Source organism: Roseofilum sp. KMC-1, from assembly GCF_057802075.1.
In genome coordinates this window covers 2,586,506-2,817,191 of record NZ_CM173605.1, presented here as the reverse complement: position 1 = coordinate 2,817,191, position 230,686 = coordinate 2,586,506, and the positions used below count along the sequence as shown (strand labels likewise).

Sequence of the window (230,686 nt, the reverse complement as noted above, 5' to 3'; positions counted from 1 at the left end):
TCTGAAGAAGAGTTTAAATCAAACAGCTCCTCAGAACTACTACTACTCTCTTCTTGGTCTAGAGACAAGTCATCTAACCCTTCACTTTCTCCTAGAGCATCTAAATCCATATCCAACTCATCTGAAGAAGAGTCTAAATCAAACAGCTCCTCAGAACTACTGCTACTCTCTTCTTGGTCTAGAGACAAGTCATCTAACCCTTCACTTTCTCCTAGAGCATCTAAATCCATATTCAACTCATCTGAAGAAGAGTCTAAATCAAACAATTCTGAGGAACTACTACTACTCTCTTCTTGGTCTAGAGACAAGTCATCTAACCCTTCACTGTCTCCTAGAGCATCTAAATCCATATTCAACTCATCTGAAGAAGAGTCTAAATCAAACAATTCTGAGGAACTACTGCTACTCTCTTCTTGGTCTAGAGACAAGTCATCTAACCCTTCACTGTCTCCTAGAGCATCTAAATCCATATTCAACTCATCTGAAGAAGAGTCTAAATCAAACAATTCTGAGGAACTACTGCTACTCTCTTCTTGGTCTAGAGACAAGTCATCTAACCCTTCACTGTCTCCTAGAGCATCTAAATCCATATTCAACTCATCTGAAGAAGAGTCTAAATCAAACAATTCTGAGGAACTACTGCTACTCTCTTCTTGGTCTAGAGACAAGTCATCTAACCCTTCACTGTCTCCTAGAGCATCTAAATCCATATTCAACTCATCTGAAGAAGAGTCTAAATCAAACAATTCTGAGGAACTACTGCTACTCTCTTCTTGGTCTAGAGACAAGTCATCTAACCCTTCACTGTCTCCTAGAGCATCTAAATCCATATCCAACTCATCTGAAGAAGAGTCTAAATCAAACAGCTCCTCAGAACTACTGCTACTCTCTTCTTGGTCTAGAGACAAGTCATCTAACCCTTCACTTTCTCCTAGAGCATCTAAATCCATATTCAACTCTGATTTTTCAGATAAACCATCAAATAACTGATTTAGATTTTCAAAGTTTTGATCTAATTCTTCTACTTTTTCAGGTTCTTCTAAATCAAACATATCATCCATTGTAGATAATGCGTCAGATTTTTCAGGAGATTCCAAGTCCAAATCCAATTCAAAATCTTCATCTTCAGTTAATTCTAAGTCTGATTCTTCAAGATTGAATTCTTCTATAGATTGAGTTTCTTCTGATGAGTCTAGATTGAGTTCTAGTAAATCATCGAGATCTTGAGTTTTTTCAGAATTAGAAAATAAATTAGAAAATTCAGAATCTTGAGTGGGTTTGGGATGAGTTGACATAATACTTGGCTCAATTTCTAGTAAGTCTTTTAGATCATCTTCAGAAGTTTCTACTTCTAGGTCATAATTTTCTTTTTTTGACAGATTATTATTTAAGGGATCGGTCGCATTTTTGGGGGACTCATCAATGAAGAAGTCTGAGAAGTCACTGATATCGTCAACTTCTGAGACTTCCGGGTTTCCGGGATGGTCTGGAGAAATAGAGGAGATCTCTGTTTCCCATGCTAATTCAAGATCGGATGTTTCTCCTTCAAACAGATCCGCTAAGGTGTTGAGTTCACTCAGTCCGACTTCTGGCCCTATGCGTTGTGTGGAAGATTTAGGGGGATCGAGCGGAGGTTGAGTATTTTGAGAGCGATCGCCTATAGATGAGGATTCCATAGAAAATTCTTCTGTGGGAGTAGTTCCCATTCTTAATAAGGTATCGAGTTCTGGATCATTTTGGGCAGTCGTAAGGGATTGCTCAGTTTGAAGATTTAACAGAGCTGAACTGGGTTTAATCTGCGTTTGTTTCCCGTCTAAAACCAAATCTGTAGCCCTTTTGAGTTCTCTAATGACAACGGGAGCCAGATCCGCATAGAGATTATCACGATTGGCGATCGCCCCTTGAGCCAGTTTGACTAATTCTATCCAGGGAGAAAGTTCAAAGTTCTCTCCGCTTGCTTTGAGCTTCACACAAAGTTGGTCTAACTGTCTTCGACTTTCTGCTGTATCCGGCTGCTTAAACCCTTGTAGCATTTGCCGTAATTGAGTAGGCACATCACTCTTAAACACCAAATGTTTAGCACTCTCTTCTGGATCGGGCAAGTTGGAGGATCGAGGTTCAATCCCTCCGCCACTTGCTGGAGAAGCCAGAAAAGGCGAAGGAGAGATAGCTGTAGGTTCTTCTATCTGCTCTTCCGCTCCATTATTCTCAACCTTCATCATCCGATCCAAGGACTTGAACAAGGGAGCCAACGAGTCGCAAATCTGCACATTCCTGGCATGAACTACATCCTCTGGATCGCTCGATTCCAGATTATCTACTAATTCAGCCAGTCCATCAAAGACCTGTAGGAGTAGGGATTCTAACTTTGCCCCAATTTTAGGGGGTCGTTCTTTCAGAACTTGGAAATAATCTTCTAACTTATGGGATGTTTTTCTCACACTACTGGCTCCCAACATCGCCGATCCACCCTTGATGGAATGGGCAGCCCGATAGATCTCATTGATCAGTTCCGCATCCTGGACTGTGGCTCCTAAATTCAACAATCCCTGCTCAATGATTCTGAGATTGTCTTTGGCTTCCTCTAGGAAATACCCCATAATCCGGTTTAAGTTTTCCTGTTCCTGAGCCATGGTTTTTCCTCTTCTCCCAACATTCCCTTGATTTGAGCGATCGCCTTAAAAAGCTTCACCGGTTCACTCCACCTTAACCTTAATCTTAGTGTTAACGGCTTTTGTGTGGATCGACTTTGAATCGTTCCACACCTGTGAGCAAATCTCGCGCCACATTCACCAGATTCCCTAACGCTTGTGAAACCCGTCCGCACTCTTGAGAAGTTTCTTGAGCCGTCAATTCCACCGATTGCATAACCTGAGCCACCGCTCGTGAGGTTTCCGTTTGTTCCACCGTATCAGCCGCAATGGAGCGCACCAACACATCAATCCGGTTATTAGTCTGAATAATATCTTCCAGAGACTTCGCCGCTTCTTTAGCCAAGTTTGTCCCTTGAATAACCTGTTGCGTTCCTTCTTCCATCGCTTGCATTACCCCAGCCGTCTCACTTTGGATTTGCAAAACAATTTGCTCAATTTCTTTAGAGGCTTTAGCCGCCCGGTCTGCCAACTGTCGGACTTCATCCGCAACAATGGCAAATCCGCGACCAGCTTCTCCAGCACGAGCGGCTTCAATACTGGCGTTCAACGCCAGCAAATTGGTTCGCGAGGCAATTTGGGCAATCAAAGCAACAATCTTAGAAATCTCTTGGGAAGATTCCGCTAATCGTTTGACTTTTCGCGTTGTTTCTGCTACTGTTTCTCGAATTTCCAAAATACCGGTTACCGTTCTCTCTACCGCTTCTCCACCCCGGCGAGCCGTATCGTTGGCGGAACGGGCAACCGCTTCCGCTTGACGGGCACTTTCCGCTACCCGTTGAATCGAGTCGGTCATCATTTGGACTGAATTCAGGGTGACAGCCAGTTCTTCCGCTTGTCTCAAGGCATCTGCGGCTAGTCCCCGTGCAAAGGCTTCACTTTCTGCCGAACCTTTGTTCACCTGCCGAGCTGCTACCGTTACCTGTTGCACAATTTCCCGCAGGTTTTGAATGGTGAGGTTAAAGGAGTCAGCAACCGCTCCGAGTACATCGGCAGTCACTTCCGCTTGAACCGTGAGGTCTCCACGAGCCGCTCCTTCTACATCGTCGAGTAAGCGAATAACTTGCCTTTGTAGATCTTCTTTGGCTGATTCGTTTTCGGCCGCTTTGCGTTGGGACTCACTCATGGTCGTCAGCACATTTCTGGCCATGATGTTAAAACTCTCTGACAAATAGCCTAGTTCATCTTCGCCATAGACGGTAGCTTGCGCTCCCAGTTGGCCAGAAGCTACTTTTTCAAATTGGGTTTGCAGCTCATCCGTGGTTTTCCTAACTTGATTAGTAACTTTTCTACTTAATACATATGTGGTTGCACCGGATAAGCCACCGGGTAACAAGATCATGGCGAGTTTACTAAAGGCCTTAGCATCACTTGCTGTAGCATAAATCACGGCAGCAATAGCAAAAGCAGAACTCAGACCAGTGGCGATCGCGCTATAAAGATTTTTGGTCATCAGAGGAGCATTATCAAAAAAGCTCAATAATCCCTGATCCACAGATACACTAGGTTCTACTTGTCGTTGGGACTTGCCCGCAAAGGTAGGAATGGTATTCGTATTACTAGAGATACTAAACATCTCCTCTTCGAGTAATGCAGAATTATCATCACTCGGATCGAAGTCATCATCAAGTTGGAGTCCATGATTGTTCATACCATTCATGGAATTGCCATTAAAGGACTTATCCTTAAAGTCACTGGAGAAGTCGGACGACGGTTCATCAAAACCAGAAAACTCATCCAGCACTTTATCATCAAAAGCATCAAATTCATCCAGAAAGTCTACCGCCCCATTCCCATTTTTAGGCGCTGAGAGATCCGCATCCGTATCAAATTGATCGATATCATCATCAAAGCCAAAACTTTCCGTATGCAATCCCGATTGAGTTTGAAACCCCGATTCAGTAAACTCATCGGTGACTTCTGAATGAGTTCCATTCGTGTCAAAACTATCATCATCTCCAATCCCCTTCCAGAGATGACTATCCGATAGGGTTTGATCGCCAGCGATCGCACTCTTACGACCATTTTTACTCAGAGATAATTCAGCCCCCCTTTCCTGATGTCCATTCATCGAGTGAGACGATCCACCTACAAATAAAGTGGGACTCTCACCCATGGTTAATCCTCGATCTTGTAAATCCTCTGGAGTTAAATCTTGGTCATCATTTTCTCCAGAGTTTTCCCGATGAAAAGCCTCATCTCCATCTGGAAATTCTGATGGATCGAAAGCAATCCCTTCATCTGCTTCAAAGAATCCCCCTGTATCTTCCGTTATCTCTATATCCGTTGCAAATGGAGAGAAAGATTCTTCTACTTCATAGGATTCTTCTTGCACTTCCGCTAAGGACTCTCCACCAAAGATATCATCCTCAAAGTCTTCCCCTTCCTCTTGCAATTGTTCTAGGTTTTGTTCCGCCACTGTAAACGGATCGTCCTCATCAGCCAAGTCTTCATCCCAGGAACTCTCTTCTGACTCCACCAAGGAAGCATCTAATGATTCCATCTCCCCATCTTCCATCATGCCATTGGCACTAATCAGGTTAGAGTCATCTAAATCATCTGACTCACCCACAGCAGGATTACCGATCATTTCTGTATAGATCTCGTCGGTTTCTTCCCCATCTCCATTGAGGTCTAGATCCTGCCATTCAGAGGCAATTTCTTCTTCATTGATATACTCGTCCTCCATGGGGGGAATTTCGCCCGTCTCCGTATTTACCTCTGCACTTACAGTATGATAGGTTGAGAATTGATCGACATCCGCTAATCCTTGGTGAGCATAATCCATGAATACCTCATCGGAGGTAATGGCTAAAACAGATTCATATTCTTGTCTTGCTACCGTATATTCTTGTAATCCATAACAATAAATATGACCTCTTAATAAATGAGAATTGGCATCCTCTGGAAAATGTTCAACTAAGTGATCGATAATTGAGGCGGCATCTTCATAGCGCCCTTGAACGTAAGCGGTTTCTGCTTGCTGATATTCTGTTGCATAATCCATCCCATAACCCCCAAAACAGATAGTGTGACCAGTGGTAAAATTAAGCGACTAACTTGACTCTATTACGATCGCCGATTGATTAGCCCGGTTATTGATCGCTCGGCTTCAAGGTTATCCCAATTTTAAGCTGCCCACCTGGCCGATCGCAAAATAGCCACTTGGTTGAGGAGCCATAAATATTGGTTATTTTCCTCATCAATGACCCATTCTCCCCGCACAAACGGCTCCATGGTATCCGCAACATTGGTTGCTCGTTGCAGTTGTTCCACATCTAGCCAATCCATACCTCCCATCCGATCTATGGCCAAACCTAACATAGTATCTTGGTCTTCGATCGCAATTACCGGCAGTTCTGAGCGATCAGTATTTAAGGGAGTCTGCTCCCCTAAAAACTGTCCCAAGTCAGCCACCCAAATCACCCGCCCGCGAATATTCATCGTTCCTAACAACAGGGGAGAAACATTAGGAATAGGCGTAATGCGATCTGGGGGAGATTCAAACACCTCCTTAATGCCAATAGCACTCAGGGCCAGTTCATGGCCAGAGGGCAGAAAAAATCTTAGATGTAATTCTCCCTCCGGGTTTTGCAGCTCCTGAAATTCAGTGACTTGCTCGGAGTTAAACTCATTTAAAAATTCCGAATTACCTACCATAATCTTGTCGGTTTAGGGGGTCTGGGCAAACAGGTCAAGGATAGTGATTAGCTGCGGAGCAGTTGTTTAACCGTTCCTACCAACTCCGTCGGCTGAAAGGGTTTGGCGATGTAAGCATCTGCCCCTTGTTTCATCCCCCAATAGCGGTCAAATTCTTCTCCTTTGGAGGAACACATGACCACAGGAACATTTTGGGTTTTGGGGTCAGCCTTGATGCGACGACAGACTTCATAACCATTCATCTGGGGCATAACAATATCCAAAACGACTAAATCGGGTCGATGATTTTGAATATTGGCGATCGCTTCTACTCCGTTGGTGGCAGTGGTGACATCCAGTCCACTATCTTTGAGTAGATCTTTAATCATCTCTCGTTGGGCGGGGCTATCTTCTACTACTAATACGCTACTCATAGGGTTATCCTACACCTTGGCTATCGTGTCCTAGATTTTGGGTTTGATGGTCTAACGAACGAGACTATGGGCCCATTTGTTCAAGTATCTCTAATTTATCGAATAAAGGGGCATCTCTGGAGACTGAATCAATTTTTTAGGACTGTGCGAGAGGGGGAAACGAGTTGCTGGGGTTGGTCGTGTCTCCAGAGGGAGGAGTTAGGGGGTCTAAGTCCAGTTCCAAGGCGATCTCATCATCCAGAATGCGATCGGGTGAAGGATCAGCACCTCCTCCTTTTCCAATATATTTTTCCAGCACCATTAACAATTCCCCTTGGCCAAAGGGCTTGGTGAGATAGTCCGTTGCTCCGACCATCCGCGCTTTCAGGCGATCGATAAACCCATCTTTGCCCGTGAGCATAACAATGGGAGTTTGCCGAAATAGGCTCGATCGCCGCAACATAGCACAGATCTCATAGCCATCCAATTCTGGCATAGCAATATCACACAAAATCAAGTCGGGCTTGAGTTGAAACACCAAACTCAAGGCCCTAAGAGGATTAGTAATCCCTGCAACTTCATAACCACTGGTTTTGAGAATCTGTTCAACGGCTTTACATAAGGCTACCCCATCATCTATAAAAACCACACGGGGAGGACGAACTGGCTTCAGTTCTTCCGGCATCCAATCCGGGTCGGGTTCGCTCAGATAAGCCAATTGCACCCAACCTTTTAGCACAAAAGGATACATGGCTTTGGCAACGGTGAGCATATCCCCATTTAAATAACGAGCAATTTGGCGGATGGAGGTTTGTTTGTTCGCCCAAGAAACGAGTATCTTAAATCGCTTTTCATTCAGGTTTTGGCTGAGTTCTTGGGCATCACAGAGGACTGGACATTGATCGGGAGATTGAATGTGAGGATGGAGTTGATTCCATTCTTGAACTTGTTTAAGAACTTTGGTAACTAAGGGGCCAATTTCTAGGGGAATCAGTTGGGGGGCTAAGGGAGGGCCGAGTTCAAACATAAACGATCCATTATGGAGGGAGAACAGATCGAAGAGGGTCTCTTGAACCATGCTTCTAATAATACTTCTTCCTTGGGCGGGGGTGAGACTGTGGTTTTCCAGCATCGCCCATAGGTAACCGTATTCAGGAGCATTGGTAGCCGCAATCGTGGGAACCTTAATCGGATCGAGGGTAGCGGTGACTCCATAGTGATGGAGATGGTGATGCAGGCGTACTAATGAGCTGTCTGCGTCTGAACCCGCATAGATGATTTTGCCATTGGCAAAAAAGACAAACCAACATTGAGGGGTCAGACGTTGGGGGGGTTCGCGGCGATGAAAATGGGGTTGAGGACTATAGCTCTCAACACACAATTCTCCGGTGCGCTGTCCCAATTCAATGAGTTGGAAAATGCTGCGAATATCAATCTCGCTTAACTGTCCCTGCATTAGGTGTTCATTACGTTGGTTACATGCCGCTATCGCTTGAATCCAGGCTGAATCCTCAAACTAGAACCCACTGCCCTAATGCTATTGTAAGTCCTACCGATGGCAGGTATTCCCCTGGCCCTCAGAATAAGAGAAGGCGGTTAATAACGGGTGGTGAGTTTTAAGCTAAACTAATGGCAATGGGAAATAAACTGGATAATTATCCCTTAGCTTATCCTGGTTAATGGCTAACGGGGAGTGGGTAATTGGGCCCTCAGAGAGTAATAAGTTTTGTTAAGCGGTTGGTGGGCCCCCATTCACAACTCGGAGGGATTACAGGCCCAGGTTACATTGACTGTAATAAAATGGCTAAAAAACCTCTGCCTGATGCCCAATTTCAGGGATGAGGTCAAGGTCAACCTAGGCAGGGAGTTTTCCTATTTTGGCTAGAGCAGTCAAAATTAAAGTAAAGATCAGGGATACTTTACCCCAGGATCGGTTGATTGATGGACGCATAAACGAGGACTATCAGCGTGCTTTATTTAGCGGAAGTGCAAATCCAAAAGGGGTTCATGGGTAATAAAACCATGATTAAATTGCTGGCGTGTCAGCGCAGCGAACAGAATTGGAGTTCGGTCTCGGAAGAATTGATTGAACTGGCAGAACCGGGAACCTTGAAAGATGGAGCGCTGGTTTTGGTAGAGGTGGCGAATAAGAAGATTCAACGCCCCCCTCAAGATGCGGCTCGTCCTTTGATTGGAATTTTGCAGAAGTTTTCTACCCTTCAAGGTAAGTTTGAAGGCCAAGAAGAGGAGATAGAGCAATGGAAACAGTCCCTGACGTTTCAGGCTCAGGAGTTGAATCGCCGGGAAATGGAGCTAGTGGCGCGAGAGGATGAGCTGGTTCAGTTGGAGGAGGAGGCGGAAAAACTGGAGGAGAAACGGGGGGAAATTGAGCGGTTATCGGAGGAAGCCCAGCGACAACGGGAGGAGTTTGAACGCAAAAGCCAGGAATTGGAAGGAGCTTGGGCCCATTTGCGAGGGGAGCAAGAACGGCTGGAGGAGCTGAAGGGGGAACTGTCGGCGGCAACGGTTCTGGATGACGAGAAAGCGAGCCAAATTCGCCAGTCTTTACAGTCATTGTCAGAGGCTGTAGCGCCGACGGAAACCCTGCGCGAGGCGGTGGGGCAAATGACGGCGGCTATCTCTGAACAGCAGCAGGTGCTTGACGATCTTTGGCAAAGACTGGAGGAGTCGAAGGGGCAAAGGAGTCAACTGGAGGGGGAGGTGAATGATTTAAGGATTAGGATTGATGGCCGTTGGCAAGAGTGGAATGAGGCGCAAGGGGTTCTGGAAAGGGCGCAATTTGATTTGAGGACTCAAGAGAGTCTGTTGCAATTCAAGCGGGATTTATTGCCCCAGATGCAAGGTCGATTAAGCGAGACGGAGCGGTTGTGTGAAGAGATTCGGCAGTTGTCGGATGCGGCGGGTATACCGACGGTGACGGTGGATCGGCAGGCGCTGGAGAATATGCCCATTGATGAGCTACAAGAACGGGTGGGGGAATTGGAGGAAGACCTGAGACGGGCTTCGGGGTTTGTGAGGGATCAGGAGGAGGAGTTACGTTTTCAGTTGGAGGCGATTGATGAACTGAAGCAGAAGATCCAACAAGCGAGTGAGTACGATCGCCTCAGTTTAGAGACAGAGTTGGCAAGCGAGCAAGAAAGTTATGATTTCCTGAATGAATCGTTGGTGGGTTCTCGTCGGAATTTGGCGGAGCGAGAAGTAGTATTTAAAGTCCATGAGAGTATTCTCCGCCAACGACAAGGCTTTCCAGCCGAACCGGGTCAAGAGGCCCTGCTTGATTTTGGCCCGGTTTTGGAGGGGGCCCAGAGTCAACGACTGTTCCTGTTAGAGCAGGTGCAAGGGATGGAGGGGGAAATTAGCCAGATCCAAGGGGCGATTCGGGCAGCCCAGGAACTGGTAAATAGCCAAATGGCCGAGCAAGAAAAGAAGCGCAATCAGATTAAGGAGTTGGAGAAAACCTTGGCGGGGCAAGAGCAAAGCTGGTTAGAAGCGAGGGGTAAAGTGGGAATTTATGAGCAAATGCTCCAACCTCTACAGGATCGATTGGCCCAATATGGAGAAAAAGTGGCGCGACTGCAAGAGGGGATTGGGGGGATTCAATCGGCTAACGATCGCCAGTTACAGGCGATCGCCCAACTTCAGCAAACGGTTACTGAGCTAACCCAGTAGGGCGAGGGGACTACAGAAGCCTCTCCAAGGCGCGTAGGATCGCCCCACTCTGGAAGTCGCTGGTTTCATGGGGTTTATCCGGGGACTGCCCGATTGGTTAGGGGTGGAAGGTTGTCACCCTAAGCCAAAATCGGTGGGTGCAACGGGTTCAATGTCCGGATCGAATCCCCCGACTTGATTGGTGCGGAGCATCCAACAGACGGCTCCGCGATCGAGGAAGGTTTTGGTGACTGCATCATGGGCTAGTTTGGGTAGTAGCGATCGCCAACTGGCTAAGGTACTATAGATCATTTTTGCGGGTTGCTCGATGGCAAATTGTCCCAAAGTGTCCCGATCCGATCGCCAATCTTCCCTGACAATCTTTAAGGGAGCCAACTGTTGCTTTAAGTGGGGGCCCAATTGCACAAGCTGCCCAAACCGTTGACTTTGCTCGTGGTTAGGATTGGCTTCTAACCACCGTTGAATTTCCGATTGTCCCTGGAACTGCTCTACTGTCCGGGAGATCGCCCGATATAAGGCTTGAGATGAATCTTGAGAGCAGGAATTGATGGGGGTGACAAAGGTGGTTCCTGTACCATCGCCAATGCGGTAACGAGCGGCCATAATGTCTAATTCGAGGATGATGTTATCGAGAACGGAAAAGCGCAGGCCGTCAAAGTTATAGTCATCGGTCAAGGGACTATACTTAATCAATGTATCGCCAATGGGACGGCATCCCATCCATCCCCATTGGCGATCGCCGCTATAGCGTTCCCAAGACAAGGAACCGGCAATAATGCCATCGGTGTTATGGGTATAGATTTGCCGATATTCAATCTCAAATTTCAGCATACCGGTAAAGGGATCTTCTACCACATGGGCGATCCCATAGGCAAAATGGCCAAAGAAGATGCCCATGGGGGCAAATTCAGCTTTTTGGCCGCCAATGCCACCATAGAGATGAATCAGTAAGAGGCGATCGCCCGCATAAATGCCCCGATTGCTTAAACTGGCTTGATTGGGGTCATTCACCAATAGCACTTTAGAAATTGTGCCTTTTTTGGTGGCTAAATTGGCCCAACAGTCCCGGTCAATATAGCGTTGGGTGTCCCGTTTCCCTTCAATCATGCGATCGGCAGTTACTGTAAACAGACTCGCTGGAGCCAAGGAAAGCACCACAAATTCCCCCCGATCGTTTTTGGCTCCCGTAATTCGCCATCCTTGGGAGTTGACTGGGGAGAGTTCGAGCTGATAGTTAGTGGAGGGAAAGACCCCATTGCGATCGGCTACCACAGAGGGAATATAAACGGGTTCCTCTGGGCCGTCAAAGCGTCCCGACTGGGGATTATAATGCTTCACTTGGAAGCGGTCATCCCCCAGGGGGCCTAAAATGGTGACGAATCCTTGGAAGCGACCGGAAATTTGCACGGGTTCCCGGCGAATGACGAGGGTGGGACGTAATCCTACCTCTTCCAGCACGACCACCGGCCCTGATAATTTCACCAGTACGTCATCTACTGGTCTTGCACCGGCTAATGACTCTAAGGGGGTGACCGCTAACCAATGATTGAGGCGATCGGGATGGACATTACCCTGCTGTTTGCTCACCCGCACCTGATCGACAAAATGTACATCTTTGGTCACTTCCTGGAACAAAGCGGCATCGGCTGGATCGTCACTCCAGCGTAAATTTACTACTTGACCGATCAAATATTGATATCTTTCTTCCGTATGGTGAACTTCAAACAAAACTCCGCGCAGGCGCTGCCGTTGATTCGCTTTTGGCAGTAATAGCCGTCCCATCCAAGTCCCCACTGGTTTATACAACTGGCGATTAACTGTTTGCTCCAGGGGATAATAGAACGGATAAGTCTCTGGTTGATTAAATAACACACTCCGATAGCGCTGATAATTACTCATCGCCACTTCATGGGGATTTGTGCCCATTGTCCAATCTTCTAAGAGGATACCGGTCATTAAATCCACGGTTTGATCTAAGTAGCTGCGCCCATCAGGTAAGAAAGTATAATCATCTAACGGCCCCGTCGGCCCATCATGGCCCACAGGCCCCAAATTAATCAAGCTAATTTTGCCGCGACGTTTCGCCCGATTCCAATTCGATTGCACCATTAGGGGCCAACGTCCCGGAAACAGAACTGGCCCCAAGCGCTCCACATTATCCTTTTCTCCCACTAGATGATAGAGATGCTCGACTTCCATCGCTCCAGTGTTTCCACTAATTACGCCTGCTAGAGAAATGACTTCAATTGGTGCTGCTGTGGCTCCATAGAGATAGGAAACTGCCGCCATAGACATTTGTCCACCACCGCTATAGCCAATTAGGGTAATCGGGGTTTTGCTCTCTACTTGATAGCCAAAGTTAATCAGACTCTCGAATAAAACTTGAGCCAGTCCTTGGTTTTGAATGGGGCCATAACGAGGGTCGGCGGCTACGGCTACGGCTACAATATTACGAACATTGACGATAAAACCAATGGGACTATCGGGAGTTTTGAGTCTAATGGTGTCAATAATGCGCCAGAAGAAGGCGAAGGGACGATTTTCGGTTAAGGAGCGATTGGTAACCGAATAGGGCATAATCCCTTTAACAATGAGGATATTGTCGGGAACTTTATCGGCTAAACGATTGAGGAGCTGTTCGACATCGGGTAAGTATTCGTAGGTTCCTTGGGATATGCCATCTAAATAAATGACATAGCGGGATATTTTTGTAGAAGTGGAGGCTTGACGAACGGGGGTTCCGGGATAGCTGAGTTCTTCATCGCCATACCAGCCAGCCCACCATCCGAGGCTTTCGGTGGGGGTGAGGATGATGGCAAAGCCTAGGGCGATAAAACTAATAATACTCAGATCAAATATTAAATCAAGGGTTTTACTTAAGGAATTATACCAATTGGCTAGGAGTTGATAGGATGAGGGGGAAAGTAGGAAGGATAGTATGATACCAATGAAGATGGCGATCAGGATTTTGGTGTAGCCGGGTAGTGATGTTTTTGAGGAGGTTGATTGGGATTTTTCTGTGACCCAATTGGCTTTTTTCCGACCTTGATATCCGGCTCTGATTCGGTTTTGGAGTTCGGCTTTACTAAGAACCAGTTGAGTGCCAGCGACTGTATTCATCAGCCAATGTCCGAGGGCGGTGATGGGACGGCCAATGGTACGCTGGCATAGTTGGTGGAATAGCCATCCTAAAACGGCGCAGCTAAAGGCGGGCCAGGTGTCGAGTTGGGTGAGGCTCTCAAAGCTAACGATAACGGCTAGGAAACTCCAGATGGAGAGAATTACGCCGATGGGTACGCCTAGGTAAGGGATGGCGACGAGGAAACCCAGCATTTGAGGGGCATAGCTGAGTCCAATGATGGGGGCTACTTCCCCAAATTCGAGGTTGAGGCTAAAGATGAGGTTACCGACAAACCAAATGCTTAGAGACCAAAATCCATAGGCGATCGCAAATAAAAAGGCGGCAAAGGTTAAGCTTAAGCCAAAGCGAATCGGTTTAACTTGGTTAATGTAGAGAACAATCGATTGACCGATAGCCTGAGCCATGCCCGCAGCCAGTACCACTAGCAGGGCGACTCGTCCCCCTAACGGTAAGGTATTGATGAGTTCAAAGGCTTCTGGGTTGAGGGTTAATGCACTGCTTACGAGATGCCAAAATTGATCGAGGGCGGTATCAGTCATGGGTTCTTAAGGGTGGGGCCCTATGGCCCGTTGCATCCTGGATGATTTCGGCTCCGATTGTACACTGAGTTGGTAACATGGGAGTACCAAGTTGAGAGCTTCAGATTTATTCTATTGTTTTGGGGGCGATCGCCATGAGTGCTAATTCACAAATTGTCGGTTATTTTCTCGAAGAAGCTAAGGAACATCTCGATACGATTGAACAAGGACTGTTAGACCTCCAGTCCACCATGAAAGATCAAGAAAGTCTGAATGAATTATTCAGGGCTGCCCACTCAGTTAAGGGGGGCGCGGCTATGTTGGGCTTTAGCAGTATTCAGAAAACCTCTCACCGACTTGAGGATAGTTTTAAGATCCTTAAAGAAAATCCGAAGATTGCAGTTGACCATAAGCTAGAAAATTTGTTTCTCAGTGGCTTTGATGTGCTGCGAGATTTGCTCGAACGAGTGCAGGGGCCTTTTGGACTTCGGGATGATGAAGCGAAACAGATCCTAGATGAAGCTGAACCGCGTTTGTTACAACTGCAAGCCCATCTAGAAAGTCTTGATAAGGGCGGGCCGGGAATTGCGGAAGATGTCACGCCTCCCCCTCCGAAGAAAGCGCCTGCGCCTGCACCGGTCACCAGTTCTGATTTTCCGCATCAAGTTACCCGCGTTTTGCGAGAAATGTTGCAAGTGTTTAAGCAAAAGACGACCCCCACGAATCGTCAGCAATTGGAGGAAATTTGTACTGGGCTTTTGAATTTGGATGAGCAATCAGGGGAATGGATCTCTTTGGTAGAAACGGCGCAAACGGCGATTGCTAATACCCAAGCCTCCTATGAAACTTTAGCCCCTTTGGTGATTAAGGAGTTAAAAATAGCTTCAGAGTTAATTAATGTGGGTCGGACTCAAGAGGTCAAGCCTTCTCCTGAATTGGCTCAATTAGCGGCATCCGCAAGGGCTAAACGAGTAGCCATTAGTCTAGAACCTCAAGCGGCGGCTCAAGTGTTGATGGCTTCTTTCAATCACAAGCAGTTACAACAGTTACTTGTGGCTCTGAAAAAAGGTGCGGCTTAAACTAACCCCTTGGTTGGCTCAGGTCTTTTGTTGTTCTGTTTCTGGGTCGAGATTGAGTTCGGGGGATTTTTGAGTAAAGAGTTGGAAATATAAGGAACGAATTCCTTCTTTAAGGGGAAAAGCTAAAAAGGTAATGGGGTTGATGGTGACTATAATATTGCGACTGTCGGCTTTGGCTTGATGCATAATTTGTGCAGCGACCCATTGGGGAGATAATACTCCAATGGGATTGAGGTTACTTTTGAAGGGGCCTAATATGAGTTTGCGGATAATACAAGGGGCATCCTGACGGCGCAGGGTGACTAGATCGCCGATGGTGCGCTTGCTGAGTTCATACAAGGGACTAAAGGCGGGAGAAACTTCGGCTTCGGAGGTGTTGACCCAAATTTCTTTACAGGCCATATCTCGGTTGGTGTGTATGGTGTTGAGGAAGAGTTCCATTAAGCGCCAAGTGGAGAAGGCGTTAACTTGATAGGATTGTTCGATGGCCTCTGGGGTGCGATCGCCATGAACATTAATGCCATGGTTGAGAATCAGGATATCAATTTTTTGTAAATGCTCTTGTAGTTCGGACTCTTTCCCGACTTGCCAAGGGAGGGTAGGGATAGCCACTTGTTGATCGTTAACTGTAATTTCAATCTCTGAGGTTCCAGAGGTGAGGGCGATGGGTTTTGCCCCTTGTTGATGTAATTGATAAAGTAGCGATCGCCCCAAGGCTCCAGAAGCACCGGTTACTGCTACGGTTTTCCCCTTCAAAGATAAAGCTGTTCCCATAATCCGATCCAAGAATGTAAATGTGCCGCAAAAATAAGCATTCTGATTATCAAAATGATGCCGCCAATGATAACTGCGATTGACGAGGGTGTGACTGGGAATGGCATCAAATGCCCCCGGACGGTGGGTTGAGTCTGTCCATTTCTCCATTCCGGGAATGCCTGTACCGCGCCCCATGGCAGTCAATAGAAAGGTCGCTGAATAGATGATGGCAGCTCCTACTCCCCAAAGCTGATCGTTGAAATATACAGCACCAATCAATCCTAAACTCGCCGAGACGAGCATGACCAAGCTTTCTGGTACATCATTGTACCAATGGGCCTTTTGATAAATGTCTGTACTGACTGGGTTTAAATCGGGGCGAAATACGCGATGATGCCATACATGCAAGCGGTAGAGGGGTTTCCAGACATGGGCTAGGGCATGATAAGTATCGCGGACGCACTCCACGGAGGCGATCGCCAGTAAGCCCCAGCCTAGACTCAGCCAGCTCAACCGATCGAGAGTATTCATCCACTCTGCCCACAGCAGACCATCGAAGGCAAACAAGAGCAGAACGAACCAACTAAACATAGACACTCCTACAGACCAGCAAATTTGTTCCTTAGCAAGCATAAATGCTCTAGGGGTTTCTTCCCAGTGTACAATTGCTTTCTCATTAATCACCATTGAGTTTAACAATAGATATCTGCCTAAGATTTATCGGGGAAGGGTTCAAAGAATTCTACAATGGGATGTTGACTCTTACTGAAAAACTCCAGGTTAGGTTGTGAAACTCTTTGTTTACCATACGCCCGAATTAACCCCTACCGATCGTTTGCCCGAATGCGCGATCGCCGTTGACGTTCTCAGAGCCACGACAACCATTGCCACAGCTCTCTACGCTGGGGCAGAAGCGGTACAAGTCTTTAGCGATATGCAAAAGCTAATGGATGTGAGTAGCCAATGGCCCCAAGACCAGCGCCTGCGGTTTGGAGAGCGCGGTGGGGCAAAGGTGGAAGGATGCGATCTGGGCAATTCTCCCTTAAGCTGTACGCCAGAGGTGGTCAAAGAAAAGCGTATTTTTATGAGTACAACCAATGGTACTCGCGCTCTACAACGAGTGGAAGCAGCCCCAACTGTTATTACCGGAGCCTTAATTAATCGTCAGTCAGTGGTGAACTATATTACTAGCCACCAACCGGAGAGTATCTGGATTATTGGATCGGGATGGGAAGGGAGTTTCTCCTTAGAAGATACGGTGTGTGCTGGGGCGATCGCCCATAGCTTGTTAACGGAATTTACCCTCGCTTCTCCTGTCTCGGAAGTCAATGATGAGGTAATCGCCTCTGTAGCCCTCTATCGCCAATGGCAAGAAACCTTAGTGGATCTGCTGCAACAAGCCAGTCATGGCAAGCGCTTACTCGGTTTAAATGGTATGGAAGATATTGAGTATTGCGCCCAACTCGACAGCATCAATGTTTTACCCATTCAAAAAGAACCCGGAGTTCTAGTTTCCCATCATTAATCATTCGGAGGAACTGATGAAAGCCATTGTCATGACCGCTTCTGGAGGCAGCGAGGTGCTACAACTCCAGGATGTGCCCGAACCTAAACTTGAGGGCGATCGGCAACTGCTGGTTCGCCTCAAAGCTGCGGGAGTCAATCCCATTGACACCAAACTGCGCCAGCGAGGAACGTTTTACCCTGATCGAATGCCCGCTATTCTCGGTTGTGATGGGGCGGGCATGGTCGAGGCGATCGGTTCAGGAGTACAAAACTTTAAAGTGGGTGATGCCGTCTATTTTTGCAACGCTGGACTCGGCGGGCATCCGGGAAACTACGCCCAATGGGCCACCATTGACGAACGCTTTGTTGCCCACAAACCCGCCTCCCTTAGCTTTGCCGAAGCGGCGGCCGCACCCCTAGTATTAATTACCGCTTGGGAATCCCTCTATGACCGCGCCCGGCTGCAACCGGGGCAAACGGTTCTCATCCATGCCGGTGCAGGAGGAGTCGGCCATGTGGCGGTGCAACTGGCCAAACTTCAAGGGGCCTCGGTTTGCACCACAGTCAGCTCCCCAGAAAAAGCCCAGTTTGTCCAATCCCTAGGGGCAGACCGAGCCATCTTTTACAAAGATACGGACTGGGTGCAAGAAACCCTCAACTGGACATCAGGAGAAGGGGTTGATGTTGCCTTCGATACTGTCGGCGGGTCAACCTTTGCCCAAACTTTTCCCGCCGTCCGGGTTTATGGCCATTTGGTTAGTATTCTTGCTCCGGCGGCTGATACCCACTGGAAAATTGCCAGAGATCGGAATCTAAGCATTAGTTTAGAATTAATGCTCACCCCTATGCTGCAAGGTTTAGTCTCTGCCCAACAAGATCAAGCCAAAATTCTTCAGCAGTGCGCCCGTTTGATCGATCGCGGAGATTTAAAAATCCATTTGGGCACAACCTTTGCCCTCAAACATGCCTCAGCCGCCCATGAACTCTTGGAAAAAGGTTCAATGATCGGCAAAATTGCCCTGTTGATTGAAGAATAGGTTAAATGTTGCAAATTTCCTCTAGATCTAGACCCTAGCGTGTAGCGCTATACTGGGCAAGGTGTTGGAGTGAATTGTAGAATCTATGCCTTATCCTGTCCCCCCTCAACTTCCGCCGGTTGTTCATGCTATTCCCCATCAAAGTGTCAGTATTGCCGAGTCAACTGAAGGACTAGATTGGGCAGCTCCTGCACCCATGGCTATTTCCGCAGCTCAAGAGAGTCCTGAAGCCGTTTCAGTTCCAGCCGGGGGGGCTGTTGAACCGGAACAGTTAACTTGGGTGGGTGGGGAGATGGATGCTAACATTTCTCCCCCAGAATTGTCTTCTCCCGATGATGAACGCTTAGTGGCGAGTAATGAGGCTTCAGCGTTAGGGGGTGAGTTGTCGGTGAGTTGGGAGGTCAAGGGGAGTAAAGATCCGAGTCTGGAACCGATGACTGAGCCGGAATTACCACCGATTCCCGATCTGATTTCCCCATGGCAAACTACCCCAGCTTCTGAGTCGATAGAAGAAGGGTTATCAGAGAACCGGGGAACTCTTGCCCAAACTCCTGCAATGGAGGCTCTTCCAGCTTCAGAAATTATGCCCCTTAACCCGGATCTCCCTGAGCCTATTTCTCCTAGAGAAAGGGAGATTCCTGTGGAAGAGGCGGAACCGGAAGCGGTCGAAATCCCTATTGCTCCTCCGGGTCAAGAGTCGGTGATTGAATTAACCGCAGATCGCCAGGAATTTGACGATCAACGGCAGATTTTTACGGCCGAAGGTAATGTAGAAATGGTTTTTGATGAGGCGGTTTTGCGATCGGATAAGTTACAGGTTAACCTGATGAACCGTTTGGCTCTAGCGGTGGGTAATGTTTCTTTAGTCAGTGGCGAACAAATTTTATTAGGGTCTCGCTTTCTCTATAACTTTGTCCAAGGAACGGGAACGATTGAAGAGGCGAGGGGTGTAGTCTATATTCCTACGGCTGGAACAGATTTTAATTTGACCGGTGATAACTCGGGTTCCCAAGCTTTACCTCCGGGAGAGCGCATTATCTTAGAACAACCGCCCACGGATGTTAGGGATGCGGGAGGTGTGATTATTAATGTTGGTGGGGGGGGGAGTAACAGGGCTAACACTAGCGTTCAACAAGGGGGACAGGTACGACGGGTGCGGTTTGAGGCCGAACGGTTGGATTTTACTCCTGAAGGTTGGCAAGCGGTTAATATTCGGTTTACGAACGATCCCTTTTCGCCGCCAGAATTGGAGGTACGAGCAGATCGGGCCCAGTTAACGCGCATTTCTCCCCTAGAAGATGAGGTTTTAGCGACTCGTCCCCGGTTGGTGTTTGACCAGCGCGTAGGGGTTCCCCTGTTGCGCGATCGCCTGATCATTAGCCGAGAAGAGCGCGATCCGGCGATCGCCAACTTAGGCTATGATAGCCGCGATCGGGGCGGTCTATTCATTGAACGCAGTTTTGAAATCATTGAAACTCGCCGTTTTGCCCTCCGTTTAGCCCCCCAATTCCTGGTTCAACAAGCTCTAGGCTTCTCCAGTGATAACCGAGATGACGAGAATGTATCAGCAGAAGATTTACGAACTGATTCGTTTTGGAGTTGGATCGGTTTACGAGCTTCTTTTGACGCTAAGTTAGCCTCTCAAACCAATTTGCAAGCGAATGTCAGTTTAGCAGGACTCAATAATACCGGAGATACAGCTAGGGCTAATGTACAATTGCAACACTTAATTGCCAATCATACCTTAAGCGCCGAATATACCTATCGCAATCGATTTTATAATGGCTCCCTCGGCTTTCAAACCGTCGATCGCAGTGTCGGAGTCGTCTTTGCTTCACCCATTCAGTCCATTGCTGATACGGGAATTTTTCTGAATTATCAAGCCAGTTTCCAAAACATCTACGCCCCGACAGATCGCCTAGAATTACTGGATTTGTCAGATTTGAGTAATGACCGAGTAACCTTAAATCGTACCCAGATCAGTGCTACCGTCCGCCGTCCCTTTTCTCTGTGGAAAGGAGAACCTTTACCTGCAACTCCTACAGAAGGACTCAAATATACCCCTAAACCCGTAGTTCCTTATGTACAATTTTTAACGGGATTGACCGGAACGGCCGGATTTTATAGTAATGGCGAAAGTCAATCCTATGTGCAAGGTTTAGTCGGATTTCAGGGACAATTTGGCCATTTTTCTCGCTCTTGGCTGGACTACACTGGGTTTAGTTTGCTCTATTCCCAATTCATTCCCACGGGAGAATCGCCGTTTCGCTTTGACCGAGTGGCGGATGTGCGGGTTCTACAGCTAGAACTTAATCAACAACTTTATGGCCCCATTCGCGTTGCCGCTCGTGCTGGGTTTAATCTAGATACAGGTAAAAGTATCAGCACGGATTATATGATTGAATATAGTCGCCGCACTTATGGCGTGACCTTTCGCTATAATCCAGAGTTGGGTTTAGCTGCTCTTGGATTTCGCTTAGGTGATTTTAATTGGAGCGGGGTGAGTCAGTCTTTTTCAAGTCCCAATATTCGCCAAGCGACTCCAACCGTAATTCAATCTTTCTAATTTTTAAGTACCCATTATCCATTCTCCCATGACGGCATCAGCAAACCCATGGATTACTTTTCTGGAGAGCATATCGGCTGGGCGAAGTGTCTCCGAGATGCGATCGCTCTCCTATGTTCCGGCTTTGCTGATTTACTATAGTTTTGATTTATGTGGCTATCAGGTGCAGGAATGTGTCTATCGGTGGCTCGATCGGTTTAAGGGGGATTGGCTGCGGTTGGCGATCGTGGAAGCTTTATATCAAGGCCGATATAAGATGATTTCTATTGAGCAAATCTTATCGCTTTGGCAAAGACGAGGACAACCTATCTGTCATTTTAATCATGAATTTGAACAAATTGTCTGTAGTAAGTTGCCGGAAGATTTATTACCTTTAGAATATCTAACGATGGCTATAGAAATTTCCACTCCTGTCTATGATTTACCTCCCCAAGATCGGCAACAGGAGGTTAATATAGTCTCTGATGAGGATGAGTCTGAACAGAGTTTACCGATCCTAGATGAGGCTATTACAGAAGCCGAAAATACTGGCGATCGAGCGATCGCCGTTGCCTTAGAATCGGAGCAGATCGATGAGGACTCCCATCAACACCCCATCGATCAATTATCGCCCCCTTTACCGACTTCTGAGTTTTACGTGAAACTGCAAGCTTTTGCCCATGAGTCTCCCCCCAGTTGATGGCATCCAGGGGAGTCATCCGGTTTCTATTCCCATCCCCATCTCCTACCCCCTCGATAGCCTTTTCTGCCCTGGTTGCGTCCTTGTCGTCCTCGTTCATGAGCAGAACTGACAATGGTATTGTATTCTTCTATGGGTAAATGTTGGGGTTGGTAGGTTTCACCAGTTTGACGATTTAAAGTGGAGACAAAAGAGCGTAAATGATTGCGAGAACCCTGCTCTAAATTCTGATAGAGTCGCTTAATATCGGGGTTTTCAGTTTGACTGCTCCTCTCTTGTAGATCGGCAATATCGAGTTCTTCAATTTCTGCACCCACTTTGAGGGCATCCGCCAGGGAACTCTGACCGGTTCTGAGCAGAGAATTGTATAATCCTTGTAAATCTGGATTGGTAAAAACACCTGGGTTTTTACCAGCGATGGGATCGTTGAGTCCATAACGGTTGAGGACGCTAAGAACAGCGCTCATATGCCGAGTTTCGCTTTGGGCGATATTGTCAAAAATGGGCATTTGCCAACGTCTATATAGAGCTACATAGATATCATGGGCCAATTTTTCCTCTTCTCGCATATAGAGTAGTCCTTCTGTTTCGGAAGAACTGAGATTGCCCAAAGCTAGACGAGGGGTTGAATGCATCATTGGCTTCACCTCTGATAGGGTTTGTGGGGGATCGATCGCAGATAACGAATTCGGGTTAGGTAAGTTGGTGGTTAAAGTCAAGATTAAAGGCCACATCGGATTCACTCTTTTATATAGTTTAATTACTATTTAGTAGTATAACTAAATAAAAGTATTTTGGGGACAGTGTGGGAAAGAAATTAGGATACAGGGGCTTGGTGCTGTTATCTGGCATAGGATTAATCTATGGGTTAGAGTTGTCAACGGATTGATTCAGTAGCACAATCGGTTAAGATGCCTGTATTGAATGGTTTTAGTGTGGCTCTAATGAAGCGCTTCTTAGTTTCCCTGTTATTATTGAGTCTGTCTATCGTTGGTTTGCTCAGTGGTTGTACTGTGCCTCAAGGGAGCGCCCAAGAGCGGCTATTTTTGCCTTTATCGGTGGAATGGGTGGGAGAGGTAACCCTAGGGAAACAAGAGTTTGAGGGAACGATCGTCGGCGGGTTATCGGCGATCGCCTACGATCGATTAGGCGATCGCCTCTATGCACTTTCCGATGACCGCAGTCTCCACAGTCCTACTCGTTTTTATACCTTTAATCTAAATCTCGACCCCTTTCAAATCGACCTAGAAACCGTTACCCCCTTAAAAACCCCTGAAGGTACACTTTATCCAGAAAATACCCTCGATCCAGAAGGGTTAGCCCTCACCCCCAACCAAACCCTACTCATTGCCAGTGAAGGCATACTCGACCAACAGATCCCCCCAGCCCTAGCTGAATATGACCGGGAAACCGGACAATGGCTCAATCAGCTTCCTATTCCTAGGCGCTATATTCCCGATGCTCTCGGAAAGGAGCAACAAAAGGGGGTACAAAATAACCTAGGGTTTGAGTCCTTAACGACTAACCCTATCGGCCCGGTTCCCACGAGAGGGGAACCCTTGCGGGTATTCGTTGCCACAGAAGCAGCCTTAACCCAAGATCGAGATCCAGAAGCCAAAGAATTATTCAATAGCAGAACGCGGTGGATGCATTATCTTCTCAGTGAAGGGCCACCCCTGCTCGTTTCCGAACACCTGTATGAACTCGATCCCCCTGAACCAGGTATCATCTCCCAAGGATTAACGGAAATTTTGGCCCTAGATGAACCCGGATATTTTCTCACCCTAGAGCGCTCTTTTGGTTTATCGGGTTTTCAGTGCAAACTCTTTCAAGGGGTTACCGGAGCAGCCACTGATATTTCTAATGTTCAATCTCTGAGAGGAACTCTGGGAGAATTGAAGGCGATTCAGAAACAATTGGTGTTAGATTTAAACACTTTAGGTATTTCCCTAGACAACCTAGAAGGGATGACCTTTGGCCCCCATTTTGCAGATGGTAGTCCCAGTTTAATTGTGGTCAGTGATGATAATTTTAATGCCGATCAAAAAACGCAGTTTCTGTTATTTCGTATCCTCAGTTAAGGGACAAAGCACTTGGCGCATGTGGCGCATATTTGCGGGCAATTCAATCTTCAAGGCTTGTTCAATTAAGGGTGCAGGCACGGGAAAGTTGGGGGTGGCTTGAACCGCATAGCTGACCAGGGTTCCTTGTTGATAGTCTTGAAGATGAAGATAGGCGAGAAATTCGGAGAAAGATCCTTTGAGAAGTTGGAATTCTATAGCTTGGTTGAGAGTTTCCCGGATTTGTAGATAAATTTCTACTTCTATACGCCATAGAATAAAGTCTTTGATGCCTTTTTGATAGAGTTGTTGGTTTTTGGCTAAGACTTGACTGTGGGTAATATCGGGAAAATAATTGACCCATTGGGGATAGTTAGTGACTTTTTGCCAGCATTGTTGACGACTCAGGGGGAGATAGAGTTGGGCAATCGCACTGCCTCCTCCTAATCCCCAGGGTTCTGTTTTGACAGCAATGTGACCGTCACTTAGAGAGGGAGAGGGTTGAGCGTTGCAGGTTTTGGTAATGTGGTTGATCCAGGGGGTGGCTCGATTCATAATTATCGATTCAATCTTAAGACGCTGAAAGGGGTAGCTGACTAATAATTTGGCGGTGATATTCTGATTCGCTCATTAACTCTTGGGTGCTGTCTACACGATCGATAAAGAGTTTTTCATCGAGATGAAGTTTTTGAGTGTAACTCAAGGGTAATGGGCTGATGCACAACTGAGGATAATATAAATGAATGTAACAGGCGATCGCCTAAAATTGCCGCAAAACCATTACAGTTCTGAAAAAATTCGGTTTATTGTAAAGAATTGTAAAGAAATTTTCATGAATCTTGTGCTAGATGCAAACAAAACTTAAGATTTGTCCAGAAGCTAATGATGTATAGATAGACCCAATCCCTATCTACCCCATCAACCCTTAGAACTCTTGGGAGTATTTTTAACTATGGCATTTCTCAAAAACTTACTCGGCGGCAAAAAAGACAACTTTCAGATTCAATTTGATGACAGCCCAAAAACCGAGACTAAACCGGTAGCCACTGCTGCACCTGCTGCACCTGCGCCTGCACCGGCTAAAACCTCTGCTCCAGCGAAGAAAACTAAAACCAAAACCTTCAGAAAAGCAACACAGCAAGCAGCGAAACCAGAAGCCCCTTCTGTGCCTGCACCTGCACCCGCACCAGCGCCGAAACCGGTGGCACAAACTAAACCGGCTCAACCCGTGGTAGAAGGAGGGTTTGCTACCAAGTATATGAATACGGGATTAGGGGAAACTCTGAGTCGCCGTCGTCCTGGAGCCAACATGAAAGGCTTTTTAGAGATGGCACGTAAAGCCAAAAATTAGAATTGGGTAGGGTATAGGGAATAGGGAAGAGGCAATTTCTCCCCATCCCCCCATCCCCATCAATGCCCGATTAAGTCTATGACAGCATCAATCAGGGTTTCATCATGGAAACTGCTTTTGGTGAGATAATAATCTGCGCCCGCTTCTAAACCTTGAATTCGGTCTTCCTCGCGATCGCGATAGGAGACAATAATGACAGGAATATCGTATAAACGGGGATGGCTCTTCATTTGCTTCACCAATTCAATGCCATTCATCCGGGGCATATCAATATCACTAATCACTAAATCATAGGAATTCGTGCGAATTGCATTCCATCCTTCCATACCATTGACTGCGGTATCCACCTTATAGCCGCGATTTTCCAAAAGCTTGCGCTCCATCTCCCGCACGGTAATCGAATCATCAACAACTAAAACCCGTTGGCGCTTGTCTCCCGGAAGATTCTGAGTTTCATTTCCTACTCGGATCAGTTGCCCCGTATTAAGAATGGTATCAATAGATCTGACCATATCCGAGATATCTACAATTAAAATCGGCGATCCATCTCCCATTAAAGACGTGGCACTAATATCAGGGACTTTACCTAAGCGGGGATCGAGGGGACGCACGACTAAATCCCGTTCCCCTAAAAACTGGTCTACCACTAAACCATAAGTATGGGGCCCATCACTGAGGATTGCCACGGATAACGCCCCTGAATTAGATAGGGGTGGAGCTAACTCTAGAACTTGATGGGCAGCAATTAAGCCAATATGCTGTTGGTTCATGGTGAAATATTGGCGATTTTCGACCTCGGAAATCTCTGATTTGTCCAGAGTTATAATTTGATCAATGCGAGCTAGGGGAATGGCGTAGGGTTTGCCGGAAATTTCTACGAGCAAGGTGCGAACGACGGAGAGCGTCAGGGGGAGTTGGAAGTGGAAACTGGTTCCTTTCCCCGGCTGGGATATGGCCCGCACTGTTCCCCCAACTTCCTGCACCATACTTTTAGCTACGTCTAAACCGACACCACGGCCAGAAATTTCGGTCACTTGTTGGGCGGTGGAAAATCCGGGTAAAAAGAGAAACTCCATCAGTTCCGTATCGGTGAGCTTGGCGGCGATTTCGGCATTGGCTAGATTTTTATTGATGACTTTTTGGCGTAACTGCTCTGGATCGATGCCTTTGCCGTCATCGGTAATGGTAATCGCCAGCATTCCCCCACGGTGCAAGGCTTCTAGGCGAATTGTGCCTTCGGGAGCTTTACCGGCTGCGATCCGTTGTGCGGGGGGTTCGATGCCGTGATCAGTGGCATTGCGGAGAATATGGGTTAAAGGAGCTTCTAGTTTTTTAAGGATGTCGCGATCGACGGGGGTGGCTTTACCGAGAATTTCTAAGCGTACTTGTTTATTGAGTTTACGGGCTAAGTCGCGAATCATACGGGGAAAGCCTTGGACTCCATCGACAAAGGGACGCATGTGGGAGGTGATCACTTCTCGATAAAGGCGATCGGAGAGGTTGGCGGTGCGTTGGGCATAGAGTTCTAGTTCTTCTAGGCGATCGCCTAAAAAATCCAGACATTCCTGTTCCTGGCTTCTAGCCTGTGCTAAAAGTTCCTTGCCTTCCTGCTCATAAATCCCATGTCCTAGGCTATCCTCCAACTGCTCTAGGGTACGAGATAGATGTACCATGCGCCGTTTCAAGGTCATCATCGAATCAGCATAGGGCTGTAGCCAATTGGCTTCAATCAGAGATTCGCCAGCTAATCCCATGATCCGATTCAAGTTTTCAGCGCTAACCCGAACGACGCGATCGCTCGTATGGCTCTGTTGTTGAGGGGCTGGACGAGCCGTCCCGTCAGATAACCGCAGGGCGATCGCTCCCTCACCCGAATCTTCTGGCAAAGGAGAAGACGGAGCCGATTCCACCAGAGATGAAGGTTCAGGAGTAGCAACCAGCACCGAACCTGACTTCTGGCTTTTGGGTCTATCCCCAGGGTTTAAAATCCCATTGACCTGTTGTCTCGTCATTTCTATAGATGAATATTGCCCAGCTAACCAACGGGCTAATTCATCATTACTAATATCACAAACACTACCCAACCCATCCACCCCTTGCAATAAAATATCCACATCATCGGCAGTTAGAACCAGGGAGCCATTCTGAGCCGCCACAAAACAATCTTCCATGACATGGGCAAGATTCACAAATGCATCGAGTCCAATAATCCGAGCTGCTCCTTTAATCGAGTGAGCGGCTCGCATCAGTTGCTCTAAAGCTTGTGTCGATTGAGAATGACTTTCCAAAGCCAGTAAGCCCTCATTTAAGATCGCCACCTGTGCTTCTACTTCCAAACGAAAGATGTCAATCATCGACTCATCGCCAGTTAGGGTTAGGGTAGGCGCTTGGGGTGTCTGGGTGGGTTCTTCACTGGGCGCAGTTGGAGCATCTGGGTGCTGGGCAGACTCGGCGCGACTCTCTAGAAGAGGTTCGGGTGTCTGGGTGGTTTCTTGACTTGGGCGAATCTCCCTATTGCTGTCTAGAGAAGCTTCTGGCTCAGGCGATCGCGAAGCTAACAATGCAGCAATTCCCCGTTGAGTAATGCCCACATCCCAAGAATGCTCAGTCATCCAATGTTCCAGATCGGCTCCCTCTACTCGACTCAAGGCTAAGAGTAAATCCCCAGCATGAAGCAAAAGATCGATTTGCTCATCACTCAAAACAACGGTTTGCTCTTGAGCAGCAATGAAGCATTCCTTAAGCAGTTGCGCTAGATCGGCTGTATCTTGCCGTTTGACGAGGCAAGCTGCGCCCCAAACGGCATGAACAGCTTGAATCGCTTGCCCCAGTTGTTGCTTCGGTAAGGGTTGAGTTTTAAGTAAAGGAATGACTGGTTTGAAGAAGTTGACTTGAGTTTCCACTTCTTCTCGAAAGAGTTCCAGTTTTGAGTAGCCGCTCATGATGTCAATTAAAAATTAAAAATTTTCATGTCGGCGACAGCCGAAAAAATTAAAAATGGGTCTGGGGGATGAGTAGGGGCGAAAAATTTTTCGCCCCTACAAAATTTTATGATTGAGGGTATAGAAGAGCAATTCAGAATCGAGATAATTCACCTGTTTCCCTTGCCAGTGAATAATACCCTGAGTATAGGCTTGGGTGGCTTTGGTAATGACCACGGGAGCATCCCGTAATTCCTTGAGGGGGAAGCGGTAGACTCCATGAACTTCATCGACAGGAAACACCCACTTATCGCTTCCTTGTCCAGCAACCATCATGCGCTGGGTTTTGGTGGGGGATTCTAGGAGGGTGGTTTCTAAGTGTAATAAATGGCTGAGGGAAGCACAGAGCAAGATTTCACCGCGAATGTTAACCAGTCCTAAAAATAGCTGATTACTGCGATGGGGTAGGGGTTGAATGGTGCAGCCAGAGGTGACTTCTTGGAGCATTTTAACGGGAAGGGCTAACCGTTCATTACCGAGTCGGAAGATAATCACGGAAATGGTGTCAACGGTATGGATAACGATGTCATCGCCTTCGATGTCTTCTTGGGCGATCGCCGTTTCGGCAAGGATATCCCGCCACTCATCTAGGTAATTGGGGGGCGGTTCTCTCTCCAGTAAGCTGTCCCCAGCTTCAGTGTAAACGGGGCATTCATAGCAATGGATAACGGTTTCCAATTGACCGCAGGAGCGATCGCCCCTGACTCCAATTTGATTCCAGCAGTCATACCAGATTAGATGTTCTTCGATTGGCTGAGTTTCTATCATCGGGGAGTGGGGGAGTGGGGGAGTGGGGGAGTGGGGGAGTGGGGGAATGGGGGAATGGGGGAGTGGGGGAGTGGGGGAATGGGGGAGTTGAGATTACGCATTAACTTATGCAGAAATTTCCCGGCGTAGTCCTTGGGTTGTATCATCGAGTTGTTCTAAAGCATTATTGGTTTCTCTGAGCGCATCCACCGTTTGATGGGAAGCTTGGCTCAGTTGCTCCATCGCTTCGCTGATTTGTTGCGCTCCTTCCGATTGCTCTTCCATGCGTTGACTCACCTGTTCAAATCGGGGGGGTAAACTTTGGACTTGATGAATCACTTTCGCGACTTCATCACTAATTTTACTCACTCGATCCACACTGGTGCTAACCGAGTGATTAAACTTATCCATCTCCATCACTCCCACGGTAACGGCTGATTGCATATCTTTGACAATTTGCTCAATTTCTAGGGTAGCAACGGCGGTTTGATTGGCTAGTCGGCGAATTTCCCGCGCAACAACAGCAAAACCGGCTCCATATTCTCCGGCTTTTTCCGCTTCGATAGCAGCATTTAGAGACAGGAGACTGGTTTGATCGGCAACCTTCGTGATCGTAATGACAACATTGTTAATGTTACCGGCTTTCTGATTCATGACCCCTAGTTTAGAGGAGATAGAGGCAGTCGCTTCTACCAGTTGTCGCATCACCGTTTCCATCTCCACCAATTCCTTCTGGCTATCATTAGCAGAAATGGCGGTATTTTGAGCCATACCTCCCACTTGTTCCATGGTTTTGACTAGATTTTTGGCGGTGTTGGCAATAGATTGGGCTGTAGCAGTAACTTCGTTGGTGGATGCGAGTTGTTCGGCTACGGTGGCTTCTAATTGTTTTCCAGAGGCAGCAATTTGGGTCGCAGAGCTAGTGATTTGGACGACAGAACGTTGTAAGCTTTCAATCAGGATATTACTGAGAAAAAGACCAAATAGCACAGCCAAGATGGGCCCCAGAATGATAGCAACGATGCTTAAAAATTGGGATTGGCGAATGGCTTGCTTGGCGTTATTTTCGGCTCTAATGGCTGTGTCTTGGTTAATAGTGATTGCTTCGAGCAGGGATGCGGTGGCAGTTTCAAAGGAGGTACGGTTTTGTTTGGCGCGATCGCGTAACTGTTCTAAAATTCTAGTGGCATTTTCTACTCTACGAAGTTCCACAGGATTATTCGGTTCTTGAGCGAGTAATTCGGCTGCTCTAGCATAGGGATCGAAAATGCCTAAACTCTCAAACTCCTGATTGAGTTGCAAAAAAGCTTCATGATCGCTTTGCCATCTTTCCCAGTTACTCACCAGTTTCTGATAATTTCTTTCTTCCTCATCGGTGCGAGGGGTGACTTGATATTGGTTAAACCCTTCCTCGATCTGATCCCAAGCTGTATCAATACGTTCTAACTCGCTCTGTCGTTCTTGAGCTGTCAGTCCTGTCACTAAGAGAGCGCGTTCAGAGGATTCAATTTGGGTTTGGCCTTCATTAATTTTCCACAGTCCAACCAAACTGGGCAAGCTATTATTACTTAAGGTATTGATATTAGTTGTTAAGCGAATTGTGGAAGTAAAACCGACTAAGGCGACGATTAAAATCAAGGCTCCCATAAAGTTAAATGCTGTTTTGATTCGACCTTGCAAGGATTGATTTTTTAATAAGCTGTTCAAAATAAATACTCCTTTTTTTTACAGAGAAGTTTGTGATATTTTTGCGACTCGCTGTTTTAAGCGTTCTGCACCGATTAGATCTCCTCGATTTTCTTTGAGTAAAGAGAGAGAAATCAGGGCTTCATAGCAGTTAGGATTCAGGTAAAGAGCTTTCTGAAAGTACCGTTCTGCTTCAGGATTTTCGCTTTTAGCTTGATGGACTGTCCCCATTAAGAGATAAACTTCAACATTAGTATTATGTCGGATTAAATAGTTTTGACAATGGTTTAGGGCTTCGTCAAGTTTTCCCCCATCTGCTAATTGTCGAGCTAATTCTAAGTCCCTATTCAGAAGATTAGGGTTTTGGGTTTGGCTCAATGAAGGTTTGGGGTTAGAATGCCGATGATCGGGGGTTTGAGATAAGTTATGGTTGACAATTAATGAGGGTAGATCGATCGCCTCCCTAGGAGGAGGAAGTCGAGGGGAGTTCATTTTTTGATAAGCAAAGGTTAGAGGTTGACGAATGGAAGTAAATCGAGCGCTGGGAATTTTTCCCGTTTCTGCGGCTCCGATAAAGAGTAATCCATTTGGCAATAATAGACGATCTAGAATGTTGAACACTTGAGTACAGGCAGTTGGCTCTAGATAGATCAAGAGGTTACGACAGAAAATAATATGATATTGAGGGTGATAAATGGGAAAATAATCTAAAAGATTGCCCTGGTGAAATTTGATGGTTTGGCGAACTGGGGAGATGACTTGATAACCTTCTGGGGTGGATTGAAAATAGCGATCGCCCCTAATGCTCTGTTCTCCGCGAAACGCTCGCTTGGTATAAATTCCACGTTTGGCTTTGGCGATCGCCTGTTGGCTAATATCCACAGCATCTATGGTAAACTGATGAGTGGATAAACCCGCCTCAAAAAGGGCGATCGCCATGGAATAGGGTTCTTCTCCTGTGGAGCAAGGCACGCTCAACAGACGCAAGGGTTGAGAACCCAAGGTTGGGAAGTCCTGCCAGTCCTGAATATTGGCGAGAAAATCAAATGGGCGGCGATCGCGAAAAAACCAAGTTTCCGGAACCACAATATGTTCAATGAATGCTTGCCATTCGCGATCGGACTGTTGTAAAAAATAGCAATAGCTCTCTAAACTGGGTAAACCACAAGCGAGTTGACGATCTCTAGCCACCTTAGCAATTTTTCCAGAGCCAACGATCTGGGGTGAAATCCCTATTTTCCGACTCAATAAACCCTCAATATTCCCTAGGCTCATCCCTGTTCACTTCTCCTGCTGCGGCTAAATAAAACTGTCTAGCATCCGTGAATAACCGATCCAGGTGAATGCGCTGAATCATACCATTTTGATCCAGAATAATCCCCCCCAAATAAGGGGCAACATTCATATATACATCCGAATTCACCAAATCAGTATCTGGTTTATCCAAAGTTTTAATAATTCGTTCAGCCATCAATCCCAAATAAGGCATTGTCCGATCCTCAGTCATGGAATTGACCATAATAATGCGGGTACTCAACTTCACCCCACTGGGTTTTCCCTGAATCAGATGACACAGATCGATCACCGGAGCAATTTTACCTCGATAATTAAATAAGCCCGCCACATAATCCGGCACATGATTAATTTTCCTCAAGGGCACTCTAGGAATGACCTCTACCACCCTCGAACTCTCAATGGCATAAGAATCTTTTCCCAGATAGAAGAGTAACATTAACATGGCAATTCGCCTGGAGTCCTTGAAACCACTTTCAACAGAGAGTCAGCCCTATGGGGTCTGACCCTACAGTGATACAACCAGGATAAGCCACTAACCCACTCAATGACCAGAGGGATATACACAACTCATTTGGACTAGCGATATCTGGTTTTCTAGTCGATTTACCCCTCCTCGTTGGGGAAATAATCTATATCTAAGACCTGTGCTTGAGAAAAAGGACAATCTACGGGAAACACCTGCTTCGGTAAATGGGTTTCATTCACTGCTGCACGAGTAGCCTTTTGATAACAGTCTGAGAAGATCTCTTCAAGATAGGGTTTTAAGCTGGGGCTATCATTTAAGATCAGCTCTAGTTGTTCTCGTTGCTCATCAATGGTATTTATCCAACTTGATGTCCGTTTTTCGGGTTGATACTTCCACTTGAGTAAGTGCATTAATAACACTTTTAAGCGACTAAAAATCTCCCGCTTCGTATTGCGCCCCATATCAGCAATTTCTTCGATTAAGTGTTCCACATCTAGGGCATTGAATTCACCTACCTCTAAAGTATTGACCGTTTTCTCAATCCACAAATTAAAATCTTTGTCGTAGAGCTGCGAAAGTTGATTGTTCATAGCAACTCCTCTGGTAATGGGTTATGGGGAAATGGGGAAATGGGTGATGAAGACTCTCTACCATCACCCATTCGCCGACAATAAATCGTCAATCAGGCTTGTTGCTGAACTAAGCGAGCAATTTCTGCCTTATCCAGTAAGCCAACTAAAACACCGTTGTCGCGGACGACAGGAAGTTCAGATAATTGTTTTTGTTCTAAGAGTTGTACAACTTCCAAAAGGGTTTGATTCGATTGGATAATTTCTGAAGTGGGAGTCGGCTTAACCAAGGATTGAACCGTGGTTTCCGGCCATTCGGAGGTGGGAACTGATCGCATATCGTCAATGGCAATTGTGCCTAACAGACAACCCTCTTCATCCACCACCAAGAACTTTTTCCATTGTTTTTGACCAATCACATAGTTATTAGCAAACTCGCGCAGGGAGAGAGTTGAGGTAACGATAGGACTTTCTGCATGAACGGCATCTTCGGCTTTCAGGTGAGCGAGAATATCTTGCAAGGTTGCAGACTGGGCAGAACGACCGGCATTTTGGAGCAGGAACCAACCAATTAAGAGCGTCCAAATACTACCGGTAATGGGCACACCAAACAGAACCAGTTGAATATTCAACACAGAGAGTCCGCCAACAGCTACGCCAAACCAACCAATGATTTGTCCCATGCGACTGGCAAACACCACCGCCCGGTTCGGGTTTCCGGTAATTTTCCACACTAGAGCCTTGAGAATATTGCCGCCATCCAGGGGTAAGCCGGGAATGAGGTTAAAAAGGGCTAAAACCAGGTTAATGTAGGCCAGAAGCTCAATAATGGCGGCTATGGGGGCACTCAGGGGGATGTATAGGGCCAAACCCGTAAATAGACCAAAGAGGATTAAACTAACCGCAGGGCCGGCGATCGCCACCCAAAAGGCTTCAGCAGGAGTTTTTGATTCTTTCTCTAAACTCGCGAGTCCCCCAAACAGAAATAGGGTAATCGAATTTACGCCAATGCCCTGACGGATAGCAACCAGACTATGGCCGAGTTCGTGTGCCAACACAGAAGAAAAGAGCAGCAAAGCAGCCCCTAATCCTAAAATCCAGGGTAGGGCTGAACCCAGTTGGGGAAAATTAGCACTTAGGGTGGTTCCATAGTTCAACGTCACTAAACCGAGAACGAGAAACCAGGAAGGATTAATATAGAAGGGAATGCCAAAAAGACTGCCCACACGAATATTGCCATTCATAAAACACCTCTGATTTTCAGATTGCATCACATCGGGGGAGGGGTGCGCCTCGCTCTCTCTATTGTAGCGATCGCCTCATGGACAGTTAAGGGTATTTTAGGGGGATTATCCGTCCTTGAAAAGTTCGGCTCATGGGTTTAAAATCTGCCTATTCTTCACGCTCAATCTCCCTTTTTCAGGTCTTCCAGAGCATTCGCCAGAGCTTCGGCTGATATTTCTTAATATCAAATCCGGTTCAAGACTTGTTTCTAAGCGATGTTCCATGGCGATCGCCCGGTCAAAGTTGCACTTGCAGTCAATGCTAAACTAGATCGAGTCTATAGGGTGAGAAAATGACACAAATTACCACAACTGAATTACCAGAGAGCTTACAAAATCTACTGATAGAAGTTGAACAGAGCAAAATTCCCCTCACGATTCTTCATGAAGGCAAACCCTTAGCCATTGTTTATCCTGCCACTAACGCAGTTGCACGTCCGGGCTTTGGTACTTACTCGGCGATCGACGATTACTCATACACCTACAAACCCTAATAGCAGATCCTAGAACTCAACTTTGGCTGAGTCCGATTAGTGTTTGGGAAACGCTTATTTGATCAGAAAAAGGACGGATGACTTTACAGCCTGATGATAATACATGGGTTGGTTTGGCTTTACACTCCATACCCACTCATGAGGCAAAACTCAATTATGCCATTGCTACTCTCAGTCGCAAAATTGCCCTCTCTCATCAAGATCCAGCCGATCGATTTATTGCGGCTACAGCTATTCACTATGGATTAACACTGTCTACAGTTGATGCCCATCTTATAGGACATTCATGGTTACCAACAATCTGATGTTAATGTGAGTTCGACAGCGAAACTTTCTAGACATTATTCTTCTTCTGATTTTCGAGTTTTAAGGCCTTCAAGAGCATTCCCAAGAGCTTCGGCTGCTGCTTCTTGACCTTTTTGGGCCTGACGTTCAATATCTTCGCGAGTGAGGTAGCCTTGAGCTTGTTTGTGGCTATTTTTAAGAGCTTGTAAGCGATGTGCCATGGCGATCGCCTGGTCAAAGTTTCGTATGATTAATGCGGGAGTATGGGGATTGAGATCTCTGACGCGAATGCGATGCTCTCTAACCAATTCAGAAATGGATGTCTCTCCAGGAAATTGCTGATTCTCAATTTTGGGAAATGGCGCGCTATTTAAACCTTGAGTATTGCCAGTGATCAGAAATGTCCCGCCTTTAAATTCAGATTCTAGCTCTACAATTTTACTCCCTTTGGGAGCTAAACCGATCACCTGAAAGACTTTAAATGATTGGGGGGAAGGAAAGTGATAAATTCCAGCTACTGTGCGGCGATCTCGACTGAGCATCACCCGAATCAAAACACGCGGTTGACTTCGGTTGGCTTCAGAGAGTGTCACATCTTCAATATCTGCCAGTTTCTCAAAACCTAAACGTTCTAATTGCCTTTGTGCCTGCTGGTAAAACTTCAAATCGAGATGGGAAAAATTTTGAGCATCAACCTGTACAAATTCATGGAGCTGAGAGTGGAGTTTCGTCTGAAAATCTACTAATTTGTGAAAAGCAGCCCCATTTTGCAGCATAAACCAACTGATGATGAACATCCAAATACCATCGTAAATGGGAATACCCAACACAACCATATCTAACAGGGAGGGTATAGAGATCGCCATACCAAAACAACCAATCAGTTGTCCCATACGACTGGCAAACACCAGGCCCCGCTTCTGTTTACCGGTAATTTTCCACACCACAGCCTTGAGAATATGGCCCCCATCCAGGGGTAAACCGGGAATCAGGTTAACAAGGCCTAAAATCAGGTTAATGTACGCTAGAGAGCCAAAAATTGAGGCTAAGAGGGCAATCATCAGGGAATGAGTCGTGATCGCTCTGCCCATCAACAGTACGATGGCAGTACAGAGACCAAAGAGAATTAAATTGACCGTAGGGCCGGCGATCGCCACCCAAAACGTTTGACTAGGAGTTTCCGCTTCTTTTTCAAAACGCGCCAGTCCCCCAAACAGAAACAAGGTAATGGACTTCACCCCAATACCTTGACGAATGGCAACCAGACTATGACCAAGTTCGTGGAGTATAACCGAAGAAAAGGCCAGCAGAGAAGTACCTAATCCGATAGTTCCATAGTTGAACATCACTAAACCGATAAACAGAAACCAAGATAGATGGATATAGAAGGGAATACCCAACAGACTGCCCACACGAATATTGCCGTCACGAATATTGCCGTTCATAAGACACCTCGGATTTTGAGATTGCGCCATCGCATCGGGGGAGGATGTGCCTTGTTCTCCCGATTATCAAGGCTGTGTGCTGTGTAATTGTAATTAGATTGACAGTAGCTTAATCATAGTATACTTTTCTTACACTTCAACCCGTGCATCAATCATAGCTTTAATCGACTAAATCTCTCTGGCTTGTCTAAATCGCTTCAACTTCGGCATAATAGAAAGGGAAAAACGATTACCCATCTGTACCCTCACAAACCTCACCCGATCGGTGATTGGATTGTTCTTACCCTATCAGTGAAGCCTAACTTAAGATGATGTCTGGTTCTTCGTCGCCTATCTCTCGCTCCTATCGCCAAGAGGATATTCAACAGATTTTGCAGTTGGCGATCGCCCGCCAAGATCATGTAGAAGAGTTTTCTTATGAACAGTTAGTGGAAATTGCCACCGAGCTAGAAATTCCCCCTGAACAGTTAAAGGCGGCCGAGCAAGAATGGCAGGATAAAAAAGGCAAGCTTAAATATCGTAAAGAGTTTGATATTCAGCGCTATCAAACTCTAAAGAAAGATGCCGGAAAATATATTATTGCCAATAGTTTTCTGGCAGTCATCAATTTAGTCAGTGTGGGTACATTTTCCTGGTCTATTTATGTGGTTCTAATCTGGGGATTGCTCCTCGGTCTGAAAACCTGGAATACTTACCAAATGACGGATGCGGAATATGAACAAGAGTTTCAGAAATGGTATAACCGCAATCAGATCAAGGAAGCTGCCCAGAAAACTTGGCAGAAAGTGAGTAAAGTTCTCTGGCAATCTAATGAATCGGAGCGACCATAGTTAGACAATGCCCACCCTACATTGCTACTTCAAATCCAATAGTCCCTTTTCTTTTAACTTAGAATTAAACTGAAATGAATCTTGAATATGGCGAGGTTCCAAGCGGGCTAAAATTTCTGCTTGGACTCGACGAGACACATTTTTTAAGAGCTTAATTCTTTCTAATTCATCACTGGTTTCATAGGTGGACTTCTCCTCATCGGTCATCAAAACCTTAGCATCAATGGGATCAGTCCATTGACTAAACGCTTCGCCATTACCCAAGGGAATTGAGCCATTTTCAGCAATCCAAGCTGCTTTGATTTGTTCTAATTGGCTGCGGTTTGGCTTATCAATGATATAGGCTTTAAGCCAATAACAGGCTTCAGGTTGGCGTACCATATGTTGCTTGAGGCTCAGATAAATATCCCGCGAATAATGAACCAACTGCAAAACCTGATTGCGATCGAAGATGGCATAGACTCCTATCTGTTTAGAGAACTGTTCGGGAAATTGGCCCTGATCGTCAAGATAGGGAATATAGTCTAAGTTCGCCAAAGGGCAGATTGCAAAGGAAGAAGACATAAAGCAGTAGGGGATAATTGAGTCAAGACTCTTATTTATATCATGATGAGTTCACGATTTACAAGGGGAGTAGATGGAGGAAAAGAGCCGAAAAGCGATATTATAAATTTAAGGAAAAAATGAGGAAAAATACGCCAATGGAAACACTCAATCCTCGTGACTCGACCTATAAGACGCTAGACCATCTGCTGAGGGAACAAAAATGGGAAGCGGCGGATAGAGAAACCGGTAGGATATTATTGCAGTTAAGCGATCGCACTTCAGAAGGCTACATCAGAAAATCCCATGCTCTGGCGATCGATGCCTCAGATCTACAACAGCTCAATCGCCTGTGGAGAGAACATAGCCACAGTCATTTTGGCTTTATCATCCAACAGCAGATCTGGAACCTCACCCATCACAATTATGCTGAGTTTGGGGAAAAAGTCGGGTGGCGATCGCAAGAAGTCTGGTTAAATTATGATCAATTGACCTTTAGCCTTGAGGCTCCCTTGGGGCACTTACCAGTAGCCAAACTCCTGATTCCTGTGGGAGATCAGCCCTGTTTCTCCTTTGTCCTCGGTACGTGGAGAATCGCCCTACTATCGCGCCGAGACCTGTAAATTAAACCCTATGACCAATCAACCCTTTCAACCCCAGATTCCTTCCTGTGCATGGCAACGCCCCCTCGGCTTAGGGTGGGATAACCCTTACACCGTGCGTTATGCTTCCAATTTAGATGATGGCCCTTGGCATGGAATGCCCCTCGGTGGCTTAGGTGCAGGATGTATCGGGCGATCGCCCAGGGGAGACTTCAACCTCTGGCATATTGACGGGGGAGAGCATATCTTCAAAACCCTACCTGCCTGTCAGTTTAGCGTCTTTGAACAAACAGAAGACGGACGCAGCAAAACCTATGCCCTCAGCACCCAACCCCCCACAGACGGAACCCTAAGCAGTTGGCAATGGTATCCCCCCACCAGTGCCATCCAACAAACGGGAACCTATAGCGCTCTTTATCCGCAAAGCTGGTATCACTACCAAGGGGTGTACCATTCCCAACTGGTGTGCGAGCAATTTTCCCCCGTCATTCCTCACAATTATCAAGAAACCAGCTATCCCCTAGCCATCTTTGAATGGACTGCCCATAACCCCACCGATCAACCCCTCACCTTGAGCATAATGCTGACCTGGGAAAATACGGTGGGTTGGTTTACCAATAGGATTAAAACCCCAGAAATTAAGGTTCGGGATGATGGATCGCCGGTTTATGAGTATCAACCTCGATGGGGAGAAAGTACGGATAATTATAATCGGTGGATCGAAAATAACTTTCGGGTGGGATGCCTCATGAGTCGCCTAAGTACCCATGAGATCCCGGAAGAAGGGGAAGGACAATGGGCGATCGCCACCATCTCTAACCCAGCCGTGGAAGTGTTTTATCATACCCGTTGGAACCCCAGCACTAGCGGGGATGCCATTTGGTCATCCTTTGCCACCGATGGCTCCTTGTCCGACTCAGAAGACGAAACCCCAGCCGCATCCGGAGAACGTCTAGCCTGTGCGATCGCCGTCCGCTTCACGCTCAGACCTGGACGCAGCCGCAAGATCCCCTTTATCCTCGCTTGGGACTTCCCCGTTACCGCATTTGGCTATACTCAAAACAGCAGTGACTTTTCAGGGCAACTGCCCTCAACTGGTATAGAAAACGCCGGTAAACCGATCGAATACTATCGCCGCTATACCGACTTTTTCGGGCGCAATGGCAAAAATACCTGGTCAATGATACGCACAGCCCTCAAACATTCTGATACCTGGAAAGAGGCGATTAACGAATGGCGCAAACCGATTCTAGGCGATCGCGGATTTCCCGAAACCCTCAAAATGGCCCTCTTTAATGAACTCTACCTGCTTGCCGACGGGGGAACCCTCTGGACAGCAGGCACAGAAAACGATCCCATCGGCCAATTTGGGGTACTCGAATGCCTAGACTATCGCTGGTATGAAAGTCTAGACGTGCGGCTCTATGGCGGCTTTGCCCTCACCCTCTTGTGGCCCAAACTGGAAAAATCAGTCCTGTTAGCCTTTGCTCGCGCCATTCCCCAGGGAGACAATACCCCAAGAATTATTGGCTACAATCAAGCTACAGCAGTCCGTAAAATTGCCAGTGCCACCCCCCACGATTTAGGCGCTCCTAACGAACATCCCTGGGAAAAAACCAATTACACCAGCTATCAAGACTGCAACCTCTGGAAAGACTTGGGCTGTGATTTTGTGCTACAAGTGTATCGGTATTTTCTCTGGACAGGGGCAGAGGATCTAGAATTTTTGCAAGAGTGCTGGTTAGCCATTGTCGAAACTTTAGACTATCTAAAAACCTTCGATCTCGATGGAGATGGCATTCCCGAAAACTCAGGAGCGCCCGATCAAACCTTTGATGATTGGCAACTCAAAGGCATTAGCGCCTATTGTGGGGGGTTATGGTTAGCCGCTTTAGAGGGGGCGATTGCCATCGGACAAAGACTGCAAGCCGCCCAAAATTCTCCCTCTGCCGATCTTGAAGCTCAGATTGTACAATGGTCAACCTGGTTAACCCAGTCCAAGCCCCTGTATCAAAAAACGCTCTGGAATGGCCAATACTATAACCTCGATAGCGAAAGCGGATCGCAAGTGGTGATGGCCGATCAGCTCTGCGGTCAATTTTATGCCCAGTTATTAAATTTACCGCCCATCGTGCCAGAAGACTGCACTCAGACCACCCTAAAAACCATCTATCACACCTGTTTTACCCTCTTTAACCAGACCCAAAACGGCGATCGCGCTGCCCTCGGTGTAGCCAATGGTGTTAACCCCGATGGCTCACCCGAAAACCCCAACGCCACCCACCCCCTGGAAATTTGGACAGGGATTAACTTCGGTTTAGCCGCATTTATGTTACAACAGGGAATGAAAGCCGAAGCTTTTGCGATCGCGGAAGCCGTAGTCAATCAAATTTATACCCATGGTCTACAGTTTCGCACCCCAGAAGCCATTACCGCAGCCGGAACCTTCCGCGCCAGCCATTATTTGCGGGCTATGGCCATCTGGGGATTATACCAAGTTTCCGCAAGCGGACATGAATGGGTAAGGGGTCATCAAGAGACGGTTTGATCCCCCCTTACCCCCCTTAAAAAGGGGGGAAGTGAAGAAAGTCCCCCTTTTTAAGGGGGATTTAGGGGGATCGAACCATGGGATCGACAAGAACATTCAAATATTGGACTGGGGTATGAAAAAACGATATCTAATTGCCTGTTTAATTCTGGGATTTTTAGTTGTAGCCATCTTGCCCAGTTGGGGGATAGTTGCGGATCGACCAGTTACCCCAGTGGTGCAAGTTTCCCCGAAGCTTTCCTATCAGCTCAAAGCCGAAGAATCCCCAGAAGCTAAAACTCCCAAATCCTTTGATGATTTAATTGCAGGAACCCAGAAACAGGACGGTTTATTTCCCCTCTATCCAACCGAAAATAATGAGCATCTCTATTTAGAAATTGCCCCCGAACAGCTCAATCAGAATTTCTTATGCGTGATGACCCTATCCAATGGCATTGGTGAAGGATTTTTATTAAACGGAATGCCCATGGGGGAGATCTTATTTCAGTTTCGCAAAGTGCAAGACCGGGTGCAATTTGTGGTTCCCCAAACCAATTTTCGCACCAATCCTGGCGATCCCTTAGCGCGATCGCTCAATGAAGGCTTTAGTGATTCAGTTCTCTATTCCTTGAAGATCGAAAGTATTCACCCAGAAAGAAAATCTCTACTCATTGATGCCAGCACTATGGTAATGGGAGAAGGGGATCTCAGTGGCTTATCCACATTCTTACCCTATCTCCTCAATGGAGCCTATACCCTATCCCCAGAGAATTCCTATATTACTCAAGTCGAAAATTTTCCTCAAAATGTGGAAATTGAAGCTCTCTACGGGTTTAGTGGCGTAGGGGGAGGTTTCATTAGCTTGCCCAGCTTGCCTGATAGCCGCGCCTTTAATTTAGCAGTGCATTATAGTTTTTCATCCTTACCCACCCATAACTATCGCCCTCGGTTAGCAGATGAGCGCGTGGGTTATTTTATAACAGCCTATAAGACATTTTCCAATAGCGATCGCCGCGATCCCTTCGTCCGCTACATTAATCGCTGGAACATCGAGCCGGGAAAACCCTTAGTCTTCTGGATTGAAAATACCGTTCCCCTGGAATATCGAGAAGCTGTCAAAGAAGGGATTCTCATGTGGAATGAAGCCTTTACCCAAGCTGGATTACCTCAAGCAATCGAAGCGCGACAAATGCCCGATAATGCCGATTGGACTCCGGCGGATATTCGCTACAATGTAGTGCGCTGGTCGAGTTCCTTTGAACCCAGTTTTTACGGTATTGGCCCTTCCCGAACCAACCCCCTAACTGGGGAAATTTTAGATGCGGATGTTTTGATCGATGCCAATGTGGTGCGCTTGATTAAAGGCCAATATCAAACCCTAGTTAATCCCGACGCAGGAGGGGCACAAGGACAGAATTTACTCTCTACCTTTTGCCGAGCCACCCTAGAAAACAGTTACTTACGGGGGGTTGACCTTTCGGAAGAGTCTGTAGAGAAAAAAGATCCGCTTGCTGGGTTTCCCTTAAGCAAATCCCTTTTAGACCGGGATTTGTGTTTTGCCAAAGAGTTTAACCGGCAATTGGCGATTGGGGCCACTTCCCTCTCTTTGACTCAAAATGTATTACCCAGTAGCGCAGAAATGGAGAGTTATGTACAACAATTCATCCGTTTTTTAGTCGCCCATGAAGTCGGTCATACCTTGGGATTACGGCATAATTTTCATGGCAGTACCCTCCTGAGTCCGGAAGAATTACAAAACCCAGAAATTACCCGCACCTTGGGTATGGTGGGGTCAGTTATGGATTATGTAGCGCCTAATTTAGCTCCTCCTGGAAAACCTCAAGGGGATTATTTCTCGACGAAATTAGGGCCTTATGATATTTGGGCGATCGAGTATGGCTATAAACCCCTAGATGCGGTTTCTCCAGAAGCAGAGTTGCGCGAATTACGCCAAATTGCCCAACGAGCAGCCGAGCCAGAATTAGCTTATGGTACAGATGAGGATTACATCAGTCATCTCGATCCGGCGGTGAATACTTTCGATCTCAGTAACGATCCGCTCACTTATGCCCAATGGCAGTTGGAAAACGCTCAAGCGATGTGGTCTCGGTTAAACCGGCGATCGCCAGCTCCGGGTGAAAGCTTTAGTGAAATGCGGGACTTATTCGATACCGTATTTTTCTACTATTTCCGCAATGCCATGGATTTGACCCTCTATGTGGGGGGACAATCCTTTAATCGCCATTATGCGGGCGATCCCAATGGGGGACTACCCTTTCAACCCCTATCGGCCGAGAAGCAACGAGGGGCATTAGGGGCAATAAATCAATATGTGTTTTCCGCAGAAGCTTTTCAGTTTTCACCCCAGTTGCTGAACCAATTAGCCCCCTCTCGTTGGTCTCATTGGGGAGCATTCCCAGATTTGTTTGAGTTGGATTATCCGATTAGCGATCGCCTCCTTTTCTTACAGCAAGTTGTTTTGCGCTCTCTGCTCTCCCCCACCCGTCTATCGCGTCTGCAAGATCTGGAGCTAAAAACCGATGCCACAGAAGAAGTTTTCAGATTACCCGAACTCTTCAGCACCCTGCAAGAGAGCATTTGGACAGAAGTGATTGATGGAGATATTGCCAACCTATCGAGTATCCGTCGCGCTTTGCAACGGGAATATGTGGAAGTTTTGAGCAAGATGAGCCTACGACAAGTTAGGGTTCCCGAAGATGCCGTTACCCTAGCTTGGTATAACCTACGACAATTAGAAGACCAAATCGATCGCACCTTGCGCCGAGAGGGAAGAGGCTTAGATACTTATACTAAGGCCCATTTAGAAAAAACCCGCGATCGCATTGCTAAGGTACTTGATGCTCCCCTAGAGTCAAAGTCCATTGAAGAGGAATCACCGCACAAAGTGGAGTAACGGGTAATGGGGGAGATGGGAAGATTACCCATTACCCATGACCAAAAACTCAGTTATAGCAGCAACCACACCATCCTCTTCTATCGAGGGGGCGATCCAATTGGCAATCCTTTGAACTGGGGCAGGAGCATTACCCATAGCAATACCCATTCCAGCATACTTGAGCATTTCTAAATCATTAAAATTATCGCCGATCGCCATCACATTTTCTGCGTCCAATCCCAACAGAGTTTCTGCTAAGTATTGCACCGCTAACCCCTTATTTGCTTGAGGATGGGTAATTTCAAGAAATGTCGGTGTAGATTTGGTAAAATGCAGTTGATCTTGAGTAAAAGTGACGCATAAATCCGCCGCAAGTTCATCAATTAAGTCAAGATTTTCACTCAGAGCTAAAATTTTCGTCGGCTCTACCGTTAGCGACTCTTTTAAGTCCTTTACCAATCGAACCGGTGCAGAAGTACGCTCTAGATATTTGCAGGTATCTTTTCCCATTGCCCGCACATACAAACAATCATCAATATAGAAATGAATCGTAATCTGATCACGATAGTGGGGTTGATCTAGAAAATCAAGGACTGTGCCTGCTAAGGGAATAGAGATGGGAAGATGTTGGTGAATTTTATCAGTTTTGGGGTCTTGAATTAAGGCTCCGTTGTAGCAAATCAAGGGCAGCTCACCACCGATCGCCTGATAGAAGCGCAAAGCCGAGCAGAACATGCGCCCTGTGGCAACAGCGACTAAAATTCCCCGATCTTGGACTTGAGCGATTGCCTCTATTACCGGTTGACGGATTTGATTGGATAAACCGGCGATCGTCCCATCGATATCTAAGACTAAAAGTTTAATGTTTTCTTGATTACCCATTACCTATTACCCAATCTAGCTTAATTGAACCACCACTTGATTATTGAGCAAAGTTTGATTGGTGAGCAAATCGTCCACCGTCATCCTCAAAAATCGCTCTCCATCGACTTGAAACAACACCCTGATCCGGTCATTGCCAGGAATTCCCGGAGGATTCAAATTAGCGATAGTACGGGCATTTTCCGTATCATTGAGAGGAGTTACCGAGCGCTTATCACCGCTCAAAATGCGAGTAATCAGGCGATCTCCATCAAAATAGATTTCCGTCCCCCCCCTTGCTGCCCCCAATTCTCCCAAAACCAACTCAATTTTCGGTTGATTTTCCCCAGAAGCCCCTAACATTAACTCAACCGGTTTAGACATGGGATAGGGTTGTCCTTCCTGTATAATCGGATGCCAGCTATGGGATTTTGTGCGTCGATTCCAATAGCGAATCCCATAGCTATGATAGAGAAAATCTTTCAACTCAATCCCTTGAAGCAATTGCAGCGCACCATGGGCGATCGCCTCAAAGGGTTTATCACAGCGTACCCGTTTTTCATCAAAAGAGCTACTCACCCAATCTTGCACCGCCGGAATTTGGCAAGTTCCACCCACCAATAACACCGAATCAATTTGGGATTTATTCACTCCTTGACGGGTGGCCTGTTGCAGAACTCGATCCATAATAGCATCAAGCTGACCAAAAAAATTACGGTCTTCTAAAATCGATTGAAACTGTTTACGAGTGAGTTTCAACTCATAGCTTTCTAAAGAGTTTCGGTCAAAATAAACCTCCGTAGCAGTAGGACGAGAGGATAACTGAATTTTCAATTTTTCCGCCAAGCGAGTTAAAGACAAAGATTGAATCAGACCATACTTAGCAATTAATTCATCAGTAATCCAATGGTCTAAATCCGAACCACCTAAACTCACACCCGCTTTAGCAATGACCCGTGCTATTTTGACCTGTTGACTCGATTGTTCTGCAAAGGATTTTTCCCCCCATTTCAGAACAAACCCTAAAGGATTAGCTGATTTATCTTCACTTTTCACTCCATTACTATTCAATTGCACCAAAGATAAATCTAAGGTTCCACCACCAAAATCGACAACTAAAACTAAATTTTTATCCCCCATACCATAGCCTAAAGCAGCAGCAGTGGGTTCATCAATGATTCTCACCTTATCCACCGACCAAGTTTGACACACTTGCCCTAACCAATGGCGATAGGTTTCAAAACTATCTACCGGCACAGTCAAAATCAGAGACTCTTCCAGATTAATTTCCTTAAGCAAATTATTGAGGAACCAAGTGCCAATTTGTTCAAAGTGAATGGTTACCCCATCAAGTTGGGGTAAAAACCCCTGAATCGGTGTGCCAATTCCTCGCTTAAAATGGCTAAAAAATCGCGTATCTTGAGCCACATCTAAACCGCGATCGCGCACAATTTGACCAATCATCACTTGTTCTAACTGAGCATTTTCTACATAAACCAGACTAGGAATCAGGGGAGGATTAGGAGCCTGTTGTAGAGAATAGCCAGGAACTTTGATCGTTTCCGGGGTTCTCGTCGCTGAATTCCAACGGCTAATAACCGTATTGGATGTGCCAAAATCGATTGCGATCGCCATAAGAGATTAAAAATGGTAGAGTTTAAAGGAAGTTGCTATCACATATAAGCAGTCAAATTCTACCAAATCAGGGGGCAGTCAAGCTTGAAAAAACGAGTCACCCTTACCTTTACCCAGCGTTGGGTAAGAATGCCGGTTACCTACCGTTTAGCCAAAGATTTTAATGTGGCTGCCAATATTATTCGCGCTCAAGTCGCGCCTAATCAAGTAGGAAAGCTAGTCCTAGAACTCTCTGGAGACATCGATCAGCTTGAAGATTGCATCGAATGGATGCGATCGCAAAATATCGAAGTCTCTCAAGCCACCAGCGAAATTATCGTTAATGAAGAAACCTGTGTCCATTGTGGACTCTGTACCGGAGTTTGCCCCACCCAAGCTCTCACCCTCGATCCAGAAACCTTTAAGCTAACCTTCATGCGATCGCGCTGTGTCGTCTGCGAGCAATGCATCCCCACCTGTCCCGTACAAGCCATTTCCACCACCCTTTGACCTTGGACTCCCCTAACCCAAACTCATCAGGCAAAGATCCGCCATTAACCCTCAAGTCAAAGGTTTCCTCGGCGATCGGTAATAGCACTCAGGGTTGCATCATCAAATATTATTGAGTAATCTAGTAATCATGAGTGGGTAAAGCTATAAAAAATGTGCAAAGTTTCCTTAACCCAAGACCATTCTAGGAAAATTGATAACCCAAGCTATAATACTTATGTCTCGGAAGGCATTGAATCCCATCAAGCCACCCAAGTTGCTCCTTCTGCATTACTCCAACCTTTTTCTAAAGCACTAGAAAATCAGCTTATCTCTCGATTTAAATCCGTCAAAGAGCAACTGATCGATCATTTGGGTGAACCCTTTTATGCCGATGCGGGTTTTATTCTCTACCAAGGAGATCTGATGAATTTCTTAGATCGACTATCTCATTGCGATCTCTGTATGGATTTAACTGTTACATCGCCTCCCTACAATATAGGAAAAGAATATGAACATCCCATGTCAGTTGATGAATATATTAAATGGTGTTCTAAATGGATGAATCAAATATACGAAGTGACTAAAAACAATGGTTCATTTTGGTTAAATTTTGGTTACCTAGAAGTACCTGATAAAGGTCTGTGCGTTCCTATTCCTTATCTCTTGTGGGATAAGTCACCTTTTTATTTATTACAGGAAGTGGTTTGGAAATATGGAGCAGGTGTTTCAACCAAGCATCGTTTAAGTCCACGGAATGAAAAATGGTTGTTTTATGTTAAAAATTATCAAGAATATACTTTCAATCTAGATGACATACGAGATCCAAATGTTAAATATCCTAATCAGAAAAAAAAAGGAAAATATCGTTGCAACCCTTTAGGAAAAAATCCTTCTGATGTTTGGGATTTCCCTAAAGTTACTACCGGTAAAAAACGGTCTTCTAAAGAAAGAACTGGACATCCAACGCAATTCCCTTTAACTGTTGTCGAAAGAGTTATTAAAGCATCATCTAATCCAACAGAACTAATTCTAGACCCATTCGCTGGCTCGGCTTCAACTGGTATAGCAGCTATCGGTTTAGGACGAATATTTTTGGGATTTGAAATCAGACAAGACTATTGTGAAATAGCTGTTGAAAGATTCAAGATTTTTCAACAACAAAAGAAAGATTCACTGGCTTATATTCAAGGTTCTTTGTTCTAGTCTTTTTTATAAAGTAGCAGAAGCTTATAGCTTTCTACATCTGCTGAGAGTCTTGATTGTTGGCCTGTTGATGCTTTTTGTCCCATCCAATCTTTAGCATCCAACCAGCCAAATCTAATCAGAGAAATAGAAGGTTTTGAAGAACTAGAGAATTTCTCAAAATTGATCGCAAGATAGTATCCAGACTTAGCTTTCTTGCCTTGCCGATTTTCTTGTGCATAACTTCTATTGCCATAAATATGCCTAGGATTAGAGGATGTTTTGACCTCAATTGAAAAAGACTCATCGGGCAAATAGACAAGATCTTTGTCAGTAACCATTTGATCTCCTCTCCAAATCCCTGGATACTTGGCTGCTAGTTCTAAGGGTATGAGTTCATGTAAAAAGAAACCCATTATTTGAGGTTTGGGAAAAATATCTTTGCCAATTTGAAAACCTTGTGTTCCCAGCTTAGAATCAAAAATTGATTGCCAAGACGACAAAACAACCTCGACTATTTCTTGCGAATCAAGAGGATGATTATCAACCAGCATTTGCGTAATATTCAGCCATTGGTTGACGGATAGACCAGTATAGGGAGAATTCATCAGGACAGCCCATCGAAAAGGTCAGCCGGTCTGACCTTGAGCGCACGAGCTAGAATAACAATGTTCAAAAGACTAATATTCCGTTCACCCCGCTCCACAGCACCAATATAGGTTCGATGTAATCCACAAGCCTCAGCAAGCTTTTCTTGAGATATGCCAAGCTTTTGACGAAGATTGCGAACATTATTACCTAATATATATCTTGGATCTTTATCATTCATAACCTGGGAAGATCTCATAAAAGATGACGATAAGTCTACAGACAATAAGTAGCAAAAATCCCCATCCTTAATAGATCCGATACCAAAATTTAGCTAAAGGAAATACAGTACGATCGCCCCAAACCCGTACAATGGCTTTTGCCCATGAAACTGTTGTCTCTGGTCTCCATCCCAGACCAGAGACAACAGATGACTGGCAACAAAAATACTGTCTCTTCGCACGGATAAAACTCAACAACTATGCCTCGTCGCAACGATATCAAAAAAATTCTTCTCCTCGGCTCCGGCCCCATCGTCATTGGCCAAGCCTGCGAATTCGACTATAGCGGTGTTCAAGCCTGCAAAGCCTTGCGCTCCGAGGGTTACGAAGTGGTGCTAATCAACTCCAACCCAGCCACCATCATGACCGACCCAGAAACAGCAGATCGCACCTATATCGAACCCCTCACTCCAGAGGTTGTGGAGAAAGTAATTATTAAAGAACGGCCCGATGCTCTGCTGCCCACCATGGGGGGACAAACAGCCCTCAATTTAGCGGTAGACCTAGCCAAAAGGGGGGTACTCGATCGCTATGGAGTGGAGCTGATTGGGGCGAAACTGGGGGCGATCGAGATGGCAGAGGATCGGCAGTTATTCAAGGAAGCCATGGGGCGCATTGGGGTGCAGGTGTGTCCGTCGGGGATTGCCAGCACCCTAGAAGAGAGCAAACAGGTGGCCAAAGAGATTGGGTCTTATCCCCTGATTATTCGCCCCGCCTTCACATTAGGAGGAACCGGGGGCGGCATAGCTTATAACCAAGAAGAGTTTGAGGGCATGGCTCAGTATGGGCTGGACTGCTCGCCGGTGAGCCAGATTCTGATTGAGCGATCGCTCATTGGCTGGAAAGAGTACGAGCTGGAAGTGATGCGAGATTTGGCGGACAATGTGGTGATTATTTGCTCCATTGAGAACATTGACCCCATGGGCGTGCATACGGGAGACTCGATCACGGTTGCCCCAGCCCAAACCCTGACGGACAAGGAATATCAGAGGTTGCGGGATGCCTCGATCAAGATTATTCGGGAGATTGGGGTAGAAACGGGGGGGTCGAATATCCAGTTTGCGGTCAACCCGGTAGATGGGGATGTGATTGTGATTGAGATGAACCCCAGGGTATCGCGCTCCTCGGCTCTGGCTTCTAAGGCCACGGGGTTTCCGATCGCCAAGTTTGCGGCGAAACTGGCAGTGGGCTATACCCTCGATGAGATTCCCAACGACATTACCAAGAAAACCCCGGCATCGTTTGAGCCAACCCTAGATTATGTAGTGACCAAGATTCCCCGGTTCGCCTTTGAGAAGTTTGCCGGGACTCCCGCCATCCTCACCACCCAGATGAAGTCGGTGGGGGAAGCAATGGCCATTGGGCGCACTTTTGCCGAATCGTTCCAGAAGGCTTGGCGCTCTTTGGAGACGGGGAGAGGGGGATGGGGGTGCGACAGAGCGGAAGTCCTGCCCGCCCTAGACTCGATTCGCCAACAGTTGCGGACTCCCCACCCCGATCGCCTGTTTGCGGTGCGCCATGGGTTAATGGCCCGGATGAGTGTGGCGGAAATTTACGAGCTGACGGGGATTGACCCTTGGTTCTTGCACCAGTTTGAAGACATCCTAGGAGCGGAGCGCTGGTGCAAGCGGACTCCCCTGCATGAGATGGGGGCAGAGGATTTAAGGGGGCTGAAGCAGTTGGGATTTAGCGATCGCCAAATTGCCTTTGCTACTCATACCCTGGAGGCACAGGTGCGAGAGAGGCGTAAGGAACTGGGGGTTGTGCCCGTCTATAAAACCGTCGATACCTGTGCCGCCGAGTTTGAATCGTTCACTCCCTACCACTATTCCACCTATGAGATGGGGGAAACGGAAATTACACCCTCAGACCGACCCAAGGTGATGATTCTGGGAGGCGGCCCCAATCGCATTGGTCAGGGGATTGAGTTTGACTATTGCTGCTGTCATGCCAGTTTTGCCCTCTCTGAAGCGGGGTTTGAGACGATTATGGTCAACTCCAATCCAGAGACGGTTTCGACGGACTACGATACCAGCGATCGTCTGTTTTTTGAACCCCTCACCCTAGAGGATGTGCTGAATATTGTCGAAAGCCTGGAGCCGGAGGGCATCATTGTTCAGTTTGGGGGACAAACACCCCTCAAGCTGGCTCTTCCCCTAGCACGGGCAATCGCCGGGAGCCAAACCCAGATTTGGGGCACATCCCCAGACTCTATCGACCAGGCGGAAGACCGGGAGCGGTTCGAGGCGATTTGCCAGGAGTTGGGCATCTTGCAGCCGCCCAATGGCATCGCTCGGTCGAGTCAGGAGGCGATCGCCGTTGCGGGGCGCATTGGCTATCCGGTGGTGGTGCGTCCTTCCTATGTGCTAGGGGGTAGAGCGATGGAAATTGTCTATTCTGATGGGGATTTGGAGCGCTATATGCAAACGGCGGTGCTGGTGGAGCCAGACCATCCGATTCTGATCGACAAGTTCCTGGAGAAGGCGATTGAGGTAGATGTGGATGCTCTGCGCGATCGCACGGGGGCAGTGGCGATCGGCGGCATCATGGAGCATATCGAACAGGCGGGGGTGCATTCGGGGGACTCTGCCTGCGCTCTTCCTCCTTTCACCCTCTCTGATGGGGTTTTGGCTACGATTCGCCAAGCTACGATTGACCTGGCTCAGGCCCTGGAGGTGGTGGGATTGATGAATATTCAGTTCGCGGTGCAACAGGAGGTGGTCTATATTCTGGAGGCTAATCCTAGGGCTTCTCGGACTGTGCCGTTTGTCTCTAAGGCGATCGGGTTTCCTTTGGCCAAGTTGGCGAGTTTGCTGATGGCGGGACAAACTCTGGCTCAGGTGGGGTTCACCCAGGAGATTGTCCCTCCCCAAGTGTCGGTGAAGGAGGCGGTGTTGCCCTTCGAGAAGTTCCCTGGCTCCGATACGCTCCTGGGGCCAGAAATGCGCTCGACGGGGGAGGTGATGGGAATCGATACGACGTTTGCCCGCGCTTTTGCTAAAGCCGAGATTGGGGCGGGGGTGCGGCTGCCTCTGTCCGGTTGCGTGTTCGTCAGTTTGAGCGATCGCGATAAGGAGGAGATTCTGCCGGTGGTGGCTCAGTTCATTGACCTGGGTTTTCAGGTGATGGCGACGGAGGGGACGCGGGCGGCTCTGCTCAAAGGAGGGTTAGAGGGGGTCGAGCGGGTCTATAAACTCCATGAGGGCCGACCGAATGTTCTGGATGAGATTAAAAATGGGCGCATTCAGTTGATTGTGAATACGCCCTCTGGAGAGGAGGCCCAAGCGGATGGCCAGTTGCTCAGGCGATCGGCTCTTACCTATAAGCTGCCGATTATTACGACGATTGCGGGGGCGCAGGCTACGGTGGAGGCGATTCGGTCTTTGCAGGGGTCTGAGTTGGAGGTGAAGGCGTTGCAGGATTATAGGGTTCGTTAGGGTTTGGGGAGGTTGTAGGAGGGGTTAATACTTAGTTCTTATGGATAGTATTGACTTCTCCTTTCCTATATCTGTACCTACCGCCCCATAGGTCTTGATAGATGCGATCGTAAGGTAGGGGCGAAAGATGTTTCGCCCCTACTGGTCTCAAGGTCTATGGGGATTTTTCCTCAAAAAATTTACAAAAATGTTGTAAACAATGCATTTCTTCATGAAGTTCCTGGGTAACCTATGGGGAATCGCAGGTGGACAGACCTCTGGAGGTGCTAATTCTGAAACAGTAGACGCTAACTTAAAAGAATGTTACAATACTTAACATAATAGAATTCCGGTAGATAAAGACAATGACAAGCGAACTGATTTTAGTCACAGCCACATCTGTTTTAGGTCTTATCGTTGCTGGGCAACTGCTCCAACAGGAATCTGAATCTGCCCCAGAAGTAGAAGCTCTTCCTATCCCAGTCAGAACTGATGAGACTTAATTGTTATGTCTCTTGAGTCGATGGCGATGATGCTCGCCAACGACCTGCGCGATCTCCATCGAGCGATTGTTTCCTAGTTTTTGAACTAGCTTTCCATTGTTGTCAACCCAAGACGCAGACCTATGAAAACCGCCCAAAATCCAACCGATCCCGTTCGTGCTTATCTTCGCGAAATTGGCCGTGTTCCTCTGCTAACCCATGAGGAGGAAATCACCTTGGGTAAGCGAGTGAAGTATTTGACTGACCTTCAGGAAAAGAAAGAAGTATTAGCTAAGGAAATTGGCCGCGAACCTAGTCTAGAGGAATGGGCCAAAATGGCTGGCATTTCTATGCAAGAGCTAAGGGGAGCGATCGCCCAGGGAGAACGTGCCAAGCGGAAGATGGTAGAAGCAAATCTGCGTCTGGTCGTCTCAGTGGCGAAAAAGTATATTAAACGCAATGTGGACTTGTTGGATTTGATTCAAGAAGGAACCATTGGGATGCAAAGGGGGGTAGAGAAGTTTGACCCCACCAAGGGTTATCGGTTCTCTACTTATGCCTATTGGTGGATTCGCCAGGCGATTACACGGGCGATCGCCGAAAAAGGACGCACCATTCGGCTACCCATTCATATTACGGAAAAACTGAATAAGATTAAGAAAGCTCAACGACAATTATCCCAAACCTTGGGGCGATCGGCAACCATTAATGAGTTAGCTGAAGAGTTGGATCTGACTCCCAAACAAGTGCGGGAATATTTAGAGCGCTCTCGCCTTCCTTTATCCCTAGATTTGCGGGTGGGAGATAACCAGGATACAGAATTAGGAGAGCTTTTGGAAGATACTGGGCCATCTCCAGAGGATTTCACGATGAATACTTCTCTGCGAGCTGAATTAGAGCAAATGATGGCTGATTTAACGCCCCAACAACAGCAGGTTTTATCTTTGCGGTTTGGGTTAGAAACGGGTCAATCGATGACCTTAGCTAAAATCGGCGATCGCCTTAATATCAGTCGTGAGCGTGTCCGTCAAATTGAACGGGAAGCTCTGGGTAAGTTACGCAAGCGGAAAGCAGATATGCGCGAATATATCGCCAGTTGATTTCTATTTCTCTGCTTGTGTTGCGTCCATTGATTCTCTCAAATCACAAGTCTGTTCTACTGAACAGACTTGTTTTATTTTGGATTGGGTTAGTGAAGAGAGCATCAGTATGTAGACTCATTTTCCTCTGTTTTCTAACCATTGGTGATACAAACTCAGGTTAGAACTAAGGGCCGGATGCCCTCAGCCTCTGGTGTTCGGTTGTGAATAGGATGTAGAAGGGTTAATCTTTCTATTGACTGCCTCCTGATACTCTCTTTAACCTGAATCTTCAAGCCTATGTCCTTTGGTCTGCTCAAACGACTGCGAAAAAACTACTATACCCAAGCCATTAGCCGACGCAGTGGCAAGTCTTCACGCTTGAATCAGTGGTTTAAGTGGTTATCCCCTGGATTGTTTGTTAAGCGTTGGATGGTGATTAGCGCTGGAGGCATGATTCTGGCGACGTTTGGATTGGCGATTTGGACGAAGATGACCCCGGTTTTTTATTTACTAAGATTAACGGAGGCTGTATTGAGCGGTTTGGCTCAGTTGGTTCCAAGTACGATTAGCGGGCCGTTGGTGGTGATTGGGGGAATTCTACTGATTTTGTGGGGTCAGAGTCAAACGGTCAATTCGATTAGTCAGGTGCTGATGCCTCCTGGGGATGAGGAGTTGGTGGATATGCTGATGAACCATCGTCGTCTGCATCGGGGGCCGAAAATCGTGGCTTTGGGAGGAGGAACGGGGTTATCAACGCTGTTGCGGGGGTTGAAGCTGTATAGCGCTAATATTACGGCAATTGTGACGGTGGCGGATGATGGGGGGTCTTCGGGACGGTTGCGGCGGGAGTTGGGAGTGCAGCCCCCTGGGGATATTCGCAATTGTTTGGCGGCGTTGGGGGATGAGGAGAAGTTGTTGACGGAGTTGTTTCAATATCGATTTAAGACGGGGGATGGTTTAGCGGGTCATAGCTTTGGTAATTTGTTTTTGACGGCGATGAGTGAGGTGACGGGGGATTTGGAGCAGGCGATCGCCGCCAGTTCCCATGTGTTGGCGGTGCGGGGTCAGGTGTTACCGGCGACGTTGGCGGATGTGTATTTATGGGCGCAAATGGAGGATGGCCGCCGGATTGATGGTGAATCCCGGATTCCGGAGGCGAAGGGGAAAATTGTCAAGATTGGTTGTGTTCCGGAGTCGCCACCGGCTCTGCCTGCGGCGATCGCCGCCATTGAGGATGCCGATTATATTATTATTGGGCCGGGAAGTTTGTATACGAGTGTGATCCCCAATTTATTAGTGCCGGAAATTGTGGAAGCGATCGCCAAAAAACGGGTTCCCCGGATTTATGTCTGCAATATTATGACGGAACCGGGAGAAACTGATGGCTATACGGTTGCCGATCATATTCGGGCGATCGAGCAGGTGGTGCAAAGGCGAATTTTTGACGCGGTTTTGGTGCATAAACGCCCCCCTTCTGAAGCGGCTCTGATTCGATATGCCAAACAAGGTTCCCATCCCGTATTCTTGGATCGGGAGAATGTGGCCCAGTTAGGCTATCGGATGGTGATGAGTAATGTGATGGATGAAGATGCGATCGCCCACAAAGTCCGCCATGATTCCCATCAATTGGCGAAAGTATTATTGCGTTGGTACAGCCGTGTTCGGGGTTTGTAAGCATGATGTCCCTGATCGAAAATCCGGGGAGCAAGACGCTCCCCCTCCAGTAATATCGTCGATTTGAATACGAATGAGACACCATGAGATATCTACAATGACGGTATATGTAGGGGCGAAAAATTTTTCGCCCCTACGCTTCTCTTTTGCCATTAACCAGACTCCATGTCATCACCGCAACGGCCACCAAGCCACCTTATCCCTAGTCGCGCTATAGACTTCTTTCAGGCGTTCCCCATCCAAAACATAGAGTATATCCTTAGAAACCTCTTCCCCTTTAGGTAATCGGATTAACTCCACCTGTTGCATTCCCTTCAAAACTTGTTCCACTGTGCGCTGGTTTAACTGGCAGGCACGGGCAATCACATCTACCGGTAAGTCAAAAGTATAGATGCCTTCGCTGTTGGGTTGATTGCCCAGTTCTCGTTCTTGGTAAATTAAAGCTCGCAGGAGAGCAGCAACCGCTTGAGGGGGATAGGTACTGCAATTGAGCAAATGGTACTGGAATTTTTCTCGTAATTCAAACAGAAGACGATAGCGATCGCGCACCTCCTCACTATCTGTATAAATTCTTTCTAGAGTCTCAACGGTTATTTTTACCACATGCGTTGTTTTGTAGGTTTCCACCGGACTCGGAAACGCACGACTGGCTTGGCCAAAGCTAAAGTCTAGACTTCTCATGCCAAAACAACTCCCTGGATAGTTAATACTGATGATCCGATCCAGGGGGGCACTCCGAATAATTACCAGTCCCTCATTAATAATTAAGTATAAATGTTCTAGATGATCCTCCGGCAGAAACGCTGTATAGATTGGGCGATTCGGGAAAAACTTCTCTACTTTCAGTTCCTCTGCACTCAGATAGTTCCCTAGCCAGTCAGGTTCAAGACCTCGAAATAGACAGTTCCTCTTAACCAGTTGTTCGAGGATATCGCTTTCAACAGGTTCAACGGGGTTAGACATTGGACAAGGGGAGGGGTACAACTGCCTTCAATCTTGCCACAGATCGACTAAAAACCAAAATCATCTTTAAATGTATTGCGATACAATCCGAAAAAAGTTATAATTGAATTAAGAAAAAAACTCCTTGGTTAGGATGTCGATATGGTTACCCCCAACCCATGGCAATGGAAATACTCAATTCTCGTCGGAAGCCTTTGCACTCTGGCCCTCTCTAGCTGCACGGCTCCCACCCAAACCGCCAGTAGCCCCCCAGAAGAAACCGTTACTCTCACCTTGGTTTCCTATGCCGTTACTCAAAGCGCTTACGCCAACATCATTCCCAAATTTATCGAGCAATGGAAAGAACAAACGGGACAAACTGTCATCTTTAATCAAAGTTATGGCGGTTCCGGCTCCCAAACTCGTGCCGTTATTGATGGACTAGAAGCTGATGTCGTCGCCTTAGCCCTCGCCAGCGATACCCAACAAATAGAACAAGCTGGACTCATTCAACCCGGTTGGGAAAGCGAATTTCCCCATGAATCCATCGTTCACAAATCCGTCGCCGCCTTAGTTACCCGCGATACTCCCGTACCCGTAAAAAACTGGTCAGATTTAACTCAACCGGGCATTCAAGTCATTACCGCTAACCCCAAAACCTCTGGGGGAGCAAAATGGAATTTTCTCGTTCTCTGGGGTTCAATTTTACAAACCGGAGGCAGTGAAAGCGATGCCCAAACCTTTGTACAAAACATCTATCAAAATGCACCCATATTGCCCAAAGATGCTAGAGAAGCCACTGATATTTTCTTCCAACAAGGTCAAGGCAACGTCTTAATTAACTATGAAAATGAAATGATTTTAGCCCAACAAAAAGGACAAAATTTACCCTATATTGTGCCTCAAGATGTGAATATTTCCATTGACAACCCCGTAGCCATTGTAGATACTAATGTAGACAAACATGGCACAAGAGAAGTAGCAGAAGCCTTTGTTGCTTACCTCTTTCAACCCGAAGCACAACGGGAGTTTGCCCAAGTCGGATTTCGGCCCATAGAGCCAAGCGTCGCTTCAGAATTTGCAGACCAATATCCCCAAATTAAAAATCTAATTACCGTTCAAAAACTAGGCGGTTGGGATAAAATTCAAAGTCAATTTTTTGATGATGGTGCAATTTTCGATCAAATTTTGAAGGACGAGAAATAACCATGATCGGCCAACTTTCAGATCGACTCAAGGGACTAACCCAATTACCCTGGCCTTGGATTATCCTATTCAGCTATTTAGGGTGGATGTTAATTTTACCGATAACCGCTCTCTTAATGCGATCTTTCACCGTAGGCTGGTCTGAATTTTGGCAAATTGCTCTTAGTAAAGTTGCCCTATCTGCCTATAGTGTCACCTTCTTAACCGCCCTAGGTGCAGCCTTAGTGAATGGCGTGATGGGAACCCTAGTCGCTTGGGTTTTAAGCCGCTATTCTTTCCCCGGTAAAACCTTCATCAATGGAGCCATTGATTTACCCTTTGCTCTACCTACTTCAGTTGCGGGTTTAGTTCTCGCCACTGTCTATAGTTCTCAAGGGTTAATCGGTCAATTTTTTACCCCATTGGGCATTAAAATTGCCTTCACTCGTTTAGGGGTATTTGTTGCCATGCTATTTATCTCTCTGCCCTTTGTCGTCAGAACTTTACAACCGGTTTTAGAACACCTAGATTCAGACTTAGAACAAGCTGCCTGGTCTTTAGGTGCTTCTCCCTTGCAAACCTTTAGGCGCGTCATTTTTCCCCCTTTATTGCCTGCTATTTTAACGGGAGTTGCCCTAGGATTTTCCAGAGCCGTAGGAGAATATGGATCGGTCGTGATGATCTCTTCCAATATTCCCCTCAAAGATTTAATCGCTCCTGTCTTAGTTTTTCAGCGCTTAGAACAATATGATTATGCTGGAGCAACGGTCATTGGAGTGGTTTTACTCGCTACCTCTTTAATCTTGCTGCTGCTGATCAACCTCCTACAGCAATGGAGCCGTTATTATGATGCCTAAACTATTGCCTAAATCTGCATCATTTTGGTTGATTCTCATCGCGGTGAGCTATCTAGCAATCATTCTCTTTATTCCGGCAATTATCGTTTTTTATGAAGCATTTCATCTAGGATTCAACGTCTTTTTAGAGGCGATCGCCAGTCATGAATTTCTGCAAGCCTTAAAACTTACCTTAATGATGACCTGCATTGCCGTACCCTTAAATACCCTATTTGGTCTCTGTGCTGCTTGGGCCATTGCCCGTAACCGATTTCCCGGACGTGCCCTATTAATGAGTATCATTGATCTACCCTTTTCTATCTCTCCAGTTGTTGCTGGATTAATGCTGGTTTTGCTCTATGGACGGTTAGGCTGGCTGGGGAGTACCTTAGAAACCTTGGGGATTAAAATTATCTTTTCTTGGCCGGGAATGGTCTTAGCGACAATTTTTGTATCTTTGCCTTTTGTCGCCAGAGAAATTATTCCCATCTTAGAAGAAATGGGTCAAGAAGAGGAAGCCGCCGCCCATACATTAGGGGCTAATGATTGGCAAACCTTTTGGCGCGTGATTTTACCCAATATTCGCAGTAGTCTCCTCTATGGTATTTTACTTACTAATGCTAGGGCGATGGGAGAATTTGGAGCCGTTTCTATTGTCTCTGGCAACATTTTAGGCCAGACTTCAACTTTACCTATTTTGGTTGAACAAGCTTACAAAAATTATCAATCAGAACTCGCTTTTGGCACAGCCGCCATTCTCACATTGCTGGCAGCCTTGACTCTACTGATTAAAGAAATTTTAGAGCAACAAACTCAGCGTCGGTCTGCCCACTAATTATTGATTCAGGAGAAAAATGATGTCGATTCAAATTCAGAATGTATCTAAGCGCTTCGGTCAGTTTCAAGCCCTGGATAATATTTCCTTAAATCTGAAATCCGGTAAATTATTTGCCCTTCTGGGCCCCTCTGGATCGGGAAAATCTACCCTATTACGGGCGATCGCCGGTCTAGAACCCCCAGATTCTGGCTCCATTATCATTAACGGTCAAGATACCACCCATCTAGATATCCGCAAACGCAATATTGGCTTTGTGTTCCAACACTATGCCCTATTCAAACATTTAACCGTGCGTCAAAATATCGCCTTTGGTTTAGAAATTCGTAAGGTTAATGCTCACAAAATTAAAGCGCGAGTGGAAGAATTACTAGAACTGATTCAACTGCAAGGTTTAGGCGATCGCTACCCCTCCCAACTCTCCGGAGGACAGCGCCAGCGTATTGCTCTAGCCCGGGCCTTAGCTATTCAACCCGAAGTGCTGCTACTCGACGAACCCTTTGGGGCCCTCGATGCCAAAGTCCGCAAAGAACTCCGTACTTGGCTCCGACGCTTACATGATGAAGTCGGTATTACCAGCGTTTTCGTTACCCATGACCAAGAAGAAGCCATGGAAGTCGCTGATGAAGTTGCCATAATGAATGAAGGCCGCATTGAACAAGTGGGAACCCCAGCCAATATTTACGATCATCCCGCTTCCGCTTTTGTCATCAGTTTTGTCGGCGAAGTCAATGTATTACCGGGCAGTTCTCCGGCTGCCCAATGGCTGCAAGATTATACACCCAGTAATCAGAGGTTCGGCTCAGTGTTTATTCGCCCCCATGACTGGGAAGTACAAACCTTTGCCCAAGCCAATAGCGCGGTTGCCCAAGTCAAACGCATTACTTACCTAGGGCCGGAAGTGCAACTTGAACTGCTTTTACCAGGGGATTTGAATATGAATGTTAATGCCTATCTCAGTCGCAAGCAATTTGACCATCTGCAACTAGAAACCCATCAGAAAGTTTATCTTAAACCTCGCCATACCACCGTGTTTGACTAACTTCATTTTCTCCGTTAACTTGCTACAATAGAAGGCCGATTCATTTTCTCATCCCCAATGACTCAAACCCTGACTCGATCTCTAACCTTAGCAGAATTTCTAGAGCATCCAGAAAGCAAACCCGCTCTAGAATATATTAATGGAACTATTGTGGAAAAGCCCATGCCCCAAGGTGAACATAGTCTACTCCAAGGTGAATTGTGTGAAGTTATTAACCGAGTTGCGCGATCGCCTAAAATTGCTAGAGCCTTCCCCGAACTGCGCTGTACCTTTGGGGGGCGTTCCCTGGTTCCCGATATTGCCGTTTTTCGTTGGGACAGAATTCCCCGAACGGATGCTGGAAAAATTGCCAATCGTTTTGAACTTCATCCCGATTGGGTAATTGAAATTTTATCACCGGATCAAAGTCACTCTCAAGTTTTAGATAAACTCTTGCATTGTTCCCAAGCGGGCACAGCTTTGGGATGGTTAATTAATCCCGCAGAAGAAAGTATTTGGGTGATTCGAGAACATCAACGGATTGATTTATTTACAACTGATGCACAACTGCCGATTTTAGAGGGTATTGAGCTACAGTTGAGTGTCTCGGAAATTCTGGGTTGGTTAATGCTCTAAAATTTTTTGCCTAGTCCATGGCACGATAGAATGCCAGATGCCTAACTCAAGAATTTCACCCAATCGTCATTACCATGAATGATTTATTTAAAGGATTTGAAGATTTATTAGAACTGGCTAAACGACTAGAAGAAAAAGCAGAAAAAGGAGAACTCAAAACTGATATTCAATTTCGATCCTTGAGCAATATTCCCCAGGGGGGTAATATTCCTAAACGTGCCCCTAGTAAACCCTCACCAGAGGTAATCATTACGCCCCCACCATCAGGAACGGAGGGGAGCAAGGAAACGCCCCCAACTTCTGGCAACTTATCCTTAAAGAAAATTGGCGGTTTAGAGGATGTGAAACAGGAATTGCGGGAACTGGTGGAACTGCCCCTCAAACGTCCCGAATTACTGGCTCAATTGGGTCTAGAACCGACGCGGGGGGTGTTATTAGTGGGGCCCCCTGGTACGGGAAAAACGATGATTGCTCGCTGTCTGGCTGCTGAATTAGGGGTGAATTATATCGCCATTACGGGGCCGGAAATTATGGGTAAATATTATGGGGAATCGGAGGGAAGATTAAGGGAGTTATTTGAGAAGGCGGCGCGTAGTTCACCTTGCCTGATTTTTATTGATGAAATTGATAGTTTAGCGCCCGATCGCTCTCAAGTGGAAGGAGAGGTAGAAAAGCGGGTAGTCGGTCAATTATTGGGGTTGATGGATGGCTTTTCGGTTAAGGATTCTGTGGTTATTTTAGCGGCAACCAATCTCCCCAACCGCCTCGATCCCGCCTTGCGACGGCCGGGAAGATTCGATCGCGAAATTGTGTTTCGAGTGCCCCGAAGTGAGGAAAGAGTCCAGATTCTGGAGATTCTCAGCCAAGGGATGCCCTTAGAGTCTACTGTGGATTTGGAGGCGATCGCCGCCCGCGCTGTCGGATTTGTCGGTGCAGACTTAAAGGCCCTGTGTCAAAAAGCGGCCCATCAGGCTCTGCGTCGCCAAGTGCCCACCCTAAATACCCAACCCACTGCCCCCTTAACCATCAATGGGGATGATTTTGACCAAGCCTTAAGTGCCATTAAACCAGCCGTTTTGCGATCGGTGGAAGTGGAATCTCCCCAAGTGGCTTGGGAGGAAATTGGCGGGTTAGAAGAAATTAAACGCCTGTTGCAAGAGTCCGTAGAAGGGCAATTACTCTATCCTGAACTGTATCAAAAAACGCAAGCCAGAGCGCCCAAAGGGATCTTACTGATGGGAGAACCGGGAACGGGTAAAACCCTGTTAGCCAAGGCGATCGCCTCCCAAGCGCAAGCCAACTTTATCGCTATTTCCGGGCCAGAGCTGCTCAGTCGTTGGGTGGGAGCCTCAGAACAAGCGGTGCGCGAACTCTTTGCCAAAGCCAGACAAGCCTCTCCTTGTGTCATTTTCATTGATGAAATCGATACCTTAGCACCCACTAGAGGTCAGTATAGCGGCGATTCGGGAGTCGGCGATCGCGTGGTGGGTCAACTGCTGACGGAAATTGACGGCTTATCAGCAACCAAAAACCTGATCTTGATTGCTGCTACCAACCGTCCAGAGGCGATTGATCCCGCTCTCCTCCGTTCCGGCCGTCTTGATCTGCAACTGAAAATCGACCTCCCCGACACCCCCAGTCGCCTCGCTATCCTCCAAGTCCACAACCAAGACCGGCCCCTGTCCGGTGTTGACCTCTCCCACTATTCCCAACTCACCCTGGGATGGAGCGGTGCAGATCTGGCGCTTCTCAGTAACCAAGCTGCCTTGCAAGCCGTTCGCCGTTTCCGTACCCTCAACCAACCCGTGAGCGAACTTTATATCACTAGCAACGACTTCCAGCAAGCCTACACCGAACTCAAAAGTCTCAGGGGATTATAGCGCTTTACGCTCCCTTGATATTACTGGAATGGGAGCATCTTGCTCCCTAGAGTCATTTCAAATAAGAATGAGACATGACCTCGATTTCCTCTAATTTGCGCTTGACTTCTTGAATATCTTGCCACATCAACCACTTCGGTTTTCCTTGCTCGCGGGAGGGATTTCGTAGCAAATAAGCAGGGTGAAAAATGGGCATACAAAACCGTCCTTCCCAGTCAAACCACTGACCGCGAATTTTACTAATTCCTCGTTTATCCCCTAATATACCTTGAACGGCAGTTGCACCGGTCAATAAAATAATTTTCGGATTCACTAAGCGAATTTGTTCTAACAAATAAGGCTTACAAGCATCCATTTCTGAGGGGGTGGGTTTGCGATTGCCTGGAGGGCGACATTTATTGACATTGCAAATATAAATATCCCGTTGACTATCTAAGTTTACAGAAGCCAATATTTTATCTAATAACTGACCGGATTTTCCCACAAACGGTAAGCCTTGTTCATCTTCATTTTGTCCGGGAGCTTCTCCGATAATCATCAGGGAAGCTTGATGATTTCCCCGGTGAATGACAGGATGGGTACGATTTTGTCCTAATTCGCAACGCTGACACTGTTGGCAATGTTGGGTGAGTGCGTCTAAGGTTTGATAGGTTCCTGGGGGAATGGGAATTTTACTATCTTTGGGAATTAATTCTAAGGAAGAAAACCCAGAATTACTGGCAATACTTGAGTTATCAAATAGGTTAAGTTGTTCTGGATTAGACATTTCAATTAATGATTAACAATACTAAAATGAGGCAATAGAGGAGTGCGAGCATCTTGCTCGCTGTTGTGTGCCCTAGCGAGCAAGATGCTCGCATTCCTAAAGCACCAAATTAGCACGGTCACGACACTACTGGACTGAAACAGTCCAGGTGTCGAAGGATGAGGGCAAGATTTAGCTATTCATCGTTACCGAGGATACTGGCTAGGAGGGCTTTTTGGGCGTGCATCCGATTTTCGGCCTGATCCCATAGACGAGATTGGGAACATTCCATGACTTCATCGGTAATTTCTTCACCGCGATGGGCGGGTAAACAATGAAGTACAATCGCTTCAGGATCGGCTAATTTTAATAGCTCCGAATTGACCTGATAGGGTTTGAATAAGGGAATACGTTCTCTAGCTTCTTTTTCTTGTCCCATACTTGCCCAAACATCAGTATATAAGACATGACATCCTTGGGCGGCTTCTTGGGCATTGTAGGTAATGATGACTTCGGTTTTATCACCAGCAAATTCTTTAGCTTTGGCGACAATTTCTAGGTTGGGTTCATACTCTTTGGAAGGAACAGCAATGCGTACATTCATGCCCATCATAGAGCAACCGAGTAAGAGAGAATTGGCGACATTATTACCATCACCAAAATAAGATAGGGTTTTGCCTTCGCAAGTTCCAAAACATTCTTGAATGGTGAGTAAATCGGCGAAGATTTGGCAGGGATGTTCTAAATCAGTGAGGGCGTTGATGATGGGAATTCCGGCATCTTTCGCATAGTCTTCTAATTCTTGTTGGGCAAAGGTGCGAATGGCAAGAATATCTAAATACCGCCCCAAAACCCTGGCGGTATCGGCTACGGGTTCGCCGCGACTGACTTGGGTGACGCTGGGATTCATGTCAATGACTTGACCGCCCAGTTGATACATGGCAACGGTGAAGCTGACGCGGGTACGGGTTGAGGCTTTGGTAAATAGGAGTCCGAGAATTTTACGACAAGTCCAACTGATTTCTCCGGATTTGAGTTGGGCTGCAAAGGTTAATAAATCTTGCAGTTCGCTAACTGTTAAGTCATCAACCTTTAATAAGTTTCTTCCTTTTAAGGCTTCCATGAAAATCTCCAAAAAACGATAGTATACAGGGAATGGGGAATAGGCAAAAGGCAAAAGTTGATCTTCCCCATCCCCCCATCACCCCTTCTGAGGGAACCAATCTTTTAAGGTGATGCCGCCAAAAACGGCGGCTAGGATGATTAATGCTCCAATTCCGATGGGACTGGGAACCCAAAAAATGACTTCTAGGTGATTAATTTCTCCGGCTTGGAGTGTCCAAATTAATTGGTGATTTTCGGGGTCTGAGATGGGGGTGAGGCTGGTTTCTGGGTCGGTAATGGGTTTAGCACTCCAAGGGGTGGTGAGGGCGAATTGGAGATTGAAGAGGGAACCGGGACTGACGAGAACGTTGCCTTCGGAGGATAGAACGGCGAGCGATCGCAAGTCTACATCCATTTCTAGATGGTTGCGAATGGCGACCCAAAAATTATTTTGGGCAAGGCTCAATTCCGAGGTGAGTTGGGGTAGGGTTTCATCCTCTGGTTGGGCTTGAGGATGAGTGGGGTTAAAGAACTCATTAAATTTTGAGGCTAGGTCTGCGCCATTATAAAAGGGAATGGTGACGAGCAGTTCCCGCTCGGAAATGCGTTGGGTTTTACCTCGCAATTTCCGAGTGCGCTCTTGCAAACTTTCTAACCATTGTTCGGCAACAACTTGACTGAAATCGTGCAGGCGATCGGAGATTTGCACCCGTTGCACCATTTGCCCGTAGGTCTGGCTTTGAAAGTTGACCCCCACATCGTACTTAACGCATCCAGTGAGGGCGATCGCCACTATCAAATATAACGGCCAGAAAATCCGCACAATCGATCGATGTTTTCCCATGATTTTGGTCTATCTTGTGTTGGCACTATTCCCATTATCCCCCTATCCTAAGCCAATCCATCCCCCAATCATGAAGGCGATCGCCGCAATTAAAGCCACCCAGAGAAACCGATTATCTTCTGTCTCCACTGAAGAAAGATCCACCGGTTCTAAGTCTTCTTTGGACTTAGGACGCTTAACCTGAGTCATTCCGGTTCCCCGACGATAGAAGCGTTCGCTTTCATCCATAGCGGATAAATCGGGAATGGTAGTATTCCATTCAGAACGACGCACAAGCTGGGGAGCCTTCAAAATCTCCAATAAGCGCCGCGCTTGTTTGCGGGTGTGCCAATCGGGATGATTTTCTAGAGTTTCGCATAAAGATAAGGCTTCGCTGCTATTTCCGGCTGCTTCATAGGCTGTCACTAACCAAATTTGCACTTCACCTCCTAGGGGCGAAGACTTGGCGACTTGGCTCTTAGCTGCTTCTAAAGAGGCGATCGCCTCCCGATAATCCCCCCGCTCAAAAGCCTGTTTTCCTCTTTCTAACGGTTCCATTTTTCCTCCCTAAGCCACAATCATTGAACCAATTCCCGTATCCGTTAGCACCTCCAACAGCAAGGAATGGGGAACTCGGCCATCTACAATATGGGTAGCTTTTACCCCTTGAGCCAAACTGCGGACACAACATTGGACTTTCGGAATCATCCCACCAGCCACAATTCCTACCTCAACTAGGCGGCGTGCTTCCTGAATATCCAGGCGCTCGATCAGAGTGGAGGGGTCTTTATAGTCTCTCAAAATACCGGCTGTATCGGTTAACAAAATCAGTTTTTCTGCCGATAAAGAGGCAGCCAACTCGCCAGCTACAGTATCGGCATTAATATTATAGGCTTGCCCTTGAGGATCGGCCGCCACACTAGAAATGACGGGAATATAACCATTTTCCAGCAGAGGTTTTAGCACTTTTGTATTGATACTGCTCACTTCTCCCACAAATCCAATCCCTTCTTGACCTTGGGGACGAGCGGTAATCAAGTTACCATCTTTACCACATAAGCCGATCGCCTGCCCCCCCGCTTGATTAATCAAGGATACAATCTCCTTATTCACCCGACCGACTAACACCATTTCTACTACATCCATGGTGGGTGCATCAGTCACCCGCAAGCCATTCTTAAATTGGGCTTCGATGCCTAATTTGCCCAACCAGGTGTTAATTTCTGGCCCTCCCCCATGAACCAGCACCGGACGCACCCCTACACAGGAGAGAAAGACGACATCCCGCATCACTTTATCTTTGAGGGTGCTATCTTTCATTGCCGCTCCCCCGTATTTAATCACGACCGTGCGGCCGGCAAATTTCTGGATATAGGGCAGAGCTTCGCTTAAGACGCGAACACGGGTGGGTTCATCTAGATGAGTAGTTGCTTCTGTGGACATAAATGGATTCCTTGATGTTACAAAGGTTTGATTGTGGATGAAGGCCGAGTGGCTCAACTGTTAATTTAGACTTAGCGCTCCCAGAATTAGGTGATTTTTGTTTAGATGGGATAGGATCACTATATGGCGCGTAGGGCTATATAGTTGCGCTTCCGTCTTATGATACCCTCATCTACTGTTCGATTAGTTTGAACAGTAACAGTTCAAACTAATCGAACCTAGAAGATATCGTCTGCTATAGAACAGGAGCAATGAGTACGACAATTGGGGATGTCCTCCTTAAGGACAGACTTTATAACCGTTTGGGTATTACTCCAGAACAACTAGCTGATTTTTGTCAGCGCTGGAGTATTGTGGAATTGGCTTTGTTTGGTTCGATTCTCCGAGAGGACTTTCACCAGGAGAGTGATATCGATCTTTTAGTGGTTTTTGACCCCCGTCATAGAGTGCAGATGAGTTTAATGGATTTGGTAAAGATAGAATATGAGCTTGAAGATTGGCTAGGGCGTAAGGTAGATCTGATTGAGAAATGCTCGGTGATCGAGAGCCATAATTGGATTCGTCGCCACAATATTTTAAGTACAGCACGGATTATCTATGAGTCGGGACGAATCCTATTTGCTGGATATCGCTAAATTCTGTCGGACTATCCTCCGATTAACCGAGAATATGACTGAAGTTGATTTTGAGCATGACGAAAGAACGCAACTTGCAGTTTTGTATGAAATTACGATTATTGGTGAAGTGGTCAAACGTCTCTCTTCCGAGTTCCGCGATCGCCATTCGGCAGTAGAGTGGAGACAAATTGCTGGGATGCGCGATCGCCTAATTCACGACTATGATGAGGTCAAGCTTGATTTAGTGTGGCAAGTGGTTCAAACGAACATTCCTGAGTTGTTAGAGTACATTGCTCCACTCTTACCAGGATAATCGACTAGAGGTTAACTGGCGATACCGGTTAACTAATCGGATTTCAAAATCCGAGGTAGTTGGGCAAGCACTGTATCGGCTACTTGTTTGGGGGACTCAGCTCCGGTTAGGACTAGATGTAAGTCGGCTTGTGCATAAAGATCTTGACGGCGATCGCACAACGTTTGTAAAGTCTCCAGAGGATTGGCTGTTTTTAAGAGGGGACGAGTCTCATCAGTCTTTAGGCGATCGTAGAGGACTTCTGGGGGAACATCAAGCCACACCACAATCCCATGGCGCAGATAGCCCCAATTTTCCGGTTTCAGCACGATACCCCCACCGGTAGAAATCACAGAGCGCAACTGAGCCGATAATTGGGCCAGAACTTGGGTTTCCAGTTGCCTAAAATTTTCTTCTCCCTGAGTGGCAAAGAATTGGGGAATATCTGTCCCAGCCACTCGTTCAATCAAGGTATCGGTATCAAAAAAGCGATAACTGAGCCGTCGGGCTAACTCCTGACCCACTGTGGTTTTACCAACCCCCATCATGCCAACGAGGAAAAGGCTACAGTGTCTAAGGGCGTTGTTCATGGATCGAGGTGAGAAGAAGTTACAGAGGAATTTTTCCCTGAATCTAGGATACCGGTAATTGAGTTAAAAATTAAAAATTTTACCGAATGGGTAAGAAAATCGTCATGACATTACCTTGCTTAGGTCTTTGACGGATCAACAATTTGCCCCCGATCGCCTCAAACAAATTCTTGGTTACACTCAAATTAAGGCTCAAATTCCCCGTTTCCGGCTGAAACATCAACACCTGACCCAAAGCCTTAAAGGGAGACAAACTAGAGCAAGCTTGAGCGGTTTCTGAGACTAATTGTAGTTTCAGTTGACTGCCTGCGGGGGTGACTTCCACTTGCACATGGGAACCCGTGGGTAAGGTAGAGGTGAAATTTTGAATCACATTGCTTAACACCTGATCCAAGAGATTGGGGTCGCTGACGACTGTAGGTGTATGTTGGGGTAAAATCACATCCAAGGTCACATTCCGACGGCTGGCCTGTTTTTGCCACCGAGGAATGCTCTCTTGAAAGACTTGGGACAGAGAGGTTGGGGTGAGATGGGTAGAGGAAGACTTGGTTGGGGTGGTTTCTAGTTCTACGGCTCGGAAGATGAGATTAAAGCGATCGATTTGTTCCGTACATTCTCGGTCAATGGTTTGCAGGCGCTTGAGGACTTCGGGGGGCAAATTAGAACGTTTGAGTAAGAGCCGAATATAGGTGCGAATGGTTGCTAGGGGGGTTTTCACTTCATGGGCGATCGCCTGAAGCAGTTCGAGATCCGGTTGAGGATTAGGGGTTACAGGAGATGAAACAGTATTCTTTTTATCCTTTTCAGGGGATGGATCGGCAGTGGATACCGCCGGTTCAGGGAGATAGTAAACCATCAACCGACTAAACGTCATCACGGTTTGATATCCCGGCGCAAGGGGGGGAAACTGATGATAAAGGTTATCGAAATGTTCTACTTGATCGGGGGTTCCATTTAAGCAAACTCGCGATCGCAACGCAACCCAAGCCATTTCTACCTCTTGAGGATCAAAGGAAAACTGAAACCCCAGTTCTCCATTCCCCTGGGGTGCGATGGCCATGACTAAACTAAATGAAGGGGTTAAGACGAGGGCAAATTGTTCATGGTGCAGGGGATCTTGGGGTAGCAAGAGGGTAGTCGGAGTGAGGGGACAAACTCGCTCATCAGACGAGAGGGGATCGCCCTCTTGGGGGGGGTAAACGGGAGAGAGGGGTAAGGATGCAGAGGGAGGGAGCTGGAATAAGGAAGCGTGCGCCTCTGGAAGGGGTGAAAACAGCCAAGAGGCAATTTGAGAATGGGGATGTGCCAATAGGGGAGAGCCTGAGAGGATCAGACCTTGAGGCGTTGGGTGTTGAGCCAGTAAATCATTCAAGGCAGCGATCGCCCCACACCAAGATCGTTCGGCCTTATTCTGACTATTGGCGATCGGGATTAATTCCGATCTGGCTAATATTTCACTTAAAGTTGGCATCATCCACTTAAACATAACCCTTTCCCCCAATCTCTGCAAATGCTGACAGATCTTATCTGTGAAGGTATCTGTATTTTGGGTCTACTGACTAGGAGTAGAACCGAATAAAGCAGTTGCAATTTCCGGATCTCTTGTTCCTGGGGAATAGACCGGGGTCAAAAAGCAACTATGGTTTAATTGTCCATCCTTGTTACAATGGGAAGTCGAAACCCTTTAATCTAAACGGTTATGCCCAGAACTCAGCGCAACGATAACTTTATTGATAAGAGCTTTACGGTAATGGCAGATATTATTCTGAAGATTCTGCCCACCAGCCATAAGTCGAAAACTGCCTTCGCCTATTATCGGGATGGGATGTCGGCTCAGGCTGATGGTGAGTATGCGGAAGCTTTAGATAATTATTATGAAGCTTTGGAATTAGAGGAAGATCCTAACGATCGCAGCTATATTTTGTATAATGTGGGCTTAATTCATGCCAGTAATGGAGAGCATGACAAGGCGATCGACTATTATGAGCAAGCCTTGGAGTTGAATGATAAGATGCCCCAAGCCTTAAATAATATTGCCGTTATCTATCACTATAAGGGCGAGCAGACCAAAGCATCAGGTGATAATGAAACGGCTGAAGAATTGTTTGATATCGCTGCTGATTATTGGAATCGGGCAATTAAAATGGCTCCCAATAACTATATTGAAGCCCAAAACTGGTTGAAAAATACCGGGCGATCGCAAGGCGAAGTCTTTTTCTAAGTTTATTTTACTGCTGTAGTCTGACACAACCCCTATGCTCGACCAAGAACAAGTTCATAAAGTTGCCCATCTCGCCCGTTTAGCCCTGACTCCGGAAGAGGAAGCCCAATTAAGTGGGGAATTAAGCCAGATTCTCGAATATGTGGAACAGCTCAACGAATTGGATACTGAAGGGGTTCCCCCCACCACAAGGGCGATCGAATTAAGCAACATCACTCGCGAAGATTTACTCACCCCCGATGAATTTCGCGAAGCCCTTTTAGAGAATGCCCCCGATCGCGATGGCGACTTTTTTAAAGTTCCCCAAATCCTCAGCGAGTAGCCCTCTCCCTATATCCCTCTCCCATGGGAGAGGGACTAATGCTCCCCTTCTCCCGTGGGAGAAGGGGTTGGGGGATGAGGGCAAGATCTTGGCAATTCACCAATTGATCCATTATTAAGTATTAAATTTTAAAATCATGGTTAAAAACTTATGGCATCCAAGCGAAGCCGCCCAATATAAAACGGATTTAGAACAAAGAGTTTATACTTCACGCCTCTTAGGAAAAGACCCCTCCCTCGTCCTCCATGGAGGGGGGAATACCTCCGTCAAAGTCAAAGAAAAGAACCTCTTCGGAGAAGAAGAAGATATTCTCTATGTCAAAGGGAGCGGATGGGATCTCGCCACCATTGAAGCCGAAGGATTCGCTCCGGTACGGATTCCCCACTTGCTTAAATTGGCACAACTCAAGCAATTATCCGACCCACAAATGGTCAATGAACTCAAAACCCAGATGACCCGTGCCAGCGCCCCTGCGCCGTCTGTTGAGACCATTTTGCACGCCATTTTGCCCTACAAATATGTGGATCATACCCATGCCGATGCCATCATTGCTGTAACCAATACAGCCAATGGCAGAGAGCGGATAAAAGAGATTTACGGCGATCGCCTGATCCTCATCCCCTACGTCATGCCCGGATTCGACCTAGCCAGAGTCTGCGCCAGCCAATTTGCCCTAGAAGCAGGGGAACAGACCCTAGGCATGGTACTGATGAATCATGGTATTTTTTCCTTCGCAGACACCGCCCAAGAATCCTACGAACGCATGATTGAGCTAGTCAGTCAAGCCGAAACCTATCTGCAAAAACAAGGGGCTATTTTTTCCATCCCCCAACATCCCATCTCCCAACCCCCTCCCCTGAGTCAAACCCTCGCCCAACTGCGCCATACCCTCTCCAAAACCGCCCAATTTCCCATCATCCTCAGCACCCACCGCAACCCCAAAACCCTCAGCTTTTCCCAAAGAAAAGATATTCAACAAATTTCCCAACAAGGCCCCGCCACCCCAGATCACGTCATCCGCACCAAACGCCTTCCCCTCATCGGGCGAGACATTCAAAGCTACGTCCAAGCCTATCAAACCTACTTCCACACCCACGCCACCCCAGATCTAACCATCCTCGACCCCATCCCCAGAGTCATTCTTGACCCAGAACTCGGCATGTGTACCGTCGGCAAAACCGCCAAACAAGCCGATATCGTTGCCGACATTTACGACCATACCATCGATATTATTAGCGCCAGCACCCAACTGGGCGGCTATCAAGCCCTCTGTGCCAAAGACATCTTCGCCGTCGAATATTGGGACTTAGAACAAGCCAAGCTCCGCCAAGGCGGCAAACCTCCCCTATTCGCTGGCGAAATAGCCCTCGTCACCGGCGCAGCCTCCGGCATTGGCAAAGCCTGCGTAGACTCCCTCTTAAAGCGAGGAGCAGCCGTTATTGGCTTAGATATTGATCCTAAAATTGAAGACCTCTATCACCGTGCCGACTTCTGTGGCATCACGGGCGATGTCACCAACGAAACCGCCCTTGATGCTGCCCTAGAACAAGCCGTACAACGGTTTGGTGGCTTAGATATGCTCATTCTCAATGCGGGAATTTTTCCCGGAGGCTGCCCCATTGCCGACCTCAGTAGTAGCGAATGGCGCAAAGTCATGTCCGTTAATTTAGATGCCAACCTTGCCCTCCTGCGCCAAGCCTATCCCCTGCTCAAACTCGCCCCCCAAGGGGGTCGAGTCGTGGTCATTGGCTCCAAAAATGTCCCCGCCCCCGGCCCTGGAGCGGCTGCCTATTCTGCTTCTAAAGCCGCTCTTAATCAACTGATGCGCGTCGCTGCCCTAGAATGGGGCAAAGATAACATTCGCCTTAACACCCTCCATCCCAATGCCGTATTCGACACCGGTTTATGGACAGAAGAAGTCCTCAATTCCCGTGCTGCCCATTATGGGTTAACGGTGGAAGAATACAAAACCAACAATGTGTTAAAAGTTGAAGTTGATAGCCATTCTGTCGCTGAACTCGCTGCTGAAATGTGCGGCCCTTTATTTGCAAAAACCACGGCGGCACAAGTCCCCGTTGATGGAGGGAATGACCGGGTAATTTGAGCCTAAAAATTTAGGGAGCGAGATAGTCCCACTCCAGTAATCTTACAGCGCTTCGCGCGGTAATGAGGTACAGTCGGAAAAGATCCCCCCAACCCCCCCTTAAAAAGGGGGGCAGTAAAAGTCCCCCTTTTTAAGGGGGATTTAGGGGGATCGAAATGTACCGCATAGCAGCGAAAACTGCTGTAAGTGATTCCAGGAGTGCGGGCATCTTGCCCGCCAGTCATACCCAACTTTTCGCCCATAGTCGCTGTATCCGCCTAAAAAATATCGGGTGGTTGACACCACCCGATCGCCAAATCTCCGATCGCAACCCGGACTTATGAATCGGCTTTTTGCCCCCCCATAACTTGAGAGGTTAACCCAGAAATCGTCTTGTAGAGTTCTTGGCGAGTAGAGGCTTTAAGCATATAGCGCCATACAAACCAAACCGTATAGGAAATTCCCACCAGTTCAAAGAGGGGTGCGAGAACAAAGCCCAGAAGAGGGATATGATTGACCGCATCCAATACCGCTAAGGTGAGATAAACCGCAACCAAAGCGGTGATCACCAAAGCTACGTTAACTAAGGGTTTTTGATAGGTAACAAAGAATTCACCGATATAGTCCGTTAACCGAGAGAGGATGGTCAGCATTTGGCTAACCGTATCTTGTCCAGAGGAAGAAGCCATAACGGGAGAAGTCGCAGGAGACTCGACTAACTCAGCTTTCGGAGTCGGTACAGGGGCCGATACTGGCTCTGGAGTTGGAGTTGGGGCTGGAGTAGGGGTTTTTTCTGGTTCTTTACTTTGCATAATTTTCTCAATCTCAATCAGATTAAAGGGGTCTGGGTGAGGAGGGTTAGTTGATCATCACTAATCAAGGGAGCCTCATTTGCTAATGCTCAGACCTACTTGAGACTAGAGCAGAGTTTGATCATTGGCAAGACTTCAGTCACAATTAGAAACTTAAGCTTAGGAAAAATAAAGGTGCGTTAGCTTAGGGTAGCGCACCTAGAAAACAATATCCCACTTCTTAAACAGAAGTATAGAAATTATGGGTTAGTTTCTTCAGGGGGTTGAGTAGACTCAGGACGGTTGTTGAGCCGTTCGAGTTGCTGCTGACGAAATTTAGCGGCAGCATCATTGAGATTTTCTTGTTGGTCGATGCTGAACTGTTGGGAGTCTTGCATCGGGTTACCCCGTTGCACGTTGTGGATCAAGTCAAAAAAGGGATTATTGCTGCCCTGGTTGGAAAAGAGGCCGGAACCGCCATCCTGAGTTTGGACATCTCCGAGGGGATCGATGGTGTTTTGGGCAAAACTGGCTTGAGTCCCCAGGCCCAGACTTAGGCCAGCGAGGAGGGTAAACAGGGTGTACTTGAAGGGTTTGATGGACATGGAACCTCCGGAAAATCGAGAACTAGGATAAACGACGACGCAGTAGGGGTTGGATTCCGAGGAGGGCGATCGCATCGACGATCGATAGCACCAGTAAACACCCTCCGAGGGAAAGATTACCCCAGGGAGCAGCCATTACTATATTACCGAATCCCCAATCAGAATGAATATAGAGATAGCGAATTGGCTCAATAGCATAACTGAGGGGATTAAGGCTAGAGATGATTTGTAACCACCGGGGCATAAAGGAGAGGGGGGCTAGGGCGCTACTCGCAAATAGTAGGGGCAGGTTAACGACAAAAATCACGGCAATCAGTTCAATATGGCCGGGAAGGGCAAAGCTTAAGCCTAAGCTGACTCCGGTTACACCTAAGACTAACAGGAGAACAATCAGGGTAATCAGAGCTAGTCCAGAGAGGGTGGGGAATCCTGCGCCTAAAAAGATCCCGGCGATCATGATGGCGGCTGTTTGGATTAGGGCTAGGGTAACGATATAGATGGCACTGGCGAGGACAATGGAGTAGCGAGAGCTTAAGGGAGCAACCAATAGCCGGTTGAGAAAGCCAAATTCTCGGTCAAACATGATGGGGAGTCCGGCATTGAGGGCCCCGGAAAAGGCAGTAAAGACGATTACCCCAGCTCCTAGGAATTGCCCATAGTTGAGGCGATCGCCTAAAAATCCTTCTGGGGCATTTTGAAACAGGGCCCCAAACAGGATTAACCACATCAGGGGCTGAATCACCCCAGCAATCAGGGTTGCAGGACGGCGTTGGAGTTGAATAAACAGGCGCTTCGTCAGAGCTAGGGTTTCTTGCACCAGTTCCCCAAAGGAGAATTGGGAACGTTGTTTTAGGGTGCTGATATCTAGGTCAAGATGGGATTGAGGGGAGGTAACAGTCATCGGTTTATCTGGGTTAAATGGTTTTATAACATTTTTTGCCCTCATCCCCCAACCCTTTCTCCCACGGGAGAAGGGGAGTAGAAGTCCCTCTCGGAGTGGGAGAGGGATATAGGGAGAGGGCATTTTGAGATTAACGCATATTTTGTTTTTTTTCTTTCTTCAAATCCCGCATACCTGCGGCGGCGAGTTCGGCATCCATCAGGGTGCGTCCAGTTGCTGCCAGGTAAACATCATCTAAACTTGGTCGAGATTGGGCAATACTAAACAGGGGTAATCCGGCTTGATTCAAGGACTGTTGTACTTCAATTAATAGGGTCGATTGGGGGGCTGTTGGATCGCTGTTGACGACTAGGTTTAAGGAATTGCCCTGAGCGCTATTGATAATGACTTCTTGAACCCTGGGTAAGCCTTGGAGTAGGCTTTTAGCTTGTTCGGCTTCATCGGGGGGGCAAAATTCCCGAATTCTTAGGGTAATGCGATCGCCTCCGACTTGGGTTTTTAGGTCTGAAGGGGTTCCGCAGGCAATCACTTGACCTTGGTCAATGATGGCGACGCGATCGGCTAAAACATCGACTTCTTCTAAATAGTGGCTGGTGATTAGAACTGTGGTTCCTGACTGGCGCAACTCTCGCAGGAAGTCCCACACCACCACCCGACTTTCAATATCTAAGCCGACGGTAGGTTCATCTAACACCAGAACCTTGGGTTGATGCAACAGTCCAGCGGCCAAATCTAGGCGTTTGCGAATTCCGCCAGAATAGGTTCCCGTTTTCTGATCGGCAAACTCTTGGATACCCAAGCGATTAATCATCTCTTGGATGCGATCGCCAATTTCAGGGCGAGGAATATGATACAGAGCGGCTTGGAGTTCCAGTAATTCCCGACCCGTTAACACTTTATCTAGGGCCACTTCCTGAGCCACATAGCCTAACAATTGACGAGTCGCTTTCGGATATTCAACCACAGAAATCCCGGCTACCTCCAGTTTGCCACTGTCCGGAGTGCTGAGGGTGCATAAACAACGCAGCGTCGTCGTTTTTCCGGCTCCATTGGGCCCTAGCAAACCAAAAATTTCTCCTGGTCGAACCTCTAGGGATACATCTTTAACTGCATCAATGTTGCCATATCGTTTTTTGAGATTTTGAATCAGAATCGCTGGAGTCATGGGTTTGGGGGCGTATCTGCAATCGACGAGAAAATAGGAACAAGAATAACCCCTCTAGAATACTATCTAGAGGGGAGAGAGGAGAGAGAATCACTACTACCAAACTTGACGCTTGCTGCACACTAGCTAACAGCAAAGGAAATAAATACGAGAAGACCCACGAATACTGCGGCGACACCCCCCATAATGGCATATTGGGTTTTTTGACCTTGGTTTGGAGGTTCTGCTTGATATACTTTCGGCTCTTTCGCGAAATTGTTGAGACGGCCGCCTTCTTCTGTGGTATATGGCATTTTGTTAACTCCTGGGTTTCTTTATGATAACTATCTTAACAAATATTTACAAAATTGGCTAGGGTTGGAGGAATTTTTTTTTCTTACCCATGACCTAATTTCCTCAAAATGCTGGTGGCCATGGCTTCTGGGGGTAAAATCTGGCGGACTGCACCCAGAGCGATCGCCTCTTTCGGCATTCCAAAGACCACACAACTCGCCTCATTTTGGGCTAAAGTGAAGCCTCCAGCCTGAAAAATAGACAACAAACCATCCGCTCCATCCCGGCCCATTCCCGTGAGCAACACGCCAATACTGCGGCTCTTATAATATTGAGCCACAGAATTAAAGGTCACCGTAATGGAGGGACAATGACCCCCAAATCCGAGGGTGCGACTGTAGGCAAAACAGCCTTGATGATCCAGGATAAGATGGGATAGCTCAGGGGGAAAATAGATATGACCGGGTTGGGGGCGATCGCCTGCTAGGGCAATACTAATGGGAAGAGAGCAATGGGTTGATAACCAATCGATAAACCCCTGTAAAAACCCTTCACTGATATGTTGCACGCAAATCACCGGAACCGGTAGATGGGCAGGAAATTGGCTTAAAATCGTCTGTAGCACTTGCGGGCCACCGGTGGAGGCTCCTAGGGCAATCAGACCCAAATGGGTGCTTCTAAAGGCTAAGGATTGAGCAGAAGACAGGAAAGGAGGTGTAGAGAGAACCCTAGAGGTCGGTTTACTCGCGGATGCAGCAGGAGTAATTGATGTTCGAGAGCGCTTGCGGTTGGTAAACACAGACACCCCAGCTAACACCTTAACCTTATTGATTAAAGCCTGTTGAATGCGATCGCTATCTACTCCTAGTCCCCCTTCCGGTTTAGGAAAGACATCCACCGCTCCTGCTTCCAACAGTTGGAAGACTTGATGGGTGTCCTGTTCCCGCACCGAAGAACTAATCACTAAAATCGGTTTCGGTCGAGTGGACATAATTTCCTGAGTTAAGGCTAACCCATCCATTTCTGGCATGTGTAAGTCCGTACAAATGACTTGGGGGTTAACTTGGGCAATCAAGCCGATCGCCTCTTTTCCAGTGCGTGCTGTCCCCACCACCTCAATATCTGGAGAAGAATTGAGCATCCGCTTCAGGATCGTCAGCGCAATGGGGGAATCTTCAACAATAATCACTCGAATTGGCATTCAAGGGTACTCCAATGGGGGAATAGGGGGATCGGGTGGTAAAGCCATTATTCATGATTTAATGATTGATGCTGCATAAGTTGCGATCATGAAATCACCTATATTGCCTGAGCGTGCGATCGGAGGAATTAAAACGGCATCAACCTTGCTGATGAGTGGGGCGATCGCCTTAGAATCCTATAATCTACTTTATCCGTTTATTTCTCCCTCTCTGCCGATCGGGGTTACTGGGTTAATTATACTAGAGCGCATTGCGGTGAGTATCCATATCCTAGAGGCGATCTCCGCCGCTTGTTTGGCTCCCTCTCGTCAGCAAAATCCCCTGAAAACCTGCATTTATATCTTTTTTGTTGGCACAGTCGGGTTATGGGAGTTGCTTGCAACCCCTCATGCTGGGGAATAGGGGATCGGATGTCCATTTTTAACTTTTAATTGACATGCGTGTGGTTTTATGCGGGTATTATGGCCAGGGCAATGCCGGAGATGAGGCCCTGTTGGTGACACTCTTGCAGATGTTGCCAAAAAATGTGACTCCTGTGGTCATCTCAGCTAATGAGGAACAAACCCAGCAAGAGTATGGAGTGGAAACCTGCGATCGCACCTCTATACCCGATCTGTGGCGTACTGTAGCTGCTGCGGATGGGTTTATCTGGGGAGGAGGTAGTTTAATTCAAGATGTCACCAGTTGGCGATCGCCCCTTTATTATTTCGCCCTCATGGCCCTAGCGCAACGGATGGGGAAAATTACCCTCGCTTGGGGACAAGGAATCGGCCCCTTAAAGGCTGCTATAACCCGCCAACTGGCCCAATCCTTATTCCGTGGATGTACGGCAGTGAGTGTGCGCGATCGCCAGTCTGCTCAACTGTTAACGGATTGGAACATTCCCTTTACCCTCGCCCCCGATCCCGTTTGGGCCTTAGAACCCGCTCCCGTTGCTGATTTAGATCCCTTACCCGGTTGTACTATTGCCGTGGTTTTACGGCCCCATCCCCAACTGACGGGCGATCGCCTGCAAACCTTGACACAAGCGCTAATGGAGCTACAGGAGCAAACCCAAAGTTATCTGTTATTCTTGCCTTTTCAGCCCAAAACAGATTTAGAAATGGCCCAAAAACTGTATCAAGCGATGCCGAAGGTGAGCCAAATTTGGATCGGCGATCGGCCGGAGCAGTATAAAAGTATTTTTCAGAACGTGCAAATGGCGATCGCCATGCGACTCCATGGTTTAATCATGGCTGCTGCTGTCGGCTGTCCCTGTTTTGCTCTCAGTTACGATCCCAAAGTCAGCCAACTAATGGCACAGCTTCATCTTCCCGGTTGGGAACTCGATCAGCTCCCCCAAAACCCCAAGGAAATCAGCCAAGCTTGGACAAATTTTTATCATCATCCTCAACCGCTCCTCCCTGCACAAATTGAAGCGATCATGACTCAAACCCGGCAACATCAACAGATCCTCCATCAGCTTTTCTGTAGGTGAGGGATGGGGAGATGGGGGGATAGGGGAATGGGGGAATCGGGGAATGGGGGAAATACCCTATTACCTATTCCTCATTCCCCAAAAATGGGCTAGTGAACTAGACTAAACTATGAGTCGGATTATACGAAGTAATCGCCCGCATATATTGGGCCCGTTCGTAGGCGGACTCATCCTCACAATGGAGTTGAGACATAGAACCTTGCATTTGCTTCACGGATTCATAGCCATGTTCTTCCATCCAATGGTTAATTTCTTCTTCCATCACTTGGATATGATGAATGCCATGACGCAGCAGAGCCGAGCAAACCTGGGTTACCGATGCCCCAGCCATGAGGAGTTTAATCACATCATGACCCCGTTGTACGCCACTGGTGGCCGCGAGATCGCAGTGATCAATGCGACCATAGAGAATGGCGATCCAACGCATGGGTAAGCGCAAGTCATGGGTACTGCTGAGGACAGAACCGACTTCTATTTCTAAATCTTCGGGGTTAATATCCGGTTGCAGGAAGCGGTTAAACAGCACTAACCCATCGGCTCCCGTTTCACTCAACCGTTTAGCCATGTTAGCCATGTTGCTGAAAAAGGGACTCAGTTTGAGGGCAACGGGGATGGTAACTTCTTTTTTGACTTCACTGAGAGTATCAATGTAGTTTTGCTCTACCTGTGCGCCGGTCATATTGAAGTCCGTAGGCACATAATAGATGTTTAACTCGATCGCATCTGCTCCTGCTTCTTGCATCAGTTGGGCATATTCCACCCAACCCCCGGAGGAAAAGCCATTGAGACTGGCAATAATGGGAATACCGACGGCGGCTTTGGCTTGGCGAATGTGCTTTAAGTACAATTCTGGCCCAACATGAAATTCATCGGGTTCTGGGAAATAGGACAGGGCTTCGGCGAAGCTTTCTGTACCATATTCCAGGTGATGATGGAGTTCAAATTTTTCCCGCAAGAGTTGTTCTTCAAAGAGGGAATGGAGAACAACAGCAGCAGCACCGGCATCTTCAAGGCGTTTAATGGTGTCGATATCTTCTGAGAGGGGTAGGGCTGCACTGGGAACAATGGGCGATCGCAAATTCAGACCTAAATAAGTAGTAGTTAAATCCATGGTATTACGTTGGTTGGGTAATGGGTAATGGGTGGGGAATGGGGGAATGGGGGAGTGGGGGAATGGGGAATGGGTAATCTCTCCCTATCTCCCCATTTCCTACTCCAAGGGGAGTTATTCTTCCGGCTTCGTACTCCGTTCGGCGAGATATTGATACATTTGCCACCGGGTATCGATATCCTGTTGAGCTTCTTGCAAGAGGCGTTTTGCGTCTTCCGGTTTGGTTTTGGTCAACATCTTGAAGCGGTTTTCAGCATACATGGAGTCTTTAACGCCTTTCTTGGGCGATTTTGAATCCAACTGTAACGGATTTTCACCGGCTTCTGTGCGTCTGGGATCGTACCGGTAGAGCAACCAGCGCCCGCTTTCTACAATTGCCTTTTGATGGCTCATGGCAGTAGTCATATTAATACCATGGGCGATACAGTGGGAGTAGGCAATAATCAGGGAGGGGCCGTCATAGGCTTCGGCTTCTAGGAAGACTTTCAGGGTATGTTCATCCCGCGCCCCTAGAGCTACAGAACCGACGTAGATATTGCCGTAGGTCATGGCAATCAGACCTAAGTCTTTCTTGGGAGCAGGCTTACCACCGGCTGCGAATTTAGCGACGGCTCCTCTGGGGGTGGCTTTGGAGGATTGACCGCCGGTATTGGAGTATACTTCGGTGTCCATGACCAGCACATTAACATTGCGTCCGGATGCCAGCACATGGTCTAAACCCCCGTAGCCGATATCATAGGCCCAGCCATCACCGCCAAAGATCCAGATGGATTTTTTCACTAAATAATCGGCTAAACTGAGCAGTTGCTGTGCGTCTGGGTCGCTATTCCCGGCGAGGATTTCTTTGACTTGAGCCACATATTGCCGTTGCTCATAGATATCGGCTTCTGTCCCTTGAGAATTATTGAGGATTTGGCTGACCAAGTTATCCCCTAGGGTTCCGGCTAGTTTTTGCACCAATTCGCAGGCAAATTTTTGATGTTTGGAAATGGCTAACTGGAAGCCTAAGCCAAATTCGGCGTTATCTTCAAACAGGCTATTTGACCAGGCTGGCCCCCGACCTTCACTGTTGACGGTGTAGGGTGTGGTGGGTAAGTTACCGCCATAGATGGAGGAGCAACCGGTGGCATTGGCGATGACCATGCGATCGCCGAATAACTGAGTCGCTAGTTTAATATAGGGCGTTTCTCCACAACCGGCGCAAGCTCCAGAGAACTCAAATAGGGGTTCTTGCCATTGCTGTTGACGAATACGCTCTAAATTCAGAGCCGCGCGATTAGGATTGGGTAAACCGAGGAAGAACTCCCAATTTTGGCGCTCTTGTTCCCGCAAGGGGATCTGCGGCTCCATGTTAATCGCCCGTTTGGACGGCATGGATTTATTTTTAGCGGGGCAGACATCCACACAAACGCCGCATCCGGTGCAGTCTTCTGGAGCGATTTGAATGGTAAATTTTTGTCCCGAAAAAGCCTTATCTTTGACATCGATGGACTTGAAGCTTTCTGGGGCATTGGCTAACGCACTGGGATCGTAGGCTTTACCGCGAATGGTGGCATGGGGACAAACGGCAATACATTTACCACATTGCACGCATACATCGGGGTCCCAAACGGGAATTTCTTGGGCCACATTCCGTTTTTCCCATTTCGAGGTTCCGGTGGGATAGGTTCCATCACAGGGGAGTTTGCTCACGGGTAGGCTATCCCCTTGTCGGGCAAGCATTATGCCTTCGACTTCCCGCACGAATTCGGGAGCCGCAGCGCCAACGGAGGGCAAAATATGCAGGGTGCTATTGGCTTGGCCGACGTTGACTTCATAGAGGTTATCTAGGGTTTGATCGACGGCTTTGATATTTAATTTGACAATTTCGGCTCCTTTCTTGCCATAGGTTTTTTCGATCGCCTTCTTAATTTGGGCGATCGCCTCATCCCTGGGTAAAATGCCCGCTAAGGCGAAGAAACAGGTCTGCATAATCGTGTTGATCCGATTCCCCATACCGGTATCCCGTGCTACCTGGTTGGCATCGATGACGTAGAATTTGAGACCTTGGCGCACAATCACTTCTTGGATTTCCAAGGGCAGTTGATCCCAGACTTCTTCAGGGCCGTAGGGACTATTGAGCAGGAAGACTGCGCCGGGTGCTGCTGATCCTAAAACTTGGAGTTTTTCTAGGAATGTCCATTGATGGCAACCCACAAAGTTAGCTTGGGTGATCAGATAGGTGCTGCGAATGGGATCGGGGCCAAACCGTAGGTGAGAGACGGTAACCGCGCCGGATTTCTTGGAGTCGTAAACAAAATAACCTTGGGCGTAGTTGTCGGTATCGTCGCCGATAATTTTAATGGAGTTCTTGTTGGCTCCCACTGTACCATCGGAACCTAAGCCATAGAACATGGCCCGCACGACGCTATCGGGTTCGATGGAGAGGTTCTCATCATAGGCGAGGGAGGTGTGGCTGATGTCGTCGTTAATACCAATAGTGAAGTGATTTTTGGGCGACTCTTGGTTGAGGTTATCTAGGACGCTTTTCACCATGGCGGGGTTAAATTCTTTGGAGGATAAGCCATAGCGTCCGCCCACAATTTTAGGAGCGGGGCGACCGGTTTCGTAGAAAGCGGTGACTACATCTAGATAGAGGGGTTCGCCGGATGCGCCGGGTTCTTTGGTGCGGTCTAAAACGGCGATCGCCTTGACGGTTTCCGGAAGAGCGTTAATTAACTTGCTGCCATCCCAGGGGCGATACATGCGAACTTTTAGCACGCCCACTTTTTCCCCTTGAGCCATCAGATAATCGATGGTTTCATGGGCTGCTTCACAGCCGGAACCCATGAGAATGACGACGCGATCGGCATCGGGTGCGCCATGGTATTCGTAGGGTTGATATCTGCGTCCCGTCAGTTCGGCGAACTGATCCATGGCTTTCTGGATTTCATCAGCGCAGATATCATAGAAGGGGTTGACGCTTTCTCTGGCTTGGAAGTAAACATCCGGGTTTTGGGCCGTTCCGCGCAGAACGGGGCGATCCGGGGTGAGGCCGCGCAATCGGTGGTCAAAAACCGTCTGATCGTCAATCATCGCCCGGAGAACACTCTCTTCGAGCAGTTCGATCTTTTGCACTTCGTGGGAAGTCCGGAACCCGTCGAAGAAGTGGATAAAGGGCACTCTGGACTTCAAAGATGCGGTTTGGGCAATGAGGGCTAAGTCATGGCTCTCTTGCACCGATGCGGAGCAGAGCAAGGCGCAACCTGTAGCGCGGACAGCCATTACATCAGAATGATCGCCGAAAATGGATAGGGCTTGAGCGGCAATTGAGCGAGCCGCCACATGCAAAACTGCCGCCGTCAGTTCCCCAGCGATTTTGTAGAGGTTGGGAATCATCAGTAGCAGCCCCTGAGATGCCGTAAAGGTGGTGGTTAAAGACCCCCCCTGTAGCGATCCATGGACTGCCCCTGCTGCTCCCCCTTCACTTTGCATTTCGACTACTGAGGGTACGGTTCCCCATAGGTTGGGCCGGCCCTCTGACATCCAGGCATCGGCCCATTCTCCCATGGGAGATGAAGGGGTAATGGGGTAAATGGCAATGACTTCGCTGAGTTTGTAAGCAACACGGGCCACTGCCTCGTTGCCGTCTAGTGTTGCATAGTTTTTGGTGTTCATAAGTTTCGAGTCCTTTCGGTCTACGATTGAAGATGAATGGATACAGCTCAGGGCTGCTGACCTTTTTCCCTAGGTTGGGGGTCTTAATTCGAGAGTTAAAACAACCATCCTATTGTTTTTCTCGACTTCATTTATGGGGGTGAAAACTGCCACTCCCCTGAGAGATTCAATTGGGCTAACTCTAGGATCGTGCAGGGATTATTTTTGGGTGATTCGTTGGGTTCCTAGTCCAGTCAATTCTTCTTCGATCATCTAATACCTTTATAGAGTTTGGACTAGGTTCTTAATCTTATTTAACTGAATGTATTAATTTGTTGTAAATCGGCTAAGGTTTTTTGGGCTTCACTTTGATCGACAATTGATAGGGCGAAACCGACGTGAACCAATACATAGTCATCGATCTGGGCTTCGGGCACATAGGCTAAACTGACTTCTTTAATCGCACCGCCAAAGCTCACCCGACCCATTTTTGTCAGGGGATCGTCACCAGCGATGCTAATAATTTTTCCGGGTACTGCTAAACACATTTTCAGCCTCTTTAGATTTAATCTTGTTTTAAGCATTCGTTAAGAAAAATGCTTTCTATCAGGAGTATCATATAATGGGGGAATAGGCTAAAAAATCAGGATTTTTTTAAGAAATAGACAAGGAAATAGGGTAGGGTGGGCAGGAATAGAAAGGAAAATTTGTATACCCAATTGAATTGGAATAGCAATGAGACATCATTGTAGGGGCGTTCATGTCGCGAAGCGTTTCATGTCGGCGACAGCCGAAAACGGCCGCTCGCCCCTACAAATAGCTATAGATTCAGTATATTCTCGTCAATATTAGCCACATACCGCACCGGTTTCTTGGTTTTTTTCACCTTCCCCTCCTCCTCCGCTCTCTTCAGCCAATCTTGGAGTTGTCCTGGTCTCACCTGCAAACATTCAACCAGAGACTTGAGATCGAGAGGTTGATTTAGGGCTTCGAGAATGAAGGGTAAAACCGCCTCATAAATATCTTGAGGCTTGCTCACGCCATCTTTAGTGACATCATTCGTCAATTCACCTGGATGTGGAGCGCTTTCTTTCTGTTTATTTTCATCCTCTTCTATGGGATGACTCACGAGCGTCAATTTCTCAGTAGTCGTTTCTAAATTAAGCCGTTCTAATTCTTCCTTTAAGGATTGACTCAAAGCAGAAGAAGAAAGGGCTGGAAAAGATTTAGCCCCTTGATGCATTAACTGTTGATTGCCTTCGGGGATAAAATTCTCAACTTTGACAAAAACTGGGACATCTTTGATTTTTTCTAGCGCTTCTTTTGCTCCCGCCCAAGTTCCTCCTTTCTCATAATCAGAAGTAACCACCAACGCATAATCCGCTAAACTATAAATATATTTATTTCGACCCATCGCATTACCCACATGAAAGCCAGCATCGGGATCGTAAGGAGAAATTAAGGTTAATCTTCCTTCAGCAATAGAACTACGATATTTTTTATTCAGAGCCGTCTTAATTAAACTATCGGCCAAAACGCCAAGGACAGTTCCTGATTCTTGTAAAGCTCCCAACATTGAGGCTTGATCGATCCCCCGCGCTCCACCAGAAATCACTTGAATATTTTGGTGAGCGCAGATCTTGGTTATTTGATGAGTATAATTAATTTCTTCTTGACTAACATTACGAGATCCGACAATTGCCAGACCTCCTTTTTCCAATAAATCCGGTTGTCCCACTCCATACAAAATGGGGGGAGACTTTTGTTTTAATCTCTCCTTAAAACGCTGAGGATAGTTAGGATCGCCCCGTCCCACTATCCATAAGCCCTGTTGAGTCCATTTTTCTACAGATAAACTCAGCATAAACCCTCGTTTTAGTAAAGCATCAATGCGAGAATTATCCAGGTTGTAAATAGCTGCGTTTTGGAGCTTTTCTTTACCCCTTGAATCGAGCAAATCGCCAGGACGCATTTTATTTTCCTTAAGCCACCCGACTAAAGTATTGTATTCACTCAACTTTAACGGCTGAGGAAAAGAAAGTCGATCTTCACCAAAACTGGCACAGAGCAGTAAAATTGCTTGAGTATCTAACGAAAGTAAATGATTTTCCATACAGCTTTTTTGTTTTTGTTGCGTACGTTTTGATCCCCCTAAATCCCCCTTAAAAAGGGGGACTTTTTATTCCATTTTTTAAAGAGGGGGTTAGTGACTATTTTATTCCCCCCTTTTTAAGGGGGGTAGGGGGGATCTTACCCTACTGTAGCTCATTGCAGTGAGAAGTATTGTAATTATTTTCAGCTCTCTAAAAAGAATTTAAGGCTAAAGCTAGGGGAAAAACCGCACCACTTCCAGCACGTTTTAAGAGCGCCGAAATTACAGTAAATGTCCAACGAGAATCTACAATATCATCAACAAGGAATACTGGCCCCCTAATTCCTGTCCAACTGTCGATTATAAATACACCATCTAAGTTATGCGCTTGTTGATAACTGTTATTCATCTCTTTTTGTTCTTTGTTCTGTCGCACTTTCCGCACCACGGGTACAAAGGGTAAATTGAGCTGGTGAGCCAATCTTTGGGCAAAGTTGGGAACCAGTTCTGGACGCTTTAAAGAAGGAACACAAGTTACCCAAGTGGGAAAAGGTTGGGGTCGCCAGCGTTGAATCATCTCTAATGCACCCTGCACTAAGCTATCATCAAAATGCCGATCTTGATACTTACCTTTTCTGACGAGTTCTCCCCATACTGTATCTTCCCAAAGAGATAAGGCTCTTCCCGGTTCTGGCATTAAGGTTTTTTGAATGTTACCCGAAAAATTATAGCTTGATAAAGCTTGAGCTTTCCATTGTTTTCGCGGTTCAATTACAAAATGGTTACGGCGCAAAAAGTGCAACGCTTGATTGAGTAATTCTCTGGGGTAAGTTGTGGGGATTAAGGCTTGACCTAAGCAGGCAGCACATTGACCGCAGGGCGTTGTATGAAAATCATCTAATGCTTGAGCGAGAAATACCATCAGGCATTGTTGACTATTCATGTAATCTTGCATTTGAGCTTGTTCAGCGCGGCGAATTTGGGTTAGTTGGGCAATTTTTTCTGTGTTAGGTTTATAGTTCACTGCTGTGGGGGTAGCATACCACTGGGAACCGCGTTTAGTGACTGGTGCAGGGGATTCTAAAGAGAGGAGTTTTAATACTTTGTCAATTTGTCCGTAAGAAAGGTTTAACTTTTTCTCTATGTCAGGTATAGATAAACCATTTTCTGCTTGATTAAGGACGTTCAAAACTTGTTGGTTATGGGCTTCTGGAGGAAAAGCGGTATTAATAAAATAGTCGGTGATTTCGTCATCTTTTTCACCACTTAAGAGAATGCCATAGGCTTGCTCTACGGCTCTTCCAGCTCGTCCGACTTGTTGATAGTAATGGACGACTGAACCGGGACGCTGGTAATGAATGACAAATCCTAAATCGGGTTTATCAAAACCCATGCCTAAAGCGGTGGTGGCGACTAAGGCTTTAATTTGGTTGTTGAGAAGTCGATCTTCTAAATTTTCCCGTTGTTGATTAGTTAACTCAGCATGATAGGGTTCAGCGTGAATGTTTTGGGTTGTTAACCATTCAGCGACGCGATCGGCATCTCTAACGGTTAATGCATAAATAATGCCGCTTCCGGGTAAGTGAGGAAGATATTGGGCTAACCATGCCATTCTCGCGGCTTGACTGGGAAGATAAATGTTTTGTAGTTTTAAACTTTTGCGGGTGAGGGTTCCTCTGGATAGTTGTAAATTTCTCCCTAATTGATGTTTAATATCGTTAACTACGCGGTTGTTGGCTGTGGCGGTAGTGGCGAGGGCGGGAATGTTGGGAGGTAGGGCTTGCAAAATACGGACAATGCGCCGATAATCTGGGCGAAAATCATGTCCCCAGTCGGAAATACAGTGGGCTTCATCGACAACAAATAAGCCAATTTTTTGAGAGATAGGTAAGAGGATGGTTTCTCGAAATGCTTGGTTGGCGAGTCGTTCGGGAGAGATGAGTAAGATATCAATTTTTCCTGTGAGTAATTCAGTTGTTACTGATTCCCATTCTTCTGGGTTGGTGGAGTTAATGGTAGCAGCTTTGATGTTAATTTTGGAGGCGGCGGCGATTTGATTTCGCATGAGGGCAAGTAGGGGAGAAATGAGGAGGGTGGGGCCATTTCCTCGATCGCGTAGAAGTCGAGTTGCGAGAAAATAGACTAGACTTTTGCCCCAACCGGTGCGTTGTACTACGAGCAGACGAGCTTGATTTTCGACTAGGGTTTCAATGGCTTCCCATTGTCCCTCTCTAAATTCTGCTACAGGGTTATTGAGGGCAATGCGTAGAAAGTTTAAGGCTTGTTGTCTGAGTTGATTAGGCATATGAATATACAACCTAAAGAAGTAGAATTACGTCATGAGTTCGTTGTTATTATAACTCTACTACCGATCGCCTAGTTCTTTGGGACTAGACCGCTTTAGTCTTTTTGTGAAGGGAGGGTTAGTGCTGGTGTGAGCTAGGTTTGGGTGTTTAGAGTCAGGCGATTCTCTGGTGGTATTTCCTAGGATGGAAGCAAGTTCAAGGAGGTACTGACGATGTTAGAGAAGGTTCCTGAGAAACAGATGATAAGGGTGCGATCGCTGCTGGCGATCGCCTGGTTGCTGCTCATAGCATCTTTGCTCTATGACCCCATTTCACCCCTGTTAACCCATCCAGACACCCACTGGAGCTTACTGCGTCTCGATCCGAGAGTCTTTGACCCCAAAGAGTGTTATGAAGTGGTGACAGTGCAAGGACAATGTTTAGTACAGCGTCCCTATGCGATCGCCACAAGACTCTTTTGGGGGGTCATTATCGGTGCAGTCATCTGTATGGTTTTTTTCTTCGGTCATGAAAGTTGGCGCAGAATTTGCCCCCTCTCCTTCTTTTCCCAACTCCCCCGTTTATGGGGAATTCAACGACAAAAACAAATCACCAATCCTCTCACAGGTAAAATCCGTTTAGAAGGAGTTAAAATTGACCCCAACTCCTGGCTCGGTCGCCATTATATCCTGTTTCAATTTGGATTTCTCTTTGTCGGCTTATGCCTAAGAATGTTATTTTTAGACTCCCATCGTTTGCTGTTAGCTGCTTTTCTGAGTGCAACCATTCTATCGAGTCTCATTGTTGGCTACTTATTCGCGGGTAAAACCTGGTGTCAATACATTTGCCCCATGGGCCCCATAGAAGTCTTTTACACCGGGCCCAGGGCATTATGGGGCAGTCCAGCCCATGAGAAAACTACATCTAAAATCACCCAATCCATGTGTCGGACAATGGATGAAACGGGGAAAGAAAAAAGTGCTTGTGTTGCCTGTCAATCTGCCTGTTTTGATATTGATTCAGAACGCAGTTACTGGAACTCTTTACAGGAATCAGAGCGCAAGTTTTTCCACTATGGCTATGTGGGATTAGTCGTTGCCTTTTACTTGTATTACATTTTCTATGCTGGAGATTTAGACTACTTTTATTCTGGAGTTTGGACTCATGATACTGAACAAGTACAAAGATTATTTACCCCTGGTTTTTACGGATTCAATAGGTCAATTCCCATTCCGAGACTGATTGCCGTTCCCCTGACCTTTGCAGCATTCAGTTTAGGGAGCTATAAAATATTATGCCGTCTAGAAAAATCTTATAAAGCCTATTATCTCCACCATCATCAAGATTTTTCAGCCGAAAAAGTCCGCCATCATCTATTTTCCTTTTCTACTTTTGTTACCTTTAATTTTCTATTTTCTGTGGGAACTCATTCTACTTTAGAGTTATTACCAGAATGTGTCGAATGGGGTCTTCAAGCTCTGGTTCCGCTTTTAAGTGCTGCATGGTTGTATCGCACATGGAATCGTTCCTTAAGTCTCTATCATAAGGAGAGTGTAGCGAGTAGTTTGCGTCGCCAATTAAGTAAATTAGAGTTCGATTTTACCGAGTTTCTAGAAGGAGGTTCTTTAGAAGATTTAAAAGCAGAAGAAGTGTATGTTTTAGCTAAGGTATTACCGGGATTTAGTCAGAGTTCTAAGGTGCAAGTTTATAAAGGCATTTTGTGGGAAATGTTGGAGAGAAAGATGACCAGTTCTCAGGAGTCTTTGGAGCTGTTAACCAGGGTTCGGGTTTCTTTGGGTGTTGGGGAAGAGGTGCATTTTAAGGTGTTGTCTGAGTTGGGAGAAAAGTATCCAGAGCTGTTGTATGGCGATCGCCAGTTATATCAATCAACAATTAAAAATTAAAAATGGGTCTGGGTTGGGGGTTATTAGAGGAGTGCGAGCATCTTGCTCGCTTTCTCTTTCTAAATTGTAGTCCCATGACCGCATTAAAATAGTGCAATACAGGAGTGCGAGCATCTTGCTCGCTGGTTTCTCTAGTGAGTGGGTTTCTTTAGCAAGCGAGACGCTCCCACTGTGCAGCGTTACCCGATCGGAGGGGAAACCTTCCAGCTTTCTCTTAAAATAAAGATGTATTATAACTTGGAAACTGCTATGGCTTCATCTTTTCCCTCCCTGAGCGGTGCTGAAATTCGGCAAACTTTTCTTGATTTTTATCAGCAACGGGGTCACACCATTTTACCGAGCGCGTCTTTAATTCCAGAAGACCCCACCGTATTATTAACGATCGCCGGAATGCTACCATTTAAGCCTATCTTTTTAGGTCAGCGTGTGGCGGAAGTTCCCCGTGCGACGACCTCTCAGAAATGTATCCGCACCAATGATATCGAGAATGTGGGGCGCACTGCCAGACATCATACATTTTTTGAGATGCTGGGTAACTTTAGCTTTGGGGATTATTTTAAAGAAAAGGCGATCGCCTATGCTTGGGAACTCTCCACAAAAGTCTTTAAACTCCCCCCAGAGCGCTTAGTCGTCAGTGTTTTCCAGGAAGATGATGAAGCTTTTGCTATCTGGCGCGATCGCATTGGCATTCCAGCTTATCGCATTCAGCGCATGGGAGAAGAGGATAACTTCTGGAAATCTGGCCCCACCGGCCCCTGCGGCCCCTGTTCGGAAATTTACTATGATTTTCACCCAGAATTAGGGGATGAAACCCTAGACTTAGAAGATGATACCCGGTTTATTGAGTTCTATAACCTGGTTTTTATGCAATATAACCGGGATGCTGAAGGGAATTTAACGCCACTACAAAACCAAAATATTGACACCGGAATGGGGTTAGAGCGGATGGCACAAATTCTCCAAGGTGTGCCCAATAATTATGAGACGGATTTAATTTTTCCGATTATTGAAGCAGCCGCAAACTGTGCCAGAATTAATTATCACAAAAGTGATGAAAAAACGAAGGTTTCCCTGAAGGTAATTGGGGATCATGTGCGAGCAGTAGTGCATCTGATCGCGGATGGGGTGAGTGCCTCGAATATTGGCCGGGGCTATATTCTGCGCCGCTTAATTCGTCGGGTGGTGCGTCATGGCCGGTTGTTGGGAATTACGGAATTATTTACGGAAAAAGTGGCCGAAGTGGCGATCGCTGTTTCTGAAAGCGCTTATCCGAATGTGCGAGAGCGGGAAACCCTGATTAAATCCCAATTACAGCAGGAAGAATCGCGCTTTTTGACCACATTAGAACGGGGTGAGAAGCTGCTGCAAGAGATTGTGGAAAAGGTCTTAAAAGCTTCTGAAACGGAAATTGCCGGAGAAGATGCCTTTAAGCTCTATGATACCTATGGTTTTCCCTTAGAATTGACCATGGAAATCGCCGAAGAACAAGGGTTAACGGTGGATGAAGAAGGCTTTAAAGCAGCCATGCAGCAACAAATAGAGACTTCCCAAGGGGCCCATGAAACCATTGATTTGATGGTGCAGGGGTCTTTGGATCAATTGGCTGAACATATCCATCCCACCCAGTTTACCGGATATACAGAACGGTCGGGCATGGCGCAAGTTCAGGCCCTTTTAGTGGAGGGAAAATCGGTAGAGGTGGCGGAAGCGGGGATGGAGGTACAAGTTGTGTTAGATCGTACTCCCTTTTACGCAGAATCTGGGGGGCAAGTGGGCGATCGCGGCTATTTGTCCGGTTCAGATCTGCTCATCCGTATTGATGACGTTCAAAAAGAATCCGATTTCTTTGTCCATTTTGGCCGCATTGAACGGGGTACAGTAAACCGGGGAGACTCCGTAACCGCACAGATCGATCGCGCTTGTCGGATACGGGCCCAAGCTAACCATACGGCAACCCATTTGTTACAAGCTGCCCTGAAGAAAATTGTTGACCCCGATATTGGTCAAGCGGGGTCTGCGGTGGGGTTTGACCGTCTGCGCTTTGATTTCAACTGTCCCCGCCCTCTCACCGCTCAGGAGCTAGAGCAGATTGAGGATCAGGTCAATATTTGGATCAGTGAAGCCCACAATTGCGATGTGCAAATTATCTCTTTAAATGAAGCGAGAGATAAGGGCGCAACCGCCATGTTTGGGGAGAAATACGGCGATACGGTGCGCGTGGTGGACTATCCAGGAGTGTCCATGGAATTGTGCGGGGGAACCCATGTGCAGAATACGGCGGAAATTGGCTTGTTTAAGATTATCTCAGAAACCGGCATTTCTGCCGGTGTGCGCCGTATTGAGGCAGTTTCCGGGGCTGCGGTGCGGGAGTATTTGCAAGTGCGGGATGCGGTAGTTCGGGAATTGGGCGATCGCTTCAAAGCCAAACCGGAGGAGTTGGTGGAGCGGGTGAGTAGTCTGCAAACAGAGTTAAAGGCGACACAGAAGGAGTTAGAGCAGGTACTAGCAGAATTGGCGATCGCCAAATCCGATCGCTTACTCTCCCAAGCTGAATCTGTGGGCGACATTCAGATATTAGTCGCCCAGCTCGATGTGGATGCCAACTCCCTCAAAACCGCCGCCGAACGGTTATTACAAAAACTCGGTGAAGGCGCTGTCGTCTTAGGTTCTATTCCCGAAACGGATAAAGTCAGCTTAGTGGCTGCCTTCAGTAAAACCGTCAATCAAAAGGGCCTACAAGCCGGTAAATTTATCGGTCAAATTGCCAAAATTTGCGGTGGTGGTGGCGGTGGACGACCCAATTTAGCCCAAGCGGGAGGACGCGATCCCAGTCAATTATCCACGGCTTTAGAAACGGCGAAAACCGAATTAAAAGCAGCCCTCTAAGGCACGATTAAAAATTGGCAGTTTAGGGGCGGGTTCACCAACCATCCACCCGCCCACAACATTAAATGAGTGTTTTTAATGATAGCTAAAAAGGTGGAGAGCTTCTCCTCCCATCCCCCCATCACAGCGTAAAGCACTGTATCCCTCTGCCAGGGGAGAAAAACCGATCCCGATCGCCACCCATTGACGATCGCCCCACTTCTCCCTAAGATGAAAGTCTAGTCAAAAATGTAAAGATTCGTTAAGATAATCTCACAAAACTATCGGCTATTCCCACAACTGACCATTGCACGAGGGGTTAAGGATGAAAAAAACACATAAAAAAACATATTGGCAAACCTGTTTAGCGGCAATTCTAGCACTGTTGATTTGGGCGATCGCTCCAGCCGCCCACGCCTACAACAACCCAGAACTCCTACCCGACACACCCACACCCATCATCGACCTGGGACGCAACCTCACCGACACCCAAGAAGCCAACCTTGCTGACGACCTGAATCAATTTGAACAACAAACCGGCTGGAAACTCAGAGTCTTAACCCAATTCGACCAAACCCCCGGCCGTGCCGTCAAAGACTTCTGGGGACTCAACGATAAAAGCGTCCTCCTCATCGCCGATGCCAGAGGCGGCAACATCCTTAACTTCAGCGTGGGCGATGATGTCTATAGTCTCCTGCCCCGCACCTTCTGGATTGAACTGCAAACCCGCTACGGGAACCAATTCTTCGTCCGCGAAAACGGCTCCGACCAATCCATCATTCAATCCCTCGAATCCATTAAAACCTGTCTCATTCAAGGGGGGTGCAATGTCGTTCCTGGACTGCCCAAAGAACAATGGATTCTCACCCTAATCACCTCCCTCGTCGGCGGCGTGATCTTCGGCTTTGCCGCCATTCCTCGTGAAAGAGGTCAAATCTTCGCCTGGCAATGGGCCCTAATCTTTTCTCCCCTGTGGGGCATCCTGTTCATTGCCTTCGGCATTGGGCCGGTTGTATCCCGTACCAGTGAATGGTTACCCCTGGTTCGCAACATCATTGGATTTGCCCTAGGAGCCTTAGTTGCTTACCTATCTCCCGCATTCAACCAATCTGAAATTTCAGAAACCTAAACCAGAGTTGCCCAAACTGGTAAGCTAATACCGTAAGCATTCAGGGGTTAGGCTCCTCTGAATGCTAATTAGCCCACCTAAATCTTGCCTTGCGACTCAAATATGGAATGGCACATCACAGACGCTCTCAGTTTGGGAATCATTGACCGTGAAGTTGGTTATCACGGGTTCTCACCAGCAGAATATGAAATTGTCCGTCGGGTGATTTACTCCACTGCCGATTTTGAGTACAAGTCCCTGATTCGCTTTTCCGATCAATCTCTCCAATCAGGTGCAGCCGCTTTAGCCGCCCGCACAACGATTATGGTTGATGTGCCGATGGTACAAGTGGGTATTGCTAAGTTAATTCAGGAGACCTTTGCTAATCCGGTCTATTGCAGTATGGAGACTCTTACCCGTCCCCAAAAGGAAAAAACCCAAGTGGCTTGGGGGGTGGAAACTTTAGCTCGACGATACCCAGAAGGGATATTTGTGATTGGTGAATCTCAAACGGCTTTGGCTGCTTTAGTAGAATTAGTGGAAACGGAGGTGATTAAACCGGCTTTGATTGTAGGCGCACCGGCGGGTTTTGTGGAAGCGGATGTGACGAAGGGCCGCTTGAATGATTCCCAGGTTCCCCATATTCGCATTGAGGGACGTAAGGGCAGCGCGGTGGTGGCTTCAGCGATTATGAATGGGTTGGTGGATTTGGCTTGGCAAGCTTATGGCCAAGAGGCGTAGGAAAAATGTACCTGATGTTAGGTTAGCAGCTCTTAAAAATCGGGATGACAGGATTTGAACCTGCGGCCCCCTCGTCCCGAACGAGGTGCGCTACCAAGCTGCGCTACATCCCGAAAAACCATTTAGGTCTCCTTATCCTAACATGCGATCGCCCCATTAAGGTGAAAATTCCCCAATCTTGCTACTATAAACTTCAGTAACTCAGCAGAGGATGAGGGCATACGGTGACGGTTAAACCAGATTGGCTCAGGGTAAAAGCCCCGCAATGGCAGCGAGTGGGTGAAGTGAAAACCACCCTCCGCGATTTAGGCTTAAATACAGTTTGCGAAGAAGCGTCCTGTCCCAACATCGGTGAATGTTTCAGTGCTGGTACAGCGACCTTTCTGATTATGGGCCCTGCTTGTACTAGGGCTTGTCCCTATTGTGATATCGACTTTGAGAAAAAGCCCCAACCCCTTGACCCCACTGAACCGCAACGGTTAGGGGAAGCGGTGCAACGGATGGGACTCAAGCATGTGGTGATTACGGCGGTCAATCGGGATGATTTACCCGATGGAGGGGCGAGTCAATTTGTCCGTTGTATTGAGGCTGTCCGCGCCTTGATGCCCCAAACGACCATAGAAGTGTTAATTCCGGATCTCTGTGGCAATTGGCAGGCTCTGGAGATGATTTTGAGCGCTCGTCCAGAAGTTCTCAATCACAATACAGAAACGGTTCCCCGGTTGTATCGGCGCGTGCGTCCCCAAGGTGATTATCAGCGTTCTTTGGAGGTTTTGAGGCGATCGCGAGCATCATGCCCCCAAATCTATACCAAATCCGGGATCATGGTGGGATTAGGCGAAACTGACGAGGAAGTGCGCCAAGTGATGCGGGAGTTGCGTCAAGTGGACTGCGATATCCTCACCATCGGTCAATACTTGCAACCGACTCCCAAACACTATCCCCTTAACCGCTTTGTCACTCCCGAAGAATTCGAGGCTTGGCGGGTATTTGGAGAATCATTAGGCTTTCTGCAAGTTGTCTCTTCTCCCCTCACCCGCAGTTCCTACCATGCCGAACAAGTCCAAGACTTGATGAAGCAAGCGCCCAGATTAGCTTAAATTTTTCTGAGTTGAGATGGCATCGGGTCACCGACAAAGCTTGCTTATTTACCCACAGCAGCGTTATAATAGCTCTTCTGTGCCATAAGTGATTTCCAATGAGGTGAACATGGCGAAACGCCGTAATCCGAAAAAAGAAAAGGCTCAAAGAAACCTAGCATACGCTCGTAAGTTTCGTAAACGGACTCATCGAGGTTATACCAGCAGACGTTCTCCGATGGATAGTCTCCAAAATGAGAAAGAGGAGAAAGAGAAGGAGGAAAGTGAGCTTGATGTAAGCTCTCATGGGGACTAATTCTAGAGAAATCCAGTTAATTAGCCCCATTTCCAATTAAAAAAGCCGCCCTAAAGTTTGTGGGGGGGTTGCCAAGCCACCTTAAGTAACCTTAAGTATCAGTGTTTAAACGAGACCGAGCCTTGTCTAAGGCTTGTTTAACCTGTTCAAATCCTGTACCCCCATAGCTATTGCGGGCGGCGACAACTTGGCGAGGGGCAATCGCTTCATAAATATCAGCTTCAAAGGCTTCATGCAAGGCTTTCCATTCTTCTAAACTCAGGTCTTTAAGCAGTTTTCCAGCCGCTAGGCTCGTTTTCACTACTTTCCCGACTAAATTATAGGCTTCTCGGAAAGGAACCCCCTTAGCTGCAAGATAATCCGCTACATCGGTGGCATTGGAGAAGTCAGACTCAACTGCTTCTTGGAGACGGGAAGGACGGAATTCTAAGCCTTCTGCCATTAAAACAGTCATGGCTTCTAAGCAGCTTTGTACGGTTTTAACAGTGTCAAAGAGTGCCTCTTTATCGTCCTGCAAGTCCTTATTGTAGGCTAGGGGCAAGCCTTTCATTAACACCAATAAGCCTTGTAGATGGCCAAAAACTCTGCCGGTTTTGCCCCGTACCAGTTCGGGAACGTCAGGGTTTTTCTTTTGGGGCATAATGCTTGAACCGGTGGCACAGCTATCTTTAAGGGTGATAAACCGGAATTCTTCCGAAGACCAGAGGATCACCTCTTCGGCTAACCGGGATAAATGCACCATAATTAGGCTGGCGCTACAGGCAAATTCGATGGCAAAATCGCGATCGCTCACTCCATCTAAGCTATTGTTATAGACCCGCTCAAAGCCCAATAATTGAGCGCTATAGTGGCGATCGATGGGAAACGTCGTTCCTGCCAAAGCACCTGAACCCAGGGGGGAAATATTCACCCGTTTGGCCACATCCGTTAACCGTTCCCAGTCCCGTTGGCTCATTTCCACATAAGCCAACAAATGATGAGCTAAACTCAGAGGTTGGGCCCGTTGCAGATGGGTATAACCGGGGATCAGGGTTTCAATATTCTGCTCGGCCAACTCAATCAAAACACGCTGGAATTCCCGCAACTGAGATTTAATTTTACCAATTTGATCCCGTAAATAAAGGCGCGTATCTGTTCCTACTTGGTCATTGCGACTGCGAGCAGTATGGAGTTTTTTACCCACATCACCCGTAATTTCCGTAAGCCGACGTTCGACCGCAAAATGCACATCTTCTGCATCAATCGTGGGTTGAAAGTCTCCCCGTTGATACTCCTCTAGAACCTGTTTTAAGCCTTGAACCAGTTGCTCCCCTTCCGAAGTGGAAATAATCCCCGTGTGGGCTAACATTTGAGCATGGGCAATGGAACCGGCGATATCATATTCAATTAATTCAATATCAAATCCGATACTCGCATTAAAACGGGCGATCGCCGGATGTAAAGCACTCTCAAAGCGATCGCTCCAGGTTTTTTTCTCAGTCATAGTCGTGTTTCCTCGTTAACTAAACCTAACCACCATAGGTGGTAATCTGGCGAATAATGTAGCCTAAAATAATTCCTAGGATAAATGCCCAAACCTGGCCACTTTCCACGAAATTCGCAAAAGCAGTCTTCACATTAGCAAGCAAATCCGCATCGGTCTGTTGGGCTAAAATGACACTCAAGAAACCACCCATACCATACAAGCTAAACTTAGAACCTAAAGTCATAATTCCCTTCCTAATTAACCGTTGATTGTCTCTGAGGATCGATCTGCATCACCACAAGAGTCATATCATCTCGATGATCATTACCCGGCCCCATAAACTCATTCACCCGCTCAAACAGGTAATCTAAAATGCCTTGGGGGCTGGGGTAATGCTGACAAGCCAATTGAAAAGCTTCAATTAGATTTTCTTCATCAAAGCGATCGCCCTTACGATTGGATGCATCTGTAAACCCATCTGTATAGTAAATAATAATGTCCCCTGGACACAGTTTAGACTGGGCATCTTCATATTCTGAGTTCAAATCCAAACCAATCAGCATTCCCATCGTATCTAAACGCTGGATCGACTGATTCGAGGCCTGCCATAACAGAGGCGGATTATGGGCCGCATTACTATAAGATAACACCTGAGTTAAGGGATCGTACTCAGAATAAAACAGGGTGACAAACCGGTTCGCCTGTTCTAAATCCTGATACATAGCATGATTGAGATGTTTCAAAATTCTGGCTGGCGAATGTCCATTCAATACTTCCGCCCGCAGCATTCCCCGTAACATAGTCATGATCAAACCGGCAGGCACGCCCTTTCCCATCACATCTCCCACCGTAATACACCAGCGTCCCAAAGGATTCACCTGAGTATCAGATCCAGAGCCTTTTAACCCTTCTGGGGAATGAATGGGAATAAAATCATAGTAATCCCCCCCGACTCGGTTCGCTGTTTGACAGCGAGCTGCCAGTTTCATTCCTTCTATCTGGGGATAGGTATTGGGCAACAGTTGATTTTGAATTTCTGCCCCAATTTCTAATTCCCGATCTAGTCTTTCTTTTTTCCTTAGTTCTACCGACAGTTCATCATTTTCAATGGCTACTGCCGTTTGATCGGCAATTAAACGCAGCAGTTTCTCACGGGTTTCTGTCCAGGTATACTCTGGATTGCGACTGAACACATACAATCTTGCTCGTTCCGTTTTCCTTACAATTACGGCTGTGCCAAATAATTGGGTATGGCAACCCAAATAATGACCCACTTCCCGGTCGAGCAAAACGGTCATCTCTTCCATGCTCACCCCTTCTCCTTGCCGACTTCTGAGTTGACGGTTAACGGTTTCTAGGGCTTGGCGAATATCTTGGCATTGGTGGGAATCATGGCAATGCATTTGTTCGAGTTTCAGTTGCCCATTGGCTTGAAATAAAACTAGAGCGCCTCCATCGGCATCCGTTACCCGTCCTGCCATTAAGGGAATTAATTCCAGAAATTGATTGAGGTTGTTAAAACTTCGCAGGGCAAACCCCAAGGACATTAACAAATCTTGGATTTTATTTTGCTCTCGGCGCAAACGGGCGACCAATTCTTTGAGAGCATGGACTGGGGTTTGATCCTCGCTCGCGACTTTAGGGGAACTGCTAGGCAATTGGGGAGTGGAATTGCTTGGGGGTTGGGGAGAGGGTTGGGGAATTGGCACAGCGCTCATTGGCTCAAGGGGTAAGAGTTTAGACACAGCAGGGATACCGTCTACATCAAGATGGGTGTCGCGATCTTCGGGTAATTAGGATACTCTAATCGGGTGAATCCTGGGCGATCCTCGTTTATCTTAATCGATGAGGGCCGATTGAGATCCCAGGGGGAAGTGGGAATCTCTTGAGTAAGTTCATAGTAGTAGACAGAATAGTGGTTCATTTGTCAAGCCCCAGAGTCTATGAAACATGGGGCGAATAGACACAAATCAATCATTTTCCGATCTCTCCATCTCCCATCAGGGGGTAGAATAGTATCCAGGATAAAGTAGGAGCGAATCACTGATGTATTCTGAAGACACAGACGCAACAGAAATTACCTTTTTCTACGACACGGGAGAATCAGAGTCTTTTAGTTTACCTATTGCTCCAGAGGAGTTTCAAAAACAGGTGAATTTGCTATTGGAGCGACCCTGGTTAACGTTTCATTTGTTCGATCGCACCATTTGGATCTGTATGGCTAGGGTGGTGAAAGTGGAGGTGAAACCGGAACTCTCCGGTATTGTCGGTGTGGGAGTCTTCCCCAATGTGGAGGAAATGACCACCATTCAACGGGGATCGAGGGGACGACTACCGGGTTATCAGAGTTGATCTCAATGTGATCGGGATCTCATGGGGGGAAGGCGATCGCTCACCGCGATCGGTTGCACAGGATCAGCTCCTTCTCTCCGAGATATCACCCCATGAACTTGCATCAGTCACAGCCATTTGACCAGAAATCTGGAATGATTAAAGCATAAGAGTTAATCGCGGTCTACATCCGGATTAATCCTTGGTTCTAATCCTACAGAGTTTAAGGGTATGAAAACTAGAGTGGTTGATTTTGAAGTTCTCTCTTACATTAATCCGAATGGTAGACTCCGCAAATATGGTAGCTTGGAGTGTCAGCGCTATGGCTGCAATTATCGGATTATTTCTCCCATTAACCGTCAGGATGCCTCGGCTGAACAAGAAGCCTATAAAGAGTTAATTGCTAAATTGGATAAAACCAAGATCAAACGCATTAAAACCGAGGCGCATACCACTTTAGATGAAGCCTTTCGTATTGTTTTCCATTTAGCCAATTCCCAAGAAGAAGAGGCTTAGGCTATATTTTTTAGCCATCAGGGTTGCATTCTGAACTATTTTCTGAAGAGGAAGTGGGAGGGAGATCGATTTTTTTGACGTTTGACCGTTCATATTCGAGTAGATTGGTGAGGGTTTCATTGAGAACGCTAGGATTCATAAAGAAAATCTTGGAGTTGGGACTAGCGGTGAGCTTTTCATTGGTGTCAAGATAATGTCGGGCAATCATAAATTGAATAAACTCAGGGCTTTTAGCATCCATTCCCAAAGCATCAGCTAGAATTTTCATCGATTGCGCTCCGCCTTGCGCTTCAATGATAGAAGCCAGTCGTGTACTTTCTGCTGCTCGCTCTTTTTCTAAAGATTCAATAATCGTTTTTGGTGGCGTAATATCCCGCACTTCTACCCGGATGAGTTTCACACCCCAGGAGTCGGTAATTGAGTCAATTTGCTCTAGTAGCGATCGATTAATTTCTTTGATACCGGAAAAAGTTTCACTCATTCCTAGGCGACCAATTTCTCCCCGCAAATTGGTTAAAACTAAGTTTTCTAGGGCATTTTCAATATTGTCAATGGCATAATAAGCCCGTTTTAGGTTGACAATTTGCCAGTAAACGATCGCATCGACGGCTAAGGATACGTTATCTCTGGTGATCGTTTGTTGGGGGGGAACATCCAATAGCCGCTCGCTCATCAAGGCTCGGATGACGACCCGATCGAATAAGGGAATAATAAAGTTAACCCCAGGCTCTAGGGTACGGTGATATTTTCCCAAGCGCTCCACTAACGCTTGATAGGGTTCCTGAATAATGATCAAGGAACCCGACAGACCGGCGATCGCCACTAGAAAGATAATAATAATACTAGAAATAATACTGCTCGTCATCAAACTATCCTCACCAGGGAAAAAGGGATCGGGCCAAACCTGGGGAATCCTTTATAGTGTAAAAGGAAGCCATATTTAATTTTAAGTTTACAGTTTTAAGGTTGAACTGAATTAACCATGCTCTTACACCCCCAAGACCGGACTAAACTTGATTCTAGCGACGATCGCCAGTTTTATGCCTTTCCTCGGTTTGTCACCCATGTGGATGAGGGGTTTATCCAGCAGTTAACCGATCTGTATCGCGATCGCCTCCAACCTCAAACTCGTATCCTAGATTTAATGAGTAGTTGGGTATCCCATCTTCCTGACGAGATAACCTTTGACCATGTGGAAGGTCATGGTCTGAATGAGGAAGAATTAGCTAAAAATTCCCGCTTAGACCATTATTGGGTACAAGATCTCAATCAAACTCTGCAACTGCCCTTTGAGGATCGAACCTTTGATGCGGTTCTCAATTGTGTCTCCATACAATATCTACAATATCCTGATGCCATCTTTAGCGAAATTCACCGCATCCTTAAACCTGGTGGAGTTCTCATTGTCAGTTTTTCTAACCGCATGTTCTATCAAAAAGCCATTCAAATTTGGCGGGATGGCACAGATCAAACTCGCCTCAAGCTGGTTAAAAAGTATATTCAATCCGTATCTGGATTTACCGCACCTGAATTGATTGTCCATCTACCTAAAGTTCCAGCACTCTTGCAACTCATGGGTTGGGGAGGAGGAGATCCCTTTTATGCGGCGATCGCCTATCGCCAAGATTAACCTGATATCTATCACCATCGCCTAAACCTATGCATCAGAGCCTCACTGGAATCTTATTACCGTCTATTCACGATCCCATGTCTTCCGATCTCCCCCAATTCCATCTAGCACTGCCCAGTTCTAAAGAAGGATTATGGGATTGGAATCTGCAAACTGGGCGCATATTTTTCAATCCCAATTGGCAAAAAATTTTGGACTTTTCCGAATCGGAATTGCCCCAAACCTTTAGCGAATTTGAAGCCTTAATTCATGCTGAAGATTTACCGATCCATCAAGCGGCTCTCCAAGCCCATATTCAAGGAGGAAATCAGTTTTATGAAAGTACCTACCGCTTGCGCTGTCCGAGTGGGGGTTATCGGTGGATTTTAGCCCGTGGATTATGTTATCGCCACCAGGATGGAACTCCTTATCGTTTAGCCGGTTCTCATACGGATATTACTTCATTTAAGAAAGCTCAAGAACAAGAGTCTGTCTTACGGTTAATTACTGATCAAATTCGCAGTAGTTTAAATTTAAAAATGATTTGGAAAACTGCGGTCGATCAAATCCAAAATATTTTGGACACCGATCGAGTCTTGATTTACCAATTTCAATCTGACTGGAAAGGAGAAGTGATCGTCGAAAAAGTGGTGGGAAACTGGGGATCGACTTTGGGAAAAGTAGGCGCAGATAATTGTTTTTCTCAAGACTATGCCAGTCTCTATCAAAAGGGCAGAGTCAGAGTGATTCATAATATTTTTTCCTCTCAACTCGATGCCTGTCATATTGATTTCTTACAAAAATTTGATGTCCGATCTAATCTAATTGTCCCGATTATTATTAAAGAGGAATTGTGGGGGTTACTCATTGCCCATGAATGTAAGCGATCGCGCCATTGGAAAGAATCAGAGGTTACCCTATTAATTCATGTGGCTAAACAATTAGCTATTGCCATTTATCAAGCTAATTTGTACGATCGATCCCAACAAGCTGTTAAAGAATCTGAAGAAAAAGCTCATGAGTTAGAACTGGCTTTACTCAAATTGCAAAAAACTCAGGCTCAACTCATTGAAAGTGAGAAAAAATCCTCTATTGGCCAATTGGTTGCTGGAATTGCCCATGAAATCAATAATCCCGTGAGCTTTATCTATGGCAATATTGATTTTGCTAAGGCGTATCTTAAGGATTTATTAGACTTGGTTCAGCTCTATGAAAAGACGTTTCCTGAACCTGGAACAGCCCTGAAAAAATTTCGTGAAGATATTGATGTAGACTTCTTACAATCAGATTGTCTCGATTTATTGGAATCCATGAAAAATGGGGCTTCTCGCATTCGGGAAATTGTCTTATTTCTGAGAACTTTTTCCCGTTTAGATGAATCCCAGATGAAACGAGTCAATGTCCATGATGGAATCGAAAGTACCTTGATGATTATTAATCACCGTCTACAGGCTAATACCCATCGCCCCATGATTCAAACGATTAAAAATTATGGTGTTTTACCGCCCGTTGAATGCTATGCTGGACAACTGAATCAGGTGTTTATGAATCTATTAGTCAATTCTATTGATGCTATTGATAGTGCTTGGGAAAAACACTCCCATGGAGAACCTCCCCAAATTACTATTACTACGGAAAGTCAGTCCATGGAATCGATCGCAATATCCATTGCTGATAATGGGGTGGGGATGACAGACTTAATTCGCCAGCGTTTATTTACCCCTTTTTATAGTACCAAACCGGTGGGTAAGGGAAAAGGTCTAGGCTTGAGTCTCTGTCATGCCATTATTGTCGATCATCATGGAGGAGAATTATCCTGTGAATCTGAACCGGGAAAGGGGACAACGTTTACCATTAAACTGCCCTTACACCAAGTCCCTTTACACCCCGGTTAAAACAACATAAAAAAGTAAGGCGATCGAGGAAAATGGGTATAGGATACAAGGCTTCTCAGGGCTATTGAAGATGAGAGTTAAGGATTGAGGGATAATTGCTCTTGGATTTGCTGAATTTTGCGATCGCGGAAGGACTCTAAAGCCTTTTCTAGATCTTCCCGTTCTACCCCTTCCGGTAGATCCACTGTAGAGAGGGACTGAATCATACTAGAGACTAACTGACTAAACCCCTCAATCCGATCGTGAACGGATAAGCTCTGTTGAGCAGTAGAAGGAGAATTGTGCAGGGCAGAAAATGGGTAATTTAACATTCGATAGCACCTCTGATTTGAATAGATGACCCTATTCATCCTATTCTTAAGATAAAAGATGTCTTCTAGAGAACAATAGGATTGTTACAATTATAGACCTTTTTATATCTTTCTTGTCAGCCCCACTAGAATAAATGGGTGAAATCACTTATTTCAACCGAACGGGATAGATTGAAGATATAGTATGATATGAGATATCCTTTCAAGGAATCTGCTGATTTTCCCCCTATAAACTGGAAGAATTGGGAATGAAGACCCACTATCTTGCCTATATTTACGAATCGGAAACCGACCATTGGTTACAGTTTGAAAAGCCGATGGAAGTCTATTGTGTAACCGCCAATTCTGGAAATCCGATCTCGGCTTTAGAGGAAATTGAAAATCAAGTAGAAAAACAGGGTTGTTATGCTGTGGGAATGCTCAGTTATGAAGCCTCTCCTGTCTTTGATAGCGCTTTAAGGGTTCATGCAGATCCGGATTTTCCTCAGCTCTGGTTTGCTCTGTACGATCGCCCCAGCCAGATCCTCACTCCCCAAGACTTCATCAACCTGCATACGAAGGCAACCGATCCAGACATAAACTGGAAAAGTGAACTGACAGAAGCGGAGTTTCATCAGGCGATCGCCCGCATCCAAAGCTACATCAGCCAAGGGGATACCTTCCAAGTCAACTACTCCTTCCGTCTGCGATCGCCCTTTAGGGGAGATCCAGGTTGGGCGCTCAATTTTCTCAGGCGATCGCCCCCAGCTCCCTATTCCGCTTACCTCGACATGGGGCGCTATATCATTGCCTCCAGCTCCCCCGAACTCTTCTTCACCCTCGATGGTTCCACCTTCACCAGCAAACCCATGAAAGGAACCGCCCCACGGGGAAAAACCCTAGCTGAAGACCGTCAGCTTGCCCAATGGCTGCACCATTCCCCCAAAAACCGCGCCGAAAATGTCATGATCGTGGATATGGTTCGCAACGATATCGGGCGAGTTGCCACCATTGGCAGCATCCAAGTGCCCCACTTATTTGAAGTCGAGCGCTACGCCACCGTTTGGCAAATGACCTCAACCGTCACTGCTCAAACGCGATCGCCCCTGAGCCAAATTCTCACCAATATCTTCCCCTGTGCCTCCATCACCGGCGCACCCAAAGCCCGCACCATGGAGATCATCACAGAACTCGAACGCTCTCCCCGACGCATCTATACCGGGGCGATTGGTCTTCTCAGCCCCGGACGCAAAGCGCAATTTAACGTTGCTATTCGTACCCTACTCATCGATCAACAGACCCAACAAGTCGAATATGGCATCGGTAGCGGCATCATCGCGGACTCCAACAGTCAAGAAGAATACCAAGAATGCTACATCAAATCCCTGATCCTCAGCCAACAACAGCCCCCCTTTTCCCTCCTGGAAACCCTCCTCTGGACTCCCCAAGCTGGCTATTTCCTGCTCTCCTACCACCTGCAACGACTCCAGGACTCTGCCGAATACTTTAATATTCCCCTCGACCTTCCCCAACTGCTCCACCATCTGCAAACCCTCGCCCCCACCCTCAAAGCCTCTCCCCACAAAATCCGCCTGTTGATCGACTCCCAAGGAGCATTAACCCTAGAATCCTCCCCCATTTCTCCCCCCTCCCCCTTCACTCCCATCACCCTCAAACTTGCCCCCCAAGCCATCGACTCTGGCAATATTTGGCTCTACCATAAAACCACCCATCGCCAGGTCTATACTCGATCTCGTGCTGCGGTTACGGACTGCGATGATGTCCTGCTGTGGAATGAACACCATCAAATTACGGAATCGAGTATTGCCAATGTTGTCCTCTATTGGCAGGGAAAATGGATTACTCCTCCCTTAAGTTGTGGACTCTTAGGAGGGACATTCCGCGCTTGGCTTTTAGATCGGAATCTGATCCAGGAATACCCGATTACTCTGGAGATGATTAACCCTTCCTCGATTTTATATGTGATTAACTCCGTTCGAGGATGGCAAAGTGCGCGGCTAATTTGAGAAATGCTCTAGATATCAGCAAGATTGAGTTTGGCTAAACTAGGCTATAATCAAGATTACCCATTGATAAAGTGAATTATGAATACTTATACTTGGCAAGAACAAATTGAGATTAACCCGAATATTTGTCATGGTAAACCTTGTATTAAGGGAACTCGAATTATGGTTTCTGTAATCTTAGATAATTTGGCAGAGGGATTGACATTAGAGGAAATTATTGCCGATTATCCACCCTTGAATGTAGCGCAGATTAGATCGGCGATCGCCTATGCTGCTGCTTTAGCAAGAGAAGAAGATCTGTTACCTTTGCGATCGAGATAATGTTGGTCAAACTAGATGAAAATTTGAGTGTTACTCATCAGGAGTTTCTGAGAAGCCAGGGTTACGATTGCGATCGCGTAACAGATGAAGGATTATCCGGTGCAGATGATGAGGTGGTATGGCAGCAAGTCTGTACTGAGAGCAGATTTTTTATTACCCTTGACTTGGATTTTTCTGATGTCCGACTTTTCCCCCTAGGCACTCATCCAGGAATTTTATTATTGCGTCCTCGAAGTAAAAGTCGTCAAGCTGTTCTTGATGTTCTAGAAAGAGTTGTCCGAGAATATTCACTAACTCATTTTCAAGGCTGTTTGGTCGTTGCTGATGAAACACAAACTCGGATTCGTCGTCCGTCAGTTTCAGATTAATGCTAATCATCCTCGATCAATACAGAGTTCGGCTAAACCCAAATACTCGATCCCTTCTGGATTAGCAAATGTCCAATTCCACTTTTTTAAAATCAGCAAGGGTAACTCTATGATTAAGGTTTAAGATTTCCACCCCTACCACTTGATTATGTTCATTATAATCTAAGATGATCCCTGGCTTTACTTCTTCAGATTCAATAATCGTTGAATTATCAAGTCGTAAATAAAGAGCATCAGATTGTTCATCAAATTGGATTTTCATAGTCGATTCCTTTGAGTCCGATCGAAATAAACAGTGATAATACGCCAAGGCTCTGTTGTTGGATTATAAATGACTCGGAGTACGCGATCCCCATATTCAGAGATACGACCTAAAGCATGACATACAGCAGTTTCCTCTGCTATGAGGTACATTAATGACTGTTTTTAACGATAGCTAAAATGGCTCAAAGCGCTACCCAATCTGTTATTTGTTCCCCCATTCCCCCACTCCCCCACTCCCCCACTACAGCGCTTCGCGCTGTATCTAATGGATTCAAAGATTAACATCCTCGATCAATACAGAGTTCGGCTAAACCCAGATACTCGATCCCTTCTGGAGTGACGGAAAAGCGACAGGGGAGAATTTCGACTCCTTTGGCGATCGCCTGACGCAAGAGTTTCCCATAGACAGGATCGGCACAGTCTCCAGGGGAAAACTGCTCGCAGTCCGCACGATTAATAAAGTAGAGCATCACCGCTCTGGCTTTTGGGGGTAGCTCCATCAACTCCCGTAAATGCTTTTGGCCGCGATCGGTTACCGTATCCGGAAATAAAGCCAGCCCATTTTTCGCCCAAGTCGTATTCTTAACTTCCACATAAATCGGCGACTCTCCAGTGAGGACAAAATCTACTCGACTGCGCCGATCTTGACCATAAACGACTTCAGTTTTTAGACTTTTATAGTCTGTTAATTCTGGAAAAATGCGCTGCTCTAGAGCTAATTTAATCACTCGATTGGGTAAGCTTGTATTCACCCCCACCCAAACCGGTTCGGGGGTTGGCAATTGAATCATTTCCCAAGTGTAAGCCAACTTACGCTTAGGATGATCATGATAGGATACCTGTACCGGAGCGCCAATTTCACAAACATCAGTCATCGGCCCCGTGTTGGCACAATGGGCCGTAATTAACTCCCCCGTTTCCAACTCAATCTCCGCTAAAAATCGTTTATAGCGGCGTTTGAGGATACCCGGAAATAGAGGAGGATAGGAGTATAAAAACATTTTCCAGCTTAATTACACTTGTCTAAGGCCGCGATCGTCAAATCAATATAAGGAGAAGTAACCCCAACTAAATCCGTCAGCAGATCGGTAATAATATTTCTGGAATCTCCTTCAGCAATAAACAGATTAACTGTTTGTCTCCATTCTTCATCATGGGAGGGCAAAATCATACCATAGGAACTACAGGTCAAGGGTTCATTGGGTAAAAGACTATATTGAGTATCGCTTAACCCTTGTCTTTGGGCTTCTCCAACTAAGAGAATACCATCACTAGCAAAGGCATCAATTGTGCCGCTCATTACATCGCGAACGGCTTGTTGTCTACCTTGATTTCCAGTATAGGGAATGGGAGTAGCCAATTGATAGCGACTTTCGATAAATTTGCGCGTCAATGTGTCATCTAAAACCCCAATATCTAGACCTTCGAGAAATCCCGAAGGTTTGAATAAAATGCGCGTTTGAGGACGCATCAAAAAATGGGTTCCGGTAATGAAGAACCGGGTTGAAAACTGGGTTCCTTGGGGGGGAGTGGTGCTGATGGTATTGGGGCCACATTCTAGGTGAACTTGTCCATCTCTGACGCTGCGATAGCGACCATTGGGGGAGGATTCATTGAGGGTAGATTCAATAGTTTGGAGTTGAATGGGCCGGTCTAATTTTTGTTCTAGCTCTTGGCTAAAAGACTCCATCATTTGTAAACATAGTCCTTTCCATTCTCCGGATTCCATATAGCCAAAAGGAGCGGCATCTTTACGAATGCCGACTTTTAAGGTTCCGGTATTTCTAATCTCTGCGAGAATTTCTTGGGCTGGACTGGCTCCAGCCGTTGTTAAAAGGATACCGAAGCTGGTGGCGATCGCTGCTATTTTTTTGAACATTACCGTTGTTGATTTTTCCCAATAAGCTGACGAGTTAGATTATCTCCAAATCTTCTTTTTGTCAATTGAGCCACTCTACCGATCTTAAAAGGCGAGTCAACCGTACCAAGAATGGAGAGTTTACCGCCGATCGCCGATCGCCGATCGCCCGTTACAATAAACTCGTATTTCTATCACTGTGCAAAAAATTGACTACTCCATTACAATCGGGGTGAATATCCATATGAGGTTATCTAATCATGAGCGAAACTGATGCACCAAAAGAATCTAGCATAGTAGAAGTTAGCCCCGAAACCAAGGCCATGGTGGAAGAAGATGAGGGTCTAAAAGATGCCACAGAACAAGTTAAAAATGAAACCATGGCTCTGATTGAAGCCATTAAAACCAGGGCCCAGTCGGAAATTCACAAAGCCAGAAACTATACTCTGGAAACCTATCTCAGTTCAGTCCAGAAAGCCAAAACCAGCTTAGAAGAAGAAAATCTATTCGATCCGGAGCGCATTGAGAATTCCCTCAAAATCCTGCAAAAAGATGCTGAGAAAAATTGGGAGAGCATTCTTAAGCAAGCTCAGGAATTTGGCGATCGCCTGTCGGAAGCCGCTAAGGCAGCTTGGGAAATTTTAACGGCTCCCCGTACTGAAAAGGATGCCCAATCCAAAGATCCCGACTAAAACCTCCTAACTCAAAGCATCCGAGAGATAACCCGCCGTGGCTTCCACCACGGCGATCGCATTTTCATACATCATCCGCGTTGGCCCCAAAACCCCCACACTCCCCACGGGAACCGAACCGCGAAAATAGGAAGAAGTCACCAAAGCGCAACTTTGCATCGGTTCTAAGGGATTTTCTGAGCCGATCCAAACCTGTACCCGATTGCCCTTATTCTCCTGAGCTGGAACTTGAAAAATTAGGGGTAATAATTGAGTCGGTTCTTCTTCGAGCAAATGAATTAAAGTTTGCACCTGATGCAGTTGGGAAAACTCCGGTTGTCGCAATAACTCCGCCACTCCACTAATCCAAATATCCGTATAAACCGAGGAAGAATGGCGCTGTTTAAACTGCTTTAAAACCTGGGTAAGCTGTTCTCCATAGCGCTCAAACTCACTATCTAGCTCCGTCCAATCTAAACGTTCTAGCTCCGTTAGCAACCGTCCTTTCAGATTATGATTGAGAAAATTAGAGAGAATTTGCAATTCCCTCGATACCTGTTCTATCGTTTCGCTTCCCTCTTCTCCCGTATGGAGTAAATCAATTAAGGTCGAATGGGTTTGGTAACTATCGGTCACCAAAATCAACATGGCGCGGCCGCGATCCACTGCCACCAATTGCAAATGATGCAAGCGAGAATTCTGCGGTTGGGGCATGGTAATCAAGGTAATATAGCCACTTAAACTCGATAAAATCTGGGCGGCTGACTTAAAAAGCGATTCTAAACTCCATTGCCAATTGAGCTTTTCTTGTAGCAGGCTTTCTACCTGTTTCCCAGTCTTAACATTGGGGGTCATCAAATGGTCTACATACCAGCGATATCCAGAATCCGAGGGGACGCGGCCGGCGGAAGTATGGGGCTGATAAAGTAGCCCAGATTTATCTAAATAGCTTAAACAAGAACGAATCGTAGCCGTGCTTACAGAAAAATTATATTCTTCAACTAAAACTTTTGAACCCACGGGTTCGGCTGTGGCCACATAATGATTAACCGTTGCTTGTAAAACGCGCTGATGGCGATCGTTCAGTTTAAATTCTAAGGGCATTTGAGTTTAAATCAGAAATATTATGGATTAGATAACCCTCATCGGGGAATTTTGATCTATAAGTCATAAGATAGCAAGAATTTGTCCATCCATCCCCTACACCCTAGAGAGATAGCGTATATGCTATCATCGACTCATGTCTAGCCAACTGGTTATTGACACCAACGTTTTTGTCAGTGCCTTAATTAGTCCCACCGGAGCCAGTCGCGCTTTGCTTCGTGCCTGCTTGCAAGGAAAGTATCAGCCGCTTATAGGAACAGCATTGTTTCTGGAGTATGAGTCAATTTTAAGCAGATCGGAGGTTATGGCACGCTGTCCGCTACCCAGAACTGATGTCGAAACCCTGCTTGCCGCTTTCATGTCAGCCAGTCAGTGGGTTCAGATTTATTACTTGTGGCGGCCAAACTTGACTGATGAAGCAGACAACCATCTGATTGAATTGGCGATCGCGGGCAATGCAGAAGCAATTGTTACCCAAAATATTAGGAATTTCCAGAGAGCGGAACTTCTCTTCCCCCAAATCTCTGTCCTCACACCCGAAGAATTGATTACGGAGTAAGTCAAATATGGCAACATTAACCATTCGTTTACCTGATGATAAGCATTCTCGCCTGAAAGCAATGGCTCAGTCTCGTGGAATCAGTGTAAATAAACTCATGGAAGAACTCTCAACCCTGGCACTGGCTGAATTTGATGCTCAGACCAGATTCCAAGCTTTGGCAATGCAGGGTGATGTAGCTGGTGGCTTGGAAGTTCTCGATCGGTTAGATTCCCTGCATCAATTAAAAATTAAAAATTAAAAATTAAAAATTAAAAAGCGATTTCGCCAAAAATCTCCCCCCAGTAAAACCAGAGGGAGATTAGCCAGAAAATCAAGGATAAGAGGAAAACTTTACTTAAATCAGAGGTTGATTATTCAGCCGACGTACTGCTACCACAGAGGGTTTAGGGGGGTCATTAGGCCCTTTACCCGGCCAGTTAGAACCGATGGGCACTGTGCGCGTTTGCATAAATTCTTGACCATCAGTAGTCATCATAGAGAATTTACGGGTTTCTGATGCCATATTTTGTCGCATTCCATAGAGTTCCCCAGGATGTTGAATCGACAAAAATAGAGTTTTTTGATCGGCGGTGAAAAACGGGCCGGTGGACTCCGTTTCCATGGGAGAGAGGGCAAAGGGATAGCATTCTCCGGCATAATCCCCAGAGAGGGGAATATACCACATGGAATTATTGCCGAAAATGCCCCGCAAACTGGATTGACTGATATCGACTCGTCCGGAGGGCACAGCTTGATTATGCTTGTCAGTGGACATATCGGTAACCATCCAAAGGTTACCTTGGGCATCAAATTCTAGGTTATCGGGGTTAGAAAAACCCATTCCCCCCTCCGTTGCTTCTCCACCCATAGCCAGATTTTCCCACCGGAAGGTCATGGAGGCAGGATTATTACCCATTTCTTCCAGACGCACGATCCAGCCGTGTTCGTGGCTTTCGCCTTTGGAGTTGGAGAATATAGCCTTATGAGCGCCCCCATCTCCACCGGGACTGCCGGAAGTGAAGGTAATAAACAATGCACCATCTCCCGGACGGATCATGGTATCTTCGGGGCGAGCGGTACAGGTGGCTCCGGCAGCATTGGCGGCAAAGTGGGCATCAATGAGGATGGCTCCTTGCACTTCTTCTGGGGTATTGCCTTGGTAGAGATCGCCGAGGGTGGGGAATTTTTGCTTGAAAACGGCGATCGCCCCATCCTGTTGAATGGCTTCAAATCCCCCTTGGGTGCGATCGCCCTTCGGTAGGGGAATCATCCCCCCATGATACTCGCTCGGTAAGTCAGGATTAACCGGAGTATCAGCTTTTAGGGCGATCCAAGACCCAGTACCATCAGGATTAAACTTAGCTGCATAGAGCATTCCATCGCTCAGTAGGCGCGAGTTGGCTTTATCTTGGGGATTACGCACCAGTCCTGTACTGACAAACTTGTAGACATGCCCCCCCCGGCGATCGCATCCTGAATAAACCACCAAAGGTTTACCCGCTTCAGCGCGAATACCCACAGCCTCATGGCGGAAGCGTCCTAACCAAGTATGCTTAGTGCCATAATCATCCTTATTGCTGGGATCGACTTCCACCATCCAACCATACTTATTACCCGCCAACCCAAACGGATTTCCTTGGCCACTAAACTCTTCTCGTTTAACCGGTTTTTCCTTGGGATGCAAAGATGTACCATCTGCATAAACCCCTTCCGGGACAAAATCTTGGTAATTCTCCTCCGCACTAAAGACCGTACCCCAAGGACTGGTTCCCCCAGCACAATTATTAAATGTACCGATAATCTTATCGCCCAGAGTATCAATATAACCCATACCTTTCGTCTTCCGGAAAACCGCTACTGCGGGCCCGGTTGCTTGCAGATACTTACCGTCCTCTAAGCCAGAGATCCCCGTAATCCGGCGGTCTTGGGGCGAATACGTCCGCACCCATTGACCATCAGCATTCCGACGCAAAGAAATAACACCAATCCCTTGATCGATCAGGGTTTCTTTAAAAAAGTCATAGAATTCAGCCTTCAAAGCCTCATCTTTTAAGTCAAAGGCATTAACTCCTTCCTCTCCCGCTTTTTCTAAGGCGGGTAGCACTTTCGAGGGCAGAGCTTTACCCATCACCATCGGATAGGTTTGCTCCCAAGTGGGAACACTCACATATTCAAAATTAATCGTTAAAAAGCCCGTATCTGGCCCCGTGGGCAGAAAGGAGAGATAATCATTGTTATAGCCAAAGCGAGAATTTCCTACTTGGTCTCCCCAAGAAGCAATCACCTGATAAGTGTAGCCTTCAGGCAGCACAACATCATCAACGACTTCATAGGTATTGTAGAAAGATTTTTGTTGCTCTATCGGTAACCCTTCATAGGATAGGGGACAAGGGTATTTTACCGGTTGGAACTTTAAACCTAAGGCTTTAGGAGAGGAAACTGCCGTAGCTGAACTTCCGGTTACAGAAGCAGAGCCTCCCTGTTGCCCCAAGGAACCACAGGCCACAGTAGTCGCGGTTGCTCCCAGGAATAATAAAAATTGTCTGCGTTGGAGTGTCATCGTTAGCCAGTTTAGCGATCGGATTTTGCCACTCTGACTGTATCAGTCTTCGATTAAGCTTTGATTATCGAAAAAATAATTCGTAATTAATAATTCATTAATAGTTAACCCCCAAAAAAGAGATAAGGTGGGCAGCGCTCACCTTATCTCTACTTGTTTTGAAAGGATCTTCATTTAGCCTAGAATAATGACCTAATTGTTGACTAAAACGGGAACTTCTGGCTCCTTCTTCGCCCGTTTGAGTAGATCTTTTTCGCTAGGAATTCTTAATTTAGAGGCTAACTTGAGAGACTCTAGCAATTTAATAAATCTATAGGTGGGATCGGGCAGATAAACCACCTCATTCTCCCGCAGCATAATCCCATGGCGACTTGAAGAGGGAAAGGCATGATGAAGATTATGCCAGCCTTCTCCTAATGTGAGAAAGGCAACCCAACCATTATGGCGACTAAAATCATCGGTTTCAAAGTATTCAGATCCGCTAATATGACACAATGAATTAACGGTTTGGACTCCATGAAATAACAAAGTGGTACTGAGGAAAAATGCGCCTAAGTATTCTAAACCACCCATGAAATAAGAGAGAACTCCAAGGGCAACTAGAGGCAGAAAATGTAAGCGATCGAGTATCCTTAAGGGGAGATTATTTTCCACATCACTCGGCAGTTTAGCGGGAAAGAAATTTTTCGAGAGTAACCATCCCCCTTGAGACCAATAAAATCCGCGTATTCCCTGATAGGGTTCATACGGAGAATGCGGATCACCCGCGTGATCCGCATACTGATGATGGCAAAGATGGTGAGCTTTCCACCAACTCGGGCCCATCTGTCCGGCCGATGCACCGACAATACATCCTAGCCAGAGAATAAAATCATTGGTTTGATAGCTTTTGTGAGTAAGCAGTCGATGGTAGATCCCTGTGGTAGCCAGCATTCGGATTAAATATAAAAAAATAATCCAGGCGATCGCACCCCATGATAAGCCAGTGAGTAAAAGCATTAACGATCCCACATGGCTGACGATAATCAGTATGGGCCCGATAACATAAGAAATCTTCGTAAGCAGGGAGTAATTCGGCATTGTGTTGTTGTAGTATCCTTTATTTAACTCCTGACCAAACCTAACGATATCACACCCTTCTCAACTGCGCTCGATCAACCCTGCTCGATCGTCCAACAAGATATAACAGTATTAGGAGCCATCTCTGGCAATTTGAAGTCTAGAGACTCGGACTCATTTTCTAGAGATATATTTGGGAGAATCATTCAATTACCATGTCTAAAACTTTTTCTATAGTCTTAATGCATCTGAGCTGCTATGCCGCCCTTTTAACAGGGATTTTCCCTTTCAGCCCAGCCTCAGTTGCTCAACTGCCCACAGACCCGAATTTTGAACCTCCCCCTGGAGCAGGTAGACCCAATGAAACTGTAGGGGGAGCCAGTCGCCTCTTAGAAGAGGCGATCGAAATTGACTTTGAACCCCCTCCCGGTCAAGGGGCCCCCCGTGAAACCGTAGGTGGAGCCAGCCGAGGCCCCAAGTGTTTACCCGAAGAAATGCCAGTTACCGTATTAGTACCGAAAACAATTCAAGGGATTAAGTATGGTTTAACGGTCGATCCTTCCCCGGACTTTTTTGTTTATATCCCGGACACAGTAGCCACTCAAATCGAATTTATTGTGACGGATAATCAGCCTTATCCCAATGGGCAAATTATTGATGAGCGGGTGATCGATATTCCTAAAAAACCAGCAATTGTCAGAATCACCTTGGAAGGCAATTTAGAAGATGACCAATATTATGAATGGGCGATTTACTTAAAATGCCCCCAGACGAATCCGGGCAGTGAACCCTCATTTGCTTTACCCTCTTCGGGTTGGATCAAAAAAATTAGTCTAGATGAAAACCTGCTGCAAAAAGTAGATCATTCTTCAGTCCTCGATCGGATCGCCTCTTATGCTAAACAAGGGATTTGGTTTGACACCTTAAGTCTGTTGTATGAAGAACTCAAAAAATATCCAGACAATGAGAAATTACTGGAAACTTGGCAGCTATTTTTGCAAACCCAAATGACAGATATTGACCCCCTAGTTATAGATACTCCAGTGATTGAGTGTTGTGAGGATTAGTCCTGTCTTTGTCGGGCGGTTTATGTGGAAAAAAATACAACAAAATATAGAGGAGTGGAAGGGGGTTATTCTCATTGCTCCAACTATTGCTTTATCCGTAATTATCTTGCGAATGATGGGAGGATTGCAACTGTTAGAATGGGCAGCATTGGATTGTTTTTTTCGCTGGCGACCCCTAGAACCAGTGGATGAAAGAATTGTGGTTGTTGGGATTACGGAATCAGATATTCAGCAAATGAAAAAATGGCCGTTATCCGATCGGGTGTTGACTGAATTACTGCAAAAAATAAAGGCTCAAAATCCTAGGGTCATTGGTTTGGATATCTATAGAGATTTGCCTGTAGAACCGGGTTATCAGCAGTTTGTAGAGTTAGCGAAAAATACGCCTAACTTAATTGGAATCGCTAAAGTGGAGGGCGATCGCCTGGGCGAGTCTGTGTCTTCTTCACCCATTTTAGGGCAACTGAACCAGGTGGCAGCAGCCGATTTAATTCTGGATGGGGATGGCAAAATTAGGCGGATGTTGTTGTCGGTTCGCGACAGTGAAGGAAAAACGTTTTTTGGCTTGGGTACAAGGTTGGCATTAGATTATCTAAAACAAGAAGGCATTGCATTAGAGGTTCTCGATCCACCGAAAAGTAAGGTGGGTTTGGGAAAAGCGGTTTTTATGCCTCTGCAAAACCATGATGGGGGTTATGTGAATGCCGATACGGGCGGCTATCAGATCATGTTAAATTTTCGCAGTCGATTTTGTGGAGATTCCCAGCAGAATTGCCAATTATTTGAAACCGTAACATTAAGTGATGTGCTAAACGATCGCCTGCCGCCCGATCTAATGCGCGATCGCATTGTCCTCATTGGTGGCAAAGCCGCCAGCCTCAATGACCGCTTTATTACTCCCTTTGGCTATAGTTTCCAGCAAGGGGGTATTCGTTCAGGGGTTGAAGTCCATGCTGATCTCGCCAGTCATATCATCAGTGCCGCCTTAGATGGCCGTCCCCAAATCCAGTTTTGGTCGGAATTTGAAGAAAGCCTTTGGATTGGATTTTGGTCAATGTGGGGGGCTATTTTAGGCTGGATCTTCTTGCGTATCCGTTGGAAACTGATCGGGGTATTTTTCTGTGGCATGAGCTTAATCATCATTACCTATGGAGCCTTTTTACTGGGGTGGTGGTTACCGGTGGTTCCTCCCCTGGTGAGTCTCTTCGGAGCCGCCATTTCAATTACAGCCTATATCGGCCTTTTGGAGCGCAATAACCGGAAAACGATTATGCAATTGTTTGAACGCCATGTGACCCCCAAAATTGCCCAAGCAGTTTGGAGAGACCGCCACCAATTGCTGAATGAGGGGAAGCTCACTGGCCGCAAACTAACGGCCACAGTTTTATTTACCGACTTGCAAGGTTTTACCACTATTAGTGAAAGTATAGATCCCGAAACCCTGATGGTTTGGTTAAATCAGTATATGAATGCCATGGTCAATATTGTCTTAAGCCATGATGGAGTGGTGGATAAGTTTATTGGGGATGCGGTGATGGCAGTTTTTGGGGTTCCTATTCCGAGTACGACGACCGAGGCGATCGCCCAAGATGCCCAATTAGCGGTACAGTGTGCTGTAGAAATGGGGAAAAAACTGCGATCGCTCAATCGGGGTTGGAAGGCCTCTGGACTGCCAACTGTAGCCATGCGCGTCGGTATTGCTACCGGGGAAGTGGTGGCCGGTTCTCTGGGGTCTAACCAACGGATGAACTATACCACCATTGGCGATAGCGTTAATGTGGCTGCCCGCCTGGAAAGTTATGATAAAACCTTAGATGGCGGTCTCTGTCGGATTCTAATTAGTGAAGAAACTTATGAAAATATCAAGGAGAAATTCCCGACCCAAGCGATCGGATCGGTCTCCCTTAAAGGTCGCACTGCACCCGTTAAAATTTATCAAGTAATCAGTCATCAGTAATCGGGAATAGGAAAACCGACACCCAAACCCTTGTCCTATCACTAAACATTGTAAACCTTAATTTTCATCCTTGATTATGCCTTTATTGTCTAGAAAATTCTTCCTTCGACTCCGTTCAGGAAACCTTTTATTTCTCCTGTCGATTTCCCTTCTCGCTCTCTTTCTCAACTTCACCGCACCCTCTGCCCTAGCCCTCCAAGTCCCTCAACCGGGAGCCAACAACTTTGTTACCCGTGCCGTCAATCAAGTGGGGCCGGCAGTCGTGCGGATCGATACCGAGCGTACCATTGTCCATAATGTAGACCCCTTTATGACTGACCCCTTCTTTCAACGGTTTTTTGGTCAAGAATTTTTTGATACCATGCCCCGCGAAGAATTGCAACGAGGACAAGGGTCAGGATTTATTATCGATGCCAATGGGATTGTCCTCACTAATGCCCATGTGGTCAGTGGTGCAGACCGGGTACAAGTGACGCTCAAGGATGGCCGCTCCTTTGAAGGCAAGGTTTTAGGTACAGATCGGGTCACGGACTTAGCGGTAGTAGAAATTGATGACCCCCAAGAACAATTACCGGTGGCCCCCTTGGGAGATTCCGATCGCCTACAAGTGGGAGATTGGGCGATCGCCGTAGGCAACCCCCTAGGCTTAGATAACACCGTCACCCTCGGTATTATCAGCACCCTCAATCGCCCCTCCTCAGAAGTCGGCATTCCCGACAAACGAGTAGACTTTATCCAAACCGATGCCGCCATTAACCCCGGAAATTCCGGCGGCCCCCTACTCAATGATCAAGGCGAAGTCATCGGTATTAACACCGCCATTCGTGCTAACGCCATGGGCATTGGATTTGCCATTCCCATCAATAAAGCCAAAGCCATTCAAGGACAACTCGCCAAAGGGGAAAAAGTCGCCCATCCTTACATTGGCGTACAAATTGTCAACCTCACCCCCGAATTAGCCCAGGAAAATAATCGCGACCCCAACGCTCCCTTACTCTTGCCCGAAATTGAAGGAGTTTTAGTCATGAAAGTGATTCCCAATACCCCAGCCTCTGAAGCCGGTTTACGTCGCGGCGATGTCATCATTGCTATTGATAATCAACCGATTAAAACGGCTGATGAATTACAGCGCAAAGTCGATCAAAGTAGTTTAGGTACATCTCTATCGATTCAAGTGCAACGGGGCAATCAAACCCGACAGTTTCGGGTGAAAACGGCCCAGTTAGATGAGGTGATGGAGAATTAGTAAGCAATGTCTTCTCCCTTTCATGTCTGCTTGCGAAAAATCCCTATCCCACAGGAAGTGAATATCATTCTACTGCTGATGGAAGGCTGGTTTACAGATATATCGACAAGTATATTTTGAGCGTTGAATTTATTAGAAGATAATCGATAGTTCGATATCCACCGTAGGGGCAGGTTCACCCAGGTTTAGGAATCCCCACCATTCAATTAGTGAACCTGCCCCATCCCCCTTTGCATCGTGGTGGGGAGAGGGTTGAGGGAAATAGTTAAACCCCCCGACTAATCCCTATTGAGATTAGTAAAGTTCCAAGCAGTGAACAGCAGGATTTCCTAAAAGTTCTTCAATGGCTTCTTGCCCAGAGCGAAGAAGAGTTTCAACCTGTTGAGTGGGTGCATTTCCACATCTTAGCCATACCACTTTTGGTGGAAAACCATAGAGTCGGCTTTTTTCCGCAAAATCTGCATCTTGAGTCACAATGCAGAAATCATTTAGCTTGGCAAACTCCCAAATCTCTGTATCTGTTTTCTCTGCTAACCCATGAAATTGTACATGACTAGCATCGGCAAAAATGTCAGCCAAGCAAGGGATCAATTTTCGACTCAAGTTTTGATCGAGAAGTAGTTTCAAGCAACACTCACCGCAGCAACTAAACGATGTTCGCGATCGGCGGCAAACTCTAAACAAGCTCTAATATCTGCCTCTGTCAGTTCTGGAAAATCATCAATAATTTCAGCAATAGACATGCCAGCAGCAAGCCAACCAAGAACATCGTAAACTGTAATTCGCATCCGACGAATGCAGGGTTTGCCCCCACGTTTATCTGGCTCAATGGTAATGATGTCGCGATAGGTCATAATACAAAGAGGATTGTTACACCTATGATTTTAGCCTAAAGCACTTCGCTCTGTATGAGTTTTATCATTTTCTTACCCGATAGATTTGCTCTAGTTTAGCAAATCCGGCGATCGCCAGATTTACTGGATCAACGATCGCCAATAGTGCCCCCATTACTGCACGAAGCACTGTATCCTAATGATCGGAATCGCCCCTAACCCTGAAACCAATCCCATGGATCGCGATATTGAAGCATCCCTCAAAAAAGCTGGAGTCCAATTTATCCGCGTTCTCTGGTGCGATAATGGCAATCTGATCCGAGCCAAAGCCATTCACAGGGGCATGTTATCCGATTACCGAGAGCAAGGGGTAGGCTTGGCCATGGCTCAACAAGGGATGCCCGCCATTGGCAGTACCCCAGCCTCTGGGAGTGGGTTGGGGCCCGTAGGAGAGGTGCAACTGATTCCGGATTGGTCTACACTCATGGCTCTGCCCTATACCCCCAGTCATGCGCGAGTGATGGGGAATATGGTTAAACAGGGCGAACCTTGGCCCCTCTGCCCTCGCCGGTTTTTACGGGATATGGCCGCTGATGCCAAACTGGAAGGATTGGAAATTATTGCTGCCTTTGAAAATGAATTTTATTTACTAGAGCGTTCTGCCCATGGAGAAATTATTCCCACTGACCAAGCACCCTATGCTTCCACCTATGCCATGGATATTCAGCAACAGATTATTGATGATATTGCCACGGCATTAAATGAGCAAGGGGTATTAGTGGAGCAGTATTATCCAGAGTCGGGGCCGGGACAGCATGAAATTTCCGTGTTGTATACTCAGGCTTTAGCAGCCGCTGACCAGCAGGTGGTGTTTCGGGAAACAGTAAAGGCGATCGCCCACTATCATCATCGTATTGCCTCTTTTTTACCCAAAATTTTCCCCGATCAAGCCGGAAGCGGCGCTCATCTCCATCTCAGTTTATGGCATAAAGGCGAAAATTTACTCCCCAACCCCTCCGGACTCTTGGGATTATCCAATCGCGGCCGCTGGTTTATTGGCGGTATCCTCCATCACCATCGCGCCCTCATGGCCCTCACCAACCCCATCCCCAACTCCTATCGCCGTCTCCAACCCCATGCCTGGAGCGGAGCCTTTTCCTGTTGGGGATTAGACAACAAAGAAGCCGCCATCCGCGTCATCAGTAACCCAGAAGGCAAAGGTTCGAGCCATTTTGAGCTTAAAACCATCGATGCCGCCGCCAACCCCTATTTAGCCCTAGGAGCCGTCATTGCCGCCGGTTTAGATGGAGTCCGCAACCAAATCGAACCCCCCCAACCCGTCGATTGCGATCCCGGCACATTACCGGAAGACGAGCGCCAACATCGGGGCATTCAGTGGCTACCAGAAACCCTTCTAGAAACCATAACTGCTTTGCGCGAAAATCAAGTCTTACTCAGAGCCTTGAGTCCGCCCCTAGCCCAAGCCTATCTAGCCGTGCGCCAAGCGGAATGGGAAATCATGAAAGATTGGGATTTGTCTACTGAAGTAAAGATGTTGTTAGAGCGATATTGAAGAGATTGAGAGTTATAGCTAGTCTAAATGAGTTGTGCAATGGGAAATGCCCTCTCCCTTTCATGTCCGCTTGCGGAAAATCCCTCTCCCACGGGATTCTTGACTTTCCCCCTTCTCCCTTCGACTTCGCTCAGGGCAGCGCCTGTGGGAGAAGGGGGTAGGGGGATGAGGGCCACCTTAAAGCTCTAAACCCAATCTTCATCTTCCGAGAGGTTAGCGCTCCGATCATCCCAGTCCGTTGTTTCAGGTTGAGGGGCAGGAGGAGGGGATGGGGGCGGGCTGCCATAGGGAGGAATAATCACGCGGTAGTCAGCATCATAAACTGTATCCTTAACTGTATCCTTAACTGTATCCTTGGGTTTTTCCGTCGGACGCTCTGAGGGTTGGGGACGACTGCGATAAATATTCTGGTTTTGTTGCTCTCCATTACCCCAACTGACGGAATTAGGGCGCTCTTCTTGCCATTCTGCTGGAGCTTTAGAGGCTTGTTCCCTCTCTTCTGAATTCATCGGGCGCTTCGATTTAGAAAAGAAAGTCTTACCTGGAGAGACTTTATCTTTGGGGGTTGAGTCAGGTTCTGGATCATTGATATCGTCTCTGACTGAATGCGATCCTTGTAAAATTAGGGTAATCAGGCGAGAGCTGATCAATCCCAAGGTGAAAGCAATAAAGAGCCAGATACCGAGGGGTAGAGAGGGCGATCGCCCTCCCAAAAACACCACGGACATTAACGGAGTCAAATTTTGCGCCACAACTAGAAGGCTGACCCCTAGAACTCCCAATAGCACTGTTTTTTGATTCATCTGTTTATTCTATCTAACCCACCCTGCCAACGGTTGAGAGGAACGCAATCAATGGCAAATTGATCTAAGGCTCTAGCCACGACAAAATCCACTAAGTCCTCAATGGTTTGAGGTTGATGATACCATGCAGGAATGGCGGGAACAATTTTGACACCGGCTTGGGCTAAGGTGGTTAAATTTTGCAGGTGGATCAAGCTAAAAGGGGTTTCTCTGGGAACGACGACCAGTTTACGCCCTTCTTTAATTTGCACATCGGCTGCTCTCTCTAGCAAATCTGAACTTAGGCCTACCGCTAGTTTAGCAACAGTGGACATACTACAGGGCATCACTAGCATACCCTGAGTTCGGAAGGAACCACTGGCGATCGCCGCACCGACATTTTGCCAACCATGACAGGTTAACTGTCCCTTGTCCATTTCTCCCGCTTGTTCTCGCCAAAATTGGCTTTGTTTTTCGGGGTCTCCAGGCATAGTAATCTGCTGTTCCGCTTGCCACACTTGATAAGTGGCTTTAGAGGCCACTAACTCAATCGGATATTCTGCCGCTAACAGATACTTAAGGGCGCGAACGGCATAGATGAGACCAGAAGCTCCAGAAACCCCTAGGATTAAGGGAGTGGGGGAATGGGGGGATGGGAGAATGGGGGACACGGGGATGGGGGACACGGGGAGTGGGGGGATGGAGGGATGGGGAGGTTAAGACCCCATTACCGATTACCGATTACCGATTACCGATAACCGATTCCCTAGCTATAGTAATCCTCTTCTTCTTCTTCTTCCTCGTCGAAGGTATCGGGACTATAGCTACCGCCACTAATGGCTACTAAGTCAATTTGCTGACGATAGTAGTCTACACTCTTGACTTGAACTTCCACGCGATCGCCTAATCGATAGTGATTGCGATTTTTACGTCCAATCAGCATCTGTTGACGGCCGCGATATTCATACCAGTCATCTTTCAGGGAGCTAACATGCACCAAACCTTCAACCAGGACATCTTCGAGTTCCACAAAAAATCCATAGGATTGAACCCCAGTAATCACCCCATGGAAAATTTCCCCGGTGTGGGATTTCATAAACTCGGCTTTTTGCAGCCCATCTAGGTCATCGATGGCTTCTTGGGCAATCCGTTCAGTTTCGCTTAAATGGGCGACAATATTGCTAAATTGCTCTTCTAACTCAGCTTGCGTATCGGGGGGCAGCACATTCCAGTTAATTTTGCCATGACAGGTACTGCTGGTTAAGTCTACTCCTTCTTTAGCACGGGCCGTGCGGCGATCGCGACCTTGAGTAAACACTTCATGCAGAACCCGATGAATCAACAGGTCTGAATAGCGATGTAAAGGTGCTGTAAAATGGGTATAACCTTCATCGAGGGCTAAACCAAAATGAGGTTTAGGGGTAATACTATAGAAAGCCGGTTTGAGGGCCCCTAGCAACAAATAAGTCAGAACTTTCTGCGCTGACGTGCCATCAAACTGGCGAGTAAAGTTCTGATAATCTTGGGGTTTAATATCCTCCTCATCTTCGAGTTCCAAAGTAATCCCTAAATTCGCCGCCAGTTTCACCAGTTCCTGGACTTCTTCCCCATGGGGCGCTTGATGAACTCGATAAAGGGCAGGTACTTGTAGTTCTCTCAGGTGTTTGGCTACCAGTTGATTGGCTAAAATCATCAGTTCCGTCACCATTCCTCTAGCCGGTAAGGAGAAGGGAACCACCAGAGCGCCTAAAGAGCCTTCATCATCATAGTAGTATTTTTGATCGGGTAAATTCAGCTCAAAAGACCCCCGCCCTAGACGATGTTGACGCAGACTTTGAGTTACGCTGTAGAGTTGTTTGACCGTTTCTCCCAGCACTGCGGGTAGGTCTTCGATCGCCTCTTCGGCCACCAGTAGGGCTTGAGTTTGTTGATAATTCAGATGATGATCGACGCAAATTATTGTTGGCTCAATTGTATATTCTTCTACATTACATTGCCGATCTAGACGAATCAATACGGAGAGACTATAGCGATCCTCCCCTTTAATCAGGGCGCAATGCTGGGTCACTTCTGGAGGCAGCATCGGTAGCACTTTTTGCCCCAAATACACGGATACACCCCGTTTGGCTGCGGCTTGATCGATGGCAGAGTTGGGGGAAATCAGATCAGCCACATCAGCAATATGAATGCCTAAGCGCCACTTATCCCCTTCTAAGCGTTCTAGACTGATGGCATCATCAAAGGTATCGGCATGATGGGCATATTCCCCTGGTTTAATCGTGAAGGTGAGGATAGAGCGCAGGTCTTGACGATTTTCAGATCTGCCTATTCCTTGGGGTTGTAAGCGGGCTGCTTCTTGGAGAACCGCAGGCATAAAGACATTGGGGAGGTCATGTTTACAGCGCACAATTTCCGTATCTGCGGCTTCTTCAGCGTTGAGTCCCAGCACTTGGGTGACTTCGCCAATGGGGGGATAGGGGCCAAGGGGATAGCGCTGAATGGCGACATGCACCAGATGCTCGATCGCCGATTCTAGGGTCTCATTTTTCGGCAAGCTCAATTCAAACAGCAGCCGGTCATCCAGGGGAACGGCTTTATACTCCCCCTCCTGCCATTTGATCCGAGCCAGCACTGAGCTAATCGCCCGGTCAACGATCAGGTAAACTTCTCCTTCTGGAGAGCGTCGTCTAGAACCTTCTTTGAGGACGCGCACTAAGACGCGATCGCCATTCCAAGCCGTGGATAGGTTGCTTTCTCGGATATAAATATCCTCAGCTTCTTCATCATCTTGAATGGCAAAGCAAAATCCTTTGCTAGAACAGCGCAGTTTTCCTTCTACCAGTCCATTTTCTGGGGCCCGGCGATACCGTCCTCGGTCTTTGATCAGTATCCCCATTTTCTCTAGGGCATCCAGAGCGATTTGGAGTTGACGTAGACTGATCTCACTGGTCAATCCTAGTTTTTTTTCTAGGACTTTGGGCGCGATCAATTTATCATCAGTGAAATTGGAGAGCAAATTGGCGATCGTGAATTCCATGTAGCGATACGTCCTTGGGTTGTCTGTGTCTTTACAGCCAGTTGGCTATCTGGATAGGGCGAGGCGGTTCATGGCGGTTGAACCAGCCTGAAGCTAAAGTCTGGATTAGATCGGGTCTAAGGGGGACGATCTTAATCCAAGGGATTGCCTTTAGGGTAGGCTGTTGCTTAACAAGAGTCTGAATCTGTACAGAAGCAAACCCCGTATTGAAACGATTCAGCCATCATCTAAGGGCAACCCAATCGGGAATCAGGTGGATCTGCCTAGGGTCTTTTGCTCGGACTTACCCGCACCAACGGAGATGATTAGTTGCGGCTAATGGTCTTTACTAAGACCTCTAGGGAGGAGAGCATCGTAGGAGCTTCTCTTTGGGAATATGGCTCAGGTTAGGGGAAACCGGAAAGAGTAGACCCGGAGCGCGTCCCTTAACTGGCTGCCACCTGCTAACGTTGGGCAAATTGCTGGTCAATTGATCCGAGGATTAAATTGACTATTTTTGAGTTTATCATTAATTGGGATCGAATTGACGATTAATGGCGCTCACCTGTAACAATATAAGCCACGCGCTGGCCAATATTGGTAGCGTGATCCGCCATGCGCTCTAAATGACGAATGACTAAAACGAGCAATAAAATGGGTTCAATTTCCCCTTGAATATTGCGTTGATTGGCTAATTTTTGGTACAGGTGTTCATAGTCTGCATCCACTAAATCGTCTTTGACTTTAATTTCTAATCCGCCCTCAGCATCAAGATTAGATAGGACGACTAAACTCATGGCTAACATGGATTGACAGCGATCGTACATCAGTTGCACGTCCCCAATCATGGGGTGAGGAGGATAGGCAAAGAGCTTAATGGCAATCTCTCCTAAATCTTTGGCATAGTCCCCAATACGCTCTAGATCTCGGACTAACTGCATCATTGAACTCAGGAGCCTTAAATCTTGGGTGACTGGGGACTGAAGAGCAATGGTAGTCACACAGTCGAGTTCTATTTGCCGATACAGTTGATCGATGCGCTTGTCTTGGGGTTTAATCTGATTGGCCGCTTCTAGATCTTGTTCAAATAGGGCTTGACGCGCTAGACAGCAAGAATTTTCTACTAAAGCGCCCATACGCAGAACATCCCGCTGCAAGCTCCGCAACTGACGTTGAAAATAGGTTCTTGTTAGACTTGAGGTTGATGTTGGGATATCCACCAGCTATCCTCTCCCAACTAATGCTGAATGATTGCGCTTGAATTCCATCAGTATAGCGATTTGCTTTGAGAACGGCCGGATTTAATTGAAGCTTAACCCAATTCCTGAGTTCCCCATTACCGATTGCGCTTTGTGAAGGAAAATATTACGGTATGTAACAAACCTATTCCCCTAGGGGGCAATTTGAGCAACAGTGTTGAACAAACCTATTGTTTAAGCGGAGTTTTTAATTATGGCTTTATCTGATACCCAAGTATTTGTGGCTCTAGTCCTGGCTCTGATTCCAGGGATCTTGGCTTTCCGCCTGTCTACCGAACTGTATAAGTAAGGTTGCAGTCGGCTTTAATCGAGAAGCTCTTGAGTATTCTGGGGGGAATAGGGGAAAAACTTTTGAGAATAGGCGGTTAGGGTTAGCTCGAAGGTGTATTATCAGGGCATAAATTGTGTTGCGCTGTAATCATCTAAAACGCCCATGCTTGCTAGTGAGCCAACCCCCCAGAGAAACCCTCATAGAATTAAACCCGACGATCCTCGTCGAATTCGCAACCAGCGCCAGCGAGTGCGTCGTCACGCACCTCCCTTAGCTGGGGCGATCGCCTGGGAAACCCTGATGAAGTTAAGTGTACATCTGGTTTTGTCCACCGTAGGGATGGGGGCTGTGATGCGTCTGATTCCCTATTATCAGTCGATTGAAGAAAAGTTAGAAATTGTCGATATCCAGGTGGAACAAACTCAAGATCGTCTCACGCAGTTACAACAGGATTTTGACCGATCGTTTGATCCAGAGCAAGCCAAACAGGTGATGGCAGAACAAAGTCACCGCATCGATCCCCAAAGGCGTTCTGTGGTTTGGAAAAAGGAAGCTGTACATGACTAAGAAATTCTAAAGTAGCTTTATCCTTGCAGGGGTTGATAAACAGAGTTGATCTTGCCAATGGATAACCCGTTGATATTGCCGTTGTTCGGCTCCGGAGAGATGGGGTGAATTTTGGAAGTGGTCGATCGCTCTTTGGTAGTCGGCGATCGCCCAATTCCAATCTCCCATTAGATGGTAGGTGCGTCCCCGTTCGGCGTAAATATAGCCTTCTAAACGACCCATCCGCAGGGCAAAATCGAGGTTATCTAAGGCGAGTTCATAAATCTGAAGTTGACGGAAGGTGATACCTCGGTTAATCCAGGCTTGAATTTTTAAGGGATTTAAATCTAAGGTTTGATCGTAATCGAGTAGAGCAGCGTAGAGATCCCCCAGAAGGGCATAGGCATTAGCGCGATTGTTGTAGGCTTGATCGAGTTGGGGATTGAGTTCAATGGCTTGATTATAGTCGGCGATCGCCAGTTCCACCTCTCCCTCGTGAAAATAGGCATAGCCCCGATTGTTATAATGATCGGCACAAGTCGGATCGGATTCAATCAGATGAGTTAGGAGATCGATAGCCCCTAGATAGTCTCCTTGTTGTAAATGACTTTTAGCTTGGCAGATCAATTGCCGCTCAATGGGGATGATATTCTCTTGGGCTGTAGGTTGTCCGGGATATAAACCTGTGCAAGAATCAACACTAGAATGAGAAAGATGGATGGCCATGAACTGTACCTCAATGACAGACGGTGCTTGATGTTTGATACCTTCACTGTAAGGGGAAAATCCTCACGGAAAGAGCATGAATGTACCAGTTACTCAGGTGGCTGATGGTAAGATGCAACATATGGAATAGGGCGGAGCGCTAAACTCTCCCTTTCTCCTCGTTAAGTTGATATCCGATCCATTGGTTTATATCCCTCACCCTTATGACTGTTAAACAAACCTATCCCCAAGCCCCCGATGTATCCGGGGAAGATTATTTAGTGGTTGGCTTGGCCACTTGCTTTATTAAGGAAGATGGAGAGGTCTATCCGGTAAAAGTGATAGAACCGATCCCTTCAGCCGCTCTGGAAGCTCTGCTCAAGGGTATTCCCACTTCCTATGAAATGGCTTTGGGAACTACATTAGGCGCGATCTTAGTTGAGGAGACCCCCCAAAAACCGAGGGAGTTCCCGGAGAATGCCCAGTTCTGTGATGAGTTTGGGGAACGGGCGATCGCCGCAGTGCGGAGCTATAAGGTTCCTAGCCATGAAAAGGCAAGAACGGAAATTCCCCTGGGTACTTGTCGTCAGGATTTCAATTTTTCCACGGAGCGCAAACGAGTTTTAAATATGACGAATGTGGTTCGCACAGAAGATAATGTAAAACAACACGAATATACCCATAAGGTGCTTTAAGGTAATGATTAAACTCTATGGTGGCCCCCGCACTCGCGGCACTTTGGTTCAGTGGTATTTGGAGGAATTGGGTGTTCCCTATGAATTAATTGTAGTGGATATCCAAGGACAAGCCCATAAGAAACCGGAATATTTAGCCATTCATCCCATGGGAAAAGTTCCTGCTCTGGTTGATGGAGACTTTACGGTTTGGGAATCTGGGGCGATTTTAATGTATTTGGCTCTCCAGTATGGTAATGCTCAGGGATCGGTACAAGAGATTGCCCAGATGAATCAGTGGGTGATCTTTGCTAATGCTAGTTTAGGCCCTGGGGTATTTATTGAAGCTTCTCGCGATCGCGCCTTAGCGGATTTTATGCCTCCCCTGAATCAACGTCTCCAAGAACAGTCCTTTCTACTCGGCGATCGCTTTACTGTGGCTGATGTGGCTGTGGGAGCCTTCTTATTCTACATGCCGGTGATGCTCCAACTTGATTTAAGCGAGTATCCCGCCATTACCGACTATATTCAGCGCTTGTCCCAACGTCCCGCTTTCCAAAATACCCTCGGCAAACGCTAGATTCATAAAAATGAGACAGGCTTTAAGCCTGTCTCCTGTAAAATAAATGCTTCTAATGTTACATTTATCTTAAGATCTATTTAAACCCAACTGCCGCTTGCCAAACAAAGGCCAGCAGTAGGAAAAAGATAGGAATTACAGGCAAAACATCGATTAGTGGCCCAAACGCTGAATAGGCTTCAGGTAATTTTGCCAACAGCAGTGCTGCTTCCATAAGTGTGTTTTCCTCTCCAACAGTACGGGGCATGGTTTTCAGAATTGAAAAAAATATTAACATATAGTGCTGCACCAGGGAATAGGGCACAACCGAAATACTCAGAGATGGGCAAGGAAGAAAAAAGCGACTCCCATTTATTTTGAGACAGCCCAAGATCGGACTTTCCCTAGACTCACTGGAGTGCGATCGCTTACATCAATCGTAAACCGAAACACTCGTTTAGCCCGATCGCTATTTTCCGGGTCAAAAAACTTAAATTTCACATCCCAACATTGGCTACCATAGCGACAGAAAGGGCTTTTTTCCACATCGATCCGATCTAATTCCATTCCGAGAGCGATCGCCTCTGAAAACGTTTGCACCGCTTGAAACGCATTAGTCGCCGCAAAATTTAGAGCGCGATCGCGTGCCAGTTGTCCTAAATTTCGGAACTCATAATAAACCCGATTCAGAAAACTAGACAACAAACGACGCAGCCTCACTTCATCATCTTCAGTCCCTTCCCGACTCACCGCTTGCAAGGCAGACTCAACTAAACTATTCACATTCCAACCATACATTCCCCTAGGGCTGTTCACCTTAATCACAGGAATCACTTGCCCCGAAAACAACCTCACCCTGTCATCTGTTAACACACCCGGAATACTCACCCGTTCAATATAATCCTCATCCCCCTCCGGCAAGACTTGACCCGCCAGCATATATTGCATCCTTTCATAAACATCAGCAGCAAATGCCCCCACTGGTTTAATCCCATAGATAGGAGTTTCCTCTAAATTCAACGTCCAAATCAAAGATTGACTCTCTGACAAATTCCCCTGCAAATAATCCACCATTTGCCGCACATCATAGGGATTTGCCGGAACCTGAGCATTACCCACCGTAACCCCAGGCATGAACTGCTTAAACGTATCCCGACGGGCTTCTGTGCCCAAATCATAGCCCAGAGTTCCCAGAGCATAAACCAACTGAGAGCGTTGACTAGCCGCGATAGAATTAGCCGCTATCTGTGCCCTATTCCATGAACCAGCAGAGATAGAATCACGATCAACCTGAGTCGTCATCTTTTCAGCGAATAAAGATTCCCCAGTTAATAACTCATAAGCTCCCGCAATATTAATTTTTCCCCCTAAACACCGTTCCTGCTCCTCTATTTCATCCCCATCACAAGGAATCGCACTATTCAATAATGCCGCTCTCACTGCCTCCCCATCAGGAACAGCCCCCCGTTGCAATTGCACACTCATTAACAGAGCTGCTACTCCTGTCACAATAGGCGCAGCACAGCTCGTGCCTTGTTTATGAATCGGTTCATCTGTTCCTGGTTGTGCCCCCAAGATATTCTCTCCCGGTGCAAGAATTCCTTGGCGACTATATTTTCCACCAAAATTACTAAACTTAAACGGCTCTCCCGTATCCTTCATCGCACCCACAGCGAGAACATCGTCCAACACTGCTGGTATACACCAACATTCCCCTTTATCATTACCCCCAGGAGCAATAATGAGGATATTATGCTCTTGGGCTTGGCGGATTGCTTTATCAATAAACTCATGGGCAAGTCCACTTTGTGTGGGGTGACAAACCGCGCAGTGGATAAGGTTTACGCCCTGTTCAATCGCGGTACTAATGGCACGAGATAAATTTAGGGGATTCACTGCATCCTCACCCCTGTAGGCGATCGGAATATTAATCACTGTAGCATTAGGTGCAATTCCTTCTACGGGTGAATTGGGTTGTCCGCAAATTGTGCTAATAATATGATTGGCATGGAAACGTAAATGGAGACTCCCCCTAATATTTTCATCCGGAATCTCCAGCTCCATCATTTCCTTTTTTTCTTCGTCACTCTTACCACTCCCTTCAATGTCTAGAAAAATCTGTAAATATTGCGAATCGATTTCAATATTTTCTGCCCAATACGATTCGATTCTCCTTAAATTAGCGCCTTGAAAACAAGACCGTTCTAAATCAACGGGCCCATCAAGAACAGCAATTTTAACTCGCGGGTCTCCTTGAGTAGAAGAACGCAACACAGAGAGTCCAGCAATATCAGCTAAATCGGGCATTTTTTTAGAATTTAGAAGTTAATATACACAAGATTTTTCTCCCCTTAATCCCCCCGTGGGGGGATGAGTTTCTCGACACTTATGGGAAATCACCTTTCAACTCTTCATTTAACACCAAATCCGACCGCGACGGAAAGGCTTTTCATTGGGATCGCGTTGGTAATCTTTATACATAGCTTTCCAACGACCATAATCTTCTAATCCCGTTGCTAAAATCGTCTGTCTCTCAGCTTCATCAGCTTCAATTTCAGTATCCGTTTGAGGAGTAATTTCTTGAGATACTTCAGTTGCTTTTTTGCGGCTTCTTTTCGGTTCAACCATACTTTTCTCCTGAAATAACGTTATTTTAATCGAGCTATTAACTCAGCCCTAGGCATCAAGAACTTTTCAACTGACCATATTGAGGATATTCAAAGGGCCCAGGATCATTATAGTTAGCACCATGCATCAAGTCCATGCGAATATGCAGTAAGTCATCACCGCGACCATGAATCACATCAACACAGTCATGAGTTTGGATGAAATGGGGGCGTTTAACCGGTGGGGATTGTTTCGGAAGTTTCATAAGTTTTAACAGTTCCAGTTGCGATCAAAACAGTAGGTTGGGTTGAAAATATCCAACCTACTCATCCTTACTAATACGGAGAAGACCAAGAACGCACTTCACCTAAAGTAACCGGAATCAAATCGCTCACATCAATAGTAAAGCGGAAGATTTTCTTAGCCCGGCGGCTATTTTCGGGATCGAAAAACTTTAATTGTACATCCCAGCAGTCACTATCCATACGGCAAAATGGACTCTTAGCAACGTTAATACTATCGAGTTCCATCCCTGCCCCCACAGCTTCAGAGAAGGTTTGAGCCGCTTGGAAGGCATTGGTCGCAGCAAAGTTAAGGGCGCGGTCTTGGGAGGTTTGCCCCAGGTTGCGGAGGTCATAGTAAATACGGTTCAGGAAACTGCTCAGGGTGCGGCGCATTTGTCCTTCGTCAGCTTCAGTATGTTCTGCACCAACTGCTTCTAGGGCAGAATTGACCAGGGTATTGACATGCCAACCATACATCCCGCGAGGGCTTTCTGGTTCAATAACGGGCACAACTTGACCAGAGAATAAACGAACAGTGCGGCCGGTAATGCGTCCAGGAATACTGATGCGCTCAATATAGTCTTCGCTATCTTCTGCTTGCACTTGGCCAGAAAGAAATTGTTGCAGCAACGAATAGACTTCACGGGAAAAAGAACCAACCGGTTCAATGGCATAAATGGGGGTTAGTTCTAGGTTGAGCGTCCAGATTAAGGATTTGGCTTCGGAAAGGTTTTCTCTTAAGTAATCCACCATTTGACGGGCATCATAGGGGTTGGCGGGAACTTGGGTTCCACCCAGGATAATGGCAGGCATGAGCTGTTTAAAGGTGTCCCTGCGGGCTTCTGTTCCGAAATCATACCCTAGGGTTCCAATAGCGTAGACGATGCCGCCTGCGGGTTGAGCATTTTGGCTGGGGAAGATAGGGTTACTTGGTTCTGGCATAGAGACTCCTTGAGACATAACAGGGTTTACGGGGGCAGGGGTTTGTGCTGCTATAATTCCAGGCTTGCTTTCAATGTTGGCAACCATTTCAGGGGGTTCTGGTGTCCCCCCACAACCACAGCCAGAGGCTTCTATCTGTTCAGTTTCCGTTTGGGCTGGAGTATCTTGTGTTTCTAGAGAGTCAGACATGGTTTCTCCTGTTAGGTGTTTTAGTGCGCCGGGAATGTTTAACACTCCGGCTAGGCATTTTCGGTGATGTTCAGTCCCGGAAAATTCGCAGGGGAGGGAAGTTGCTAAGAGGGCTTCTCTGACGGCTTGCGGGTTGGGGTCTTCTCCCCGTTGCACTTGTAAGCTCAATAACAAGGCTGCGACTCCTGTAATAATAGGAGCAGCAAAGCTTGTACCGCTCAAACAGACTGTGCCTCCTCCAGGTTTGGCCCCTTGAATGTTTTCGCCAGGAGCAAGGATGCCTTGGGTTTGGTAGGTTTCTCCCCAGTTACTAAAGTCAAGGGGATGACCTCTGGCATCGGTGGCTCCCACCGCTAAAACGGCGGGAAGGGCAGCAGGGATATGAAGGCAGTCGCAGCCATCGTTTCCGGCAGCCGCAACGATGAGAATATTTCTGTCCCGGCACATTTGAACGGCTTTATCGAGCCAGTCTTCAGACTCTCCCATTTCGGTCAAGGAACCGCCACTGATGTTGATGATGTTTGCGCCGTTTTCAGCCGCTTGTTCGATAGCACGGGCAAGGTCAATTTGGGAGAGTTTGCGGTTGTCGTCTGCGAATACAGGAGCGAGTATCCCTCTACAGTTCGGGGCTATTCCTTCTAATTCGGTTTTGGGTTGGCCAAAGATGAGGCTGGCAATATGAGTACCATGGGTGGACATTTCTCCGGTAGTGGCTTGCTGTTGTACTAGAGTGGGGAGTCGGGTAAGGTTAGCGCTCTCAAAGCAGGGGTGGTTGGTATCGACTACTCCATCAAGGATAGCAATGCTAATATCGGATGTACCTTGAGTTTTTTTTTGCAGTTCTGAAAGTCCAGAAATTGTAGTTATTTTAAACATTATTAAAGGCATAAAAATAAGGAGAAAACCCTATGCTAATGAAGGGGTGTCAAGCTCCATAACAGGGGTTGTTTCTCCTAATAATTTACAATTATTTCACTGAAAATATAGGGTTAAATTAAGCTTCAGTGAAATCAGAGGAAATTTATTCAGCGTCGTCTCCAGCAAAAGGATAATGCATAATAATGCCGCTATCTAACACCTGTTTTACTTGGGCAGATATGCCATTTTGATCGACGGAAACAGTAGCGATGTTTTGGCGCTGAACAGGAGCAACAGTTGCGGGAGTCAGTTTTTGGGTTTTCATAAATTATTTCCCTCTTCGATGTTTGTTTTTCCTGGGAGTTTTTTCTCTTGCAGGATTATACGCTAATGCTATATTTAACTTTCTGTATTGTCAAGTTGCGATCAATTAAGTTTTGTGACATTATATTATTATAATGATAGAAAATTGGGTTGGTAGGTTAGCATGGTTTATTAATTTACAAAGGATTGATGTTCAGGGGTGGCGAATCCAATTTGGAGAGTAGCGAATACCTGAGCTAAGTCACCGGCTAATAAAGCGGCTTTGTTTAGGTATAATCGAGGGAAAATTTGGGATTTTATAATCCCGTCTGTATTGGGTTGCAGTTTAATATGTTGTTCATTTCCTTCGATTAATTCGGCTTTTTTGTGATCAGGCATGGCATGATAACGGCGTTCAAATTCTGTGCGAGTGAGCTTGTCGCCGTTTTCTAGGGGAGGAATGGTTACTTTTGGATTAATGGATTTAGTGCCTATCATATTTAGGGTTGAGGAGATTAGAGAGAATTGCCTTCTCCCCCAACTCCCTCTCCCACGGGAGAGGGGGCATAAAGAGGTTTTCAGAAGGGTTATATTTCAATGGTACTGATGGCTTTCTGGAGGGGCAAGATAATGGCCAAATTCAGTGAGGAAGCGATCGCCTAAAATAGCTGCTCGAATGCGTTCGGTAAAGCGCACTAATTCAGTAATATTGTGGATCGACAGCAGCGTATATACCAACAGTTCGCGACAGCGCCATAAATGCCCCAAATAGGCGCGGCTAAAATTTTGACAGGTATAACAGGGACATTCGGCATCGAGGGGAGCAAAGTCTTCTCTAAATTGGGCGTTTTTAATATTCCAGCGCTCTCCCCGCACGAATACGGCTCCATGACGGGCTAACCGGGTGGGGATGACGCAATCAAAGACATCGATGCCGGAGGCGATCGCCTGTACCATTTCTTTATAAGTTCCCACTCCCATGAGATAGCGGGGTTTTTCTGCGGGTAGAAGGGGAGCGGTTACTTTGACAATTTGGTTAATGAGATCTCCCGGTTCCCCCACACTCACGCCACCAATGGCATAACCGGGCAAATTGAGGGCGACTAATTGCTCGGCGGCGGCGGTTCTCAAGCCAGGATATACTCCCCCCTGAACGATGCCAAATAAGGCCTGATCGGGGCGATTATGGGCGGCTATGCAGCGTTTTAGCCAGCGATAGGTGCGCTCTGTAGCAGCTATCACTGCCTCTTTGGAGGCGGGATAGGGGGGGCATTCGTCAAATGCCATGATCACATCTGCACCGAGCTGGTTTTGGATGGCGATCGCCTTTTCTGGGGTAAGATTAATAACTCGTCCATCTCTGGGCGATCGAAATTTTACCCCCTCTTCCTGAATTGTGCGTAAGCTGGCTAAACTAAAAACCTGAAACCCTCCAGAATCAGTTAACATGGGGCCATCCCATCCCATGAACCGATGCAACCCTCCCCCACGAGCAATCAAATCTTCTCCCGGTTGCAGATGCAAATGATAAGTATTGGCTAAAACCATTTGAGCGCCCGTCCCTTTTAGTTGGGCAGGAGTCAGCGCTTTTACCGTCGCTAAGGTTCCCACCGGCATAAATTTAGGCGTTTCTACTTTCCCGTGGGGAGTTAAAAATGTTGCTGCTCTAGCTTGCGTTTGGGAGCATTGGGCTTGGATCGAAAACTGGAAGGGTTGATGCATAATGCGATAGGGTTTTCAAAGGAGAAATAAACAGGGTGTAGGGGCGTTTCATGTCGCGAAGCGTTTCATGTCGGCGACAACCGAAAACGGCCGGAAAACCCCTACAATGGTATAGGAAGAGCCTCATGGTATGTTAGAGAGATTTTGAGGAGATCTCTATCTCTGGTAACTTCAGCAAGACTCCGACAATAAACCAATAATACACGGCTACGGGATCGACATCTAAAGGATAATAATAGGGAAAAAAGCTGACAATTAGAATAAAAATCCACAAACAAAGGGACATTTTCTGCCAACCCGAATTTTGCAAAGAACGATAGACTTGAAAAGTCAGAAAAGCCACCAGAAAAACAAGAGCTAAAAACGCCAGCAACCCAAAAGGGCCAATTTCATAGAGAACCTTAGCATGGAAAGTTTCAATTAACCGAGTTGGGGCAAATTTTCGTGCCGCATTTGTGGCTGTACCAATGCCTTTTCCCCAAAATCTATCTTGCTGATTCAAAACCCATTGCCATTGATCCCTCATAAAATCTAGGGGTGGTGAAACAGTCCAGCGATCCACCAGGCTTTCTATGCGCTGTTCTACTCGATTCACGGTTTGAATAATCACGGCACTAGCGACAATGGCGGCTCCCCATTTTAAGGGTAATCGTTTTTTATTTGAAGTAGTGAGCAATTGTAAAACGATAAAAATGATCGGCACTAATGCCAGGGCAATTCTTTGACCAGAAAAAATGGCCATGATAATTAAAAGTCCTGTGCCAATGGCACTCATAATCCGCCATTTCTTGTCTGGATCGCTCATGTCAAGAGCGAAGAGAAAAAAGACACTAGAGATGAGAAACCAGCCCCATTGCCAAGGGGCAACAAATGTGCCTGGCAACCGAATTAATCCAGCATTAGGATTATATAAAACGGCTCCACCGATAAAGCAATGGGCATCTAGACTGGCACGATAGAGCTGTTCTCCGGAAAGGGGTCTACTGCCTGGACAAATGCCTTTGGTTAAGAGTAAATATTGAATAAATCCTAGGACGCAACAGATTAAAATCAGAATGGTGTGGAGTCTGAGAAAAAAGAATAATTCTTCTTTACCATGAATGAGGTAATAGGCGCAAAGGATGAGGGGAATATAGCTTAATAAAGTTTTAATCCCCACAATTCCCATCAGGGTTTGATTGCCTAGGGTGGGATTGAAGCTTTCGCTAATGATGTTAATCCAGAAAAAGTGAGCGAATGTAATTAAGACTAGGACAAATAGGGGAATGTAGAGGGGTTTTATTTTGTGCCAAAAGGGTTTGAGATAGTCGCGATCGTGGATTAAGATGGAGATGAGAGCAGGGAGATAAAAGAAATCTTTAACGAGGTGGAGTATGGGGTTACTGTCGGCGATTGCATGAGTTACGGTTCCACCAAATGGCATGTAGATTAAAAAAGCCCACAGTCCCAAGGCAGGATAGGTATAAGAAAAACCCATTATTCCCCCCACTATGCCCGCAAACATACCAGATATTAAACTATCAAGTAGGGTGAATACTATCCCTGGAAAAAGGATAAAGGCGCTTAATTGAATCAGTTCTCGGCGTTCCATTAATTTCTGACAGAATAAATGATGAGCTTAGATCCTGTCTGCATCCCTAAAATTTAGGCACAGTCCAGAAAGTCCTCATTTAGCGATGAACTCTCCTATGGTACTGTGCCTGTTTGAAAATGTCTCACTGATGCGGTTTTTAGGGGTTTAAAGCCGTTTGAATCCGATCTTGGAGAACCGAAACTACTTGGTCTAGAGCCACTTCCTCAGAAGCGAGGGTTGCTCGCTCTACACACTCTACTTTACCAGATTTGATGGCTCTGCCGGTGACTAAGCGATAGGGAATGCCAATTAAGTCGGCATCTTTGAATTTTACCCCGGCTCGCTCATTTCGGTCATCGAGTAAGACTTCTATTCCCGCTTGTTGCAAGTCTTGATAGAGCTTTTCGGCAACGTCCATCTGTTGAGAATCGGTAATATTGGGGACACAAATGATTACCGTATAGGGGGCGATCGCCACCGGCCAAATGATGCCATTTTTATCATAGGACTGTTCCACCGCAGCTTGGGCGAGGCGAGATACGCCCACCCCATAACAGCCCATAAAACAGGGCAATTCTTCCCCCTGTTCGCTGGTAAAGGTGGCATTCATGGCTTCAGAATACTTAGTTCCCAACTGGAAAATATGACCGACTTCAATCCCTCTGGCAGTTTGTAATATTTGATTCGGGTCATGCACAGCGCGATCGCCCGCTTTTGCTGTTCGCACATCCACAATGCGATCGGGTAAAATAAACTGTGCGCCCCAATTTGCACCCACCACATGATACCCTGTCTCATTGGCTCCCGTGGCAAAATTTTGCAGATCCACTGCCGTTTTGTCTACCAAGCGTAGAAACTTGGGCGCTAAATTCTCCTGTTGCGTAATATACTCATCCCCTAATCCCGGATCGATATACCCCAAGGGTAAAGGTTTTGCCGCCCATTTGCTCTGCGCTTCCGGATCGGGAACGGTGAGGGCTAAAACCGCCTTCGCGCCGTATTCTGGAGCCAGAGCAGTCAACTCATTGGAGAGCTTCACCTCATTCACCTCTTGATCGCCGCGAATACTCACCAGCACCAATACCGTCATGCCGTTATCATAAACGGTCTGATACAGTACATTTTTTACCGTATTGGTCGCATCACAACTAAGGGACTCGCACAGGGTGGCAATGGTGTTCGTATTCGGCGTTTCCACCTTTTTATACTCTGTAAATGGAGAGGGTTGCGCCTCAGCCGGAAGAGAAACAGCCTTTTCTACATTGGCTGCATACTGGCTATCTTCCGTGTAAAGAACCTCATCTTCTCCGGCATCAGCCAATACCATAAACTCCTGGGAAACACCACCGCCAATAGCTCCAGAGTCCGCTTGCACCGGTTGGAACTTGAGACCGCAGCGCCGCAGCATATTCCGATAGGCCCGATCCATATCTTGATACGTCTGTTGCAAACTTTCCCGGTCAGTATGAAAGGAATAGCCATCCTTCATGATAAATTCTCGACCCCGCATCAGGCCAAACCGGGGGCGAATTTCATCCCGGAACTTGGTTTGAATTTGATACAGATGAACCGGTAATTGCCGATAGGAACGAATCATATCACGGGCGATCGCCGTAATCACCTCCTCATGGGTAGGCCCCAACCCCAACTCCCGCTTTTGCCGATCCTGCAACGCAAACATGATCCCCTCAGCTTTCGTATAGGTATCCCACCGTCCCGACTCTTGCCAGAGATCCGACGGTTGGAGTTGGGGTAGCAAACATTCCTGGGCCCCCGTCGCATTCATTTCCTTGCGTACAATTTGGGAGACCTTTTGCAAAACCCGCCACATTAGGGGAAGATAAGCATAGAGTCCGCTACCAATTCGACGAATATATCCCGCCCGAACCAACAACTTATGGCTGGGAATTTCTGCTTCTGCTGGGTCATCTCGCAGGGTATTAAACAGCATTTGTGACAGTCGCATTCTGTATTGCTCCCATTTAGACCAATTTATTATTATCTCATAAGAGCGATCAAACATTAAACCTTAAGTTTGATCTCCATGATAAGGGTGGTTACTGATTACAGTAAATTATTGCTATAGTGGATGTATATCTTACCACTACAGCATAAAATGAATACACTTACTCCATCTAACACAAAACCCTTATGTTGGTTTGAGTCAGGCGAATCCTTAGAGTGGATTACCGAACAGTTACAAAAGACCGATCACACTATTCGGATTGCTACAGCTTTTTTTACCATTAAAGGCTGGAAGTTGAACGAATTTGCAGCTTATATTTAATTCCAGAAAATGAAGATGATTTTACTACGCTGTTTTAAAACAAGGGGATGAGAAACCGGGTTTCTCGATTCAAGATCGGCGCACTTGTCGATTTTCCCGCCCCGTTGGGCCCAGCAATAACAATTAATTGTGGCATTAAGATCTGTACCCTTAACAATACAAGAATCTTAAACTCATTAGGCAACCGTTTCAAACTCTGATAAATCACGGGCATAATCCAGAGGGGAAATTCAGTTATACTGTGATAACCGAGTGTTGAGGGAAAAAGCCATGTCAGTCCAACTTATTGACGAAAAATTACCTCAGACTGAACCACAAGCAGAAGAAGTCATTCCCCTTCCGCCAACCGACTTACCTTACGACGACGGAGAACCCTTGGAAAGCAACCGCCATCGCATCGCCATGAATGTCTTGATTGCCTCCTTACATCAAGCCTACCAAGGACGCAATGACTATTACGCGGGTGGGAATATGTTCGTCTACTACAGTAGCGCACAAGCACGAAACCAGGATTTTCGCGGCCCCGATTTTTTTGTAGTCTTAGATGTAGATGGAACCCTTGAGCGCCGCAGTTGGATCTTGTGGGAAGAGCAAGGACGGTATCCCGATGTGATTGTGGAATTGATGTCTTCTTCAACGGCACAAGTTGACCGCAATCAGAAGAAAGAATTGTATGAAAAAGTCTGGAAAACTAACGATTATTTTATCTACGATCCGTTCGACTCTGAGTCATTACAGGGATGGAATTTAAGCGGAAAGCGCAAGTATGATGAAATAGCGCCAAACGATCGCGGCTGGCTATGGTGTGAGAGTTTGGGTTTATACTTGGGAACCTGGAATGGGGAGTTGATGAAAGAAAATGCCCCTTGGTTGCGCTTTTATGATGCTCAGGGTAATTTGGTACTGTTGCCGGAAGAAGTGGCAGTGCGAGAACAAGAAAGAGCCGATCGCCAACAAGAAAGAGCCGATACTGCTGAATTAGAGCTAGAGAGCGAACGCCAGGAAAAAGAAGCCGAGCGACAAAGAGCCGATCGCGCAGAATCCGATTTACAACAACTCCGGGAAAAACTCCGACAGTTAAACATCGATCCCGATACCCTATCGTAAGTCGCCTGCCCTCATCCCCCACTGAGAGAGGGCTATAGGGAGAGGGCACTTAATTCACCAAACTCCCATAAGCAGCATCATTACCCTGTTTAATCACCTCATCATAAAGCTGTTCCACCTGAGAAATATTACGATTCAGGGTATAGCGCTCTAGTACCCGTTGCCGAGCCTTTTGTCCTAGCATAACACTGAATTCCGGATGGTCTCGAAACAAAGGCAGCAAAGTTTGTAACTCCGTGGTAACGCGGTTTGCGTTCAAAATCACCCCTGCACCCTTTTCTAAAACCTCACCATCCGCCCCCACATCCGTTGCCAGACAAGCCGTTCCGCAGGCCATCGCCTCCAACAGAGACAGGGATAACCCCTCCACAAAAGAAGGTAAAATAAATACATCAGTTCCTCGTAAAATCTCTATCCGTTGCTGCTCATCCCCAATAAACCCCAACCAAATCACGCCCTGTTCTGAGCCATAAGAAGCGCTGAGGGCTGTTTTCAGGGGGCCAGTTCCCACGATCGCCAACTTACAGCCCGCACCCAAATCCGACATTTTCCAAGCCTTCAGCAGAGACTCCACATTTTTCTCGATCGCAATCCGTCCTTGATACAAAAATAACCGCTCTGCCTGCAAATCCTGCTTAATCAAAGACGGGCCGGGGGAATATTTCAGCGCATCCACCCCATTCGGAATCACCACCACTTTAGAAGCAGGAACCCCCAGCTTAATCAAAATCTCGCGCTGGATCTGAGAAAAAACAATCGTTTTATCATAATTAGCCAAACAAGGGGCATAGAGTTGATAAGTCAATTGTTGAGTTCCCGAAGAAAAATTACGCAACTTGCGGTCAAAGGCCGGATGAAACGTCGCCACCAAAGGTAAGTTGAGATCTTGGCAGATTTCCGGCAACAGAAAATCCAAAGGAGACAGGGTTAAAGACGCATGAACCAAATCCGGTTTTAGGGAATGGAGCGATCGCGCTAAAACCTTAGACGAACTCAACGTCGGAATCGTATAAATCGTCGATTTATACAAACAAGGAATCGATACTTCTGGACAATCCGGCCATCCTTTCCCAGACCCTTGACTGCTATTTGATAGCAGTTCCGCCAATCCATCCTCCGCAGCAAAATGAAAAAAGCTCACCTGATGTCCCCGATCGAGCAACGCATTCGTCACCTCACGGGAATAAGTGACATTACCACAGAAAGGAGATTTTTTACCAAGCCAAGCGATATGCATTCAATTGCCAAAAAGGGGATGGGGGGATAGGGAGATGGGAGGATAGGGGGTCTTTTGTCGTCCAAACTGCCGTATCGCCAACGATGGCCCGACATGATTAGGTAGGAGACGATCGCCCTGTATCTCGACCTCCTGTACGGAAAATATACCAGGTTGAGACTCCCCCTGCGAAGACCAAGAGGGCTAAAGCCAGTAAAACCAACTGAATGCCCAGCCAAGCTTCTGCCACACTCACCAAAGCCAGGGGAAAGCTCAAGGCAATATTAATGGCATTATTTTGGAGTCCGAACACCTTACCGCGCATCGCTTCCGATGTTTGGGATTGAATCGTCGTTTGCATGGGAATACCAATTAAAGCAGCCGATGCCCCTAAACAACTGATCCAAAACAGAGACCATCCCAAATATTGAACCGTAAACGACAAACCCACCAACGATCCAGCCATCCCCATCGATCCGATCAGGCTCAATTGGGCATTCGATCCCCAACCATGGCCAAATTCTCCCACCAGTGTAGCGCTAATGCCTAAACCGATACCGCCAGCAGCTAATAAAAAGCCAAATTGGGAGGGTTCCAGATTGGGAATTATTTCTGCAATACGCACCGCCAAAACAGCTAAAGCCGCAAAAATACAGGAGAGAATAATCAGTTGTAAAATCGCATTACGCACCCGATGGCGATCGCGCAAATACTGCAACCCATCCCGCAGATCCTGCAAAACATGGGGGTGTTCGTGGTCTGGGGGATAAGTATTTTCTTGGGTATTCACCAGCAACAAAATCAAACCCGCCAACAGATAAGCACCACCGACCAAGAATTCTTTACCCAGTTCACTATGGCCTAAAAGGGGAGCCAACCAGAGGCCAGCCAGATTGAGAAGCGGATCTCCGAGAGCAAACCCCAGGATAATTGAGGCCATCATCGTGGAAGTGTAGAGGGAATTGGCAGGCAACAGCAGATAGGGCTTGACAATCAGGGGAATGATCGCCTGTTCAGCAGGAGCAAAGAATTGAGTGAGGGTAGAGACAGCAAACGTAATCCCCAAGAGCAGGGCAAAGCCAAGGGGAATATCGATCGCCAAGTTAATACCCCTAGAGAGGCTTAGACACAAGGGAATCGTAAGCACAAACGCCCCCCGGAGTAAATTGGTCAGAACCAAGACCGATTTTTTCGGCCAGCGATCCACAAATACCCCCGCTAAGGAACCAAACAGAACCGCAGGAATGGTAAACGCAATCATGATCGCCGACACCCAACCGCTAATGCTTTGTCCCTGATGTTCAAAGTGGCTGGTAATAATCGCAATCATTAATACCAGATAGACTTTATCCGCTAACTGGGAAAAAACTTGACCGCTCCACAAGGTCAGAAAGTTGCGGTTTTTTAGCACTTTACCCAAACTCGGAGGGAGCGGGGGAGGATTGGGGGTAGGGGGTTGAGTGGGAATTTCTACATCGGTTTTGGATAGGGCCATAGGATTTAAGGTTCAGTGGTCTTTCGGCAAGTTAGCAAGGCAAGGTTCCATAAGGGTTGCGGCTCGGATCGGGCGATCGAAGTGATATTGGGCATAGGCACGCAGGAGGTTTTCTAGGGAAGTCCAGAGATTTTCTGTTCCTTGTTCTAGTTTAGGGAGTTCTGGCCCCGCTAGATGTTGTAGCGTCCATAATTGAGTGGCATTGAGGGAAAATTCTGTAGGTTGCCCCAATCGCCGCGACTGCTTTTGTACTTGATACCTAGCTCCAGATTCCTTAGCCTGAAATTGTTGTAGCTCTTTTTCCTGGCTCACAATGCCCCCGGAGACGAGATTAAATTGGATTTGCCAATGGGGATCGTGGAAATTAGGCGCGATCGCCTTTCCAGTACGGCAACACTGTTGCACTTGGGGGGCAATCCCCGCCAGGGCCAGCAGATGAAAGATCCCCTGGATCAGATGGGGTAAAGTAAGATTGAGACTGCTGGCTTCCAGGCGATCGAGATGGAGCAGCAGCAGATCGTAGAGGTCACTTTGGGGGCGATCTGTGAGAGCCTGACAGAGGACTAATTCAGCTAAGTATTGACTCGCCGTCAGTTTGAGTAAATGTTGACTTAATTTAGGATAAGATTGAATCGTTTGCGCCTGAATAATTTTATCGAGCGATCGCCCCTTCACCACCAACAACTCATTCACCACCAACAACCCACTGCGCCCCCCCAAACTCGATTTCGCTTTTCTTGCTCCAGGGGCGATCGCCCGAATTAACCCATATTCCGCAGTTAACACCGTTAACAACCGGTCAGATTCCCCCATAGGCATTCCCTTCAAATTAATACCCGTCGCCTTATACGTTTGACTCATAATATCAACATTAATTGTTAATTGTTCATTGATATTACCCCTCACCCATTACCCTATCCCGCTCCTCAATCAACATCATCCCCCGTGAAGTCCCTAATCTTGTCGCTCCAGCCTCAATTAAGGCATAAGCCTGTTCCACATTCCGAATCCCACCAGCAGCTTTAATCCCCACATTCCCATGGCTAATAGACTTCAATAACTTCACATCCTCCACCGTTGCCCCCCCTTGCCAACCCGTACTCGTTTTCAAAAATGCCACCCCCGCATCTAAACACAGCTCTGCGGCTAATCGTTTTTCAGCTTCCGTTAACACCGTCATTTCCAAAATCGCTTTCACCGTTTGCCCCGTTTCCTCGCAAATTTGGGCCATTTCCCGATGCACTTCTTCCGTTTTTCCCGCCTTCAGTAAACCAATATTCATCACCACATCCAATTCTACGGCTCCATGCTCAACCGCTTCCTGAGCTTCATAGAGCTTCACCCCTGGAGTCGTTGCACCCGTAGGAAAGCCAATCACCGTACACACTTTAGTCGGTTTGCCCTGCAAGATATCCGCCGTTTGCCGCACATAAACCGGAGATATACAAACTGTAGGAAAATTCATGGCCATTGCCTGTTCGCACCACTGTTGCACCTGCTCCGGGGTTGCTGTTGGATGCAACAGGGAATGTTCAATATAGTCAGCGATATCAATATCTGAATAGTTTAAAGCCATAATCCCTAGTGAGCCTTGATGAGGTTATTCTCTATTTTCCGGATAAAGGGGACACAAGGCAACCGGATGGGGGAATGGGGGACGAGGAAGATGACTCAACTCATTACTGATCAAAAGGAAGGGAAATCACAAATTCAGTTCCTTCTCCCAATTCTGAAAAACAAGTGATTGTCCCCCCATGTTTTTCTCTGACAATATCACAGGCGATCGCCATGCCCAAACCTGTTCCTTTTCCCACCTCCTTAGTCGTAAATCCCTGCTCAAAGATTTTAGCTTTTATCGGTTCTGACATCCCCATTCCATTATCCATAATTCTGATTATAACTTTATTTTTGTCTTCACTTATTTCGGTTTTAATAGTAATAATATTAGGCTCTTTCTCTATTTCTTCAAAAGACTTTTTTTGACTCTTTTCATCTAGGGTATCGATCCCATTCGCTAATATATTCATAAAGACTTGATTAAGCTGTCCCGGATAGCATTTGATTTCCGGAAGATCGCCATAATTTTTCACTACTTCAATAGCGGGGCGTTTATCATTGGCTTTCAGGCGATATTTTAAGATCATTAAGGTACTCTCAAGACCTTCATGCAAATCAAACTCGGTTTTTACCTCCATATCTGTGCGAGAAAAAGTTCGCAAAGATGTACTAATATTAGCAATTCGTTTCACTCCTTTTTGCATAGAAGCAATATTTTTGGGAATATCCTCCAGCAAAAAATCGAGATCCACGGATTGAATTGCTTCTGCCAGTTGAGGACTCGGTTCAGGATATGCTTCGCGATAGCCTTTAAAAATTTCCATCAGATCGACCAGACATTCCTGAAGCATACTAAGATTGCCCCCAATAAACCCCAAAGGATTGTTAATTTCGTGAGCAACACCAGCGACGAGATTCCCCAAGGTAGCCATTTTTTCCTGTTGAACCAATTGCATTTGCGACGATCGCAATTTTTCCAGCGCCTGGGTTAAATCAGCCGTGCGCTCCTGGACTTGTTGCTCCAGTTGTGCCATGAAGTTTCGCAACTGTAAATGAGTTTTCACTCGCGCCAGCATTTCCACCTCGCGAAACGGTTTAGTAATGTAATCCACCGCTCCCAAGTCAAATCCTTTCCTAATGCTCTCGTCATCGGATAGGGCAGTCAGAAAAATGATCGGAATGTTGGCAGTATCGGGGTTTTCCTTAATTTTTCGACAGGTTTCAAATCCATCCATACCTGGCATCTGAATATCCAGAAGAATGAGATCGGGAATATAGTTTTGTAAGCGCTTGAGGGCACGATCGCCACTGGTTACAGTCGCCACAATATAACCCGCAGGAGATAAGACATCCGCAACGACACGCAAATTAGCTGGTATATCGTCAATGGCTAAAATTTCGGCTTTATTGTCCATCAGATTCTCCTTCGCTGAGATATTGTTGTAGGATATTTTCAATCTCCTCAGTGGCAAATTGGTTGGACAGGTCGAGTAAGAGTTGGGCAAAAGGAATATAAGTCGAATCATTCCGAGCGAGTTCTTCTAAAGACTCACATAAATCTTTGATCCGATCTTGCTGGGCCAAATCCAATAGGGTTGTGAGGATAGAGGGTGCTGGCGGTACAATTTGGGTTGAAGTTGACTCACAGAGCGCGTCTGTATCCTCTAGGTCGTCATAAATCCATTGTAAATCCAAGCATTCCGAGATAGCTGCCAATAACTCTCGAAAATTGACAGGTTTGTTGAGGAAACAATCGCCCCCTGCATCCATGGCTTTATATTGATCGATTTCGGTCACCGATGCAGAAGAAACAATAATTTTGTGATGTTGCCAGTCCTGGGAACTCCGGATGTTTTGGATGAACTCAAAACCGTCCATGAGGGGCATAACGAGGTCGGTGATGACTAAATCGACTTGTACCTCCCGTAGTTTTTCTAAACCTTCCTGACCGTTTTCTGCTTCGATCATCTGAAAGCCGAGGGGTTCGAGTAAGCTGGAGAGAACGGTACGATTTTCCCAGCGATCGTCTACGACGAGGAGGGTGAGCCGATCGCCCTGGTAACCGATGATGCGATCGCGCCAGCGATACCCAGTATTATCACTTCCCCGCCAACCCATCTGTTGTACTGCCCAATCTAAAGCTAGGGGAAAGCACACCGAGAAGGAAAATTCGCTGCCCTGACCGAATTGGCTACTGACTTGAATTTTGCTCCCCATTAAGCCGATAATTTGCTGGGAAATGGCTAGTCCTAACCCAGTTCCTTCGGATTGTTTTTGGCGATCGCCGACTTGTTCAAAAGCTTGGAAGAGTTTGCTCAGATCGGCTGTGGCAATGCCGACTCCCGTATCAATGACTTGGAAAAGTAGGGTTGCAGTGGTTTCCGACTCGTCGAGAACATCGATCCGCAGAGTCACGGAACCGCGATCGGTGAATTTCATCCCATTGCCCAACAGATTGATTAACACCTGTCGCAGGCGTTTTTCATCGGCTTTCACCCCCTCCGGCAGTCGAGAACTGGGCTGATAAATGAAGTCAATTCCTTTTTGTTCCGCTTTAATTTTGCATATTTCCACCACACTTTGCAGCAGGGAGGGCAAATGAATGGCAGTAGGATTTAACTCCAGTTTGCGAGCTTCGATTTTGGAGAGATCCAAGACATCATTAATTAAAGTCAGCAAGTGAGAACCGCATTGGTAAATGATATTCACACCCTTACTATCTTTGTCGGAGAGGGTTTTAGAGCGTCCTAAAATTTGGGCGTAGCCAAGAATGCCGTTGAGAGGAGTTCTCAACTCATGGCTCATGTTGGCCAAAAATTCGCTTTTGGCTTGGTTGGCACTATCTGCTGCTTCTTTAGCCGCTTCCAATTCTAAGGTGCGATCGCGCACTTTTTCTTCTAGGGTATCGATTGCCGAGCGCAACTGCGCCGTCATGGTATTGAACGCGCGAGCCAATTGGCCAATTTCATTACCCGATTCTAGGTCTGCACGGGCGCTTAAGTTACCCTCGGCGATTTGCTTGGCAGTCTCAGTCAAGCGTTGAATGGGAGAAGAAATGACATTCGCCATGCCAAACCCTACACCAAGGGCGGCAAGAGTGGTTCCCAAAGCCAGCAGGAGATTATGGCTCGTTTGAATGTCTATTGGTTGCAGAAAAACGGATTTCGGACGCAAATAAGCGACTTTCCAAGGTTGGGTTTGGCTCAGGTGGATCGCGCCAGCATATTCTATTTCCTGCTGTTGAGAAAGAATGGTACTGAAGTAGGGGCGATCGGGGTTAAAATTGGCCGCCAATTTGTCAAATTCTGTTAGTTGAGTGGCACTCTCTTCTGCGAGGGAAGCGGGCAAGCGATAGGTTTCTTGTAACTGCTCAAGGGTTTCGGGTTCGACAGGAGCGAGAAATTGAAAGAGAATTTCTTGAGGCAGATTGCCATCATCTCGATAGCCTTGGGCCAAGCGCAAATTATATTCATCAAGCAGCATAGGAAAGGAAAAAGAACCGGCTAAATTATTACTTTCGAGGATCAGATATTGGAGTTTAGCCGCGCTGTACTGACTGCGAAGCACGCCAACGACTTCTCCGGTTTGGCGATCGCGGATCGATTGGCTGAAATATAAATAAGGCTGACCGTCAACTTCAGAAAATTCTACATGAGAAATAAAAGGCTCTCCCGTTTCTAGGGCAATTTGGAAATAGTCGCGATTGGACTCATCTCGTCCCATCTGAGAGGACTGGGTATCGAGGAGATTCTTGCCCTCGGTATCGAGCAGAGCGGAGGAAACCAAGAAAACTTTATCTTTGGCGATTAAACTATTTAAGGTATTGAGAGCCTGCTCTTTCAGCGTTTCAGCCGGGCTGGGTGTGGCTTGTAGATAGGCGGCCAGGATCTCCTGTTGCGCTTCGGTAAAAATAACCGTTAAATTGATGCGAATGAAGGCATCGAGGGTGGCAGCCGTTTGGGATGCGGCCGCATTCAGGGATTGATTGGCCGATGCAATCAAAGCGGTGCGCGTCGTCTGGTAGTTCCACCAAGCGAAGCCCGCAAGGGGAGTCAGAGCAATAAAACAAAATACGCCTAAGAGTTGATGGCGCAAGCTGTAATGATTGAAGAAATGCTCAATTCGCGAGCGAATCGTCCCAGGGATAGGGTTCATGGTATTGAGTTAGAGGGTTTCTGTTGCTCTGGCAGCCGCTTCTGCCATATTGTTTAGGGTAGTTTTGATGCTCTGTTGGTCGGTCATCAGTTTTCCCAGTTCTACAGGGAAGCGATCGAAACCCAAGTTAATCCAATTAGGATGGTGGGGTTCCGTTCCCATGCGATTTTCAATAGCATCTAGGGTAACCTGAAAATAATTGGTAACTTGCGGATTGTCTCCAAACCCCGCTTTCAATCGAGGATCGCTATAGGTGCTGCGGCGAGTGCTGTTGGTTTTAGCTAGAATCGCCGTGCGGGTGAGAATGTCGGCACTGGTGAGCCATTGCAGAAAGATCCAGGCGGCCTCTCGATTTTTGCTGTAGCGAGAGAGCGCTAGACTACTACCCCCTTGATGGCTGATTCCCGGCACTTCTCCAAAGCCGCATTGAGTGGAAGGACGCAGCGCCTTTTCTTGGGGACAAGGAGCAACGGCGACTCTTCCGGATATTTGGGAGCCAAAGGATTCTTCAAACCAGGGAAACCTTTCTCCCCAAGAGATAAACAGGGCGGCGCGACCTTGGCGAAAGGCTTCTCCTTCCCCATCCCAGTCCCAGGTTATGGCTTCGGGGGGAGCGTATTGTCGTTGAGCCAGCATGTATTCTAGGGCGGCGATCGCGCGATCGTCATTAATGGCTGGCTCTCCATTGGCATAATAAACTGACCCGCCATGGGCCCACAACCAAGCCGTCATATTACAATGCAAGCTATAATGCCCTAGCTTCCACTGGCCGACTGTTCCATAGACTTGCGGTGCTTTGGCTTCATTAATGGCTTGCATCGTCCCCAAGTAATCTGCCATCGTCGTCGGCACAGATAACCCCAATTCTTCCAAAATATCGGGGCGGTAGAACATGATAAATATGGGAATATCATAGGGGATGGCAGCCAACTGTCCTTTATAAGAGGCAACGTTAGCGACTAAAGAGGGGAAAAAATCCTCAAAATTGGTGTTCGGATATCGCAGCTCGCTGTTTTCCAGCAGTTCTTTGGGATTGACCCCAACCTCAAGAAAACGACCAATCCAAGCCTGATCCCAATACATGATGTCATAGGTTCCGGCTTCTCTGGCGATATCTTGCTCAATTCGTCCTAAAACGCGATGGAGGGGAAGTAGATCCCATTGCACATCGATTCCCGTTAGGGGAGTGAATTCGGTTTGCATTAATTCGCGAGCGACTCTTACACCCGGTACATCTTCTATTACCAATCGTAGAGTCGTACCAGAAAATCTTTTGCCTACGTCTTTGAGAAAGTGATAGGCATCAGTTCCTACAATACTTGCTGATTGGGAACCGCGAGTGGCTTCCAGGGATAATTGAACGGCAGAAGGGGGGGACAAACGGCGACAGGCATTCAATACAGAAGTTGCACTCCATCCCAACGCGGCTGATGTTCCCCAGCGCAGTATATCTCGTCTTTTCATGGTTTAACTCTTAAAGGAGCTGGTCAAAGGGTTCTTATTTTTAAAAGGCTTTGCCATCTACTGAGATCATCTTAACCTGTGTCAGACCATTAACTCGATAAAAGTTACCCTCTCCCCTATTCCCCTACTCCCCCATTCCCCTATTCCCCCAGGAGAAGCGCTGTATCGGTTAGATCTTCAACTTCCATGCTACCCCAAGGCAATTTACACAAAATGCGACTGGTTCCCCGTTTTGCGGAGGATTCAGGAGAGGGAACTTCAAGTAATTCTAAGCTGCCGTGCATCAGTTCTAAGAGCAGTTTATTCGCCATGAGGGTGAGTCCTGGGGACGGGGAGCCATTCCAAGTCAATTCCGAGTCAGGGGGAGTATTTAATAAATCAATGGGTTCTTGCCAACAATCGGGGGAGCGTTGATCTTCGAGATAGAGATAAACTTGTTGGGTTTCGGGAACTGGATGGGCATGAAGGTGAATAGAACCTTCACTCATGTGGGCGATCGCACTATCGACTAAGCTGGTTAAGACTTGTCTGAGGCGACGTAAATCCGCTTGGACGTAAATTTCCGGATCGGGCATGACAATATCGAGGTGTAAATTGCGATTGCCTGCCTGTAAATAGGTTAAATCATAGATGTCTTGAAAGACCTCAGTTAAGGGAATGGTTTCGATTTCCATCACATCCGTTCCTTGCTCGGTTTTGGAAATCATCACCATTTCATCAATGAGCTTAATGAGCTTGAGGGCAGAATCATGGGCCTTGGCGATAAATTCCCGTTCCTCTTCTGGGGAGTCACAGAGGTCATTGAGAATCAGTTGATGCATTCCGATCAAACCGTTGAGAGGCGATCGCAATTCATGGGAAATTCTGCCTAAAAATCCTTGTTTGAACTGGGCCATTTCCGTTGCCATTTGATAGGCTAATTTAAGCTGTTGCACATCATCTCCATCGGATGAAGAAGCAGAGTGATTACGGTTCATTTTTGTTTTCCTTGAGCGTTTCCGATTCTTCCACAGGGTGCGACTGATACTCAGCCCCGCCATGCCTACGATCAGTCCCGATGTAAACTGTACCCAATTCCCCCAAGTCATGGTAGTGCGTGTATCCCCAATTGATGTTGTGTTTATTCTAGTGCCGTACCAAGCCAACTAGCCTCCAACCGATAGCCATTTTTAATTTTTAATTTTTAATTTTTAATTTTTAATTGATCTTAACGGCTCCTTGCCGTAAAACTTCCCAATCTTTCCCTGTCCAACGGGCCACGGTTGAGGGAATACCACTGGCTAAGTTTTCAGGGTTAAACTCATCGTTCAGGGTTAGCACTTGGGGGAATTCGGCGGCAATCTCGGCTAGAGTTTCTAGGGGAGGATGGCCGGAGCGGTTGGCGCTGGTGGTGGCGAGAGGCCCGGTTTGAGCGAGAATGGTTTGGGCGATCGCACAATTGGGTATCCTCAAGCCAATACTGGTGGGATTTTGGGGATTCAGTTCTTTGGGGACGGCCGGGGATGCGGGTAACACTAGCGTCAGCATTCCCGGCCAATGTTGCTTGGCCACCTGTTGCCAAATTTGCTGCTCTTCTGGCGTTCCCTGACAAAAAGGCCAAAGATCTTCCGGAGCAGCCCCCATCAGAATCAAGGGTTTGTCCAAACTGCGGTTTTTAGCCTCAAAAATCAGGGGAGCGCACTGGGGCAGAGCGGCTAAAGCGGGTACAGTATCTGTGGGGAAGCTGACTAACTGACCCGCTTTTACACCCACAATCAGTTCCTGGGGGGAGACTTGGCTCATGGGGAATCTGCCTCTTCCTCTTCCTCGGTTTCCCTCGCAGGATGGGGTAAAATTTGCTCTGGAGTGATCAGGCGATCGTCTTGGATAATGGCGATAATCATTTTAATCGACTCCATCACCCCTGGGGTTTCCACAAATTGTTGATGTTCGGTGACTGAAGTAGCTAGGCGAGTGAGAATTTTACTAAAGGATTTATCCCTAGCCTGAATCGTCTGTTCTTCAGTCAGTTTTTGCCCTCTTTCGGCGGCTTCTAAAATGGGTAACAGGGGTGTGGCTTCTTGGATGGCCTCCCCACGATTAATCAGTAAATCGATTAGGGTAATCACATCTCTGGCCGCTTTTTGGAGGGGTAATTCTTCCTCGTTAGCGGCGCTAGATGGCTCTGTAACATCCCCAGAAGTTCCAGGGGCAAAAAGAACATTTTCTAGGGATAACCCGTCAGGAAAGCCCTCTAATTGCCCTTCTTGCCACAATTCGATCGCCTTATCTAAGGCTTTTTGGCGATTGCCTTCGGTGTTGCGACGACCTTCAACAGCGATCAGGGTTCCTTTTTGGTCTTCTGGGGGAACGCTGAGGTCATCGACGATCAGATAATTAACAGTTGCTTTTTTGCGACCCATGAAGTTTATAGCAGATGAAAAGCGCTATCCCAGTTTACCGTATGGGTGACAAAGATGACTTGAGGAGGGAGAAAGGAGCGCGGCGATCGCCCCGACTGATAGAATGAATCCATCAACCTCATGTCAGTGTCTGGAATGAATGATTGTTCCGCCTTTTATCTTTATGGTATTTTTCCCTCTCCAGGCCCGCAAAATTTAGATTTAGTAGGCTTGGATAAACAACCCGTTCATGCTCATCAAGTGGATGGATTTACATTTCTTTGCTCTGAAGCCAAACAAGAGCGATATTTGGCCAGTCGGCGCAATCTGTTGTGCCACGAACAGGTGTTAGAAGAGGCCATGCAAGCGGGATATCGCACAGTTTTACCCCTACAATTTGGGTTAACAGTGGAGAATTGGCAGCAGGTTCAAGCGCTGCTGATTAAGCCTTATCGAGACCAGTTAACGATGTTATTTGAGAAACTGAAGGGTTACCGAGAGGTGAGCGTAAAGGTGTTATGGGACATGGAGGAGGAGTTACAACAGGTTTTAGCAGAAAATGTGCAGTTAAGGCAAAAGCGCGATCGCCTGGAGGGACAACCCCTAGGGATGGAGCAGGTGATTGGCATTGGTCAAGCGCTGGAGCAAGCTTTGCAGCGTCGCCAGGATCGGATTATTGGCGAATTTCAACAGGTGCTGAATCCTCTGGCGATCGAGGTCATTGAAAACGACACCCTCACCGATGCCATGATTTATAATACCGCTTATCTTATTCCTTGGGATGATGAACCCAAATTCTCACAGCAAGTCGAGCATTTAGATCTGCACTTTGAAGGCCGTTTGCGAATTCGGTATAATAATTTTACCGCTCCATTCAACTTTGCCAAATTAGAGGATTAACCTCTGGGATTTCAACATGATTATCAAATTACTCACCCTACCCATTCTTGGCCCCATTGAAGGGATGATTTGGATTGGCGAACAAGTTCTAGAACATGCCAACGCCGAGTTAAATGACAAGGAAGATTTGAACAAGAAATTGCTCACCCTTCAGTTGGCCTTTGATATGGGTGATATTTCCGAAGAAGAATTTGAAGAACAAGAAGAGGCTCTTTTACTGGCAATTCAGGAATTAGAAGAAGAAAATAACGAAGAATGAACCATTACCGATCGCGATCGGGGTAGAAACAAGGTATGTTTTCATCTGTAGGGGCGGGTTATACCCATATTTTTGTAAACCCGCACGAACCCACTGTCTGTACAGTACGCATTTATAAACTATACCCATTAAAAATGGAGACCATTTCATGGAGAAACAGGAGGTTCTAGACAAATTAAATCGCCATAGAGAGAACCTGGAACAATTTGCGGTAAAAGCCTTGTTTTTGTTCGGTTCGGTGGCACGGGATGAGGCAACCCCAGAGAGTGATGTAGATGTTTTGGTAGAATTTAACCGCCCCGTTGGGTTATTTACACTGCTAGGATTGCAGGCCTATTTGGAAGAGTTATTGGGGTGTTCAGTAGACCTAGGGACACCGAGTTCCTTGCGTCCCCACTTGCGGGAAACGGTTTTAAAGGAGAGAATTCGTGCAATCTAGAGAGTTCAAGCTACGGGTACAGGATATATTAACTGAAATTACCCTAGTCGAAGAAACTACATCCAACTTGAGTTTTGAGGCGTTTATTCAGAATCCGCAAGCACTGCGGGCAGTGCTGTACAGTTTCGCTGTAATTGGGGAAGCAGTAGCGAGTTCAATTGAGGATTGGGAGTCAGCCGACCCAACAATTCCATGGCATGAGATTCGAGGAATGCGGAATATGGTAATTCATGAGTATTTTCGAGTAGATCTAGAGGTGGTTTGGCAAACTACACAGTTAGATTTACCTGCTCTCAAGGTAGCCTTGCAAAGGATTTTGGATCGACTGGAGATTGAGGGAGAATGATAGCGGAGTTGGCGAGTGATGCAAAGCAAAACCAGTCGTTCAATTCTCTAGTAATCTAACAAGAATGTCTCATAATTAGTTGATCGCCCTGATGTTTTTTTAGTCGGATTGAGTCCGGGTAAGGAAGGATTAGAAGCGCTGGTAGCGCCGGGAGGCGGGGTGTTTTTTTTTAGTTGATCCATCTGACGATTGATGATCGCCAAGCGTTTCTCAATTTGCTGACCCCGTTGCTCAATGGTTTGCAGTTCGTTAGCAAGTCTTTGTCTTTCTACTGCGAGTTGATAGAGATTCAGATAATCCGATGCTTCCGACTGTTGACGGGGGATGGTGCTGATTTTCGGGGGAATGCTACGGCGAGAAATAGGGCGTTTCATAGGTTGGTAATGGGGGTATCAATTCTTGATTTTACGGTGAGGGACTCAAAATCCGCTTTGGAGTCAATCGACGATGGGGTTTATTGCTCATTTCTTCAAGCTTTTTAATATCATCGTATAAGGCTTTCAGATCCCAATTGAATTGGGCAGCATAGGCCTCGCGGATAGCTCTAATCTCTTCGACAATTGGATCATGTTTCATTGTTCATCCTCTATAAGTTCTTCTGGAGTACAAATGATTGAAGGCTCGTAGCCATAAGCACGGCATAGTCTTTCTCTTTTACCTCGCATAATAGCATTAGCAATGTGCTTAGTGCTTACGGGTCTAGTTTACCGGATAAAATGGAAGTTAGACTTATCCTCAATAATTTGTAAACTCAGAATGATGACGATTTATTTCTATTCTACTCGTGAAAAGCCTTATGGCTGTTTCTCCAATTTTTCAGCCCATGGGTTTACTCTAGATGAGTTATGGTGGCCCACTAGCGAGCATTATTTTCAAGCGCAAAAGTTTGTAACTACCGATGCAGCGTGGTTTGAGCAGATTCAAAGGGCGAAAACCCCGAAAGATGCGGCAAAAATGGGACGCGATCGCACCCATCCCCTACGAGAAGATTGGGAACAGGTGAAAGAGGAGATTATGTTTCAGGGAGTGTTGCAAAAGTTCACAACCCATGAGGAGCTACGGCAGATTTTGTTAGAAACGGGAGAAGAAGAAATTGTTGAAAACTCCCCCATTGACTATTATTGGGGATGCGGGAAAGACGGAAGCGGCAAAAATCGGTTAGGAGTCATTTTGATGCAGGTACGTGAAGAACTCCGTAAAATTTCTTCAAGTTCTCCCACATCCATGACCCATAAGTGTAAAATCGAGAACGGACTATAACTCCCACACCTCATGAAGACCATTGCGATTTACCACAACAAAGGCGGAGTCGGGAAAACCACCACGGCCGTGAATCTTGCTGCTGCCTTTAGTAACAAAAATAAGCGCGTCTTGCTCATTGATATTGATGCTCAGGCTAACTCGACGTTTGCTACGGGGTTAATTAAGTTTCAATTTGAAGAAGATGATAACCTGAAAGATCGGAATATTCTACAAATCTTGAGTTCGGGGGAGTTAGATTTTATTCCCGAAATTGCCCGTAAATCCAAGGGGTTTAATGTTCCAGAAATTGATGTAATTCCCTCCCATATTACCCTGATTGATGAACAAGATAGGCTCAATCGTATCAGTGCTGTTCCGTTTCGCCTGAATACTAAGCTACAACAAGTCGAGGATCGTTATGATATTGTGATTATTGACGCGCCCCCTTCGAGAGACCTCTATGCTCAGATTGCGTTAATTTCTGCTGACTATGTGATTATTCCTTCGGATATGAAACCCTTTTCTAATCAGGGACTAACGAATGTGAAAAAATTTATTCGTGAAATTAATGAAACTCGATCGACGATTGGTAAAGAACCTTTGGAAGTGTTGGGGGTTTTGGCTTCTAAAATTTTAACCAATAGTAAATACTTGGAATTTGTGTTTCCTAAGCAGAAAGAAGCGGTTTTGCAACGGTATCAGTTTCCCATGTTGAAGACGGTAATCTATGAGAGGGTGGCACTTTCTCATTGTGTGAATCAAACGGTGAGTCGAGGCGATATGGAAATTCCTGACCCAAAATCGGTGTTTGAGTTTGAACGGGATGGGGATTCTGTGAAAGAATTTAGAAATCTATCGTCTGAAGTGATGCAAAAAATCGGTTTGTAATTATGAGCAAGTATTATTTAGTGGATGTTAAAAGTATTCAGTCAAAGGTTTCTCGTTCAGAGTTTGCTGTAGACGAGTTGGAAAGTTTGGCTCAAAGTATTTTGCAGGCTGGTGGTTTGTTGGTTCCCCTGATTTTAAAGCAAACTGGGCCGGAATCTTATGAAGTTTTGGCGGGCGATCGCCAATATTATGCAGCCGTCAGAGCGAAGGAAATCAATCTGCGTGCAGGGGAAATGGTGAATGCGTTTGTGGTTCCTCCCAAGTTGCAAGAGGCAGCCCTAGAGCAGGTTTCGGCGCTCCATCCGACACCGACTCAGGAGGGGAATACCTCGACTGATGCTGGAGCGACGAGAGCGGTAGAGCAACGTTTGAATAACCTGGAATCTCGCTTTGATCGCGCACTGCAAGACATGAAACAGACGCACCAACAGGCAATTAAGGAATTGCAACAGCAAATTGATGGCTTACAGGAACAAATTCCAGCGAAAATTGAGCCACTGGAGCTATTGAACCATGCTAACTCAAGGGAACTGCTGGAAAAACTGGCGATCGCCAATATACGGGGTAAAACAGCCGATAAAATCATTGATGGGATCGAGAAAGCCCGCAAAAAAGCGCCATTTAAGTCCTTCAGCGATGCGATCGATCGGATTCCAGGACTCGGAGTTCAGCGCATGATTACCCTCCTCGATACTTGGGGAAAGTAATCTCAAATTTGAATCTAGTAGGGGCGGGTTTCAAACCTGCCCCTACAAAAATGTTTCACTGTTACAGAATAGATACCTACCGGATTTGAACAAGCTACCACTTCTTGTAGGGTAAAAACTTACCGCACATAATGATTTTGACGCGATCGCCCTTCGGATCGGGTTCCCGCTCCACATCCAGAGAAAAATCAATGGCGCTCATAATCCCATCCCCAAATTTCTCATGCACCACCGCCTTAATCGGCAGACCATAAACCTGCATGATTTCATAAAAACGATAAATCAGAGGGTCAGTAGGAATCACCGGCTCTAGAGACCCTTTTAGTGGGCACTCCGTTAACGGTTCAATCAGGGATGCATCCGCGCCAATCGCTTCCACAATTTTAGTCGCTTCTTCTAGAGAAGCACTAGCCTGACGATAGAGAACAGAAGCAATCCAAACTTCATCACAACCGACCTTAGCTTCTAAATCGGCAAAGGTTACACCAGCCGCTTTTTTAGCTGCTAACAGTTTTTGAGTCACTTCAGAAATAGCCATCGTTAAATTCCTCGTTTTAAGTGTGCAAATTAGGGTTATAAGCAGTTTTTTCTGCTATTTATGTGAGAGATGTTGATCCCCCTAAATCCCCCTTAAAAAGGGGGACTTTTACTGCCCCCCTTAAAAAGGGGGACTTTTACTGCCCCCCTTTTTTAAGGGGGGTTGGGGGGATCTTAAAGCGCAGGATCTCAACTTAATTACCCCTTCACCCGCGCTTCTTCAACCGCACGAGTTTCTCGGAACAGATGACTTTCCATCTCGGCTTTCAAATCATGATAAGCAGGATGGCGATCGATATTTTCCCGGTTTCGGGGTCGGGGAAAGGGCACTTCCAGAATCTCATCAACCCCAGCGGCCGGCCCCCGTGTCATCATCACAATGCGATCGGAAAGCAACAGCGCTTCCTCAATGCTGTGGGTAATCATAATCACCGTCTTGCGCTCCTGTTCCCAGATGCGCTCGATCTCATCCTGGAGAAACCCCCGCGTCAGAGCATCAAGAGCGCCAAAGGGTTCATCCATCAGCAGAATTTGGGGATTAATCGCCAAAGCGCGAGCAATTCCCACGCGCTGACGCATCCCTCCAGAAATTTCATGGGGATGTTTCTTTTCTGCACCCACCAAACCCACTAATTGAATGTGTTCTTTGACAATGCGTCCGATTTCCCGTTTCGAGAGTTTGGGATAGACCGTTTCCACCGCAAAATAGATATTTTCCTCCACCGTCATCCAGGGCATGAGGGCATAGTTTTGGAAGACCATACCGCGATCGGGCCCGGGCCCCTCAATGGGCAAACCATTGAGTAAAATCTCACCACTGGTAATGGGAGAAAGACCGGCGATCAAATTGAGTAGGGTAGACTTGCCACAACCTGACGGCCCGATAATGCTTACGAAGGTATTGGGTTGAATATCAAGACTGATATTGGCGATCGCCACAAAGTCTCTAGAGGTTTTCCGCAAAATCTTACTAAAGATATCCTGCTTACCCTCAAAGACCTTAGTCACCTGCCGAATCGACAGTTGAGCAGAAGGGGAAATATCCGTGGGAGTCACTGAGTTAGAATTCAAAGGACTAATACTCATCAGTTGCGACCAAATGTGACCAATTTCTCAGCAGTAGCAAAGAGACTATCTAGAATCAGGCCGACTAAACCGATAATGAAAATCGCGACCAAGATATTGGGAATATAGAGATTATTCCACTCATTCCAGATAAAATATCCTAGACCGGTTCCCAACAACATTTCTGCGGCAACGATGACTAACCACGCAATGCCCATACTGATCCGCAAACCAGAGATAATATTGGGCAGTGCGGCGGGAATCATCACCTTAAAAATGGTGCGGAGCCGAGAAGCGCCCAGAGTTTTCGAGACATCTAAATAATCGGGGTTCACATTGGCAACCCCAAACGAAGTATTGATCAGGGTGGGCCAAATGCTAGAGATAAAAATAATAAAAATACCCGTATTCTCAGAATCTCGGAGCAGATAGAGACCCAGGGGCAACCAAGCCAGGGGAGAAACAGGTTTGAGCAGTTGAATGTAGGCATTAAAGCCTTTTCTGGCTACGGGGGAAATGCCGATTAAAATGCCTAACGGAACGGCGACGACGGAGGCTAAAAGATAACCGATCGCCACTCGGCGTAAACTAATCAGCAGATTCCAGCCAATCCCCAAATCATTGGGGCCATTGTTAAAGAAGGGATGGGTGAGCCACCACCATAATTCAGCCAGAGTTTTAGAGGCTGTAGGTACTCCTTTGGCAAAGAGTTCTGCACGAGCGCCCATTTCCCACAACAGGAGGAAGACAGCTAAGGAGCCGATAAACAGGGCAAAGGCCTGCACATTCTCGTTTAAAAGGGGGTTTTTTCGTTTCCTTCGTTTGGTCAGGTTTGGGGTGGATTGACTAACGGTCATGGGTGAATCTCTATTTTACTAAACACCATATTTATCGATTTGTGCTTGCACGTAGGTGGCCGGATCGGTGGGGTCGAAGGTATCAAACTTCAAGGTTTCTGTGCGATAGATTTCTGACGGGGGAGATTGGCCGAGTTCTTGGGCCAGTTCGCGAGCCAGATCGGTTAAAAAGATATCTTTGCCTACGGTGTCATAGCCTTTTTCGGGAATGGCTTTGGCGGCTAAACCGTCTCCTTGCAGATCCCAGCGCACCAGTTGGGAGGAAATCCAGTTAGCGAAGCTTTGCCAGGGATAGGGGTCGAAGTCGATGCGATCGGGGATGCTTAAGGTATTGCCATTGCCATCTTCAAAGTTGCCGGTGAGGACAGCTTCGACCACTTCTACCGGTTGATTGAGGAAAGCGCGTTCGGAAATAGCGGCGGCAATTTCTGGACGGTTGGCGGGGTTGCTGGCATAGCCTGCGGCTTCAATAATCGATTTATTCAGGGCGCGGAAGGTCTTAGGATGGGCTTCAATCCATTGGTCGCTGGCAGCAAAGGCACAGCAGGGATGTCCCGGCCATAGCTCTTTGGTGAGCATGTGGATAAAACCGGCTTTTTCGTAAACAGCCCGTTGGTTGAAGGGGTCGGGCATCAGGTAGGCATCAATGTCTCCGGCGACCAGTTGGGCGATGCTATCGGGAGGAGGAACGGGGCGGATTTGCACATCGACATCGGGGTTAATTCCGCCTGTGGTGAGGTAGTAGCGCAGGAGCAGGTTATGCATGGAGTAGGGGAAGGGCACGCCGATGGTAAAGCCTTTGAAGTCTGCGGGGCCGTTGATTTTGCCTTTGTGCCGTTCGGCGATGGTGATGGCTTGGCCGTTGATGTTCTCGATGCTGGCGAGTTTGACTCCGAAGGCGGCAGACCCCAAACCGAGGGTCATGGCGATGGGCATGGGGGCCAGCATGTGGTAAGCGTCCAGTTCTCCGGCGATCGCCGAATCTCGCACTGCACCCCAACTGGGCATTTTCACCACTTTAGCGTTAAACCCATATTTTTTGTAGAAGCCCAAGGGTTCCGACATGATGATGGGGGTGGCACAGGTAATGGGGATAAAGCCAATTTGCAGATCGGTTTTCTCTAGGTCTGCGGTGGCTACGGGTTCCTCTTCTGCTTCCGATTCCCCTGAATCCGGCTCGGCACAACTGGCCAAACTAACCAGGGCTGCCCCTACCGCCATATTGCGTAGGAATTCCCGCCGGGTGGATTTCCCATTACGAATGGCATCCCCAAAGAATTGCCCCGCTTGGGGGCCAAAGGCAGCAGCAAAGGCATTTTCTAAACCACCCGCTTGTTGACAAAGGGCTAAAATCAGCTTTTCCCGTTTCGGGTCGCCCCGACCCACCCGTTTCAGAAATAGGGTCTTGCGAAGTTCATAGGCGTTAACTGCATCTGCTGCCCGCAGTTGGTTTTCTTTATAGACTCCCATTTTTACCAGGTCATCTACCAATTCAACGGGGTCTTGGGGCAAGGTCTGCATAAAGTCCCAATGGTCAAAGCTGGAGTGCTGCCTTCCGCAGACTTGACACAAGGGCTGTAAATTAGACCATTTGCGATTACCGGATTGGGCAGATTGCCAATTTTTGAATGTCTCCTGTGCCGAAATCAAAGTCATAGATCCATGTCCATCTCTAGGGAACAAAATGCTAAACCTACCCAATACCAATGGGCAATTCTATTAAGATTTACGGTGAATATTGCTCAGTAATGTATCAGGTAGATTCTAGAAATGCATTGGATTTTATTTGGGGAAAATTGGGATTTTTTTTAGCAGATTTTCTAGGACTGAAAATCGATCTAGATTATGTTAACTGAGATACAGATTATTCTTTTTAGCTATGATCGATCCTTGATTTGCCCATGATATTGTTGTCGCCAACGGAGGGGAGAAATGCCATAAATCTGGCGAAACTGGCGAGTAAAGTATCCGGGATCGGGATAACCTGAGAGTTCGGCAACTTGTTTTATGCTCTGTTGGGTGGTTTGCAAGAGTTGACAAGCTCTAGCCATTCGCTGCTTAATAATCCATTGTTTGATGGTCTGTCCGGTCTGTTTTTGCACCAGATGGGTTAAGTAGGCTGGGGAATATCCGGCCGCGTCGGCCACATCCTTAAGATTGATGGGTTGGTGATAGGAGGTTTCAATGAAGCGGAAGACTTGAGTTAATTGGGGACAATGGGGAAAAATGCTAGAGGGTTGAGGCTCTGGGCATTTTTCGCTATACAATTTTAGCAGGTCATCTTGACGTTTCAGGCGGGTGGCGATCGCCGCCAAAAATTGCTCTACAGTACAAGGTTTCGTTAAATAATCATCGGCTCCCAACTCCATCCCTTGACGTAAATCAGCCATGGTGACTTTAGCCGTTAGAAAAATCAAGGGAATTCCTGCCGTTTCTGGAGAACTGCGAAGTTGGGACAGAACCGTATAGCCGTCCATATCGGGCATCATGATATCACACACCACTAAGTGCGGCTGATAATCGCGAGCGAATTGTACCCCTTCAGAACCATTACTTGCACCATAGGCACAGAATCCTTCAAATTCTAGGGATTTCAAAAAAATATTGCGAGTTTGACGTTCATCTTCAATAATGAGGATCATTTTCATTACATCCCTAGGTCATAGCGATAGAACTCTTTTTCTTGAGTTTATTTAAGATAAAATCTGCACTTATATAGTGTAGTAGCTCACACTTTTTAGAACAACTTCAATGACCCATTATGCTTGGTTTCCCCCTTCTATAACTGCGCCATCGACTGCCCTCAATGAATTGGTAGCCCAAGACTTTAGCCAATTACTGCGTCAGCATCAGTTGATTCTCAATGCTGTGGGAGAAGGGGTTTATGGTCTCGATCTTGAGGGTAAAGTCACTTTTGTTAATCCGGCGGCTGCTGCTATGATTGATTGGCCAATTGACGAGTTGATTGGCCTGTCGATGCACGCTGTATTGCATCATTCCCATGCCGACGGAACCCCCTATTGTCGGGAAGATTGCCCGATTTATGCTGCTCTACGAGATGGCAGTACCCATCGGGTGACGACTGAGGTATTTTGGCGCAAAGATGGCACGAGTTTTCCTGTCGAATATATTAGTACCCCCATGCGAGAGGACAATGGACGGTTGATTGGTGCGGTGGTAACATTTCGGGATATTTCCCAGCGTCGTTGGGCCGAGCAAGTTCTACAGCGCAGCAATGAGGAGTTAGAGATTAAGGTACAAGAGCGCACGGCCAAATTGCGACAAGTGAATCAACAATTGCAAGAGTTAAGCGAAATGCGATCGCGGTTTATTGCCATGCTCTGTCATGAATTTCGCAATCCACTCAATAATATTACCTTGTCGATTTCTTCCCTCAAACGCTATGATTCTCAACTCACCGTTGCCGAAAAAACGGATTATCTGCTTGCGATTAACAGCAATGTAGAACGCATGACTCAAATGATTGATGATATCCTCGTGATCGGCAAAATTGAGGCAAAAGTGCTAGAAATCAACCCCCAACGCCTGGATTTAGTCCAATTTTGCCGCCAGTTGTTAGCCGAGCGCGAGTATACTCGGCCCCAGTCTCCCATTGAGTTTATCAGCCGCTCTCGTCAGGCGATCGCCTATTGCGATGAACGACTCCTGCACTCTATTCTTAATAATCTCCTCTCCAATGCACTCCGCTATACCCCAGAAAACAAACCCATTCGCCTCAAATTTTCCAAGCGTCAAAACTATATTATTCTCACCATCCAAGATGAAGGAATTGGCATTCTTCCAGAAGACAAACCCCATTTATTCGAGTTATTTCATCGAGGACGTAATGTCAGCAATATTCCTGGTACAGGCTTAGGTCTGAGCATTGTTAAACAATTTGTTGAACTGCAACAGGGAACCATTCAAGTTAAAAGCAAGGTGAACCAAGGCACAACCTTTATTATCCGTCTGCCGATGAAATTCGAGTAGGTTTTTCACCTGTGCTATTTCGTTGCTACAACGGCCAAATTCCACGCCATACGCTTCATCCCTGGAATCTGTTTCAGCCACCGATCCATCTGTTCCAGTCGCCGATATTCCGGTTGCAATCGCTCTTTTTCTAGGATAATTTTTTTCCAATAGCGCTCTTGATTGGGGTTCACCCGTTCAATGAGATAAAAGCGCAGAAAAATCCACAAGGTGGCAATCCAAAAGGTATCCCATTCAGTCTGAGCAAATAAGGACTTGACAAAGGGTATGATGTTAATATCTAAAGGATGCTCATCTTCCGTGCGTACCTCAGTGGCCATGCGCCGATAAACATTAATTACTGGATTATGTTTTAACGGTTCCCAAAAACAGACTTTTCCTCCCGGTTTCACCAGCCGATGACATTCTTTAATCGCTGCTTCTGGATCGGGAAGATGATGTAAAAGATTAGCGATATAAATAATATCAAAACTATCGTCGGCAAAATCAAACGCCATGGCATTGCCCACATGCCCTTCAATCTTCACCCCATTGTTTTCAGCTAATTTTAACGCTACTTCCACCATCCCCGGAGAATAGTCAGAAGCCACACATTCAGCGCCCTTTTGGGCAAAATAAACGCTATTTTCCCCCGCTCCACAGCCCACATCCAATAGGGTTTTACCTTTCACATCCCCTAAGTGATGCAAGATAAAGCGATTTTCGGGAGCGGTGCAAGCTTCAAAATAATCTGCCACCTGAATTTGGTCAATATCAATGGTGGCAGCCCAGCGATCGTGAAATTCTCGTTCTTTTTTGAAGGTTTCTTCTGACATAATGAAAAGAGGTTTACCGATTACCGATTATGCCTGCTGAATACATAAGGAGCAATCCTAAACAGAAATGGAACCTTTTGTCAAGCCGACTTATTCTTTCATTGTTCCCATTTATAATGAAGAAAACAATATTCCTGAACTCTACAAGCGCCTCCAGTCAGTGATGGAGCAATTAGAAGGACGGACAGAATTAATTTTAGTCAATGATGGCAGTACGGATGCTTCCTTGCGTTTTATGCGGGAATTGCATCAGAGAGATAAGCGGGTTTGTTATCTCAGTTTTGCGCGTAATTTTGGTCATCAAATTGCGGTGACTGCGGGGTTAAATTATGCGCGGGGTGAAGCGGTGGTCATCTTAGATGCAGATTTGCAAGATCCCCCAGAATTAATTCCGGAAATGGTGAAAAAATGGCAAGAAGGGTATCAGGTGGTTTATGCTCAAAGAACGCGCCGACATGAAGAAAAAAAGCGCAAACGATGGATGGCTTATATATTTTATCGGATGCTGAAACATCTGGCAGATGTGAATATTCCCACGGATACGGGAGACTTTTGTTTGATGGATCGGTGCGTGGTAGAGGTATTAAATCAGATGCCAGAGCGCGATCGCTACATTCGAGGACTGCGAGCATGGATTGGCTTCAATCAAACGGCGATTTTATACGAGCGTAGCCCCCGGTTTTCGGGTGAAGTGAAATATACCTTTACTAAGTCCCTATCTTTGGCCATTAATGGTCTAGTCTCCTTCTCCAAAGTGCCCCTACGCCTCTCTACTTATGTCGGTTTAGGAGCGGCGGCGATCGCCCTTTTCATGGCTCTACTCGTCCTCTATTGGCGCATTGTCGCCCCCACTGCTCCCCTCACCGGGTTTGCCACCATCCTGATCGCCATCTTCTTTCTCGGAGCCGTACAACTCGTCAGCATCGGCATTCTAGGGGAATATATCGGTCGCATCTACGAACAAGTCAAAGGTCGTCCCCTCTATACCCTAGCCGAAGTCCGAGGATGGGAAAGAAAATAGCGATGATTAACCCTCACCAGGAGCTTGATAAATGATCGTTTCACTGCCATCATCATCGTCCGCCTCTTCCCCAGGAGGTGGAGTATATAAAACCGTCTCACTCTCATCCTCTTCATCATCGAGATCTTCATCGTCATCCGGCATTTGATCGGGCATATAAGCAGCCGTCAGCATATCATTACCAGACTCCGAAATGTCCATATCATCAATCGTTGATTGGTCTAATCGATTGAAATAGGCCCCTGGTTCAAAAGCGACCGTTTCATCTTCGGCGATTTCAATCAAGGGGAAGAAGTCAGCATCCTGGGGAGATTGGATCGGATTAGATCCATTAGCATTTTCCGTCCAACTCGCTTCTTGATAAGCACAATATTGTTCCCAAGTCCAAAAAACACCTTGGGATTGAATAAAGTGTTGATGTTGGGGATCGATCAGAGCTTGGTAGAGACAGGCGTTACTAAAGTTAGCTCCATCTAAAGCTGCACCTTGTAATTTAGCTCCCGTGAGGTTAGCAAGGCTCAGATTAGCCCCCGATAGGTCAGCCCCCGATAAATCAACCCCCGATAAGTCAGCCCCCGATAGGTTAGCCTCTTGAAGTTGGGCCCCACTGAGGGTAGCTCCACTGAGGTTAGCGCCTTGGAGATTCGTCTTTTGCAAATGGCTTTTCGGTAAGATGGCATGTTGTAAATTGACCCAGGGAAGCTGAAGGTCACGGAAGTCACGCCCCAGGCGTTGCCAAAAGATGAGGGGGGCAAGGATGGAAACCCGGCCGGCTAAGGTGAGGAGTTGATTGGGATTGTAAGGAAGCCAACGGCCGAGGGGTTTAGGGCCGGTTTGTAGGTTGAGATCGAGGGCTGTGGAAGATTCAGGGGAGATCGGATAATCCGGAATGCCACAGGGATAGAAGGGGGTGGAGGTGGCGCGAGCCAGGACAGCCAGCAGCAGGAGAAGGTTGACTCCTAGGACAGCATCGACTTGCAGCAGGTTGATGGGATTGCCCAGGGATTGGAAGCCATCGTAGGCTTGTTTAGGAATGGGGGTATCGATCCATTGGCCTTGGCAGTAACTGGCCCAGAACCGATCCAGGCGATCGCATAGGGTCGTGAGATTGAAGGAATGGGGATAATTTTTTTGATCCCGTTGCAGTCGCTCTAGCAGCAGATCTTCGCTATTGTAAGGCAGCAGGCCGAATCCCAGCAGAGGATAGAGGATTTGGGCAATGGTTTGCAGGTCGATTTCTTGACTGGGATCGAGCAGGGGTTGCAGTTGTTTGGCGATCGCCTCCGTTGCCAAATATTCACCGAAGCTACGATGAGTAAATTGATATTCCGTTGTTCCCTTTTGCGGCTTCGGGGTTGCCTGAAATAAAAAGGAAGGTAAATCTAAGGGTTCAGATGGGGGTATATTCAGCTTGTCTCTCAGGTGGGCACTACTGAGGCTTTGTTGTTCACTTTGGAGTAAAGTAAGGGCTGCATTTTGGCAGAGAATACGCAAATTTAAGGGGGAGCGACCTTTAAGGAAGCGGGATATAGTTTCTTGGGATCTGCCCGCATGGCCTAAACCGATGCGAATCAGTTTTTGGGTTTGTCTACCCCGCAATCGTCCAGTGGTAATCTCACCGAACAGCCAGGTCATTAGGCGATCGTAGAGTTCTAATTTTACCCCTGGAAAGGGAATTTCAATTAAATCTTGCTCAAAAAAGCCATCCCGGTGCAAAATTCCTAATAAATACAGCATTAAGGGTTGCCGCACCATTGCTGCTAATTCCTTAGCTGTTGTTTTGCTACTGAATAATCCCGCTTGTTTGAGAAAGTCAAAATAGGATTTAGCAATTTCTCGACTTTGTAATCTTGACCAATTTTTAAACCATTCTTGCACCGCGTCTAAATCCATTGGCTCAAGCTTAAATCGAGATATTTTTAATGGAGATCTTGTTTTTAAAACCCCATTGAGTAATCCCACACCGGCTTCTAGTTTCTGATTTCCCATCGGTTGAATTTTTTGTTCTAAAGCGAGGCGAGAGCGAAAATCAGAACGACTGGTTAAAATGATTTTATGACGAGGCCATCCCCTAGGGTCGCGGTGTTGTTGTTGAAATTGGGCAATTTGTTCGAGTAATTTCTGATAAGGATCGTCACCCACACAACCATAGGGCATGGAATCCAAGCTATCTAAAATTAATAAACAAGGGGGTAATCCTGGTTTTAACCAGCCATCATTGCGGGTGAATTCTGCTCTTTTGAATGCTGAATCGAGAGTTTCTTCTAGGGAGTTTCCTAACTGAATTGAACCCAAAGAAATGACAATGGGCATCCATTCAGGATAAACCTTTTGGGCAATTTCTGCCGCCCACCATTGGCAAAAGCTAGTTTTCCCTAAGCCTGATGCCCCTTCAATTAAAGCTAAACTATAGGTATCCGCAAGTTGTTGATTCGCCCAATCCAGTAAGGACATACTTTTTTCTGATTCAGGACTATTGGTGGGTAATCCTTTAGGGATGACATACAGTTTAGACCAAGAAAAAGATTCTTCAAAACAGGGATTAGCCAGATTAATTTGCAAATCTGCTCGATAAAATTCCCTGGGTAAATCAATAATCGCTCGTGCCCCCGGTGAGGCCGGTTCTAAGAGTTCATAATCTCCTGCTCCGACACCATAAAATCCCTGACTCGAATCGCCAATGCGAACAAATTTTTGCAATTGAGGTAAATAAATATGATATTGGGCAACGGTTTTCAGCAATTGTCCGAATAAGCCTTGATGTAGTCGCTGCCCTAATAATTGGCTTTCTCGCTCTTCTGCACCATTAGCGACTAACCAAGCTTGGATGGCTTGATGAATTTGGCCAATAATGGGAGCATGGGCTAAATTGGAGAGAATTTTTTCCGTTTCTAAATCAGTCAGTCGTTTGCGGTGAATGACTTCAATTTGGGAAACCCAAGGGGTATTGCCCTGTTCTGTTGAGGGAGAAGCGGTAAATTGGGTAATCCAACTGCGATTTAACCAGGGTTTGCCAAGGGTTTCTTCTTGAATCAAGAGATTCTCTAAGCCATCGAGATAGGCAATTTCTAAGGCTAACCAGGTGCTATGGTTGCGTGGCATGGGTTTATACTGACTTTCAACCTGGATCATCGCCCCAGTGAGTTGACTTAAAGGACGAAGATGCGATCGCCCAATGGATAGGGGTCTTTCCAGAAATTCTGCCAGAATATTGGTGTGGAAACTGGTTAATTGTTGTTGATGCAGGCTTTGCACCAGTCGAAACGCTACACCCGCTAAATCAGCTTGGCTCAAGTGATGAAGGTTAATAGGCGTAGGATAGGAGTCCCTCACTCGATCAGGTATGGAGCTAGAACTGACCAGGGAACGACTTGGCTGGGGAGAGCCAAGACTAATATTAGAAGTTTGAAGCCAATCATAAATCTTGAAGTTCATTACTACAGGTTCCGGATCGCAAATAGTCTGAGAGCTAATTGGGGAGAGAGTAAGGGATAAGAGCATTCATTAATCTTTACCATTCCCAAATTAACAATCGGAAGATAGGGGTGACATCTGGGTGGGGCTGCCTGAATTGCCCCAAAACCCTCTGAATAGGGGAAAAGGAGAAGGGTTAAGACAACCTTTCTCAATCGGGGCACTGCTGCATCCCTTTCTTTATGCCTCAAACTATACAGAACGAAGCCTAGAGGACACAAGGGTAAGCTGGGGATAGATGAGTGGGATGGGTTTTACGAACTAAAACCCATTACACTAAACAACGGTTAAACTTTAGAACAAGGCCAGAGACTCTAGAGTCTCTGGTTCGTTTATAACTGGTCTATAACTCTATATCGTCCATCTCCCTTGACTTGATCCAGATTTCCAACTCTGGGTTAGGATTTACCTCTTTTCTAAACGATTGAAACACAGTTTAATAACTTGAATTACATCTCGATCTTTAATCCCGTACATCCGTTACCCCATTTCTCCCAAAGTCTATGAAAGAAGTCTCAACCGCTATTAACCCCCCCCAACAGACTCCATCGAGTCCCTCAAGCCAAAACACAACCCTCAATGCCATGGGCTTATCCCTGTTGTGGTTGATGATTATCCTCATGTTTGGTAGTGCTGGGTTTGTGGCTACTTGGCTGTTAACTCGTGTTCCTCCCACTCCAGATTGTAAAGAGCTATCTCCATTGGCGGCTGATGGGGAGCAACTCTATTGTGTGGAACAGCAGGCCCTTTCGGGCAAATTGGAGGATCTAGAATCGGCGATCGCTTTTGTGGATCGATGGGATTCTAGCCATTCCCTCTATGCTGAAAGTCAGCGCTTGATGACCAATTGGTCAAAGGCAATTTTAGAGTTTGCCCGCCAGGAAATACAGGCGGGTAATCTGGAAAAGGCGATCGAGATGGCTCGTAAAGTCCCTGAGACTAGCCCCTTATATTCTGAGGCTCAGACTAAAATTGAGTTATGGCAAACGGACTGGGAAACGGGTCAAGAGATTTATCAGAAGGCGCTTAAGGCTATAGAAACTCAAAATTGGACTCTAGCCTACCAACAAGTGACTCTGTTGGGTAAATTAGATGACCCCTTCTGGAGTCAAGAACGGTTTTTAGAAGTCTCTCAGTTAATCGCCTCGGAAAAACAACAGCTGAAACAGTTGCAGGATGCCCGCACTTTTGCCAGTTATGACACAGTGGCGGATTTGCTCGAAGCGATGGAGCGGGTGAATAAAATTCCGGCCGATAGTTTGATGCGGAAAACGGCAGAGCAGGAAATCGCCACTTGGAGTCGCGCACTCCTAGCAAAGGCAGAAGAGCGGTTAGAAGAAGACGATCTCGAAGGGGCGATCTCTATTGCCCAGAAAATTCCTAGCTATTCCCCTCGCTATGCAGAGGCTCAAGATTTTGTCCGTCTAGGAGAAGCCATTAATACGGTTCAAAAGGATAATTTAGGAGCCTTTTTAGTCGCCCAAACCCAAGCCGCTCGCATTAAACCCGATCGCCCCCTCTATGAAGAAGCCCAAGCCAAAATTAAGGATTGGCAACAGCAGGTGCAAGATGAAATCCAACTTCAGTTTGCTAATCTGATTGCTAGTGTTGGGCAACCCATCGCGCTCAAACAGGCAGAAGATTTTGCCCAAATGATCTCTGTTGACCGGCCTCGACGCATTCAAGCTCAAACGAAAGTCGCCCATTGGCGCAAAGAGGTTGAGCGTCTAGAAGCTCTCCCCATTTTGGCTATGGCTCGTCAGTTGGCCTCTAGGGAAACCCTGGAGGATTTTCAACAAGCTAAAACTTTAGCTGCCGAGATCAAGCCGGGTCATCCTCTACGCTTGGAGGCTCAAACCTTAATCGCTGAGTGGAATAAGCGGATTGAGATTATTGAGGATGGGCCGATTCTGGAGCGGGCGGAATCCTTGGCTAAGGCTGGAGATTTATTGGCAGCTATTGAGATGGCGCAAAAAATTGCTTCCGATCGCGCTTTGTATGGTCAAGCCCAAGATATTATTTATAAGTGGGAGTTGGAAATTCAAACGGCTCAAGATAAGTCTAATCTCAAGGATGCTGAATATTTAGCGTCTTTGGGTCGTTACAATGAAGCGATTCGCACGGCTTCTCGGGTCGGTTGGGGTAGACCGCTTTATTATGAGGCTCAAGATGCGATCGCCCGTTGGCAGGCTAAACTAGATGCCTTATATACTCCTCCTGCACCGGTTTATCGAGAGCCGGAACCCGTACCTCAAGAACCGGTTTATCAAGAGCCGGTTGATCAACCACCGGTTAATCAGGAGCCGGTTGATCAACCACCGGTTAATCAGGAGCCGGTTTATGAGGAGCCGGTTTATGAGGAGCCGGTTTATGAGGAGCCGGTTTATGAGGAGCCGGTTTATGAGGAGCCGGAATCCGTTGATGAACCGGCATCTGAGCCTTCAGATTATAGTCCAGAGCCACAGTTCTAAGGAGGGGTTGAGCAAAGTGTTGGTTTTCCCCTAAGCTGGTAAACCTCCCGTTGGTCTCTTCATCAAGTGTCCTATGAGCAATTCTCAACCCTCTTCTATTTCCCTAGTGCTAATCATTCCCAGTCGGATTTTCCGCCTGGGGCTTCAGACCGCTTTGGGATCGTATCCTGAGATTAAGGTGATCGCTGAACTGGAAACCCCTAGTGCTGCCCTCAACTATCTGCAAGCCCAACGGTTATCTGTTAGCGATCGCCCCGGAGTAGATATCATTGTCCTCGATTCTGCCCTAGCATCTGGGTTAACCCAGGATGCTCTACTGAGGTTTTGCCAAAATCTGAAACGTTGGTATCCCCAATATCGACTGGTGTTGTTAACCGATCCAGGTTCCGTCAGTTGGCAAACGGCTCAAGAGGTGGGTATAGAGGGTTATTGTCCCAAAACGGCGGATCGGAGCCAGTTGCTGGCAACGCTCAAACAGGTGGCTATGGGAGAATCCTATCAGGTGAGGGTTGATCCTTCTTTATCAGAGGGCTTATCAAAAGGCGATCGCTCTTCCTGGTGGACAACGGTTAAACATCGCTGGTATCTTTGGGGACTCAGAACCATCTCGGAAGTCGAATCTAAGTTAAAATTGCAACTTAAGCAACCGAATTTATCCGTATTAGAACAAGCTGTAATTCGCGGACGACTGCGGGAGCTATCAACCGCCCGATGGTGTATTCAGTGGTTGTTAGCCCCCCGCTTAAAAACCGTAGAATTTCAGGACATTCGAGAAAACAATCTCCCTCCTAACCCACCCCTAGTTCCCTCTCAGCCCCCTATCTTAGATCTAGCTTCAAGTGAATCCTTAATCCCCATTTCCCCCCGTCAGCAAGTTCTGGAAACCACGGCGGCTCATTTGCAATTTCAGTTTAACAATTTAACCCACACTCCCCTAGAGTTAGATATCTTAAAACCCCAAAAACGCCAAGAACTCTTGCAAGTGATTTTAGAAGAAATTGAAGTCCTCCTGCAAGATTTGCAATTTTCCCAGATTAAAGATGCTCAATTAGTCAGCAAAAAAATAGATTTATTACGGGATTTATGGTCTGGGGCAATTACTCAATTTTTCGGCAAATATTCACGGATTATGGTCAAAGGGGAAGAAGTAGAAATTGTTCCCCTTTTATTAGAGGATATAGACCGAATTCAAGCAGAATATTTAGATAAAATACCCCTATTTCTAGAGTTAATTAATTATTTAGTCTATGAACTGCCCTTAATGATTGATAACCGCTTATATGCAGCCGGAACCCCAGAAGCTCAAAAGCGAGCAGAAATGTTAACCCAAAACTTAATTATTCAGCTCGGAAATGGGGTAGTTAATCCTCTGCTCAATCATTTTGCCGATGTCTTAGCCGTTAAACAAATTTTTTACGATCAGGAATTAATTACCAGTCGCAAAATTGAGCGTTTTCGGAATGATTTATCCTGGAGATCTCGGCAACAACAGTGGTTAGGAGAACCAAAAGCTATTTTTGAAAGCCAGTATTCCTTATTGGTTTTAGAGGGTCGAGGGATTCAAAAAGTCTCTATTTATGCCCCCAGACGCGAAGAATTAGATCGACTAAAAGGCTGGCCTTTAGTGGTAACTTTAGTCCTTGAAGGTCGAGATGCGATCGCTCCCCGTTTGCAAGCCTTAGTCGCTTCAGTGGGTCAAGTTTTAATTTATGTTTTAACTCATATTATTGGCAGAGGAATTGGCTTAGTTGCACGGGGAGTGCTGCAAGGGATTGGTAATTCTTGGTCAGACAGTCGCTTAAGTGGTAATGGCGATCGTTCCAAATGATTAATATAGCGCTTCGCAAAGCATTCATTGCTGCTGGCGATAATTATCATCTTGAAAAATTTGCAAGGCTAAATCAAAAGGATATTCCGTCGATCGAGTAAGCAAAATTTCGTGAGCTAAATCAACAAAGGCATGGTCTAGCCGTGCTTCAGGTTTGATCAATTTACTCGCAGGATAACGTTCTGGATTAATATTTACCTCTTCCGTAAATCCCGTTTCTATCCCTTGACCTTGATGCCAAGTTAAGCACTTTCCCCTTAAGGTCAACTGAAACCAAATTAGTTCTTGATTCTGAATCTCAAAAAAAACATCAAAATAAGGCTCCTCTCCCTGATACCAAAAGCGCAGAATACCCCGATCTTGGTCAAATTTTAATAAATTTTGGCGAATCGGTCTTAAAGACAAGCCAAGTTTTTGAATACGATCGCGAGTCATAATTAGCATAGAAAATAGAAATAGATTAACAGGAAAAGGGTAAAGCGTGAGAACAGAAACTCAGCGAACTTAGGGACAATCGCCTCAATTGGCTCGGAGAATTGACCGAAAGTATGGTAGCCTTTGGGTAATCCTATAGTTCCTTATCCATTGAGTGTGTTGGGAATCCGTAATAAAATGCTATTGAATCAGATTGATCGATGGAAACAGACGTTCGTGAGTAAATGTTTGTTGCTGATGGTACTGTGTATTACTTGGTTCTTGGGTTTAGGGACACCACAGGCGATTGCCGGAATGAACCAAGATACCTTTGATGGTAATATTTTTGCTCTTTATGGGGGTAATGGTTCCCTTGTTCCCCCTAGAGTCGAGTTTGAAGATTCCCTAAAACGAGACCAGGCCACCTTATTGGTGTTCTATCTTGATGATAGCCGAGATTGTAAGCAGTATGCATCAGTGGTCTCCCAGCTTCAGGCCTATTATGGGCGTATTGTGGATTTTGTGCCCCTGAGTGTAGATCAAATCATCTTTGATTCGAGTAAAAATACTACTAAAGCTGCCTACTACTATAAAGGCAAAGTTCCTCAAACTGTCCTCTTCAATCCCCAAGGTGAAGTGGTCTTTGAAGCCACGGGTAATGTACCCTTTGAAACGGTTGATGATGCTTTACGGGATTTATTTGATTTTCCCCCCAGAGAAAATACTCAACCTCGTGTTCCTAAAGCGGTGAATGAGCTGAATACTGAGTTAGCTCCGAATTAATGTCTTTTAAGCATGGGACAATATTTAGGGGCGAACAGTCGTTCGCCCCTAAAACTATGTCTAATTTGTATTGAAAATGACTATAATTTGATCGAATTTGATGACAACCAAAGGAAGTGTAATATGAATAACTTGAAACTGATTTATGAAGTGGATGATTTTCAATGGTTAGAAGAAACGATTGAATTGCTGAGAAATAAAAATTTTGAACATCTAGATTTAGATAATTTAGTTGAGGAATTAGAAGAGTTGGGTAGAGAAAAGAAAAATGCTGTTGCTAGTCTTTTAGAGCAAATCATTCGTCATTTACTGTTTCTAGACTATTGGAAAACTGAAGCGGAATATAACTCTGTTCATTGGCAAGGAGAACTGTATACGTTCCGAGTGCAACTCAAGCGCAAATTAACCACAAATTTAAGACATTATCTGGAATCAGAACTCGACTCTATCTATCAAGATGCATTAGGTTTTGTCAAGATCAAAACTCAAAATAAGGTGGATTTTCCAGAAGAGTGTCCCTATTCTCTAGATGAGTTGCTGGATTTGGCTGTTAAACCATAAACAAGGAATCGGTTGAACTATTGGAAATAGGAGGCAAGGGGCTGGAGGCCCCTTGTTAAGCACAACAGTAGTGCTTTAACTTAAAATCTTCGCGGCTGCGGTTACGCCTGCACCAGGGGTGAAACCAGTATCCCCTAAGATTTGCAAACTACTTTCTAGGGCAGCAACACAAGTGAGAATATCGCGATTGCCTACAAATCCTAAATGACCGATACGGAAAATTTTACCCTTCAAATGGTCTTGTCCACCGGCTAAAGCAATATTAAACTGTTTCCGCAGGGTTGAACGGATTTGTTCTGCATCCACTCGCTCCGGTGCAACCGCAGTCACGGCAGGACTTGCGGCTTCATCAGGGGCAAATGTGGGTAGATTCAAGGCTTTTACGGCTGCGCGAATGGCAGATTTTGAGCGTTGATGACGGCTAAAAATATTCTCTAATCCCTCATCTTTGAGCATCTGTAAAGCCACTTGTAAACCATAAAATAGATTGACAGGGGGGGTAAAAGGATTACTGTTTTTAGCAGCCGATTTGCGATACATGCCCAAATCTAAATAGAATTTGGGTAAAGTGGCATTCTGATAAGCATCCCATGCTTTAGAACTGACGGAGACAAATCCTAAACCGGGAGGAATCATATACCCTTTCTGAGAACCGGATGCCACCACATCTAACCCCCATCGATCAATGGGAACGCTAATCGCCCCTAAACTGGTGACTGCATCCACCATGATTAGGGCTTCTCCATGGGTTTTTACATGGCGGTTAATGGTTTCTAAGTCATTGAGTACCCCTGTCGAGGTTTCTGAATGGGTGATAATTACCGCTTTAATTTGCTTTTGGGTATCTGCTTCGAGTTTTTCCTGGAAGGCTTCTGGATCGAGCGGTTGTCCCCATTCGGCGCTAATTACTTCTACATCTAGGTTGTAGGCTTTGGCAACTTTTGCCCAACGTTCGCCAAATTTACCATTATCTCCGACTAGAACGCGATCGCCTGCACTCAAGAAGTTAATTATACCGGCTTCCATGGCTGAGGTTCCGCTACCAGCGACGATTAGCACATCATTCTGGGTTTGGTGTAACCACTTGAGGTTTTCGGTCACCTCTTTCATAATCAAGCTAAAGTCGCCACTGCGATGACCAATAATGGGTTTAGCCATCGCTAACAGCACTGGATCGGGCACTGGAGTAGGGCCGGGAATCATTAACATTAAGCTGTCATCCATGGGGGTTTATCCTCAAATTTTTATCGGGCGATCTTCTATCGTACAAGGAAATGGGGGAGTGGGGAGATGGGGAGGAGAGAGACAACCCTATCAACCGGTGGGGTTTGCTTGAAGAGCTGCTAATTTGCTCTAATGGGTAAATTGCTACGGGCTAAAAATTCTGCTGCTAAACTTTTTACCGCCTGATTCCAGTTTAACCCAGGAAAATTGCGTAAAATCTCTAGTCATTGGGTGGCGATCGCCACCCGTACAAAGAAACCGGGTTTCTGGTTTGACCTCGATAGGAGGCAGCATCCCCAGGGAGAAACCCGGTTTCTAAATCCTCGCTAAAAAATCCTGGTAAGTTATAATTTTTGTCCCGGCAAATTCCCCTAAAGTTAATAAATCTGCATCTCCTGTAATCAGGAAATCGGCTTGACTATCTTGAGCTAATGCTAACAAAAAATTATCTTTGGTATCCCGACAAACAGAAACTTCTGATACAATGTCTATAGATACGCCAATAATCCCTAAAAACTCTAGCAGTTCTTGAACCTTCTCTGCTGAAAAATATTTTTGCAGTTTTTGGTCTTTGCGTCACCCGATTAATTTCTTCTTTGATTTGCTCGCACAAGACTACTTCAATGCTCTGACTGACGAGTAATTCTTTGAGATTCCCTAATTCCTTGCCAATCAGGAAACTAATCCAAAGATTAGTATCGATAATAACTTTAACGGGCTGATTGTTGAGCATAGATTTCACTTCTTACAGCTTCAACCTCTTGAGTAATTGTCTCTAGGGATAGTTCATCCGTTTTGAAAGACTCTAAAAGGGCAGTTAATTTACTATTTAACAATTCTCTAGCCAGTTCTTGACTTAATTGTAGTTTTTCGGGTTCGGGGAGTTGTTTGACTAAGGTTAAAACTTGCTCAAAGTTGAGGGAGAGTTGATATTGAGTTGGAGTCATAGTTTCGGAGGATGGAGGGTACATCTATATTCTAACTCAAGCGATCGCCACCCGCGCAGAGAAACCCGGTTTCTGGCTCGACCTCAATAGGAGGCAGCATCCCCAGGGAGAAACCCGGTTTCTAAATCCTATGACGAATTAGCAACTAGGGGTTAAGATAGGATCGAGCGAATTGAGTATAATTATGTCAAACTATACGATTACTTTATCTGAGAAAACTTACCACTCCCTGCTAGAAGTTGTCGAAAAACAAGGCTTAACTCCTGAAGCTTGGATAGTGGCTCAACTTCCTAAGCCCCAGCCGGAAGAGCCACCTTTATGGGAAAAAATAGATGATTTAATTGGGGCTATTGAGAGTAGCGCAGAGCCTCATCATGAGTTTACGCCAACTGATTTTGGGGAACAGATTGCCAGAAAATTATCTAAACAAGGACTACACAGACCATGATTTTAGTTGATACCGGGCCTCTCATTGCTCTCATTGATAAAAGCCAGGGAGAAGTCCATGTTCGATGTGTGGCAACTTACAAAACCCTAACTGAGCCTCTCTTAACAACATGGCCTTGTTTTACTGAAGCGATGTATTTCTTATTAGAATTACGAGGTTGGTCAGCACAAGCAATCTTATGGAATTTCATCAATAGAAAAGCTTTGTTTCTTTATGCAATTAATGAAGCGGAATGTCAACGCATGGAAGTTTTGATGGAAAAATATCAAGACTTGCCTATGGATTTAGCTGATGCTTCTCTTGTTGCTGTGGCAGAAAGTCAAAAGATTAAGCGAATCTTTACATTAGACAGTGATTTTTATGTTTATCGACTATATGATAAAGATGCTTTTGAAGTTATTCCTTGAGTTAAAATTTGGCGATCGCCACCCGCGCAGAGAAACCGGGTTTCTGGTTCGACCTCAATAGGAGGCAGCATCCCCAGGGAGAAACCCGGTTTCTAAATCCTATGACGAATCAGAAGCTAGGGGTTAAGATAGGATCGAGCGAATTGAGTATAATTATGTCAAACTATACGATTACTTTATCTGAGAAAACTTACCACTCCCTGCTAGAAGTTGTCGAAAAACAAGGCTTATAGCGCTTCGCGCTGGTCTATTTACAAATACTGGAATGCTGCGTCTGCTGCTTTATGAATATTATAGTCATGAAGAGGCAACTCTTTTCTAATTGCTGTCTTTACTTTTTGCCACCAATGTTCAATTGGGTTTAAGTCAGGAGAGTAGGTAGGCAAAAACAGCAATTCACATCCCGCTTTTTCAATTAGTTCTCTAATTTTACGGGAGTTATGGAAAGGAGCATTATCCATAATAATTACCTGACCTTTTTCCACCTCTGGCAATAAACATTTTTCCAACCAAGTCTCGATCACCTTGGCTGTGCAATATCCTTGATATACCATCGGAGCCAAGATTTTTCCGTCACATAAAGCGCCGATAATACTTAATCTATCTTGGCGTTTTCCGGGTCGCATACTATATAATCTTTCCCCTTTTTGACTCCATCCATAAGGATAGCTTTCATTATTATTTATCCCGCTTTCGTCCATGTAGATTACCTGTTTTGATCTATATTGAGCTAGTTTACGCCTAAACTCAGACCGTTCCTCCTCACATCTTTCCTGATAACCATAAGTTTTTTTTTTACGAGTGTAACCCATTTTTTTTAACCCTCTACTAATTGTATGATGACTGACATCACCCCATAATTTGGCTAATTCTTTTTGAGTTTTGTCAGGGTTAGCATCGACAAATTCTTTGAACTTTTCCCAGTCTTTAATCCCACAAGGTTGAGCTGGAGGTCTGCCTTTTTTAGGAACTGTCGAACCGGTTTTTTCTTTGGTTTCTTTCCATCTATAAAGGGTTGGGCGGCTAATTTTCAGTGCCCGACTCACTTGGCTGATTGGTACACCATTTCCTATCAGCTCCAAGGCCCGTATTCGGATTTTTTGACTATAAGCACTTGCCATCGCGAGTAGACCTGCTCGAAAGTTGTACATTCTCTATTCTAACTTGTAACTAGACGAGGGCGAAGCGCTATATATTCTAAATCTTCGATTTGTTTAGCTAGAGAAAATTTGCGAATTTCACGTTCTAAATATTGTCGCTCTTCATCGGAGAGCGAAGTGATACAGCAATTTTCGCTGCTATGCGGTACATCTAGATCCCCCTGAATCCCCCTTAAAAAGGGGGACTTTCCTATTCCCCCCTTTTTAAGGGGGGCAAGGGGGGATCTTTTTTTGCTGTACCTCATTACCCCGCAAAACGCTGTAATTCCTTTAGTGGTTAATTTACTATCTAACAATTCTCTAGATGGTATTATCGATTGTCCTCCATTTGCTTCCGCAGTTGCTCTAATTCGGTATCTATAAGATCGGTTGGCTCTAGGAATTCTTCTGGAAATGCTGGGGGCGGAGCAGCTTTTTTCTTGGCTGGTTGGCGATCGCCCTTCAGTTTCGTCCCATTCGTCTTAATTGTAGTCTGTTTCTTCTGCGGTTGGACTTTTTTCTGTTTCCGTCGCCGCTTCTCTTCCTGCTCCTGTAGCCGAGCTACGCGACGTTCTTCTCTGAGTCTGCGTTGCTCCTCTCGCTGGCGGTTAGCTGCTGTTCGCTTTTCTTCTTGCTCGGCTTGTCGGCGATTTCTGACTTCTTGGATTAGGTTACGGGCTTGATAGAAGTAAGCTTGTATGGTCAAGTTAGAGACTAACATGAGAGTAGCTTCTCCATTAGTCAAGTCATGATTGTATCTACTGGTCAAAAATGGTAGGGATAGATATATGGCGATCGCGCCAATGGAGAAGTCCCCAAACCCTTGCAGCCAATAGGAAAATGGTGCTGTTCTCCTCTTGGGCTGGTTCTCCGCTTTTGCCGTGTAGCTTCTCCACTTTTCTACTATGGGTTCTCCCGTCTTCCTGATGTATCCCATAATGGTTCCTGGGAGAATGAGAACAATCCATAGGGCAAAGAGAAACGACAAGAAGAAGCCCCACCCGGAAATAGAGGTGACGATTTCACTATCTACCAGTATGGCAAAGAAACTTAGGGAGTTGGTCATCGGATACAACATGACAACAAAGATCGCGCCCCACACAACCAACCCCACCCAGGTGAGCAGCGATCGCAACCAACAGCGTGGATAAGGAAACTAACCTGGATATTTCATTGTTTTTCACCTGTAGAGTGCAAGGTTGAATAACTAAACATACCAATAACCTCCTTATATACTGTCATGTGTAAGGAGGTTTAAATTTTAAATTTCTGCGATCGCTAGATAGGATTCAGTCTGGAGACTTTGTTAAAAGTCGTACTCCCCTTTGAGTTGTTCTGGCTTGATGGGGATTGAATAGCACTTCTTCATAATTGGCTCCACCTGCTCTTGAGCGTTTCTCTTGGTTCCTACAAGCATCTCTAGTTCAGTGCCCCTGGATATTGCTTGTAATGTTGCGTATATGTTTGACCAATTCAGATTGATAGTCATGGTTCTATCACGGAAAGATAAGTCTATGTTAGGTAAGGCTGTAACTTTGTCGTCTTCTGATGGAGGTTTCTGTTTATAGCGACTCATGATTTCGGCTAACTCTGAGATATAGATGCGGGTGAGTTCAGTAGCGCAATCGCGATCGCCGACAACGCCCTCAAGAAAATCAGTGAGCATCCCCTTAATTGTTGTCAGTCTGGCTCGGTTCGTTTCATTAAGCATCAGTCCCTTCTACCCATTGCTGGTGTGTTTCCAAAATCTGTAGGGGCGAAACATTTTTCGCCCCTACATGCCATCTTATCACCCAGTTTCTACTGACTTTCTATCCCCTAGGAATACGCTTCCATCGGAGCGCAGGAACAGACAAAATTACGATCGCCGAACGCATTATCAATCCGTCCCACCGGAGGCCAATACTTAAACTCCCTTGTCCAAGGCGCAGGATAGGCCGCTTCTTGGCGCGAATAGGGATGCGTCCACTCATCCGCTAACAGCATTTGGGCCGTATGGGGCGCATTTTTAAGCAAATTATCCTCCGCAGACATCTCTCCCCGCTCAATGGCCGCAATTTCCTCGCGAATGGCAATCATGGCATCGCAGAAGCGGTCTAACTCTTCCTTAGACTCACTTTCGGTGGGTTCAACCATAATCGTTCCCGCAACCGGCCAAGACATGGTAGGCGCGTGGAACCCGTAGTCCATTAACCGTTTGGCGATATCTTCCGCTTCCACACCGGCTGATTTTTTCAGGGGGCGCAAGTCCACAATACATTCATGGGCGACTAAGCCGAACTTACCGGTGTATAAAATCGGGTAATGGGGGTCAAGACGATGGGCGATATAGTTGGCATTCAAAATCGCTACTTTCGTCGCATCCGTTAACCCCTGAGACCCCATCATGGCAATGTACATCCAGGAAATGGGCAGGATACTAGAACTTCCCCAAGGGGCTGCTGCTACGGCTCCCTGTTCAGTCTTGCCCAAATCAATCACGCTATGACCGGGGAGGAAGTCAACCAAGTGGGGAGCTACGCCAATGGGCCCCATGCCCGGGCCGCCGCCACCGTGGGGAATACAGAAGGTTTTGTGCAAGTTCAGGTGACAGACATCTGCGCCATAGTCTCCAGGACGACAGAGACCGACTTGGGCGTTCATGTTAGCGCCATCGAGATAAACTTGGCCGCCATGGCTATGAATAATTTCGCAGATTTCCTGAATGGCTTCTTCAAATACACCGTGGGTCGAGGGATAGGTCACCATGAGCGCGGAGAGTTTAGCGCTGTGTTTCTCGGCTTTGGCTCTGAGGTCAGTTAAATCGATATTACCCTGGCGATCGCATTTTACCCCCACCACTTTCATCCCGCACATCACCGCACTAGCTGGGTTCGTGCCATGGGCGGACTCTGGAATCAGGCAAATATGGCGATCGCCCTCTCCGTTATGCTGATGATAGGCGCGAATCACCAGTAATCCCGCATATTCCCCCTGAGACCCAGCATTAGGTTGCAGAGAAACCGCCTCAAATCCGGTAATTTCCGCTAACCAGTCTTCCAACTGACGGAACATTTCCTGATAGCCTTGGGTTTGCTCCAAGGGTGCAAAGGGATGAATTTGCCCCACTTCCGGCCAAGTCACCGGGATCATCTCGGCTGTAGCATTTAGTTTCATCGTACAAGAGCCGAGGGGAATCATGGAGGTAGTCAAGGACAAATCCTTAGCTTCCAAGCGATGCAGATAGCGCAACAATTCCGTTTCCGAGTGGTACTGATGGAACACCGGATGCGTCAGGTAAGGGGTTTGGCGCGTGAAGTTGCCAAAATCTGGAGCCGGTGCAGAAGCCTGAATTTCTTCTACTGTAAACGGTAGGTCACCTCGACTCCGCTCGGTGACCATTTCGCCCTCTGATTCACCGTTCCCTGAATCACCGTTCTCTGATTCACCGTTCCCTGAGCGGAGTCGAAGGGAACGGGCAAAAATCTCCCACAAGTCCACCACATCCGCAAGGGTCGTAGTTTCATCCAAAGAGATACTCACGGTCTTTTCATCCAGGGTGCGGAGGTTAATTTTTTTCTCCTGAGCGGCGGCTAATAGGCTCTCTAATGCGGTTTCACCCAAGTTTACCCGTAATGTATCAAAAACCTGGCTATCGGGCAAACTATAGCCCAAACGCTTGAGACCTTCCGCCAACCAGAGCGTCTGTTGATGGATGGTTTCGGCGATCGCCTTCAAGCCCTCCGGCCCGTGATACACTGCATACATCGACGCAATCACCGCCAGCAGCACCTGAGCCGTGCAAATATTACTCGTCGCCTTATCCCGGCGGATATGTTGTTCCCTCGTTTGCAGCGCTAACCGCAGAGCAGGCTTGCCATCCTTATCCTTAGACTGACCCACAATACGACCGGGGACTTGCCGCTTATAAGCTTCGCGGGTCGCTAAATAGGCCGCATGGGGGCCGCCATAGCCCAGGGGAACCCCGAACCTTTGGCTATTCCCCACCACCATATCCGCATCCATTTCTCCCGGAGGTCTCAGCAGGGTGAGGCTGAGAAGGTCAGCCGCAACAGTCGCCAGAGCGCCGACTTCATGGACTTTAGCAATAAAATCACTGTAGTCGTAAATTGTGCCATCGGTTGCCGGATATTGGAGCAGGGCCCCGAAAATCGGTTGGCTAAAATCAAAGGTGCGATGATCTCCAACAATTAATTCTATACCCAAAGGTTGGGCGCGGGTTTGCACCACTTCAATCGTTTGGGGATGACAGTCTTGGGAGACAAAAAAGCGATTAGCCTTAGTTTTGCAAATACCATAGCTCATGCTCATGGCTTCGGCTGCGGCAGTACCTTCATCGAGTAAGGAAGCATTGGCAATTTCTAACCCCGTTAAATCAATCACCAAAGTTTGAAAGTTGAGTAAGGCTTCCAGACGACCTTGGGCAATTTCCGCTTGATAGGGAGTATAAGCCGTATACCAGCCGGGATTTTCCAGGATATTGCGTTGGATGACCGGTGGGGTGATACAGTTAGAGTAGCCCATGCCAATATAAGAGCGAAAAATCTGGTTTTTGCCCATCATGGCTTTGAGGGTATTCAGGGCAGCCGATTCACTTTGGGCAGTGGGGAGGTTAAGAGAACGAGTGAGCTGGATCGCTGGGGGAATAGTACGCTCAATTAGGGTATCTAAGTCATCGATTTCTAACAGTTTGAGCATCTGCTGAATATCGTTGCGATTCGGGCCTAAATGGCGATCGCAAAATGAACGGGTCTGTGACTCAGACGCGGGTAACGAAGAGTTGAAGGAGGACGATCCGGTATTCATGTTAGGTTTAGGGGTTACGTCTGAATTGTGCATGGGCGATCCATATCTCACATCAAAGGCTTGCAGAGTGCCATAAGCGTTTGGATGACACTCTTTCCTTTACTTAGTGTGTAACAAAGAGCCTACTTTTGTCACAACTTAATGCTCGTCCTCATCCCCTTCGAGTTGAGCGCGGTATTCTGAGGCCGAGAGTAAACCCTCTAAGTCTTCATTGCTATCAATGCGGACTTTGACTAACCATCCTTCCCCGTAAGGATCGTCGCCAATATTTTCTGGGTCTTCAAGTAGCTCTTCGTTGCGTTCAATCACTGTACCCGCAACGGGGGGATAGAGATCTTCAACCGCTTTCACCGATTCAATGGAACCGAAAGATTCCTCTTTTTCTAAGGCATCTCCGACTTCTGGTAATTCAAGATGAACAATATCACCCAGTTGATCGATCGCAAAAGCACTCAGGCCAATGGTGGCAATCTCGCCATCGAGCCGCACATACTCATGGCTATCGAGGTATTTTAGATCATCTGGATATTCTAATTCCATAGAAACTTCCTATTTTTTTCGACTAATCTCTACTGGTTATATATCAGGATTTGGGTATGATCGGCCCATCTTCTTTTAATTTTCAAGGAATGATTACTGCCAAGTGGCGATCACCCTTTACCCCATTCCCCATTACCCATTACCCATTCATGAGTCGAAAACTCTCGCAGCGATTAAAACCAACCATCCTTGTGGTTGACGATACGCCAGGGAATCTGAGTTTACTGACTCGGATTTTGGTCAAGGAGGGATATCAAGTCAAAGTTGCCTCCAATGGAGAAGATGCCTTGAGCTATATCCTCGCTGGCTCAGTAGATTTAGTGCTGTTGGATGTGATGATGCCTGGTATGGATGGCTATCAGCTTTGTCAACATCTAAAGGCGATGGAGTCGGGGGCTAATATCCCCGTTTTGTTTATTAGTGCCATGGATGAAACCTCCAATAAAGTCAAAGGGTTTGAAGTGGGGGCAGTCGATTATATTAGTAAACCCTTTGAACCCGTCGAAGTGGTGGTACGCATTGAACATCAGCTCCGACTGCGTAAATACCAACGGGAGTTAGAAGAACAAAATGCCCAGTTACAGTTGCTGCTCGATACAACGGAAGCTCTCAGTGATGCCATTGATATTGAGTGTGCCTTAGAGGCGGTATTGGCTAAAATTTGTCAAACCATTCATTGGGATTTTGGCGAGGCTTGGATGCCCACTCAAAGAGGGACACAGTTACGCTTAAGTCGGGGAGGGTATAGCCATAGTCCGGAGTTTGAGAGCTTTCGTCATCTGAGTGAGGCGATCGCCTTTACCCCCCATGAAGGCTTACCGGGACGGGTTTGGGTGTCTAAGGAGTTGGAATGGATTGAGGATATCTCCCAAATCCCTAGTCTGATTTCTCCCCGAATGCGGCAAGCTAAAGAGGTGGGTTTGAAGGGTGCTTTGGCTGTGCCGATTTGTTGGCAGAGGCAAGTGTTAGCCGTATTGATGTTTTTTTCGCGATCGCCCTATTATCCCCATCAACGCTCCTTAACCTTAATCCAATCCGTGGCTAATCAGTTAGCCTCTCTAATGCGACGCAAACAAGCAGAAGCCGATTTACGCCAAGCCAACCAAGAATTAACTCGGTTAGCCACCCTCGATGGTTTAACCCAGGTAGCCAACCGAGGCCATTTTAATCAAATCTTGCAGCAAGAATGGTCGCGATTATTACAGGAAGTACAACCCCTCTCCCTGGTTTTGTCAGATGTGGATTATTTTAAGCGCTATAACGACTGCTATGGTCATTTAGCTGGGGATGACTGTTTGCGCCAAGTCGCTCAAGTGATGGCAGACGCTGTGCGACGCTCCAGAGATTTAGTCGCTCGCTATGGGGGTGAAGAGTTCGTTGTTTTATTGCCCAATACTGACTCTTTAGGCGCTCTCCGAGTTGCCCAACGCATCTATCAGGGAATGCATCAGCGACAATTACCTCATGCTGCTTCTGATGTCCAACCCTATGTCACCCTAAGCTTAGGCGTAGCTTCCATGATTCCCAGTATTGCCCTCTCCCCAGAGAGCCTCATTGCCACAGCCGATGCTTCATTGTATCAAGCTAAAAGTCAAGGACGCGATCGCATTGTCGTCAATGAAGGCATTGGCTGAAATGGCGATCGCCTATAGAGTTTAATCGACCTCCAAACCCCTATAAAATAGAGAAAAATCTAAGAAGAGGCCAAATCACTGATGGCTAGAGATGCTTTCCACTCTGTAGTCAAAGATGCCTTAATTGCTCAAGGGTGGTTGATTACCCACGATCCATTTCCTCTTGATTATGGAGAGGTACAAATGCAAATTGATTTGGGTGCTGAATTTCTCTTGGCTGCCGAACGAGATAGCGATAAAATTGCCGTAGAGGTCAAGAGTTTCATCAATCCCTCTGCTATTTCTGAGTTTCACACAGCCGTCGGTCAATATCTCAATTATCGACGCGCTCTGAGAGTACAAGATCCCTCACGTACTCTGTATTTGGCTGTACCTCATCCAACCTATGATGAATTCTTTCGTCTCCGATTTATTGAAGAGGGAGTCCGGGAATATCAGCTCCATTTGCTCATTTATGATATAGAAGAAACAAGGATCGTGCAATGGATCAAATAGCAACCTATCGCCAAATTGTTCAAGAAATTTTGCTTTGCCATAGTCAAGTAAAACCCATCTTTGGGGAGGTAGAAATTGGTGTGGTTTTTGATGTAGAGCGCGATCGCTATCAAGTCGTGCGGACGGGATGGATGAATAAACGGCGCGTTTATGGAGCCTTAATTCATATTGATATTAAGGACGGCAAAATTTGGATTGAGTATGATGGCACTGAAGTGGGAGTCGCCAATGAACTCACAGAACGGGGAATCCCCAAAGATCGCATTGTTTTAGCCTATCATGCACCGTTCATGCGTGCCTATAATGGATTTGCTGTTAGTTAGTTTTGCCACCCTTGTAGAACAATTTCCTAGTATAGATGATCAACAAAGTCCCCCAACTCAATCATGAACTCACCATCCGCCCTATCTATCAACTCTGACGCTCTACCGCCCCAGATTAAACCCGTAATGAAGATCTTGCAACAAGACTTACCCACCTTATTTCAGCAGGATATTGACTACGATATTTATACCCCAGATATCCTCTTTGAAGACCCCATTAGTCAATTTAAAGGAAAACTCAATTACCGGATTATCTTTTGGACGCTGCGCTTTCATGGTCAATTGTTTTTCACTGAGCTATACTTTGATGTCCATGACATGCAGTTCTTGCCCCCTGAAACTCTGCATGTAGACTGGACAGTGCGCGGTAAACTGCGAGTCCCCTGGAAAGCACAAATCAACTTTAATGGCTATTCTACCTATACCCTCAATCCTCAAGGACTCATTCATCGTCATGTGGATACCTGGGATCGTAAACCTCTAGAAATTTTAAAGCAATTTCTGCCGCGATCGACCGCTACTCAAGTAAAATAGCCGAACAACAACCTTACCCATTACCCAATTACCCATCAAAGGTGAGGAGGAAACCCCGTGACACTCGGTCAATTACTTGGCTTTTTTAGTTTAATTACATCCCTTTATATCCTCTGGACAATCCGCAGTGTTTTATTACTCGTCTTCACCGCCATTGTATTGGCTACTGCCCTTAACCGGGGAGTGCGTCTAATGCAAAAATTTGGCCTCAGTCGAGGGTTATCTGTTTTAGTCACCCTCAGTGTAACCGTTCTCTTTTTTCTCCTCTTTTATTGGATTATTGTTCCTCCCTTTATTGAACAATTTCAAATTCTAATTAATTTGATTCCCACGGGAATTGAACAATTAAGAATTCTCCTCAATCAATGGAGGCAAGATACCCCCTCTTGGTTGCCGGAACCTCCAGATTTATCCAGTGGATTTCAACAAATTCAACCTTTCCTTACTCAAGTTTTTGGCAACTTTTACTCCTTCTTTTCCAATTCAATTATTGCCGTCGGTCAATTGTTGCTGGTGATGGTCTTAACCTTAATGTTTTTAGGCGATCCCCTCTCCTATCGTAAAGCTTTGGTGCGTCTTTTTCCTTCTTTTTACCGGCGGCGAGCTGATACGATTTTATCGGAATGTGAAATTTCTTTGGATAATTGGTTTGGGGGAATTATTATTAACTCCCTCTTTATTGGGACGCTCAGTTTTATTGGCTTATCGATTATTGGCGTGCGCTTGGTCTTAGCCCATGCACTCCTGGCAGGAATACTCAATTTTATCCCCAATATTGGCCCAACTTTAAGTGTTGTTTTACCCATGACTGTGGCTCTTTTGGATACCGGAGGATTTGTTAAAGCGGGTTTGGTTTTGATTCTATATGTGGTGATTCAGCAGGTGGAAAGCTATTGGTTAACCCCGACTGTAATGGCGAAACAAGTGTCTCTTTTACCGGCAGCAACGCTACTGGCTCAAATTATTTGTTTGCAACTGTTTGGCATTATTGGTCTGTTCTTAGCTCTTCCCTTAGCTGTGATTGCACAGGTGTGGGTTAAACGATTGCTGATTGAAGATATTCTTGACCAATGGGTATTAGAAAATCCCAATTCCTATTTAGCTACAGTTCTGCAAGGATCTGAGGAAAAGAGCGATCGCCATGAGCAAGAGGCTTTACCTGGAGCTGAAGTCGAGAAACCTTTTGCACAGGAAGATACACTATCTGATATTCACGGAAATTAGCATCAGCTAACCCGATCGCCCCCTCACCATGCGTCCGATCCATTTTATCGCACTGCACCAGGTCTTGCGTTGGAAGATTGCCCAGACTAAGCCAGCAGAGATAAAGCTCACGAGAACGGGGATGATAAAGGGATGGAGGCGATCGCCTTTACCCGTTCCCTCCTCATTTGGAGGCGTAGCACTCATGGCGCTCATCTGTACGGTTTCACTCTCCGTATCCGTTTCTAAAACAGGAACAGACTCTGTAAACGGTTTCGGTGTCGGGAGAGCATTTTTAGCCGGAGTTGCAGGAGTCGGAGTTACCGGAACTTGGGTTTTAACTTTAGTTGCCATAGCCGATCATCTCGCTTGTGGCCCCAGAAGGAGATAGATGTCTTCAATGGTAACACGGCGATCGTATTTGTGGCTCTGAACAGACTTTGGTATAGTAAATAAACTAATTTTGAATTCTTATATTACCCAGATGCAAGCTGCATCCCCCATCCAGATTGAATTATTTAATCCCTTAAATCCCCATTCTGGGGTGAGTCTAAACCCAAAATTTACGTTTATTGATTTGTTTGCAGGGATTGGTGGATTTAGACTCGCACTCGAACAGCTAGGGGGGAAGTGTTTGGGCTATGCAGAGATCGATCGAGAGGCTATTTTAGTTTATCAAACTAATTTTATCCGTTACATTAATGCAGAAGAACCCAATTTAGGGGATATTTCCCAATTGGGCTATTTACCTCACTCTGTCGATCTAATTGTAGGTGGAGTTCCCTGTCAACCTTGGTCAATTGCCGGACAAATTAAGGGATTTGCAGATAAAAGGGGTCAACTATGGTTTGATGTGATTCGTTTAATACAGTTAAATCAACCCAAGTTATTTATCTTTGAAAATGTCAAAGGCTTAACAGAACCCAGACATTTACAGAGCTTAGAAACAATTTTAACCCAACTCAGACAATCTGGATATTGGGTAGACTATCAGGTACTCAATTCCTATGATTTTGGTTTAGCGCAAGACCGCGATCGCGTGTTTATTGTTGGTATTCATCAACAGCTTGAAAATCAGCATCAATTTCAGTTTCCTAAACCCTTAAATCAACATCCCAAACTCTATGATTTTATTGAAGGGGTCTCTAAGCAACCCGTACACAAGCAAAAAATATCACCTTCTGTTTTATTTGGCGATCGCCCTCCCGCTTCCAGAAATCGATTTCAGAAAAACGATGAACTCAATGATTTCTTTACGTTTGCTGATATTCGCGATGGTCATACCACGATTCATTCTTGGGATTTGATCCCAACGAGTGATCGCGAAAAGTCTATTTGCAGAATTATTCTTAAAAACAGACGCAAAAAAATATATGGCCCTAAAGATGGAAATCCATTGAAATTTTATCATTTAGTTAAACTAATTCCAGACCTGTATCAAGACGAATTAGAAACATTAATTGCCAAAAAAATTCTCAGAACTGATTCTTCTGGCTATGAATTTGTCAATTCTAAAATTTCTGCCGGTATTCATGGAGTCGCTAAAATCATTCTTGCCCATGCGGATGCCATTGGAACCTTAACTGCTACTGGAATGAGAGATTATATCGCTACGATTTGTTTTGATTGCCAAGATCCCAAGCGCTATAAACAGGAATTTATTAAGCGAGTTTATCAGCGTCAAAAATACCAACCTATTTCTGCCCAAGATTATGCCCGCTTACAAGGTTTCCCTGAATGGTTTCAGCTTGCCCAGCGAGAGAGTACAGCCAAGAAACAGTTAGGTAATGCAGTTTCTGTGCCGGTTGTTTATTATTTAGCTCAATCCTTAGTTAAAGTCTTATTTTAAGAGTTATGAGTAAATTCAGTCAAGAATTAATTAAAGAAGCAATTCAATCTGTCATTCGAGACATGATGGATCGGGTGATGGAGAATGTTTTATATGACAAACCTTTTTCCCCCGAAAAACATCGCGCCGCCAAACCTCTATATGCTGCTCTGGTTCCTGATGAAATCTTTAAGGGATCTCACTTTGAGCGCAAATTTGTTACTCCTTTTGGTAAAGTCTGGGAAAAATTAGCAGTTATTGCAGCAGAGCAAAGCTTAGGATCAGCGCAATTGAATTATAAAATTCATGGAACGATTGAAGAAGGGAGACTTAATCGTATTACTGAAATATTAAATCGTCTAGAACACCCTGGTAAAGCTGCAAAACGGATTCATCCTAATTGGAATGAAGAAATTGCTTCTATTTTGGAATGTCAAGGTAAAAATATTCCCATCACCGTTGTTTGTGATGTTTATGCCGAGAATATAACCACAGGTCAAAAATATGCGTTTGAGATAAAAGCCCCTCTTCCCAATAGCGATCAAACTAAGGTTAGTAAGGAAAAACTGCTAAAGTTGTATAGCATGGAACCTTCAGTTATTTCAGAAGCTTATTTTGCCCTGCCCTATAATCCCTATATTACTAAAAAAGATTATGGTTGGACTCCTCCTTACCGGTGGTTTAATATGACTGAGGATGTAGTCGTTTTAATTGGTAATGAGTTTTGGGATAAACTCGGTGGAGAAGGAACTTATGAAGTCTTTATTCAAGCGGTCAACGAATTAAGCCAAGAATATAAACCTAGAATCTATCGGGAATTTCTAGGTATTCAACCTCCGGATGAGGGTTTTAAGTTAGATAAAATAGATACAATTAATTAAAATTGAATCATTAAATATGACGATAACATACATCAATTTTCCAACCGTCGGATCTGTTGACGAAATTCCCGTAAAGCCGGACTTCGCCCGATCGCATAACTTCTTTCTAACACCTCTTCCACCCAATCTATTATAGGAAACTGCGGAAAAATTTTACTCTGTTTTATCTCTTGATACTCCCCATTTTCTAGAGCGTACATCTTCAGTTCCTTCTCGCCATAAATCCACAACTCCGGAACTCCCAAGCGGATATAAGCATCTGTCTGAGTTTTAGACGTGACATCAACTTCAATCGCCAAATCAGGGGGCGGATCGATGGCTAAATCAAGTTTATCTTTGCCAATCATCTGTTGATGATTTTCGATATAGAAGCATTCATCCGGTTCAAGTCCAAATCCCATTTCTTGGCATTTGAATGTCGTCGATCCGAAACATTCACAATCGATTTCTAGTTCTTCTAATAAAATTTTCACCATATCCCCAATTAAAGATTTAGCGCGTTCGTGTTTTGGTAGTGGTATTCTGATTTCTAAGGTATGATGACTGTAAGCAATGCGACTGGCACGTTTTTCTCCCAGTTCAATTAAAAATTGCTCAAATTCTTCCCAGTTCAGGTCATGAATGAGCAATCTTTGACCAGGGGGAATATCCAGTTGTTGGAATTGGAGAGTTAGGGGCATAGGAATAAGTAAGGAGTAAATAGTCGCTATCTGTACAGTTAAATGATCTAATTTTATCCTAACATAGTGATAAAAGTATTACACTAAAAGAGTTAGCACTCAAACTTAAAGAGAAAATCAAGTGATTATCATTAATCCCATAGAAACCCTTTTAGATCGCACCTTATCCGGTCAAGACATCTCCACCGATGAAGCGGTGCTATTATTACAACAAACCGATCCCAGAGCCATTGAAGCCATTCAAGAAACCAGCGATCGCCTGCGAGAAAAACAAGTAGGAAACACCGTTACCTACGTCATCAACCGCAACATCAACTTTACCAACATTTGCGAACAACATTGCAGTTTTTGCGCCTTTCGTCGAGATGCGAATACCCCTGAATCCTACTGGTTAACCCTAGAAACTATTCTCCAGAAAACCGCCGATGCAGTAGCACGAGGAGCCACCGAAATCTGTATGCAAGGAGGCTTAAATCCAGAAGCCAAAATAGACGGCAAAACCTTAAAATACTACCTTAAAATCGTCCAAACCATCAAAAGCTACCATCCCCAAATCCACTTGCACGCCTTCTCTCCCCAAGAAATCCAATTTATTGCCAGACAAGATCAAATCAGTTATGAAACCGTCATCTCCAGCTTACAACAAGCTGGTGTCGGATCGATGCCAGGAACTGCCGCCGAAGTTCTCGACGATTGCGTGCGAGCCATCATTTGTCCCGAAAAAATCAACACCCAAACCTGGCTAGAAATCATCAGCACCGCTCACCGTTTAGGAATGCCCACCACCAGCACCCTATTATCCGGACATATTGAAACTCCCCAACAGCAAATCACCCACTTAAATCATCTACGAACCTTACAGCAAAACTCCCTAGAATCCCATCCATCCGCCATCACAGAATTTATCCTACTCCCCTTCGTCGGCCAAGATGCTCCCCCCATTATTCGCCATCGAGTTAAACGAGATCAACCCATTTTATCTGATGCTTTATTACTCACTGCCGTCGCCCGAATTTTTCTCGGCAATTGGATTATTAACCATCAACCCAGTTGGGTAAAATTGGGCTTAAAAGGGGCAAACCAAGCCCTCAATTGGGGATGTAATGATATCGGAGGAACCCTCATGGAAGAACACATTACCACCATGGCCGGGGCCAAGGGAGGCACTTGTATGGAAGTCGAAACTCTCGAAAAAGCCATTAGCTCCCTAGGACGATATCCCCAACAACGGGATACTTTATATAACAAGATCTATTAATCCCTGGATGGGGAAATACCTTGACGCAAACCAACGGCAATTTTACTATGTTGTTCAATTTGAGTCATAACTTGTTTAGCTCGTTCAATCACCACCTGGGGTAAACCGGCTAATCTTCCAGCTTCAATGCCATAGGATTTATCTGCACCACCGGGTTGAACTTGGTGCAAAAAGATGATTTTATCGGGCATTTCTTTGACAGTGACTTGGTAATTAGCGACATTATCTAAAATGGAGGCTAATTCATTGAGTTCGTGGTAATGGGTGGCAAAAATAGTTCGTGCTTTGATTGCTGTGGCTAAGTATTCGGCTACAGCCCAGGCAATAGATAAACCGTCAAAGGTGGCGGTTCCGCGACCAATTTCATCTAATAAAACTAAAGAACGAGAGGTTCCATGATTGAGAATATTAGCGGTTTCATTCATTTCCACCATAAAGGTAGATTGACCGGTGGCTAAGTCATCTACTGCACCAACACGGGTAAAGATGCGATCGCAAATCCCCAATGTAGCCGATCTTGCTGGCACAAAACTACCGATTTGTGCCATCAGTTGAATTAAGCCCACTTGCCGCAGATAACAGCTTTTACCACTGGCATTAGGCCCCGTTAAAATAACTAGATCTGTAGATGATTTTTTACTATTTTCAGCTAAATGGGTGGAGTTAGGCACAAAAAATGCCCGTCCCAAAGTTTGCTCAACCACCGGATGTCGGCCATCTCGAATCATAATTTCTCTGCCTTCAGTTAAAGTGGGACGACAGTATTCTTCCCACACTGCCACTTCCGCTAATCCACATAAGACATCAATCGCAGCAACCGCACGGGAAATACTGCGAATTAATTCTGTTTCTTCACCTACTTCAGTTCGCAATTGCACGAATAATTCATATTCCAATTGATTTAAATCTTCTCGTGCAGTCAGAATTCTGGCTTCCCGTTCTTTCAGTTCTTGAGTAATATAGCGTTCTTCATTCACTAAAGTTTGTTTGCGGGTATAGTCTTCTGGAACTTGATCGGCTTTGGAGCGAGAAATACTAATATAATAGCCAAAGGTTTTATTATATCCCACTTTCAGGTTAGAAATGCCTGTTCTTTCCCGTTCGCGAGTTTCTAAAGAAGCTAACCATTCTTGATCTTCTTGCGCTTCCGATCGCATCCGATCTAAATCTGCATTAACCCCCCCTTGAATTAATCCCCCTTCCTTCAACTGTTGGGGCGGATTTTCCACTAAATAGGCTTTAATTTTATGAGCTAACTGTTCTAATTCCGGTGGCACAGTTTGCAGCGCTTTGAGAAACGGCGATCGCCCCTGACTGGCTAATGGGGCTAATGGGGGTAACTGGGCTAAAGATGCTGCCAAAGACACCAGATCCCTAGCATTAGCACTGCCCGATCCCGCCTTCCCGGTGAGCCGCTCCAAATCAGCAATTTGCTTTAAAATTTGCCGAATTAAGCCCCTTAATTCCGTATCTTCAACTAATTCGCTGATCGTATCTTGTCGCGCTTCAATGCTTTTCAACTTCATTAAGGGTTGCAAGATCCAGCGCCGCAGGGCACGTGCCCCCATAGCTGTTAACGTGCGATCGATGGCATATAACAGAGAACCATTGAAGGTGCGATCGCGCACCGTTTCCGTAATTTCTAAATTGCGGCGACTTTGATGATCTAAAATCAGGAAATCTTGAGTAGAATAACTCCGCAATAATTGTAAGGTTACCGCATTTTGTTTTTGCGTTTCCTCCACATATTCTAAGAGTCCGCCCGCAGCGCGAACCCCCAACGGAATGCGATCGCATCCCATCCCCTCCAAAGAGCGCACCTTAAACTTACTTAACAGGCGATCGGTTGCCTCCTGCTTACTAAAGGCTACTTGCGATCGCCAAGAATAGCAAAAACAGTCCGGCAACCCTTCCGGCAGTTGCTCAGACTTTTCCCCAGGGCGCAGCATTTTGCCCAGATCCGGGGCATCCGTCGGCATCAAAACCTCCGAAGGTTGCAGGCGCATTAATTCCTGATGCAAATGCTCCAAACCGCTCGCTTGAGTCGTAAAAAACTCTCCCGTAGAAATATCCGCATAGGCTAATCCCCAGTAGTCTTTAGCCAGCACCACTGCCGCTAAAAAATTATTCTGACGAGCGCTTAACATCGACTCATCCGTGAGGGTTCCAGGAGTCAAAATTTTCGTAATTTCCCTCATCACCATCCGTTTTTCCGCCTGTGCCACTGCCGCATCTTCCGTTTGATCGCAGACGACAACCGGATAACCCTTTTCCACCAACTGCGGACAATACCGTTCCAGAGCATGATGGGGAACCCCCGTCATCGGCACTCTGCCAATCTCTTTCCCCCCATCCCGACTGGTAAGCGCTAATTCTAACTCTACAGAAAGGGTAACCGCATCCTGAAAAAAGCATTCAAAAAAATCCCCCACTCGGTAGAGCAATACAGCATGGGGATATTGTTCTTTCACCTGCACATAATGCTGAAGCATCGGCGTAAGTTTATCCCGATCCAACTGTCGATAATCAGCATTAGGAATATTGAAATCTTCCGAAGCAGTAGGGGAATAACTCACGGTTGATGCTATGGTGCTGGTAATGGGTAATATGGCATTATAACAGAAGGCCGTAGGCAATCGGCAATCGACAGTAGGGAAAGCTCGGTTTCTAGACCTCCTAGCGATCGCAGTAAATACACTCCCCTTACTCACCAACACGGGATAGAGCTTGTTCTAAAATTCGATCTGAAAGATACATACCTGATTGGCGTAATTGCTCTTATAATCACTGCTTGAGGAACTACAATCTCACTACTGATGTCATGGTTGTTTTACAAATTCATACAAACTTTATTATAGCAATTTCCTCTGCTATGCGGTACATAAATAGCGGTTTTTAACGATAGCCAGAATAGCCCAAAGCTAAATTGAGTCTGTTGTTCACTCCCCCCACTCCCCCATTCCCCCATTCCCCCACGGAGGGCGCGAAGCGCTGTATATTCGAGGCTTGACGGGAATTCCAAGAAGCGATCGCGCCGAACAAGTCTGAATGCCAACTTATTTAGGTATTGAAACAGAAGGGGGCGCACTCACAGCACACCCCCCTCTTGGTTTTCTAGAGATTAACTGAGAACTCTAGAACTTGAAGGTAGTCCGAATGGTTCCCACATAGACCGTATCGTTTCTGCTATCTCCTTCTGGATTAAATACAGCCAGGAATCCAGGAGTAATCGAGATATTGTCAGTTAAGCGGAGACGATAGAAAGCCTCTAGATGAATTGGGGTATCAGGAGCTTCTCCCGTTCCTCCACTAACATGGGGAGGCATACCCACCATCAATCCACCTAGGTTCCCTTCTGCACCGAGGTCAGGGAAGGTGAAACCAACAATCCAGTTCCAGATGTCAGCATCGTCATACCGATAGCGGCCTTCGCGATCCAGGTCTTGGGCATTGGTATACTGACCCCAGCCATTGAGAACGAAGCGATTGCTAATTTTCCATTCCGCAGAGATAGCATAAGAATCAGAAGCGATAGCCTCTCCAGCCTTACGGAAAGGATCGGAAGCCAGTACCCCAATCCCATTATTGAGGGGGCCAGACAAACCACTTACACTTTCACGGGCTGTCCCTGAAACATAATCACGAGCATAGGTAAAACCAATCCCAAACCGGTCTCCCTCATAGCTCAACTGACCCAAAGCTTGGAAGCTACCATCAAAGAGTCCTCGTCCTTCTGTAGGAGATTCCGCATCACCCGCTAAGTAGGAATAACCCAAGCTAATTCTAGGGGTGAAATAATAAATCCCTGTAATCCCTGCATCTCCACCGCCATAAATCGGAGCCAGTTGAGCAAAGCGAGAGATGGGGCCACTATCAGAACTGTTAATACTGAACGTGGGGATGATATCATCTGGAGCTTGCCCAATTGCACCAATCTGCATCCGTCCTCTAGGTGTGCCATCTTCAAAATAACCACCATAGGGGAAGCGATAAGTCAGGATATCTAGCTCAAAACCACTGTCAGTATTGGTTTCATAAGCTAAACGAGCCGTACTGGTTCCCAATGCAGAACGAGTGCCCACAATATTTCCAGCTTGTAAACGGGTTCTCAAGCTATCTTCACCCGTAAAACTGGTATCGAAGTTTAAGCGGACACGACCAGCCAACGTCATTTCTTCATCTACATCAGCTCGTCTACCACCCGTAGTTGTAGAACGAGGAATCATCCGTCGGTCAGGGCCCCAACCTCTGAGGGGTTTCTCTTCTCCCAACGTAATTCCAGCAGCGAAGATAGCCGAAGCATTGAGTTTAGTCGTTGTCGAGAACTGGTGTTCTTCCAGAAAGTCTACCCTGGCTTCCAGGCTATCTACCCGTCCCCGCAAGGTAGCCAATTCTGCCGCAAACTCTTCTTGTAGACGTTGTAGTACCGCCAGGTCTTCACGAGTGACCAAGTTAGCGGTAGCAGCAGCAATCAATTCATTGATACGGTCTAAACAAGCATTAACCCCAGCCGCGAACTCATAACGAGTCATGGCCCGGTTTCCGCGATAGGTTCCATCGGGATAACCCGCAATACAACCGTAGCGCTCTACTAATGACTGTAAGGCTTGGAACGCCCAGTCTGTAGGGCGAACATCCCGCAACTGGGAAACTGAGGTCACTTGACCCATAGAACCGCTAGTGCGGGTTCCTCTTGAATATTCTTGAATTTGGTCTAAATTGTTGGTTTCTGTGGACTGGGCCAGAGCCGAACCACTAGAAACGAATAAAGCCGCCCCCAACAGAGCAGGGGTCAGACTGATGGATTTCCATAGAAGCTTTGACTTCATTGATTTTTCTCCTCACACCTTAAGAATCGTCAACTTCCCATCTGGGATTTTATCACCTAAACGCTGGAATGTCAGGATACTCATGTTAGGTTTTACTAACTCTACCTTGTCCTCTATCTTGCACCACGATCGGAGTTTTGGCAGGACTTCGGCGAGTTGCTTTCGATTGTAACTTGATTTTTCCTTTCCAGCCCTATTCTTCTAACTAGGTGTAAGGTTCAGGTTACACCTCAAGACCTTACACCCAATTAGAGAACCTCAATCTAGAACGAGAACGTCGTTCTCAGGGTTCCAATCACTGTTGTATCCTCATCCAAAGCATCTTGGAAAGGACTGATTAAGACCGTTACACCAGGAGTTACAGAAATATTATCCGACACCCGGATTTTGTAGAAGCCTTCAATATTGACGGGAGTTGCATTATCCACGCCACCGATCAAGCTGACACCGGCCAAAGTTGGCGGGACACCCACAGAGAGTCCACCCACATTACCGGCTCTGAATAAATCAGGGAAGGCCATATTGAGAGCATATGTCCAGATTTCCGCGCTACCCCGTCGTCCTGCACTCAGCATTTGGGCATCGGTATAGCCGATAAACCCATTGAGAACAAATTTAGGACTTAAGCGCCAAGAGAAGGCTCCACCATAGGAATTAGTCGAAGTCCGGCCGATATCCGTAATCAGACGGGTTTGTGGAGTCCCAACTAAATCATAACCATAGCCATTATCAAAAATGGGCTGATTTTCCGAGTGATAGCCATTGGCATAAGTAAAGGCCATGGAGAAGCTATCTGAAGGAGTAACGGTCAATTGAGTCAGGAACCCAGAATCACCGGCTTCCGATCTGGCCGGATTCCCCAGATCGTCCAATAAGTATCCTACACTTAGGTTCACTGCTCCTAAGTTGAGAAACTTGAAATTGCCCAAATTGATATCGAAGCCCATTCCAGCACCGCCCCCAATGCGGTAGAGGGGGTTACGTTGGGAGAAGGTCTGTAAAGAACCACTACCCCCGTCGTAATCTTCAAAGTAGGGATTTAGAGTGGGAACGAAATCATCAAATGTACCGCCTAGGGCAGATACGACCACATTCACCCGGTTATTCAAGCTCCAGTAATACTGAAGTTTATCTAAATAAACATCCCCTGTTGCCGTTGCCGAGTTAGGTTGGGTCACCTGGAAGGTTTGCATTCCTTGGCCGGATTCTTTTTGGAAGTTAAACCGGTCTGCGGAATTAGCTTGTATGCGAGTGAGCAACAGATCCTTACCAGTAAAGCTGGTATTCAAGTTTAGCCGCACTCTACCCATCAGTGCCGTTTCGTTGTCGCTAGAGTAATCCCCAAACCCTTGTACATTAGAGTTATTCAAGACAAAACTTTGGGGAACGCCTAAGAAGGCTCTCCGACGACCCACATTAAAGCGGGAGTCTTCTATATCTATATCTGCGCCCCAGGCATCGGTAACGGCAAAAATGGCTTCCCCAACCAGTTTGGTGGTGGTGGAGAATTGATTGGCTTCTAACTCAGTGGTGCGTGCTTCGAGGGCATCTACACGACCGCGAAGGGTGGCCAATTCGGCGGCAAATTCTTCTTGCAGCCGTTGGAGTACCGCCAAGTCTTCACGGGTTACCGCATTGGCACTTGCGGCGGCAATCAGTTCATTGATGCGATCTAAACAGGCATTTAACCCGGCAGCAAACTCATAGCGAGTGATTGCCCGGTTTCCCCGATAGGTTCCATCGGGATAACCGGCAATACAGCCGTAGCGCTCTACCAAGGATTGTAGGGCTTGGAAGGCCCAGTCTGTTGGCCGGACATCTCGCAGTTGGGAGACGGAGGTGACTTGCTCAACTTCTTCTTCAACTGCTTCTCCATCGCTGCTATATTCGATCACCTGATCTAGGGTAGAGCGTTCTTGTGCAATGAGAGAGGGTTGGAGATTGAGATCGAAGGATTCCGGGACTCCAACGGAGAAGGAATCATCAATATTTACATTTAGGGATTGGGGGTTAACTAGGGACGGGTTGCTGATGCTTTCAGCAGCCTGAACCAAAGAACCAGAGATCAATGTAGTTAGGACTGCTGGGCTTACCAACAGGGTCTTCCACAGAAATTTTGACATTTTACTTGCTCCTCACACCTTTAAGCTTTTTAACTTTAGAAGCTTATTTTAGTTTACCTTATTCTATCTGGGAGATCGCTTGTGCTAAAGCGAAATCCTTTTCTGTTAAACCACCTGCATCGTGGGTTGTCAAGGTGATGCTGACTCGATTGTAGGAGATAGAGAGGTCAGGATGATGGTTGGCGCTTTCTGCGGGTTCGACTACTTGATTGATAAAGGCGATCGCCTCAATGAAGTTTTTGAACTGGCGCTGGCACTGTAGACTCTCTCCAACTAATTCCCACCCTGATAGGGTTTTGGCCTTTTCCTGGATTTCCGATTGAGTCAGTTTAGTCATTCCTTTTCGATTCTCCTCTACTTCAAAACTATCCGCTCTCACCGGTAGACGTTCAAGTTCTTTCTGAAAGATAGAATTTTGAACAGTTGAGAGTGAGAGCGGTGTAGCGGGTCTTCAGTTTGAAACCTGACTGCCGGGAGGAACCCCAGCTAGTCCTTTGGACTACAGGTTTGCCAAAGTTAGACTAGCGTCTAGAGAACAGCCCCGGCCCACAGCCGGTCTACTCCAACCTGAAGACCCATGCATTTACTACTATCTGACATAGGCATCACCTCCTAAAAATTTCAACATTAAACTCATAAATGAGATCAAAGAGCATCTAGCTCTGAGTGCCTTGCACCTGTGAATCACCTTAGCACAGAGTTCTAGAATCGGGTTAGGATTGGTCAGAATTACGGTATTTGGGGAGATTGGGGGAAGAGGGAAAAATTAGGGTGGGCATTTAGCCCACCCTACCAGAATTCTCAGGATTGAGAATTACAGAGCATTACCGCGAGGAAGAACTTCTTCGGGGAAGGTAAAGAACTCATGGGGTTGGTCAGCGGGAGCCATCCAAGCGCGAATACCTTCGTTCAGCAAGATATTCTTGGTGTAGAAGGTTTCAAATTCTGGATCTTCTGCTGCTCTCAATTCTTGAGATACGAAGTCATAAGCCCGCAGGTTGAGGGCTAGTCCGACAATGCCGACGGAACTCATCCATAAACCGGTTACGGGAACAAACAGCATGAAGAAGTGCAACCAGCGTTTGTTGGAGAAAGCAATACCAAAGATTTGGCTCCAGAACCGGTTGGCGGTGACCATGGAGTAGGTTTCTTCCGCTTGGGTGGGTTCAAAAGCGCGGAAGGTATTGGCTTTTTCTCCATCTTGGAAGAGGGTATTTTCGACGGTGGCTCCGTGGATGGCACAGAGTAAGGCTCCACCGAGAATTCCAGCTACTCCCATCATGTGGAAGGGGTTGAGCGTCCAGTTATGGAATCCTTGTAGGAAGAGGATGAACCGGAAGATGGCTGCGACTCCGAAGCTGGGGGCAAAGAACCAGCTCGATTGTCCCAAGGGGTACATGAGGAAGACGCTGACGAAGACGGCAATGGGGCCGCTGAAGGCAATGGCATTGTAAGGACGGATGCCGACCAAACGAGCGATTTCAAATTGCCGGAGCATGAAGCCAATCAAGGAGAAGGCTCCATGGAGAGCGACGAAGGGCCAAAGTCCACCGAGCTGACACCAACGGGCGAAGTTGCCTTGAGCTTCGGGCCCCCAGAGGAAGAGCAGGGAATGTCCCATGCTATCTGCGGGACTCGATACGGCTACGGTGAGGAAGTTTGCGCCTTCGAGGTAGGAGGAGGCCAACCCATGGGTATACCAGGAGGTGACGAAGGTGGTTCCGGTGAGCCAACCGCCGATGGCGAGGTAGGCACAGGGGAAGAGTAGGAGTCCTGACCATCCGATGAAGACGAAGCGATCGCGTTTTAGCCAGTCATCGAGGACATCAAACCATCCTCTTTCACTGGGGGCGCGTCCAACTGCGATTGTCATAAAGCGATGTTCTCCAAAATTCTCATAAATAAGTGCGATCGCGCCCTAGCCGACCTTTGACCTGACTGTTCTCAGCAGAAAACGGCGGTTTTAGCCAGTCTAGTTTACGATTCTTTACTCAATTATAAGGTAAATGATCAATTTTTCAATCTTGACCTCAATCTCACCTGCGGTAAAGATGGGAAAATCAGGAGAATCTGAGATACTAAAGTTAAATAAGTCCAATTCTTGCTTCCCAGAACAGCCCTATGTACGTGATTGATGTTGTTTTAAGGAATAATCCCATTCCTCTGTCGGTCGAGCGCAAATCCGAAGAAGACGCTCAAGGACTCTATACCCAGCTTTTAGAAGCCATGCGCTCCTCAGAATCAGAAGTGATTGAACTGAAGTGCGATCGCCAAACAGAAAAAACCGTCGCCCTTCTCAGCAGCGAAATTACCGCCGTCCAAAAAGCCGAGAAAACTGGAACCACAGCCGCTTCGGGTAGACCCCCTGGATTCTTCGCCGTCACTCAATAATGACTGGAGCCATTCCTAACTCTCCTGGAATTCAGGTTCAGAATCTCTCCTTTGATTGGCCCTCCGGCCAATCCGTCCTCAAAGCCTGCTCCTTAGAAGTTCCCCAAGGAGAATTTTGGATGCTTCTGGGAACCAACGGTAGCGGTAAATCTACCCTCCTGCGAACCCTGGCGGGATTGCTTCATCCCCAGTCCGGTCAGATCGCTCTGGAATCACCAGTAGGATTTGTGTTTCAAAACCCAGATCATCAACTGGTCATGCCCACCGTCGGAGCCGATATTGCCTTTGGTCTAGTAGTAGAAAAACTCACCCTCCAGGAAGTCCAACACCGGGTAGACGAAGCCCTAGAAGCAGTCAATCTGCTTCATCTGAAAAGACGGCCCATCTATGCCCTCAGTGGTGGACAAAAACAGAGGATCGCCATTGCTGGGGCGATCGCCCGCCACTGTAAAGTTCTCCTCCTGGATGAACCTACCGCTCTCCTAGACCGAGAAGCCCAACTTGAATTGGTAATCCAAGTCAAAAACCTGGTCATCCAACGCGGTATAACCGCCCTGTGGGTCACCCATCGACTCGACGAACTCGACCACTGTCATGGTGCATTTTTGCTCGACCAAGGCCAAGTGATTGACCAAGGAAACCCCCATCGGTTAAAAAATCGCTTGATGGCCACCCATCTGAATTCTTAAAACCCGGATGAAAAATTCCCATCCTGGGATTACAATTTCGGTACATCAAGCTCCTAAGCTTCCCATCGATCAACTTCAAAGCATCCAATCAGGCAACACTATGAAAAACAGACGGTCACCCATTCATTCTTTAACCCTGATCGGTTTAGGGCTGCTCTCTCCCCTCCTGATGCAGCCAACGCACGCCCTAGAGGGAGAAGTTCCCCTAGAGTCTGAACCTCTTTCCTTGTTGGGTGAACTGCCCTTCATGCAAGACCTAACCCAAATTCCGGCTCTGGGAGAAGCGAACAAATACCTACCCGGTCAAACCCCAGTGCATCTGGTCTTGAGATTAGGAGAACGGCGGGTTTATGTTTATAAAGGAGATGAGCAACTAGCCAGCTATCCCGTAGCTGTGGGTAAAGAGGGATGGGAAACCCCCACAGGCAACTTTCAAGTCTTTAATATGGAAGTCGATCCCGTTTTTCTCAGTCTATGGACAGGGAACAAAATTGGCCCCGGCCCCGATAACCCCCTCGGCCCCCGTTGGATTGGTTTCTGGACTGATGGTAAAACTCAAGTGGGCTTTCATGGAACCAATAACCCGGACTCTATTGGCAATGCGGTTTCCCATGGCTGTGTCCGCATGTTTAACAAGGATGTGCTTGCCCTTTACGAGAAAGTGGAAGTGGGAACCCAAGTCATTGTGGAACCGTGAATTTAAAATGAGCCGATAGAACCGAAACTACAACATGAGCTGATACCTATGACTCTTGCCACTGACTCACCCATAACACAGGGGCGGTTGACTTTTGATCGGTTTCTCGCTGGCTATGGCAGTGATAAGCGCTATGAACTAATTGATGGAGAGGTTTTTGACTTGGAACCTACCGGTCAGCATGAAGAAGTAGCTGCTTTTATAACGACCAAAGTCTGTGCGGAAATTGACAGACTAGAATTGCCTTGGTTTGTTCTTCAGCGTGGTCTATTGCGTCCTTCTGATGCTGGAATGAGCGCTTTTCGCCCAGATATCGCTGTTATTGACCGTACAAAGTTATCCAAAGAGCGACTTTGGGCAAACCAGTCGATTTTGACCCAGGGCAGTTCGATTAAATTCATTGCTGAAGTCGTGAGCGGAAATTGGCAAAATGATTATGCTCGTAAATTGGAAGATTACGCGACTCTAGGGATTCCGGAATATTGGATTGTGGATTATGCCGAGCTGGGGGGTATCCGTTATATCGGAGATCCCAAACAACCGACTCTTTCTGTCTGTACCCTCATTGATAAAGAGTATGATATTCAACTTCTGAGAGGCCATCAAGCCATCAGTTCTACAATTTTTCCTAATCTGAACTTGACAGCCGAGAAAGTGTTAAAGACAGGACAATAATGGTTTTTCTAGAAACCAGACAAAAAGCGAGACCGTTTATGTCTCGCTTTTGTGCTTTAGGTTGAAGAATCTTCCGATTAATCCATACCAGAATTGAGTTACCAGGTTTGAGGTAATAACGGAGCCGGAGCCGGGGGCAGGGGCGGAGGCGGGGGATTAAGAGGAGGAAGACTCGGCGGTGGCGGCGGTGGGGGCAGTGCAGGAATAGTAAAAGCTCTAGCGGGCGCTGGAGGTTCCCGATAAAGAGAAACTCGGCTACAGAAAACTGGAGTAACCACCACATCAGCACCTAAGATATTGCCAATGAATCCTCGTTCTCTGCGGTCAAGATATACGGTACGCACTTCTCCGTCGGCTAATTCTAGGGTGACCATATCGCCGACAATACTCCGGACAATGCCACGAACGGTTTGTTCTGCGCCTTCAGGACTTTGGGCTAGTTTTTGAGCGGCTTCACAAACGGGACGACCCTCTGCTTGGACTTCTTCGGCCCGAGAGGCTTGTCCTGACATCAGGAGAATGAGTGACGCACCAATGAAGGCTGCTATTTTGTTCATTACCGTTTCACTCCTTCACGGTTGTTAATGGGGTAAACGCTCAGAAAAGATTCCTTCAGGAACTGACTGAGGGTTTAATGGGTCTGGATTGACCTTGACTCTGGAGGGAGTTCTTATATTCAATATTAAATCTACTAAACCCTTATGCCATAAAGGATTAATGGCTTTTGGACTGGTATTGAAACAGGACTACTCCAGCATCATGCCACTATACTATCTTAAGATGCCCAATTCCGGAACTGAAAATTGACGATCCAGACCCATGTCACGACCTCGAACTGTCGCTATTTTGTTTGTTGATGGTTATAACATCATTGGTGCTTGGAGCGATCTGCAAGCTATCCGCGATCGCCAAGGACTAGAAGTTGCTCGCCAGCAACTGATCGAAGTGTTCACTAACTACAGTGCTTTCCGGGGCTATGATACCCGGATTGTTTTTGATGCTTATCTGAAAGAGACTCCGAGTCATCGGGAAGCGATTACCCATCAATTATCTGTCCATTACACCCATTTTGGGCAAACGGCAGATTCTTATATTGAGATTGCTTGCGCTAAATTCCGTCGCTCAATTGAAAAATATCAAAAGCGCTTGATTGTAGCAACTTCCGATCGCGCTCAACAAATGACGGTGATCGGTTATGGCGCGGAATGGATGTCAGCCAGTCGGTTAGCCCATGAGGTTAGCAGTAGTCAGACTCGGCTGCGTCGGCAACAGAAAAGTCCGAAAAAATCCTCTAGCCGCTTTTTAGCTCATGGTCTGAGTCCCTCGGCTCAAGAGCGTTTGGCTGCTTTGCGTATGGGTTTACCCTCTTAGAGGGCGATCGCCTCAGAAAAAAATTCAATTAAACCCTTGACAAATTCATAGTCTTAGCGCTACATTAAGAAACTGTGATCCTCAGTAGCTCAGTGGTAGAGCGGTCGGCTGTTAACCGATTGGTCGCTGGTTCGAATCCGGCCTGGGGAGTTTAACTCATTAGTCCTTTTTGAACCCATGAAAGAAACGGGAAATCAGGCAGAATCGCCCTGGAAATCCTGGTGGAGGCTTGCTCCCCATTGTATTTACCTGAATCATGGAGCATTTGGGGCTTGTCCGCGCCCCGTATTAGAGCGACAAAGCCAGTTACGGGAACAATTGGAGCAAAACCCCACTGGGTTTATTATGCATGAGTTGGAATGGCTCTTAGACCAAGCGCGGAACCATTTAGCCGAGTTTATAGGAGCCAAACCTTCGGACTTAGCCTTAATTCCCAATGCCACAACTGGGGTGAACACGGTTTTACGCTCCCTTACCTTAGCTCCTGGGGATGAACTGCTGACCACGAATCAAGAATATAATGCCTGTCGCAATGCTCTAGAGTTTGTGGCGGCTCGGACTGGGGCTAAAATTGTGGTGGTTTCTATTCCTTTTCCTCCCGAAAATGAGGAAGACATGGGCGATCGCATTTTATCCGCTATTACCCCTCACACGCGCTTGGTGCTGGTCGATCATATTGCCAGTATGACCGGTCTCATTTTTCCGATTCAAACCCTGGGAAAAGCCTTAAAAAACCAAGGTATAGAATTATTGGTGGATGGGGCCCATACGGTCGGTCAAATTCCCCTCAACCTGGAAGAATTAGAAGTTACCTATTACACGGGCAATTGTCATAAATGGCTCTTGACTCCCAAAGGTGCGGGATTTTTATATGTTAACCCTGAGCGACAAGATCTGATTCGTCCCCTGAGCATTAGCCATGGTGCGAATTCCCCCCGTAGCGATCGCTCCCGATTTCATCTAGAATTTGACTGGACAGGAACCCAAGATTTCACCCCCTATCTGTGTATCCCCACGGCGATTGATTTTGTTGAAACCCAATTTCCGGGGGGATGGACGGCACTGATGGAGCAGAATCATCACCTGATTATGGAGGCGAAAAGCCTACTCTCTCAAGCCCTAGGAATTACCTGTAATACCCCAGAATCTCTGATCGGTTCTATGGTATCCCTTCCCCTGCCCGATGGTGAAGCGCTCCCTCTCTATAACCATCTTTCCCAACAGTGCCAGATCGAAGTTGCCATTATGCCCTTTCCCCGAGCCAACCATCGGTTGCTCAGAGTCTGTGCCCAAGCCTATAATATCCAAGCGGATTACCAAAACTTGGCGATCGCCCTCCAATCGGCTCTCAACCCTCCCCAATTCAGCCAATGGGATGATGGTAATGGGTGATATAGCAATTTCCTCTGCTATGCGGTACATAAATAGCGGTTTTTAACGATAGCCAGAATAGCCCAAAGCTAAATTGAGTCTGTTGTTCACTCCCCCCACTCCCCCATTCCCCCATTCCCCCACGGAGGGCGCGAAGCGCTGTATATTTTTTTTGAAGCCTTGATCCCTAACTTGTTTAAGTCTTAATTTAATCTTCATGCTTCTGGTTCGGTGTATTGGGTGCATTCGTGAGAATGTGGGCAATAGGCGATCGGGGCAACTGTCGATCAATTGTATGAAAATGATAGATAGAGTTTAAATGAGGCAAAATGACGATGAAAAAAACAGTTTCAGGATTTTTAATAAGTATTTTAACTCTGTTGTTGTGGTGGATGAATCCCCAACCAGCAAAAGCAATAGGGGTTTATCAGATGCCTGTGGTGAAAGCGGGAGAGGCGACTTGGATACTCGATCAAGCGGATGTAATTAGTCGCTTAAATGAGGGAAAATTGAGTAATCAGTTGAGTCAGTTGGCTGAAGAAACGGGGAATGAGGTGCGTTTAGTGACGATTCGCCGTTTGGATTATGGGGAAACGATTGGTAGTTTTACTGAAGATTTGTTTGCCCAGTGGTTTCCGACTCCAGAGGAACAGAGTCATCAAGTGTTGTTGGTTTTGGATGTGGTGACCAATAATTCGGCGATTCGGACGGGAGAGGGAACCAAGGATTGGTTGTCCGATGAGATGGCGGAGAGTGTGTCGAGTGAAACCGTGCAAGTCCCCTTGCGAAGTGGCGATCGCTACAATCGGGCGTTTTTAGCAGCAAGCGATCGCCTGACCGCTATTTTATCCGGTAATGAAGATCCCGGCCCTCCCCTGGTTGAAGACACCATTCAAGCCGAAAGTACCTTTGCTTCAGCAGAAGAAACAAAAGAATCTAATGCTACGGTTTGGGTGATTGTGTTGCTGATTCTGGCAACGGTGATTCCTATGGTGACCTATTTCTGGCTGTATCAATAAGGCGACATTGGTAGGGGCAAAAGAAACCTTTTTCTTTCGCCCTTACCTGTCCTACTTGGGTTTAATTTCACTACAGACTTCATAAAAGGTGGTTACCGGAGGCTCAACGAACAAGGGTAACATCTGGTGTAAAATCTTTTCGTTCGCCTCATTCTTATTGGCTTCCATATCCTCAATATGATCCCAGAAAATGATGGCAATACCCCGGTCAGTTCCCGGTTCTTGGAGCAAGTAAGCTCCCTCAAATCCTTCACTATAGGTGGCGATCGCCTCTTCATACAATTCTCGCGCCTCAGCAAACTTACCGGGCTTAAATTCGCCCACCGCCACATAAGCATACTTATAGTTGGGTTTGAGATAATCTAAAAATTCACTCATGGTTTCGTTCACACCCTCATGGGTTCGCTTGGTTGCCGTTAATAGTTTGCCATGGCTTGGTGAGGATTTATCAGGATTTAGGGGGATAGGGAGCGAGAAGACAGGGGAATAGTTGAGTCCCATTCCCCCATTCTCTATGGAGTGGGAATATTCAACCGATCTAAATCAGGTTCAATACCAGGAATTAGGGGTAGGGGTGGGGGCGCTCCGGGAGTGGGGGCTAAGGGTTGTCCCAGATTGGATAAATCGGGATAAAATCCTCTCGGTTGACTGCGAGCTTCAAGACAATCGCTAATCGCCGCTTGGGGGGTTAAGTCCATATCTCGGCTGATCCCGACGACGCATTGGGCAAAGCGTCGGGGTAAAAGACTTCGCCGACAAGTTTCTAGAGTAGTCGTAGCGATGAGATCGGATTCATCTAGGCGATTAATATCGGTGACACAACTGGCTAAATCTAAGGGACGACGCACTTGGCGACAGGTCGATAAGGCGGCTGAGGGATTGATATCATCATTATCATTGACAATTCTAATGACACAGGCAGAAATATCTCTGGGATATAAGGCTGCACCGCAAGCACTGGAGCGATCTGAGGCAGAGATACCCATCTGGGCTAACTCGTAATTGCAGGTTTCAAAGCCATTACTGGCGATCGCTGGTTGATGGGACGCAAATACCCCACTGAAGGCGACCAAAACCCCACCAATAAAGGGATGGAAGGCAGAAGTTAGACGAAACTTAGGATTAGACATCCTTATGACTCCTCACAAAACACAACAGGGCGAGCTGTTGTTTCTAATTATTACTTGAAGTGAGATTAGAAGCTACAACTGCTCTCTAATAACTTACAGTGGATAAGGTATGGAAAACTAAGTTTATGAAAAACAGAGGACACCTTACCTATGCATTTAAGTGAACTCACTCATCCCAACCAATTGCATGGCTTGTCCATTGCCCAATTGGAACAAGTCGCCCGTCAGATCCGAGAAAAGCATCTGCAAACGATCGCCGCTACGGGGGGTCATTTGGGCCCCGGTTTGGGGGTAGTTGAGCTGACTTTAGGACTCTATCAAACCCTGGATCTTGACCATGATAAAGTCGTTTGGGATGTGGGTCACCAAGCTTATCCCCATAAAATGATTACGGGACGCTACAACGAATTTCATACCTTACGGCAAAAAAATGGGATTGCAGGCTATTTGAAACGCTGTGAGAGCAAATTTGACCATTTTGGCGCTGGACATGCCTCTACGAGCATTTCTGCGGCGCTGGGCATGGCTTTGGCACGGGATAGGAAAGGAGAAAATTATAAGGTGGCTGCCATCATTGGGGATGGCTCGCTGACGGGGGGAATGGCCCTAGAAGCGATTAACCATGCGGGACATTTACCCCATACGCAGCTGTTGGTGGTTTTAAATGATAATGAAATGTCCATTTCTCCTAATGTAGGCGCGATTTCCCGCTATCTGAATAAAATGCGTCTGAGTCCGCAGATGCAGTTTTTGACCGATAATCTGGAAGAGCAATTTAAGCATATTCCTTTCTTGGGCGAAACCTTTACTCCAGAGATGGAGAGAGTTAAGGAAGGGATGAAGCGCTTGGCGATGTCTAAAGTGGGCGCTGTGATTGAGGAATTGGGCTTTACTTATATGGGGCCGGTGGATGGCCATGATTTACAGGAACTGATCGCTACGTTTGAGCAAGCGCATAAAATCGAGGGGCCGGTGTTGGTGCATGTGGCAACGACGAAAGGGAAAGGATATGCGATCGCCGAAAAAGATCAAGTGGGCTATCATGCCCAAAGTCCCTTTAATTTAGCCACGGGTAAGGCGATCCCTTCCAGTAAGCCCAAACCCCCAGCCTATGCTAAAGTCTTTGCCCATACCCTCACCCAATTAGCAGAAAATAATCCTAAGATTATCGGCATTACGGCCGCAATGGCTACAGGGACAGGTTTGGATAAACTGCACGCCAAATTACCTGATCAGTATATTGATGTCGGTATTGCCGAGCAACATGCGGTAACCCTCGCTGCGGGGTTGGCTTGCGAAGGAATGCGGCCGGTTGCTGCCATTTATTCTACCTTCCTGCAACGGGCCTATGATCAGGTGATCCATGATGTTTGTATCCAGAAACTCCCCGTCTTCTTCTGTTTAGATCGGGCGGGAATTGTCGGTGCAGATGGCCCCACTCACCAAGGGATGTATGATATCTCTTACTTGCGCTGCTTGCCTAATTTGGTGCTGATGGCTCCGAAAGATGAGGGGGAACTGCAACGGATGATGGTGACGGGAATTGAGTATACAGATGGCCCGATCGCCATGCGCTATCCTCGCGGTAATGGTTACGGTGTGCCTCTGATGGAAGAAGGTTGGGAACCCTTGGAAATTGGTAAAGGGGAAATCTTACGCAATGGGGATGATTTGCTCTTGGTTGCCTATGGTTCTATGGTGCATCCTGCCCTCCAGGTGGCTGAGTTGTTGAGCGAACATGGGGTTGAAACTACGGTGGTGAATGCTCGGTTTGCTAAACCTTTAGATACGGAGTTGATTGTGCCTTTAGCGGAAAAAATAGGCCGCGTCGTCACCTTGGAAGAAGGGAGTTTAATTGGTGGTTTTGGTTCGGGTGTGGTAGAAGCGCTGATGGATGCTAATATTGTCGTTCCGGTTCAGCGTTTAGGTGTTCCTGATATTCTGGTGGATCATGCGACACCGGATGAGTCGAAAACGGATTTAGGATTGATGCCAGCACAAATGGCTGATTCGATCCGCGATCGCTTTTTCCAAAAGAAACCTACTCCTGTTAACGCTTAATTTTAGGGGATAGGGAGCGCTTCACCCTAGGGAATGGGAGTGGGCAGTGGGCAGTGGGAAAAAACCCCCTTTCTAGCCCTACTCCCTACTCCCCACTCCCCCACACCAACCACCTCCAATTTTTAATTTTTAATTTTTAATTTTTAATTTTTAATTGAGACGCAGAAAACTGGTGTACCGGAGTTTACCGGTTGGCCGCGCTCTTCCACACAGGGATTATTGCCATTAATCAACTGCCAGAAATCCCAGAAACCCTCTGGTTAAGACTCTTGGGAAAAGGGGGAACCCAAAAAAGAGCCATCCAACAAGTGCTAGATCTACCAGAAGATGATCCGCAACGGCTTAATATCCTAGAACTCATTGGAGTATGGCGAATTAATGTACAAGCTAAAATAGACCTCAGCACAGAAGAGCAGGAGTTACTTATGGAGTTATCACCAGCTTACTTAAAATGGCGAGAAGATACGATCCAGGAAGGTGTTCAACAAGGTGTTCAACAAGGTGTTCAACAAGGTATCCAACAAGGTGTTCAACAAGGTATCCAACAAGGTATCCAACAAGGTGTTCAACAAGCTAAACGAATGACGATTGAAACGTTGTTGAGGACTCGGTTTGGTTCTTTGGATGAGGAGTTAGTGGCAATAATAGACAGCATGATGAAACTGTCTCTAGAAGAGTTGATTCCTGTCTGTATGCAAGCCGATCGTGAGGAGTTGTTAGCCCAGTTTAGTCCAGAAAATTAATACTCTCGTGTTCTGAGAAGCTGGGTTTCTAGCAGAAATCCGGCTTCTCGCTTGCGTATCATAGATGGTAAACTACTAAGACATAGGGAATGGGGAATAGGGAATAGGAAATAAGCCATTCCCCCATTCCCCCATTCCCCCATCCTATCCAAAATCATGCTTACCGTTGCCATCCCCAAAGGGGCTTTACTGAAAGAAACGATTCAACTGCTCCAGCAAGTGGGGCTAGATTTTAGTGCTTTTCTCGACTCCAGTAATCGTCAACTGCAAATTGTCGATCCGACGGAAACAATGAAAGGGCTATTGGTTCGCGCTCAAGATGTGCCCGTTTATGTGGAATACGGACAAGCCCAATTGGGTATTGTGGGCTATGATGTGCTGCGGGAAAAGAACCCCAAGGTTGCCCAACTGGCGGATCTCGGTTTTGGCTATTGCCGCATGTCGGTAGCGGTGAAAGAGTCGAGTGATTATCAAGATGTGCTGGATTTACCCGCCCATTGCCGCATTGCCTCGAAATCGGTTAATTGTGCCAGAGAATATTTCCATGGCTTGGATTTACCGGTAGAAATTATTCCTTTGTATGGTTCCGTAGAGTTAGGGCCGATTACGGATATGTCGGAGGCGATTGTGGATTTGGTGTCTACGGGTAAAACTTTGAGGGAAAATGGGTTAGTGGAAATTAAGAAGTTATTTGATAGTACCGCTTATTTGATTGCTCATCCTTTGAGTTATCGCTTGAATGTGGAAGGGATTGATGATTGGATTACTCAGTTGCGCGGGGAATCCCTCAAGAGTTGTTAACCAAATTACTCCCTCACCCATCGGGGAACTGCCAACACAAGATGCGCTCAATGCGATCGCTGTTACACTGGGGACAGGGCTGATTCTGGGAAGAACTAACCCATTCATAGCCGCACTGATGACAGTGAGCAAAGACATTATGCTGGTTAGCGATATCAATTTGCTGTTGCCAGCGATCGATTTCCTTGCGATCGGGTTCAAAATTAGCGCTCATAATTCAAAGAGGAGAAAATAGAAGATCGAGATTTAACGCAAGCCTAAAAACTTATGGGTTTGTAAACTCATGCGCCAGTCTGGATGATTCATTACAAACTTAACCGTTAAATCAATGGTTTCTGGACTATTCCATTCCGGTTGCAAGAATTTAATCCCCTTGGGATTAACCCATTGAGCTTGTTCTTTTGCCCATTTTAGATCTTCGGGGCCAGTAATTACTACTTTCAATTCATCTACATGGGGGACAATACTGGGATGGGGAGACTTAAAGCGCTTGGGAGAAAAGGTCACCCAATCAAATACCCCTGAAAAGGGATAAGCACCAGAGGTTTCTAAGTGCAAAGGTAAACCACACAAAGCCCTTAATCCCTCGGTTAATTCATCCAAATTATGCATTAATGGTTCACCTCCAGTAATCACGATCATGCTCGGATTAACGGCTAAAACCTGTTGGGCCAATTCCTCAACAGAATAAAAGGGATGTTTGTCTATCGGCCAAGACTCTTTTGTATCGCAAAACCAACAGCCCACATCGCATCCTCCGAGGCGAATAAAAAAAGTATTTCGTCCCATCCAATACCCTTCTCCTTGGATAGAATGAAATGTTTCTACAATGGGGTAACTTTTCACCGATCGCCGTCAATTTCATCAGAACATTATTTTGATTTTAACAGTTTTCCGGAACTTTGGGTTATAATAACTAACCATTATTGCCATCAACCCAAGGGAGAAAATATGAACCATACAGGGTGTAAAGCGATCGGATTACTCGCCTTCTGGGGGGGGATTGGTGGGGCGATTTACCCCCCACAATTGGCTCAAGCTCAAACCACCGGGGTAAGGTATGGAAATTATATCGGTATCACTGCGGCTGAACCCCTACAAAACCAACATTCTACCCTAGAGCCAACCCTAGGGAGCGCTGCCGAAAAACAAAAAGTGATTTAAGTGTTTGGCGAGATAAAACCGATCACACCTTTCAACGGTTCCAGCAGCAAATCGAGGTAGACTTGGTTTATCTGCAACAAGGAGAACGACTGTTAGATACCGTTGAAGTCTTTTATTCTGGATTTGGCTTCAACTACCCCCTCTATAATTGATACTCTTCTGGCTGTAGCCCTTGACTTAATTAATCCGAAACATTTCAGAAATTGGTTTGTTCATTGTTGTTACTGTACTTCATAACAGCACGAAGCGCTGTAAGAATTCAAAATTAGTTTATTTACTATACCAAAGTCTGTTCAGAGCCACAAATACGATCGCCGTGTTACCATTGAAGACATCTATCTCCTTCTGGGGCCACAAGCGAGATGATCGGCTATGGCAACTAAAGTTAAAACCCAAGTTCCGGTAACTCCGACTCCTGCAACTCCGGCTAAAAATGCTCTCCCGACACCGAAACCGTTTACAGAGTCTGTTCCTGTTGTAGAAACGGATACGGAGAGTGAAACGGTACAGATGAGCGCCATGAGTGCTACGCCTCCGAATGAGGAGGGAACGGGTAAAGGCGATCGCCCCCAACTCTCAAACCTAGGGTATCAATTTAGTCAAATTTCCGTGGCTCCCCCTCGGATGAATCCGGCTCTATTGCAACCGGAAAGGGAGGAAGAAGACCGACCCAAATTCCGGAAAAATGGTACATTCGAGACGAGTCAATCTGTAGAAAAACGGATACAAGCGAAACGAGGGAAAGGCAGACCATTACCGGATAAGACGCGATCGTTTATGGAAGATCGCTTTGGGAATGATTTTAGTCAAGTTAGAATTCATACTGATAGTACAGCAGTACAACTGAGCCAAGACCTAAAAGCTAAAGCCTTTACCCATGGTCATGATATTTACTTTAACTCTGGGCAATATAACCCCGGATCGACGGGCGGTAAAAGGCTTTTAGCCCACGAACTAACCCACACGATTCAGCAAAAGGGGGCGAAACTAAAACCTAAAATAGCCCAGACTCAGCTCAAAAAACCGAATAAAAACACACAAGAAATCAAGCGTAAACCCTTAGCAAAAATCATTCAACGTCAAGAAGAATACAGTGGGATAGATGTGAATTTGAAGCCTTTGGGGGGTAGTCTGCAACCCAAAGAGGAATCAAGCGGTATTGATGTTAACCTGAAACCCCTGGCGGCTCAGATCCAGCGAAGGGCTACAGATGGGGAGAAGATCCAGACAGAATTAATTGTAGGTGCAGCAGGCGATCGCTACGAACAAGAAGCAGACCGCATAGCTGATCAGGTCATGGATCGCTCCTCCACCCTACAACAAGACCCAGAACCCGAACCCAGCACTGACGTTAACCTCAAACCCCTACAAGAGAGAATACAGCGCGGCAATGGTCGGCCAAAAAGTCGTCGCCCTAAAGCCATCCCCTATGCAGCCATTTTAGGCGGCCAGGAAGAAAGCGAAGACGAACAGAACGTTAACATCACCCTCAAACCCGATAGCCATGGCTCATTTCAGGCTAGTAGTGGCATAGAACGCACCATTAAGAGTAAAGAAGGGGGCGGCTCCTCCTTACCCAAAGAGACCAAAAGTTTCATGGAATCTCGCTTTAATAATGACTTTAGCGGGGTTCGCGTCCATACCGATAGTGACTCGGTGCAGATGAATAAAGATTTGGGCGCGAAAGCTTTTACTCATAAGAAAGATATCTATTTTAATTCTGGACAATATAACCCCACCTCTACTGGTGGCAAACATTTACTCGCCCATGAACTCACCCACACTATTCAACAAACCGGCCCCAGTGTGAAAACTCAGCCCGATATTCAGAAAGAAGGGGATGAGGATGAAGAGAAGAAAAGTATTAGCGAAGTTGACGAAAAGACCACGGAAATTAGTGACGATGACTATAGTGAAGATGACATTGAAAATTTAGAGAAAGATGCCAATAAAACTGAAGATGAGGTAGACAAAGATAAGAAAAAAAGTGACGATGCGGGCGGAGGCGATAACCAAGAAACAGAGGATGAGGATCAACCAAAAGACGAAGTAGCCCCTCAAGAAACTGATGACTCCAGCGAGCTAGATGTTACGGAAGACCTGAAAAAACAAGCGCCTCCACCTTCTCCAGACGACACAGCCGCTCCTGTTGCTGTCCCTGATGTGGTTCCCGGCCAGGTTCCTGACGACCCCCACCAGAACCCGGCATTCCTGGCAGTTACTGGGCAAATTGAACAACAGGGGACAGAGTTTTCTAAGCATGATGACCCCAAACAGGAAGCGGTGGAAGTTCAGGATGCGGTGGTGGATGAAAACCAAGCTGACCGAAAAGCGAAGGGTCGGAAAACGGACACCGCAGCCAGTCAAGATCCAGCCACCTTTGACCGAGAAGCGTTTGTACAGAAGCTGTTTGCGGCTTTGGGTATTGAAGAACCCAAGAACATGAAGGAAGTCGAAAGTGGTGGAGGGGTTGGTAAGGAAGCGGAAGCCACTATTGATCAGGAAGTGGGTTCGGCGACGACTGATGCGGGTGGTGGAATGCCGGAGGCAGCCCAAGCGCCTCCAGAGATGAAAGACGAGGATATTAAGCCGGTTAAGGAGATCGAGGGGGTTGAAGACAAGGTTAATGATATGCAGGATGTTGTTCCTGAAGTGGATAAGGCTGCTCCCCCAGAGACTTCTACGGAGAAGGTGGAGGATCAGTTAACGGAGCAGCAGGAGGGGTTAAAGGAAACATTTGGGGATTTTGGCCAGGCGAAGTTGATGGTGGGCGGGCCCCAGGATCGGTATGAGGTGGAAGCCGATCGCATGGCGGATAGGGTGATGGAGATGCCCGATCCCCACTCACAACCGGTGCAAGCGTCAGATATAGGGGCGGATTCACCCAAAGTTTCGTCAGATGTAGGGGCGGGTTCACCCAAGGTTTCGTTTTCCAAGCGAGATCTTGGTGAACCCGCCCTTACAGAACCCGCCCCTACGGAAACCGCACAGACGAAACCTTCTCCAGATATCGCCCGACAGATCCTGCGAGCAAAGACGATCGCTGAAGCTATCCATCGCTCTCCCCAGTGGATTTTGCAACGGGAAAAGGAGGTGGAACCGGAGAAAGCTGAACCGGTGGATCTGGGGACGGGGACGGGGAAAACCCTGACGACGAAAGATATGGAAACTTTCGGGGATATGGGGGGAAATCAAGCTCTAGAAGGGTTGCAGGAGACGGAAAAATTTAGTCAAGAAGGGCCGCAGGAGTTCCGCAAAGAGGAAGAAGGGGCGATCGCCGATACCAAAACGCGCAACCAAGAAAAATCGCAACAAACCACGCAAGCGATGAAAGATCAGCGCCTCCAAACCATGACGGAGATGACCACTAAGAAAGAGGAAACTAAGGGTGCAAATGAAGCGGCGCGGCTGAAAATTACGGAAGAGTTGAACGCCATTTATACCGAATCTCAAGCCAAAGTAGATGGGATCTTGGGGGAAATGGATGCTGAAGTGCAACGCAGAATGGAGTTAGGAAAGGCGATCGCTCGCCGCGCCTTTGAGATCGTGCAAAAAGCCGCCTTCAAGAAATGGCAGAAAAACTATTACTACCATCGCCACGGCATTAAAATTAAAATTTTCTGGAAAACCTTTAAGATTTTCAATATTTTCCTGTGGGCTAAAGAGAAGCTATTTACGGGACTGCCGGATGAAGTCAATCAAATCTATAGTGATGCCAGAGAAGTTTACGTCAACTTTTTGAGACAGTCCATTGCTGGAGATGCTGGTTTTAAGCCGAAAGTGGAAACGAGCGAAGTCAAAGATGTTCTGGGTAAAGTGACTGGGTTGTATGAACAACTGGCTCCGAACGCGATCGCGCCCTATGTGGAACAGAAAATGCTCGAAGCCAAGGCTGCCATTGACGAAGGAAAAGCCAAATTTCAGGCAGCCGTAGACAAATTGGGCCCGGAAGAAAAGCAACTCGCAGAAGGCGCGATTTCCAACATTCAAGGGCAATTTGATAATCTAGAAAATAACGTTAAATCCTATCAAGACAACTTAGTTAACGACATTACCGAAAGTTATAAACAAGGCTTAAAAGAAATTGACGATCGTATAGAAGCTCTCAAGGCTGCGAACCAAGGGTTAGTTAAACAAGCTTTAGCCTTTATTGGTGATTTAATCAAAGCAATTATAAAAGCCTTACTAACTCCCATTAAATGGATTTTATCTAAATTTGGAGTGGATGGATCGATTTTAGATGCCATTATTGACGATCCTGGTGGATTTATGAAAAATTTCTTCACCGGATTGAAAGATGGTTTTCTCAATTTCGCCAAAAATTTTCCCAAACACTTTCTCAATGGTTTAGTCGAATGGCTATTTGGCAATATCGGCCCCATCAAACTACCAGTAAAATTTGACCTCGCCGGATTTTTCGATATTTTCATGCAGGTAATGGGATTTACCAAAGATGCTATTTTTTATATCGCTGGCGAGATTATGGGGCACGATATTGTTGGGGGAATTCGGGCCGCGATTGAGGGAGCAAACTTATCTGAAATCCTCGAAGGGATGGATCAGAAAGTTGCTATGGTGATTAAGCTATTCTATACCTTACTGACGAAAGGAATTTCCGCAGCCTGGAATTTCCTGGGTGATATTCTCAGTGAAATGAAGATGCTGTTTATCAAAGAACTGAGCATCATGGTAAGTATTGAAGTGATCAAAGCAGCAGTCACCTGGCTGATTGGAATGCTCAATCCAGCCGCCGGGATTATAAAAATCATCAAAGCTATTGTGGATGTGATCATTTGGTTTGCTCAAAACTATGAGCAAATTATAGAACTGATTAAGACTATTTTTGCTGGTTTAAGTGCAATTGCTAGAGGAGATACAGCCACTTTCTCAAAAACAGTGGAATTATCCTTAGCCTCGATTATTCCAATTGCTCTGGGATTTATGGCGAGTTTGATTGGTTTGGGTGGAATTGCTAATAAGATTCGCAAGATTATCCAGAAGATTAGTGAATCTTTCCGGAAAGGGTTAGAGAAACTATTCGCTCCTATTATCAAGCCGATCAAAAAAGTGATTAATAAAGGCAAGCAAAAGTATAATAATGTGAAAGAAAAAGCCAAGAAAAAATACGAAGATACGAAGCAGAAAGTTAAAGATAAGTATAATGAGAAGAAAGAAAAAGTAAAAAGTAAGTTTGCTGACAAGAAAACGAAGAAGAAAGAGGAAACCGAAAAAGATCGGGAGAAGGCTCGCTACAAAGCGGCCCAAAAACAGCAGAAAAAAGAAGTAGAAAAGGCGATCTCTCAAGGGGAAAAGGAAGGAGAAGAAGTTATTGAGAAACAAAGAGACCCGAAAAAAGTTAAAGGACAACTGAAAACGGTGGAGACGGCCGCAGAGAAAGGTACGGAATATGTTTCTGTCAGCAGTGTAAAAGTAAGTGGGGGAAATTTTTGGTCTAGCCAGTATTCGTTAAGGGGAACAGTTAAAAAACTCAAGATTGATAAGAAGACGGGTCAGGCGATCCGACGACAACCGAGTGCGGGAAGATCAGCCGTTCCTGAAGAGGCGCTTCAGCTTCAGGGTTTAGAACTTCAGCCGAAAGTCACACTGCGTAAATTTCCTCTACAAAAACTTCAACGTAAGCCCTCGAAGTGGGAAGATAAAAAGAATAAGTTAATTGTTGATGATCAGTCGAGTTCCAGTCAATTTAAGCTGGAGGCTAAAGTGATTGATGAATCTGATGTTTTGTACAACTTGGCGAAAGATATCGAGACAAAAGCGCGGAAAATTAAGGATAAGAAACCGGTCACTTATTTCAAAGCCCTATTACCGAAATATAAGAAACAGTATGACCTGACGAGTATCGATCTAGATGATAAGACGGGGTTGATGGATAAATTCGATCGCGAAATCGAATATGAGATTACGGCCAAAGTGCCACCCCAGGAGGACACGAAAGCTAGTCGTAAAGAGGCTTCTGGTAAACTCGCGGCTCCGGTTAGTCACTCGATTGAACAACGCATTCAGCGATCGCAAGGAAAAGGCGAACCCCTGAGCCATGCCTTCCGCGAACCCATGGAACAAGCCTTTGGCGTAGACTTTAGCGGAGTCAGAATTCACCGCAAAACAGAAGGCGATACCCTCAGTCGCTCCCTCAACGCCAAAGCCTTCACCACTGGCCAAGATATCTACTTCCGCAGCAATACTTATCGTCCCGATACCTCCTCCGGAAGCCACCTCATTGCCCACGAACTCACCCATGTTGTGCAACAATCGGGTCATAAACCCCAAGTCCAGCGCAGTCCATTCTTCCCCCAAAACCTGGTACAGCGTCAAGGAGACGGGCCACCACCCAAACCCCTATTCAGTCATCTAGGGAGCAGTCTAGTCATTCAGCGCGATGAAGACGGAGACCTGGATCTGGGCCAAGCTGCCGTTGTTGCTGGAGCCGTTGCTGTAGAAACTGCGGCCACAGTAATGGAAAGCACATCCAGCCTGAAAGCTGATGTGGATGTCTATAAAGATATCAATAAGAAAAAAGGCACAATGGAAGTCTTTGTGCGGGTGCAGAAACCTCAACATCAAAGCACCCCAGAACAACAAATGGCAGACATGGCCGATGATAGTGAAGGCATTCCCGAATTTACCCGCACCTTAATCGCCAAGCATATTGAAACCATTCTCCGCCAAGACCCTAGACGAGAAGTTGTGGAGAAAAAACTACCAGAAGTCGCCCTCAAATTTGACCTAGACTTAGTGAAAATTGCTGGTTACACTGAAATTGGTGCGAGTAGCTTTGAGTATAAAGTTTTAGCCCAAGGTAACCCCAAAGCCGTCGCTCAGAAGAAAATCGAAGACATGCTGAAAAAAATGGCTAAAATGAGCAGCGCTAACGCTCAACCTTCTGCACCGCAACAGGATGGTACTACAGAACTACCTCCCAAACCTCCAGAACAAGAAGCGACTACCGATAAATCTAAATCAGAGGCAAGTTCAGACACCGATACCTCAGATCGAGATCAAGCAACTCCATCCACTCCAGAATCTCAAAAAGCCAAAACTACCCAAGTTAAACCAGACGGAGCAGATACTGCCAGCGCTCAACCTCTCAGCACCAAAACCCAAATCAAACCCGGAGGCGATCCTAAAACCCTATTTGTCATCGCTCGCGTCGATCCCGAAGACAAAAAATAGGTTAATTTTTAATTGTTTCGGCTGTCGCCGACATGAAAATTTTTAATTTTTAATTTTTAATTGCCTGACATTGGGGACAAAAATGACTCGATCGCCCCCCCAACTTAATGCGCTCAATTATCGTGTGACAACGGCGACAGAGTTCACCCCTACGACCATACACCCACGCCACCCCCGCATAATTGCCATTCACCCCCTGCACATTCAGAAAATGGCTAAACGTCGTCCCCCCCTCCCGCAAGCTATCTTCCAGCACCTGAACCACCGCCCTCGTTAACCCCTCCACCTGGGAATGAGACAGATCGCAACAGCGCGTTTCTGGATGGATTCCACAAAGAAAAAGCGCCTCATCCGCATAAATATTACCCAGGCCAGCGATTAAACTCTGATCCAATAAAGCCGTTTTAATCGGGCGCTTGCGGTTCTCTAGGGTGCGGTGCAAATACTCCACCGAAAACCCCTCAGAGAGCGGCTCTGGCCCCAACTTCCCCAATCCTGTGATCATCTTCTCTAGAGCCACATCAGCCGGAACCCACCAAACCCGACCAAAGCGACGCTGATCCACAAACCGTAACTCTTGCTGCGACTCAAACCCCAATCTTACCCTCGTATGTTTCGCCAGAGGTTCCGTCGGAGTCACCCATAACAACTGCCCCGTCATCCGCAAATGCACCCCTAACCATCCCCCAGGGTTTCCTTTCCGAGTTAACTCAGCTAACAAATACTTACCGCGACGATGCCATTGCTTAATCTTCGTACCCCGCACCCCTTGCAAAAATTCATCCACAGAAGAAGGGTGGGCAATGCTGTGACTTAAGCCAGATATCCGGCGATCGCACAATACTTCCCCACCCTCAATCTCCTGCTCTAGCGTCAGTTGATTGAGTCCTCTACGAACCGTCTCAACCTCTGGTAGCTCAGGCACAACTCTTACTCATCCCAATCAGCTTGGCTAAAAGACTATTTAACTTCTTGAAGTTCGCTTTCTGCAAAGTTATTGGTATTGAGTCCAGAAGGGCTACCACTAAAACCGGTATAGTTCACTTTTTCAAAGCGAACCACAACAGGGTATTTAATCCCGCTTTTGTCGATGCTGGCTACTGTGCCTACTTCGTTATACCAGTAGGACTCTTTGCGCTTAATACGGACTTTAGAACCACGTTGAACCATGATGACTGTTTCCTTTGAGTATTTGTTAACGGGTATTGTCTCTCAGGGTACTACTCAACGGCTCTCGTCTGCACGCTTAGTATTTTAAGTTTTGTTACTAATCCTGCCATCGCACGCGCACAAAATGGGCTGGTTTGCCCCACATATCTTGACTTTCCTCAATTCTGACGATTTCCAGGTTAAAGGGAATCGCCGTCGTCAGATAGCGTTGGGCAATGGGCCCGACATCGGGGGCTAATTGGGAAGCCGCCATTGCCGCGACTCCTACACCGAGTAATTGTCCGAAGGGGTCTTTGGGCATCATGAAATTCACGCCTAGGGTAAAACCAGCCGTCAGCAGTAACGCTACGGAAAGATTAGTTCCGCATCTCGGATGTACTGCCAGGTTCCATTCTCCGCTTGTAATGCGGTTCAAGGCGTTATACACGGCTTGCCGCAAGGTTTGAGGGTTAACCTGGCCATACAGATAAAATCCCTGCTCTGTAGACATGCCTCCCAACAGTTCACCACTGCGATCTAACTCCGTCAGCACCCAGACGGTAGCATGTTCTAAGGCATGAACTTGGCGCACCATTAACAGTTCTTTCACACCCGGTAGAAAACCCAATTGTTCTAAGGTTTCCCGGTCTTGAGTCGCTTGAGGTACAAAGTCAAAGGAAGAGGTGGTTTGTGTCATGGTTATGGGTTGGATGAATTAAGACCTTGCCCTCTCTCTATACCTCCTCCCAGTGGGAGAGGGACTTTTGCTCCCCTTCTCCCGTGGGAGAAGCGCCGCCCTGCTTGTCCTGAGCGAAGCCGAAGGGGAGCTGGGGGTTGAGGGCAGTTTATAACTTATTATGAGATCAAAAAATTGGGAATTGCTTTGCATCCACCTGCATCTGCAATTCCCAAACACCTCCCAAATCTGTATCGTGAGGGGTTAAAGCACCCCTCAAACTTATTTGCCTTTCATTTGCTTGGCTTGTTCTAGGGCAATTTCTTTCAGGGCTTCAGAAGATTTAGTATTAGAAGCGCCTTCAATAGCTTTCACGGCTAAATCTTGTACCTGTTTCAAGGCAGAATCCAATTGTTTGGAGAGATTCTGAATCCGACTTTCCTGATTATGGATGGTTTCCGATAAGCCTTGTAAGCGCAATTCATAGATTTTCTTCTGGCTCTCGATTTCTTGGGCGCGAAGATCGGCTTTGATTTTAACTTGATACTGACCAATGTTGCGACCGTTTTCTTTACCCTGCTTAATGTTCTGTTCCAATTCTTGCGGGAAGGCTTCGACTTTGGCTTTCGCTTCAGTATAGGCTTTTTCCCGTTCGGCGATCGCCTCTTCCCGTTCTTGCCAAGCTTGCTCCTGCGTTTCCCTTAGCTCCACCAGCTCTTGCTCTAACTGCTCTCGCCCTTGCTGATAGGCTTCTTCATCCAACTTGCGTTGTAGTTGCACATTATAGTCATAGGTTTCTGCATCCCTGATTTGTTGCGTCTGCGTGGCTTGGTTGCGCTCTTGAATCTCTCGTTGATGGGTTTGCTGCTCTTTCTGCCACCCTTGCCGCGCTTCGGCTAAACGCTGCTCTAGAATTTCTCGCTGTTCCTCCCATTCCTGCTCAAAGGTTTTCGCCTGGGTTTGATACTGCTCGATCAGTTCATCTAAAGTTGTCTCAGAAACTTCTAAATCATATAACTGTTGCAATTGCTCCTGTTCTAAGTTTACCTGCTCTTCAACATCTTCCAGTTGACTGGCTTCTTTTAACAGTTGCTCGGAGAGTTCGTTTAAAGCTCCGCCAAAGGTGGCTTGAATTTTTTCTAAGTCTTGCAAGACTTTTTTCATCGGTTCAGTCACTCGATTGACTGAGTTCTGGGCGCTAGGATGTTCAATCACAGGGGTAGGTTTCACGAGGGGTTGTTTTTGGGGTGGGGTTTGGGAAACTTGCTTTTCCAGCTCTTTTTTCTCTTGTAGGAGTTCTTCATAGGCGGCTAGAATTTCTGCTTTGGTATTGCGATCGGTGGGCTTTTTAGTCATAGGTCAAATTAATGAATAGTGGGTGTGATTTTCCCTCTCTCTATATGCCTCTCTCACTCCGAGAGGGACTTTTTCTCCCCTTCTCCTGTGGGAGAATGGGCTGGGGGATGAGGGGAAATGCTGCCCTCTCCCTATATCCCTCTCCCACGGGAGAGGGACTTTTTCGTCCCTTCTCCTGTGGGAGAAGGGGCTGGGGGATGAGGGGAAAATTATTGATTACCAGAACTGGAAAAAGCACGCATCGCCAGTTCTTTCGCTTGATTAACGGCAGCTTGCAGTTGTTCGGAAAGAGCAGTGATTTCTTCGGCTTGCCGTTCAATGGTTTTTTCCAAGGATTGAACTTGCAATTCATATCCCTGTTGAGTTCCTGTCCATTCTTTTTCTAAGAGGTCAGATTTAACTTTTCCTTCACGGTTAGCATCTTGAATCGCTTCTTCTTTAGCTTTAATATAAGCTTGTTTGAGTTCATCTTCATAACCGGCAATTTTTTGGCAAAATTCGGTGTATTCGACTTCTCGATCGCTGAGAAGTTTTTCGCGCTGCTGCCAGTCTTTTTCGAGGTGTTGTTGGCGCTGGCGCAGTTCGTGTTCGAGTTGCCGCTTGCGCTCTTCATAGTCATCTGAGTTCATTTGACGCACGCGCTCTAGTTCATATTGATAATCGGTTTCTTGGCGCTGGCGATCGCGGTTAATCTGTTCTCTCTTCTCCCCTAGGGCACTCTCATACTCTTGTTGCTCTTTTAACCAGAGTTTCCGAACTGAGTCCTGCTGCTTTTGTAGTTCTTCTTCCTGGCTGGTGATTTGAGCCTCAAATGTATTGACTTTAGCGTTATGCTCTTGCGTTAAAAGATGCAGCGCATCTGCCACAATACGGAGATTTTTTAGATCTTGTAATTGATCCTTTTTAACGGCGATCGCCTGATTGATTTCCTTAAGCTTATCCGTTTCCGTCGATAACTTCTCAGCTAACTGCTCGATGGTATCCCCTAAATCTAAGTGGAGTGTGGCGAGTCCCGTAATTAGGCGATCGCGACTATAACCCGAAACCTTCGCCAATAGCTGCTGATTCTGTTCCCGTTGCGCTTCCTCTTCCTTCGTTTCCACCCGTGCATTGGGGGATTTCCTCTCCTGGATGATCTTCTCAAACGCTTGCATTAACTGACTTTTACTCGATGATGGGGGGGTCATTACCGTAGTCCTCACAAACTTGATATTTTCATCAACATTATCACTATACCCAATATTGAATTTTAAGTCAACCCCCTTTTTGAGAGACCCCACACAACAGCCAGCCAGATACAACAGTACCCTAGGCTCCTTGGATCATTCCTAGGAGAATCCGCAATAAACTATCTAAATCTGCGGGAACACGATAGAGATTCACATCCACATGAATAGATTTTTGCTCCCGTTGCAACACAGCAAACTTCCAAATATCTCCCGTCGCCACTGCACCATAAAGATGGGGAACATCTAGATTCGTCCAGCTATCCATCGCAATCAATTCTACCGCCAACTGAGTCATGCCTCTAGGCATATCTGCATTTTTCGCTTCCACCACTAATAAATGCGTCCGAGAGATCACTAGATAGTCAAGCGTTCCTTTCAAAAAATTATTCACCATCACTGGATACTCGATTTTTAACTTAGACCCAGATAAACGACAAACCTCTAGTAGTGTTGGTGCAATCAGCACCTCTCGACGGGCGATTTCACTCGTCAGATCCACGCATAACAAATCTTGCTCCAATCTTTCTTTCAGCGCCCTACAGTCTAAATTGCCAGAAAATTCAGGAAGTGCAAGAGCCGCTTTCTCTAAACGAAAACCGAGTTCTGCCAGAATATCTTCAGGGTCAAATGTTAATTCAGCATATCGGCTAAAGGTGTAGCTTTCTTCTAGATTGAGAATAGATGGTCTAGTCATCTTGAGCCTGTCCCAACTAAGAACACAGAATTGAGGCGATCGCCGCCTCCAGATCCCCTTGGGATAAAGTCGTCACAATAAACACCTCTTGCACCGTCTTCCCCTGGCGAGCAATCAGCTTAAACCCTCCCCGAATCGGAACCGAAACCTTCAACTTCATCTGTGGCATATGACTCTTAACCCGACCAATAACCCCTGGAGTCACCGTAGACACCCCCTCATAGGTCGTCAACTTCTCCAAAATCGGAATCAACCCCTCCAAATGGGTTGAATGATTCCACACCAAACGGCCCGAAGATTCAGCAGACTTTGATGGAGCCTCAGAGCATTCTGACTTCTTTTTCTTCTTCTTACCCATGCTCAGGCTCCCCAACCCTTAAGCCTTTTCCAGAGGAGCCATCGTTAAACCCGCCCGACTTAACTGTTGATGATACAATTCAGCCGCCTCTTGAGGGCCAACCCAAACCGTAGCTTGTCCCTCATAATGAACTTGATTCGTCAACTCCCAAGCCAAATCACTCGTCATGCCCGGAATATACTTCACCAGACAATCATGGACATGCTGAAATGTATTCTCATCGTCATTGAGAACAATAACTTTGTAATTCGGATAAGGCTTACGGATAGTCTGTCCTGACTTTTCAGGGGCTTGGGTAGGAGCAGTTGCCATATTGCGAATCATAGGCGAAAGTACCGGATTCATAGACCGTAATTGCCAACTTATCGACAGAAGAGATTAAAACTTATCTTACCATTCTACTTTATTATAGCCATCATAGGGCAGGCAAGGCAAGAATAGTAGAAGCGAATCCGATCGCCCCATTCCCCATTGCCCCCATTCCTTAATTATCATATTAAAAGTTATTACACCTAATCCTTATGACTTCGTTACTTTGTGAGCCTACTCAAAATAAACTGCCCTTGCAACTGTGGCAACCCTCTAGTTGGGAAAACTATCAAGCCTGGCGGGATAGCGATCGCCCGGAACGAATCAAGCTATACTACTACCAAAATAAACTCTTAGTCGAAATGGGTTCAGAAGGAATTAACCACTCTAGCATCGGCGATCTATTTACCATGCTCTTTCTTATGTGGTTCAGTCAAAAGCAAAAGCAAACCTTTAGCACTTTTGGGGGCTGCTTGCTGGAAAAAGCCAATCAAAGCTCGGCTGCACCCGATCTCGTTCTCTACATTGGAGACAATTATCCTACTTGGCATCCTGGAGAAAGACGCTATATCGACTTAGATTCCTGGCGAGTCCCCACTTTAGTCGGCGAAATTTCAGATACCACCTTATCGAGTGATTTAGATGAAAAAAAGCACTTATATGCCTCTTTAGGCATTCCTGAATATTGGGTGATTGATGTCATTGGGCGACGAGTATTTGCTTTTCAGTTACAAGAAAACAACCAATATAAAGAATGCGATCGATCTCAGACATTATCCGGCTTACCCATAGATCTTTTGGAAAAGTGCCTGAGCCGTTTACAAGAAGCCAGTAATGGAGCCGTTGCTTCTTGGTTTTCCGAGCAAATTCAATCTCTGGATACTGGCGAACCTTCATAACAGTAAATTCTCCCTATCATGAAACCCCATACCTTTCTCATCAGTTTATTAGTCGTAATGGCTGTTATTTTAGGTTTGCTCTCCTTTCCCAGTTTCGGCCAGTCAGAGCCACCTGAACCCCTTAATCCTAATCCGCCCTCTCCTGATCTGCAAATATTATCTCAAGAAATACGCCAGCTTAATCAACAAGTCCGACAGCTAGAATCCCAGGTCAGATCCTTAGAATCTAAAGTTCGCTCCTTAGAATTTTCCATCCGTTAATCAAGAATTCGTATAGCTATTGATCAATTGAATAATACCTTGATCGTCAAATTCTTGGAGTTTCTTCATAATTTGCTGACAAAAACCCTGATAATCCCTATTCTTCTCTTGAATCGCTTTAACCTCCATTTCAATGCCTTCAATATCTCCAATTTTTGCTACATCCATAATTCTTTCTAGGGCTTCTAGAGGGGGAACCTCTTTAATTTCAGAATTATGCATACTTTCAAAGGTAGCCGTAGAAGGGACTAAAGCGCGAGTTCGCCAATCTAAATAGAGATACTTTTTCAATAAACCAAACAATATCTGAAAATCAATTGGCTTTGTGAGAAAATCATCACATCCTGCTTCGATACTAGCCGCTTGATCTTGGGTTAACACACTAGCACTAGAAGCAATGACCGTCACCCCTTGAAACTCAGATTTGGTGCGAAGTCGGCGGGTCATTTCAAAGCCATCTAAAACGGGCATGACCAAATCCGTAATAATGACATCCGGGTGAAAGACTTGAGCT

At 46.4% G+C, this 230,686-nt stretch carries 217 protein-coding genes, 2 tRNA genes and 1 pseudogene (2 of these 220 cut by a window edge); 99 read left to right on the top strand and 121 right to left on the bottom strand.

Translation table 11 applies throughout. The features are described from left to right. The 5 genes from AC3FZD_RS13215 to AC3FZD_RS13195 all read right to left on the bottom strand — a co-directional run. Positions 1-2,633, bottom strand: the 5' end (the start) of a protein-coding gene (locus AC3FZD_RS13215) for a hybrid sensor histidine kinase/response regulator (RefSeq protein WP_488736480.1). It extends 4,315 nt beyond the left edge of the window; the window shows 2,633 of its 6,948 coding nt (coding positions 1-2,633); the start codon lies at positions 2,631-2,633; its stop codon lies off the left edge, out of view. 91 nt (positions 2,634-2,724) lie between these two features. Continuing rightward, complete coding sequence (locus AC3FZD_RS13210) at positions 2,725-5,658, bottom strand: methyl-accepting chemotaxis protein (protein ID WP_488736479.1); 2,934 nt, start codon at positions 5,656-5,658, stop codon at positions 2,725-2,727. 122 nt (positions 5,659-5,780) lie between these two features. Next, on the bottom strand, positions 5,781-6,311 hold the full coding sequence (locus tag AC3FZD_RS13205) for a chemotaxis protein CheW (RefSeq protein WP_488736478.1): 531 nt from the start codon (positions 6,309-6,311) through the stop codon (positions 5,781-5,783). Between the two features lie 47 nt (positions 6,312-6,358). After that, a complete protein-coding gene (locus AC3FZD_RS13200) occupies positions 6,359-6,724 on the bottom strand; it encodes a response regulator transcription factor (protein ID WP_488736477.1) in 366 nt (121 codons plus the stop codon). 136 nt (positions 6,725-6,860) lie between these two features. Further along, positions 6,861-8,159, bottom strand: coding sequence for a response regulator (locus AC3FZD_RS13195; protein ID WP_488736476.1), 1,299 nt, complete (start codon positions 8,157-8,159; stop codon positions 6,861-6,863). A 512-nt stretch (positions 8,160-8,671) separates the two neighbouring features. Between AC3FZD_RS13195 and hmpF the strand changes: the two genes are divergently transcribed. Continuing rightward, positions 8,672-10,393: a pilus motility taxis protein HmpF gene (gene hmpF, locus AC3FZD_RS13190; protein ID WP_488736475.1), complete on the top strand. Its 1,722-nt coding sequence runs from the start codon at positions 8,672-8,674 to the stop codon at positions 10,391-10,393. A 114-nt stretch (positions 10,394-10,507) separates the two neighbouring features. On the opposite strand, the gene AC3FZD_RS13185 is transcribed toward hmpF, so the two are convergent. Next, positions 10,508-14,074 carry a Yip1 family protein gene (locus AC3FZD_RS13185; protein ID WP_488736474.1) on the bottom strand — a complete coding sequence of 1,189 codons (3,567 nt, stop codon included), beginning with the start codon at positions 14,072-14,074 and terminating at the stop codon, positions 10,508-10,510. A gap of 134 nt (positions 14,075-14,208) precedes the next feature. On the opposite strand from AC3FZD_RS13185, the gene AC3FZD_RS13180 reads away from it, so the two are divergent. Continuing rightward, the gene (locus tag AC3FZD_RS13180) at positions 14,209-15,132 is read left to right on the top strand and encodes an Hpt domain-containing protein (protein WP_488736473.1); all 924 of its coding nucleotides are present in this window, start codon (positions 14,209-14,211) and stop codon (positions 15,130-15,132) included. 18 nt (positions 15,133-15,150) lie between these two features. Here AC3FZD_RS13180 and AC3FZD_RS13175 read toward each other — a convergent pair whose 3' ends face one another. Continuing rightward, complete coding sequence (locus AC3FZD_RS13175) at positions 15,151-16,401, bottom strand: bifunctional sterol desaturase/short chain dehydrogenase (RefSeq protein ID WP_488740340.1); 1,251 nt, start codon at positions 16,399-16,401, stop codon at positions 15,151-15,153. Between the two features lie 274 nt (positions 16,402-16,675). On the opposite strand from AC3FZD_RS13175, the gene AC3FZD_RS13170 reads away from it, so the two are divergent. From AC3FZD_RS13170 to AC3FZD_RS13155, 4 genes are all read left to right on the top strand, one after another. Then, on the top strand, positions 16,676-17,413 hold the full coding sequence (locus AC3FZD_RS13170; RefSeq protein ID WP_488736472.1) for a 2-phosphosulfolactate phosphatase family protein: 738 nt from the start codon (positions 16,676-16,678) through the stop codon (positions 17,411-17,413). Positions 17,414-17,429: 16 nt separating this feature from the next. Continuing rightward, complete coding sequence (locus tag AC3FZD_RS13165; protein WP_488736471.1) at positions 17,430-18,431, top strand: zinc-dependent alcohol dehydrogenase family protein; 1,002 nt, start codon at positions 17,430-17,432, stop codon at positions 18,429-18,431. A gap of 85 nt (positions 18,432-18,516) precedes the next feature. Continuing rightward, entirely contained in the window at positions 18,517-20,997 is a 2,481-nt protein-coding gene (locus tag AC3FZD_RS13160) for a DUF3769 domain-containing protein (protein ID WP_488736470.1), read from the top strand. Positions 20,998-21,025: 28 nt separating this feature from the next. Beyond that, positions 21,026-21,676, top strand: a complete 651-nt coding sequence (locus AC3FZD_RS13155; protein WP_488736469.1) for a hypothetical protein — start codon at positions 21,026-21,028, stop codon at positions 21,674-21,676. A gap of 26 nt (positions 21,677-21,702) precedes the next feature. Here AC3FZD_RS13155 and AC3FZD_RS13150 read toward each other — a convergent pair whose 3' ends face one another. Then, positions 21,703-22,410 (bottom strand): DUF2202 domain-containing protein, encoded by a 708-nt coding sequence (locus tag AC3FZD_RS13150; RefSeq protein WP_488736468.1) that lies wholly within the window; start codon positions 22,408-22,410, stop codon positions 21,703-21,705. Between the two features lie 177 nt (positions 22,411-22,587). Here AC3FZD_RS13150 and AC3FZD_RS13145 point away from each other — a divergent pair, with 177 nt between their 5' ends. After that, positions 22,588-23,757 (top strand): esterase-like activity of phytase family protein, encoded by a 1,170-nt coding sequence (locus tag AC3FZD_RS13145; protein WP_488736467.1) that lies wholly within the window; start codon positions 22,588-22,590, stop codon positions 23,755-23,757. On the opposite strand, the gene AC3FZD_RS13140 is transcribed toward AC3FZD_RS13145, so the two are convergent. Beyond that, entirely contained in the window at positions 23,737-24,291 is a 555-nt protein-coding gene (locus AC3FZD_RS13140; RefSeq protein ID WP_488736466.1) for an SRPBCC family protein, read from the bottom strand. The two genes, AC3FZD_RS13145 and AC3FZD_RS13140, sit on opposite strands and share 21 nt — an antisense overlap. Positions 24,292-24,307: 16 nt before the next feature. Further along, complete coding sequence (locus AC3FZD_RS13135; protein ID WP_488736465.1) at positions 24,308-24,439, bottom strand: hypothetical protein; 132 nt, start codon at positions 24,437-24,439, stop codon at positions 24,308-24,310. A 249-nt stretch (positions 24,440-24,688) separates the two neighbouring features. Between AC3FZD_RS13135 and AC3FZD_RS13130 the strand changes: the two genes are divergently transcribed. Then, positions 24,689-25,087: a hypothetical protein gene (locus AC3FZD_RS13130; protein WP_488736464.1), complete on the top strand. Its 399-nt coding sequence runs from the start codon at positions 24,689-24,691 to the stop codon at positions 25,085-25,087. Positions 25,088-25,146: 59 nt separating this feature from the next. Here AC3FZD_RS13130 and AC3FZD_RS13125 read toward each other — a convergent pair whose 3' ends face one another. The 7 genes from AC3FZD_RS13125 to AC3FZD_RS13095 all read right to left on the bottom strand — a co-directional run bounded on the left by AC3FZD_RS13125 (position 25,147) and on the right by AC3FZD_RS13095 (position 34,076). Further along, positions 25,147-28,029, bottom strand: a complete 2,883-nt coding sequence (locus AC3FZD_RS13125) for a response regulator (RefSeq protein WP_488736463.1) — start codon at positions 28,027-28,029, stop codon at positions 25,147-25,149. A 96-nt stretch (positions 28,030-28,125) separates the two neighbouring features. Continuing rightward, positions 28,126-28,836, bottom strand: coding sequence for a chemotaxis protein CheW (locus AC3FZD_RS13120; protein ID WP_488736462.1), 711 nt, complete (start codon positions 28,834-28,836; stop codon positions 28,126-28,128). A 105-nt stretch (positions 28,837-28,941) separates the two neighbouring features. After that, positions 28,942-30,522: a HAMP domain-containing methyl-accepting chemotaxis protein gene (locus AC3FZD_RS13115; protein ID WP_488736461.1), complete on the bottom strand. Its 1,581-nt coding sequence runs from the start codon at positions 30,520-30,522 to the stop codon at positions 28,942-28,944. An 18-nt stretch (positions 30,523-30,540) separates the two neighbouring features. After that, entirely contained in the window at positions 30,541-31,776 is a 1,236-nt protein-coding gene (locus tag AC3FZD_RS13110; RefSeq protein WP_488736460.1) for a CheR family methyltransferase, read from the bottom strand. Next, entirely contained in the window at positions 31,757-32,239 is a 483-nt protein-coding gene (locus tag AC3FZD_RS13105; RefSeq protein ID WP_488736459.1) for a chemotaxis protein CheW, read from the bottom strand. Before AC3FZD_RS13105 ends, AC3FZD_RS13110 begins: the two co-directional genes overlap by 20 nt. Before the next feature lie 161 nt (positions 32,240-32,400). Further along, the gene (locus tag AC3FZD_RS13100; RefSeq protein WP_488736458.1) at positions 32,401-32,853 is read right to left on the bottom strand and encodes a DUF29 domain-containing protein; all 453 of its coding nucleotides are present in this window, start codon (positions 32,851-32,853) and stop codon (positions 32,401-32,403) included. 92 nt (positions 32,854-32,945) lie between these two features. After that, positions 32,946-34,076, bottom strand: coding sequence for a site-2 protease family protein (locus AC3FZD_RS13095; RefSeq protein WP_488736457.1), 1,131 nt, complete (start codon positions 34,074-34,076; stop codon positions 32,946-32,948). Positions 34,077-34,408: 332 nt separating this feature from the next. Here AC3FZD_RS13095 and AC3FZD_RS13090 point away from each other — a divergent pair, with 332 nt between their 5' ends. Next, positions 34,409-34,609 carry a type II toxin-antitoxin system Phd/YefM family antitoxin gene (locus AC3FZD_RS13090; protein ID WP_488736456.1) on the top strand — a complete coding sequence of 67 codons (201 nt, stop codon included), beginning with the start codon at positions 34,409-34,411 and terminating at the stop codon, positions 34,607-34,609. Between the two features lie 77 nt (positions 34,610-34,686). Continuing rightward, positions 34,687-34,914, top strand: coding sequence for a hypothetical protein (locus AC3FZD_RS13085; RefSeq protein WP_488736455.1), 228 nt, complete (start codon positions 34,687-34,689; stop codon positions 34,912-34,914). A 36-nt stretch (positions 34,915-34,950) separates the two neighbouring features. Here the strand turns inward: AC3FZD_RS13085 and AC3FZD_RS13080 are convergent, their stop codons facing one another. Then, on the bottom strand, positions 34,951-36,339 hold the full coding sequence (locus AC3FZD_RS13080) for a site-2 protease family protein (protein WP_488736454.1): 1,389 nt from the start codon (positions 36,337-36,339) through the stop codon (positions 34,951-34,953). A 308-nt stretch (positions 36,340-36,647) separates the two neighbouring features. Here AC3FZD_RS13080 and AC3FZD_RS13075 point away from each other — a divergent pair, with 308 nt between their 5' ends. Continuing rightward, positions 36,648-37,169, top strand: a complete 522-nt coding sequence (locus AC3FZD_RS13075; RefSeq protein ID WP_488736453.1) for a 2TM domain-containing protein — start codon at positions 36,648-36,650, stop codon at positions 37,167-37,169. Between the two features lie 24 nt (positions 37,170-37,193). Here AC3FZD_RS13075 and AC3FZD_RS13070 read toward each other — a convergent pair whose 3' ends face one another. Then, positions 37,194-37,733, bottom strand: a complete 540-nt coding sequence (locus AC3FZD_RS13070; protein WP_488736452.1) for a GIY-YIG nuclease family protein — start codon at positions 37,731-37,733, stop codon at positions 37,194-37,196. Positions 37,734-37,870: 137 nt separating this feature from the next. Between AC3FZD_RS13070 and AC3FZD_RS13065 the strand changes: the two genes are divergently transcribed. The 3 genes from AC3FZD_RS13065 (at position 37,871) to AC3FZD_RS13055 (ending at position 43,755) form a co-directional block, all read left to right on the top strand. Continuing rightward, a complete protein-coding gene (locus AC3FZD_RS13065; protein WP_488736451.1) occupies positions 37,871-38,335 on the top strand; it encodes a GUN4 domain-containing protein in 465 nt (154 codons plus the stop codon). A gap of 10 nt (positions 38,336-38,345) precedes the next feature. Continuing rightward, positions 38,346-40,862 carry a GH116 family glycosyl hydrolase gene (locus AC3FZD_RS13060; protein WP_488736450.1) on the top strand — a complete coding sequence of 839 codons (2,517 nt, stop codon included), beginning with the start codon at positions 38,346-38,348 and terminating at the stop codon, positions 40,860-40,862. Positions 40,863-40,977: 115 nt separating this feature from the next. Beyond that, on the top strand, positions 40,978-43,755 hold the full coding sequence (locus tag AC3FZD_RS13055) for a zinc-dependent metalloprotease (RefSeq protein ID WP_488736449.1): 2,778 nt from the start codon (positions 40,978-40,980) through the stop codon (positions 43,753-43,755). Positions 43,756-43,779: 24 nt separating this feature from the next. On the opposite strand, the gene AC3FZD_RS13050 is transcribed toward AC3FZD_RS13055, so the two are convergent. Together AC3FZD_RS13050 and AC3FZD_RS13045 are read right to left on the bottom strand one after the other, a co-directional pair. Continuing rightward, positions 43,780-44,619, bottom strand: coding sequence for a Cof-type HAD-IIB family hydrolase (locus AC3FZD_RS13050; RefSeq protein WP_488736448.1), 840 nt, complete (start codon positions 44,617-44,619; stop codon positions 43,780-43,782). A gap of 15 nt (positions 44,620-44,634) precedes the next feature. Then, the gene (locus tag AC3FZD_RS13045) at positions 44,635-46,233 is read right to left on the bottom strand and encodes an Hsp70 family protein (protein WP_488736447.1); all 1,599 of its coding nucleotides are present in this window, start codon (positions 46,231-46,233) and stop codon (positions 44,635-44,637) included. A gap of 84 nt (positions 46,234-46,317) precedes the next feature. On the opposite strand from AC3FZD_RS13045, the gene AC3FZD_RS13040 reads away from it, so the two are divergent. Both AC3FZD_RS13040 and AC3FZD_RS13035 read left to right on the top strand, forming a co-directional pair. After that, positions 46,318-46,722: an NIL domain-containing protein gene (locus tag AC3FZD_RS13040; protein WP_488736446.1), complete on the top strand. Its 405-nt coding sequence runs from the start codon at positions 46,318-46,320 to the stop codon at positions 46,720-46,722. Between the two features lie 153 nt (positions 46,723-46,875). Further along, positions 46,876-47,907 (top strand): DNA-methyltransferase, encoded by a 1,032-nt coding sequence (locus AC3FZD_RS13035; protein WP_488736445.1) that lies wholly within the window; start codon positions 46,876-46,878, stop codon positions 47,905-47,907. On the opposite strand, the gene AC3FZD_RS13030 is transcribed toward AC3FZD_RS13035, so the two are convergent. Together AC3FZD_RS13030 and AC3FZD_RS13025 are read right to left on the bottom strand one after the other, a co-directional pair. Beyond that, entirely contained in the window at positions 47,904-48,494 is a 591-nt protein-coding gene (locus AC3FZD_RS13030; protein WP_488736444.1) for a ScaI family restriction endonuclease, read from the bottom strand. The genes AC3FZD_RS13035 and AC3FZD_RS13030 overlap by 4 nt on opposite strands. After that, positions 48,494-48,715: a helix-turn-helix domain-containing protein gene (locus AC3FZD_RS13025; protein ID WP_488736443.1), complete on the bottom strand. Its 222-nt coding sequence runs from the start codon at positions 48,713-48,715 to the stop codon at positions 48,494-48,496. Before AC3FZD_RS13025 ends, AC3FZD_RS13030 begins: the two co-directional genes overlap by 1 nt. 240 nt (positions 48,716-48,955) lie before the next feature. Between AC3FZD_RS13025 and carB the strand changes: the two genes are divergently transcribed. The 4 genes from carB to AC3FZD_RS13005 all read left to right on the top strand — a co-directional run bounded on the left by carB (position 48,956) and on the right by AC3FZD_RS13005 (position 55,409). Then, positions 48,956-52,192 carry a carbamoyl-phosphate synthase large subunit gene (gene carB, locus AC3FZD_RS13020; protein ID WP_488736442.1) on the top strand — a complete coding sequence of 1,079 codons (3,237 nt, stop codon included), beginning with the start codon at positions 48,956-48,958 and terminating at the stop codon, positions 52,190-52,192. A gap of 344 nt (positions 52,193-52,536) precedes the next feature. After that, positions 52,537-52,674 carry a hypothetical protein gene (locus tag AC3FZD_RS13015; RefSeq protein ID WP_488736441.1) on the top strand — a complete coding sequence of 46 codons (138 nt, stop codon included), beginning with the start codon at positions 52,537-52,539 and terminating at the stop codon, positions 52,672-52,674. 122 nt (positions 52,675-52,796) lie between these two features. After that, positions 52,797-53,753 carry an RNA polymerase sigma factor, RpoD/SigA family gene (locus tag AC3FZD_RS13010; protein WP_488736440.1) on the top strand — a complete coding sequence of 319 codons (957 nt, stop codon included), beginning with the start codon at positions 52,797-52,799 and terminating at the stop codon, positions 53,751-53,753. 279 nt (positions 53,754-54,032) lie between these two features. Continuing rightward, positions 54,033-55,409, top strand: a complete 1,377-nt coding sequence (locus AC3FZD_RS13005; protein WP_488736439.1) for a gluconeogenesis factor YvcK family protein — start codon at positions 54,033-54,035, stop codon at positions 55,407-55,409. Positions 55,410-55,580: 171 nt separating this feature from the next. On the opposite strand, the gene AC3FZD_RS13000 is transcribed toward AC3FZD_RS13005, so the two are convergent. After that, a complete protein-coding gene (locus tag AC3FZD_RS13000; RefSeq protein ID WP_488736438.1) occupies positions 55,581-56,372 on the bottom strand; it encodes a Crp/Fnr family transcriptional regulator in 792 nt (263 codons plus the stop codon). Positions 56,373-56,513: 141 nt separating this feature from the next. Between AC3FZD_RS13000 and AC3FZD_RS12995 the strand changes: the two genes are divergently transcribed. From AC3FZD_RS12995 to AC3FZD_RS12970, 6 genes are all read left to right on the top strand, one after another. Further along, positions 56,514-57,557 carry a sulfate ABC transporter substrate-binding protein gene (locus tag AC3FZD_RS12995; RefSeq protein WP_488736437.1) on the top strand — a complete coding sequence of 348 codons (1,044 nt, stop codon included), beginning with the start codon at positions 56,514-56,516 and terminating at the stop codon, positions 57,555-57,557. 2 nt (positions 57,558-57,559) lie between these two features. Continuing rightward, positions 57,560-58,393 carry a sulfate ABC transporter permease subunit CysT gene (gene cysT / locus AC3FZD_RS12990; protein WP_488736436.1) on the top strand — a complete coding sequence of 278 codons (834 nt, stop codon included), beginning with the start codon at positions 57,560-57,562 and terminating at the stop codon, positions 58,391-58,393. Then, positions 58,383-59,207, top strand: coding sequence for a sulfate ABC transporter permease subunit CysW (gene cysW / locus AC3FZD_RS12985; RefSeq protein WP_488736435.1), 825 nt, complete (start codon positions 58,383-58,385; stop codon positions 59,205-59,207). Before cysT ends, cysW begins: the two co-directional genes overlap by 11 nt. Positions 59,208-59,229: 22 nt before the next feature. After that, on the top strand, positions 59,230-60,249 hold the full coding sequence (locus AC3FZD_RS12980; RefSeq protein ID WP_488740339.1) for a sulfate/molybdate ABC transporter ATP-binding protein: 1,020 nt from the start codon (positions 59,230-59,232) through the stop codon (positions 60,247-60,249). Positions 60,250-60,306: 57 nt separating this feature from the next. Continuing rightward, the gene (locus tag AC3FZD_RS12975; protein ID WP_488736434.1) at positions 60,307-60,864 is read left to right on the top strand and encodes a Uma2 family endonuclease; all 558 of its coding nucleotides are present in this window, start codon (positions 60,307-60,309) and stop codon (positions 60,862-60,864) included. A 74-nt stretch (positions 60,865-60,938) separates the two neighbouring features. Continuing rightward, positions 60,939-62,744, top strand: a complete 1,806-nt coding sequence (locus AC3FZD_RS12970; protein WP_488736433.1) for an AAA family ATPase — start codon at positions 60,939-60,941, stop codon at positions 62,742-62,744. A 52-nt stretch (positions 62,745-62,796) separates the two neighbouring features. On the opposite strand, the gene AC3FZD_RS12965 is transcribed toward AC3FZD_RS12970, so the two are convergent. The 5 genes from AC3FZD_RS12965 to argB form a co-directional block, all read right to left on the bottom strand. Continuing rightward, on the bottom strand, positions 62,797-63,510 hold the full coding sequence (locus AC3FZD_RS12965; RefSeq protein WP_488736432.1) for a uracil-DNA glycosylase: 714 nt from the start codon (positions 63,508-63,510) through the stop codon (positions 62,797-62,799). Positions 63,511-63,685: 175 nt separating this feature from the next. After that, positions 63,686-64,612 (bottom strand): ornithine carbamoyltransferase, encoded by a 927-nt coding sequence (argF, locus tag AC3FZD_RS12960; RefSeq protein WP_488736431.1) that lies wholly within the window; start codon positions 64,610-64,612, stop codon positions 63,686-63,688. A gap of 78 nt (positions 64,613-64,690) precedes the next feature. After that, on the bottom strand, positions 64,691-65,437 hold the full coding sequence (locus AC3FZD_RS12955) for a DUF3153 domain-containing protein (protein ID WP_488736430.1): 747 nt from the start codon (positions 65,435-65,437) through the stop codon (positions 64,691-64,693). A 42-nt stretch (positions 65,438-65,479) separates the two neighbouring features. Further along, the gene (locus AC3FZD_RS12950) at positions 65,480-65,974 is read right to left on the bottom strand and encodes a hypothetical protein (RefSeq protein ID WP_488736429.1); all 495 of its coding nucleotides are present in this window, start codon (positions 65,972-65,974) and stop codon (positions 65,480-65,482) included. Positions 65,975-65,983: 9 nt separating this feature from the next. Beyond that, positions 65,984-66,859 carry an acetylglutamate kinase gene (gene argB, locus AC3FZD_RS12945; RefSeq protein ID WP_488736428.1) on the bottom strand — a complete coding sequence of 292 codons (876 nt, stop codon included), beginning with the start codon at positions 66,857-66,859 and terminating at the stop codon, positions 65,984-65,986. A 251-nt stretch (positions 66,860-67,110) separates the two neighbouring features. On the opposite strand from argB, the gene AC3FZD_RS12940 reads away from it, so the two are divergent. Continuing rightward, complete coding sequence (locus tag AC3FZD_RS12940; protein WP_488736427.1) at positions 67,111-67,494, top strand: nucleotidyltransferase family protein; 384 nt, start codon at positions 67,111-67,113, stop codon at positions 67,492-67,494. Beyond that, positions 67,457-67,789 (top strand): HepT-like ribonuclease domain-containing protein, encoded by a 333-nt coding sequence (locus AC3FZD_RS12935; RefSeq protein ID WP_488736426.1) that lies wholly within the window; start codon positions 67,457-67,459, stop codon positions 67,787-67,789. Before AC3FZD_RS12940 ends, AC3FZD_RS12935 begins: the two co-directional genes overlap by 38 nt. Positions 67,790-67,821: 32 nt before the next feature. Here the strand turns inward: AC3FZD_RS12935 and AC3FZD_RS12930 are convergent, their stop codons facing one another. Further along, on the bottom strand, positions 67,822-68,358 hold the full coding sequence (locus AC3FZD_RS12930) for a shikimate kinase (protein ID WP_488736425.1): 537 nt from the start codon (positions 68,356-68,358) through the stop codon (positions 67,822-67,824). Between the two features lie 79 nt (positions 68,359-68,437). Continuing rightward, entirely contained in the window at positions 68,438-69,844 is a 1,407-nt protein-coding gene (locus AC3FZD_RS12925; RefSeq protein ID WP_488736424.1) for a sensor histidine kinase, read from the bottom strand. Positions 69,845-70,057: 213 nt separating this feature from the next. Here AC3FZD_RS12925 and AC3FZD_RS12920 point away from each other — a divergent pair, with 213 nt between their 5' ends. The 4 genes from AC3FZD_RS12920 (at position 70,058) to AC3FZD_RS12905 (ending at position 73,328) form a co-directional block, all read left to right on the top strand. Beyond that, entirely contained in the window at positions 70,058-70,579 is a 522-nt protein-coding gene (locus tag AC3FZD_RS12920) for a photosystem I assembly protein Ycf3 (protein ID WP_488736423.1), read from the top strand. Between the two features lie 34 nt (positions 70,580-70,613). Continuing rightward, a complete protein-coding gene (gene gatC / locus AC3FZD_RS12915) occupies positions 70,614-70,901 on the top strand; it encodes an Asp-tRNA(Asn)/Glu-tRNA(Gln) amidotransferase subunit GatC (protein WP_488736422.1) in 288 nt (95 codons plus the stop codon). 136 nt (positions 70,902-71,037) lie between these two features. Continuing rightward, positions 71,038-73,005 (top strand): bifunctional aldolase/short-chain dehydrogenase, encoded by a 1,968-nt coding sequence (locus tag AC3FZD_RS12910; protein ID WP_488736421.1) that lies wholly within the window; start codon positions 71,038-71,040, stop codon positions 73,003-73,005. 155 nt (positions 73,006-73,160) lie between these two features. Then, the gene (locus AC3FZD_RS12905; protein ID WP_488736420.1) at positions 73,161-73,328 is read left to right on the top strand and encodes a hypothetical protein; all 168 of its coding nucleotides are present in this window, start codon (positions 73,161-73,163) and stop codon (positions 73,326-73,328) included. Here AC3FZD_RS12905 and AC3FZD_RS12900 read toward each other — a convergent pair. The 6 genes from AC3FZD_RS12900 to cheB all read right to left on the bottom strand — a co-directional run bounded on the left by AC3FZD_RS12900 (position 73,323) and on the right by cheB (position 77,920). Further along, a complete protein-coding gene (locus AC3FZD_RS12900; RefSeq protein WP_488736419.1) occupies positions 73,323-73,796 on the bottom strand; it encodes a CAAD domain-containing protein in 474 nt (157 codons plus the stop codon). The two genes, AC3FZD_RS12905 and AC3FZD_RS12900, sit on opposite strands and share 6 nt — an antisense overlap. A gap of 239 nt (positions 73,797-74,035) precedes the next feature. Further along, the gene (locus tag AC3FZD_RS12895; RefSeq protein WP_488736418.1) at positions 74,036-74,380 is read right to left on the bottom strand and encodes a hypothetical protein; all 345 of its coding nucleotides are present in this window, start codon (positions 74,378-74,380) and stop codon (positions 74,036-74,038) included. A gap of 22 nt (positions 74,381-74,402) precedes the next feature. Beyond that, the gene (locus AC3FZD_RS12890; RefSeq protein ID WP_488736417.1) at positions 74,403-75,281 is read right to left on the bottom strand and encodes an ABC transporter permease; all 879 of its coding nucleotides are present in this window, start codon (positions 75,279-75,281) and stop codon (positions 74,403-74,405) included. 130 nt (positions 75,282-75,411) lie between these two features. Next, positions 75,412-76,446 (bottom strand): ABC transporter ATP-binding protein, encoded by a 1,035-nt coding sequence (locus tag AC3FZD_RS12885; protein WP_488736416.1) that lies wholly within the window; start codon positions 76,444-76,446, stop codon positions 75,412-75,414. A 122-nt stretch (positions 76,447-76,568) separates the two neighbouring features. Next, entirely contained in the window at positions 76,569-76,739 is a 171-nt protein-coding gene (gene psb34, locus AC3FZD_RS12880; RefSeq protein WP_488736415.1) for a photosystem II assembly protein Psb34, read from the bottom strand. An 83-nt stretch (positions 76,740-76,822) separates the two neighbouring features. After that, positions 76,823-77,920: a chemotaxis-specific protein-glutamate methyltransferase CheB gene (gene cheB, locus AC3FZD_RS12875; protein WP_488736414.1), complete on the bottom strand. Its 1,098-nt coding sequence runs from the start codon at positions 77,918-77,920 to the stop codon at positions 76,823-76,825. A gap of 88 nt (positions 77,921-78,008) precedes the next feature. Between cheB and AC3FZD_RS12870 the strand changes: the two genes are divergently transcribed. Then, positions 78,009-78,323, top strand: a complete 315-nt coding sequence (locus AC3FZD_RS12870) for a hypothetical protein (RefSeq protein ID WP_488736413.1) — start codon at positions 78,009-78,011, stop codon at positions 78,321-78,323. 34 nt (positions 78,324-78,357) lie between these two features. After that, positions 78,358-79,398 carry a polysaccharide pyruvyl transferase CsaB gene (csaB, locus tag AC3FZD_RS12865; RefSeq protein ID WP_488736412.1) on the top strand — a complete coding sequence of 347 codons (1,041 nt, stop codon included), beginning with the start codon at positions 78,358-78,360 and terminating at the stop codon, positions 79,396-79,398. Between the two features lie 97 nt (positions 79,399-79,495). On the opposite strand, the gene AC3FZD_RS12860 is transcribed toward csaB, so the two are convergent. The 5 genes from AC3FZD_RS12860 to AC3FZD_RS12840 all read right to left on the bottom strand — a co-directional run bounded on the left by AC3FZD_RS12860 (position 79,496) and on the right by AC3FZD_RS12840 (position 88,542). Continuing rightward, on the bottom strand, positions 79,496-80,509 hold the full coding sequence (locus AC3FZD_RS12860) for a dihydroorotate dehydrogenase-like protein (protein WP_488736411.1): 1,014 nt from the start codon (positions 80,507-80,509) through the stop codon (positions 79,496-79,498). Positions 80,510-80,623: 114 nt separating this feature from the next. Next, positions 80,624-84,166, bottom strand: a complete 3,543-nt coding sequence (nifJ, locus tag AC3FZD_RS12855; protein ID WP_488736410.1) for a pyruvate:ferredoxin (flavodoxin) oxidoreductase — start codon at positions 84,164-84,166, stop codon at positions 80,624-80,626. 293 nt (positions 84,167-84,459) lie between these two features. Then, a complete protein-coding gene (locus AC3FZD_RS12850; protein ID WP_488736409.1) occupies positions 84,460-84,693 on the bottom strand; it encodes a HypC/HybG/HupF family hydrogenase formation chaperone in 234 nt (77 codons plus the stop codon). 272 nt (positions 84,694-84,965) lie between these two features. After that, positions 84,966-86,258: a DNA-processing protein DprA gene (locus AC3FZD_RS12845; protein ID WP_488736408.1), complete on the bottom strand. Its 1,293-nt coding sequence runs from the start codon at positions 86,256-86,258 to the stop codon at positions 84,966-84,968. Positions 86,259-86,448: 190 nt separating this feature from the next. After that, positions 86,449-88,542, bottom strand: coding sequence for a RecQ family ATP-dependent DNA helicase (locus tag AC3FZD_RS12840; protein WP_488736407.1), 2,094 nt, complete (start codon positions 88,540-88,542; stop codon positions 86,449-86,451). A 213-nt stretch (positions 88,543-88,755) separates the two neighbouring features. On the opposite strand from AC3FZD_RS12840, the gene AC3FZD_RS12835 reads away from it, so the two are divergent. The 4 genes from AC3FZD_RS12835 (at position 88,756) to AC3FZD_RS12820 (ending at position 95,140) form a co-directional block, all read left to right on the top strand. Continuing rightward, on the top strand, positions 88,756-90,426 hold the full coding sequence (locus AC3FZD_RS12835; RefSeq protein ID WP_488736406.1) for a 4Fe-4S binding protein: 1,671 nt from the start codon (positions 88,756-88,758) through the stop codon (positions 90,424-90,426). Between the two features lie 249 nt (positions 90,427-90,675). Then, entirely contained in the window at positions 90,676-93,312 is a 2,637-nt protein-coding gene (alaS, locus tag AC3FZD_RS12830) for an alanine--tRNA ligase (RefSeq protein WP_488736405.1), read from the top strand. Positions 93,313-93,616: 304 nt separating this feature from the next. Beyond that, positions 93,617-94,420: a TPM domain-containing protein gene (locus tag AC3FZD_RS12825; protein ID WP_488736404.1), complete on the top strand. Its 804-nt coding sequence runs from the start codon at positions 93,617-93,619 to the stop codon at positions 94,418-94,420. Between the two features lie 102 nt (positions 94,421-94,522). After that, a complete protein-coding gene (locus tag AC3FZD_RS12820) occupies positions 94,523-95,140 on the top strand; it encodes a precorrin-8X methylmutase (protein ID WP_488736403.1) in 618 nt (205 codons plus the stop codon). Between the two features lie 39 nt (positions 95,141-95,179). Here AC3FZD_RS12820 and AC3FZD_RS12815 read toward each other — a convergent pair. Then, positions 95,180-95,253: transfer RNA gene (locus tag AC3FZD_RS12815), tRNA-Pro, on the bottom strand. 111 nt (positions 95,254-95,364) lie between these two features. Here AC3FZD_RS12815 and lipA point away from each other — a divergent pair. Beyond that, positions 95,365-96,240 carry a lipoyl synthase gene (gene lipA / locus AC3FZD_RS12810; protein WP_488736402.1) on the top strand — a complete coding sequence of 292 codons (876 nt, stop codon included), beginning with the start codon at positions 95,365-95,367 and terminating at the stop codon, positions 96,238-96,240. A 109-nt stretch (positions 96,241-96,349) separates the two neighbouring features. Continuing rightward, a complete protein-coding gene (locus AC3FZD_RS12805) occupies positions 96,350-96,535 on the top strand; it encodes a hypothetical protein (protein ID WP_488736401.1) in 186 nt (61 codons plus the stop codon). Between the two features lie 91 nt (positions 96,536-96,626). Here AC3FZD_RS12805 and argH read toward each other — a convergent pair whose 3' ends face one another. Genes argH through AC3FZD_RS12790 form a run of 3 tightly spaced genes read right to left on the bottom strand, consistent with a single transcriptional unit; the run spans position 96,627 to position 99,718 of the window. Further along, on the bottom strand, positions 96,627-98,018 hold the full coding sequence (gene argH / locus AC3FZD_RS12800; RefSeq protein ID WP_488736400.1) for an argininosuccinate lyase: 1,392 nt from the start codon (positions 98,016-98,018) through the stop codon (positions 96,627-96,629). A gap of 25 nt (positions 98,019-98,043) precedes the next feature. Then, the gene (locus tag AC3FZD_RS12795; RefSeq protein WP_488736399.1) at positions 98,044-98,244 is read right to left on the bottom strand and encodes a hypothetical protein; all 201 of its coding nucleotides are present in this window, start codon (positions 98,242-98,244) and stop codon (positions 98,044-98,046) included. Positions 98,245-98,254: 10 nt separating this feature from the next. Next, complete coding sequence (locus AC3FZD_RS12790) at positions 98,255-99,718, bottom strand: PP2C family protein-serine/threonine phosphatase (RefSeq protein WP_488736398.1); 1,464 nt, start codon at positions 99,716-99,718, stop codon at positions 98,255-98,257. A 328-nt stretch (positions 99,719-100,046) separates the two neighbouring features. On the opposite strand from AC3FZD_RS12790, the gene AC3FZD_RS12785 reads away from it, so the two are divergent. Beyond that, entirely contained in the window at positions 100,047-100,352 is a 306-nt protein-coding gene (locus AC3FZD_RS12785; protein WP_488736397.1) for a hypothetical protein, read from the top strand. Positions 100,353-100,562: 210 nt separating this feature from the next. After that, positions 100,563-100,847, top strand: a complete 285-nt coding sequence (locus AC3FZD_RS12780) for a hypothetical protein (protein ID WP_488736396.1) — start codon at positions 100,563-100,565, stop codon at positions 100,845-100,847. A 10-nt stretch (positions 100,848-100,857) separates the two neighbouring features. Here AC3FZD_RS12780 and AC3FZD_RS12775 read toward each other — a convergent pair whose 3' ends face one another. Continuing rightward, positions 100,858-101,712 (bottom strand): SPFH domain-containing protein, encoded by an 855-nt coding sequence (locus tag AC3FZD_RS12775; protein ID WP_488736395.1) that lies wholly within the window; start codon positions 101,710-101,712, stop codon positions 100,858-100,860. A 117-nt stretch (positions 101,713-101,829) separates the two neighbouring features. Between AC3FZD_RS12775 and AC3FZD_RS12770 the strand changes: the two genes are divergently transcribed. Together AC3FZD_RS12770 and AC3FZD_RS12765 are read left to right on the top strand one after the other, a co-directional pair. Next, positions 101,830-102,477 carry a methyltransferase domain-containing protein gene (locus AC3FZD_RS12770; RefSeq protein WP_488736394.1) on the top strand — a complete coding sequence of 216 codons (648 nt, stop codon included), beginning with the start codon at positions 101,830-101,832 and terminating at the stop codon, positions 102,475-102,477. A gap of 29 nt (positions 102,478-102,506) precedes the next feature. Continuing rightward, positions 102,507-104,351 carry an ATP-binding protein gene (locus AC3FZD_RS12765; protein ID WP_488736393.1) on the top strand — a complete coding sequence of 615 codons (1,845 nt, stop codon included), beginning with the start codon at positions 102,507-102,509 and terminating at the stop codon, positions 104,349-104,351. Positions 104,352-104,428: 77 nt separating this feature from the next. On the opposite strand, the gene AC3FZD_RS12760 is transcribed toward AC3FZD_RS12765, so the two are convergent. Beyond that, positions 104,429-104,662 (bottom strand): hypothetical protein, encoded by a 234-nt coding sequence (locus AC3FZD_RS12760; RefSeq protein ID WP_488736392.1) that lies wholly within the window; start codon positions 104,660-104,662, stop codon positions 104,429-104,431. A gap of 248 nt (positions 104,663-104,910) precedes the next feature. Between AC3FZD_RS12760 and pabB the strand changes: the two genes are divergently transcribed. The 3 genes from pabB (at position 104,911) to AC3FZD_RS12745 (ending at position 107,357) form a co-directional block, all read left to right on the top strand. Next, positions 104,911-106,668 (top strand): aminodeoxychorismate synthase component I, encoded by a 1,758-nt coding sequence (gene pabB, locus AC3FZD_RS12755; RefSeq protein ID WP_488736391.1) that lies wholly within the window; start codon positions 104,911-104,913, stop codon positions 106,666-106,668. A gap of 78 nt (positions 106,669-106,746) precedes the next feature. After that, complete coding sequence (locus AC3FZD_RS12750; RefSeq protein WP_488736390.1) at positions 106,747-106,989, top strand: DUF433 domain-containing protein; 243 nt, start codon at positions 106,747-106,749, stop codon at positions 106,987-106,989. Then, complete coding sequence (locus AC3FZD_RS12745; RefSeq protein ID WP_488736389.1) at positions 106,989-107,357, top strand: DUF5615 family PIN-like protein; 369 nt, start codon at positions 106,989-106,991, stop codon at positions 107,355-107,357. The genes AC3FZD_RS12750 and AC3FZD_RS12745 overlap by 1 nt, the downstream gene beginning before the upstream one ends. 61 nt (positions 107,358-107,418) lie before the next feature. Here AC3FZD_RS12745 and AC3FZD_RS12740 read toward each other — a convergent pair whose 3' ends face one another. The 3 genes from AC3FZD_RS12740 to AC3FZD_RS12730 form a co-directional block, all read right to left on the bottom strand. Then, the gene (locus tag AC3FZD_RS12740) at positions 107,419-107,619 is read right to left on the bottom strand and encodes a DUF2283 domain-containing protein (RefSeq protein WP_488736388.1); all 201 of its coding nucleotides are present in this window, start codon (positions 107,617-107,619) and stop codon (positions 107,419-107,421) included. Positions 107,620-107,899: 280 nt separating this feature from the next. Continuing rightward, entirely contained in the window at positions 107,900-108,622 is a 723-nt protein-coding gene (sfsA, locus tag AC3FZD_RS12735) for a DNA/RNA nuclease SfsA (protein WP_488736387.1), read from the bottom strand. Between the two features lie 8 nt (positions 108,623-108,630). Beyond that, entirely contained in the window at positions 108,631-109,500 is an 870-nt protein-coding gene (locus AC3FZD_RS12730; RefSeq protein ID WP_488736386.1) for a transporter substrate-binding domain-containing protein, read from the bottom strand. Between the two features lie 239 nt (positions 109,501-109,739). Between AC3FZD_RS12730 and AC3FZD_RS12725 the strand changes: the two genes are divergently transcribed. After that, on the top strand, positions 109,740-110,171 hold the full coding sequence (locus AC3FZD_RS12725) for a hypothetical protein (RefSeq protein WP_488736385.1): 432 nt from the start codon (positions 109,740-109,742) through the stop codon (positions 110,169-110,171). Positions 110,172-110,177: 6 nt separating this feature from the next. Here the strand turns inward: AC3FZD_RS12725 and hrcA are convergent, their stop codons facing one another. Continuing rightward, complete coding sequence (gene hrcA, locus AC3FZD_RS12720) at positions 110,178-111,254, bottom strand: heat-inducible transcriptional repressor HrcA (protein WP_488736384.1); 1,077 nt, start codon at positions 111,252-111,254, stop codon at positions 110,178-110,180. 136 nt (positions 111,255-111,390) lie between these two features. On the opposite strand from hrcA, the gene AC3FZD_RS12715 reads away from it, so the two are divergent. Beyond that, positions 111,391-111,813, top strand: a complete 423-nt coding sequence (locus AC3FZD_RS12715; protein ID WP_488736383.1) for a putative toxin-antitoxin system toxin component, PIN family — start codon at positions 111,391-111,393, stop codon at positions 111,811-111,813. A gap of 7 nt (positions 111,814-111,820) precedes the next feature. Then, on the top strand, positions 111,821-112,054 hold the full coding sequence (locus AC3FZD_RS12710; RefSeq protein ID WP_488736382.1) for a toxin-antitoxin system HicB family antitoxin: 234 nt from the start codon (positions 111,821-111,823) through the stop codon (positions 112,052-112,054). Positions 112,055-112,150: 96 nt separating this feature from the next. Here AC3FZD_RS12710 and AC3FZD_RS12705 read toward each other — a convergent pair whose 3' ends face one another. Continuing rightward, positions 112,151-114,355, bottom strand: coding sequence for a PhoX family protein (locus AC3FZD_RS12705; RefSeq protein ID WP_488736381.1), 2,205 nt, complete (start codon positions 114,353-114,355; stop codon positions 112,151-112,153). Positions 114,356-114,547: 192 nt separating this feature from the next. Beyond that, the gene (locus AC3FZD_RS12700) at positions 114,548-115,435 is read right to left on the bottom strand and encodes an acyl-CoA desaturase (RefSeq protein ID WP_488736380.1); all 888 of its coding nucleotides are present in this window, start codon (positions 115,433-115,435) and stop codon (positions 114,548-114,550) included. 194 nt (positions 115,436-115,629) lie between these two features. Here AC3FZD_RS12700 and AC3FZD_RS12695 point away from each other — a divergent pair, with 194 nt between their 5' ends. The 3 genes from AC3FZD_RS12695 (at position 115,630) to AC3FZD_RS12685 (ending at position 119,684) form a co-directional block, all read left to right on the top strand. Next, entirely contained in the window at positions 115,630-116,481 is an 852-nt protein-coding gene (locus AC3FZD_RS12695; RefSeq protein WP_488736379.1) for a DUF928 domain-containing protein, read from the top strand. A gap of 22 nt (positions 116,482-116,503) precedes the next feature. Beyond that, the gene (locus AC3FZD_RS12690; protein WP_488736378.1) at positions 116,504-118,438 is read left to right on the top strand and encodes a CHASE2 domain-containing protein; all 1,935 of its coding nucleotides are present in this window, start codon (positions 116,504-116,506) and stop codon (positions 118,436-118,438) included. Positions 118,439-118,514: 76 nt separating this feature from the next. Continuing rightward, entirely contained in the window at positions 118,515-119,684 is a 1,170-nt protein-coding gene (locus AC3FZD_RS12685) for an HhoA/HhoB/HtrA family serine endopeptidase (protein WP_488736377.1), read from the top strand. A 294-nt stretch (positions 119,685-119,978) separates the two neighbouring features. Here AC3FZD_RS12685 and AC3FZD_RS12680 read toward each other — a convergent pair whose 3' ends face one another. Together AC3FZD_RS12680 and AC3FZD_RS12675 are read right to left on the bottom strand one after the other, a co-directional pair. Further along, entirely contained in the window at positions 119,979-120,311 is a 333-nt protein-coding gene (locus tag AC3FZD_RS12680; RefSeq protein ID WP_488736376.1) for a DUF5615 family PIN-like protein, read from the bottom strand. Further along, on the bottom strand, positions 120,308-120,538 hold the full coding sequence (locus AC3FZD_RS12675) for a DUF433 domain-containing protein (protein WP_488736375.1): 231 nt from the start codon (positions 120,536-120,538) through the stop codon (positions 120,308-120,310). Before AC3FZD_RS12675 ends, AC3FZD_RS12680 begins: the two co-directional genes overlap by 4 nt. Positions 120,539-120,752: 214 nt before the next feature. On the opposite strand from AC3FZD_RS12675, the gene AC3FZD_RS12670 reads away from it, so the two are divergent. After that, positions 120,753-122,090: a glutamine synthetase family protein gene (locus AC3FZD_RS12670; RefSeq protein ID WP_488736374.1), complete on the top strand. Its 1,338-nt coding sequence runs from the start codon at positions 120,753-120,755 to the stop codon at positions 122,088-122,090. 185 nt (positions 122,091-122,275) lie between these two features. On the opposite strand, the gene AC3FZD_RS12665 is transcribed toward AC3FZD_RS12670, so the two are convergent. The 4 genes from AC3FZD_RS12665 to phoU form a co-directional block, all read right to left on the bottom strand. Beyond that, positions 122,276-122,893, bottom strand: a complete 618-nt coding sequence (locus AC3FZD_RS12665) for a hypothetical protein (protein ID WP_488736373.1) — start codon at positions 122,891-122,893, stop codon at positions 122,276-122,278. Beyond that, positions 122,890-123,534 carry a flavin prenyltransferase UbiX gene (locus AC3FZD_RS12660; RefSeq protein WP_488740338.1) on the bottom strand — a complete coding sequence of 215 codons (645 nt, stop codon included), beginning with the start codon at positions 123,532-123,534 and terminating at the stop codon, positions 122,890-122,892. The genes AC3FZD_RS12665 and AC3FZD_RS12660 overlap by 4 nt, the downstream gene beginning before the upstream one ends. Before the next feature lie 104 nt (positions 123,535-123,638). Further along, positions 123,639-125,909 (bottom strand): ribonuclease R family protein, encoded by a 2,271-nt coding sequence (locus tag AC3FZD_RS12655; RefSeq protein ID WP_488736372.1) that lies wholly within the window; start codon positions 125,907-125,909, stop codon positions 123,639-123,641. A gap of 530 nt (positions 125,910-126,439) precedes the next feature. Continuing rightward, positions 126,440-127,054, bottom strand: a complete 615-nt coding sequence (gene phoU, locus AC3FZD_RS12650; protein ID WP_488736371.1) for a phosphate signaling complex protein PhoU — start codon at positions 127,052-127,054, stop codon at positions 126,440-126,442. A 286-nt stretch (positions 127,055-127,340) separates the two neighbouring features. On the opposite strand from phoU, the gene psaM reads away from it, so the two are divergent. Both psaM and AC3FZD_RS12640 read left to right on the top strand, forming a co-directional pair. After that, positions 127,341-127,436 (top strand): photosystem I reaction center subunit XII, encoded by a 96-nt coding sequence (gene psaM / locus AC3FZD_RS12645; RefSeq protein WP_271940292.1) that lies wholly within the window; start codon positions 127,341-127,343, stop codon positions 127,434-127,436. Between the two features lie 144 nt (positions 127,437-127,580). After that, the gene (locus AC3FZD_RS12640; RefSeq protein WP_488736370.1) at positions 127,581-127,985 is read left to right on the top strand and encodes a slr1601 family putative cell division protein; all 405 of its coding nucleotides are present in this window, start codon (positions 127,581-127,583) and stop codon (positions 127,983-127,985) included. A 6-nt stretch (positions 127,986-127,991) separates the two neighbouring features. Here the strand turns inward: AC3FZD_RS12640 and AC3FZD_RS12635 are convergent, their stop codons facing one another. Continuing rightward, the gene (locus AC3FZD_RS12635; RefSeq protein WP_488736369.1) at positions 127,992-128,690 is read right to left on the bottom strand and encodes a tetratricopeptide repeat protein; all 699 of its coding nucleotides are present in this window, start codon (positions 128,688-128,690) and stop codon (positions 127,992-127,994) included. 203 nt (positions 128,691-128,893) lie between these two features. Between AC3FZD_RS12635 and AC3FZD_RS12630 the strand changes: the two genes are divergently transcribed. Further along, on the top strand, positions 128,894-129,364 hold the full coding sequence (locus AC3FZD_RS12630) for a hypothetical protein (RefSeq protein WP_488736368.1): 471 nt from the start codon (positions 128,894-128,896) through the stop codon (positions 129,362-129,364). Between the two features lie 4 nt (positions 129,365-129,368). Further along, positions 129,369-129,923 (top strand): glutathione S-transferase family protein, encoded by a 555-nt coding sequence (locus AC3FZD_RS12625; RefSeq protein WP_488736367.1) that lies wholly within the window; start codon positions 129,369-129,371, stop codon positions 129,921-129,923. A 76-nt stretch (positions 129,924-129,999) separates the two neighbouring features. Here the strand turns inward: AC3FZD_RS12625 and AC3FZD_RS12620 are convergent, their stop codons facing one another. From AC3FZD_RS12620 to proS, 10 genes and pseudogenes are all read right to left on the bottom strand, one after another. Beyond that, positions 130,000-130,137 (bottom strand): photosystem II reaction center protein K, encoded by a 138-nt coding sequence (locus AC3FZD_RS12620; protein ID WP_283753150.1) that lies wholly within the window; start codon positions 130,135-130,137, stop codon positions 130,000-130,002. Positions 130,138-130,274: 137 nt separating this feature from the next. Beyond that, positions 130,275-132,209 carry a S8 family peptidase gene (locus AC3FZD_RS12615; RefSeq protein ID WP_488736366.1) on the bottom strand — a complete coding sequence of 645 codons (1,935 nt, stop codon included), beginning with the start codon at positions 132,207-132,209 and terminating at the stop codon, positions 130,275-130,277. Between the two features lie 108 nt (positions 132,210-132,317). Beyond that, positions 132,318-132,530 (bottom strand): cyanobactin biosynthesis PatC/TenC/TruC family protein, encoded by a 213-nt coding sequence (locus AC3FZD_RS12610; RefSeq protein WP_488736365.1) that lies wholly within the window; start codon positions 132,528-132,530, stop codon positions 132,318-132,320. A 55-nt stretch (positions 132,531-132,585) separates the two neighbouring features. Further along, complete coding sequence (locus tag AC3FZD_RS12605; RefSeq protein WP_488736364.1) at positions 132,586-132,774, bottom strand: cyanobactin biosynthesis system PatB/AcyB/McaB family protein; 189 nt, start codon at positions 132,772-132,774, stop codon at positions 132,586-132,588. A gap of 70 nt (positions 132,775-132,844) precedes the next feature. Beyond that, the gene (locus AC3FZD_RS12600) at positions 132,845-134,800 is read right to left on the bottom strand and encodes a S8 family peptidase (protein ID WP_488736363.1); all 1,956 of its coding nucleotides are present in this window, start codon (positions 134,798-134,800) and stop codon (positions 132,845-132,847) included. Between the two features lie 145 nt (positions 134,801-134,945). Further along, positions 134,946-135,107: an anacyclamide/piricyclamide family prenylated cyclic peptide gene (locus AC3FZD_RS12595; RefSeq protein WP_488736362.1), complete on the bottom strand. Its 162-nt coding sequence runs from the start codon at positions 135,105-135,107 to the stop codon at positions 134,946-134,948. A 341-nt stretch (positions 135,108-135,448) separates the two neighbouring features. Further along, positions 135,449-135,583 (bottom strand): annotated as a pseudogene (locus AC3FZD_RS12590) (Uma2 family endonuclease); the annotation flags it as partial. A 96-nt stretch (positions 135,584-135,679) separates the two neighbouring features. Then, the gene (gene tgt / locus AC3FZD_RS12585; RefSeq protein WP_488736361.1) at positions 135,680-136,807 is read right to left on the bottom strand and encodes a tRNA guanosine(34) transglycosylase Tgt; all 1,128 of its coding nucleotides are present in this window, start codon (positions 136,805-136,807) and stop codon (positions 135,680-135,682) included. A gap of 133 nt (positions 136,808-136,940) precedes the next feature. Continuing rightward, positions 136,941-138,284, bottom strand: coding sequence for a hypothetical protein (locus AC3FZD_RS12580; protein WP_488736360.1), 1,344 nt, complete (start codon positions 138,282-138,284; stop codon positions 136,941-136,943). Between the two features lie 253 nt (positions 138,285-138,537). Further along, complete coding sequence (proS, locus tag AC3FZD_RS12575) at positions 138,538-140,346, bottom strand: proline--tRNA ligase (RefSeq protein WP_488736359.1); 1,809 nt, start codon at positions 140,344-140,346, stop codon at positions 138,538-138,540. A 150-nt stretch (positions 140,347-140,496) separates the two neighbouring features. Here proS and AC3FZD_RS12570 point away from each other — a divergent pair, with 150 nt between their 5' ends. After that, positions 140,497-140,667 (top strand): hypothetical protein, encoded by a 171-nt coding sequence (locus AC3FZD_RS12570; RefSeq protein ID WP_488736358.1) that lies wholly within the window; start codon positions 140,497-140,499, stop codon positions 140,665-140,667. A gap of 270 nt (positions 140,668-140,937) precedes the next feature. After that, a complete protein-coding gene (locus tag AC3FZD_RS12565; RefSeq protein ID WP_488736357.1) occupies positions 140,938-141,774 on the top strand; it encodes a Uma2 family endonuclease in 837 nt (278 codons plus the stop codon). Between the two features lie 49 nt (positions 141,775-141,823). On the opposite strand, the gene AC3FZD_RS12560 is transcribed toward AC3FZD_RS12565, so the two are convergent. The 10 genes from AC3FZD_RS12560 to AC3FZD_RS12515 form a co-directional block, all read right to left on the bottom strand. Then, complete coding sequence (locus tag AC3FZD_RS12560; protein WP_488736356.1) at positions 141,824-143,011, bottom strand: glycosyltransferase family 4 protein; 1,188 nt, start codon at positions 143,009-143,011, stop codon at positions 141,824-141,826. Between the two features lie 97 nt (positions 143,012-143,108). After that, a complete protein-coding gene (locus AC3FZD_RS12555; protein ID WP_488736355.1) occupies positions 143,109-144,485 on the bottom strand; it encodes an MFS transporter in 1,377 nt (458 codons plus the stop codon). A 12-nt stretch (positions 144,486-144,497) separates the two neighbouring features. Then, the gene (recO, locus tag AC3FZD_RS12550; RefSeq protein ID WP_488736354.1) at positions 144,498-145,346 is read right to left on the bottom strand and encodes a DNA repair protein RecO; all 849 of its coding nucleotides are present in this window, start codon (positions 145,344-145,346) and stop codon (positions 144,498-144,500) included. Positions 145,347-145,380: 34 nt separating this feature from the next. Continuing rightward, a complete protein-coding gene (gene deoC / locus AC3FZD_RS12545) occupies positions 145,381-146,061 on the bottom strand; it encodes a deoxyribose-phosphate aldolase (RefSeq protein ID WP_488736353.1) in 681 nt (226 codons plus the stop codon). 103 nt (positions 146,062-146,164) lie between these two features. Beyond that, complete coding sequence (locus AC3FZD_RS12540; RefSeq protein ID WP_488736352.1) at positions 146,165-147,457, bottom strand: sensor histidine kinase; 1,293 nt, start codon at positions 147,455-147,457, stop codon at positions 146,165-146,167. Continuing rightward, positions 147,447-150,197, bottom strand: coding sequence for an ATP-binding protein (locus tag AC3FZD_RS12535; RefSeq protein WP_488736351.1), 2,751 nt, complete (start codon positions 150,195-150,197; stop codon positions 147,447-147,449). The genes AC3FZD_RS12540 and AC3FZD_RS12535 overlap by 11 nt, the downstream gene beginning before the upstream one ends. A gap of 9 nt (positions 150,198-150,206) precedes the next feature. Continuing rightward, entirely contained in the window at positions 150,207-151,661 is a 1,455-nt protein-coding gene (locus AC3FZD_RS12530; protein ID WP_488736350.1) for an ABC transporter substrate-binding protein, read from the bottom strand. Positions 151,662-151,801: 140 nt separating this feature from the next. Continuing rightward, the gene (locus AC3FZD_RS12525; protein WP_488736349.1) at positions 151,802-152,638 is read right to left on the bottom strand and encodes a sensor histidine kinase; all 837 of its coding nucleotides are present in this window, start codon (positions 152,636-152,638) and stop codon (positions 151,802-151,804) included. A 220-nt stretch (positions 152,639-152,858) separates the two neighbouring features. After that, positions 152,859-153,443 carry an L-threonylcarbamoyladenylate synthase gene (locus tag AC3FZD_RS12520; RefSeq protein ID WP_488736348.1) on the bottom strand — a complete coding sequence of 195 codons (585 nt, stop codon included), beginning with the start codon at positions 153,441-153,443 and terminating at the stop codon, positions 152,859-152,861. Then, positions 153,440-154,063: a hypothetical protein gene (locus AC3FZD_RS12515; RefSeq protein WP_488736347.1), complete on the bottom strand. Its 624-nt coding sequence runs from the start codon at positions 154,061-154,063 to the stop codon at positions 153,440-153,442. Before AC3FZD_RS12515 ends, AC3FZD_RS12520 begins: the two co-directional genes overlap by 4 nt. A gap of 135 nt (positions 154,064-154,198) precedes the next feature. On the opposite strand from AC3FZD_RS12515, the gene gvpF reads away from it, so the two are divergent. From gvpF to AC3FZD_RS12495, 4 genes are all read left to right on the top strand, one after another. Further along, complete coding sequence (gene gvpF / locus AC3FZD_RS12510) at positions 154,199-154,942, top strand: gas vesicle protein GvpF (protein WP_488736346.1); 744 nt, start codon at positions 154,199-154,201, stop codon at positions 154,940-154,942. Between the two features lie 16 nt (positions 154,943-154,958). Further along, complete coding sequence (locus tag AC3FZD_RS12505) at positions 154,959-155,201, top strand: gas vesicle protein GvpG (protein ID WP_488736345.1); 243 nt, start codon at positions 154,959-154,961, stop codon at positions 155,199-155,201. A gap of 148 nt (positions 155,202-155,349) precedes the next feature. Further along, a complete protein-coding gene (locus AC3FZD_RS12500) occupies positions 155,350-155,640 on the top strand; it encodes a nucleotidyltransferase family protein (RefSeq protein WP_488736344.1) in 291 nt (96 codons plus the stop codon). Next, positions 155,630-155,986 carry a HepT-like ribonuclease domain-containing protein gene (locus tag AC3FZD_RS12495; protein ID WP_488736343.1) on the top strand — a complete coding sequence of 119 codons (357 nt, stop codon included), beginning with the start codon at positions 155,630-155,632 and terminating at the stop codon, positions 155,984-155,986. The genes AC3FZD_RS12500 and AC3FZD_RS12495 overlap by 11 nt, the downstream gene beginning before the upstream one ends. Before the next feature lie 47 nt (positions 155,987-156,033). On the opposite strand, the gene AC3FZD_RS12490 is transcribed toward AC3FZD_RS12495, so the two are convergent. Together AC3FZD_RS12490 and AC3FZD_RS12485 are read right to left on the bottom strand one after the other, a co-directional pair. Next, positions 156,034-156,360, bottom strand: coding sequence for a sugar ABC transporter ATP-binding protein (locus AC3FZD_RS12490; RefSeq protein ID WP_488736342.1), 327 nt, complete (start codon positions 156,358-156,360; stop codon positions 156,034-156,036). 31 nt (positions 156,361-156,391) lie between these two features. After that, entirely contained in the window at positions 156,392-156,562 is a 171-nt protein-coding gene (locus AC3FZD_RS12485; protein ID WP_488736341.1) for a hypothetical protein, read from the bottom strand. Positions 156,563-156,745: 183 nt separating this feature from the next. Here AC3FZD_RS12485 and ybiA point away from each other — a divergent pair, with 183 nt between their 5' ends. Genes ybiA through AC3FZD_RS12470 form a run of 3 tightly spaced genes read left to right on the top strand, consistent with a single transcriptional unit; the run spans position 156,746 to position 158,823 of the window. Continuing rightward, positions 156,746-157,246, top strand: coding sequence for a riboflavin biosynthesis intermediates N-glycosidase (ybiA, locus tag AC3FZD_RS12480; RefSeq protein ID WP_488740337.1), 501 nt, complete (start codon positions 156,746-156,748; stop codon positions 157,244-157,246). A 12-nt stretch (positions 157,247-157,258) separates the two neighbouring features. Beyond that, a complete protein-coding gene (locus AC3FZD_RS12475; RefSeq protein ID WP_488736340.1) occupies positions 157,259-158,116 on the top strand; it encodes a ParA family protein in 858 nt (285 codons plus the stop codon). A 2-nt stretch (positions 158,117-158,118) separates the two neighbouring features. Continuing rightward, positions 158,119-158,823 (top strand): ParB N-terminal domain-containing protein, encoded by a 705-nt coding sequence (locus tag AC3FZD_RS12470; protein WP_488736339.1) that lies wholly within the window; start codon positions 158,119-158,121, stop codon positions 158,821-158,823. 94 nt (positions 158,824-158,917) lie between these two features. On the opposite strand, the gene cynS is transcribed toward AC3FZD_RS12470, so the two are convergent. From cynS to AC3FZD_RS12445, 5 genes are all read right to left on the bottom strand, one after another. Further along, on the bottom strand, positions 158,918-159,361 hold the full coding sequence (cynS, locus tag AC3FZD_RS12465; protein WP_488736338.1) for a cyanase: 444 nt from the start codon (positions 159,359-159,361) through the stop codon (positions 158,918-158,920). A 197-nt stretch (positions 159,362-159,558) separates the two neighbouring features. Next, complete coding sequence (locus tag AC3FZD_RS12460) at positions 159,559-160,446, bottom strand: ABC transporter ATP-binding protein (protein WP_488736337.1); 888 nt, start codon at positions 160,444-160,446, stop codon at positions 159,559-159,561. Next, the gene (ntrB, locus tag AC3FZD_RS12455) at positions 160,446-161,282 is read right to left on the bottom strand and encodes a nitrate ABC transporter permease (protein WP_488736336.1); all 837 of its coding nucleotides are present in this window, start codon (positions 161,280-161,282) and stop codon (positions 160,446-160,448) included. Before ntrB ends, AC3FZD_RS12460 begins: the two co-directional genes overlap by 1 nt. 18 nt (positions 161,283-161,300) lie before the next feature. Continuing rightward, complete coding sequence (locus tag AC3FZD_RS12450) at positions 161,301-162,938, bottom strand: ABC transporter substrate-binding protein (RefSeq protein ID WP_488736335.1); 1,638 nt, start codon at positions 162,936-162,938, stop codon at positions 161,301-161,303. 221 nt (positions 162,939-163,159) lie between these two features. Next, positions 163,160-163,930, bottom strand: coding sequence for a response regulator transcription factor (locus AC3FZD_RS12445; RefSeq protein ID WP_488736334.1), 771 nt, complete (start codon positions 163,928-163,930; stop codon positions 163,160-163,162). A gap of 103 nt (positions 163,931-164,033) precedes the next feature. Here AC3FZD_RS12445 and AC3FZD_RS12440 point away from each other — a divergent pair, with 103 nt between their 5' ends. Beyond that, positions 164,034-165,272 carry a PAS domain-containing sensor histidine kinase gene (locus AC3FZD_RS12440; RefSeq protein WP_488736333.1) on the top strand — a complete coding sequence of 413 codons (1,239 nt, stop codon included), beginning with the start codon at positions 164,034-164,036 and terminating at the stop codon, positions 165,270-165,272. 14 nt (positions 165,273-165,286) lie between these two features. On the opposite strand, the gene AC3FZD_RS12435 is transcribed toward AC3FZD_RS12440, so the two are convergent. Then, positions 165,287-166,087 carry a class I SAM-dependent methyltransferase gene (locus AC3FZD_RS12435; protein WP_488736332.1) on the bottom strand — a complete coding sequence of 267 codons (801 nt, stop codon included), beginning with the start codon at positions 166,085-166,087 and terminating at the stop codon, positions 165,287-165,289. Positions 166,088-166,154: 67 nt separating this feature from the next. Here AC3FZD_RS12435 and AC3FZD_RS12430 point away from each other — a divergent pair, with 67 nt between their 5' ends. Continuing rightward, complete coding sequence (locus AC3FZD_RS12430) at positions 166,155-167,108, top strand: glycosyltransferase family 2 protein (protein WP_488736331.1); 954 nt, start codon at positions 166,155-166,157, stop codon at positions 167,106-167,108. Between the two features lie 6 nt (positions 167,109-167,114). Here the strand turns inward: AC3FZD_RS12430 and AC3FZD_RS12425 are convergent, their stop codons facing one another. Further along, entirely contained in the window at positions 167,115-170,543 is a 3,429-nt protein-coding gene (locus AC3FZD_RS12425; protein WP_488736330.1) for a pentapeptide repeat-containing protein, read from the bottom strand. Between the two features lie 542 nt (positions 170,544-171,085). Here AC3FZD_RS12425 and AC3FZD_RS12420 point away from each other — a divergent pair. Both AC3FZD_RS12420 and AC3FZD_RS12415 read left to right on the top strand, forming a co-directional pair. Beyond that, complete coding sequence (locus AC3FZD_RS12420) at positions 171,086-173,053, top strand: hypothetical protein (RefSeq protein ID WP_488736329.1); 1,968 nt, start codon at positions 171,086-171,088, stop codon at positions 173,051-173,053. A gap of 73 nt (positions 173,054-173,126) precedes the next feature. Continuing rightward, positions 173,127-174,881: a DUF3685 domain-containing protein gene (locus AC3FZD_RS12415; RefSeq protein WP_488736328.1), complete on the top strand. Its 1,755-nt coding sequence runs from the start codon at positions 173,127-173,129 to the stop codon at positions 174,879-174,881. Between the two features lie 24 nt (positions 174,882-174,905). Here AC3FZD_RS12415 and AC3FZD_RS12410 read toward each other — a convergent pair whose 3' ends face one another. Beyond that, on the bottom strand, positions 174,906-175,325 hold the full coding sequence (locus AC3FZD_RS12410) for a hypothetical protein (protein ID WP_488736327.1): 420 nt from the start codon (positions 175,323-175,325) through the stop codon (positions 174,906-174,908). A gap of 168 nt (positions 175,326-175,493) precedes the next feature. Here AC3FZD_RS12410 and AC3FZD_RS12405 point away from each other — a divergent pair, with 168 nt between their 5' ends. Next, the gene (locus AC3FZD_RS12405) at positions 175,494-176,078 is read left to right on the top strand and encodes a thylakoid membrane photosystem I accumulation factor (protein ID WP_488736326.1); all 585 of its coding nucleotides are present in this window, start codon (positions 175,494-175,496) and stop codon (positions 176,076-176,078) included. Positions 176,079-176,201: 123 nt separating this feature from the next. After that, complete coding sequence (locus tag AC3FZD_RS12400; protein WP_488736325.1) at positions 176,202-176,639, top strand: DUF29 domain-containing protein; 438 nt, start codon at positions 176,202-176,204, stop codon at positions 176,637-176,639. 75 nt (positions 176,640-176,714) lie between these two features. Here the strand turns inward: AC3FZD_RS12400 and AC3FZD_RS12395 are convergent, their stop codons facing one another. Further along, positions 176,715-177,863 (bottom strand): pyridoxal-phosphate-dependent aminotransferase family protein, encoded by a 1,149-nt coding sequence (locus AC3FZD_RS12395; RefSeq protein ID WP_488736324.1) that lies wholly within the window; start codon positions 177,861-177,863, stop codon positions 176,715-176,717. Between the two features lie 207 nt (positions 177,864-178,070). On the opposite strand from AC3FZD_RS12395, the gene AC3FZD_RS12390 reads away from it, so the two are divergent. Then, positions 178,071-178,193: a hypothetical protein gene (locus AC3FZD_RS12390; protein ID WP_488736323.1), complete on the top strand. Its 123-nt coding sequence runs from the start codon at positions 178,071-178,073 to the stop codon at positions 178,191-178,193. Here AC3FZD_RS12390 and AC3FZD_RS12385 read toward each other — a convergent pair. Genes AC3FZD_RS12385 through vap15 form a run of 3 tightly spaced genes read right to left on the bottom strand, consistent with a single transcriptional unit; the run spans position 178,179 to position 178,810 of the window. Then, the gene (locus tag AC3FZD_RS12385) at positions 178,179-178,370 is read right to left on the bottom strand and encodes a putative toxin-antitoxin system toxin component, PIN family (protein WP_488740336.1); all 192 of its coding nucleotides are present in this window, start codon (positions 178,368-178,370) and stop codon (positions 178,179-178,181) included. The two genes, AC3FZD_RS12390 and AC3FZD_RS12385, sit on opposite strands and share 15 nt — an antisense overlap. Next, entirely contained in the window at positions 178,309-178,596 is a 288-nt protein-coding gene (locus tag AC3FZD_RS12380) for a putative toxin-antitoxin system toxin component, PIN family (RefSeq protein ID WP_488736322.1), read from the bottom strand. The genes AC3FZD_RS12385 and AC3FZD_RS12380 overlap by 62 nt, the downstream gene beginning before the upstream one ends. Further along, on the bottom strand, positions 178,574-178,810 hold the full coding sequence (gene vap15, locus AC3FZD_RS12375; protein ID WP_488736321.1) for a type II toxin-antitoxin system VapB15 family antitoxin: 237 nt from the start codon (positions 178,808-178,810) through the stop codon (positions 178,574-178,576). Before vap15 ends, AC3FZD_RS12380 begins: the two co-directional genes overlap by 23 nt. A gap of 184 nt (positions 178,811-178,994) precedes the next feature. Between vap15 and AC3FZD_RS12370 the strand changes: the two genes are divergently transcribed. Both AC3FZD_RS12370 and AC3FZD_RS12365 read left to right on the top strand, forming a co-directional pair. Beyond that, positions 178,995-179,258 carry a hypothetical protein gene (locus tag AC3FZD_RS12370; protein WP_488736320.1) on the top strand — a complete coding sequence of 88 codons (264 nt, stop codon included), beginning with the start codon at positions 178,995-178,997 and terminating at the stop codon, positions 179,256-179,258. Continuing rightward, positions 179,255-179,665 (top strand): type II toxin-antitoxin system VapC family toxin, encoded by a 411-nt coding sequence (locus tag AC3FZD_RS12365; RefSeq protein ID WP_488736319.1) that lies wholly within the window; start codon positions 179,255-179,257, stop codon positions 179,663-179,665. The genes AC3FZD_RS12370 and AC3FZD_RS12365 overlap by 4 nt, the downstream gene beginning before the upstream one ends. A gap of 251 nt (positions 179,666-179,916) precedes the next feature. Here the strand turns inward: AC3FZD_RS12365 and AC3FZD_RS12360 are convergent, their stop codons facing one another. From AC3FZD_RS12360 to gcvH, 5 genes are all read right to left on the bottom strand, one after another. After that, a complete protein-coding gene (locus tag AC3FZD_RS12360) occupies positions 179,917-180,786 on the bottom strand; it encodes an IS630 family transposase (protein WP_488736318.1) in 870 nt (289 codons plus the stop codon). 349 nt (positions 180,787-181,135) lie between these two features. Continuing rightward, on the bottom strand, positions 181,136-181,870 hold the full coding sequence (locus AC3FZD_RS12355) for a hypothetical protein (RefSeq protein ID WP_488736317.1): 735 nt from the start codon (positions 181,868-181,870) through the stop codon (positions 181,136-181,138). A 240-nt stretch (positions 181,871-182,110) separates the two neighbouring features. Further along, complete coding sequence (locus tag AC3FZD_RS12350; RefSeq protein ID WP_488736316.1) at positions 182,111-182,515, bottom strand: hypothetical protein; 405 nt, start codon at positions 182,513-182,515, stop codon at positions 182,111-182,113. 107 nt (positions 182,516-182,622) lie between these two features. Further along, the gene (gcvP, locus tag AC3FZD_RS12345; RefSeq protein ID WP_488736315.1) at positions 182,623-185,643 is read right to left on the bottom strand and encodes an aminomethyl-transferring glycine dehydrogenase; all 3,021 of its coding nucleotides are present in this window, start codon (positions 185,641-185,643) and stop codon (positions 182,623-182,625) included. Between the two features lie 105 nt (positions 185,644-185,748). Then, the gene (gene gcvH, locus AC3FZD_RS12340; protein ID WP_488736314.1) at positions 185,749-186,150 is read right to left on the bottom strand and encodes a glycine cleavage system protein GcvH; all 402 of its coding nucleotides are present in this window, start codon (positions 186,148-186,150) and stop codon (positions 185,749-185,751) included. Between the two features lie 149 nt (positions 186,151-186,299). Here gcvH and AC3FZD_RS12335 point away from each other — a divergent pair, with 149 nt between their 5' ends. From AC3FZD_RS12335 to AC3FZD_RS12315, 5 genes are all read left to right on the top strand, one after another. After that, entirely contained in the window at positions 186,300-187,784 is a 1,485-nt protein-coding gene (locus AC3FZD_RS12335; protein WP_488736313.1) for a diguanylate cyclase domain-containing protein, read from the top strand. A 78-nt stretch (positions 187,785-187,862) separates the two neighbouring features. Beyond that, positions 187,863-188,279, top strand: coding sequence for an element excision factor XisH family protein (locus AC3FZD_RS12330; protein WP_488740335.1), 417 nt, complete (start codon positions 187,863-187,865; stop codon positions 188,277-188,279). Then, positions 188,267-188,602 carry a XisI protein gene (locus tag AC3FZD_RS12325; protein WP_488736312.1) on the top strand — a complete coding sequence of 112 codons (336 nt, stop codon included), beginning with the start codon at positions 188,267-188,269 and terminating at the stop codon, positions 188,600-188,602. Before AC3FZD_RS12330 ends, AC3FZD_RS12325 begins: the two co-directional genes overlap by 13 nt. Positions 188,603-188,665: 63 nt before the next feature. Next, positions 188,666-189,136 (top strand): C6orf136 family protein, encoded by a 471-nt coding sequence (locus tag AC3FZD_RS12320; protein WP_488736311.1) that lies wholly within the window; start codon positions 188,666-188,668, stop codon positions 189,134-189,136. Between the two features lie 57 nt (positions 189,137-189,193). Next, the gene (locus AC3FZD_RS12315; RefSeq protein ID WP_488736310.1) at positions 189,194-190,360 is read left to right on the top strand and encodes an AI-2E family transporter; all 1,167 of its coding nucleotides are present in this window, start codon (positions 189,194-189,196) and stop codon (positions 190,358-190,360) included. A 6-nt stretch (positions 190,361-190,366) separates the two neighbouring features. Here AC3FZD_RS12315 and AC3FZD_RS12310 read toward each other — a convergent pair whose 3' ends face one another. Next, positions 190,367-190,693: a hypothetical protein gene (locus AC3FZD_RS12310; protein WP_488736309.1), complete on the bottom strand. Its 327-nt coding sequence runs from the start codon at positions 190,691-190,693 to the stop codon at positions 190,367-190,369. Positions 190,694-190,823: 130 nt separating this feature from the next. On the opposite strand from AC3FZD_RS12310, the gene AC3FZD_RS12305 reads away from it, so the two are divergent. Further along, positions 190,824-192,188 carry a DNA cytosine methyltransferase gene (locus AC3FZD_RS12305; RefSeq protein ID WP_488740334.1) on the top strand — a complete coding sequence of 455 codons (1,365 nt, stop codon included), beginning with the start codon at positions 190,824-190,826 and terminating at the stop codon, positions 192,186-192,188. A gap of 5 nt (positions 192,189-192,193) precedes the next feature. Next, positions 192,194-193,048 carry a TdeIII family type II restriction endonuclease gene (locus AC3FZD_RS12300; RefSeq protein ID WP_488736308.1) on the top strand — a complete coding sequence of 285 codons (855 nt, stop codon included), beginning with the start codon at positions 192,194-192,196 and terminating at the stop codon, positions 193,046-193,048. A gap of 32 nt (positions 193,049-193,080) precedes the next feature. On the opposite strand, the gene AC3FZD_RS12295 is transcribed toward AC3FZD_RS12300, so the two are convergent. Further along, a complete protein-coding gene (locus AC3FZD_RS12295; protein WP_488736307.1) occupies positions 193,081-193,728 on the bottom strand; it encodes a Uma2 family endonuclease in 648 nt (215 codons plus the stop codon). Between the two features lie 124 nt (positions 193,729-193,852). On the opposite strand from AC3FZD_RS12295, the gene cofH reads away from it, so the two are divergent. Further along, positions 193,853-194,986, top strand: coding sequence for a 7,8-didemethyl-8-hydroxy-5-deazariboflavin synthase subunit CofH (gene cofH, locus AC3FZD_RS12290; protein ID WP_488740333.1), 1,134 nt, complete (start codon positions 193,853-193,855; stop codon positions 194,984-194,986). Here cofH and mutS read toward each other — a convergent pair. The 5 genes from mutS to psbD form a co-directional block, all read right to left on the bottom strand. Beyond that, positions 194,983-197,478 (bottom strand): DNA mismatch repair protein MutS, encoded by a 2,496-nt coding sequence (mutS, locus tag AC3FZD_RS12285; RefSeq protein WP_488740332.1) that lies wholly within the window; start codon positions 197,476-197,478, stop codon positions 194,983-194,985. The genes cofH and mutS overlap by 4 nt on opposite strands. Positions 197,479-198,120: 642 nt before the next feature. After that, positions 198,121-199,815 (bottom strand): iron uptake porin, encoded by a 1,695-nt coding sequence (locus tag AC3FZD_RS12280; RefSeq protein ID WP_488736306.1) that lies wholly within the window; start codon positions 199,813-199,815, stop codon positions 198,121-198,123. Between the two features lie 263 nt (positions 199,816-200,078). Further along, positions 200,079-201,938, bottom strand: a complete 1,860-nt coding sequence (locus AC3FZD_RS12275; RefSeq protein WP_488736305.1) for an iron uptake porin — start codon at positions 201,936-201,938, stop codon at positions 200,079-200,081. A gap of 58 nt (positions 201,939-201,996) precedes the next feature. Then, complete coding sequence (locus AC3FZD_RS12270; RefSeq protein ID WP_488736304.1) at positions 201,997-202,275, bottom strand: 4a-hydroxytetrahydrobiopterin dehydratase; 279 nt, start codon at positions 202,273-202,275, stop codon at positions 201,997-201,999. Positions 202,276-202,752: 477 nt separating this feature from the next. After that, positions 202,753-203,811 (bottom strand): photosystem II D2 protein (photosystem q(a) protein), encoded by a 1,059-nt coding sequence (psbD, locus tag AC3FZD_RS12265; RefSeq protein WP_488736303.1) that lies wholly within the window; start codon positions 203,809-203,811, stop codon positions 202,753-202,755. Between the two features lie 248 nt (positions 203,812-204,059). Here psbD and AC3FZD_RS12260 point away from each other — a divergent pair, with 248 nt between their 5' ends. The 4 genes from AC3FZD_RS12260 (at position 204,060) to AC3FZD_RS12245 (ending at position 206,390) form a co-directional block, all read left to right on the top strand. Beyond that, entirely contained in the window at positions 204,060-204,329 is a 270-nt protein-coding gene (locus AC3FZD_RS12260; protein WP_488736302.1) for a UPF0367 protein family, read from the top strand. After that, positions 204,329-205,018 (top strand): energy-coupling factor ABC transporter ATP-binding protein, encoded by a 690-nt coding sequence (locus AC3FZD_RS12255; RefSeq protein WP_488736301.1) that lies wholly within the window; start codon positions 204,329-204,331, stop codon positions 205,016-205,018. Before AC3FZD_RS12260 ends, AC3FZD_RS12255 begins: the two co-directional genes overlap by 1 nt. Positions 205,019-205,118: 100 nt before the next feature. Next, a complete protein-coding gene (locus tag AC3FZD_RS12250) occupies positions 205,119-205,715 on the top strand; it encodes a L,D-transpeptidase (RefSeq protein ID WP_488736300.1) in 597 nt (198 codons plus the stop codon). Between the two features lie 48 nt (positions 205,716-205,763). Continuing rightward, on the top strand, positions 205,764-206,390 hold the full coding sequence (locus AC3FZD_RS12245; RefSeq protein ID WP_488736299.1) for a Uma2 family endonuclease: 627 nt from the start codon (positions 205,764-205,766) through the stop codon (positions 206,388-206,390). 98 nt (positions 206,391-206,488) lie between these two features. On the opposite strand, the gene AC3FZD_RS12240 is transcribed toward AC3FZD_RS12245, so the two are convergent. Further along, entirely contained in the window at positions 206,489-206,947 is a 459-nt protein-coding gene (locus AC3FZD_RS12240; protein ID WP_488736298.1) for a hypothetical protein, read from the bottom strand. A 262-nt stretch (positions 206,948-207,209) separates the two neighbouring features. On the opposite strand from AC3FZD_RS12240, the gene AC3FZD_RS12235 reads away from it, so the two are divergent. The 4 genes from AC3FZD_RS12235 (at position 207,210) to psb32 (ending at position 210,151) form a co-directional block, all read left to right on the top strand. After that, positions 207,210-207,761 (top strand): NYN domain-containing protein, encoded by a 552-nt coding sequence (locus AC3FZD_RS12235; protein ID WP_488736297.1) that lies wholly within the window; start codon positions 207,210-207,212, stop codon positions 207,759-207,761. Between the two features lie 78 nt (positions 207,762-207,839). Beyond that, a tRNA-Asn gene (locus tag AC3FZD_RS12230) sits at positions 207,840-207,911 on the top strand. Positions 207,912-207,938: 27 nt separating this feature from the next. Beyond that, positions 207,939-209,153 carry an aminotransferase class V-fold PLP-dependent enzyme gene (locus AC3FZD_RS12225; RefSeq protein WP_488736296.1) on the top strand — a complete coding sequence of 405 codons (1,215 nt, stop codon included), beginning with the start codon at positions 207,939-207,941 and terminating at the stop codon, positions 209,151-209,153. Between the two features lie 314 nt (positions 209,154-209,467). After that, the gene (psb32, locus tag AC3FZD_RS12220; protein WP_488736295.1) at positions 209,468-210,151 is read left to right on the top strand and encodes a photosystem II repair protein Psb32; all 684 of its coding nucleotides are present in this window, start codon (positions 209,468-209,470) and stop codon (positions 210,149-210,151) included. A 51-nt stretch (positions 210,152-210,202) separates the two neighbouring features. Here psb32 and AC3FZD_RS12215 read toward each other — a convergent pair whose 3' ends face one another. Both AC3FZD_RS12215 and AC3FZD_RS12210 read right to left on the bottom strand, forming a co-directional pair. Further along, complete coding sequence (locus AC3FZD_RS12215) at positions 210,203-210,529, bottom strand: antibiotic biosynthesis monooxygenase (protein ID WP_488736294.1); 327 nt, start codon at positions 210,527-210,529, stop codon at positions 210,203-210,205. Between the two features lie 134 nt (positions 210,530-210,663). Beyond that, on the bottom strand, positions 210,664-211,281 hold the full coding sequence (locus AC3FZD_RS12210; protein WP_488736293.1) for a hypothetical protein: 618 nt from the start codon (positions 211,279-211,281) through the stop codon (positions 210,664-210,666). Positions 211,282-211,431: 150 nt separating this feature from the next. Between AC3FZD_RS12210 and dxs the strand changes: the two genes are divergently transcribed. The 3 genes from dxs (at position 211,432) to hisG (ending at position 214,886) form a co-directional block, all read left to right on the top strand. Beyond that, entirely contained in the window at positions 211,432-213,342 is a 1,911-nt protein-coding gene (gene dxs, locus AC3FZD_RS12205) for a 1-deoxy-D-xylulose-5-phosphate synthase (RefSeq protein ID WP_488736292.1), read from the top strand. Between the two features lie 191 nt (positions 213,343-213,533). Continuing rightward, positions 213,534-214,085 (top strand): hypothetical protein, encoded by a 552-nt coding sequence (locus AC3FZD_RS12200; RefSeq protein WP_488736291.1) that lies wholly within the window; start codon positions 213,534-213,536, stop codon positions 214,083-214,085. Positions 214,086-214,241: 156 nt separating this feature from the next. Beyond that, positions 214,242-214,886 carry an ATP phosphoribosyltransferase gene (gene hisG, locus AC3FZD_RS12195; protein WP_488736290.1) on the top strand — a complete coding sequence of 215 codons (645 nt, stop codon included), beginning with the start codon at positions 214,242-214,244 and terminating at the stop codon, positions 214,884-214,886. Positions 214,887-214,899: 13 nt separating this feature from the next. On the opposite strand, the gene AC3FZD_RS12190 is transcribed toward hisG, so the two are convergent. Both AC3FZD_RS12190 and AC3FZD_RS12185 read right to left on the bottom strand, forming a co-directional pair. After that, on the bottom strand, positions 214,900-215,100 hold the full coding sequence (locus AC3FZD_RS12190; protein ID WP_488736289.1) for a hypothetical protein: 201 nt from the start codon (positions 215,098-215,100) through the stop codon (positions 214,900-214,902). 32 nt (positions 215,101-215,132) lie between these two features. Further along, positions 215,133-215,732, bottom strand: coding sequence for a 7-carboxy-7-deazaguanine synthase QueE (locus tag AC3FZD_RS12185; RefSeq protein ID WP_488736288.1), 600 nt, complete (start codon positions 215,730-215,732; stop codon positions 215,133-215,135). Positions 215,733-215,837: 105 nt separating this feature from the next. Between AC3FZD_RS12185 and AC3FZD_RS12180 the strand changes: the two genes are divergently transcribed. Next, positions 215,838-216,050, top strand: coding sequence for a hypothetical protein (locus AC3FZD_RS12180; RefSeq protein ID WP_488736287.1), 213 nt, complete (start codon positions 215,838-215,840; stop codon positions 216,048-216,050). A 372-nt stretch (positions 216,051-216,422) separates the two neighbouring features. Next, the gene (locus tag AC3FZD_RS12175; protein ID WP_488736286.1) at positions 216,423-223,241 is read left to right on the top strand and encodes an eCIS core domain-containing protein; all 6,819 of its coding nucleotides are present in this window, start codon (positions 216,423-216,425) and stop codon (positions 223,239-223,241) included. Positions 223,242-223,290: 49 nt separating this feature from the next. Here the strand turns inward: AC3FZD_RS12175 and AC3FZD_RS12170 are convergent, their stop codons facing one another. The 8 genes from AC3FZD_RS12170 to clpS all read right to left on the bottom strand — a co-directional run bounded on the left by AC3FZD_RS12170 (position 223,291) and on the right by clpS (position 229,048). Further along, complete coding sequence (locus tag AC3FZD_RS12170) at positions 223,291-224,166, bottom strand: DNA-formamidopyrimidine glycosylase (RefSeq protein ID WP_488736285.1); 876 nt, start codon at positions 224,164-224,166, stop codon at positions 223,291-223,293. 35 nt (positions 224,167-224,201) lie between these two features. Beyond that, positions 224,202-224,411: a photosystem I reaction center subunit IV gene (locus AC3FZD_RS12165; protein ID WP_488736284.1), complete on the bottom strand. Its 210-nt coding sequence runs from the start codon at positions 224,409-224,411 to the stop codon at positions 224,202-224,204. Positions 224,412-224,508: 97 nt separating this feature from the next. Next, a complete protein-coding gene (locus AC3FZD_RS12160; protein ID WP_488736283.1) occupies positions 224,509-225,087 on the bottom strand; it encodes a DUF6391 domain-containing protein in 579 nt (192 codons plus the stop codon). A 261-nt stretch (positions 225,088-225,348) separates the two neighbouring features. Beyond that, positions 225,349-226,422, bottom strand: coding sequence for a hypothetical protein (locus AC3FZD_RS12155; protein ID WP_488736282.1), 1,074 nt, complete (start codon positions 226,420-226,422; stop codon positions 225,349-225,351). Between the two features lie 209 nt (positions 226,423-226,631). Continuing rightward, a complete protein-coding gene (locus AC3FZD_RS12150) occupies positions 226,632-227,609 on the bottom strand; it encodes a hypothetical protein (protein WP_488736281.1) in 978 nt (325 codons plus the stop codon). A gap of 121 nt (positions 227,610-227,730) precedes the next feature. Then, a complete protein-coding gene (locus tag AC3FZD_RS12145; protein WP_488736280.1) occupies positions 227,731-228,345 on the bottom strand; it encodes a hypothetical protein in 615 nt (204 codons plus the stop codon). Positions 228,346-228,361: 16 nt separating this feature from the next. Next, positions 228,362-228,703 carry a DUF2103 domain-containing protein gene (locus AC3FZD_RS12140; protein WP_488736279.1) on the bottom strand — a complete coding sequence of 114 codons (342 nt, stop codon included), beginning with the start codon at positions 228,701-228,703 and terminating at the stop codon, positions 228,362-228,364. 18 nt (positions 228,704-228,721) lie between these two features. After that, entirely contained in the window at positions 228,722-229,048 is a 327-nt protein-coding gene (clpS, locus tag AC3FZD_RS12135) for an ATP-dependent Clp protease adapter ClpS (protein ID WP_488736278.1), read from the bottom strand. 176 nt (positions 229,049-229,224) lie between these two features. Here clpS and AC3FZD_RS12130 point away from each other — a divergent pair, with 176 nt between their 5' ends. Continuing rightward, entirely contained in the window at positions 229,225-229,911 is a 687-nt protein-coding gene (locus AC3FZD_RS12130) for a Uma2 family endonuclease (protein ID WP_488736277.1), read from the top strand. A gap of 57 nt (positions 229,912-229,968) precedes the next feature. Next, positions 229,969-230,172, top strand: a complete 204-nt coding sequence (locus tag AC3FZD_RS12125; RefSeq protein ID WP_488736276.1) for a hypothetical protein — start codon at positions 229,969-229,971, stop codon at positions 230,170-230,172. Here the strand turns inward: AC3FZD_RS12125 and AC3FZD_RS12120 are convergent, their stop codons facing one another. Continuing rightward, on the bottom strand, positions 230,173-230,686 hold the final stretch of the coding sequence (locus tag AC3FZD_RS12120; protein WP_488736275.1) for an ATP-binding protein. The gene runs 1,841 nt beyond the window's last position; the window shows 514 of its 2,355 coding nt (coding positions 1,842-2,355); its start codon lies beyond the right edge, outside the window; its stop codon occupies positions 230,173-230,175. It lies immediately after the preceding gene.

Coding starts and splice junctions, on each gene's coding strand:
- AC3FZD_RS12605 (WP_488736364.1), bottom strand. CDS start 132,774: ATGAAACTTCCGAAACAATCCCCACCGGTTAAACGCCCCCATTTCATC.
- AC3FZD_RS12380 (WP_488736322.1), bottom strand. CDS start 178,596: ATGCTCAACAATCAGCCCGTTAAAGTTATTATCGATACTAATCTTTGG.
- dxs (WP_488736292.1), top strand. CDS start 211,432: ATGCATTTAAGTGAACTCACTCATCCCAACCAATTGCATGGCTTGTCC.
- AC3FZD_RS12785 (WP_488736397.1), top strand. CDS start 100,047: ATGTATTCTGAAGACACAGACGCAACAGAAATTACCTTTTTCTACGAC.
- argB (WP_488736428.1), bottom strand. CDS start 66,859: ATGTCCACAGAAGCAACTACTCATCTAGATGAACCCACCCGTGTTCGC.
- gcvH (WP_488736314.1), bottom strand. CDS start 186,150: ATGGAATTAGAATATCCAGATGATCTAAAATACCTCGATAGCCATGAG.
- AC3FZD_RS12145 (WP_488736280.1), bottom strand. CDS start 228,345: ATGACTAGACCATCTATTCTCAATCTAGAAGAAAGCTACACCTTTAGC.
- argH (WP_488736400.1), bottom strand. CDS start 98,018: ATGACTGAGAAAAAAACCTGGAGCGATCGCTTTGAGAGTGCTTTACAT.
- AC3FZD_RS13035 (WP_488736445.1), top strand. CDS start 46,876: ATGTGCAAAGTTTCCTTAACCCAAGACCATTCTAGGAAAATTGATAAC.
- AC3FZD_RS13050 (WP_488736448.1), bottom strand. CDS start 44,619: ATGGGTAATCAAGAAAACATTAAACTTTTAGTCTTAGATATCGATGGG.
- vap15 (WP_488736321.1), bottom strand. CDS start 178,810: ATGACTCCAACTCAATATCAACTCTCCCTCAACTTTGAGCAAGTTTTA.
- AC3FZD_RS12965 (WP_488736432.1), bottom strand. CDS start 63,510: ATGTCTAATCCAGAACAACTTAACCTATTTGATAACTCAAGTATTGCC.
- psbD (WP_488736303.1), bottom strand. CDS start 203,811: ATGACAATCGCAGTTGGACGCGCCCCCAGTGAAAGAGGATGGTTTGAT.
- AC3FZD_RS12780 (WP_488736396.1), top strand. CDS start 100,563: ATGAAAACTAGAGTGGTTGATTTTGAAGTTCTCTCTTACATTAATCCG.
- AC3FZD_RS12600 (WP_488736363.1), bottom strand. CDS start 134,800: ATGTTTAAAATAACTACAATTTCTGGACTTTCAGAACTGCAAAAAAAA.
- AC3FZD_RS13025 (WP_488736443.1), bottom strand. CDS start 48,715: ATGAATGATAAAGATCCAAGATATATATTAGGTAATAATGTTCGCAAT.
- AC3FZD_RS12440 (WP_488736333.1), top strand. CDS start 164,034: ATGACCCATTATGCTTGGTTTCCCCCTTCTATAACTGCGCCATCGACT.
- AC3FZD_RS12885 (WP_488736416.1), bottom strand. CDS start 76,446: ATGACTCCAGCGATTCTGATTCAAAATCTCAAAAAACGATATGGCAAC.
- deoC (WP_488736353.1), bottom strand. CDS start 146,061: ATGGCTTTAAACTATTCAGATATTGATATCGCTGACTATATTGAACAT.
- AC3FZD_RS12770 (WP_488736394.1), top strand. CDS start 101,830: ATGCTCTTACACCCCCAAGACCGGACTAAACTTGATTCTAGCGACGAT.
- AC3FZD_RS12910 (WP_488736421.1), top strand. CDS start 71,038: ATGGTTAAAAACTTATGGCATCCAAGCGAAGCCGCCCAATATAAAACG.
- AC3FZD_RS12140 (WP_488736279.1), bottom strand. CDS start 228,703: ATGGGTAAGAAGAAGAAAAAGAAGTCAGAATGCTCTGAGGCTCCATCA.
- cysW (WP_488736435.1), top strand. CDS start 58,383: ATGATGCCTAAACTATTGCCTAAATCTGCATCATTTTGGTTGATTCTC.
- AC3FZD_RS12620 (WP_283753150.1), bottom strand. CDS start 130,137: ATGGAAGCAGCACTGCTGTTGGCAAAATTACCTGAAGCCTATTCAGCG.
- AC3FZD_RS12635 (WP_488736369.1), bottom strand. CDS start 128,690: ATGGCCATCCATCTTTCTCATTCTAGTGTTGATTCTTGCACAGGTTTA.
- AC3FZD_RS12565 (WP_488736357.1), top strand. CDS start 140,938: ATGTCAGTCCAACTTATTGACGAAAAATTACCTCAGACTGAACCACAA.
- AC3FZD_RS13140 (WP_488736466.1), bottom strand. CDS start 24,291: ATGAATCGAGCCACCCCCTGGATCAACCACATTACCAAAACCTGCAAC.
- AC3FZD_RS12515 (WP_488736347.1), bottom strand. CDS start 154,063: ATGGGTCGCAAAAAAGCAACTGTTAATTATCTGATCGTCGATGACCTC.
- AC3FZD_RS12625 (WP_488736367.1), top strand. CDS start 129,369: ATGATTAAACTCTATGGTGGCCCCCGCACTCGCGGCACTTTGGTTCAG.
- AC3FZD_RS12685 (WP_488736377.1), top strand. CDS start 118,515: ATGCCTTTATTGTCTAGAAAATTCTTCCTTCGACTCCGTTCAGGAAAC.
- AC3FZD_RS13055 (WP_488736449.1), top strand. CDS start 40,978: ATGAAAAAACGATATCTAATTGCCTGTTTAATTCTGGGATTTTTAGTT.
- AC3FZD_RS12250 (WP_488736300.1), top strand. CDS start 205,119: ATGAAAAACAGACGGTCACCCATTCATTCTTTAACCCTGATCGGTTTA.
- AC3FZD_RS12505 (WP_488736345.1), top strand. CDS start 154,959: ATGATTATCAAATTACTCACCCTACCCATTCTTGGCCCCATTGAAGGG.
- AC3FZD_RS12245 (WP_488736299.1), top strand. CDS start 205,764: ATGACTCTTGCCACTGACTCACCCATAACACAGGGGCGGTTGACTTTT.
- AC3FZD_RS12255 (WP_488736301.1), top strand. CDS start 204,329: ATGACTGGAGCCATTCCTAACTCTCCTGGAATTCAGGTTCAGAATCTC.
- AC3FZD_RS12905 (WP_488736420.1), top strand. CDS start 73,161: ATGTACCGCATAGCAGCGAAAACTGCTGTAAGTGATTCCAGGAGTGCG.
- AC3FZD_RS12835 (WP_488736406.1), top strand. CDS start 88,756: ATGTTAGAGAAGGTTCCTGAGAAACAGATGATAAGGGTGCGATCGCTG.
- AC3FZD_RS13100 (WP_488736458.1), bottom strand. CDS start 32,853: ATGAACAATCAACTTTCGCAGCTCTACGACAAAGATTTTAATTTGTGG.
- AC3FZD_RS12350 (WP_488736316.1), bottom strand. CDS start 182,515: ATGCTTAATGAAACGAACCGAGCCAGACTGACAACAATTAAGGGGATG.
- AC3FZD_RS13090 (WP_488736456.1), top strand. CDS start 34,409: ATGACACAAATTACCACAACTGAATTACCAGAGAGCTTACAAAATCTA.
- AC3FZD_RS12310 (WP_488736309.1), bottom strand. CDS start 190,693: ATGGCAACTAAAGTTAAAACCCAAGTTCCGGTAACTCCGACTCCTGCA.
- AC3FZD_RS12435 (WP_488736332.1), bottom strand. CDS start 166,087: ATGTCAGAAGAAACCTTCAAAAAAGAACGAGAATTTCACGATCGCTGG.
- AC3FZD_RS12745 (WP_488736389.1), top strand. CDS start 106,989: ATGTTGGTCAAACTAGATGAAAATTTGAGTGTTACTCATCAGGAGTTT.
- AC3FZD_RS12700 (WP_488736380.1), bottom strand. CDS start 115,435: ATGCCGAATTACTCCCTGCTTACGAAGATTTCTTATGTTATCGGGCCC.
- AC3FZD_RS12940 (WP_488736427.1), top strand. CDS start 67,111: ATGAGTACGACAATTGGGGATGTCCTCCTTAAGGACAGACTTTATAAC.
- csaB (WP_488736412.1), top strand. CDS start 78,358: ATGCGTGTGGTTTTATGCGGGTATTATGGCCAGGGCAATGCCGGAGAT.
- AC3FZD_RS12935 (WP_488736426.1), top strand. CDS start 67,457: ATGAGTCGGGACGAATCCTATTTGCTGGATATCGCTAAATTCTGTCGG.
- AC3FZD_RS12415 (WP_488736328.1), top strand. CDS start 173,127: ATGAGCAATTCTCAACCCTCTTCTATTTCCCTAGTGCTAATCATTCCC.
- AC3FZD_RS12540 (WP_488736352.1), bottom strand. CDS start 147,457: ATGGACAATAAAGCCGAAATTTTAGCCATTGACGATATACCAGCTAAT.
- AC3FZD_RS13000 (WP_488736438.1), bottom strand. CDS start 56,372: ATGTCTAACCCCGTTGAACCTGTTGAAAGCGATATCCTCGAACAACTG.
- AC3FZD_RS12370 (WP_488736320.1), top strand. CDS start 178,995: ATGTCAAACTATACGATTACTTTATCTGAGAAAACTTACCACTCCCTG.
- AC3FZD_RS13160 (WP_488736470.1), top strand. CDS start 18,517: ATGCCTTATCCTGTCCCCCCTCAACTTCCGCCGGTTGTTCATGCTATT.
- AC3FZD_RS12705 (WP_488736381.1), bottom strand. CDS start 114,355: ATGACACTCCAACGCAGACAATTTTTATTATTCCTGGGAGCAACCGCG.
- AC3FZD_RS12460 (WP_488736337.1), bottom strand. CDS start 160,446: ATGAGTATTAGTCCTTTGAATTCTAACTCAGTGACTCCCACGGATATT.
- AC3FZD_RS12655 (WP_488736372.1), bottom strand. CDS start 125,909: ATGGAATTCACGATCGCCAATTTGCTCTCCAATTTCACTGATGATAAA.
- AC3FZD_RS12490 (WP_488736342.1), bottom strand. CDS start 156,360: ATGAAACGCCCTATTTCTCGCCGTAGCATTCCCCCGAAAATCAGCACC.
- sfsA (WP_488736387.1), bottom strand. CDS start 108,622: ATGTTTTTATACTCCTATCCTCCTCTATTTCCGGGTATCCTCAAACGC.
- AC3FZD_RS12805 (WP_488736401.1), top strand. CDS start 96,350: ATGGCGAAACGCCGTAATCCGAAAAAAGAAAAGGCTCAAAGAAACCTA.
- AC3FZD_RS12410 (WP_488736327.1), bottom strand. CDS start 175,325: ATGCTAATTATGACTCGCGATCGTATTCAAAAACTTGGCTTGTCTTTA.
- AC3FZD_RS12535 (WP_488736351.1), bottom strand. CDS start 150,197: ATGAACCCTATCCCTGGGACGATTCGCTCGCGAATTGAGCATTTCTTC.
- AC3FZD_RS12970 (WP_488736433.1), top strand. CDS start 60,939: ATGAATGATTTATTTAAAGGATTTGAAGATTTATTAGAACTGGCTAAA.
- AC3FZD_RS12360 (WP_488736318.1), bottom strand. CDS start 180,786: ATGGCAAGTGCTTATAGTCAAAAAATCCGAATACGGGCCTTGGAGCTG.
- AC3FZD_RS12520 (WP_488736348.1), bottom strand. CDS start 153,443: ATGAGCCAAGTCTCCCCCCAGGAACTGATTGTGGGTGTAAAAGCGGGT.
- AC3FZD_RS12225 (WP_488736296.1), top strand. CDS start 207,939: ATGAAAGAAACGGGAAATCAGGCAGAATCGCCCTGGAAATCCTGGTGG.
- AC3FZD_RS13125 (WP_488736463.1), bottom strand. CDS start 28,029: ATGAGCGGCTACTCAAAACTGGAACTCTTTCGAGAAGAAGTGGAAACT.
- AC3FZD_RS13195 (WP_488736476.1), bottom strand. CDS start 8,159: ATGCAGGGACAGTTAAGCGAGATTGATATTCGCAGCATTTTCCAACTC.
- AC3FZD_RS12500 (WP_488736344.1), top strand. CDS start 155,350: ATGGAGAAACAGGAGGTTCTAGACAAATTAAATCGCCATAGAGAGAAC.
- AC3FZD_RS12125 (WP_488736276.1), top strand. CDS start 229,969: ATGGCTGTTATTTTAGGTTTGCTCTCCTTTCCCAGTTTCGGCCAGTCA.
- AC3FZD_RS12300 (WP_488736308.1), top strand. CDS start 192,194: ATGAGTAAATTCAGTCAAGAATTAATTAAAGAAGCAATTCAATCTGTC.
- AC3FZD_RS13150 (WP_488736468.1), bottom strand. CDS start 22,410: ATGTGGCCTTTAATCTTGACTTTAACCACCAACTTACCTAACCCGAAT.
- AC3FZD_RS12715 (WP_488736383.1), top strand. CDS start 111,391: ATGTCTAGCCAACTGGTTATTGACACCAACGTTTTTGTCAGTGCCTTA.
- AC3FZD_RS12395 (WP_488736324.1), bottom strand. CDS start 177,863: ATGGATGACAGCTTAATGTTAATGATTCCCGGCCCTACTCCAGTGCCC.
- AC3FZD_RS12640 (WP_488736370.1), top strand. CDS start 127,581: ATGCTTGCTAGTGAGCCAACCCCCCAGAGAAACCCTCATAGAATTAAA.
- AC3FZD_RS13165 (WP_488736471.1), top strand. CDS start 17,430: ATGAAAGCCATTGTCATGACCGCTTCTGGAGGCAGCGAGGTGCTACAA.
- AC3FZD_RS13185 (WP_488736474.1), bottom strand. CDS start 14,074: ATGACTGATACCGCCCTCGATCAATTTTGGCATCTCGTAAGCAGTGCA.
- AC3FZD_RS12405 (WP_488736326.1), top strand. CDS start 175,494: ATGCTATTGAATCAGATTGATCGATGGAAACAGACGTTCGTGAGTAAA.
- AC3FZD_RS12420 (WP_488736329.1), top strand. CDS start 171,086: ATGAAAGAAGTCTCAACCGCTATTAACCCCCCCCAACAGACTCCATCG.
- AC3FZD_RS12950 (WP_488736429.1), bottom strand. CDS start 65,974: ATGGAACCGTTAGAAAGAGGAAAACAGGCTTTTGAGCGGGGGGATTAT.
- AC3FZD_RS13065 (WP_488736451.1), top strand. CDS start 37,871: ATGGAAACACTCAATCCTCGTGACTCGACCTATAAGACGCTAGACCAT.
- AC3FZD_RS12190 (WP_488736289.1), bottom strand. CDS start 215,100: ATGAGCGCTAATTTTGAACCCGATCGCAAGGAAATCGATCGCTGGCAA.
- AC3FZD_RS12580 (WP_488736360.1), bottom strand. CDS start 138,284: ATGGGTTTTTCTTATACCTATCCTGCCTTGGGACTGTGGGCTTTTTTA.
- AC3FZD_RS13145 (WP_488736467.1), top strand. CDS start 22,588: ATGCCTGTATTGAATGGTTTTAGTGTGGCTCTAATGAAGCGCTTCTTA.
- AC3FZD_RS12765 (WP_488736393.1), top strand. CDS start 102,507: ATGCATCAGAGCCTCACTGGAATCTTATTACCGTCTATTCACGATCCC.
- AC3FZD_RS13105 (WP_488736459.1), bottom strand. CDS start 32,239: ATGTTAATGTTACTCTTCTATCTGGGAAAAGATTCTTATGCCATTGAG.
- AC3FZD_RS12690 (WP_488736378.1), top strand. CDS start 116,504: ATGTGGAAAAAAATACAACAAAATATAGAGGAGTGGAAGGGGGTTATT.
- AC3FZD_RS12870 (WP_488736413.1), top strand. CDS start 78,009: ATGAAATCACCTATATTGCCTGAGCGTGCGATCGGAGGAATTAAAACG.
- AC3FZD_RS12130 (WP_488736277.1), top strand. CDS start 229,225: ATGACTTCGTTACTTTGTGAGCCTACTCAAAATAAACTGCCCTTGCAA.
- AC3FZD_RS12860 (WP_488736411.1), bottom strand. CDS start 80,509: ATGGATTTAACTACTACTTATTTAGGTCTGAATTTGCGATCGCCCATT.
- AC3FZD_RS12530 (WP_488736350.1), bottom strand. CDS start 151,661: ATGAAAAGACGAGATATACTGCGCTGGGGAACATCAGCCGCGTTGGGA.
- AC3FZD_RS13010 (WP_488736440.1), top strand. CDS start 52,797: ATGAAAACCGCCCAAAATCCAACCGATCCCGTTCGTGCTTATCTTCGC.
- cysT (WP_488736436.1), top strand. CDS start 57,560: ATGATCGGCCAACTTTCAGATCGACTCAAGGGACTAACCCAATTACCC.
- AC3FZD_RS12820 (WP_488736403.1), top strand. CDS start 94,523: ATGGAATGGCACATCACAGACGCTCTCAGTTTGGGAATCATTGACCGT.
- AC3FZD_RS12180 (WP_488736287.1), top strand. CDS start 215,838: ATGAACCATACAGGGTGTAAAGCGATCGGATTACTCGCCTTCTGGGGG.
- AC3FZD_RS12335 (WP_488736313.1), top strand. CDS start 186,300: ATGAGTCGAAAACTCTCGCAGCGATTAAAACCAACCATCCTTGTGGTT.
- AC3FZD_RS12260 (WP_488736302.1), top strand. CDS start 204,060: ATGTACGTGATTGATGTTGTTTTAAGGAATAATCCCATTCCTCTGTCG.
- AC3FZD_RS12175 (WP_488736286.1), top strand. CDS start 216,423: ATGGCAACTAAAGTTAAAACCCAAGTTCCGGTAACTCCGACTCCTGCA.
- AC3FZD_RS12305 (WP_488740334.1), top strand. CDS start 190,824: ATGCAAGCTGCATCCCCCATCCAGATTGAATTATTTAATCCCTTAAAT.
- AC3FZD_RS12750 (WP_488736390.1), top strand. CDS start 106,747: ATGAATACTTATACTTGGCAAGAACAAATTGAGATTAACCCGAATATT.
- AC3FZD_RS12825 (WP_488736404.1), top strand. CDS start 93,617: ATGAAAAAAACACATAAAAAAACATATTGGCAAACCTGTTTAGCGGCA.
- AC3FZD_RS12900 (WP_488736419.1), bottom strand. CDS start 73,796: ATGCAAAGTAAAGAACCAGAAAAAACCCCTACTCCAGCCCCAACTCCA.
- AC3FZD_RS12450 (WP_488736335.1), bottom strand. CDS start 162,938: ATGACTTTGATTTCGGCACAGGAGACATTCAAAAATTGGCAATCTGCC.
- AC3FZD_RS12955 (WP_488736430.1), bottom strand. CDS start 65,437: ATGGGAAAACATCGATCGATTGTGCGGATTTTCTGGCCGTTATATTTG.
- pabB (WP_488736391.1), top strand. CDS start 104,911: ATGAAGACCCACTATCTTGCCTATATTTACGAATCGGAAACCGACCAT.
- AC3FZD_RS13205 (WP_488736478.1), bottom strand. CDS start 6,311: ATGGTAGGTAATTCGGAATTTTTAAATGAGTTTAACTCCGAGCAAGTC.
- AC3FZD_RS13130 (WP_488736464.1), top strand. CDS start 24,689: ATGGCATTTCTCAAAAACTTACTCGGCGGCAAAAAAGACAACTTTCAG.
- AC3FZD_RS12425 (WP_488736330.1), bottom strand. CDS start 170,543: ATGAACTTCAAGATTTATGATTGGCTTCAAACTTCTAATATTAGTCTT.
- AC3FZD_RS12670 (WP_488736374.1), top strand. CDS start 120,753: ATGGATCGCGATATTGAAGCATCCCTCAAAAAAGCTGGAGTCCAATTT.
- psaM (WP_271940292.1), top strand. CDS start 127,341: ATGGCTTTATCTGATACCCAAGTATTTGTGGCTCTAGTCCTGGCTCTG.
- AC3FZD_RS12595 (WP_488736362.1), bottom strand. CDS start 135,107: ATGAAAACCCAAAAACTGACTCCCGCAACTGTTGCTCCTGTTCAGCGC.
- AC3FZD_RS12270 (WP_488736304.1), bottom strand. CDS start 202,275: ATGACTAAACTGACTCAATCGGAAATCCAGGAAAAGGCCAAAACCCTA.
- cynS (WP_488736338.1), bottom strand. CDS start 159,361: ATGGCTATTTCTGAAGTGACTCAAAAACTGTTAGCAGCTAAAAAAGCG.
- AC3FZD_RS13085 (WP_488736455.1), top strand. CDS start 34,687: ATGACTTTACAGCCTGATGATAATACATGGGTTGGTTTGGCTTTACAC.
- cheB (WP_488736414.1), bottom strand. CDS start 77,920: ATGCCAATTCGAGTGATTATTGTTGAAGATTCCCCCATTGCGCTGACG.
- psb34 (WP_488736415.1), bottom strand. CDS start 76,739: ATGCCATATACCACAGAAGAAGGCGGCCGTCTCAACAATTTCGCGAAA.
- AC3FZD_RS12365 (WP_488736319.1), top strand. CDS start 179,255: ATGATTTTAGTTGATACCGGGCCTCTCATTGCTCTCATTGATAAAAGC.
- recO (WP_488736354.1), bottom strand. CDS start 145,346: ATGAGTCAAACGTATAAGGCGACGGGTATTAATTTGAAGGGAATGCCT.
- AC3FZD_RS13070 (WP_488736452.1), bottom strand. CDS start 37,733: ATGTCTTCTTCCTTTGCAATCTGCCCTTTGGCGAACTTAGACTATATT.
- hrcA (WP_488736384.1), bottom strand. CDS start 111,254: ATGCCCTTAGAATTTAAACTGAACGATCGCCATCAGCGCGTTTTACAA.
- AC3FZD_RS12790 (WP_488736398.1), bottom strand. CDS start 99,718: ATGAGCGCTGTGCCAATTCCCCAACCCTCTCCCCAACCCCCAAGCAAT.
- AC3FZD_RS13005 (WP_488736439.1), top strand. CDS start 54,033: ATGTCCTTTGGTCTGCTCAAACGACTGCGAAAAAACTACTATACCCAA.
- AC3FZD_RS12760 (WP_488736392.1), bottom strand. CDS start 104,662: ATGTTAAATTACCCATTTTCTGCCCTGCACAATTCTCCTTCTACTGCT.
- AC3FZD_RS12845 (WP_488736408.1), bottom strand. CDS start 86,258: ATGGAAAATCATTTACTTTCGTTAGATACTCAAGCAATTTTACTGCTC.
- AC3FZD_RS12165 (WP_488736284.1), bottom strand. CDS start 224,411: ATGGTTCAACGTGGTTCTAAAGTCCGTATTAAGCGCAAAGAGTCCTAC.
- AC3FZD_RS12930 (WP_488736425.1), bottom strand. CDS start 68,358: ATGAACAACGCCCTTAGACACTGTAGCCTTTTCCTCGTTGGCATGATG.
- AC3FZD_RS12155 (WP_488736282.1), bottom strand. CDS start 226,422: ATGACTAAAAAGCCCACCGATCGCAATACCAAAGCAGAAATTCTAGCC.
- AC3FZD_RS12485 (WP_488736341.1), bottom strand. CDS start 156,562: ATGAAACATGATCCAATTGTCGAAGAGATTAGAGCTATCCGCGAGGCC.
- AC3FZD_RS12895 (WP_488736418.1), bottom strand. CDS start 74,380: ATGTCCATCAAACCCTTCAAGTACACCCTGTTTACCCTCCTCGCTGGC.
- AC3FZD_RS12470 (WP_488736339.1), top strand. CDS start 158,119: ATGAGCAAGTATTATTTAGTGGATGTTAAAAGTATTCAGTCAAAGGTT.
- argF (WP_488736431.1), bottom strand. CDS start 64,612: ATGGAAGCCTTAAAAGGAAGAAACTTATTAAAGGTTGATGACTTAACA.
- AC3FZD_RS12355 (WP_488736317.1), bottom strand. CDS start 181,870: ATGACCAACTCCCTAAGTTTCTTTGCCATACTGGTAGATAGTGAAATC.
- AC3FZD_RS12795 (WP_488736399.1), bottom strand. CDS start 98,244: ATGACTTTAGGTTCTAAGTTTAGCTTGTATGGTATGGGTGGTTTCTTG.
- AC3FZD_RS12430 (WP_488736331.1), top strand. CDS start 166,155: ATGGAACCTTTTGTCAAGCCGACTTATTCTTTCATTGTTCCCATTTAT.
- AC3FZD_RS12295 (WP_488736307.1), bottom strand. CDS start 193,728: ATGCCCCTAACTCTCCAATTCCAACAACTGGATATTCCCCCTGGTCAA.
- AC3FZD_RS12840 (WP_488736407.1), bottom strand. CDS start 88,542: ATGCCTAATCAACTCAGACAACAAGCCTTAAACTTTCTACGCATTGCC.
- AC3FZD_RS13030 (WP_488736444.1), bottom strand. CDS start 48,494: ATGAATTCTCCCTATACTGGTCTATCCGTCAACCAATGGCTGAATATT.
- clpS (WP_488736278.1), bottom strand. CDS start 229,048: ATGAATCCGGTACTTTCGCCTATGATTCGCAATATGGCAACTGCTCCT.
- AC3FZD_RS12275 (WP_488736305.1), bottom strand. CDS start 201,938: ATGTCAAAATTTCTGTGGAAGACCCTGTTGGTAAGCCCAGCAGTCCTA.
- tgt (WP_488736361.1), bottom strand. CDS start 136,807: ATGCATCAACCCTTCCAGTTTTCGATCCAAGCCCAATGCTCCCAAACG.
- AC3FZD_RS12995 (WP_488736437.1), top strand. CDS start 56,514: ATGGTTACCCCCAACCCATGGCAATGGAAATACTCAATTCTCGTCGGA.
- AC3FZD_RS12445 (WP_488736334.1), bottom strand. CDS start 163,930: ATGAAAATGATCCTCATTATTGAAGATGAACGTCAAACTCGCAATATT.
- AC3FZD_RS12475 (WP_488736340.1), top strand. CDS start 157,259: ATGAAGACCATTGCGATTTACCACAACAAAGGCGGAGTCGGGAAAACC.
- AC3FZD_RS13095 (WP_488736457.1), bottom strand. CDS start 34,076: ATGAATGGCAATATTCGTGTGGGCAGTCTTTTTGGCATTCCCTTCTAT.
- gatC (WP_488736422.1), top strand. CDS start 70,614: ATGCTCGACCAAGAACAAGTTCATAAAGTTGCCCATCTCGCCCGTTTA.
- AC3FZD_RS12610 (WP_488736365.1), bottom strand. CDS start 132,530: ATGGTTGAACCGAAAAGAAGCCGCAAAAAAGCAACTGAAGTATCTCAA.
- AC3FZD_RS13155 (WP_488736469.1), top strand. CDS start 21,026: ATGACGGCATCAGCAAACCCATGGATTACTTTTCTGGAGAGCATATCG.
- AC3FZD_RS12280 (WP_488736306.1), bottom strand. CDS start 199,815: ATGAAGTCAAAGCTTCTATGGAAATCCATCAGTCTGACCCCTGCTCTG.
- AC3FZD_RS12160 (WP_488736283.1), bottom strand. CDS start 225,087: ATGACACAAACCACCTCTTCCTTTGACTTTGTACCTCAAGCGACTCAA.
- AC3FZD_RS12775 (WP_488736395.1), bottom strand. CDS start 101,712: ATGACGAGCAGTATTATTTCTAGTATTATTATTATCTTTCTAGTGGCG.
- AC3FZD_RS13120 (WP_488736462.1), bottom strand. CDS start 28,836: ATGATAGAAACTCAGCCAATCGAAGAACATCTAATCTGGTATGACTGC.
- AC3FZD_RS12555 (WP_488736355.1), bottom strand. CDS start 144,485: ATGGCCCTATCCAAAACCGATGTAGAAATTCCCACTCAACCCCCTACC.
- alaS (WP_488736405.1), top strand. CDS start 90,676: ATGGCTTCATCTTTTCCCTCCCTGAGCGGTGCTGAAATTCGGCAAACT.
- AC3FZD_RS12850 (WP_488736409.1), bottom strand. CDS start 84,693: ATGTGTTTAGCAGTACCCGGAAAAATTATTAGCATCGCTGGTGACGAT.
- ntrB (WP_488736336.1), bottom strand. CDS start 161,282: ATGACCGTTAGTCAATCCACCCCAAACCTGACCAAACGAAGGAAACGA.
- gvpF (WP_488736346.1), top strand. CDS start 154,199: ATGAATGATTGTTCCGCCTTTTATCTTTATGGTATTTTTCCCTCTCCA.
- nifJ (WP_488736410.1), bottom strand. CDS start 84,166: ATGAACACCAAAAACTATGCAACACTAGACGGCAACGAGGCAGTGGCC.
- AC3FZD_RS13015 (WP_488736441.1), top strand. CDS start 52,537: ATGACAAGCGAACTGATTTTAGTCACAGCCACATCTGTTTTAGGTCTT.
- AC3FZD_RS12570 (WP_488736358.1), top strand. CDS start 140,497: ATGAATACACTTACTCCATCTAACACAAAACCCTTATGTTGGTTTGAG.
- AC3FZD_RS12890 (WP_488736417.1), bottom strand. CDS start 75,281: ATGACTGTTACCTCCCCTCAATCCCATCTTGACCTAGATATCAGCACC.
- psb32 (WP_488736295.1), top strand. CDS start 209,468: ATGAAAAAAACAGTTTCAGGATTTTTAATAAGTATTTTAACTCTGTTG.
- AC3FZD_RS12980 (WP_488740339.1), top strand. CDS start 59,230: ATGTCGATTCAAATTCAGAATGTATCTAAGCGCTTCGGTCAGTTTCAA.
- AC3FZD_RS13200 (WP_488736477.1), bottom strand. CDS start 6,724: ATGAGTAGCGTATTAGTAGTAGAAGATAGCCCCGCCCAACGAGAGATG.
- AC3FZD_RS12710 (WP_488736382.1), top strand. CDS start 111,821: ATGGCAACATTAACCATTCGTTTACCTGATGATAAGCATTCTCGCCTG.
- gcvP (WP_488736315.1), bottom strand. CDS start 185,643: ATGCACAATTCAGACGTAACCCCTAAACCTAACATGAATACCGGATCG.
- AC3FZD_RS12215 (WP_488736294.1), bottom strand. CDS start 210,529: ATGAGTGAATTTTTAGATTATCTCAAACCCAACTATAAGTATGCTTAT.
- AC3FZD_RS12150 (WP_488736281.1), bottom strand. CDS start 227,609: ATGACCCCCCCATCATCGAGTAAAAGTCAGTTAATGCAAGCGTTTGAG.
- AC3FZD_RS12240 (WP_488736298.1), bottom strand. CDS start 206,947: ATGAACAAAATAGCAGCCTTCATTGGTGCGTCACTCATTCTCCTGATG.
- AC3FZD_RS12400 (WP_488736325.1), top strand. CDS start 176,202: ATGAATAACTTGAAACTGATTTATGAAGTGGATGATTTTCAATGGTTA.
- mutS (WP_488740332.1), bottom strand. CDS start 197,478: ATGCTTCAGCATTATGTGCAGGTGAAAGAACAATATCCCCATGCTGTA.
- AC3FZD_RS12920 (WP_488736423.1), top strand. CDS start 70,058: ATGCCCAGAACTCAGCGCAACGATAACTTTATTGATAAGAGCTTTACG.
- AC3FZD_RS12320 (WP_488736311.1), top strand. CDS start 188,666: ATGAACTCACCATCCGCCCTATCTATCAACTCTGACGCTCTACCGCCC.
- AC3FZD_RS12725 (WP_488736385.1), top strand. CDS start 109,740: ATGAGCGAAACTGATGCACCAAAAGAATCTAGCATAGTAGAAGTTAGC.
- AC3FZD_RS13075 (WP_488736453.1), top strand. CDS start 36,648: ATGATGTCTGGTTCTTCGTCGCCTATCTCTCGCTCCTATCGCCAAGAG.
- proS (WP_488736359.1), bottom strand. CDS start 140,346: ATGCGACTGTCACAAATGCTGTTTAATACCCTGCGAGATGACCCAGCA.
- AC3FZD_RS12560 (WP_488736356.1), bottom strand. CDS start 143,011: ATGCATATCGCTTGGCTTGGTAAAAAATCTCCTTTCTGTGGTAATGTC.
- AC3FZD_RS12925 (WP_488736424.1), bottom strand. CDS start 69,844: ATGTTTAAGTGGATGATGCCAACTTTAAGTGAAATATTAGCCAGATCG.
- AC3FZD_RS13060 (WP_488736450.1), top strand. CDS start 38,346: ATGACCAATCAACCCTTTCAACCCCAGATTCCTTCCTGTGCATGGCAA.
- AC3FZD_RS12740 (WP_488736388.1), bottom strand. CDS start 107,619: ATGAAAATCCAATTTGATGAACAATCTGATGCTCTTTATTTACGACTT.
- AC3FZD_RS12630 (WP_488736368.1), top strand. CDS start 128,894: ATGACTGTTAAACAAACCTATCCCCAAGCCCCCGATGTATCCGGGGAA.
- AC3FZD_RS13080 (WP_488736454.1), bottom strand. CDS start 36,339: ATGAACGGCAATATTCGTGACGGCAATATTCGTGTGGGCAGTCTGTTG.
- AC3FZD_RS12235 (WP_488736297.1), top strand. CDS start 207,210: ATGTCACGACCTCGAACTGTCGCTATTTTGTTTGTTGATGGTTATAAC.
- carB (WP_488736442.1), top strand. CDS start 48,956: ATGCCTCGTCGCAACGATATCAAAAAAATTCTTCTCCTCGGCTCCGGC.
- ybiA (WP_488740337.1), top strand. CDS start 156,746: ATGACGATTTATTTCTATTCTACTCGTGAAAAGCCTTATGGCTGTTTC.
- AC3FZD_RS12525 (WP_488736349.1), bottom strand. CDS start 152,638: ATGAACCGTAATCACTCTGCTTCTTCATCCGATGGAGATGATGTGCAA.
- AC3FZD_RS12665 (WP_488736373.1), bottom strand. CDS start 122,893: ATGAATCAAAAAACAGTGCTATTGGGAGTTCTAGGGGTCAGCCTTCTA.
- AC3FZD_RS13045 (WP_488736447.1), bottom strand. CDS start 46,233: ATGGCGATCGCAATCGATTTTGGCACATCCAATACGGTTATTAGCCGT.
- AC3FZD_RS12210 (WP_488736293.1), bottom strand. CDS start 211,281: ATGTCTAATCCTAAGTTTCGTCTAACTTCTGCCTTCCATCCCTTTATT.
- AC3FZD_RS12325 (WP_488736312.1), top strand. CDS start 188,267: ATGGATCAAATAGCAACCTATCGCCAAATTGTTCAAGAAATTTTGCTT.
- AC3FZD_RS12695 (WP_488736379.1), top strand. CDS start 115,630: ATGTCTAAAACTTTTTCTATAGTCTTAATGCATCTGAGCTGCTATGCC.
- AC3FZD_RS12675 (WP_488736375.1), bottom strand. CDS start 120,538: ATGACCTATCGCGACATCATTACCATTGAGCCAGATAAACGTGGGGGC.
- AC3FZD_RS12730 (WP_488736386.1), bottom strand. CDS start 109,500: ATGTTCAAAAAAATAGCAGCGATCGCCACCAGCTTCGGTATCCTTTTA.
- AC3FZD_RS12975 (WP_488736434.1), top strand. CDS start 60,307: ATGACTCAAACCCTGACTCGATCTCTAACCTTAGCAGAATTTCTAGAG.
- AC3FZD_RS12615 (WP_488736366.1), bottom strand. CDS start 132,209: ATGCCCGATTTAGCTGATATTGCTGGACTCTCTGTGTTGCGTTCTTCT.
- AC3FZD_RS13180 (WP_488736473.1), top strand. CDS start 14,209: ATGAGTGCTAATTCACAAATTGTCGGTTATTTTCTCGAAGAAGCTAAG.
- hisG (WP_488736290.1), top strand. CDS start 214,242: ATGCTTACCGTTGCCATCCCCAAAGGGGCTTTACTGAAAGAAACGATT.
- AC3FZD_RS13210 (WP_488736479.1), bottom strand. CDS start 5,658: ATGGATTATGCAACAGAATATCAGCAAGCAGAAACCGCTTACGTTCAA.
- AC3FZD_RS13110 (WP_488736460.1), bottom strand. CDS start 31,776: ATGAGCCTAGGGAATATTGAGGGTTTATTGAGTCGGAAAATAGGGATT.